Source organism: Janthinobacterium sp. SUN176, assembly GCF_030587335.1.
GTDB lineage: Bacteria > Pseudomonadota > Gammaproteobacteria > Burkholderiales > Burkholderiaceae_D > Janthinobacterium > Janthinobacterium kumbetense.
On record NZ_JAPWIA010000004.1, the window covers coordinates 113,051 to 293,797 of the forward strand.

The 180,747-nt window shown below is 63.8% G+C and carries 163 protein-coding genes and 2 tRNA genes (1 of these 165 running past the window's edge); 97 read left to right on the top strand and 68 right to left on the bottom strand.

All coding sequences use genetic code 11. The features are described from left to right. The 20 genes from O3299_RS23360 to O3299_RS23455 form a co-directional block, all read left to right on the top strand. Positions 1-169 carry the 3' end of an RNA polymerase sigma factor gene (locus O3299_RS23360; RefSeq protein WP_305063305.1) on the top strand. 1,073 nt of this gene lie to the left of the window's left edge, so the window shows 169 of its 1,242 coding nt (coding positions 1,074-1,242); its start codon lies beyond the left edge, outside the window; the stop codon is at positions 167-169. A gap of 29 nt (positions 170-198) precedes the next feature. After that, positions 199-933, top strand: coding sequence for a bifunctional demethylmenaquinone methyltransferase/2-methoxy-6-polyprenyl-1,4-benzoquinol methylase UbiE (ubiE, locus tag O3299_RS23365; RefSeq protein ID WP_034753359.1), 735 nt, complete (start codon positions 199-201; stop codon positions 931-933). 42 nt (positions 934-975) lie between these two features. Further along, complete coding sequence (locus tag O3299_RS23370) at positions 976-1,920, top strand: Tim44 domain-containing protein (RefSeq protein ID WP_251349343.1); 945 nt, start codon at positions 976-978, stop codon at positions 1,918-1,920. A 152-nt stretch (positions 1,921-2,072) separates the two neighbouring features. Further along, positions 2,073-2,711: an SCP2 domain-containing protein gene (locus O3299_RS23375; RefSeq protein WP_257217999.1), complete on the top strand. Its 639-nt coding sequence runs from the start codon at positions 2,073-2,075 to the stop codon at positions 2,709-2,711. Continuing rightward, positions 2,708-4,279, top strand: a complete 1,572-nt coding sequence (gene ubiB, locus O3299_RS23380; RefSeq protein ID WP_289912343.1) for a ubiquinone biosynthesis regulatory protein kinase UbiB — start codon at positions 2,708-2,710, stop codon at positions 4,277-4,279. The genes O3299_RS23375 and ubiB overlap by 4 nt, the downstream gene beginning before the upstream one ends. 19 nt (positions 4,280-4,298) lie before the next feature. Then, positions 4,299-4,901: a methyltransferase gene (locus tag O3299_RS23385; protein WP_305063307.1), complete on the top strand. Its 603-nt coding sequence runs from the start codon at positions 4,299-4,301 to the stop codon at positions 4,899-4,901. A gap of 79 nt (positions 4,902-4,980) precedes the next feature. After that, positions 4,981-5,289, top strand: coding sequence for an FmdB family zinc ribbon protein (locus O3299_RS23390; protein ID WP_077398979.1), 309 nt, complete (start codon positions 4,981-4,983; stop codon positions 5,287-5,289). A 40-nt stretch (positions 5,290-5,329) separates the two neighbouring features. Next, positions 5,330-5,971, top strand: a complete 642-nt coding sequence (locus O3299_RS23395; protein WP_077398981.1) for a DUF502 domain-containing protein — start codon at positions 5,330-5,332, stop codon at positions 5,969-5,971. Positions 5,972-6,034: 63 nt separating this feature from the next. After that, positions 6,035-7,837, top strand: a complete 1,803-nt coding sequence (gene aspS, locus O3299_RS23400) for an aspartate--tRNA ligase (RefSeq protein ID WP_180278639.1) — start codon at positions 6,035-6,037, stop codon at positions 7,835-7,837. A gap of 87 nt (positions 7,838-7,924) precedes the next feature. Further along, positions 7,925-8,389 carry a dihydroneopterin triphosphate diphosphatase gene (gene nudB, locus O3299_RS23405; protein ID WP_305063308.1) on the top strand — a complete coding sequence of 155 codons (465 nt, stop codon included), beginning with the start codon at positions 7,925-7,927 and terminating at the stop codon, positions 8,387-8,389. Between the two features lie 19 nt (positions 8,390-8,408). Further along, the gene (locus O3299_RS23410) at positions 8,409-8,702 is read left to right on the top strand and encodes a hypothetical protein (RefSeq protein WP_077398985.1); all 294 of its coding nucleotides are present in this window, start codon (positions 8,409-8,411) and stop codon (positions 8,700-8,702) included. A 72-nt stretch (positions 8,703-8,774) separates the two neighbouring features. Next, positions 8,775-9,596 (top strand): endonuclease/exonuclease/phosphatase family protein, encoded by an 822-nt coding sequence (locus O3299_RS23415; RefSeq protein WP_251349339.1) that lies wholly within the window; start codon positions 8,775-8,777, stop codon positions 9,594-9,596. 9 nt (positions 9,597-9,605) lie between these two features. Beyond that, complete coding sequence (gene clsB / locus O3299_RS23420; protein WP_099665671.1) at positions 9,606-10,769, top strand: cardiolipin synthase ClsB; 1,164 nt, start codon at positions 9,606-9,608, stop codon at positions 10,767-10,769. Continuing rightward, the gene (locus O3299_RS23425) at positions 10,766-11,155 is read left to right on the top strand and encodes an RNA-binding S4 domain-containing protein (protein ID WP_077398991.1); all 390 of its coding nucleotides are present in this window, start codon (positions 10,766-10,768) and stop codon (positions 11,153-11,155) included. Before clsB ends, O3299_RS23425 begins: the two co-directional genes overlap by 4 nt. 258 nt (positions 11,156-11,413) lie before the next feature. Continuing rightward, on the top strand, positions 11,414-12,016 hold the full coding sequence (locus O3299_RS23430) for a TetR/AcrR family transcriptional regulator (RefSeq protein ID WP_070278980.1): 603 nt from the start codon (positions 11,414-11,416) through the stop codon (positions 12,014-12,016). A gap of 78 nt (positions 12,017-12,094) precedes the next feature. Further along, entirely contained in the window at positions 12,095-13,885 is a 1,791-nt protein-coding gene (locus O3299_RS23435; RefSeq protein ID WP_034753387.1) for an acyl-CoA dehydrogenase C-terminal domain-containing protein, read from the top strand. A gap of 14 nt (positions 13,886-13,899) precedes the next feature. After that, on the top strand, positions 13,900-16,299 hold the full coding sequence (locus O3299_RS23440; protein WP_305063309.1) for a 3-hydroxyacyl-CoA dehydrogenase/enoyl-CoA hydratase family protein: 2,400 nt from the start codon (positions 13,900-13,902) through the stop codon (positions 16,297-16,299). 62 nt (positions 16,300-16,361) lie between these two features. Continuing rightward, the gene (locus O3299_RS23445; RefSeq protein ID WP_099665668.1) at positions 16,362-16,808 is read left to right on the top strand and encodes a PaaI family thioesterase; all 447 of its coding nucleotides are present in this window, start codon (positions 16,362-16,364) and stop codon (positions 16,806-16,808) included. Positions 16,809-16,868: 60 nt separating this feature from the next. After that, positions 16,869-18,065 (top strand): acetyl-CoA C-acyltransferase, encoded by a 1,197-nt coding sequence (locus tag O3299_RS23450; RefSeq protein ID WP_035824191.1) that lies wholly within the window; start codon positions 16,869-16,871, stop codon positions 18,063-18,065. A gap of 73 nt (positions 18,066-18,138) precedes the next feature. Next, positions 18,139-18,918 (top strand): enoyl-CoA hydratase, encoded by a 780-nt coding sequence (locus O3299_RS23455; RefSeq protein WP_289919372.1) that lies wholly within the window; start codon positions 18,139-18,141, stop codon positions 18,916-18,918. On the opposite strand, the gene O3299_RS23460 is transcribed toward O3299_RS23455, so the two are convergent. Continuing rightward, complete coding sequence (locus tag O3299_RS23460; protein ID WP_305053879.1) at positions 18,915-19,514, bottom strand: TetR/AcrR family transcriptional regulator; 600 nt, start codon at positions 19,512-19,514, stop codon at positions 18,915-18,917. The genes O3299_RS23455 and O3299_RS23460 overlap by 4 nt on opposite strands. A gap of 41 nt (positions 19,515-19,555) precedes the next feature. On the opposite strand from O3299_RS23460, the gene O3299_RS23465 reads away from it, so the two are divergent. Next, the gene (locus O3299_RS23465) at positions 19,556-20,083 is read left to right on the top strand and encodes a dihydrofolate reductase family protein (protein WP_305053880.1); all 528 of its coding nucleotides are present in this window, start codon (positions 19,556-19,558) and stop codon (positions 20,081-20,083) included. Here O3299_RS23465 and O3299_RS23470 read toward each other — a convergent pair. After that, positions 20,080-20,937: a metallophosphoesterase family protein gene (locus O3299_RS23470; RefSeq protein WP_305053881.1), complete on the bottom strand. Its 858-nt coding sequence runs from the start codon at positions 20,935-20,937 to the stop codon at positions 20,080-20,082. The genes O3299_RS23465 and O3299_RS23470 overlap by 4 nt on opposite strands. A gap of 86 nt (positions 20,938-21,023) precedes the next feature. Between O3299_RS23470 and bla the strand changes: the two genes are divergently transcribed. Together bla and O3299_RS23480 are read left to right on the top strand one after the other, a co-directional pair. Further along, positions 21,024-21,980 (top strand): subclass B3 metallo-beta-lactamase, encoded by a 957-nt coding sequence (gene bla / locus O3299_RS23475; RefSeq protein ID WP_305053882.1) that lies wholly within the window; start codon positions 21,024-21,026, stop codon positions 21,978-21,980. A 265-nt stretch (positions 21,981-22,245) separates the two neighbouring features. Beyond that, positions 22,246-22,419: a hypothetical protein gene (locus O3299_RS23480; protein ID WP_289912332.1), complete on the top strand. Its 174-nt coding sequence runs from the start codon at positions 22,246-22,248 to the stop codon at positions 22,417-22,419. On the opposite strand, the gene O3299_RS23485 is transcribed toward O3299_RS23480, so the two are convergent. Together O3299_RS23485 and O3299_RS23490 are read right to left on the bottom strand one after the other, a co-directional pair. Further along, positions 22,416-23,219, bottom strand: coding sequence for a metallophosphoesterase family protein (locus tag O3299_RS23485; protein ID WP_305063310.1), 804 nt, complete (start codon positions 23,217-23,219; stop codon positions 22,416-22,418). The genes O3299_RS23480 and O3299_RS23485 overlap by 4 nt on opposite strands. 46 nt (positions 23,220-23,265) lie before the next feature. Continuing rightward, complete coding sequence (locus O3299_RS23490; RefSeq protein ID WP_099665661.1) at positions 23,266-24,171, bottom strand: LysR family transcriptional regulator; 906 nt, start codon at positions 24,169-24,171, stop codon at positions 23,266-23,268. 119 nt (positions 24,172-24,290) lie between these two features. Here O3299_RS23490 and O3299_RS23495 point away from each other — a divergent pair, with 119 nt between their 5' ends. Next, the gene (locus O3299_RS23495; protein WP_305063311.1) at positions 24,291-25,157 is read left to right on the top strand and encodes a pirin family protein; all 867 of its coding nucleotides are present in this window, start codon (positions 24,291-24,293) and stop codon (positions 25,155-25,157) included. A 53-nt stretch (positions 25,158-25,210) separates the two neighbouring features. Beyond that, positions 25,211-25,912 carry an isochorismatase family protein gene (locus O3299_RS23500; protein ID WP_198521362.1) on the top strand — a complete coding sequence of 234 codons (702 nt, stop codon included), beginning with the start codon at positions 25,211-25,213 and terminating at the stop codon, positions 25,910-25,912. A gap of 6 nt (positions 25,913-25,918) precedes the next feature. Here the strand turns inward: O3299_RS23500 and O3299_RS23505 are convergent, their stop codons facing one another. Then, positions 25,919-26,650 carry an ABC transporter substrate-binding protein gene (locus O3299_RS23505; protein ID WP_257218766.1) on the bottom strand — a complete coding sequence of 244 codons (732 nt, stop codon included), beginning with the start codon at positions 26,648-26,650 and terminating at the stop codon, positions 25,919-25,921. Between the two features lie 252 nt (positions 26,651-26,902). Here O3299_RS23505 and pnuC point away from each other — a divergent pair, with 252 nt between their 5' ends. Together pnuC and O3299_RS23515 are read left to right on the top strand one after the other, a co-directional pair. Beyond that, the gene (pnuC, locus tag O3299_RS23510) at positions 26,903-27,493 is read left to right on the top strand and encodes a nicotinamide riboside transporter PnuC (RefSeq protein ID WP_099665658.1); all 591 of its coding nucleotides are present in this window, start codon (positions 26,903-26,905) and stop codon (positions 27,491-27,493) included. Between the two features lie 332 nt (positions 27,494-27,825). Continuing rightward, positions 27,826-30,393: a TonB-dependent receptor gene (locus O3299_RS23515; protein WP_305053887.1), complete on the top strand. Its 2,568-nt coding sequence runs from the start codon at positions 27,826-27,828 to the stop codon at positions 30,391-30,393. On the opposite strand, the gene O3299_RS23520 is transcribed toward O3299_RS23515, so the two are convergent. Next, entirely contained in the window at positions 30,390-31,193 is an 804-nt protein-coding gene (locus tag O3299_RS23520; protein WP_305053888.1) for a response regulator, read from the bottom strand. The two genes, O3299_RS23515 and O3299_RS23520, sit on opposite strands and share 4 nt — an antisense overlap. A gap of 349 nt (positions 31,194-31,542) precedes the next feature. Here O3299_RS23520 and O3299_RS23525 point away from each other — a divergent pair, with 349 nt between their 5' ends. The 4 genes from O3299_RS23525 to O3299_RS23540 are packed head-to-tail and all read left to right on the top strand — an operon-like array spanning position 31,543 to position 36,227. Continuing rightward, positions 31,543-32,073: a spore coat protein U domain-containing protein gene (locus O3299_RS23525; protein WP_099665656.1), complete on the top strand. Its 531-nt coding sequence runs from the start codon at positions 31,543-31,545 to the stop codon at positions 32,071-32,073. A 12-nt stretch (positions 32,074-32,085) separates the two neighbouring features. Next, positions 32,086-32,814 carry a molecular chaperone gene (locus tag O3299_RS23530; RefSeq protein ID WP_305053889.1) on the top strand — a complete coding sequence of 243 codons (729 nt, stop codon included), beginning with the start codon at positions 32,086-32,088 and terminating at the stop codon, positions 32,812-32,814. A 57-nt stretch (positions 32,815-32,871) separates the two neighbouring features. Next, a complete protein-coding gene (locus tag O3299_RS23535) occupies positions 32,872-35,220 on the top strand; it encodes a fimbria/pilus outer membrane usher protein (protein ID WP_305063312.1) in 2,349 nt (782 codons plus the stop codon). Continuing rightward, complete coding sequence (locus O3299_RS23540; protein WP_305060639.1) at positions 35,220-36,227, top strand: spore coat U domain-containing protein; 1,008 nt, start codon at positions 35,220-35,222, stop codon at positions 36,225-36,227. Before O3299_RS23535 ends, O3299_RS23540 begins: the two co-directional genes overlap by 1 nt. Here the strand turns inward: O3299_RS23540 and O3299_RS23545 are convergent. Then, a complete protein-coding gene (locus tag O3299_RS23545) occupies positions 36,224-36,460 on the bottom strand; it encodes a hypothetical protein (protein WP_099665652.1) in 237 nt (78 codons plus the stop codon). The genes O3299_RS23540 and O3299_RS23545 overlap by 4 nt on opposite strands. A gap of 254 nt (positions 36,461-36,714) precedes the next feature. Between O3299_RS23545 and O3299_RS23550 the strand changes: the two genes are divergently transcribed. The 3 genes from O3299_RS23550 to O3299_RS23560 all read left to right on the top strand — a co-directional run bounded on the left by O3299_RS23550 (position 36,715) and on the right by O3299_RS23560 (position 38,924). After that, on the top strand, positions 36,715-37,272 hold the full coding sequence (locus O3299_RS23550) for a helix-turn-helix domain-containing protein (protein ID WP_034753667.1): 558 nt from the start codon (positions 36,715-36,717) through the stop codon (positions 37,270-37,272). A 161-nt stretch (positions 37,273-37,433) separates the two neighbouring features. Next, positions 37,434-37,871 (top strand): CHRD domain-containing protein, encoded by a 438-nt coding sequence (locus O3299_RS23555; RefSeq protein ID WP_305063313.1) that lies wholly within the window; start codon positions 37,434-37,436, stop codon positions 37,869-37,871. 99 nt (positions 37,872-37,970) lie between these two features. Beyond that, entirely contained in the window at positions 37,971-38,924 is a 954-nt protein-coding gene (locus tag O3299_RS23560; RefSeq protein WP_305063314.1) for an AEC family transporter, read from the top strand. Here O3299_RS23560 and O3299_RS23565 read toward each other — a convergent pair. Next, entirely contained in the window at positions 38,908-39,561 is a 654-nt protein-coding gene (locus tag O3299_RS23565) for an FMN-binding negative transcriptional regulator (RefSeq protein ID WP_305053894.1), read from the bottom strand. The two genes, O3299_RS23560 and O3299_RS23565, sit on opposite strands and share 17 nt — an antisense overlap. Continuing rightward, positions 39,562-40,023, bottom strand: coding sequence for an OsmC family protein (locus tag O3299_RS23570; protein ID WP_099665649.1), 462 nt, complete (start codon positions 40,021-40,023; stop codon positions 39,562-39,564). 108 nt (positions 40,024-40,131) lie between these two features. Between O3299_RS23570 and O3299_RS23575 the strand changes: the two genes are divergently transcribed. The 11 genes from O3299_RS23575 to O3299_RS23625 all read left to right on the top strand — a co-directional run bounded on the left by O3299_RS23575 (position 40,132) and on the right by O3299_RS23625 (position 51,498). Next, complete coding sequence (locus O3299_RS23575; RefSeq protein ID WP_305053895.1) at positions 40,132-41,607, top strand: PLP-dependent aminotransferase family protein; 1,476 nt, start codon at positions 40,132-40,134, stop codon at positions 41,605-41,607. Positions 41,608-41,645: 38 nt separating this feature from the next. Further along, positions 41,646-42,209 (top strand): DNA-3-methyladenine glycosylase I, encoded by a 564-nt coding sequence (locus O3299_RS23580; RefSeq protein ID WP_305053896.1) that lies wholly within the window; start codon positions 41,646-41,648, stop codon positions 42,207-42,209. Further along, complete coding sequence (gene mnmC, locus O3299_RS23585) at positions 42,209-43,840, top strand: FAD-dependent 5-carboxymethylaminomethyl-2-thiouridine(34) oxidoreductase MnmC (protein ID WP_305053897.1); 1,632 nt, start codon at positions 42,209-42,211, stop codon at positions 43,838-43,840. The genes O3299_RS23580 and mnmC overlap by 1 nt, the downstream gene beginning before the upstream one ends. A gap of 197 nt (positions 43,841-44,037) precedes the next feature. Next, positions 44,038-44,535: a rhodanese-like domain-containing protein gene (locus O3299_RS23590; protein ID WP_305053898.1), complete on the top strand. Its 498-nt coding sequence runs from the start codon at positions 44,038-44,040 to the stop codon at positions 44,533-44,535. Between the two features lie 19 nt (positions 44,536-44,554). Then, on the top strand, positions 44,555-45,541 hold the full coding sequence (gene epsC, locus O3299_RS23595; RefSeq protein WP_305053899.1) for a serine O-acetyltransferase EpsC: 987 nt from the start codon (positions 44,555-44,557) through the stop codon (positions 45,539-45,541). A gap of 7 nt (positions 45,542-45,548) precedes the next feature. Then, positions 45,549-45,773, top strand: coding sequence for a helix-turn-helix domain-containing protein (locus O3299_RS23600; protein ID WP_034784364.1), 225 nt, complete (start codon positions 45,549-45,551; stop codon positions 45,771-45,773). A 118-nt stretch (positions 45,774-45,891) separates the two neighbouring features. After that, the gene (locus O3299_RS23605; protein ID WP_034784363.1) at positions 45,892-46,821 is read left to right on the top strand and encodes a family 2A encapsulin nanocompartment shell protein; all 930 of its coding nucleotides are present in this window, start codon (positions 45,892-45,894) and stop codon (positions 46,819-46,821) included. Continuing rightward, on the top strand, positions 46,796-48,598 hold the full coding sequence (locus O3299_RS23610) for a family 2A encapsulin nanocompartment cargo protein cysteine desulfurase (RefSeq protein WP_305053900.1): 1,803 nt from the start codon (positions 46,796-46,798) through the stop codon (positions 48,596-48,598). Before O3299_RS23605 ends, O3299_RS23610 begins: the two co-directional genes overlap by 26 nt. Before the next feature lie 158 nt (positions 48,599-48,756). Next, positions 48,757-49,476, top strand: a complete 720-nt coding sequence (locus O3299_RS23615) for a sensor histidine kinase KdpD (RefSeq protein ID WP_305053901.1) — start codon at positions 48,757-48,759, stop codon at positions 49,474-49,476. A gap of 11 nt (positions 49,477-49,487) precedes the next feature. Beyond that, entirely contained in the window at positions 49,488-51,218 is a 1,731-nt protein-coding gene (locus O3299_RS23620) for a tetratricopeptide repeat-containing response regulator (RefSeq protein WP_305053902.1), read from the top strand. Beyond that, positions 51,202-51,498, top strand: a complete 297-nt coding sequence (locus O3299_RS23625; protein ID WP_251349309.1) for a hypothetical protein — start codon at positions 51,202-51,204, stop codon at positions 51,496-51,498. Before O3299_RS23620 ends, O3299_RS23625 begins: the two co-directional genes overlap by 17 nt. 21 nt (positions 51,499-51,519) lie before the next feature. Here O3299_RS23625 and O3299_RS23630 read toward each other — a convergent pair whose 3' ends face one another. Further along, positions 51,520-52,230 carry a PhaM family polyhydroxyalkanoate granule multifunctional regulatory protein gene (locus O3299_RS23630; protein WP_305053903.1) on the bottom strand — a complete coding sequence of 237 codons (711 nt, stop codon included), beginning with the start codon at positions 52,228-52,230 and terminating at the stop codon, positions 51,520-51,522. A gap of 149 nt (positions 52,231-52,379) precedes the next feature. Here O3299_RS23630 and O3299_RS23635 point away from each other — a divergent pair, with 149 nt between their 5' ends. The 8 genes from O3299_RS23635 (at position 52,380) to O3299_RS23670 (ending at position 61,922) form a co-directional block, all read left to right on the top strand. Then, the gene (locus tag O3299_RS23635; protein WP_305053904.1) at positions 52,380-53,498 is read left to right on the top strand and encodes a DUF3108 domain-containing protein; all 1,119 of its coding nucleotides are present in this window, start codon (positions 52,380-52,382) and stop codon (positions 53,496-53,498) included. Beyond that, on the top strand, positions 53,499-54,263 hold the full coding sequence (locus O3299_RS23640) for a DUF3108 domain-containing protein (RefSeq protein ID WP_099665640.1): 765 nt from the start codon (positions 53,499-53,501) through the stop codon (positions 54,261-54,263). A gap of 224 nt (positions 54,264-54,487) precedes the next feature. Continuing rightward, on the top strand, positions 54,488-55,858 hold the full coding sequence (locus O3299_RS23645) for a hypothetical protein (protein WP_092608970.1): 1,371 nt from the start codon (positions 54,488-54,490) through the stop codon (positions 55,856-55,858). After that, positions 55,851-56,597, top strand: coding sequence for a hypothetical protein (locus tag O3299_RS23650; RefSeq protein WP_077399077.1), 747 nt, complete (start codon positions 55,851-55,853; stop codon positions 56,595-56,597). The genes O3299_RS23645 and O3299_RS23650 overlap by 8 nt, the downstream gene beginning before the upstream one ends. A gap of 8 nt (positions 56,598-56,605) precedes the next feature. Next, complete coding sequence (locus O3299_RS23655; protein WP_099665639.1) at positions 56,606-59,437, top strand: ATP-binding protein; 2,832 nt, start codon at positions 56,606-56,608, stop codon at positions 59,435-59,437. After that, entirely contained in the window at positions 59,437-60,441 is a 1,005-nt protein-coding gene (locus tag O3299_RS23660; protein ID WP_305063315.1) for a DUF4424 family protein, read from the top strand. The genes O3299_RS23655 and O3299_RS23660 overlap by 1 nt, the downstream gene beginning before the upstream one ends. A 4-nt stretch (positions 60,442-60,445) precedes the next feature. Then, a complete protein-coding gene (locus tag O3299_RS23665) occupies positions 60,446-61,024 on the top strand; it encodes a nucleotidyltransferase family protein (RefSeq protein WP_305063316.1) in 579 nt (192 codons plus the stop codon). A gap of 88 nt (positions 61,025-61,112) precedes the next feature. Continuing rightward, complete coding sequence (locus O3299_RS23670; protein WP_305063317.1) at positions 61,113-61,922, top strand: hypothetical protein; 810 nt, start codon at positions 61,113-61,115, stop codon at positions 61,920-61,922. Positions 61,923-61,931: 9 nt separating this feature from the next. Here O3299_RS23670 and O3299_RS23675 read toward each other — a convergent pair whose 3' ends face one another. Continuing rightward, positions 61,932-62,450: a hypothetical protein gene (locus O3299_RS23675; protein ID WP_305053908.1), complete on the bottom strand. Its 519-nt coding sequence runs from the start codon at positions 62,448-62,450 to the stop codon at positions 61,932-61,934. A 223-nt stretch (positions 62,451-62,673) separates the two neighbouring features. On the opposite strand from O3299_RS23675, the gene O3299_RS23680 reads away from it, so the two are divergent. Further along, entirely contained in the window at positions 62,674-62,826 is a 153-nt protein-coding gene (locus O3299_RS23680; RefSeq protein ID WP_168208500.1) for a hypothetical protein, read from the top strand. Between the two features lie 24 nt (positions 62,827-62,850). Further along, positions 62,851-63,090: a hypothetical protein gene (locus tag O3299_RS23685; RefSeq protein WP_099378551.1), complete on the top strand. Its 240-nt coding sequence runs from the start codon at positions 62,851-62,853 to the stop codon at positions 63,088-63,090. A 72-nt stretch (positions 63,091-63,162) separates the two neighbouring features. Here O3299_RS23685 and O3299_RS23690 read toward each other — a convergent pair whose 3' ends face one another. Both O3299_RS23690 and O3299_RS23695 read right to left on the bottom strand, forming a co-directional pair. Beyond that, complete coding sequence (locus O3299_RS23690; RefSeq protein ID WP_305063318.1) at positions 63,163-67,590, bottom strand: translocation/assembly module TamB domain-containing protein; 4,428 nt, start codon at positions 67,588-67,590, stop codon at positions 63,163-63,165. Beyond that, a complete protein-coding gene (locus O3299_RS23695; RefSeq protein ID WP_305063319.1) occupies positions 67,590-69,515 on the bottom strand; it encodes an autotransporter assembly complex family protein in 1,926 nt (641 codons plus the stop codon). The genes O3299_RS23690 and O3299_RS23695 overlap by 1 nt, the downstream gene beginning before the upstream one ends. Positions 69,516-69,736: 221 nt before the next feature. On the opposite strand from O3299_RS23695, the gene queC reads away from it, so the two are divergent. Both queC and O3299_RS23705 read left to right on the top strand, forming a co-directional pair. Next, positions 69,737-70,462 (top strand): 7-cyano-7-deazaguanine synthase QueC, encoded by a 726-nt coding sequence (gene queC / locus O3299_RS23700; protein ID WP_289912302.1) that lies wholly within the window; start codon positions 69,737-69,739, stop codon positions 70,460-70,462. 78 nt (positions 70,463-70,540) lie between these two features. Further along, complete coding sequence (locus O3299_RS23705; RefSeq protein WP_305063320.1) at positions 70,541-71,446, top strand: sterol desaturase family protein; 906 nt, start codon at positions 70,541-70,543, stop codon at positions 71,444-71,446. Here the strand turns inward: O3299_RS23705 and O3299_RS23710 are convergent. After that, the gene (locus O3299_RS23710) at positions 71,430-72,149 is read right to left on the bottom strand and encodes an AraC family transcriptional regulator (RefSeq protein ID WP_305053912.1); all 720 of its coding nucleotides are present in this window, start codon (positions 72,147-72,149) and stop codon (positions 71,430-71,432) included. The genes O3299_RS23705 and O3299_RS23710 overlap by 17 nt on opposite strands. 225 nt (positions 72,150-72,374) lie before the next feature. On the opposite strand from O3299_RS23710, the gene O3299_RS23715 reads away from it, so the two are divergent. After that, positions 72,375-75,419 (top strand): CHASE domain-containing protein, encoded by a 3,045-nt coding sequence (locus O3299_RS23715; protein ID WP_305063321.1) that lies wholly within the window; start codon positions 72,375-72,377, stop codon positions 75,417-75,419. On the opposite strand, the gene O3299_RS23720 is transcribed toward O3299_RS23715, so the two are convergent. Further along, positions 75,420-75,800: a hypothetical protein gene (locus O3299_RS23720; protein ID WP_305053914.1), complete on the bottom strand. Its 381-nt coding sequence runs from the start codon at positions 75,798-75,800 to the stop codon at positions 75,420-75,422. It lies immediately after the preceding gene. Between the two features lie 269 nt (positions 75,801-76,069). On the opposite strand from O3299_RS23720, the gene O3299_RS23725 reads away from it, so the two are divergent. Further along, a complete protein-coding gene (locus tag O3299_RS23725) occupies positions 76,070-76,249 on the top strand; it encodes a hypothetical protein (protein ID WP_077399114.1) in 180 nt (59 codons plus the stop codon). Between the two features lie 80 nt (positions 76,250-76,329). Here O3299_RS23725 and O3299_RS23730 read toward each other — a convergent pair whose 3' ends face one another. After that, positions 76,330-76,968 carry a PEP-CTERM sorting domain-containing protein gene (locus O3299_RS23730; RefSeq protein ID WP_305053915.1) on the bottom strand — a complete coding sequence of 213 codons (639 nt, stop codon included), beginning with the start codon at positions 76,966-76,968 and terminating at the stop codon, positions 76,330-76,332. 364 nt (positions 76,969-77,332) lie between these two features. Here O3299_RS23730 and O3299_RS23735 point away from each other — a divergent pair, with 364 nt between their 5' ends. Continuing rightward, positions 77,333-77,845, top strand: a complete 513-nt coding sequence (locus tag O3299_RS23735) for a hypothetical protein (protein WP_152252198.1) — start codon at positions 77,333-77,335, stop codon at positions 77,843-77,845. 133 nt (positions 77,846-77,978) lie between these two features. Here the strand turns inward: O3299_RS23735 and O3299_RS23740 are convergent, their stop codons facing one another. The 5 genes from O3299_RS23740 to O3299_RS23760 all read right to left on the bottom strand — a co-directional run bounded on the left by O3299_RS23740 (position 77,979) and on the right by O3299_RS23760 (position 85,697). Next, complete coding sequence (locus tag O3299_RS23740) at positions 77,979-81,149, bottom strand: efflux RND transporter permease subunit (protein ID WP_305053916.1); 3,171 nt, start codon at positions 81,147-81,149, stop codon at positions 77,979-77,981. A 25-nt stretch (positions 81,150-81,174) separates the two neighbouring features. Continuing rightward, a complete protein-coding gene (locus O3299_RS23745) occupies positions 81,175-82,380 on the bottom strand; it encodes an efflux RND transporter periplasmic adaptor subunit (protein WP_305053917.1) in 1,206 nt (401 codons plus the stop codon). Positions 82,381-82,392: 12 nt separating this feature from the next. Continuing rightward, positions 82,393-83,631 (bottom strand): TolC family protein, encoded by a 1,239-nt coding sequence (locus tag O3299_RS23750; protein ID WP_305063322.1) that lies wholly within the window; start codon positions 83,629-83,631, stop codon positions 82,393-82,395. Between the two features lie 107 nt (positions 83,632-83,738). After that, positions 83,739-84,107: a cation efflux protein, CzcI family gene (gene czcI / locus O3299_RS23755; RefSeq protein ID WP_305063323.1), complete on the bottom strand. Its 369-nt coding sequence runs from the start codon at positions 84,105-84,107 to the stop codon at positions 83,739-83,741. 42 nt (positions 84,108-84,149) lie between these two features. Beyond that, positions 84,150-85,697, bottom strand: coding sequence for a C13 family peptidase (locus O3299_RS23760; protein ID WP_305063324.1), 1,548 nt, complete (start codon positions 85,695-85,697; stop codon positions 84,150-84,152). Positions 85,698-85,882: 185 nt separating this feature from the next. On the opposite strand from O3299_RS23760, the gene O3299_RS23765 reads away from it, so the two are divergent. After that, the gene (locus O3299_RS23765; RefSeq protein ID WP_305063325.1) at positions 85,883-87,826 is read left to right on the top strand and encodes a GAF domain-containing sensor histidine kinase; all 1,944 of its coding nucleotides are present in this window, start codon (positions 85,883-85,885) and stop codon (positions 87,824-87,826) included. A gap of 233 nt (positions 87,827-88,059) precedes the next feature. Here O3299_RS23765 and O3299_RS23770 read toward each other — a convergent pair whose 3' ends face one another. Further along, positions 88,060-89,565, bottom strand: coding sequence for a DUF3369 domain-containing protein (locus tag O3299_RS23770; RefSeq protein WP_305063326.1), 1,506 nt, complete (start codon positions 89,563-89,565; stop codon positions 88,060-88,062). Positions 89,566-90,001: 436 nt separating this feature from the next. Here O3299_RS23770 and O3299_RS23775 point away from each other — a divergent pair, with 436 nt between their 5' ends. Next, positions 90,002-90,505, top strand: a complete 504-nt coding sequence (locus O3299_RS23775) for a DUF3016 domain-containing protein (RefSeq protein ID WP_305053922.1) — start codon at positions 90,002-90,004, stop codon at positions 90,503-90,505. Positions 90,506-90,534: 29 nt separating this feature from the next. Here O3299_RS23775 and O3299_RS23780 read toward each other — a convergent pair whose 3' ends face one another. From O3299_RS23780 to O3299_RS23790, 3 genes are all read right to left on the bottom strand, one after another. Continuing rightward, complete coding sequence (locus tag O3299_RS23780; RefSeq protein WP_305063327.1) at positions 90,535-91,335, bottom strand: ABC transporter substrate-binding protein; 801 nt, start codon at positions 91,333-91,335, stop codon at positions 90,535-90,537. A gap of 41 nt (positions 91,336-91,376) precedes the next feature. Continuing rightward, positions 91,377-91,820 (bottom strand): thioesterase family protein, encoded by a 444-nt coding sequence (locus O3299_RS23785; protein WP_077399141.1) that lies wholly within the window; start codon positions 91,818-91,820, stop codon positions 91,377-91,379. A gap of 117 nt (positions 91,821-91,937) precedes the next feature. Next, positions 91,938-93,386 (bottom strand): PQQ-dependent sugar dehydrogenase, encoded by a 1,449-nt coding sequence (locus O3299_RS23790; RefSeq protein WP_305063328.1) that lies wholly within the window; start codon positions 93,384-93,386, stop codon positions 91,938-91,940. Between the two features lie 216 nt (positions 93,387-93,602). On the opposite strand from O3299_RS23790, the gene O3299_RS23795 reads away from it, so the two are divergent. Further along, positions 93,603-94,709: an S-(hydroxymethyl)glutathione dehydrogenase/class III alcohol dehydrogenase gene (locus O3299_RS23795; protein WP_034753481.1), complete on the top strand. Its 1,107-nt coding sequence runs from the start codon at positions 93,603-93,605 to the stop codon at positions 94,707-94,709. Positions 94,710-94,827: 118 nt separating this feature from the next. Then, positions 94,828-95,061: a hypothetical protein gene (locus O3299_RS23800; RefSeq protein WP_034784311.1), complete on the top strand. Its 234-nt coding sequence runs from the start codon at positions 94,828-94,830 to the stop codon at positions 95,059-95,061. Positions 95,062-95,073: 12 nt separating this feature from the next. On the opposite strand, the gene O3299_RS23805 is transcribed toward O3299_RS23800, so the two are convergent. Further along, positions 95,074-96,078, bottom strand: a complete 1,005-nt coding sequence (locus O3299_RS23805; protein WP_077399151.1) for a GlxA family transcriptional regulator — start codon at positions 96,076-96,078, stop codon at positions 95,074-95,076. Positions 96,079-96,193: 115 nt separating this feature from the next. On the opposite strand from O3299_RS23805, the gene O3299_RS23810 reads away from it, so the two are divergent. The 3 genes from O3299_RS23810 to O3299_RS23820 all read left to right on the top strand — a co-directional run bounded on the left by O3299_RS23810 (position 96,194) and on the right by O3299_RS23820 (position 100,703). Further along, positions 96,194-99,367: a DUF6701 domain-containing protein gene (locus tag O3299_RS23810; RefSeq protein ID WP_305063329.1), complete on the top strand. Its 3,174-nt coding sequence runs from the start codon at positions 96,194-96,196 to the stop codon at positions 99,365-99,367. An 88-nt stretch (positions 99,368-99,455) separates the two neighbouring features. Next, positions 99,456-100,154: a dienelactone hydrolase family protein gene (locus tag O3299_RS23815; protein WP_289899433.1), complete on the top strand. Its 699-nt coding sequence runs from the start codon at positions 99,456-99,458 to the stop codon at positions 100,152-100,154. Positions 100,155-100,286: 132 nt separating this feature from the next. After that, a complete protein-coding gene (locus tag O3299_RS23820) occupies positions 100,287-100,703 on the top strand; it encodes an SRPBCC family protein (protein ID WP_305063330.1) in 417 nt (138 codons plus the stop codon). Positions 100,704-100,843: 140 nt separating this feature from the next. On the opposite strand, the gene O3299_RS23825 is transcribed toward O3299_RS23820, so the two are convergent. Further along, the gene (locus O3299_RS23825; RefSeq protein WP_305063331.1) at positions 100,844-102,460 is read right to left on the bottom strand and encodes a M28 family peptidase; all 1,617 of its coding nucleotides are present in this window, start codon (positions 102,458-102,460) and stop codon (positions 100,844-100,846) included. 135 nt (positions 102,461-102,595) lie between these two features. Here O3299_RS23825 and O3299_RS23830 point away from each other — a divergent pair, with 135 nt between their 5' ends. The 3 genes from O3299_RS23830 to O3299_RS23840 all read left to right on the top strand — a co-directional run bounded on the left by O3299_RS23830 (position 102,596) and on the right by O3299_RS23840 (position 107,982). Next, the gene (locus O3299_RS23830) at positions 102,596-103,441 is read left to right on the top strand and encodes an alpha/beta fold hydrolase (RefSeq protein WP_305063332.1); all 846 of its coding nucleotides are present in this window, start codon (positions 102,596-102,598) and stop codon (positions 103,439-103,441) included. Positions 103,442-103,713: 272 nt separating this feature from the next. Further along, a complete protein-coding gene (locus tag O3299_RS23835) occupies positions 103,714-105,888 on the top strand; it encodes a DEAD/DEAH box helicase (protein ID WP_305063333.1) in 2,175 nt (724 codons plus the stop codon). Between the two features lie 438 nt (positions 105,889-106,326). Next, positions 106,327-107,982, top strand: coding sequence for a PAS domain-containing methyl-accepting chemotaxis protein (locus O3299_RS23840; RefSeq protein ID WP_099665611.1), 1,656 nt, complete (start codon positions 106,327-106,329; stop codon positions 107,980-107,982). A gap of 35 nt (positions 107,983-108,017) precedes the next feature. Here O3299_RS23840 and bamE read toward each other — a convergent pair whose 3' ends face one another. The 5 genes from bamE to O3299_RS23865 form a co-directional block, all read right to left on the bottom strand. Next, positions 108,018-108,326, bottom strand: coding sequence for an outer membrane protein assembly factor BamE (bamE, locus tag O3299_RS23845; protein WP_289899428.1), 309 nt, complete (start codon positions 108,324-108,326; stop codon positions 108,018-108,020). Continuing rightward, a complete protein-coding gene (locus O3299_RS23850) occupies positions 108,323-109,111 on the bottom strand; it encodes a hypothetical protein (RefSeq protein ID WP_305063334.1) in 789 nt (262 codons plus the stop codon). The genes bamE and O3299_RS23850 overlap by 4 nt, the downstream gene beginning before the upstream one ends. Positions 109,112-109,173: 62 nt before the next feature. Next, on the bottom strand, positions 109,174-109,533 hold the full coding sequence (locus O3299_RS23855) for a nucleotide pyrophosphohydrolase (protein WP_099665608.1): 360 nt from the start codon (positions 109,531-109,533) through the stop codon (positions 109,174-109,176). Next, on the bottom strand, positions 109,530-109,991 hold the full coding sequence (locus O3299_RS23860; protein WP_305053928.1) for a GNAT family N-acetyltransferase: 462 nt from the start codon (positions 109,989-109,991) through the stop codon (positions 109,530-109,532). Before O3299_RS23860 ends, O3299_RS23855 begins: the two co-directional genes overlap by 4 nt. Positions 109,992-110,026: 35 nt before the next feature. Then, positions 110,027-111,466 carry a cytochrome P450 gene (locus tag O3299_RS23865; RefSeq protein ID WP_305063335.1) on the bottom strand — a complete coding sequence of 480 codons (1,440 nt, stop codon included), beginning with the start codon at positions 111,464-111,466 and terminating at the stop codon, positions 110,027-110,029. A 113-nt stretch (positions 111,467-111,579) separates the two neighbouring features. On the opposite strand from O3299_RS23865, the gene O3299_RS23870 reads away from it, so the two are divergent. Next, complete coding sequence (locus O3299_RS23870; protein WP_305063336.1) at positions 111,580-112,437, top strand: helix-turn-helix domain-containing protein; 858 nt, start codon at positions 111,580-111,582, stop codon at positions 112,435-112,437. A 10-nt stretch (positions 112,438-112,447) separates the two neighbouring features. Here the strand turns inward: O3299_RS23870 and ilvB are convergent, their stop codons facing one another. Beyond that, positions 112,448-114,202: a biosynthetic-type acetolactate synthase large subunit gene (gene ilvB, locus O3299_RS23875; protein WP_305063337.1), complete on the bottom strand. Its 1,755-nt coding sequence runs from the start codon at positions 114,200-114,202 to the stop codon at positions 112,448-112,450. A 99-nt stretch (positions 114,203-114,301) separates the two neighbouring features. Here ilvB and O3299_RS23880 point away from each other — a divergent pair, with 99 nt between their 5' ends. After that, complete coding sequence (locus O3299_RS23880) at positions 114,302-114,763, top strand: Lrp/AsnC family transcriptional regulator (protein WP_070217690.1); 462 nt, start codon at positions 114,302-114,304, stop codon at positions 114,761-114,763. Between the two features lie 94 nt (positions 114,764-114,857). Then, positions 114,858-117,359: a TonB-dependent receptor gene (locus O3299_RS23885; RefSeq protein WP_305063338.1), complete on the top strand. Its 2,502-nt coding sequence runs from the start codon at positions 114,858-114,860 to the stop codon at positions 117,357-117,359. Here the strand turns inward: O3299_RS23885 and O3299_RS23890 are convergent. Both O3299_RS23890 and O3299_RS23895 read right to left on the bottom strand, forming a co-directional pair. Continuing rightward, positions 117,356-118,033, bottom strand: a complete 678-nt coding sequence (locus tag O3299_RS23890; RefSeq protein WP_251349271.1) for a response regulator transcription factor — start codon at positions 118,031-118,033, stop codon at positions 117,356-117,358. The genes O3299_RS23885 and O3299_RS23890 overlap by 4 nt on opposite strands. Next, positions 118,030-118,938: a histidine kinase gene (locus O3299_RS23895; RefSeq protein ID WP_305063339.1), complete on the bottom strand. Its 909-nt coding sequence runs from the start codon at positions 118,936-118,938 to the stop codon at positions 118,030-118,032. Before O3299_RS23895 ends, O3299_RS23890 begins: the two co-directional genes overlap by 4 nt. Positions 118,939-119,375: 437 nt before the next feature. On the opposite strand from O3299_RS23895, the gene O3299_RS23900 reads away from it, so the two are divergent. The 5 genes from O3299_RS23900 (at position 119,376) to O3299_RS23920 (ending at position 125,532) form a co-directional block, all read left to right on the top strand. Next, positions 119,376-120,191 (top strand): NF038120 family PEP-CTERM protein, encoded by an 816-nt coding sequence (locus tag O3299_RS23900; RefSeq protein WP_305063340.1) that lies wholly within the window; start codon positions 119,376-119,378, stop codon positions 120,189-120,191. A 1-nt stretch (position 120,192) separates the two neighbouring features. Beyond that, positions 120,193-123,357 carry a S8 family serine peptidase gene (locus O3299_RS23905; protein ID WP_305063341.1) on the top strand — a complete coding sequence of 1,055 codons (3,165 nt, stop codon included), beginning with the start codon at positions 120,193-120,195 and terminating at the stop codon, positions 123,355-123,357. 157 nt (positions 123,358-123,514) lie between these two features. After that, positions 123,515-124,132, top strand: a complete 618-nt coding sequence (locus tag O3299_RS23910) for an AIM24 family protein (protein ID WP_216350350.1) — start codon at positions 123,515-123,517, stop codon at positions 124,130-124,132. 17 nt (positions 124,133-124,149) lie between these two features. Beyond that, positions 124,150-124,791: an AIM24 family protein gene (locus O3299_RS23915; RefSeq protein ID WP_034784288.1), complete on the top strand. Its 642-nt coding sequence runs from the start codon at positions 124,150-124,152 to the stop codon at positions 124,789-124,791. Between the two features lie 3 nt (positions 124,792-124,794). Then, positions 124,795-125,532 carry an AIM24 family protein gene (locus O3299_RS23920; protein WP_152252167.1) on the top strand — a complete coding sequence of 246 codons (738 nt, stop codon included), beginning with the start codon at positions 124,795-124,797 and terminating at the stop codon, positions 125,530-125,532. Between the two features lie 6 nt (positions 125,533-125,538). Here the strand turns inward: O3299_RS23920 and O3299_RS23925 are convergent, their stop codons facing one another. After that, on the bottom strand, positions 125,539-126,345 hold the full coding sequence (locus O3299_RS23925) for an enoyl-CoA hydratase (protein WP_305063342.1): 807 nt from the start codon (positions 126,343-126,345) through the stop codon (positions 125,539-125,541). Positions 126,346-126,387: 42 nt separating this feature from the next. After that, positions 126,388-127,017, bottom strand: a complete 630-nt coding sequence (locus O3299_RS23930) for a head GIN domain-containing protein (RefSeq protein WP_305063343.1) — start codon at positions 127,015-127,017, stop codon at positions 126,388-126,390. A gap of 174 nt (positions 127,018-127,191) precedes the next feature. On the opposite strand from O3299_RS23930, the gene O3299_RS23935 reads away from it, so the two are divergent. Continuing rightward, on the top strand, positions 127,192-127,749 hold the full coding sequence (locus tag O3299_RS23935) for a flavin reductase family protein (protein ID WP_077399216.1): 558 nt from the start codon (positions 127,192-127,194) through the stop codon (positions 127,747-127,749). A 157-nt stretch (positions 127,750-127,906) separates the two neighbouring features. Here the strand turns inward: O3299_RS23935 and gdhA are convergent, their stop codons facing one another. The 9 genes from gdhA to O3299_RS23980 form a co-directional block, all read right to left on the bottom strand. Continuing rightward, positions 127,907-129,250 (bottom strand): NADP-specific glutamate dehydrogenase, encoded by a 1,344-nt coding sequence (gene gdhA, locus O3299_RS23940; protein ID WP_305063344.1) that lies wholly within the window; start codon positions 129,248-129,250, stop codon positions 127,907-127,909. Positions 129,251-129,458: 208 nt separating this feature from the next. After that, positions 129,459-130,448, bottom strand: a complete 990-nt coding sequence (locus O3299_RS23945; RefSeq protein WP_305063345.1) for a glycosyltransferase — start codon at positions 130,446-130,448, stop codon at positions 129,459-129,461. Then, complete coding sequence (locus O3299_RS23950) at positions 130,445-131,746, bottom strand: Rieske 2Fe-2S domain-containing protein (RefSeq protein ID WP_305063346.1); 1,302 nt, start codon at positions 131,744-131,746, stop codon at positions 130,445-130,447. The genes O3299_RS23945 and O3299_RS23950 overlap by 4 nt, the downstream gene beginning before the upstream one ends. A gap of 2 nt (positions 131,747-131,748) precedes the next feature. Beyond that, positions 131,749-132,789, bottom strand: coding sequence for a polysaccharide pyruvyl transferase family protein (locus tag O3299_RS23955; RefSeq protein WP_289899411.1), 1,041 nt, complete (start codon positions 132,787-132,789; stop codon positions 131,749-131,751). Positions 132,790-132,845: 56 nt separating this feature from the next. Continuing rightward, a complete protein-coding gene (locus tag O3299_RS23960; protein WP_251349263.1) occupies positions 132,846-133,586 on the bottom strand; it encodes a Stf0 family sulfotransferase in 741 nt (246 codons plus the stop codon). 311 nt (positions 133,587-133,897) lie between these two features. Beyond that, on the bottom strand, positions 133,898-135,145 hold the full coding sequence (locus O3299_RS23965) for a DUF819 domain-containing protein (protein ID WP_305063347.1): 1,248 nt from the start codon (positions 135,143-135,145) through the stop codon (positions 133,898-133,900). A 184-nt stretch (positions 135,146-135,329) separates the two neighbouring features. Further along, positions 135,330-136,691, bottom strand: coding sequence for a tRNA 5-hydroxyuridine modification protein YegQ (gene yegQ / locus O3299_RS23970; protein ID WP_289919269.1), 1,362 nt, complete (start codon positions 136,689-136,691; stop codon positions 135,330-135,332). Between the two features lie 92 nt (positions 136,692-136,783). After that, a complete protein-coding gene (locus O3299_RS23975) occupies positions 136,784-138,172 on the bottom strand; it encodes an FAD-binding oxidoreductase (RefSeq protein ID WP_289899407.1) in 1,389 nt (462 codons plus the stop codon). 221 nt (positions 138,173-138,393) lie between these two features. Then, positions 138,394-139,032: a TetR/AcrR family transcriptional regulator gene (locus O3299_RS23980; protein ID WP_305063348.1), complete on the bottom strand. Its 639-nt coding sequence runs from the start codon at positions 139,030-139,032 to the stop codon at positions 138,394-138,396. A gap of 106 nt (positions 139,033-139,138) precedes the next feature. Here O3299_RS23980 and O3299_RS23985 point away from each other — a divergent pair, with 106 nt between their 5' ends. Continuing rightward, on the top strand, positions 139,139-140,347 hold the full coding sequence (locus O3299_RS23985; protein ID WP_305063349.1) for a TCR/Tet family MFS transporter: 1,209 nt from the start codon (positions 139,139-139,141) through the stop codon (positions 140,345-140,347). Here the strand turns inward: O3299_RS23985 and O3299_RS23990 are convergent. The 6 genes from O3299_RS23990 to O3299_RS24015 form a co-directional block, all read right to left on the bottom strand. Then, positions 140,344-140,589: a DUF1059 domain-containing protein gene (locus tag O3299_RS23990; protein ID WP_099665586.1), complete on the bottom strand. Its 246-nt coding sequence runs from the start codon at positions 140,587-140,589 to the stop codon at positions 140,344-140,346. The two genes, O3299_RS23985 and O3299_RS23990, sit on opposite strands and share 4 nt — an antisense overlap. 66 nt (positions 140,590-140,655) lie before the next feature. Continuing rightward, entirely contained in the window at positions 140,656-143,010 is a 2,355-nt protein-coding gene (locus O3299_RS23995; RefSeq protein WP_305063350.1) for an acyl-CoA dehydrogenase, read from the bottom strand. Between the two features lie 123 nt (positions 143,011-143,133). Continuing rightward, entirely contained in the window at positions 143,134-143,466 is a 333-nt protein-coding gene (locus O3299_RS24000) for a hypothetical protein (RefSeq protein ID WP_077399256.1), read from the bottom strand. Positions 143,467-144,026: 560 nt separating this feature from the next. Next, complete coding sequence (locus O3299_RS24005; protein WP_305063351.1) at positions 144,027-145,376, bottom strand: hypothetical protein; 1,350 nt, start codon at positions 145,374-145,376, stop codon at positions 144,027-144,029. A gap of 186 nt (positions 145,377-145,562) precedes the next feature. Then, positions 145,563-146,672 (bottom strand): serine hydrolase, encoded by a 1,110-nt coding sequence (locus O3299_RS24010; protein ID WP_305063352.1) that lies wholly within the window; start codon positions 146,670-146,672, stop codon positions 145,563-145,565. Positions 146,673-146,848: 176 nt separating this feature from the next. Next, positions 146,849-146,924, bottom strand: a tRNA-Phe gene (locus tag O3299_RS24015). 118 nt (positions 146,925-147,042) lie between these two features. Here O3299_RS24015 and O3299_RS24020 point away from each other — a divergent pair. Next, on the top strand, positions 147,043-147,813 hold the full coding sequence (locus O3299_RS24020) for a hypothetical protein (protein WP_257218757.1): 771 nt from the start codon (positions 147,043-147,045) through the stop codon (positions 147,811-147,813). A gap of 41 nt (positions 147,814-147,854) precedes the next feature. Here the strand turns inward: O3299_RS24020 and O3299_RS24025 are convergent, their stop codons facing one another. Then, the gene (locus tag O3299_RS24025; protein ID WP_099665581.1) at positions 147,855-148,286 is read right to left on the bottom strand and encodes a hypothetical protein; all 432 of its coding nucleotides are present in this window, start codon (positions 148,284-148,286) and stop codon (positions 147,855-147,857) included. 208 nt (positions 148,287-148,494) lie between these two features. Between O3299_RS24025 and O3299_RS24030 the strand changes: the two genes are divergently transcribed. Beyond that, positions 148,495-149,490: a cytochrome-c peroxidase gene (locus tag O3299_RS24030; protein ID WP_099665580.1), complete on the top strand. Its 996-nt coding sequence runs from the start codon at positions 148,495-148,497 to the stop codon at positions 149,488-149,490. 42 nt (positions 149,491-149,532) lie between these two features. Here O3299_RS24030 and O3299_RS24035 read toward each other — a convergent pair whose 3' ends face one another. From O3299_RS24035 to O3299_RS24045, 3 genes are all read right to left on the bottom strand, one after another. After that, positions 149,533-151,917 carry a S9 family peptidase gene (locus O3299_RS24035; protein ID WP_305063353.1) on the bottom strand — a complete coding sequence of 795 codons (2,385 nt, stop codon included), beginning with the start codon at positions 151,915-151,917 and terminating at the stop codon, positions 149,533-149,535. A gap of 92 nt (positions 151,918-152,009) precedes the next feature. Beyond that, positions 152,010-154,268 (bottom strand): bifunctional diguanylate cyclase/phosphodiesterase, encoded by a 2,259-nt coding sequence (locus tag O3299_RS24040; RefSeq protein WP_305063354.1) that lies wholly within the window; start codon positions 154,266-154,268, stop codon positions 152,010-152,012. A 137-nt stretch (positions 154,269-154,405) separates the two neighbouring features. After that, positions 154,406-155,212, bottom strand: a complete 807-nt coding sequence (locus O3299_RS24045; RefSeq protein WP_305063355.1) for a YggS family pyridoxal phosphate-dependent enzyme — start codon at positions 155,210-155,212, stop codon at positions 154,406-154,408. Positions 155,213-155,304: 92 nt separating this feature from the next. On the opposite strand from O3299_RS24045, the gene ptsJ reads away from it, so the two are divergent. Then, positions 155,305-156,606: a transcriptional regulator PtsJ gene (ptsJ, locus tag O3299_RS24050; protein WP_305063364.1), complete on the top strand. Its 1,302-nt coding sequence runs from the start codon at positions 155,305-155,307 to the stop codon at positions 156,604-156,606. Positions 156,607-156,639: 33 nt separating this feature from the next. After that, on the top strand, positions 156,640-157,359 hold the full coding sequence (locus O3299_RS24055; RefSeq protein ID WP_099665576.1) for a GMP synthase: 720 nt from the start codon (positions 156,640-156,642) through the stop codon (positions 157,357-157,359). A 51-nt stretch (positions 157,360-157,410) separates the two neighbouring features. Here the strand turns inward: O3299_RS24055 and O3299_RS24060 are convergent, their stop codons facing one another. Then, a complete protein-coding gene (locus O3299_RS24060) occupies positions 157,411-157,716 on the bottom strand; it encodes a PsiF family protein (protein WP_046682222.1) in 306 nt (101 codons plus the stop codon). A gap of 266 nt (positions 157,717-157,982) precedes the next feature. Here O3299_RS24060 and O3299_RS24065 point away from each other — a divergent pair, with 266 nt between their 5' ends. Then, positions 157,983-158,522: a DUF2058 domain-containing protein gene (locus tag O3299_RS24065; RefSeq protein WP_077399286.1), complete on the top strand. Its 540-nt coding sequence runs from the start codon at positions 157,983-157,985 to the stop codon at positions 158,520-158,522. 132 nt (positions 158,523-158,654) lie between these two features. Here O3299_RS24065 and O3299_RS24070 read toward each other — a convergent pair. Further along, positions 158,655-158,730, bottom strand: a tRNA-Phe gene (locus O3299_RS24070). Positions 158,731-158,916: 186 nt separating this feature from the next. On the opposite strand from O3299_RS24070, the gene dkgB reads away from it, so the two are divergent. From dkgB to O3299_RS24115, 9 genes are all read left to right on the top strand, one after another. Further along, entirely contained in the window at positions 158,917-159,741 is an 825-nt protein-coding gene (dkgB, locus tag O3299_RS24075) for a 2,5-didehydrogluconate reductase DkgB (protein WP_305063356.1), read from the top strand. Positions 159,742-159,751: 10 nt separating this feature from the next. Beyond that, positions 159,752-160,672, top strand: coding sequence for an LLM class oxidoreductase (locus O3299_RS24080; protein ID WP_370385308.1), 921 nt, complete (start codon positions 159,752-159,754; stop codon positions 160,670-160,672). Positions 160,673-160,738: 66 nt separating this feature from the next. Next, complete coding sequence (locus O3299_RS24085) at positions 160,739-161,983, top strand: FAD-dependent monooxygenase (RefSeq protein ID WP_305063358.1); 1,245 nt, start codon at positions 160,739-160,741, stop codon at positions 161,981-161,983. 159 nt (positions 161,984-162,142) lie between these two features. Continuing rightward, positions 162,143-162,859: a DsbC family protein gene (locus O3299_RS24090; protein WP_034785648.1), complete on the top strand. Its 717-nt coding sequence runs from the start codon at positions 162,143-162,145 to the stop codon at positions 162,857-162,859. A gap of 132 nt (positions 162,860-162,991) precedes the next feature. Beyond that, positions 162,992-163,450, top strand: coding sequence for a (2Fe-2S)-binding protein (locus O3299_RS24095; RefSeq protein WP_099665572.1), 459 nt, complete (start codon positions 162,992-162,994; stop codon positions 163,448-163,450). 10 nt (positions 163,451-163,460) lie between these two features. Further along, positions 163,461-165,725, top strand: a complete 2,265-nt coding sequence (locus O3299_RS24100; protein WP_305063359.1) for a xanthine dehydrogenase family protein molybdopterin-binding subunit — start codon at positions 163,461-163,463, stop codon at positions 165,723-165,725. A gap of 13 nt (positions 165,726-165,738) precedes the next feature. After that, positions 165,739-166,347, top strand: coding sequence for a nucleotidyltransferase family protein (locus O3299_RS24105; protein WP_305053956.1), 609 nt, complete (start codon positions 165,739-165,741; stop codon positions 166,345-166,347). A gap of 27 nt (positions 166,348-166,374) precedes the next feature. Further along, positions 166,375-168,285: a M61 family metallopeptidase gene (locus tag O3299_RS24110; RefSeq protein WP_305053957.1), complete on the top strand. Its 1,911-nt coding sequence runs from the start codon at positions 166,375-166,377 to the stop codon at positions 168,283-168,285. 214 nt (positions 168,286-168,499) lie between these two features. Further along, complete coding sequence (locus O3299_RS24115; RefSeq protein WP_305053958.1) at positions 168,500-169,669, top strand: GGDEF domain-containing protein; 1,170 nt, start codon at positions 168,500-168,502, stop codon at positions 169,667-169,669. On the opposite strand, the gene O3299_RS24120 is transcribed toward O3299_RS24115, so the two are convergent. From O3299_RS24120 to rpe, 7 genes are all read right to left on the bottom strand, one after another. Then, positions 169,620-170,084 carry a hypothetical protein gene (locus O3299_RS24120; protein ID WP_305063360.1) on the bottom strand — a complete coding sequence of 155 codons (465 nt, stop codon included), beginning with the start codon at positions 170,082-170,084 and terminating at the stop codon, positions 169,620-169,622. The genes O3299_RS24115 and O3299_RS24120 overlap by 50 nt on opposite strands. A gap of 19 nt (positions 170,085-170,103) precedes the next feature. Beyond that, the gene (trpC, locus tag O3299_RS24125) at positions 170,104-170,904 is read right to left on the bottom strand and encodes an indole-3-glycerol phosphate synthase TrpC (protein WP_099665567.1); all 801 of its coding nucleotides are present in this window, start codon (positions 170,902-170,904) and stop codon (positions 170,104-170,106) included. A 33-nt stretch (positions 170,905-170,937) separates the two neighbouring features. Next, positions 170,938-171,981, bottom strand: coding sequence for an anthranilate phosphoribosyltransferase (trpD, locus tag O3299_RS24130; RefSeq protein ID WP_289899385.1), 1,044 nt, complete (start codon positions 171,979-171,981; stop codon positions 170,938-170,940). 65 nt (positions 171,982-172,046) lie between these two features. Further along, complete coding sequence (locus O3299_RS24135; protein WP_077399324.1) at positions 172,047-172,610, bottom strand: aminodeoxychorismate/anthranilate synthase component II; 564 nt, start codon at positions 172,608-172,610, stop codon at positions 172,047-172,049. 1 nt (position 172,611) lies between these two features. Beyond that, positions 172,612-174,108, bottom strand: a complete 1,497-nt coding sequence (trpE, locus tag O3299_RS24140) for an anthranilate synthase component I (protein WP_099665564.1) — start codon at positions 174,106-174,108, stop codon at positions 172,612-172,614. Between the two features lie 269 nt (positions 174,109-174,377). After that, positions 174,378-175,082, bottom strand: coding sequence for a phosphoglycolate phosphatase (locus O3299_RS24145; protein WP_305063361.1), 705 nt, complete (start codon positions 175,080-175,082; stop codon positions 174,378-174,380). Further along, positions 175,082-175,756, bottom strand: coding sequence for a ribulose-phosphate 3-epimerase (gene rpe / locus O3299_RS24150; protein WP_077399332.1), 675 nt, complete (start codon positions 175,754-175,756; stop codon positions 175,082-175,084). Before rpe ends, O3299_RS24145 begins: the two co-directional genes overlap by 1 nt. Before the next feature lie 164 nt (positions 175,757-175,920). Here rpe and apaG point away from each other — a divergent pair, with 164 nt between their 5' ends. Continuing rightward, on the top strand, positions 175,921-176,295 hold the full coding sequence (gene apaG / locus O3299_RS24155) for a Co2+/Mg2+ efflux protein ApaG (RefSeq protein WP_034785627.1): 375 nt from the start codon (positions 175,921-175,923) through the stop codon (positions 176,293-176,295). Between the two features lie 27 nt (positions 176,296-176,322). On the opposite strand, the gene O3299_RS24160 is transcribed toward apaG, so the two are convergent. After that, complete coding sequence (locus O3299_RS24160) at positions 176,323-176,469, bottom strand: hypothetical protein (RefSeq protein WP_305063362.1); 147 nt, start codon at positions 176,467-176,469, stop codon at positions 176,323-176,325. A gap of 94 nt (positions 176,470-176,563) precedes the next feature. Here O3299_RS24160 and O3299_RS24165 point away from each other — a divergent pair, with 94 nt between their 5' ends. Continuing rightward, positions 176,564-177,748 (top strand): murein transglycosylase A, encoded by a 1,185-nt coding sequence (locus O3299_RS24165; protein WP_370385309.1) that lies wholly within the window; start codon positions 176,564-176,566, stop codon positions 177,746-177,748. A gap of 40 nt (positions 177,749-177,788) precedes the next feature. On the opposite strand, the gene O3299_RS24170 is transcribed toward O3299_RS24165, so the two are convergent. Next, the gene (locus O3299_RS24170; protein ID WP_099665562.1) at positions 177,789-178,226 is read right to left on the bottom strand and encodes a universal stress protein; all 438 of its coding nucleotides are present in this window, start codon (positions 178,224-178,226) and stop codon (positions 177,789-177,791) included. 137 nt (positions 178,227-178,363) lie between these two features. Then, positions 178,364-179,683 (bottom strand): MFS transporter, encoded by a 1,320-nt coding sequence (locus O3299_RS24175; RefSeq protein WP_305053966.1) that lies wholly within the window; start codon positions 179,681-179,683, stop codon positions 178,364-178,366. Positions 179,684-179,746: 63 nt separating this feature from the next. Between O3299_RS24175 and O3299_RS24180 the strand changes: the two genes are divergently transcribed. After that, the gene (locus tag O3299_RS24180) at positions 179,747-180,523 is read left to right on the top strand and encodes an enoyl-CoA hydratase (protein ID WP_305063363.1); all 777 of its coding nucleotides are present in this window, start codon (positions 179,747-179,749) and stop codon (positions 180,521-180,523) included. Positions 180,524-180,747: the final 224 nt, after the last annotated feature.

Here is a 180,747-nt window from a genome sequence, read left to right on the forward strand (position 1 = left end):
TGCCAATTCGCATTATCTGCACGCGGCCCGGGCCGACTTGCTGCGCCGCCAGGGCGACCGACGGGGGGCGCTGGCGGCGTATGCCCGGGCGGCCATGCTGGCTGCGAATGCAGTGGAAAGGCAATACCTTCTCCGGCGTCACGGGGAAATGCGCCTGCCGCTTGTATAATGCTCCCAAGTTCAAACAGACTGCCTACCATGACCAATACGACCCATTTCGGATACAAAACAGTTGCAGAAGACGACAAAGTGCGCGAAGTCGCCAAGGTGTTCCATTCCGTCGCTGCCAAATACGACGTGATGAATGACTTGATGTCGGGCGGGCTGCACCGTCTGTGGAAGACGTTTACCATTGCCAACGCGGGCGTGCGTCCCGGTTTCAAGGTGCTCGACATCGCCGGCGGCACGGGTGACCTGTCGAAGGCGTTCGCCAAGCAGGCGGGCCCTACCGGCGAAGTCTGGTTGACCGATATCAATGAATCGATGTTGCGCGTAGGCCGCGACCGCCTCTTGAATCGCGGCTTGCTCACCCCCACCTTGTTGTGTGACGCGGAAAAACTGCCATTCCCCGATAATTATTTTGACCGTGTCAGCGTGGCCTTTGGCTTGCGCAACATGACGCACAAGGATGTGGCGCTGGCGGAAATGCGCCGCGTGCTGAAACCGGGCGGCAAGCTGCTGGTGCTGGAGTTTTCCAAGGTGGCGGCGCCCCTGCAAAAGCCGTACGACCTGTATTCGTTCTCGGTCTTGCCGTGGTTCGGACAGAAAATCGCCGGCGACGCGGAAAGCTATCGCTACCTGGCAGAATCGATCCGCATGCATCCGGACCAGGAAACGCTGAAGACCATGATGGAAACGGCGGGCCTGGAGCGCGTGCAGTACTACAATTTGACGGCAGGCATTGCCGCTTTGCATACCGGCATCAAGATGTAACTCAAGCTGTAACTCACCAAGCCGGTGATTTTAGGAGATGGAATGAAATTGAAGAAATTTATGGTCGGCATGATGCTGGCCGCGACCACGGTATCCATGCTGGGCGAGGCGCTGGCCCGTCCCATGGGCGGTGGCCGTTCGTTTGGCCGCCAGTCGCAAAACGTGGGCCGCCAGGCGCCTGCTCCGGCACCAACCCCGGCGCCGGCCGCCGCGCCACGCCAGGCGCAACCTGCGCCAGCCCCCGCGCCGGCCCCTGCCGCCAAGGCACCGAGCCGCTGGAAGGGCTTGCTGGGCGGCGCCTTGCTGGGCCTGGGCCTGGGCGCCTTGCTGTCGCACTTTGGCCTGGGCGGCGCCCTGGCCAGCATGATCAGCACCCTGCTGATGGTGGCCTTGCTGGCCGGCGTGGCCTTCTTCATCTACCGCATGGTACGTGGCAAACGCGACAACAATGCCGGCGGCAATGCGCCGTTTGCCGGTTTTGGCGGCAACCAGCCTGCGCCAGCGGGCAACGTGCCTGACATCGGTTCGCGCATCCCGCCGCTGCCGCCGCTGCAACCGGTCTCGTCTGGCGTAGGCCTGGACAAGCCGGCGCCGGCTGCCGCGCCATGGGGCGTACCAAGCGACTTCGACAAGGACGCCTTCCTGCGCCACGCGAAAAGCAATTTCATTCGCCTGCAAGCGGCCTGGGACAAGGCGGACGTCAACGATATCCGCGAATTCACGTCGCCGGAAGTGTATGCGGAACTGCGCATGCAAATCCAGGAACGGGGCGCGCAGCCGGACTTTACGGATGTCGTCACCGTCGATGCCGAACTGCTGGGGATCGAAACGAGCGTCAACGACTACCTGGCCAGCGTGAAGTTTACGGGCCTGATCCGTTCGGCGCCGGGCGCCGCAGCGGAACCGTTCGCGGAAGTGTGGAATATGTCGAAACCCGTCAGCGGCAATAGCGGCTGGGTTCTGGCAGGCATCCAGCAATTGAATTAATTGTAAAAACTTGCTGAATAATGGCTTAAGTCCATGCGGAATGCATGATGCTTGACAGATATTTCCTGCTGAACTGGTAAGATCGAAACCGCCCACCTTGTTTGATGGGCGGTTTTTTCTTTTTGGGGGCGCGCGCGGCGCGCAGTATATAGATGGCACCACTTTCCGATCTCTCCCTGATGACGCCCGTCATCGCGACAATCAACCACTTGCTGGCGCAGGAGCCGTGGGCGCGCCAGCAACTGGCCGTGCACGCCGGCAAGCTGGCCTGCATCGACACGGGCGCCGTAGCCCTGCGCCTGCGCGTCGACAGCGCAGGCATGCTGGAAGCGGCGCCGGCCGACATGCCGGCCAACGTCACCATCCGCGTGAAATTGTCCGATGTGCCGCTGATCCTGCAAAACCGCGAGCGGGCGTTTTCCTACGTCAAGATCGAAGGCGATGCCGAGTTTGCCAATGCGATTTCCCAATTGAGCAAGGGCTTGCGCTGGGAAGCCGAGCACGACCTGGAAAAGGTCGTCGGCCCCATGCTGGCCACGCGCCTCGTTTCCGGCGCGAAGGATGCGGCCGCCTTTGTGCGCACGGGCCAGCAAAAGCTGGCGGAAAACGTGGCCGAATATTTTCTCGACGAACAGCCCATGCTGATCCGTCCTTCTACCCTGCAAGAGTATTCCGCTGGCGTGACGCGCGTGCGCGATGACGTCGAACGCCTGGCCAAGCGCCTTGCCCGGCTGGAAAAGGCGGCCGCCGCCGTCCAGCCGCAGTCCTCCTCACCGGATTTGTCTACATGATATTGAAATTCCTGCGCCTGTTTAAAATCATCCGTGTTTCCATCAAGTACGGCCTGGATGAGATAGCGATTTCTGGTCTGCAAGTTCCCCGCACCGCCAAATTGATCGACACCCTGATTTTCTGGCGCGACCTGTCGTCGCCGCGGGGCTTGCGCCTGCGCCTGGCGCTGGAAGAGCTGGGCCCGATTTTCGTCAAATTCGGCCAGGTGCTGTCGACCCGGCGCGACCTGATGCCGCTCGACATCGCCGAAGAGCTGGCGCGCCTGCAAGACCGGGTGCCGCCGTTCGATTCCGACCTGGCCATCGCACAGATCACCAAGTCCCTGGGCGCGCACCCGGACCAGCTGTTTGCCCGCTTCGAGCGCGAACCGGTGGCGTCCGCCTCGATTGCTCAGGTGCACTTCGCCACCCTGAAAGATGGCCGCGAAGTGGCCGTGAAGGTCTTGCGTCCAGGCATGAAAAAGCTGATCGACGAAGACGTGGCCCTGATGCACATCGCCGCCGACTGGACCAGCCGCCTGTGGGCCGACAGCAAGCGCCTGAAACCGAAAGAGGTGGTGGGCGAGTTCGACAAATACCTGCACGACGAGCTGGACCTGATGCGCGAGGCGGCCAACGCCAGCCAGCTGCGCCGCAACTTCGCCAACTCGGACTTGCTGCTGGTGCCGGAAATGCACTGGGATTACTGTTCCAGCAGCGTCATCGTCATGGAACGCATGTATGGCATTCCCGTGTCGCAGACGGAGCGCCTGGTGGCGGCCGGCGTGGACTTGCGCAAGCTCTCCAGCGATGGCGTGGAGATTTTCTTCACGCAAGTGTTCCGCGATGGCTTTTTCCATGCGGACATGCATCCGGGCAATATTCTCGTATCGATCGCGCCCGAATCGTTCGGCCGCTACATCGCGCTGGACTTCGGCATCGTCGGCACCCTGAACGACTACGACAAGGATTATCTGTCGCAAAACTTCCTCGCCTTCTTCCGCCGCGACTACAAGCGCGTGGCCGAGGCGCACATCGAATCGGGCTGGGCGCCGAAGGATACGCGCGTCGATGAGCTGGAAGCGGCCGTGCGCGCCTGCTGCGAGCCCATCTTCGACCGTCCGCTGAAAGATATTTCTTTTGGACAAGTTTTACTGCGCCTGTTCCAGACCTCGCGCCGCTTCAACGTGGAAGTGCAGCCGCAACTGGTGCTGTTGCAAAAGACTCTGCTTAATATCGAGGGCCTGGGCCGCCAGCTGGACCCGGAACTGGATCTGTGGCAAACGGCCAAGCCCTACCTGGAAAAATGGATGAGCAACCAGGTGGGGCCGCAAGGCTTCATGGAGCGCCTGCGCGCCGAGGCACCCCGTTATGCGCACATCTTCCCGCAACTGCCGCGCTTGCTGCACCAGGCCTTGACGGTGCATGGCGAACCGCGCGAAAACGAGGTGGAATTGATGAAAACCTTGCTGGCGGAGCAACGCCAGACGAACCGCCTGCTGAGCTTTATCGTCTACTTCGTGGGCGCTTTCGCGCTCGGCGCGCTGGGCTTGCAAGTGTTCATGCGCTGGCATCAACTGCCGTTTTAACTGGCTGAGGACGTAAGTGATGGCTGACTTCCACACCCGCGACCCGCTCTCGCCCGCCTTCTGGGACGAGCGTTTCGAGAAGCAATTCACGCCTTGGGACCACGGCGGCGTGCCCGCGCGCCTGCGACGCTTCGTTGCCGGCAGCCCGGCGCCGCTGCGCTGCCTGATTCCCGGCTGCGGCTCGGCGTATGAGCTGGTCTTCATGCTGGAACACGGCTGGGATGCCACAGCCATCGATTTTTCGCCCGGTGCCGTGGCGGCCGCGCGCATCCAGCTGGGTGAGCGGGCAGGGCGGGTGGTGGAAGCGGATTTCTTTGCCTGGGAACCCGATGCGCCGCTGGACCTGATCTATGAACGGGCATTCCTGTGCGCCATGCCGCGCGCCATGTGGCCGCAAGTGGCGGCCCGCTGGGCGCAGTTGCTGGCGCCCGGTGCCATGCTGGCCGGCTACTTTTTCTTTGACAACAATGCCAAGGGGCCGCCGTTCGGCATATCGCGTGAGACACTGCAGGAATTGCTGGCGCCGCATTTCGATTGCCTGGCCGACGACGCCGTCGACGATTCCATCGCCGTCTTCGCCGGCAAGGAGCGCTGGATGAGCTGGCGCCGCCGGGCGGACTGAGGCGGGCGGGGCAATTTCCGCTGGCGACAAAGGAAAAGCTTTATAATTCAGGGTTTTTGATGATTTTCTCGGAGTAGAGATGCCGATTTACGCTTACCGTTGTGACGAGTGTGGTTTTGCCAAGGACGTCTTGCAAAAGATCTCCGATCCAGTACTGACGGTGTGCCTGTCGTGCGGCAAGCCCAGTTTCAAGAAACAATTGACGGCCGCCGGTTTCCAATTGAAGGGCACCGGCTGGTACGCGACCGATTTCCGCGGCGGCACGGCGCCCACCACGGCCATTCCGACGGGCCCGGCCGATAACGCCAAACCCGCCCCGGCCGCCGAGAGCGCGCCTGCCGCGGCCCCTGCGCCCGCCCCGGCTGCCGCTGCGCCGAAAGCGGACTGAAAAGCGCGCCGCGCCGATACGATCCCTTACCGAGAAACCGATGCGTAAATACTTTATTACCGGATTACTGATTTTGGTGCCCCTGGCCATTACGGCCTGGGTCCTGAATCTGGTCATCAGCACGATGGACCAGTCGCTGTTGCTGGTGCCCGGCAGTACGCAGCCCAGCGTCTGGTTCGGCCGCCAGATTCCCGCGCTGAGCACCATTCCCGGCCTGGGCACGGTATTGACGGTACTGATCGTGTTCTTCACGGGCTTGCTGACGAATAACCTGGTCGGCAATTACGTGGTGAAACTGTGGGAAAAATTGCTGCAACGCATACCCATCGTCAATTCCCTGTATTCGAGCGTCAAGCAAGTGTCGGATACCCTGTTTTCCCCGTCGGGCAATGCCTTCCGCAAGGCCGTGCTGGTGCCGTATCCGCACCAGAACTCCTGGACCATCGCTTTCCTGACCGGCGTGCCGGGCGGCGATGCGGCAAACCACCTGGTGGGCGACTATGTCAGCGTGTACGTGCCGACGACGCCGAATCCGACATCGGGCTTTTTCCTGATGATGAAGCGCAGCGATGTCGTCGAACTCGACATGAGCGTCGATGCGGCGCTCAAATATATCGTCTCGATGGGCGTGGTGGCGCCTGCGGAAGTTGTTGCTGTACCGGCCCCGGCAGCCAAAGAATAAAGGCAGGCGTCCCATGCGGGACGTGGCCGGATTGAACACTCACTAACCTGAACTGAGAATTTTATGTCTATGCGTACTGAATACTGCGGCCTCGTTACCGAAGCCATGCTGGGACAAACCGTCAGCCTGTGCGGCTGGGTACATCGCCGCCGCGACCACGGCAGCCTGATTTTCATCGACTTGCGCGACCGTGAAGGCCTGGTGCAAATCGTCTGCAACCCGGAACAAGCGGAGATGTTCAAGGTCGCCGAAGCCGTGCGCAACGAATTCTGCCTGCGCGTGACGGGCGTCGTGACCAACCGTATCGAAGGCACGATCAACAACAACTTGAAATCGGGCAAGATCGAAGTGGTCTGCTCGGAGCTGGAAGTGCTGAACCCTTCCGTGCCCGTGCCGTTCCAGCTGGACGACGACAACCTGTCGGAAACGACGCGTCTGACGCACCGCGTGCTGGACCTGCGCCGCCCGCAAATGCAAAACAACCTGCGCCTGCGCTACAAGGTGACGATGGAAGTGCGCAAGTACCTCGACGCGCTGGGCTTCATCGACATCGAAACGCCGATGCTGACCAAGTCGACGCCAGAAGGCGCGCGCGATTACCTGGTGCCGTCGCGCGTGAACGCGGGCAGCTTCTTTGCCTTGCCGCAATCGCCACAGTTGTTCAAGCAACTGTTGATGGTCGCCAACTTCGACCGTTACTACCAGATCACCAAGTGCTTCCGCGACGAAGACTTGCGCGCTGACCGCCAGCCTGAATTCACGCAGATCGATTGCGAAACCTCGTTCCTGACGGAACAGGAAATCCGCGACCTGTTCGAAGACATGATCCGCGTCGTCTTCAAGAACACGCTGAACATCGACTTGCCGAACCCGTTCCCGGTGATGGATTTCGCCGAAGCGATGGGCCTGTACGGCTCCGACAAGCCGGACATGCGCGTCAAGCTGGCCTTCACGGACTTGACCGAAGTCATGAAGTCGGTCGAATTCAAGGTCTTCAACGGCGCCGCCAACATGAAGGGCGGCCGCGTGGTGGCCCTGCGCGTACCGCAAGGCGGCAGCATGCCCCGTTCGGAAATCGACGCCTACACCCAGTTCGTCGCCATCTACGGCGCCAAGGGCTTGGCTTACATCAAGGTCAACGAGAAAGCCAAGGGTCCTGAAGGCTTGCAGTCGCCGATCGTCAAGTTCCTGCCTGCCGACGTGCTGGCCACGATCCTGGAGCAGACCGGTGCGCAAGACGGCGACCTGATCTTCTTCGGCGCGGACAAGGCCAAGGTCGTCAACGACGCCATCGGCGCGCTGCGCGTGAAAATCGGTCACAGCGAGTTCGGCAAGAAAGCCGGCCTGTTCGAAGACGTGTGGAAGCCATTGTGGGTGGTCGACTTCCCGATGTTCGAGCACGACGAAGAAGCGGACCGCTGGACGGCGACCCACCATCCATTCACGGCGCCAAAAGACGGCCATGAAGACATGCTGGAAAGCGATCCGGGCGCCTGCATCGCCAAGGCCTACGACATGGTCTTGAACGGCTGGGAACTGGGTGGCGGTTCGATCCGTATCCACCGCGAAGAAGTGCAAAGCAAGGTCTTCCGCGCGTTGAAGATCGACGCCGAAGAAGCGCAGCTGAAATTCGGCTTCCTGCTCGACGCCCTGCAATACGGCGCGCCACCGCATGGCGGCCTGGCATTCGGCCTGGACCGTATCGTGACCATGATGACGGGTTCCGAATCGATCCGCGACGTGATCGCCTTCCCGAAAACCCAGCGCGCGCAAGATTTGCTGACCCATGCGCCGTCGGAAGTTGATGAGAAGCAACTGCGTGAACTGCACATCCGTTTGCGCAGCACCGAGCCAAAAGTAGTGTAATGAAGCATGCGGCTGCCCAGGCAGCCGCTACCGTTTTACTTGCTGAGGCAAAAAAAGGCGCTGCGAGGCGCCTTTTTCATTCTTGATATGAGCCATAAAATTCCCGTTTCCGTGCTGGTCGTCATCCATACGGCGGACCTTGACGTCTTGCTGATCGAGCGCGCGGGCCAACCCGGTTTCTGGCAATCCGTGACGGGTTCCGTCGACGCCGTCGACGAACCGCTGCTGCAGACGGCCGCGCGCGAACTGGCGGAAGAAACCGGCATCGTTGCCGATGGGCACGATATCGTGCTGCGCGACTGGAACTTGTCGAATGTGTACGAGATCTATCCGATCTGGCGCCACCGCTATGCGCCGGGCGTGACGCGCAACACGGAGCACGTGTTCAGCGTGCAAGTGCCGCGCGACATCGCCATCACCCTGAGTCCGCGCGAGCATTTGCAGTACGCGTGGCTGCCGTATCTGGCGGCGGCCGACCGCTGTTTCTCGTCGTCCAATGCGGAAGCGATCTTGCAATTGCCGGCCATGACGGGCCTGGCGCGTCCCACCTGATTTTCCTAGAAAGCATTCCATGTTGAACTGGTTACATTTGACTACGCAGCAAAAACTGCTGGGTACCCTGGGCATCGTTTTTTGCCTGTGCTTTATCTTCCTGCTGTTCAGCTCCACCGTGCCCGGCCGCACGCCGCCGATCGGCATGCCGCTGATGGCCATCGGCTGGCTGCTGCACCCGGGTGCGTTTGCCAAGGGCAAGCGCACCGTGGCCTGGCGCGGCGCGCCCTTGCTGGTGAAAATCGTCTGGGCGGCGGGCATCACGGCGCTGATCGTTAGCGTGACGGCGGGCGTGGGACGCATGCTGGCCTGATTGTGGGTTTTAGGTGCGCACGCGCACCTACGCCGGCGCCGCGCGGGGCCTGTCTGGGAGTAGAATCAATGCATGAAAATCCGCGTAGCAACTTATAATATACACAAGGGTGTCTCCTCCGTGCGGGGCTTGCCCCGCGTGCATGCTTTAAAGCAGGCGATTGCCCTGTTCCATGCCGATGTTGTCTTTTTGCAAGAGGTGCAAGGCAAGCACGACCGTAATGCGGCCCGCTATGGCGCCGAGAAGAACGGCCACAAGCATTGGCCGGAAGCGTCGCAGCACGAGTTCTTTGCCGGCCCCGAGCACCATTCCGCCTACGGCATGAATGCCGTGTATGACCATGGCCACCATGGCAACGCCTTGCTGAGCAAGTTTCCCATCGCTTCGCAAACCAACCACGACGTGTCCGACCATGCCTACGAGCAACGCGGCATCCTGCATTGCGTGCTCAAGACGCCGCAGGCCGACGTGCATTGCTACGTCGTCCACTTGGGCCTGTTCGAGTCGGGGCGGGGCCGCCAGACGCAGGCGCTGATCGACGCCGTCATGGAATCGGCGCCGAATGGCGAGCCCGTCATCATTGCGGGCGACTTCAACGATTGGCGCAACACGCTCAGCGACAAGCTGCGCAACGCGCTCGGTGTGGTCGAGGTATTCGACCAGCGGGCTTCGAACTCGGCCCTGGGCGACCTGGTGCGCACCCTGGCGCGGCGCCAGACGAAAACGCCGATTCCCGTGCCGGCGCGTACCTTTCCCGCCGCCTTGCCGTGGTTCCGCCTGGACCGCATCTATGTGCGCGGTTTCCACGTGGAAGGCGCGCAAGTGATGCACGGCACCCTGTGGGCCAAATTGTCGGACCACGCGCCGATAGTTGCCGCTTTGAAACTCGCGTAGACTGCCGGCATGCGCACAGTCAATTTCATCGCCCACAACGACATCCAGCTGCTGTATTGCGGCACCGATTACTTTCCTGCCTTGATCGCCGCCATCGACGGCGCGCGCTCGGAAGTGTATTTCGAAACGTATATCTTTGCCGACGACGCCACGGGCGCCCTGGTGCTCGATGCGCTCAAGCGTGCCGCCGCGCGCGGCGTGCTGGTGTGCATGATCACGGACTGGTTCGGCACGGGCAACCGCCGGGTCAACGCCATGCATGCAGAGCTGGAAGCGGCGGGTGTGCACCACCGCATCTTCAATCCGTGGTTCCGGCGCGGCATCACGCGCACGCACCGCAAGATCTGTGTGGCCGATGGTGAAATCGCCCTGGTGGGCGGCATCAATATCAACGACGACATGTTTTGCGACTACGACCACAACATCAGCCTGGAAGCGCCGCGCTGGGATTTTGCCGTGCAGGTGAAGGGCCCGCTGGTGGACGCCATCCACGAGGAAGTGCAGGCGCAGTGGGCAAGATTGGGCAAGATGAACCTGGTGCGGCGTATCAAGCTGTACCGCAAGATGCGCGTCGTCAGCAAGGAGCTGGCGAAGAACCCCGTGGTGGCCGGCTTTGTCGTGCGCGACAACCTGCGCAACCGCCGCACCATCCAGCGCGCCTACCTGCAGGCGCTGGGCCAGGCGAGGAAAAGCGTGATGCTGGCCAACCCGTATTTCGCGCCCGGCCACAAGCTGCGCCGCGCGCTGGCCCAGGCGGCCCAGCGGGGCGTGGACGTGGTGCTGTTGATCGGCGTGGGCGAGTTCCGCATGCAGGACGCGGTGGCGCATTCGTTTTATCCGAAACTGCTGGCCGCCGGCGTGAAAATCGTCGAATACCGCAAGACGCAGCTGCACGCCAAGGTGGCCGTCGTCGACGATGACTGGGCGACGGTGGGTTCCAGCAATATCGATGCGCTGAGCCTGTTCCTGAACCAGGAAGCGAACGTGGTCATCAAGGATGTGGCGTTCGCGCAAAGCTTGCGCCAGCACATTGAGCAGGGCGTCGCCGACGGCATCGTGATTCACCAGGATGATTTCAAGCACATCGGCCGTTTCCGGCGCATCGGCTACGAAGCCGCGTTCCTCGTGTACCGGCTGGTGATGCGCATTTTTTCAGTAGGCAAGTACGCATGAACGAGATGACAACGGTAAGGCTGGACAAATGGCTGTGGGCGGCGCGTTTCTTCAAGACGCGCTCGCTGGCCAGCGAGGCCGTCGACACGGGGAAAGTCAAAGTGGGGGGCGAGCGCGTGAAACCGGCGCGCAGCCTGCGCGTGGGCGACGAGCTGGCCATCGATAATGGCGCGGAGACGTGGGAAGTGGCCGTGCTGGGCCTGTCCGACAAGCGCGGCGCGGCGCCCGTGGCGCGCCTGCTGTATGGCGAAACGCCGGCCAGCATCGCCCGCCGCGAGCAGCTGGCCGAGGAGCGCAAGCTGTTCCGCGAGCCGGGTACCACCATCAAGGGGCGGCCGACCAAGCGCGACCGCCGTCAATTGAGCAAGGCAGGCGACCTTTCCTGAGGCTCGCCTGATGCGGGAGGGCAAGGGCGAGCGACGCTTTTGCCCTCCTGAAATCGCTGTAAACACGCAGCCTGAAAATGCTGCGCTGCACCAATAGAACGCCGGCTCTAAAGTTCCCGTTTGACTTTTACGTGGTAGTGGATAATAGTACGAGCGTTCGGATTTTTTCGAGGCGTGCTTTTTTTTACCCTCGCTTCAGTCCGCCAAATCGGCAACATCACTTTTAGAACGGACCTCTTGAATACTTCAGTCAAATTCATGCGCAAGGGCGAACTGACCCGTGCAGCCATCCTCGACGTGGCGCTGGACCTGTCCAGCCGCGACGGCCTGGAAGGCCTAACCATTGGGTTGCTTGCGGACAAAATGAACATGAGCAAGTCGGGCGTGTTTGCCCACTTTGGCTCGCGCGAAGACTTGCAGATGGAAGTGCTGAAGCTTTACCACTATCGTTTCGAGCAAGAAGTCTTTTTTCCCAGCATGAAAGAACCACGCGGCATCCAGCGCCTGCAATCGATGTTTGCGCGCTGGGTCAAGCGGGTCAGCGTGGAAATCGCTTCGGGCTGCATCTATATCAGCGGCGCCGTCGAGTATGACGACCGTCCCGGTCCCATCCGTGAAGCCCTGGTGGCCATGGTGCGGGCCTGGCAGGGCGCGCTGCTGCGCTGTGTCGAGCAATCGATCGCCACGGGCGACCTGAAAGCGGACACGGATGCCCAGCAGCTGGTGTACGAGATGTATGGCCTGATCCTGGCCCTGCATCACGATGCGCGCTTCCTGCGCGTGCCGGGCAGCATCGAACGGGCGCAAGCGGGCTTTGTCCGCCTGCTGGCGTCGTACCAGAATTCCGTCACAAGCAAATAAGCCGTCAGGCAGTATCCGCAACAACGCACACGCACTTACAAGTACAACACTTTAGCTAATCGCCTTCAGGAGAAAATTATGGGTCAATACGTCGCGCCAATCCGGGATATGCAATTCGTCCTGCATGAGTTCCTGCAAGTGGAAGAAGAACTGAAGCAAATGCCGTCGTACGCCGACGTCGACGCCGACATCATCAACCAGGTACTGGAAGAGGGTGGCAAATTCACCTCCGAAGTATTGTTCCCGCTGAACCACTCCGGCGACCGCGAAGGCTGCCACCACGACCCCGTCACGAAAAGCGTGACCACGCCGAAAGGTTTCAAGGAAGCCTACAAGCAGTACGTCGAAGGCGGCTGGGCGGCCCTGGCGTGCGATCCGGAATACGGCGGCCAGGGCTTGCCTGTCGTGCTGAACAATTCGTTCTATGAAATGCTGAACTCGTCGAACCAGGCCTGGTCCATGTACCCAGGCCTGTCGCACGGCGCCTACGAGTGCCTGAAGGAACACGGCACCGACCACCAGAAGGAAGTGTATCTGCCGAAGCTGGTGTCGGGCGAATGGACGGGCACCATGTGCCTGACCGAACCGCACTGCGGCACCGACCTGGGCCTGCTGCGCTCGAAAGCGCTGCCTGAGGCGGACGGTTCCTGGACCATCACCGGCAACAAGATCTTCATCTCGGCCGGCGAGCACGACATGGCGGAAAACATCCTGCACCTGGTGCTGGCCCGCGTGCCGGACGCGCCGGAAGGCTCGAAAGGCATTTCGCTGTTCCTGGTGCCGAAATTCCTGCCAAACGCGGATGGCACTGTCGGTGAGCGCAATCCGATCACCTGCGGCGCCATCGAAGAAAAAATGGGCATCCACGGCAATTCGACCTGCCAGATGAACCTGGACGGCGCGAAAGGCTGGATCATCGGCCAGCCGAACAAGGGCCTCAACGCCATGTTCGTCTTCATGAACGCGGCCCGCCTGGGCGTGGGCATGCAGTCGCTGGGCCTGACGGAAATCGCTTACCAGAACGCGCTGATCTACGCCAAGGACCGCACGCAAATGCGTTCGCTGTCCGGCATCAAGAACCCGGAACTGCCGGCCGACCGCATCATCGTGCACCCTGACGTGCGCCGCATGCTGTTGACCGGTAAAGCCTACGCCGAAGGCGCGCGTGCTTTCACCTCCTACGTGGCGCTGCAGATCGACCGCGAACTGCACCACCCGGACGCCGACGTGCGCAAGGAAGCGGCCGACGAAGTGGCGCTGCTGACGCCTGTCATCAAGGCCTTCATCACCGACAACGCCTGGATCGCCACCTCGGACGCGATGCAAGTATTCGGCGGCCACGGCTACATCTCGGAATGGGGCATGGAGCAGTATGTGCGCGACGCGCGCATCAACATGATCTACGAAGGCACGAACACGATCCAGTCGCTGGACCTGTTGGGTCGCAAGATCCTGGGCGACAACGGCGCCAAGCTGCGCAAGTTCGGCGAAAAGATCAAGGCTTTCGTCGAAGACAACGGTACCGATGAAGCGATGAGCGAATTCGTTACGCCACTGGGCGACCTGGGCGACAAAGTCACCAAGCTGACCATGGAAATCGGCATGAAGGCATTCCAGAATCCGGACGAAGTGGGCGCGGCATGCGTGCCTTACCTGCGCGTCGTCGGCCACATGATCTACAGCTACCTGTTCGCGCAGATGGCCAAGATCGCCCTCGAAAAAGAATCCAGCGGCGACAAGTTCTACACCGCCAAACTGGCTACCGCACGTTTCTACTTCGCCCGCTTGCAGCCTGAAACGGCAACCCTGATCCGTCAGGCGCGTTCCGGTTCGGCCAACCTGATGGCACTCGACGCAGACCTGTTCTAAGACTTGAGGAAAATATGACCAATTTCATCGTTAAAAAAGTAGCCGTCCTCGGCGCCGGCGTGATGGGCGCGCAAATCGCCGCCCATTGCATCAACGCGAAAGTGCCGGTCGTGCTGTTCGACCTGCCGGCCAAGGAAGGCCCGAAGAATGGCATCGTGCTGCGCGCCATCGAGAACCTGAAAAAGCTGTCGCCTGCGCCGCTGGGCAACAAGGATGACGCCGCGCTGATCCAGGTGGCCAACTACGAAGACAACCTGGACCTGCTGGCCGGTTGCGACCTGATCATCGAAGCCATCGCCGAGCGCATGGACTGGAAACATGACCTGTACCAGAAGGTGGCCCCGCACATCGGACCGAACGCGATCTTCGCCTCGAACACCTCGGGCCTGTCGATCACCAAGCTGGCCGAAGGCTTCGACGCCGACCTGAAATCGCGCTACTGCGGCGTGCACTTCTTCAACCCGCCGCGCTATATGCACCTGGTCGAGATCATCCCGACCGCGTTCACCAAGCCTGAGATTTCCGACCAGCTGGAAGGCTTCCTGACCACCACCCTGGGCAAGGGCGTGGTCCGCGCCAAGGATACGCCGAACTTCATCGCCAACCGCGTTGGCGTGTTCGGCATCCTGGCCATCGTGCACGAAGCCGAAAAATTCGGCCTGTCCGTCGACGTCGTCGATGATCTGACCGGCGCCAAGCTGGGCCGCGCCAAGTCGGGCACCTTCCGCACGGCGGACGTGGTCGGCCTGGACACCATGGGCCATGTGATCAAGACCATGCAGGACTACCTGCCGAACGATCCGTTCGCTGCCGTCTACAAGACGCCGGCCGTCCTGGCATCGCTGGTGGAAAAAGGCGCGCTGGGCCAGAAGAGCGGCGCAGGTTTCTACAAGAAGGTCGGCAAGGAAATCCAACGCCTGGACTTCGCCACCGGTGAATACGTGGCCGGCGGCGCCAAGGCTGCCGACATCATCGCCCGCATCCTGAAGGAAAAGGATCCGGTCAAGAAGATGAAGGCGCTGCGTGAATCGACGAACCCGCAAGGCCAGTTCCTGTGGGCGATCTTCCGCGACGCTTTCCACTACATCGCCATCCATCTGGACACCGTGGCCGACAATGCGCGCGACATCGACTTCGCCATGCGCTGGGGCTTCGGCTGGAACGTGGGCCCGTTTGAAACGTGGCAGGCATCGAACTGGCTGCAAGTGGCCAACTGGGTCAAGGAAGACATCGACGCCGGCCACGCGCTGTGCAATGCACCGCTGCCAGCCTGGGTCTTCGAAGGCCCGGTCGCTGAACAAGGCGGCGTGCACACGCCGGAAGGTTCGTATTCGGCCGTGTCGAACAGCTTCGTGCCCCGTTCGACCCTGGCCGTGTATGACCGCCAGCCATTCCGCGCGCCAGTCCTGGGCAGCGGCGCCATCGACGGCAAGACCGCCGGCACCACCGTCTTCGAAGACGAATCCGTGCGCGTCTGGCATACGGGTGACGATGTATTGATCATCTCGTTCAAGACCAAGATGCACGTGATCGGCGAAGGCGTGATCAATGGCCTGAAATTGGCGCTGGCCGAAGCGGAAAAGAACTTCAAGGGTCTGGTGATCTGGCACGCCGACGCAGCCGAAGGCGGTGCCTTCTCGGCCGGCGCCGACCTGCAATCGGCCCTGCCGGCGTTCATGCAAGGCGGCGTGAAAGCCGTCGATCCGATCATCGCCGAACTGCAGAACACCTTCATGTCGCTGAAATACGCGAACGTACCGGTGATCGCCGCGGTCGCCGGCCTGGCATTGGGCGGCGGTTGCGAGCTGGCGCTGCATGCGTCGAAGCGCGTGGCCTCGATCGAGTCGTATATCGGCCTGGTGGAAGTGGGCGTGGGCCTGATTCCTGCCGGCGGCGGCCTGAAGGAAGCGGCGCAGCGCGCCTACAAGGAAGCCAAGGGTAACGACATCCTGCAATTCCTGAAAACGGGTTTCACCAATGCGGCTACCGCCAACGTGTCGAAATCGGCGCTGGAAGCGAAGAAAATGGGCTACCTGAAGGAAGACGACGTGATCGTGTTCAACGCCTACGAGCTGCTGCACGTGGCCAAGGTCGAAGCGCGCGCCATGTTCGACGCGGGCTTCCGTCCGCAACTGCCGTCGCTGATCCAGGTGACGGGCCGTTACGGCTGGGGCACCATCAAGGCGCAGCTGGTCAACATGCGCGACGGCGGCTTCATTTCGGCGCACGATTTCAAGCTGGGCGAGATGATCGCCGAGATCGTATCGGGCGGCGACGTGGACCAGGGCAGCTTCGTCAGCGAACAGTGGCTGCTGGATATGGAACGCAAGGCATTCCTGGAGCTGTTGAACCATCCGAAAACCCAGGAACGGATCATGGGCATGATGCAAACCGGTAAACCGGTACGCAACTAAGCACAACGTCGATGACGATCCTGTCCCTGGTTTTTAGAGTATTACTGCGCGTGAGGCCAAGCATGGTGTATGACCGTATCAAACAACAGATGATGGACACCTTGCCCTTCGTGCGGCTGCTGGGGATCAGCATCGACGACATCGGCGCCGGCACCTCGAAGGTGTCGCTGCCGGAAGATCCAAAACTGAATAATCACCTGGGCACGCAGCATGCGGGCGCCTTGTTTACCCTGGCCGAAACGGCTTCCGGCGCTGCCATGGCTGGCGGCTTCGCCGAGCTGATACTGGGCTTGCGCCCAGTGGCCAAGGAGTCGCGCATCCAGTACCAGAAGGTGGCCCGGGGCGCGACGCGCGCCGAAGGCCGGGTACCGGGCGACCTGGCTGCACTGAAGGCGCAGCTGGCGCAGGACGGCAAGGTGGCGTTTCCCGTGGAAGTCGATATCTTCGACTCCGAAGGCACGCTGGCGGCACAGGTGACGGTGGACTGGTATTTGTCGCAGAAGCGATAAGCCTCTACCCCGGACATTCGACAGAACACGAACCTCGTTCAACATCTTTGAAAGCATAAAATGAGCAAACAACTTCAAGACGCGTACATCGTCTCTGCAACCCGCACCCCGATCGGCAAGGCGCCGCGCGGCATGTTCAGAAACACCCGCCCGGACGACCTGCTGGTGCGCGTGCTGCAATCGGCCCTGGCGCAAGCGCCTGGCCTGGACCCGGCGCTGATCACCGACGCCATCATCGGCTGCTCGTTCCCGGAAGCGGAGCAGGGCTTCAATATCGCGCGTAACTCGGTACTGCTGGCCGGCTTGCCGAAAACCGTGGGCGGCGTCACCGTCAACCGCTACTGCGCTTCGGGCATCACGGCCATCGCCATGGCGGCCGACCGCATCCGCGTGGGCGAAGCCGACGTGATGATCGCCGGCGGTATCGAATCGATGTCGATGGTGCCGATGATGGGCCACCACCCGTCGATGAACCTCGACATGTTCAGCGACGAGAACATCGGCATGGCTTACGGCATGGGCCTGACGGCAGAAAAAGTGGCGCAGCAATGGAAAGTGTCGCGCGAACAGCAGGATGCGTTCTCCGTCGAATCGCACCGTCGCGCCATCGCCGCGCAGCAAGCCGGTTTCTTCAAGGCGGAAACGACGCCCGTGGAAATCATCACGCGCACGCCGAACCTGGCTACCGGCCAGGTTGATGTGACGCGCCGCACCGTCGACACGGACGAAGGCGCGCGCGCCGATTCGTCGATGGAGTCACTGGCAAAACTGAAACCAGTGTTTGCCGCCAAGGGTTCCGTCACGGCCGCCAACAGCTCGCAGATGTCCGACGGCGCCGGCGCGCTGCTGATCGTCAGCGAAAAAATCCTGCGCGAGCACAACCTGACCCCGCTGGCGAAATTCTCCTCGTTCGCCGTGCGCGGCGTGCCGCCGGAAATCATGGGTATCGGTCCGAAATTCGCCATTCCTGCAGCATGCGCCGCCGCCGGCATCACGCAAGACCAGCTGGACTGGATCGAGCTGAACGAAGCGTTTGCCGCACAGGCGCTGGCCGTCATCGGCGACCTGGGTCTGGATCCATCGAAGGTCAACCCGATGGGCGGCGCGATCGCCCTGGGCCACCCGCTGGGCGCCACCGGCGCCATCCGCGCAGCCACCGTGATCCACGCGCTGCAGCGTACCAAGCAGAAGTACGGCATGGTCACGATGTGCGTGGGCGCCGGCATGGGCGCAGCAGGTATCTTCGAGCGCGTCTAAGTTCGACGGGCTAAAGCAATAAAACAGGGCGCTGCGGGATTACCCCGGCGCCCTTTATCTTTTTGGAGACGACATGGATATTTTGTGCAGCAAGAGCGAGGGCATTCTGACCCTGGAATTCAACCGCCTGGAACGCAAGAATGCGATCACGGGCGCCATGTACCAGACCCTGGCCGATGCGCTGGTGGCGGCGGAGACGGACGACGACGTGCGCGCCATCCTGATCTGCGGCAAGCGCGAGATTTTCACGGCCGGTAACGACCTCGATGACTTCATGAAGACAGCGCGCCCGAAGGATGGCTCGCTCGACCACGACCGGCCCGTGTTCCAGTTCATGCGCGCCCTGTACGGCAGCAGCAAGCCCGTGGTGGCCGCCGTTTCCGGCCCGGCCATCGGCATCGGCACGACCTTGCTGATGCATTGCGACCTGGTCTACGCGGCCGACAATGCGAGCTTCTCGATGCCGTTCACGCAGCTGGGCCTGTGCCCGGAATTCGGTTCCAGCCTGCTGCTCACGCAACTGGCCGGCTACCCGCGCGCGGCGGAAAAGCTGATGCTGGGCGAGTCCTTCCCGGCAAGCGAGGCGCTGGAAATGGGCCTCGTGTCGAAGGTCGTGCCCTTGTACGAGCTGATGACCTTCGCGCAAGGCCAGGCTGCCAAGCTGGTGGCCCTGCCGGCCGCCTCGATCCGCGCCACCAAGCGCCTGATGAAGCAAAGCCGCATGGAGCCGATGAAGGCGGCCATCGCCGACGAAAACAAACTGTTCAGCGCTATGCTGGGCGGCGCCGAGGCGAAGGAAGCGTTTACGGCCTTCTTCCAGAAGCGCAAGCCGGATTTCAAGCAGTTCAATTAAGCGCTTGTTTCAACACTGGCCTGCATGCCGGCCAGGATCAGGGAAACCGAGGCGTGCCAGTGCGTCTCGTCCACCGGCCTGCCCGCCAGCGCATAGCCGTGCAGGAAATCGACGAGCGCATCGCGCCCGCGCAAGCGGGTTTTCTTGTCCAGCGCGAGACCGTCGACGGCCAGCTCGAACAGTGCCATAAACCGCTCGGCCACGTCGGCTTGCTCCACCAGTCCGCGCGCCATCAGGCGCACGAAATACGGCGTGGCGCTGACCAGTTCCAGGTACAGCGCGCACAGCGCCCGCACCCGCCGTGGCGCTGCCTGGCGCCGCGTAAACGGCGGCTGCCGCGGATCGAGCGCGGCAAAACGCTGCACCATCAAGGCCTGCAACAATTCCTCTTTTCCCGCGTAGTAGTGATACAGGGCCATGGCGTCGACGCCCAGGCTTTGTGCCAGCGCGCGCATGGAAAACGCCTCGCCTTTTTCTTCCAGCATGGCCAGGGCCGCATGCAGGATGCTGGCGTTGTCCAGCGCGGGCAGGGCACTGCGCGGACGACCCGCTCGGCGCACGGGAGATTCCATGGCTTGAAGTTTTGGGATTTTCATGGGCATAATTCTACACTGTAGAATTAAATCAAGGAGCACTCATGCAAAAACCTTTCGTCAGCGTCTTTCTCGGCATCAGCCTCGATGGCTGCATCGCCGGGGAAAACGGCGACCTGTCCTGGCTGGCCGAGTTGGCCCCCGACTCGCCCGAGGCCACCGGCTATACGCAATTGATGGAACAGGTCGATACCTTGCTGATCGGCCGCACCACGTACGACGCCGTGATGGGCTTCGAGCCGTGGCCGTATGCGGGCAAGCGCGTGGTGGTCTTGAGCCACCGCGACTTCGCGCCGCGCCATGGCGAGCAGCGCCGCGAAGGCAGCGTGCGGGAAGTGCTGCAGGGACTGGCAGCGGAAGGCTGCCGCCACGTGTACCTCGATGGCGGCGCCGTCATCCGCGCCGGCTTGCGCGACGGGGTCGTCGACAGCGTCACCTTGTCCGTGCTGCCCGTGGTGCTGGGCCGGGGCGTGCGCCTGTTCGAGGATGGCTTGCCGCGCAGCGACTGGCGCCTGGACGGCACGCGCCAGCTGCCCAGCGGCGTGGTGCAGCTGCGCTATGGAAAACGTTAAGCCGCGCTGGCCAGGTCGACGATGAAGCCTGTGTCAAAATGTTCGTTCTCGGGCGTGCCATCCGGCCGCTTGTAGCCGCAGGGGTTGCAGACCACGCGGCAGTCCTGGATGCGGTAGTCGAGCGAGGCATGCATGTGGCCATGCACCCACAGGTCCGCTTGCGCCACCAGCGCGTCCAGCTGCGAGGCGAAGGCGGGCGAACCGAGGTTGTCTGCATACTGCGCTTCCACCGACAGCATCGATGGCGCCATGTGCGTGATGACGACCGTCTTGCCATCGAACGGTTGCGCCAGTTGCCGCTCCAGCCAGGCGCGGTGCTGCGCGTGCAGCTGCGCCGTGTCGCTGGCGCACAGCAGGCGGGGCGTGTCGCCGCCAGTGCTGATGCGCTTGTAATCGGGCATGTAGGCTTGCGCCGCGTTTAGCGCTTCTTCCCGGCGCTCCGCGCCGAACAGCAGGAAATCCGTCCATAGCGTGACGCCGAGGAAGCGCACGCCGTTCAGTACCATGGCGTCGCCGTCGAGCAGACGGATGTTGGCGCCGTGCGCATTCGCGCTGGCGCAGGCGTCGCGCACGGCGTCCTGCATGCGTTCGAGCTGGTGGCCGTAGCCTTCGTGGTTGCCGTGCACGTACAGCACGGGCAGGGCGCCGAAGGTGCGCGCGGCCCAGGCGACGGCATTGCTGCCCGTGTCGATGTCGCCGGCCAGGATCACCACGTCGGGGCGGCAGGCGGCAAGGTCGATGGCGGGCGTGTCTTCGCCCCAGACTTCCAGGTGCAGGTCGGACAGGATCAGCAAACGCATGGCAGTGGGCGCGGCAAGGCGCACGGCAGTCGATGGGCCTCTATCGTAGCGCAAGTCGCCACGCCCGTCTGCTTGACCGCGCGAGGGTAGCGACGTTACCCTGTGGCATTGATTCATACTGCCTATCTTCCTGGAGCCGCATGCCGCCTTTCTTCCTTCCCAAGACCTTGCTCAGTATCGCGCTGGCCGCCATGGCGCTGCCGTTGACGGCGCATGCCGCCACGCCCGCCGTCGATCCCCTGACGCAGCCGATCGCCTCGCCGTATGCGGCGCAGTGGAACCGCCCGCAGCAACCGGCGCGCATCCACGGCGACACGTATTACGTGGGCGTGGGCGGCTTGAGCGTGGTGCTGATCGACACGCGCGAAGGCTTGATCCTCATCGATGGCGCATTGCCGCAATCGGTGGCCGCCATCAAGGAACATATCCTCGAGCTGGGCTTTCGCCTGCAAGACATCAAGTTCATCCTGAGTACGGAAGCGCATTTCGATCATTCGGGCGGCATCGCCGCCTTGGCCCGCGACAGCGGCGCGCAAGTGATCGCCAGCCCGCTGGGAGCGGAGGCGCTACGCGCGGGAGCGGTGCTCGCCGCAGATCCGCAAGCGGGCGAAATCGATCCCATGCCGGCCGTGGACAACGTGCGCGAGATCGCCGATGGCGAAGCCCTGCAACTGGGCGACGTGACCATCACGGCGCGCCATACGCCCGGGCATACGCCGGGCAGCACCAGCTGGACCTGGGTGTCGTGCGAGGATGCGGAGCGTCAGGAATGCCTGAACGTGGTGTTTGGCGCCAGCCTCACGCCGGTGGCTGCCGACGACTTTCACTACCTGGCCGATGAACGCCATGCGGACCTGACGCCGGCCTTCCGCCGCGTCATGCAGGACTTCGCCAGGCTGCCGTGCGACATCCTGATCTCGGCCCACCCCGACCACTCGGACGGCGACCGCAAGCTCACGCAACTGCTGGAAGGCGTCACGCCGAATCCTTTCATCGATGTGCAGGCGTGCAGCAACTACGCTGCCAAAAATGAAGCGAAGCTCGACGCCCGCATCGCCAAGGAACAAGCCATGACTGGCGAGGCTGCGACAAAATAACAACGTTGGCGCATGCGCCATGAAAAGCGGTTGACGCACTGCAGCATACGGCGCAGAATCAGCGTCCGCAGTGCAGATTAACCAGATAAAGGAAAGGAAACCCATGTTCGAGCAGGCTGGCAGCAAATTGTACGACCACTAGCCCCGCGCATGACGCTCGGGGCCATCGGCAGCATTGCCGATCCCGAGCCGGTGTCCTTCAAACCCCGGTGAGGAAACTCGCCGGGGTTTTTTGTTTTGGACGACCGGATTGAAAGGAAATACCATGAAAATCAAAGTGAAAGCCACGCCCAAGCCGCGCAATCCGCTGGTGGCCGCCGCCAGGCTGCGCGGCGGCGCCGGCGCGCACCAGTCGGTAGCGTCGCCGCGCGCGGCGCGCCGGGCCGGCAAGCACCGCCTGCAGCAATGGCTGGCGGGCCGTCTCAAGCCTGACGATTAGCGGGCCGGCAGCTCGACGATGTAGTTCGGATCAAAAGCGGGATTTTGCGGCGTGCCGCTGCGCGTCTTGTAGCCGCAGGGGTTCGAGACGACGCGGCACGAGCCGATGCGGTAATCGCGCGAAGCGTGGATGTGGCCATGCACCCACAGGTCCGCCTGCGCGGCCAGTTCGTCCAGGCGCGAGGCATAGGCGGGCGAACAGCCTTCGCTGCCGTAGGCATCGTCGACCGAGAGCAGCGACGGCGCCATGTGGCTGATGACGACGGTGCTGCCGTCGAAAGGCTGCGTCAGTTCGCGCGTCAGCCACGCTTTTTGCTGCGCGTGGAACATGGCCGTGTCGGCCGCGCGCAGCTTGCGAAAGCCCATGTTGGCCAGGCGGATGCGCTTGTAGTCGTTCATGACGGCTTCCGCGTCGCGCATGGCCGCCTGGCGCGTGTCGTTGCCCAGCAGGCGGAAATCCGTCCACAGGGTGGCGCCCAGGAAGCGCACGGCGTTGCCTGCCGGGTCGGTGATGACGTGCGTGCCGCAGTCGAGGAAGTGCACGTTGTCCGTGGCGGCGCAGGCGCTGCGCAGCTCCTGGCGCACCTTGTCGAGGTGGTGGCCATAGCCTTCATGGTTGCCATGCACGTACAGCACCGGCAGCCCCGCAAACGCGGTGGCGGCCCAGGCGACGGCGCGGGCGCCCGTGTCGATGTCGCCAGCCAGGATGACGGCATCGGGGCAGCTGAGCGCAAGGTCGCCTTGCGGCGCTTCGTCGCGCCACAGCTCATGGTGCAGGTCCGACAGGATCAATAAACGCATGCGGCATCCAGGCGATGGGAGGGTATGCCATCGTACCTGAAAACCCTCACTCTTCCTCCAGCGCGGCGAAGCCGTGCGCCAGGTAGTCGAGCAGCGCACGCACGGCCGGCAGCAGGCCGCGCCGCGACGGGAACACGGCGTGGATGATTTCGCGCTGCGGCCGCCACTGCTCCATCAGCGGCAGCAGGCTGCCATCGGCCACCTGCTCGGTGATCATCATGGTCGGCAGCTGTACCACGCCGACGCCGGCCACGGCCGCGTCGCGCAAGGTCAGCATGTCGCCCGTGACGAAGCGCGGCACGTGGCGCAGCTGGGCGCGTGCGCCGTCCGGGCCATGCAAATCCCACTGGTAGTGCTGTTGCGGCGTGCCCAGGGCCAGGCTGGGCCAGTCGGCCAGGTCGGCTGGTGCCTGCGGCGCGGGGGCGCCGGCGAACAGCAGCGGGCTGCCCACCATGCACTGGCTGCGTTCGGCCAGCACGCGCAGCACCAGGTCGCTGTCGGGCAGCGGCGGCGGGCGCACGCGGATGGCCACGTCGATGCTTTCGGCCACCAGGTCGACGCGGCGGTTGCTCGCTTCCAGCAGCAGGGTCACCTGCGGATGCGCGCGCATGAAACCGGCCAGCATGGGACCCACCAATGTATGCAGCAGGGCGATGGGGCAGGACAGGCGCACCGTGCCGCGCGGCGCGGCCCGCGTCAGCTCGATGGCTTCCTGTGCCGCCTCCGCTTCCACCAGCATGGCCTTGCAATGTTCATAAAACGTCTGGCCCACGTCGGTGACGGAAAAATGCCGCGTCGTGCGCTGCAGCAGGCGCGCGCCGAGGCGCTCTTCCAGCAGGGCGATGCGCCGGCTCAGCTTGGATTTCGGCATGCCCAGCGCGCGCCCGGCCGGCGCGAAACCGCCATGGTCGACCACCTGCACAAAGTAATACAAGTCATTCAGATCCTGCATGCTGTCTCCTTGATCGTTCTATTTTTGGAACGCTGATGGCATATTTTACCGTCTACCGCCTTCATCGTTGCAAGCGTATTCTGTCTTCATCGTAATGCAAACCCCAACAGGAGATCGAGATGAACACAGTCACAGGTATCTACAGCGCACCCCGCCAGCACTGGGTCGGCGACGGTTTCCCCGTGCGCTCGATGTTTTCGTATAACGGCCATGGCAAGCAGCTGAGCCCCTTCCTGCTGCTCGACTATGCCGGCCCTGCCGAATTTGCGCCCGGCACCCGTCCGCCCGGCGTCGGCTCGCACCCGCACCGCGGCTTTGAAACGGTGACCATCGTCTACAAGGGCGAAGTGGCGCACCGCGATTCGACGGGCCAGGGCGGCGTGATCGGCCCCGGCGACGTGCAATGGATGACGGCCGGCGCCGGCATCCTGCATGAAGAGTTTCACTCGCCTGCCTTCACGCAGTCGGGCGGCACCCTGGAAATGGTGCAGCTGTGGGTGAACCTGCCGGCCCAAAACAAGATGACGGCGCCCGGCTACCAGGCCATCACCAGCGACACGATTCCCACCGTGGCGCTGCCGGACGATGCCGGTTCCGTGCGCGTGATCGCCGGCGACTTCGACGGCCAGCATGGCCCGGCCCGCACGTTCTCGCCGATGCAGGTGTGGGACCTGCGCCTGGCCCAGGGCAAGCTGACGGAGCTGCCCGTGACCCGAGGCTGGAGCACGGCGCTGATCGTCCTGCATGGCACGGTGCTGGTCAACGGCGAGAGCGTGGTGCGCGAAGCGCAGATGGCGCTGTTCGAGCGCGATGGCGACAGCATCACCATCGAGGCGAACAACGACGCCGTGGTTCTGCTGCTGAGCGGCGAGCCGATTGAAGAGCCCATCGTCGGCCACGGTCCGTTCGTCATGAACAGCGAAGCGGAAATCGTGCAGGCGTTCGAGGATTTCAACAGCGGTCGCTTCGCCCGCATCGAGAAGTAGTGTGTGCAGTACCCATGCCGCATCCCGCGGCATGGTTTTTTGAGGAGACTACCATGAGCACCCCCGCCAACTTCCAAGGTTTGCCACCGATGATCGATCCCGACGACGCCGTCATGCTGCTGATCGACCACCAGAGCGGCTTGTTCCAGCTGGTGCGCGATATCGAGCAGCACGTGCTGCGCGGCCACGTCACGGCGCTGGCCAAGCTGTCGCGTCTGGCCAACATGCCGACCTTTACCACCGCTTCCGTGCCCGACGGCCCGAACGGCCCCCTGATCCCGGAAATCCACCATTTCAACCCGGAAGCCGTCTATATCCCGCGCACGGGCCAGATCAATGCCTGGGACAATCCGGCCTGGGTCGAAGCCATCGAAAAGACGGGCCGCAAGACCCTGCTGATCGCCGGCACGCTCACCAGCGTGTGCATGGCCTTCCCCACCATCAGCGCGCTGGCGGCCGGCTACAAGGTGTTTGCCATCATCGACGCCTCGGGCAACTGGTCGAAGATGGCCACCGACATCACCATGGCGCGCGTGACGCAGGCAGGCGCCGTGCCGATCGACACGTATGCCGTGCTGGCTGAAGTGATGAGCACCTGGAACCGCGCCGATGCGATGGAGTTTGCCGCCATCATGACGGACCACATCGTGCCGCCGTACCGCGCCCTGATCGAAAGCTACGACAAGGCGCAGGGCGTGCAAAAGAATGGCCGTGAAACGAAGCTGGAAATCCTCGAAGCGGCCAGCAAGGGCTGACCGCGGCTACGGCGCTTCGTAGCTGCTGCGTATCGCCGCCAGCACGCCGCGCTGTTCCAGGCGCGTGATGGCGGCGTTCAGGCGCGCCAGGTCGTCGGCGCTGGTCGTGCGCGCATTGAGCATCAGGTGCACGGGGGCGCGCAGGATGAGGAAGGGCAGGGTGTGCAAGGCAACGCCCTGCAGGCGCGCTTCGTGGCGCACGGCCAGCACGTCGCCCAGCAGCAGGTCGGCGCGGCCCGCATCGAGCATGCGCACGCCTTGCTGGAAGCTGCCGAACGCATTCAGGCGGCCGGCCTTTTCCAGCGCCGGCCGGGCCGCCGCGTACTGCGCGCCATACCAGCCCACCTTGGGCGCCAGCAAGGTCGAGTTGCCGCGCATGAGCTGCGCGAAGCTGGCGATCTGGCGGTGGCCGGCGGGCGCACCGGATTTGCTGAAGAGGCCCACGGCTTCGTCGCGATACGAGAGGGAAAAGCGGGCATAGGACTGGCGCTCCGGCGTCTCGGACGCGGCCAGCATCAGGTCCAGCCCCCCTTTCTGGAACAGCAACTGGCGCCGCGCGGTGGGCAATTCCGGCAAGGTGACCAGGGTGCACCGGGCTTCCTTGAAAATGGCTTGCAGCAACTCCAGGTCCAGGCCTGTAAAGCGGCCCCGGGCATCGCGGTAGATATATGGCGGCCACTGTTCCAGCGCCATCGTCATGCGGCAAGCCACGGCGGGCAGGGCAGTTATGCCGAGCATTGCCGCAAACAGGAGATGGCGCATGCGCATGTGGAGGTTTCCAGGAGTTTCAACTTGATATTCAATTTGCCAGAATGGCCGCGGAAGTCAAGGGCTGAGGCTGCGGAAGGCGGGCCTGGTTCGCATTTCCTCGATGTTTGCGCGTTTTTTGCCGCTTTCCCCCATGGAAATCGCCTCCGGCCCGGCGAACACCGTACAGTGTAATCGGCTATAGTGGCGCGGTGCCACCACTGCCCCGCAAAGGAAGACCGCTTGACTGCCCCGCTCGAGATCGCCGCCAATGTACTGATGACTGCCTCCATCATCCTGGCCGGACGCAACAATATTCATTCCTGGTGGATCGGCATGGTCGGCTGCGTGCTGTTTGCCGTGCTGTTTTTCCAGGTCAACCTGTACGCCGACGTGATGCTGCAACTGTTTTTCATCGTCACCTGCGTCATCGGCTGGCTGCAATGGCGGCGTGGCGCCGGCGGCAAGCCGTTGCCGATCACGCGCACGGGCTGGCGCAGCCTGGCGTGGGTGGTGCCGGCCGGCATCGCCTCCGTGGTGATCTACGGCATGCTGCTGCACCGCTTTACGAATGCCTACGCGCCGTTCATCGATTCGGCAGTGTTGGTATTTAGCATCATCGCGCAATTCCTGCTGATGAGCCGGCGCATTGAAACCTGGGCTTTCTGGCTGCTGGTCAACACCGTGGCCGTGCCGCTGTACTACAGCCGCGGCCTGCACCTGACGGCTGTGCTGTATGCGGCTTACTGGGTCAATGCCGTGGTTTCCTGGTACTGGTGGAGCGTGCAGGCGCGCCGGGCGGCGCTGGCGCCAGTGGCGCATGCCGATGCTTGAATGTTGTCAAACGACAAGTCCTTAGATTCAAATCGTATATACAATCAATTTTTAATTCGTTCACGCGATAAAGACACCGGGATATAGTGGCCTTTCCCCGCTTACCGGTGTCTTTTATGTTGCGTTCTACCCCTTCTGCCAGTTTTTACGCTACTTGTCATCAACTGACCATGCAATGCATGGCGCAGTGGATGCCGATGCGTGCCCGTCCACGCATCCCCTAAGTCACTCCATCCATTTCGTTGTCGTTTGCCCGCTGGCCCACCCGGTCCGCGTGCCCCTGCTCGGCCTTTTTTATCGGAAAAAGGCTGCAATCCCAATAAGAGGAAACCATGTTCAAACCACTCGCCATCAGTCTTGCCATCGCCGCCGCCTTTCCCGCTGTCACCACTCTTGCCCATGCCGAGGACGACATGCTGCGTGTTAACGTCACCGGATCGAATATCCGCGTCAGCGAAAAGGAGGGCGCCAGCGCCGTGCAGGTCATCACGGCCAAGGAATTGAAAGCCGGCGGCAAGACCAGCGTGTCGGACGTGCTGCGCGCCATCTCCGCCAACAGCGGCAACAGCTACAACGAACAATATACGGGCAGTTTCTCGGCCGGCACCTCGGGTCTGTCGCTGCGCGGCATCGGCCAGCAAAACACCCTGATCCTCGTGAATGGCCGCCGCGTGGCCAGCTATGCCACGGCGCAGGATTTGCAGCAGACCTTCGTCGACCTGAACAGCCTGCCGATGGCGGCCGTGCAGCGCATCGAGGTGCTCAAGGATGGCGCCTCGTCCGTGTACGGCTCCGACGCCGTGGCCGGCGTGGTCAACATCATCCTGTACAAGGAATTCACGGGCACGGACATCACGGCGCAATGGGGCGGCTCGACGCAAGGCACGGGCCAGCATGAAAAGAGCGCGGCGCTGCAAACGGGTTTCGGCAAGCTCGAGGAAGATGGCTACAGCGTGGTCTTCTCGGTCGACGCGCAGCAGCGCGACAAGCTGCAGCAAAGCGACGTGGCATGGCTGCGCGATGCCGATTACCGCCAGCAGCAGCGCGGCAGCCTGGGCTGGGCTGTCACGAATTACGCGGGCAACGATCCCACGCAGACCCTGGGCGGCGTGCGCGGCCCGCTGCAACTGGTGCCGTACAACGATATCAATCCTGATCGCAGCGGCCAGGTGCTGGCCTACAATCCGGCGCCGTATAAAACGCTGATTCCGGGCATCCAGCGCATCCACTCGTCGCTGCGCGGCACCCTCAAGCTGAACGCGGACACGGAAGCCTATGTCGACCTGCTGCACAGTTATTCGCGCGCCGACCAGACCTTCAGCGCGCCGTTGAGCGTGAATAACGCCACGCGCGTGTGGAACAACAGCACCAAGCTGCTCGACACCATCCCCGTGGTGCTGCCCGTGGGCCATCCGAACAATCCGGGCACGACGCCCTTGCCCTTCACGGCCACCCTGTTCGACCTGGGGCCGCGCCTGAAGCAGGACCGCGTCACCTTCTACCGCGCGCTGGCCGGCGCCAAGGGCACCTGGGCGGGCTGGGACTGGGATACGGCCGTGGCCCATTCCAGCAGCAAGCTGGAGGAAACGGTGCAGAACTTCGTCAACCGCTACGAATTCCAGAAAGTGCTGGCCGAAGGCAGCTACAATTTCTTTGATCAATCGCAAAACAGCGAAGCGGTGCGCAACCGCCTGCGCCTGTCGACCCTGCGCCCGGCCGAATCGACGCTCGACACGCTCGACTTCTCGGCGGCCAAGGATATCTGGGCCTTGCCCGCGGGCCCGCTGGGCTTTGCCGCCGGCGCTCAATGGCGCCGCGAAAAGATGGATTCGCAAACTTCGACGGCCGTGCTGTCGGGCACGGAACTGCGCCCCGCGCTCAATATCATCAACGGATCGCGCAATGTGTCGGCCCTGTTCGCCGAATTCAACGTGCCCGTCGTGAAGGATCTGTCCGTCAACGTGGCCGGCCGCGCCGACCATTACAGCGACTTCGGCAATGCATTTTCGCCGAAAGCCAGCGCGCGCTACCAGGCGGCACCATGGTTGTTGCTGCGCGGCACTGTTTCACGCGCCTTCCGCGCGCCGTCGCTGCCGGAAATCACCGACAGCACGGCCGTCAGCTATACCAGCGTGATCGATGCCCGCGATCCGCTGACGCCGACGCAGGCGCGCGGCGTGACGGTGATGACGATCGCCAATCCGAACCTGCGCCCCGAGCGCTCGAAAAACCTGAACCTGGGCGTGGTGGTGTCGCCTACCAGCAGCTCGAGCATCGGCCTCGATTACTACCGCATCAAGCAGGATGGCGTGATCGGCACGGCCAGCGCCACCACCATCCTCGAGAATGAAAATACTGCGCCGCAACAGATCACGCGCGGTGCCGATGGACGCATCACGACCCTGTACCGCCAGTTCCGCAACCAGGGCCAGCGCGAAGTGTCGGGCATCGATATCGACCTGCGCCAGCGCTTTGTCGACAAGGACTGGGGCAAGCTGACCCTGGCAGGTCAGCTGAGCCGCGTGCTGCGCTTTGCCGAGCCGCTGTCCGATGGCGCGCCGCTCACCAATGGCGCCGGCACCAATCACTTCGGTTCCATTCCGAAATGGCGCGGCGTCAGCTCGGCCACCTGGGAACAGGGCAAATGGTCGTCGACCCTGACCTGGAACTATGTGGGCAGCTATGCGCAGGAGACGCACCTCGATGAATCGGTGGCCGGCTTCAGCACCTTTGACGCGACCAGCAGCTGGCAAGTGACGCCACAGGCGAACGTCACCTTCATCGTGCAAAACCTGGCCAACAAGCGCGCGCCCTGGGACTATGCCTCCACCGGCTTTGACTTTACCCAGGCCGACCCGCGCGGACGCGTTGCAGCGCTCAAGCTGAACTACAAGTTCTAGCCGCCCGCCGCCTGCCGCTGGCCCGTCTGCTCCTGCAGGCGCTGGCGGTAGGCGCTGGGGGGCACGCCCATGCGTTCGCGAAAGGCTGTGGCGAAGTTGCCCGCGTTGTGAAAGCCGATCAGCAGGGCGATATCCTGCACGTCGATGTCCGTCTGCTGCAGCAATTCCACGCCGCGGGCAATGCGCGCTTCGCGGATGAAGGCGAAGACCGTCATGCCCGTCTGCTCGCGGAACATCAGGGTCAGCTTTTCGCGGTAAGTGCCGACGCTGCGGGCGATTTCGGACAGGTTCGGCAGGCTGCCCAGATTGTCGAGAATAAGTTGCTTAACGGCATTAACGAAGACCAGGTCGGGATGCTGCAGCTTGTCGCTGATCGGCGTCGTCGCCGGCAGGGTACTGTTGCTTTTACGCATCAATCCCAGGTGGATATGGATGCGCGCGGCCAGTTCTTCCGGCGTAAATGGCTTCGAAATGTAGTCGACGCCCCCCACCTGCAAGCCCATGATGCGTTCCTTGGCGGCATCGGCGCCGCTGAGGAAGATCACGGGTATCTGTTCCGTTTCGGGATTGGCCTTGAGCAAACGGCACGCCGTGTAGCCATCCATCTCGGGCATGCGCACATCGAGCAGGATCAGGTCGGGGTGCGTGGCCAGTGCCAGCTGGTAGCCCTGGTAGCCGTTGAACGCGATGCTAAAACGATAGGGCTGCTCGCTGAGCAGCTCCATCAGCATGCGCTGCTCGAACGCGGAATCGTCCACGAGCAAGATGTTCTTTTTGATGGTTTCGCTGGTCAATGGCATGGCATGGATGACTTAACCAAATAGCAAGTTGTGGCTTATTATGCCTCGCTTTTTCTTTTTTTTCTGCTTTTCTCGTGTTTCAAAAGATGTTTCTCCGCCAGAAGAAGCGCGGATTTCCCAGATCGCCAATAATTCATTCGTGCATTGATTTTAAGCAATGTCGATTGCTAAAAAATCTGTTTTGCCAATGCTGCAAAAAGTGCCGGAGTCCCCGGGTTCCTGACTCCCGGCACCTGTATTTTGTCGTCCTGGTTTGCGTGCCCAAGAAAACGCCGGCAATACCGTGACTATCCTCGACGCCCCTCAAATTGGCGGGCTCATTAATGATGTTCCATCATCAGGAGGTATCATGTTGCGAGTTATTTTCCCCCGTCTTATCGTTGCCGCCAGCGTGGCTATTGCCGCCACGGCGCTCCTGCCACGTGGCGCCGACGCAGCGGTGTATCTGAATGGCAGCGCCAGCACCACCTTCGACGTCACCCTGAAGATCATCGCCAATTGCACCATCGCGGCGGCCAATCTCGACTTTGGCCAAAGTCAGGGTGTACTGGCTACTGCCGTGAACGTCAATACGACCGTGAATGTCACCTGCACCAATACCACGCTGTATAACGTGGGCTTGACGGCGGGAACGGGCACCGGCTCGACCGGCACGACGCGCTACCTGAGCGGTACCGGCGGCAACCTGGGGACGGTGCAATTCAATCTGTACCAGACGGCCGGCAGCACCTTGTGGGGCGATACCCAGGGCACGAATACCGTCGGTGGCACCGGCAACGGCTCCTCGCAGCCGATCACGGTGTACGGCAATATTCCGCCGCAGGCGACACCGGCGCCCGACACCTACAAGTCGACCATCACGGCCACCGTTTACTTTTAAGCCAGGCGCTGCGTGAAGGCCGGTGTTGTTTCCCTGATGAAAGGCGTGCTGGCGCTGCTGGCCTGCTGCGCCGTGGGCGCGCACGGTGCCAGCCTGCAGATTTCGCCGGTGACGCTCAATTTGCGCGCGGCGCAGAATGCGGCCGGTCTCACCCTGCAAAACCTCGGTGACCAGCCCATCTACGGGCAAGTGCGGGTATTCGTCTGGGATCAGCGCGATGGCGAGGAAACGCTGGCGCCGACGCAGGAACTGGTGGCCAGTCCGCCGATCGTCGAAATCGCCGCCAACAGCCGGCAGACCATCCGCCTCGTGCGTGCCCAGGCTGGCCCTGTCGCGCAGGAAAAGACGTATCGCGTGCTCATCGATGAAGTCAGCCGCGAGGATGAGGCGGGCCGCAGCGGCGTCGATATCCGCCTGCGCTATTCGGTGCCCGTGTTCGTGCTGCCGGCCGGGGCGCCGGGCAAGGAAGTGCTTGACTGGCAAGTTTTCCGCGAACAGGGCGAGTGGATGTTGCGCATCAAGAACAGCGGCAATTTCCATGCGCAGATCGGTGCGATGACGTTGACGAACCCGGCGGGCAAGGAGTTTGTCATCAGCAAGGGGCTGTTTGGTTATGTCCTGGCGGCACGCATGCGCGTCTGGCGCCTGCCCGTTGCCAGGGAGGCCGAGCTGGATGGGCCGTTGAGTATTGCGGTAAATGTGAATGCCAAGGCACTCATTGCCAAGACTTCGACACCTTGAACATGGCTGCCATGACGGGGCGGCCTGCTGCGCGCCCCGGGCGCAAGCGGCTACACCATGAAACGCGCACTGGCAGCGTGGCTGTTGCTGGTCATGGCGCCGCTGGCCAGGGCCGATGGTGCGGCGGGCCTGACGGGCGCCGATCCGGGTCCTGCCAGCTTGCCCAGCGATCCGGCGGCGCCGAATGAACTGTATCTGGAGGTCACTGTGAATGCTGAATCAACCGGGCTGATCTTGCGCTTTACCCAAGTGGGCAAAGGCTTGCGCAGCAGTGTGGCGAACTTGCAGCAGCTGGGGCTGGACCCCGCGCGCCTGGTCGCACCCGGTCAGACCGAGGTGGCGCTGGACGCGGTTCCCGGACTCAGCTATGAATATGATGCGGCGCGCCAGAGCGTGTCGCTGCGGGTGGCGGACGACTTGCGCTCGCCTTACCGCATCAGCGCGCGCACGGCGGCGCAGACGCCGCCGTCGACGGTCACGCCCGGTGCCGTCCTCAATTACGAAGCCTATGCGGAACTGGGTCGGACGCGCCGCGCCGCCATCTTCAACGACTTGCGCTACTTCAATGACAGCGGCGTCTTCAGCAATACCGGCACCGTGAACCTGGGGGCGGACCAGCGCAAGTACATGCGCTTTGACACCTTCTGGAGCCACGCCGACCCCGACACTTTGCAAACGTGGCAAGTGGGCGACCTGATTTCTTCGTCGCTGAGCTGGAGCCGCGCCGTGCGCGTCGGCGGCGTGCAGTGGCGCAAGAATTTCCAGCTGCGCCCCGACTTGCTGACCTTTCCCGTCGCTTCCGTCGATGGCACGGCGCTCGTGCCTTCGTCGCTGAGCCTGTATGTCAATGGCGTGCAGCAATATGCTGCCAGCGTGCCCAGCGGTCCATTTGTGCTGAACCAGGTGGCCGGCATCAATGGCGCAGGGCAAGCCACCATTATCACGCGTGATGCGCTGGGGCGCAGCGTGACGACCGTGCTGCCCCTGTATGTCGATACGCGCATGCTGGCCAGCGGCTTGAGCGATTACTCGGTCGAGGCGGGCGCCGTGCGGCGCGACTATGGCCGCCGCCTGTTCGGCTATGAACGGCAACTGGTTGCCAGCGCTTCCGGCCGCCACGGCGTCAGCGACAACTTCACCCTCGAAGGCCATGCGGAACTGGCCGCCGGCCTGTATCAGGCGGGGGCGGGCGCGCTGGTGCGGCTGGGCCAGGCGGGCGTGCTGAGCGGCTCGCTGTCGGCCAGCGCCGGCCGCAGCCGTGGTGCGCAGCTGGGTGCCGGCTATCAATACATGGGGCCGCGCTTCAGCGTCGATGTGCAAAGCGTGCGCGCCAGCGCCGGCTTTGGCGACCTGGCCTCGCGCGATGGCAGCGCCGTGGTGCGCGCGGCCGATCGCCTCACCGTCAGTTTGCCATTGCCTGCAGGAAGCAGTATCAGCAGCAGCTATATCAGCTACCGCACGCCTGGCGCGCCGCCATCGAAACTGGCTACTGTGGGCTATTCGGCCACCCTATTTCATGGCCTGTTCTTCAACGCCAGCCTGTTCCAGGACTTGCGGCAACGCGAGAAGCGGGGCTTTTACTTTGGCTTGAGCATGGCCTTCGACAACAATCTGGCCCTCAGCGTGAACAGCAGCCGGCAAAACGGCGAGAGCGGCCGCAGCGTCAGCGCGCAGCGCGCGGCGGACTTTGGCGGCGGCTTCGGCTGGAGCGTGCAGGCTGGCACGGCGGGCAGCAATGCCTACCGGCAGGCGCAAGTGGAATACCTGGGCAACGACGGCCGCGTGAGCGCGCGCACGCAAAGCAGCAGCATGGGCAGTGCCTCTTCGCTGGGCGCGGCCGGCGCGCTGGTGCTGATGGATGGCCATGTCGAGGCGGCGCGCCAGGTGGGCAACGGTTTTGCGCTGGTCTCCACGGGCGGCGTGGGTAATATTCCTGTGCTGCATGAAAACCGCCAGATCGGCGTGACGGGCAGGGGCGGTTATCTGCTGGTGCCGAATTTGAATCCCTATGGCAATAACCAGATCAGCATCGCCACGGATGAGCTTGATGTTGATGCGCGGGTGCCCGTGAGCAATATCAATGTCGTGCCGCAATACCTGGCGGGCGTGCTGGCGGCCTTTCCCATCGAGCGTTACAGCGCGGCCACCGTCATCGTCCAGGATGCGCAGGGCAAGGCGCTGGCCACGGGCTTGCCCGTGTTGCACGTGCAAAGCGGCAAGCAGACGGTGGTGGGATTCGACGGCATCGTTTTCGTCGACGACCTGCTCGAACAAAACGAGTTGCAAGTCGGCGAGGGCGACAGCGCATGCACGCTGCGTTTTGCCTATGTGCGTCCGGCCGCGGGCGGCTTGCCCGTGATCGGGCCGTTGCGCTGCGCCGCTGCCAGCGCCGGGGCAGGCCGCTGATGCGCCGCCTGCTGCTATGGCTGACCCTGCTGCTGGGCTGCGCCTGGGGCGGCGTGGCGCAGGCGGCCGATACCTGCACGGTCAGCGTGACGAATATCGATTTCGGCACCGTCAGCCCGATTTCCGGCACCGATCACGTGGCGCAGGCCACGGGGACCTTCAGCTGCCTGTTTTCGTCGCTGAACCTGGGGCAATTGCTCACGCCCAATGCGCAAGTGTGCATCTCGCTGGGGCTGGGCACGAATTCCACGTCGGCCCTGCCGCGCAAGCTGGGCAATGGCAGCAACCGCATGGAGTACAACGTGTACGTGGACAATTCGTATGCGACGGCGAAGATCTGGGGCGGCGCCGGCGTGGCGGGCGCGCCGTCGACCTTCGGCATGATCCTGTCGGCCGGCTTGCTGGCCCCGCCCGGCACGTATTCCACCACCTTTACCGTGTACGCGAAGATTCCTGCCGGCACCGCCCTGGCCGCCGTGCCCACGGTCGCCAACGCCAATACCGTCTATACGTCGAGCTTTGCCGGCGTCGGCACCTACACCTACACCACGTATGGCCTCGTCAACTTGCAGGGTTGCACTGCCACCAGCGGCAGCTTCGGTTTCACGGTGAATGCCACGGCTGTCAACGATTGCACCATCACCGCCACGCCGATGGCGTTTGCGAACGCCTCCATCCTGACGGGCAATCTGCGCAGCACCAGCACCTTGTCGGTGCGCTGCGTCAATAACAATGCCTACCAGATTGCCCTGAACGGCGGCAGCGTGGCGGCCAATGTGGCCAACCGGCAAATGAAGAACACGGTGACCACGGACAAGGTCAGCTATTTGCTGTCCGCCACCCTCGATGGTGCGCCATGGGGCGATGGCACGGCAGGCACGAGCATGGTGACGGGGACGGGAACGGGCGCCAGCGTGCCGCTGACGATCTACGGCCGGGTGCCGGCGCAGGTGTCGCCGCGCCCTGGCGATTACAAGGACACGGTGACGGCAACGATTTATTTTTAGAACGTGACGGTGACGAGGTCGGCGCCCGATGACGTTGCCTGCTGGTGCAGAAAATAGGGCGTGTTGTGCTGGCAGCGCACCTGGGCGCTGCCGCGCTGCGAGACGATGGTGCACGCATCGTGGACGACGAAGGTGGCCTGGAACGATGCGGAAGAGACGGTACCGGCGGTGGTGGTCTGGCAAACGGCAAGGGCAAACAGGGCTGGCAGTACGGCAAGCTTCAAAGGAGTCATCTTGGATACATCTGGCGAAAAACGGGCGTGGTCAGCGACGCCGCAGGGCAAGGCTGACACCATTTTTCGTACCGGGTTGAGGGGGACAGAACGAGCCATGATTGTACTGGAACAAGAAAAGTGTGAGTTTGTGCGTATTTTCAGGCCGCCATCATGGGGTGAGCGTAGCTTTCAAGATGATAGTAACTAAGTTTCTGTATTGCAACTGAAATACTTTTTCGATTGTTGTGTTGAATCAACGTGAGGAGATGGTCATGAAACATACCAACTTTAATAATTTGCCTTGCCCGATCGCACGCAGCCTGGGCAAGGTGGGCGAATGGTGGAGCATCCTCATCCTGCGCGAAGCGTTTTACGGCAAGACGCGTTTCGACGAATTTGAAAAAAGCCTCAAGATTGCGCCCACCATCCTGACGCGCCGCCTGGCCGACCTGGTGGAAGGGGGCTTGATGACGCGCCGCCTGTATTGCGCCAAGCCGCCCCGCTACGACTATGTGCTGACCAAGTCCGGGCGCGCCTTCAAGCCCGTCTTGCTGGCGTTTATTGCCTGGGGTAACGAGAACTTCGCCCCCGAAGGCGCCAGCCTCGTCATCGCCAGCCGCGACACGGGCCTGGCCGCCGATCCGGTGCTGGTCGACGCCACGACGGGCTTGCCCATCAACGACGAGTATTACGCGTTCGCGCCAGGGCCTGCCGCCAGCGACAGCATGCGCAGCATCATCCTCGATGCGGAAAAAAGCAGCGGCATCGCGCCCAAGCCGAAGGCGCCGGCCGCCAACCGCGGCTGGGTGGCGGAAGGCCACCTGGCCTGAACGCGGGCTGGCAGGCGAGCAGCAAGTTTGGCGTACAGCAAAGCGGACACGGCGGCATGGCGTTACTGTCGCACTATGCAACTCAAGTGCGGCGTACGCCCGGCTCGGCTGTACGGGCAGGGCGCCATCCGTGATCCGATGTCCGTTGAGGGAGTATTGCGATGAGCACACTGCAACAACACGTACGCCGCGCCGCCAGCGTGCTGGCGCTGGCCGCCCTGCTGGGCGCCTGTTCCCACGGCCCGCATCATCCGGGCGGCCTTGACGTCACCTTGACGGGCGCGCAGGAAGTGCCGGCCAATACCAGCACGGCCAGCGGCAGCAGCAATATCCGCGTCGCCCACGACCGCGGCGTCAGCGGCGGCGTGCGCTACACGGGCATGGTGGCCACCGTCGCGCACATCCATGAAGCGCCCGCCGGCGCCAACGGCCCCGTCATCGTGCCGCTGGTGAAAACCGCCGAAGGCATGTTTGCCGTGCCGGCCGGCACCATGCTCACGCCGCCCCAGTATGCGAGCTACCAGGCCGGCAACCTGTACGTGAACGTGCACAGCGCCGCCTATCCGGCCGGCGAAATCCGCGCCCAGCTCAAGCCCTAGCGGGCCGCCTGCGTTTTTCCGAAAACCTCCTTGGGCCGCGCGAGCGGCCTTTTTTTGCGCCAGGCGGCCGGCCGGTGCAGCGCGCTACAATGGCGCTCCATGCTGACCATCCTCGCCATCACCTTTCCCTTCTTCGCCCTGGTGCTGTGCGGCTACCTGGCCGTGCGGCGCAAGCTGCTGTCGCTGGCCGCCATCGGCGGCTTGAACAGTTTTGTCCTGTACTTCGCGCTGCCCTGCATGCTGTACCGCTTCGGCGCCGCCACGCCCATCGCGCAGCTGCTCGACGCCAGCGTGTTCGGCGTCTACCTGCTGTGCGCCCTGATCATGGTGGGCGTCACCACGGCCATGACCTTGAGCCACCGCATCGACTGGAACAACGCCGCCTTCGGTGCGCTGGTGGCGGCTTTCCCGAATACGGGTTTCATGGGCGTGCCCCTGCTATTGACCTTGCTCGGTCCCCGCTCCTCGGGCCCCGTCATCGTCACCATCGTCGTCGACATGCTCATTACCAGCTCGCTGTGCATCGCCCTGTCGCGCATCGGCAGCGGCGGCGCGCACGGCAGCCGCGCGGCCGTCATGAATGCCTTGAAGGGCATGGTGGGCAATCCGATGCCGTGGGCGATTGTGCTGGGCGCCCTGACGTCGTGGCTGGAACTGGCCTTGCCCAAGCCGTTGACGCAGACGGTGGGCCTGCTGGCCGACGCCGCCTCGCCGGTGGCCCTGTTTACCATCGGCGCCGTGCTGGCCCGTTCGCAAATGAGCACGAGCGACCCGGCGCCACTGGGCGAGTATGTGCCCGTGGCGCTGAAAAAACTGCTGCTGCATCCGCTGCTGGTGTGGGGCATCGGCCACGCGGCCATCGCGCTGGGCGCGCCGCTCGATCCGTTTGCGCTGACCTGCATGGTGTTGGTGGCTTGCCTGCCCAGCGCCAGCAACGTCTCGCTGCTGTCGGAACGTTTTGGGGCAAACACGGCGCGCATCGCCCGCATCATTCTGGTCTCGACGGCACTGTCGTTTTTGACGTTTTCGGCGGCTGTCAGCTGGCTGACTTGACGTTGGCGGCGATCAGCGCGCCCAGGGCCTGCGCCGCGCCGGCTTGCGTGTCCAGCGCCAGGCCATGCGCCATGCTGGCCTGGTCCTGCATGCTGCGGTTCTGCCCCAGCTTCCATTTTCCCGTGATGCGCGTGAGGGGAATCTCGATGCCGACGATGGCTTTCAAGAGTTTCTCGATGTAGCTGGCCGGCGCATCGCCCACTTTCCAAGGCGCGGCTTGATCTGCCTCATGGCGCGCCGTCAGGCGCTCCAGCAATCCCAGCAGCCACGCCGCGTCGTCGATGGCGCGCAGGGGGCCGTGCGCGTGCACGACCGCGTAGTTGAAGGTGGGGACTTCCTTGCCGCTGCGCTGCTTTTCCGCATACCAGGCGGGCGTGATGTAGGCGTGCGGCCCCTGGAAGATCACCATGCAGTCATCGCTCCCGCCGGCCACGCGCCACAGCGGGTTGGCGCGCGCCACGTGGGCGCGCAGGATGCCGAATGGTGCCTCGGGCGTGGGCGCGGCGATCTCGAACGGCAGGTGGTCGGCGCACAGGCCATAGTCGCCATGGCGCACCAGCGCGCCCAGCGGATGCGCCTGGACCAGGCCATGCAGCACCTCGAGGCGCTCTTCGCGGAAGGTGGCGGGCGTGTACATCTAGTGGGCTCCTTCCACGACCACGTCGGCCGTCAGCGAATTGGCGATGTAGCAGCGCTCGTGCGCGTCGTGGTGCAGGGCGGCCAGCGCCTCGGGCGAGGGCGGCGTTCCCGCGAAGACGATGCGCGGACGCAGCACGATGCGCGTCATGGCCTGGCGCCCGGCGGCATTTTTTCCCAGCTCGCCGACGGCGTCGTCGCGGTAGTCGTCGATGACGTAGCCGCGCTGCGCTGCCAGCGACAGGAAGAACAGCATGTGGCAGCTCGACGTGGCGGCCACCAGCGCTTCTTCCGGATCGACGTTGGCCGCCACCGACATGGGCAACGGCACGGACAGGGGCGACGACGAAGCGGGTACCGTCAGGCCGCCGTCGAACTGCCATTCATGGCCGCGGCTGTAGCGCTGGCCGGCGAAATCCTGGCCGTCACGCTGCCAGGCCACGGTGGCGAAAAACTGATGCATGGGTGCTCCGCAAGAGTAGAAGGGGGATGCACCATCTTAGCGCCAGTCTTGGCTATTTAAAACAGCCAATAAGTGCTATCTTGAAGCTACCAATTCAAGAATGCCATCATGCCAGTTTCCCACCTGCACCAGGTTATCGCCGCCTTGCCGCTGCAGCGCGGCGCCAGCGAGCCGCTGTTTCGCCAGCTGTATGCGGCCATCAAGGCCGCCATCCTCGATGGCCGCATGAGTCCCGGCATGCAGCTGCCGCCCACGCGCGACTTTTGCCGCCTGCTGGCCGTGTCGCGCCAGACGGTGCTCAATGCGTATGCGCAGCTGGCGGCCGAAGGCTATCTCGATGGCGCCGTGGGGCGCGGCACCTTTGTCAGCCGCGACGTTCCTCTGCCTGTCCCTGCCGCGGCGCCGGGCTTGCTGCGGCCCCTGTCGGCGCGCGGGCAGGGCGTGGTGGCGGCCATGCGCCAGGTGGCGTTCCACCGGGGGCCGCTGCGCGCCTTTCGCGTCGGCATGCCGCGCATCGACCATTTTCCGTTCGACGTGTGGAACCGCCTGGAAGCGCGGCGCTGGCGCCGTCCCGATCACCATTTCGGCTACAGCGACCCGGCCGGCTACCTGCCGCTGCGCGAACTGCTGTGCGTGTACCTGAAGGCGTCGCGCGGCGTCCAGTGCACGCCGCAGCAGATCGTCATCACCTCAGGTTCGCAGCAGGCGCTGTTCCTGCTGTCGACCATTCTGCTGGCGCCCGGCGACGCGGCCTGGATGGAGTCGCCCGGCTACCGGGGCGCCAGCGGCCCGCTGCGCGCGGCCGGCGCGCGCGTCTTTCCCGTCCCCGTCGATGCGCAGGGGCTCGACGTGGCGTATGGCGTGGCGCATTGCCCGCTGGCGAAGCTGGCCTACGTGACGCCTTCGCACCAGATGCCGCTGGGCGTGAGCATGAGCTTGCCCCGCCGCCTGGCCTTGCTGGCCTGGGCCGCGCAAAATAAAGCCTGGCTGGTGGAAGACGATTACGACAGCGAATACCGCTACACGGGCGCGCCGCTGGCCTCGCTGCAAAGCCTGGACCGGGCCGGTTGCGTGGTGTACGTGGGCACCTTGTCGAAAGTGCTGTTCCCGGGCCTGCGCCTGGGCTACATGGTGGCGCCGCCCGCGCTGGCCGAAGCGCTGGTGCAGGCCAAGGCCGTGATGGACCGCCACACGGCCATCGTGCCGCAGATGGCGCTGGCCGACTTCATCGCCGAGGGCCACTTTGGCCGGCATATCCGCCGCACGCGCGACAGCAATGCCGAGCGGCGCGACCTGCTGGTGCGTGGCCTGGCGCGCGAACTCGACGATCAGCTCGCCTGCGGTCCGGCCGACAGCGGCCTGGAACTGTGCGCGTATTTCCGCGGCAGCCATGACGAGGAAGCGGTGTCGCGCGCGGGCCTGGCGCGGGGCATCGAATTGCGTCCGCTGGGCCACTATGCCGATCCGGCGGCGGGGCCGGAGTGCGCCACGCCGCCCGGGCTGCTGCTGGGCTTTGCGGCGATTCCCCCGGCCGAGATGGCGCACGGCTTGCTGGAACTGGGACGCCTCCTGCGCGGCCGATAAACTATACTGGCACTTGCCTGCACATGAAGAACACGACCATGAATATTACCCGCTGCTCCTGGGCCAATCCGGCCAATCCCCGTTATCTCGATTACCACGATACGGAGTGGGGCGTGCCCTGCCACGACGAGCGCCGGCTGTTCGAGATGCTGAACCTGGAAGGCGCGCAGGCTGGCCTGAGCTGGGAAACCATCCTCAACAAGCGCGACACCTACCGCGCCGCCTTCGATAACTGGGATGCGGAAAAGATCGCCGCGTATGGCCCGGACAAGGTGGCGCAGCTGCTGCTCGACCCGGGCATCGTGCGCAACCGCCTGAAGGTGGCGGCGGCCATCACGAATGCGCAAGCCTATTTGCGCCTGCGCGCGGAAGGGCAGACCCTGGACAGCTTCCTGTGGGCGTATGTCGATGGCCAGCCCATCGTCAACAGCTGGCAGACCGGCGAGCGTCCCGCCAAGACGGCCTTGTCCGACAAACTGTCGAAAGATTTGCTCAAGCGGGGCTTCAAGTTCGTCGGCTCGACCATCATCTACGCCTACATGCAGGGCATCGGCATGGTCGACGACCATGCGCCCGCCTGCTTTTGTCGTGCGGGGCGTTGATGCGCCGCGCGCTGGTCCTGCTCGACACGGATTTTGACGGCGCCCGCTTGCGCGCCGCCTGTGCGGCGCATGGCGGCCGCCGCCTCCATTACATCGCGCTGGCGCCGCGTCCCGTCGATGCGCGCCACTTGCCCGAGCAGTGGCGCGCGCAGTGGCCGCCCTGCGTGCCGGGCCTGCACCGCATGGTGTCGCACGATGGCCTTGTCACGCTCGATGTGCTGATCGGCGAGCCCGATGCCTGCCTGGCGCAATTGTCGGCGCGTGTCGACGAAGTGCATCTGGCCTGGGTGCCGGCAGCCACGCCCGTGCTGGCGCGCCTGATGGTCGATGGCGCCCGCCTGCAGGCCGTGCACCTGGACGAGGCGCAGCGCATGGCGCTGCAAAAGAACGGTTTTGTCTTCGACGAGAGCCGTTTGCGCGCCATGTTTTATGCGCGGCGCGCAGAGCACGTGGCTGCCGTGGCGCCCGAGCGGCGCGCCATCGTCATCGGCGCGGGCGTGGCCGGTGCGGCCGCCTGCGAACGCCTGGCCGCGCGCGGCTGGAAGGTGACCTTGATCGAACGCCATGCACAGCCGGCCAGCGAGGCGTCGGGCAACCTGGCCGGCATCTTCATGCCGCAGCTGTCGAAGGACGACAATATCGCCACGCGCCTGGTACGCGCCGCCTACCTGTACTCGCTGCGCTACTGGCAGGACCTGGGCGGTATCGGCAGCGCCTTTGATGGCGCGCAATGCGGCGTGCTGCAGCTGGCGCGCGATGACGCGCATGCGCAGGTGCAGCGGCAGATCGCCGCCAGCGGCCTGTATCCGCGCGAATTCGCCCGCTGGCTGGAAGCGCCCGAGGCGGGGGCCATGCTGGGCGCGCCGGCGCCCGATGGCGCCTGGTGGTTCGAACAGGGCGGCTGGGCGCGCCCGTCCTCCGTCTGCGCGGCCATGCTCGACGCCTGCGGCGCCTTGCTCACGCGGCGCTTTTCCAGCAGCGCCCTGCGCCTGGAACGCGGCGATCAGGAATGGCTGGTGCGCGATGCGCAAGGTACCCTGATCGCGGCCGCGCCCACCGTCATCCTGGCGGCGGGCACGGGGGCCGTGGATGTCGAGCAGGCGGCCGGCCTGCCGCTGGACGCCGTGCGCGGGCAGGTCACGCACCTGGCCGAAGGCCGCTTGCCTTCGTTGCCGTTCGTCGTCTGCCGCGAAGCCTACATGACGCCGGCACACCAGGGTGTCGTGTGCGTGGGCGCCAGCTACGATGCGGACGCGGACACCACGTTGCGCCCATCGAGCCAGGAAGAAAATATCGCGAAGATCGCCGACATCCTTGGCGTAGCCCCGTTCGAGGCGCCGCTGGCCGGGCGCACGGGCTTTCGCTGCGTGGCGCCGGACCGTTTGCCGCTGGCGGGCGCCTTGCCCGACCCCGGCGTGCCAGGCCGCTGCGAGCGCCTGCGCGACGTGCCCCGCTGGCCCGGCCTGTTCGGCTTGCTCGGCTATGCCTCGCGCGGCCTGATCTGGGCGCCGCTGGCGGCCGAGCTGCTGGCTTGCCAGCTGGAGGGCGAGCCGCTGCCGCTGGAGAGTCAATTGGCCGCCGCTTTGGACCCTGCGCGCTTTTTATTACGAGAGCGCCGTAGAGCATATTGATTCTGGTCTTTTTCTAATTTACCCCCCAAACAAGTTCTGGGGTCAGACCCGGCGGGTCTGACCCCGGCTTTACGCTGCAATATCTCCATATACGTTTTTCAGCTTTCCAAACTCTTTTTAATTTGTTTTCCGAACAACATAAGTTCGCTACAGTGGACTCGTGCTGGTTTTTGACGACGGAATAAAGAGGTGGAAAGATGGCTGCTGCAGAACTGATTTTCGATCCCCGCGCCGCGCACGGCGAGGCGGCGTTTGACGAAGTGCTCAATCTCGCGCGTACCCAGGCGCAGGCGCAGGGCTTGCCGTATGCGGGCATCGTCAGTGCGCAGGATGCATGGCAGCTGGTGCAGGCCGGCAAAGCCGTGCTGGTCGACGTGCGCACGAATGAAGAACGCACCTTCGTCGGCTACGTGCCCGCCTCGCTGCACGTGGCGTGGGCGACCGGCACGTCCATGAACCGCAATCCCCGCTTCACGCGCGAACTGGAAGCGAAAGTGGGTGGCAAGGACGCCGTCGTGGTGTTGCTGTGCCGCAGCGGCAAGCGCTCGGCCGCAGCTGCCGAAGCGGCGGCCAAGGCCGGTTTCACGCACATCTTCAATATCGCGCAAGGCTTCGAGGGCGACCTCGACGAGCAGCAGCAGCGTGGCCACAGCGGTGGCTGGCGCTGGCATGCGCTGCCCTGGCTGCAAGATTAAATCTCCCTTCAGGATCACCATGAACCAGCGAGCCATCCCCCCCGCCTCCCTTGCCGCGCAGCCGCAATGGGAATTGCGCCAGATCGTCGATGAATTGCGCGCCGTGCGCGAGCAGTGGCGCGAAGGACTGGCCAGCAACCAGGAGTGCGGCGCGCGCGAATTCCCGTCGCGCCAGCACTTGCACGACATCATCAAAGCCCTGTGCGCGGCCCTGTTCCCCATGCGCCTGGGTCCCCTCGACCTGCAGCAGGAGAGCGAGGATTTCTTTGTCGGCCACACGCTCGACACGACCCTCACGGGCTTGCACGAACAGGTGCGGCGCGAACTCAGCTACCACGCGCGCCAGCACGGCTTGCAGCAGACGGTGTCCATCGAACAGCAGGCGCTGGCCATCGTGCAGCGCTTCGCCCGCACGCTGCCGCGCATCCGTGCCCAGCTCGACACGGACGTGGCGGCCGCCTTCCATGGCGACCCGGCCGCGCACAGCGTCGACGAAGTGCTGCTGTGCTATCCGGGCATCCTGGCCATCATCCATTACCGCCTGGCGCACACCTTGTATGCACTGGGCGCGCCGCTGGTGGCGCGCATCATCGCCGAAGTGGCCCATTCGCAGACGGGCATCGACATCCACCCGGGCGCCATCATCGGCAGCAGCTTTTTCATCGACCATGGTACGGGCGTGGTGATCGGCGAGACGGCCATCATCGGCGAACGGGTACGTATCTACCAGGCCGTCACCCTGGGCGCCAAGCGCTTTCCCGCCGGCGCCGACGGCGTGCTGAAAAAGGGACTGGCGCGCCACCCCATCGTGCAGGACGACGTGGTCATCTACGCGGGCGCGACGATCCTGGGACGGGTGACCATCGGCCAGGGCTCCGTCATCGGCGGCAATGTCTGGCTGACCCGCAGCGTGGCGCCTGGTAGCCATGTCACGCAAGCGCATAACCAGCAGGAGGCGCCGGAGTTGCCGGCGCCATCCCACCCCGCTTTTGCCCACCACCCATGAGGACAGCATGTTGATCAAACAGTTTGGACTGGCCGTGCGCCAGTTGCGCGAAGGGCATGGCTGGTCGCAGGAGCGCCTGGCCGAAGCGGCCGACTTGAACCGCTCCTTCATCGGCGAAATCGAACGGGGCGCCGCCACGCCGTCGCTGCTGACGGTGGAAAAGCTGGCCGGCGCGCTGGGCATCGGCCTGGCGGGACTGATGGCGCGCTGCGAGCCGGAATTGGTGGATTAAAGCGGGTGGATTAAAACGTCGCGTTGATGGCGATAGCATGTTGAGAGATCAGGGGAGACGCTTGATACTTTATTTGTTTTTCAGATAAGCATATTCACTTTTCTCATCAGGAGTAGTCATGGCAGAAGCAACAGAGAACCAGTTCGCGCTGGGCGACAACGCCGCGCGCCAGCTGGCCAATGCAAGCAAGAGCGTCCCCCAGCTGTCCACGATCACGCCGCGCTGGCTCGTGCATCTGCTGCAATGGCTGCCCGTGGAAGCGGGTATCTACCGCCTGAACCGCGTGAAAAATCCGAAGGACGTGCGCGTGGCCTGCTCGCAGCGCGACGAGTCGGAACTGCCGCAAACCTTCGTCGACTACGACGACCAGCCGCGCGAATACTTCCTCAATGCCGTCAGCACGGTGCTCGACGTGCACACGCGCGTGTCGGACCTGTACAGCAGTCCGCACGACCAGATCAAGGAGCAGCTGCGCCTGACCATCGAAACGATCAAGGAGCGCCAGGAAAGCGAATTGATCAACAATCCCGACTACGGCCTGCTGGCCAGCGTGCACGACGACCAGCGCATCTTTACCCTGACGGGCGCGCCCACGCCGGACGACCTCGACGAACTGCTGACGAAAGTGTGGAAGGAGCCGGGCTTTTTCCTCGCGCATCCGCTGGCCATTGCCGCCTTCGGCCGCGAATGCACGCGCCGCGGCGTGCCGCCGCCGACCGTCAGCCTGTTCGGTTCCCAGTTCCTCACGTGGCGCGGCGTGCCGCTGGTGCCGTCCGACAAGCTGCCCATCGAAGACGGCAAGACGAAGATCATCCTGCTGCGCGCGGGCGAACAGCGCCAGGGCGTGATCGGCCTGTTCCAGCCTGGCCTGGCGGGCGAGCAAAGCCCGGGCCTGTCCGTGCGCTTCATGGGCATCAACCGCCACGCGATTTCGTCCTACCTGATTTCGCTGTATTGCTCGCTGGCCGTGCTGACCGACGATGCGCTGGCCGTACTGGAAGACGTGGAGATCGGTAAATACCATGACTACCCAGACACCTACAAGTGATGGCGCGGCGGGCTTGCCTGCCGTCCCGTTTTTACCCGACGAAGCGACCTTGAACCGCCTGGCGGGCGAGTTTTTCGCGCGCCTGCCGGGCTTGGACAAGTCTCCCAGCCTCGGTGGTTCCGGCAGCGTGCTCGATGCGGCGCCCCGCTATGCGAACCGTCCGCCGCCGCAGCCCGGTCCTGCGTTCGCCGCCATTGCTCCCGGCGTGGCGACGGCGCAGGTGCCGCCCGTGACGGCGCCCCTGGAAGCGCCCATTGCGCCGGCCCCCGCGTCCGTACCGACGCCGCGCTTGTCGGCGATCAATGCGCCGGCTGCACCGTCGCCGTATTATTTTATCGGTGGCGCGCATGGTTATCCCGCGTCGGGCAATGGCCTCGATGGCCTGGCGCGGCAGGGGCAAGGGCAGGCGGCGCCCGACGATGTGCGGGGCCTGTTTGCCACGCCGCAGCAGGCGCCCGCGCGCCAGCTGCCCGTCTCGCCAGCCGGTGGCCAGCCCGCGTTCTATTTCCAGACCGAGCTGCCCTCGGCGGCGACGCCTGGCCAGCACCAGACGCCGGCGCCGTTCGATGTGCACGCCGTGCGGCGCGATTTCCCCGTGCTGGCCGAGCGGGTCAACGGCAAGCCGCTGGCCTGGTTCGACAATGCGGCCACCACGCACAAGCCGCAGTCGGTGATCGACCGCGTGTCGTATTTCTATGCGCACGAAAATTCGAACATCCATCGCGCGGCCCACGCGCTGGCGGCGCGCGCCAGCGATGCGTATGAAGCGGCACGCGCCAAGGTGGCGAATTTTCTGGGCGCCGCCTCGGCCAATGAAATCATTTTCGTGCGTGGCGCAACGGAAGGCATCAACCTGGTCGCCAATACCTTTGGCCGCAAGTACATCGGCAGCGGCGACGAGATCATCGTCTCGCAGCTCGAACACCACGCCAACATCGTGCCGTGGCAGCAGCTGGCGGCGGAAAAGGGCGCGACATTGCGCGTGATTCCCGTCGACGACAGCGGACAGATCATCCTCGATGAATTCCGCAAGCTGCTCAACGGGCGCACCAAGCTGGTGTCCGTGACGCAGGTGTCGAATGCGCTGGGGACGGTGACGCCCGTGGCGCAGATCATCGCGCTCGCGCATGCGGCCGGCGTGCGTGTGCTGGTCGACGGCGCGCAGGCCGTGTCGCACCTGCGGGTGGACGTGCAGGCGCTGGGCGCCGATTTCTATGTGTTTTCGGGGCATAAAGTGTTCGGTCCGACGGGCATCGGCGCCGTGTATGGCAAGGCGGATTTGCTGGAGCAATTGCCGCCGTGGCAGGGCGGCGGCAACATGATTGCCGACGTCACGTTCGAGCGCACCGTCTACCAGGGCGTGCCGAACCGTTTCGAGGCGGGCACGGGCAATATCGCCGATGCCGTGGGCCTGGGCGCGGCCATCGACTACGTGCAGCGCATCGGCCTGGAAAACATCGCCGCCTACGAGCACGCGCTGCTGGAATACGCGACGCACCACTTGCAAGCGATTCCCGGCGTGCGTCTGATCGGCACGGCGCTGGACAAGGCCAGCGTGGCCTCGTTCGTGCTGGCCGGTTACGAGCCGGCGGAAGTGGGGCGCGCCCTCAATGACGAGGGTATCGCCGTGCGCTCGGGCCACCACTGCGCCCAGCCGATTCTGCGCCGCTTCGGCGTGGAAGCGACCGTGCGCCCTTCGTTCGCCTTCTACAACACGTATGAGGAAATCGACCGCATGATCGTCGTGGTCAGACGCCTGGCGGGCGCGCGCCGCTGATCTTGCCGCCTTGTCAAGCCGATGCCGCCCCTGCGCCTGCGGGGGCGGCATTGTTGCGTCATGTCACGGACTTTGCGCCTGGCTGGCAGGCGCCCGCAGGCTGGCGGTATAATTTATCCTTGGCAATATTCAAGCCGCGGCCCCCAAGGAGATATCCGGTGGAAGATCAACACAGCTCGCCCGAGCTTTTCCTGTTCCTGGCGTCGACCGTGCACGACATGAAAAACTCGATCAGCGTTGTCAGCGGCACCTTGGAGTCGCTGCTGGCGGCCGAGCAGGCCAAGCCCGCGCCCCAGGCCGACCCCGCCTACCTGCAGATGGCGCAGATGCTGTACCAGACCAAGCGCCTCAACGATAACCTGATCCAGCTGCTGGCCCTGTACAAGGAAGTGGGCAAGCCCGGCTACCCCTTCGACGTGCAGCCGCAACTGGTGAGCCAGGTCATCGACCAGGTGGTGGACCAGGAAAAGATCCTGCTGGCCTCGAAAGGCATCCTGCTGGAGACGGCCTGTCCGCCGGAGCTGATCTGGACCCTCGATGAAGACCTGGTCATCGGCGTGCTCGCGCATGCCATCAACAACGCCATCCGCTACACGAAAGACACGATCCGCCTGTCAGTGCGGGAGCACGACGACATGCTGGAGCTGCGCGTGGAAGACAATGGCGACGGCTATACCCAGGCCTTGCTGGACGCGGGCAGCGCGGCCATGGATGGCATGGCGGCCGGCGTGAATTTTTCCACCAACAGCACGGGACTGGGCCTGTATTTTTCCAGCGAAGTGGCAAAGATGCACAAGCACCGGGGCAGCAGCGGCAGCATCGCCCTGGAAAATGGCGGCGCGCTGGGCGGCGGCTGTTTCATCCTGCGCCTGCCCTGAACGAGGAATCCATGACGACAGACAGCCACGCCACCGCCGCCGAAGCGGGCAGCACCGACTGGGCCGACAAACATTATCTGCTGGTCGACGATTTCATCGGCATCCGCATCCTGCTGCGCGAATCGCTGCGCAACCTGGGCGCGCGGCATATCGACCAGGCGGCCAGCGGCGGCGAAGCCATGAAGCTGCTGGCCAAGACGCGCTACGACGTGGTGCTGTGCGATTACAACCTGGGCGAAGGCAAGAATGGCCAGCAAGTGCTGGAAGAGACGCGCGTGCGCAACCTGACGGCGCCGTCGAGCGTGTGGCTGATGGTGTCGGCCGAGAAAAGCGTGGAATCCGTGATGGGCGCGGCCGAGCACCAGCCCGACGCCTACCTGATCAAGCCGATCACGGAAGGCGTGCTGCTGACCCGGCTGAACCGCGTGTGGCACAAGAAGCAGGTGTTCCGCGAAATCGACCAGGCTTGCATGGAAAAGGATTATTTGCGCGCCGCCAAGCTGTGCGACGCGCAGATCGAGGTCAACAAGCTGCACGAGCTGGAATTGCTGCGCATGAAGGCCAGTTTGCTGCTGAAAAGCGGCGAGCCGGAAAAGGCCCGCGCCGTGTACGAAAAAGTGCTGGCCGAGCGCGATTACAGCTGGGCCAAGGCGGGCCTGGGCAAGATCCGCATGAATAACGGCGAACACGAGGCGGCGCGGCAGATCTTCCAGGGCGTGATCGTCGAAAACAAGTACTACATCGACGCCTACGACCAGATGGCCGTCGCCTACCAGCTGATGGGCCAGCACGAGGAAGCGTGCGGCGTGCTGGAAAAGGCGGCGCGCCTGTCGCCCAATTCCGTGCCGCGCCAGCGCAACCTGGGACTGGCGGCCCTGAAAGTGGGCAATGTCAGCATGGCGGAAAAGGCTTTCCGCAAGTGTATTTCCATCGGCGAGTTTTCCGTCATGAAGACGCCGGACGCCTACCTGGGACTGGCGCGCGTGTGCGGCCTGAAGAAGGATGCGAAAGAGGCGCTGCAGTGGCTGCTGCTGGCGCAGCGCGAATTCTCGCCCGAACAGATCGGCCTGCGCGCGAAGATCACGGAAGGCATGGTGCACCACGAAACGGGCGATTACCGGCGCGCGCGCAAGTGCGGCGACGAGCTTGAAGCCATGCTGCTGGAAGACCCGGCGCGGCCCGAGAAGGCCATCTGCATGGAGCTGGCGACCCTGCTGTTCGCCGTCGGCGTCAAGGATGCGCCGGCCGGCCTGCTGTGCTACGTGGTGAAGAACAACCACGACAACCAGGTGGTGCAGGATGAAGTGCAAAAGATATTCGACAAGGCGAAGATGGGCGACGAAGGCACGAGCCTGATCATCGCCTCGCGCAAGGAAGCGTCGGACTTGATGAACAAGGGCGTGCTGCTGTGGAAGACGGACAAGCTCAACGAAGCGGTCGCCTGGATGCGCGCGGCGCGCGAAAAACTGCCGAACAACTTGCGCATCCTGTTCAATTCCGCGCAAATCATCGTTTCCTTCCTGCAGCAGCGCGGGTTTCAGGCCGATTTGGCGGCCGAAGCCATGGAAGTGTTGTTGTATGTAGACAAAATTGCACCAGGGCAGCAGCGCTTCGCGCAATTGATGGAGCAACTGGTGCAGTTGACGCCGCCGCCCGGGCCGGAAGACGCCGTCGCGGCGCCGGAAAATGCGCCGCCGGTAGCGGAAAAAGGGGGAAAAGCCGTGCGTGAGCGTGCCGGATGATAAACTAGGGGCCAGCGTGGGTTCGCCCGTGCTTGAGTTGCTTTACAACAATAAGGAAGAAACTATGCGTGATGTGGTCAATGAAGTATACAAAAAAATGAAGGTCGGCGCCGTTGCCTGGGTACGCCCGGTCGCCGCCAAGGGAGACACGCTGGAAACATTCCAGTCTTCGTACGAGCACGCCAAGGCGCTGGCCGACGAAGGCCTGATCACGATCGGTGACGTAAAACGCCAGGCCGACAACATGATCGAGGCGATCCGCATTCATCGTATCGCCTGATCATATTGCTGGCTTGAAACATCAGGCCTTGCCTGGTGCTTTGGCCTTGGGCGCTGCGCGTTTCGCGGGCGCCTTGCGCAGCGGGGCCTTGGCCTTGGCTGCCGTGCCTGCTTCGGCAGGTTTGGCCGGCTTGCTGGCCGCTGGCTTGGCTTTGCTCACGCCGCCAAAGCTGGCCGCTGCCGCGCTGGCGGCGTCGGGCGACATCGCTGTCGAGACGGCCTGCGTGAACTGATCTTGTAACAAATTCCACCAGGCACTTGGATTGGCCAGCTGGGCTCCGGCCTGGTTGCCGGCATCGCCGGGCGCCGCCGCAGCGGGTTGCGGTGCGGGTGCCGGCGCCGGTTTCGGTTCAGGCGCCGCGGGTGTGGCTTGCTGGAAAAACGCGGACGCGTAGGGTACCGATTCAAACACGGATTTTTCGCTGGCGCCGGGCTGGGTGATGGCTGCCGCCAGGGACGCGCCCATCGATTTCAAGGTGGCGATGGTGCCGCGCTGCACTTCCAGCGCCTGGATACTGCCGCGCAGCATGCTGGTGTTGAGGTTCAGCCATGCTTCGACGGCCTTCAAGTCATTGATTTTCTTGTCCAGCTCTTCCACCGACATGGTGGGCGCCGTGATGCCAGGCATGCCCATGCCGGGCACGCTCATGCTGCCCCACAGGTTTTTGACGAAGTCGAGCGTATCGGTCACAACTGCTGCGCCCGGCATTTGGGGCATTTGCGGGTTTGCCATGCGAAATCTCCTGGTAGGTGGATAGCCTTAGCGTAGCAGATATCGGCTTGCAACTGACGCAATGCCGCCAACATTTTCTTACATAAAACATTAAGAGTTGAGCACGGGCAAGAAGCGGGAAGCGGGGCGGAAGCGTTACACTACGGCCTATGATGCCTGACTCCTTCTTTTCGCCACCGCGCCGCCGTACCGTCATCTTTGTTGCGGTCATCGGCGTACTGCATTACGTGGCGTTGGAATGGCTCACCTCGCGCGCCAGCATGGTGCCGCTGGGACAGAATCATGCGCAGGTGGTCAGCATGGCCTTGATCGCCGAGCCGCCCAAGCCCCTGCCGGTGGTGCCGCTGCCGCCGCCCGAACTGCGGCCCGTGCCCAAGCCCAGGCCGCCGCCGCCCCCGCCGCCGACGGAGCTGGCGTCGAGCGAAACGCCGCAGTTGACGGCGCCCGTCAGCGACGTGCCGGAAGGCCCGGCCACGAGCGAGCCGGCCGCCGTGGCGGCTCCGGCCATCACGGCGCCGGCGCCCGCCGTGGCCGCCGCGCCCGCGCCGGCCAGCGAACCGCCGCCACCGGCCGTCGAACAGGCACGGCGCTACAAGACGAATGCGCCCGCGTCGGCCCAGTTCGACCTGCACGTGGACAGGCGCGATGCGGACGGCACCAAGTGGCAGGGCGTGGCCGCGATGGCGTGGGACAACCGGGGCGACACCTACCAGCTGAAACTGGAAGTGGGCTTGAGCATGCTGATCACGCGCATCAACCTGCTGGTGCTGACGAGCGAGGGCCAGATCGATGGCAGCGGCATCGTGCCCGTCACGGCCACGGAGAAACGCAAGGGCCGCGCGCAAACGGCCACGCATTTCAACCGCGACGCCAAGGCCATCACGTTTTCGGCCACGACGGCCACGGCGCCATGGCAGGAAGGGGCGCAGGACAAGGCCACCGTGCCGTTCCAGCTGGCCGCCATCGGCCGTGCCGACGTCAACCAGCTGGTGGGCAATATCGACATTCTCGTCGGCGAGGAAAAGGAAGCGACCGTGTTCCGCTTCCACCTGGTGGGCGAGGAAGAACTGGACACGAAAATGGGCCGCCTGGTGACGTGGCACCTGCGCCGGCCGCCGAAGCCCGGCACGTATTCGTCGCAGCTCGATGTCTGGCTGGCGCCGTCCATGCAATGGTATCCGGTACAAATACGCAATACCGAAGCGAACGGGGCGCTGACCACGCAAACCGTGACCAAGATATCCGTAAATGAATCAACAGGAAAATAAATGACTACTTTGACTACCTTGAAACGCGTCCTGGCTGCCAGCCTGCTGGCGGCCACCCTGACGCCCGCCATGGCGGCGGACGAGCCCGTGGACCATCCCGTCATCAAGCGCCCGTACAAGCTGGCGCCGTCGGCCGACCTCGTCTATTCGATCAAGGCGAAGCAGCGCGGCATTGCGCTGTCCGGCGAATCGGTCAGCAACTGGCGCGCCGGCGACGGCAAGTACTCGCTGCTGGCCGAAACCAAGGCTGCCCTGTTCGGCAAGATCCTGGAGCAGCGCAGCGAAGGCACGGTCGACGATTACGGCCTGGCGCCGGCGCAGTTCGTGGAAAAACGTTTCCGCAAGGAAGCGGCCACGACCACCTTCAAGCGCGACAGCAAGAGCATCGTCTTCAGCGAGGGCGATGAAACGTATCCGCTGAAAGGTGGCGAGCAGGACCGCAACAGCACCGTCTGGCAACTGGTCAGCGTGGCGCGCGCCACCCCGGAAAAATTCACGCCCGGCTCGGAATGGAGCTTCTTCGTTGCCGGCCGCCATGATGCCGAACCGTGGACCTTCAAGGTCGTCAAGCAGGAGACGGTCGCCACCGGCCAGGGTTTGGTGGAAGCCGTGCACCTGGTCAAGGCGCCGCCGCCGGACAAGAAGGGCCAGCAAGTGGACCTGTGGCTGGCGCCGTCGCTGGAATGGTATCCCGTGAAGGTGACGTTCGCCGATGAAGACGGCGATTACGTCGAGCAAACCTTGCAAAAGATCGTCAGGAAGTAAGTGTTCACTAATGGCTTGGGGCCAGGCATACCGTGTTTGGCCCTCCATTTCACCCTCCTGGCCCGGCATGGCGCACCGGCCGTGTTGCGCCATGTCTGCACCGCCCCCTCCCATGCGCTAAATTGCATGTCAGAACTGATATACTGACGCCCCCGCCCCGCAGCGCCGCGTTAGCCCGCAGCGCCGCCCGCTGAACACTCATCCGGAAAAGAATGATTGATATAATGGCAAGTGCAGCCGTGGCTACGGATGCAAATCAGACAGAGCAAGAGCATCACGATTCCTTGCAGGCGCATTTCCAGCCCAATATTTCGGCCGATGAAATTGAGCAAGTTTTTCACTTGAAGCGGGCGCAGCCCCTGCTGCAAGTGTTTACGGCCCTGTTCCACGGCGGTTTCGATGGCGTGCTGGTGCGTCTGCTGGTGTTGCGCGAGCTCGCGTCCGATGCGGCCACGTCCGCCTATACGCGTGCCGATATCAATACGAAACTTGCGTATCTGTTGCCGGAAAGTCTGGAAACGGTCTTGCTGCGCCTGCGCTCGAACCAGTTGCTGGCCTGGGATGCGCAGCAGGGCGTGTACCGCGTGACCCCGATGGCGCGCAATGTGCTGTCCGCCATCGACAGCTTGCTGGGCCTGGGGCAGACGGAAGATGAAGCAGAAATGGGTTTCCTGCTGTCGCAGGTGGCGGGCGCGCAAGCCGTCGGTGGCGTGTCGGTCGAGCAACTGCAGCATTTGCTGGGCCGCCTGGTGGACTTGACGGAAGAATTTTCCGACGCGATTGCCTCCGGTTCCGAATTCCGCCTGCGCACGGCGCAAGCGAAGTGGAACATGGCGTGCGACTGGGTCGAGAAGGGTTCCGAGATCCTCGTGGCGATCACGTCCGATGAAAACGCGGACAGCGCCACGCACAAGGCGGCGCAGGCGATCGGCCGTGCGCAAAGTAAATTGTTGAACATGCAAGGCATGTTTTCGCGCGCCCTGAACCAGATCGAGCGCCAGCGCGTCCACCTGGGCCAGTCGGGCTTGTCGACCACGGACATCAAGCGCTGGCTCTTGCTGCATGACGACCTGGCCAGCCTGGCCGAGGGCGCCATCGACCAGCCCGTCGTGCCCCTGTTCTCCACGCCGGCCGAAATGATCGACGTGGCCGAAACGGAACTGCTGTCCGAACGGGCGGCTGGTGTCATCAACACGGGCCTGCCCAGCGGAGAGGACGCGCCCACCACCATCAGCGACGGTCCCGCCATGCAACTCGAACTCGATGACTTGCTCGAACGCCTGTCGAACTTCGCCAGCCTGGGCAATTTCCCCAGCATCGGCGAAGAAGGGCCGAAATCGGTGCCCGTGCAGGATTCCCTGCTGCCGGCCAGCTTTGCCGTGGCCTCGTACCGCGCCTCCATGCTGCCGCTGCTGGGCGACGTCTCCGAAGCGAGCTTGCAGGGATCCACGGCCGAACTGGCCCGTTTGCCGATTACCTTTACACCGACCGACGAGATGGTCCAACTGACCGACCCCCACGTGGCGGCCATGTCGATCGCCTCGCTTTCACTGAATGTTTCACTTGATTTAGATAGCGGCACTGCCGATGAATGACGATTCCCAAATCCTGATTGCGCGCCTGCTCACGCATCAAACCCTGCGCCGCGACGACAAGCTCGTCAAGCGCGTGCTGTCCGACGAGCTGTTCCGCGCCGAGATCGATGCGCGCCTGCTGGCCTGCGGCTTGAAACTGCTCGACAACGTGTACGCCGACCATGTCACCCTGGCACTGACGCGCACCATCGAACCGAAGATTTTCGGCGCGCGCGACGTGTGGCAAAACAACAACTTTGGCCTGGCGCGCGATGGCGTGGCCTTGCTGGTGGTGCTGTGGGCGCAGATCATCCTGCCCAAGCGTGAACGCCAGGAAACGCACCAGCACGCGGACGACGACCAGAACGACATGTTTGGCACGGAAAAGCCGCTGCCGCGCGCGGAAGACGCGTCGATCGGTATTTCCTACAAGGCGCTGCTGTCGGACTTCGGCGACAAGCTGGGCAAGAAGACGCGCATGGACATGAACCTGGGCACCCTGGCCAAGCTGGGCTTCATCGAGCGGCGCGGCGATTTCATCCTGGAAGGTCCGCTGCTGGACCTGATGATGGACACGGACGTCTTGAAAGAGCGCATCATCAACGGCGCCCTGGCCGACGTGTTCAAGCGGGCGCCGGCGCGCCTGGTGGCCGTCAGCGGCGATACGTTGCCCGACGCCGACCTGGCGGACGACTTGTCCGCCGACATCGGCGACCTGCCCGACGACGGCGATGAGCCCGCGTCCGACCTCCCTCACTGAAAGCGCCCATGTTTCATATCAAATCACTTGAACTGGTGCACTGGGATTACTGGCAGCGCATCAAGAATATTCCGCTCGACGCGAAGATCATCACCATCGCGGGGCAGAACGGCTCGGGCAAGACCACCTTGCTCGACGCCTTGCGCACCCTGTTCGGCCTCGATTGCTCGATGGGCCGCACGTATAAACACTATGCGCGCCACTCGGGCCAGCAGACGGCTTGGCTGCGCGCCGTGGTGGACAACAAGAACGTGGGCAAGCAGCTGTCGAACCGCCCGTTCCGCAGTTCCGGCTTCTTCAGCGACGATGAAGTGACCCTGTTTTGCCAGATCCAGAAGAACGGCGGCGACTGGAAGCGCCAGTATCTGATGCGTCCGGGCAATGTGCAGATCGAGGACATCACGGACGCCAACGACTGGCTCGGTGTGGAAAACTACCGCAAGCGCCTGGCCAATGCGGGCCTGTCGCCCGCCATGTCGAAAGTGCTGGCGCTGGAGCAGGGCGAGACGGACAAATTGTGCGAATATGCGCCGCGCCAGCTGCTCGACCTGGTGTTCCAGGTGTTCGGCGACAAGGAGGTGCTGGACGCCTACGATGAAGCCAAGCGCCACCAGCGCGACACGGAAGTGGAACTGAAGCGTTTCGAGACGGAACTGGAAGCGTCGAAGACCAACCTGGAAGGCTTGCGCCTGCGCGTTGCCAATTACCACCAGTGGGAAGGGCTGCATAAGGAGCGCCGCAACCTGCTGGAAGAAGTGCTGCCCAGCCTGCAGTACCACGAGGCGCGCGAAAAAGCGGCCACGGCCAGCCGGCAATTGCGCGATGCGCGCAAACCGATGGCGCAGGCGGACCAGCAGCTGACCGATAAACGCAATGCGCTGGCATCGCAGGCGAAGGCCCTGTCCGACGCGCAAATGAACGAAACCTTGCTGGAACAGGAATCGATCGGCTTGCAGAGCCGTTTGTCCTTGATCAATAGCAAGCTCAAACCGTTGGACAGCTTGCTCGAGCAGAAAGACCGTTTGCACAAGCTGGCGGCGGACTCGGGCAGCGACATCGCCGAAGTGGCGGCCCAGCTGGAACAGAAGGAAGCGCAATTGCTGCAGCAGCGCCAGCAGCGCGACGCCTTGTCCGCGCGCATCGCGGGCGAACAGGCAACTATTGCCGCGCTGCAAGGCAAGACGGCCATGCCGGAGCCGGACAATGTGCGCGGCATGCGCCGCGCGCTGCGCGACGCGGGGATCAGTCACGCGATGCTGTCGGACATCGTCGAAGTGACGGACAGCCGCTGGCAGGGCGCCGTCGAAGGCGTGCTGGGCGGTTACGCTTCGGTGGTGTTGCTGGACAAGGCCAAGGATGCGGCGGCCGCCTATCGTCTGGCCGAGAAGGAGCGCTATCGCCACTTCATCGTGCCCGACCTGGTCACGGCGCCTGTCGCGAAAGACGAGAGCCTGCTGGCCGTGGTGAAATTTTCCGCGCCCGTGCCCAGCTGGCTGATCGAGCAACTGTCGCGCATTGCGCGCGTCGATTCCGTCGAAGCAGGCTTTAAACTGGGCAACCACGAAGAGTGGATCACGCCCGAGGCGTACCACCGCGAACGCCGGGGTGGGCGCTCGCTGTTCGTGGAAGCGTCGCGCTACCGCTTCGGCCAGGCTGGCCGCAGCGGCCGCCTGGAAGCGCTGCTGCGCTCCCTGCCGGGCCTGGAAGGACAGGAAGACACCCTGACCCTGGCAATTTCGAAATTGGCGGCCGAAGTGGGCGCCTTGAAAGCGCGCATCGCCGGCGTCGACGCGGCCAAGGAACTCAGTGCGCGCCAGGAAGAGTTCGCCGAAGCGTTGCGCAATTCGAAGCCGCTCAAGGAAGAGCGCCTGGAAGTGGGCGGCCGCCTGGGCGAGCTGCAAAACCTGACGAAGAACGCCACCGTGGCGCGCACGCGTGCTGATACCGTGTGGCAAAACGCGCGCCTGGCCCTGTCCGAGGCGGAAGCGGGCTCGCGCCTCGGCTACAAGAAGCAGATCGAACAGCGCGCCGAGCATGCGCGCGCTTTGCTGGCCCTGCGCCATGCGTGGCGCCACTTGCCGAAGAGCTGGCGCCGTCCCGCACGCCGCGCGGCCCTCGTGGCCGAGCACCAGAATGCGCACCAGGTCGACTTGCGCGTGGCCAGCCTGCAAAACAGCCTGGCGCGCGACGACTGGGAACTCGACGCCACCGTCATCGACCAGCACCACCGCCTGTCGGACCAGTTGCATGGCCGCCAGTCGGAAACGGACGAGCGCCGCTACCAGAACAACCGCGCCATCGAAGCGACGGGCAATGCGCGTGGCGCCTACATGGAGCGCTTGCGCTACACCATCAAGACCTACAGCAAGAATATCAAGGAGCTGGGCGAGCTGGCCGGCATCGAAGTGCATGCCGACCCCGTGCGCCTGGAAAACGACGATGTGCAGCTGTCGCAGGCGGGCTTGCACGTGCGTTTCAAGTTCGACGGCAAGGGCGTGATCGGCATGAACGATGGCGAAGCGTCGGGCGGCCAGCAAGTGATGAAATCGCTGGTGCTGTTGATCGGCTTGCTGAAATCGGAAGACGGTTCCGGCGGCTTCGTCTTCATCGACGAACCGTTTGCCCACCTCGATATCCGCAACATTCAATTGGTGGGCGAGTTCCTGAAGAACACGGAAGCGCAATACCTGATGACGACGCCGTTGACGCACAACACGGATGTCTACGATCCATCGGAACTGACTTTGATCACGAGCAAGAAGAAAAAGGATACCCAATGGGCGCAACCGATTTTCGTGCTGCAGCGCCGGGTCGATCCCGTCTCGGGCAAGGTGGCGTGATGCTGGTGCGCACCTTGCTGGCATCCGCCGCGCTGGCGCTGGCGTGTTCGGCGCCGGCCATGGCCAACGACGGCATCGGCTCCGTGAGCGCTGGGGGCATCCTGTTCGGCAAGACGGATGCCGTGGCCATGAAAAAGGAAGTGCTCAGCGTGAGCGCGGAATTGATCAAGGTCGAGTACGAGTTCCTCAATGAGTCGAAAACGGATGTGGAAGAGACGATCTTCTTCCCGCTGCCCGAATACGCTTCCGGCTACCACGGCTCGCCCACGTATTATGGCCAGCCGCAGCAGTTTACCGTCGACGTGGATGGCAAGCGCAAGGAGTATAAAACCACCTTCGTCGCCAAGCTCGACGCCGAGGATGTGACGGCCCGCTTGCGCCAGCTGGGCTTATCCGATGCGCAAATTGCGTATTTCCCCTCGCACACGCCGTTCGACAAGAAAGTGGCGCCGCTGACGGCCGCGCAGAGCAAGATCATGATCCGCGAAGGCTTGCTGGCCCAGCTGTACGACGAGGAATGGGTGCCGGCCTGGACTGTGAAAGTCATCTACCTGTGGCAGCAGAAATTCCCTGCCGGCAAAGTCGTGCGCGTGCGGCATCAATATGCGCCGTTCGTCGCGGCCGGTCCCGGTGCGTCCTACCTGGGTGACGGCAATACATTTGAAAAGAAATACTGCGGCGACAAGGCCTTCTACAAGACGTGGAACCGCCTGGCGGCCCAGCAGGGCGAAAGCGGCTTCGTCAATGCCGTGTGGGTGTCGTACATTTTGACGACCGGCAATACCTGGAAGAATGGCATCGAAGACTTTACCTTGAACTTGATCAAGGGCAAGTCGGACGAGCTGGTCAGCCTGTGTTTCCCCGGCACGTTTACCAAAATCAACCCCACCACCTTGCAAGTCAAGCTGCGCAACTTCCATCCGAAGCAAGACCTGGACGTGTACTTCGGCAATGTCGAAGGCACGGTTAGCCACGACGGCGTGGCGCCGCAGATCCGGCCCTAGCTGCATGCGTACGCAGGAAGCACTGGCGGCGCGCCTGCGCGCCATCGCCAGCGCCACGCCGTGGTGCATGCAAGCCCTGCACGCCGTGGCGCAGCTGGGCTTGCCCCATTGCTGCATCGGCGCCGGCGCCGTGCGCAACCTCGTGTGGGATGCCTTGCATGGCCACGCGCAAGCGTCGGCCTTGAGCGACGTCGACGTGGCGTATTTCGATGCGCGCGATGTGCATCCGGAAAGCGAAATGCAGTTGCGCCAGCGCCTGGAAACCGTGCTGCCCGGCGTGCCGTGGGAGGTTTGCAACCAGGCGCGGGTGCACCTGTGGTTCGAAGACGCGTTCGGCTACGCCGTGCCGCCCCTGCTGTCGCTCGACGACGCCATCGCCACCTGGCCCGAGTTTGCCACCTCGGTCGGCATCTCGCTGCAGCCTGACGGCGGGATCGGCATCATCGCGCCGCATGGCCTCGACGACCTGTTCGATATGGTGGTGCGGCGCAACCCGGCGCGCATCAGCCTGGACGGCTATGCGCAGCGCCTGGCCAGCAAGGATTATGCGGCGCGCTGGCCGCGCGTCACCATCATCGCCTAGGTAAATCGTGATGTAAAACACAATTAAATGCACTGTGGATACAGATTACCTATAATTGCCAATTTTCCAATAGTGTTTTCCTGATCCCATGTCCCTGTCGATTTCCATGCCGTTGCGCCGCCTCGGCCGCCTGTTCTGCCTTTCCTCCGTCCTCATGGCACCCGCCGCCTGGGCCGACAGCTATACCGATTTCCAGCAAGCCAGCGCGCGCCTGGAAGCGCTGATGGCCAAGGCTACGCTGCAAAGCGGCTTGCCGCGCCTGGGCGACCCTGAAGTGGCAGCGCTGATTGCCCGGATTACCGATGCGCCGGGCCTGTTCCGGGCGCCCGTCGCGGCGTTGCAGGACATCAACCCGAGCGTGGCCCTGTGCGAACGGGCAACCAACATCGGCAAGGCGTATTACACGTTTGGCAGCGAGCGGCCGCTGCCGCTGTCCGGCGCCGAATTGCAGCAGGCGCGCAATGACCAGGTAACGGAGAACCTGGCCAATTATGGCGATGAAATGAGCACTTTTTTTGCCTTTGGCATGCATTGCCATGCGCACTTGATTGGCTTGATGGAGCAGGAATTCAGTAGCCAGCCGCTGCAGGTAGTGAGCGGTACGGAGCGCATGCGCGCGCGCGCCTTCAGCAAGGGCTCGACCACCCTGTATGTCGGCGTGGTGCAGTTCGTGCAAGTGCCGTTCTGGAACGTGGCGCAAAAGAAGCGCATGCTGGAAGCGGCCGCGCAGTACGCAGCGCCGAACGTCGCGCTGATGGCGCCGCCGTTGCGCGAGCGTTTGCTGGGCAGCCTGGCTGATGCGGACAAGGACCTCGATCCCGCCCTGGCGCCGGCGCTGGCGACGATACGCCAGGCGCTGTCGGTGACGACTTGCGAAGGCCTGTGCCAGTACTACTGACGGGATGACTTATTCGGGCGCCTGCAGCGGTTGGTTGCGCTGGCGCCAGCGCACCAGGCCCCACGCATACACGGCGTAGTAGCCGATGACGAGGCCGTAGGCGGCCATCGTCAGCGCGCTCTGGCCGAACGGTGGCGGCGGCACGGGCACGTCGGCGCGTGAATTCATGTAGATTTCCATGCCACGGTACAGCAGGCGGGCGATGAACAGCATGGTGATGGCCAGGCCCAGGTAGCGGTGCTGGGTAAAGAAAAAGTCCTTGCCGACCTGTTCGAAGCGCGTCAGCTTCAAGCCCAGCACGCCCAGCCAGCCGCCGGCCAGCGCGGCCGCGCCCAGGCTGGACAGGGGCAGGACGTCGAACTTCGTCGTCGTCGCCAGGAACAGCAGCAGCGCGGGGAAGGCGATCGCCACCGTCCAGTGCCGCCACAGCTGCGACTTCTGGCGCGCCACCAGTTTCTTCAGGCGCGAGTAGATGCGCCAGACCAGCAGCGGGACCAGTAACAGCAGGGCGAGGGTGGTGGTTTCCATGTATGCAATCGGGTACGGGTAAAACAGCGATTGTAAGCCAGATGGGGACGGGCGGCGATGCTTGTCAAACGGTAAAAGTTGCATGTTGACATTTACATGGCATGCAAGCACTATGCCTTGTCACGCCGTGCCGCCGGCCGCGGACGTCAGGCCGGCAGGCAAACATGGACAGGCGGCGGGCATCTCGTGGTATGGTCTTCTTTTGTCCACCGGGAGGCCAGCCATGTCCGTCATCCATGCCCACCGCGCGCCCGACCCGGCGCCCGTCGATGAACCCATGCCGGCGCCGGAGCCGCAAGAAGCGCCCGGGCACCATCCGGGGCCCGTGCACCCGGTGCCGCAGGACGATCCCGTGCCGCACCCGCATCCCAGTTAATCTCGTCAAGAAAGGCTGTTTTAGATGGCAATTGTCAAGGAAGTCTACACACGCAAAGTCAGCGGAGAATCGTTCGACTATGAACTCGATTACACCCAGGGCACGGACGTGGCCTGGATTGCGCGCGTGTACCACGACGGCGTGCTGAAGGGCTCGCCCCATGGCGCGCTGACGGCCAATGTGCTGTCCGGCCCTGCGCTGGAACAATATTTGCGCGCGTACGTCGAAGGCATGATCGAGCGGGGCCTCGACGTGGCCGAGTAAGTTTGCCTTTGCGGCAGATCAAAGAAAAGGGCGCCGAGGCGCCCTTTGTTGTTTCTGCATTTCAACGTCTGATTAGTCGAACGCCCACGTGTACAACACGTCCAGGGCATTGTTCGTGCCCGTCTGGAATTGCAGGGTGATGCGGCGGTTCAGCTTGTAACGCAGCTTGACCAGGCTCGTCGCCGTGCTCGTGCCTTGCTCGAACGTCAGGTAGGCGCGCGAGGACAGGCGCTTGCCGACGGTGACGACCGTGCTTTCCAGCCCTTGCGCCTGCGACAGGCCCACTTCGTCGAGTCCCAGCGAATTGGCCAGCTTGCCCTGCAAGCCGCCGCCGGAGCCGCCGAAGAGGGCGCCTGCCGCCGTCGTCAAGAGGGCCATTTCATCGCCGGCCGCCGTTTCCGCGCCGTGTCCCAGGATCAGCCAGGCCAGCTTGTCGCTGTCCGACACGCTCGGGGTGGACACCAGCTTGGCCGTCGGCGCCTGCGCCGTGCCGCGCACTTCCACGCCCGCTTCCACATTCGTTTCCGACAAGGCTTCGCCTTCGGGACGCTTGCGCACGGCCAGGATGTTCAGCGACGGGTTGTCGTAGGCGCCCGTGAAGGCGATCAAGCCCCGTTCGATCGACAGCTTTTGTCCGTAGGCGGCGTATTGACCTGTGACAACCTTGATGCTGCCCGTCACGCGCGGCGCAGCGCGGTTGATGACCCTGGCGCGCACATTGCCCGCCAGGTCCGCATCGATGCCCATGCCGCGCAGGTGGAAGGCATTGCCCAGGTCAAATTCCAGGTCGATATTCAGGGGCAGCGACGGCGCTTCCTTGCTGCCCTTGACTTCCTTGCCCAGTACCACCACGTCGCTGCTTTGCGTGGGCGTGTCTTGCGGCGCCAGCTCGATCAGCGCGCGGTTGGCCTTGAACTTGCCCTCGAAGCTGAAGCGCTTGTCGTTGCGCACCAGGGTGCTGTTGCCCGACAGAATCAAGGTGCGGTCGGGGCGCGACAGCGCCTGCAGCCGGTCGGCCATCAATTTCAGTTCCAGGCTCGCTTCGCCATTCGCAAAGCGTACCCAGCCGTCTGCCTGCACCTTGCCATCGCCGCCGTCAAAGCTCAGGCGCTGCAATTGCAATTGATCGCCGGCCAGCTTGGCTTGCAGCACACCATTGCGCAATTTCAAGCCCTGGTCGGCCCAGTTCACCAGCAGCTTGCTGCCGTTGATGTCGCCATTCAATTGCGGCGCGCCGATGGTGCCGCTGCCGGACAGCGCCACTTTCAAGGCGCCGCCCAGTTCCAGGCCCGGCTGGCCCGTCAGCGGCGCCAGCCAGGCCAGTGTATCGATGCTGGTCGTGCCCGTCAGGGAGAGGGCGCTGTCGTTGCTGATGCGTCCGCCCAGCATTTGCACGGTGGCATTGATATCGCTCTGCCCCGCGCGTGCGCCGTCGAGTTTCACGGCCAGGCGCAGCTGCTGGTTGGCAACATCCACGCGGGCGTCGAGGGTGCGCAAACCCAGCGCCAGCGGCTGCTCCACGCCCACCGTTACGTCGCCTTTTTCGCGGTAGAGGTGCAGCATGCCCGCCAGGGAGGGATCTTTCTGCTGCGCCGTCGGCACCTGCATGTCGAGCGACCATTGCGCGCCCAAGGTCAGGTCGCTGCGCGCATTGGCTTGCAGCGAGGGAATCACTTGCGCCAGATACGTCAGCGCCACGCCGGCCGCCTGGCCGGAACTGGTCCAGCGGGGGCCGTTCTTGACCAGGCTTTGCATGGTGATGCTGCCTGCTGGCAATTTGATGGCGGTGTTGCCCACGCTGATCTGCTCCGGCTGGCCCAGGCCTGCCACGCCGCTGCCGGCAGGGCCCGCCACTTTCACGGGCACGGGCGCTTGCAGCACGAGCGCATAGCGGCCCTTGTTTTGCAGGCTGTCGATCGTGCCCGTCCAGCTGGCGCCGCTCTGGCTGCCGCGGATTTGCACGGTGGCATCGAAATCGTCGTTGCGCGCCGCCAGGCTCACGGTATGGCTGCCGCGCGTGCCCGTCGTGGCCAGGCGGGCGCTGCCCAGCTTGAAGGTGGGCGTGCTGTAGCCTGTAATGTCGAGGCTGCTGGCCATGGGGTCGAGCGCGCCTTGGCCGGCGCCCACGCTGGCGCTGCCCTTGATGGATTTCAATTGCTGGTCGCCAAAGAAGGTCAGATCGCGGCCATCGAGCGTCAGCTGCGCGGCCGGCGCGTCCATCTTGCCGCTGACGGAACCGGACGCTTGCAGCACGCCGGCAAAGCGGGGGCCCAGGGTCGACAGTTGCGGCGCATCAAGTTTCCACGTCAGCTTGTCCGTGGCGCCGCCCAGCGCGCCCTTGGCCAGCAGACTGTTCGGCCCCAGGCGCAGTTCCGTATCCACGCTATCGACCCTTTTCGCATTGGCCGACAGCTTGGCGTAGCCGGCCAGCGGGGCATTTTGCAAGGTCGATTCGCGCAGGGCCAGGTTGAGGGCCACTTGCCAGTCGCCGCTCAGGCGGCCGCTGCCGTTGAAATCCGCGTTGACGTTGCCGTTGGGCAGTGCAGCACCAAATGCGGCCGGGTTGATCTTTTGCAAGGAACCCGTCACTTTCAGTTCCGCTGCCTGCTTCGGCCCCGTCAAGCCCACGTCGCCGCTGGCATGGATGGCGCTGTCCGGCGCGGGACGCTTGCCGCTGGTCAAGCCAAGCCCTTTCGCATCGGCAACAAACGTCGTGCGCGGCTGCTGCATGGTGCCTTGCACCACGCCGCTGGCCAGCACGCTGCCCAGCAAGTCGGACTGCAGGGCGGACAGTTGCCGCGCATCGACGTTCCAGTTGAGTTTTTCGCCGGCGCCGCCGAAGTTGCCCTTGGCCGTCACGTTGTTCTTGCCCAGCGCCAATTGCACGTCGATGCCGCTGAAATGGGCCGCATCGGCCGTCAGCTTGCCCTTGCCGGACAGGGGCTGGTCGAGCAGCTTGCTGGGGCGCACGGTGAAATCCGCATTCGCCAGCCATTGCGGCGCCACGTGGCCGTTGGCGCGCACGTCGAGGTTCAGGTCGGCCACGGGGAAGGCGCCGAAGTCGGCGGGGTTCAGGCGGCTGGTGCTGGCCACTGCCTTGAACGGTTGTTCATCCTTCAGGCTGATCTGGCCCGTCGCGTTGACGCTGCTTTTGCCCGCTTGCAAGGTCGCCTTGCGCAATTGCACGAGAGAATCGGCGAGGGTGGCTTCCACGTCCAGGCGCAGCTTGGCTTCGCCCAGCTTGGCGCGCAGGGTTTGCGTCTTGCCGTCGCTGTCGAGCACGATATCGCCGACGATCTTCGTGCTGTTGATGCTGCTGTAAATGTGCTGCAAGTCGATCTTGTCTGTGTGCAAGGTCAGCTGCGCATTGCCGATGGGGGCATCGGCCGCGTCGCGGTTCAGCTTGCCGCTGCCCGTGAATTTGCCTGCGGTGCCGAAATCGATGAGGGCCGACTCCAGGGTGGTGGCCGTCAGGGTGCCGCCTAATCTCGCCTCGAACTGGCGCAGCGGCAGCTTTTGCTGGTCGATGGGGCCCGGTGTCGCGTGGTTGAGGATGGCCAGCTTGCCCGACACGCTTTGCGCGCTTGGGCGCGTATCGATGGCGGCGTCGAGTTCCAGGCTCAGGTCCGCCTGCGGCAAGGTCGCGTCGAACTTGCCCGGATTGATGTTGCGGCCACGGATGCTGGCCGAGCGCAGGATGATGACGGGGTCGAACGGCGCCAGCGCCAGCTGGGCATCGGCCGTGGCCGCGCCCGCGCTGCCCTTGGCCGTGACGTTCAGCACATTCAGGTCGCCGCCCAGTTGCAGGGCCAGGGCGGCCGGTTTTTCGCCGGCGGCGGGGTTGATCTGCGTCAAGCCGGCTTTGCCTGACAGCTTGAACGGTTGCGTGGCGGCAATCGTCGCGCTGGCCGTGGCCTGGCCGAAGGGCGTGAGGGCCGAGGCGTCTTCCAGCTGCCATTGCGTCTTGTCGCCCGACAAGGTGAAATGGATCTTTTCAAACACCGTGTTGCCGCCCGGACTCACCAGGGTCACCTTGTCCAGGCGCGCGTCGGCAATGCCGATCTTGAACGGCGAAGCCAGGCTGGCAGGCATCGTCGATGGTTCCTCGGAGGGCGCCGTGCTTTCCACGGACAGGCTGGCCACGTGCAGTTCGCTGATCGCGATGCCTTCCGAGAAGAACTGGAACGGCGACCAGTTGATGTCGATATTCTCGGCCGTGATGTGCTGCGTCTTGCTGCGGTAGCTGACGTGGCCCAGGTGCATGCGGTTGTACAGCGAGCCGGACACGCCCGACACGGCGATCTCGCCGCCGCTGGCGCTGGCCACTTTTTGCACCAGCATCTGCAGGGTCGATTCGCGGCCCAGGAACCAGAAGGCGGCGCCCAGCAGCACGGCCAGGCTGGCGACGGCGATCGCCACATAGCGGGGCCAGCGGCGGGCCTTTTTCGCCGGCGGTGGCGGCGCGGCGCCGTTGGGGGACTCGGTAGTAATATCGGACATCAGAAAGTGAATCCCAGAGAGAAGTGCAAACGGTAAGCGTGGACGGCGTGGCCATACGCCACGTCGACATTGATGGGGCCGACGGGGCTCTTGTAGCGCCCGCCCAGGCCGTAGCCCGATTTCGGCGTCATGGCCGCCTTCACGGTATCGGCCGCGTTGCCGGCGTCATAGAAGGCGGCAACGGCCCACTTCGGCTTGAACCAGTACTGGTATTCGGCGCTGCCGGTGAGCATGTAGCGCCCGCCGATGGTGGCGTCGCCTTCCTTCACGCCCAGTTCCTGGTAGCCATAGCCGCGCACCGACTGGTCGCCGCCCGCGCGGAACAGGTAGACGGCCGGCACGCCGCGTTTTTCCTTCGAACCCAGCGCGCCCATTTCGCCGCGCACGATCAGCTCGCCTTTTTCACCGAGCGGACGGTAATACACGGCCTTGCCGGCCACGCGCACGAAGCGCTCGTCCGTCAGCACGGGCAGCAGGGCGCCGCCCACCTGGGCGTTGATGACGTAGCCCCTGGTGGGGAACAGCAGGCTGTCGAGGCTGCGCTTGGTGATGGCATAGGTCAACGGCAAGCTCTTGCTGCGCGTCTGTTCCAGGCCGACCACCGTCTTGTCTTCGCTGAGGAACTCGAACGTCAGGCTGCGCTCGAGGTTGGTGCCGCCCCAGTTGCGCTTGGCCGAGATGGTCGTGACGGCCGTGATTTCGTTGGAAATGTCGCTGCGCTCGAACGAGGCGCCCGCGCTGTCGTTGTAGCCGCGCTCGGTCGTCGGAAAGTAAAAATTGGCGTGCGCCGCCTGTTTCTTCGTTTCCATGGTGATCGCGCTCTTGAAGCGCGTGCCCCACACGTTCAGGTTGTCATAGTTGAGCTGGGCGCGATTCCCCGTGTTCGTACTGAAACCGAGACCGGCGCTGACGTTCTGCTGCTTGTTTTCCGTCACGCGCACCACCAGCGGCAGCAGCGGTGCGGGGCCGCGGTTGACGGGCTTGGCTTCGGCGGCGGCCCCGGTCCCGGCGCTGGCACCTTCGGCCTCGGCTTGCTGGCTTTCCTGGCCGGCCTCGATCTGCTCGCTGAGGATGCTGCTCATGTCGGCGCTCACTTCCACGCTGGCAAAGTAGCCCGTGTCCTGCAGGCGCGCCTGCAACGATTGCAGCGCCGATTCGCTGTAGTACTCGCCCGGACGTATCTTGTCGAGGTTGCGGATGATGCTGGGATCGTAGCGTTTCAAGCCTTCGATGCGCAGCTCGCCGAAGCGCAGCTCGGGGCCGCTGTCGAGCACCACCAGCAGCGAGACTTTATGCGTTTCCGGGTCGACCACGGCTTGCGTGTCGACCAGCTGGGCGCGCGGGTAGCGCGTCTGCACCACTTCACGCAGCAGGGCGCGCTTGGCCGATTCCCAGTCGGCTTGGCGAAACACGCTGCCCGTCTTCAGCGACCAGCTGCGCTTCAGGGCTTCCGTATCGTAGGGCTCGCTGGCAGCCAGCGGCGGCGTGGGGTCGAAGCCGCGCAATTCCAGCTCGACCTTGTCGATGGTGACCGCCTCGCCCGGATCGACGTCGACGATGACGACAGGCTTGGCGCCCGACGTATCGACGCGCACCGTGACGACGGGCGTATAGTAGCCGGCCGTGGCGATGAGGTTCCTGGCTTGCTCGGGCGTATCACGGACGAGGCGCTGCAATTGCTCGCGGTCCATGCGCGGGTTGCCGCGGAAGCGTTCCAGGTCCAGGTTTTTTTCGAGCAACTCATCGAGATCACCCGGTGCATTGACCTTGACCTCGTACTGCAGCGGGGCGGGCGCCGCTTCCGTGGCGGCGCTGTCGGCGGGCGCGTCTTGCGTGCTCTGTTGCGCACCCTCCTGCGCGGCGGCCTGGGCGATGGGGAACAGCAAGATGACACTGCCGGCGGCCGCCAGTGTCAGTTGACCCATTGCTTTTGTCACTACTTGTGCCAAAATTCGTGGTCGTATCGCCTTGCCGGCAACCGTATGCCGTATGGGTCGTGCAGAAAACATGGTGCTCCAGATGAGTAAATGCTGACTGCATGTTACCGGAATAGGTAAACTGATGGCGGACGAATAAGTATTTTTTGCATGGGGAATCTCGTTTCCCCGCGCACTATTGGACAGAACAAAACTCAAAGAAAGAAATTATGCTAGCAACGGACTCCGCACTGGTGCTCTTTAGCGGTGGACAAGATTCCACCACCTGCCTGGCCTGGGCCTTGAAACACTATAGCCGCGTGGAAACTATCGGCTTTGACTATGGACAGCGCCATGCGATCGAACTGACCGTGCGTCCCGGCGTGCTGGAACAGATGCGCCGGCAGTCGCCCGAGTGGGATAGCCGCCTGGGCCAGGATCACATGATCGACCTGTCCCTGATTTCCGCCATTTCCGATACGGCCATGACGCAGAACGTCGAGATCGTCATGCAGGAAAACGGCTTGCCGAACACTTTTGTTCCTGGACGCAACTTGCTGTTCATGACGGTGGCCGCCACCGTGGCCTACCGCCGCGGCTTGACGGTGCTGGTCGGCGGCATGTGCGAGACGGATTTTTCCGGCTATCCGGATTGCCGCGACGACACCATGAAGGCCCTGCAAGTGGCCCTGAACCTGGGCATGGATACGCGCCTGAAGCTGGAAACGCCGCTGATGTGGCTGGACAAGGCGCAAAGCTGGGATCTGGCGGAAGACCTGGGCGGCCAGCCGCTGGTCGACCTGATCCGCAGCGGCACGCATACGTGCTACCTGGGCGAGCGGGGAGAATTGCACGACTGGGGCTATGGCTGCGGCACCTGCCCCGCCTGCGCCCTGCGCGCGAATGGTTACCAGCAATACGCGGCGCGCAAGGCTGCGAAACTGGCCGCCAAATAAGCAGTTTGCGCCGTTTCTTCAAGCGGCGGGGCGGGGGACAAGGCCATGCTGTGGTTTTTGCCACAGGAGCGTCTTGCCATGAAATCCCTCTTTGCCGCGCTGTACGGCCCCGTGTTCTGGGCCGGCTTCATCGGCGCCGCCACCGTGCTGGTGGCGCTGTGCCAACTCCCCCTCCGGGTCTTGCCGCCGCTGTTGCTGCTGGCCCTGCTCACATCCTTCCTGGCCGAGCGTTACCTGCCGTATGACGGCGCGTGGAACCACGAGCATGGCGACGGCTGGCGCGACATTGCGCACGCGTTCGTCAATGAAGCGCTGTACCTGCTGGGCCTGGCCATCTTCCCCTTGCTGGCCGGGCACCTGGCGCTGGGGCCGTTCTGGCCCGGCCAGTTGCCGTTCTGGGCGCAGCTGCTGCTGGCCATCCTCATCGCGGACTGCGGCATCACGCTCGTGCATTACCTGAGCCACCGCTACTATTTTCTGTGGAAACTGCATGCCGTGCACCACAGCGTGACGCGCCTGTACGGTTTTAACGGCTGGATGAAACACCCGCTGCACCTGCTGCTGGAAGCGGCGGGCGGCATGCTGCCTTTGTTGCTGCTGGGCATACCGGAGCGTGTCATGGGCGTGCTGGCGTTTGCCGTGGCGATCCAGCTGCTGCTGCAGCACGCGAATGTCGACATGCGCATGGGGCCATTGCGTCACGTGTTTGCCTGGGCGCCATTGCACCGTTTTCACCACATGAAATACGGTACGGCCGGCGACGTGAATTTCGGCCTGTTCTTTACCTGCTGGGACCGCTTGCTGGGCACGCGTTTCGACGCGCCCGGCTACCGCATGCGGGGCGAGGACCTGGGCATCGGCAGCCGTCCCGATTACCCGGCCGCGTACGGGGCGCAGCTGCTGGAACCGTTTCGCGCGGAAGAGGGCGTGCGCGCGCCCGCATTGCCGGCGGACTTGCGTAAAGCCATCAATCGAGCAGCTTGACGTTGAGCTGGCGCAAGCTGCGGTCGGCGCGCACGCCGAACAGGCTGCGCATGGTGCGCGAAAAATGCGCGGCATCGGCAAAACCGGCGCCGTGGGCCGCTTCCGTCAGGGTGCTGCCGAGCACAATGAAACGGATGGCCAGGCGCAGGCGGCGCCACAGCACCAGCCGCCGCACGGGCAAGCCCAGCTGGGCGCTGAACAGGCGTTCCAGCTGGCTCAGAGACAAATGCGCCGCCTCGGCCACGGCGGCCGCGCTGACCTTGCCTGACAACAACGTGTCGACCTTGTCCAGCGCGCGCCGCAAGCGGGGATCGGGCAAGTGTTCGCGCGGCTGCGCCTGCAGCGCGGCGGCCAGACTGTCCAGGCTGGGCATGCCTGCGCTGCTGGCCGCTGCCAGCAGGGCCGGGCCGCCCAGGCGCTGCGGCTCCGCATAGATGGTCAGCATGGGCGCCGGGGCGGCCAGGATGGCGTGCGGACGCAGGCTATCGACCAGCAAGTGCCGCGCCGTGTGGACGATGCCGTCGAGCTCGGCCGTGAAAGGCGCCCCGGTGCTCAGCATCAACTGGTGCGCATAATGGGCGTGGCTGGCCGTGGCGCCCGCCGCGCCATGCAAGATGGCGAAGTCCGGCGCCAGCCAGAGTGTTCCCTGCCAGCTATCCTGTTGCAAACGCGACTCCCAGGTGATGGATTGCGGGGCGATCATATCAGCGAGTGGTGGATTGTTTTCACGGCATCGAATTTTCCTGGAGTACACATCATTGCATTGGCGAAATATGTGATTTTTTTAATACAATGTTCAGCATTGCAAGGCCGCCCGCTGTAACGTACTATCATTCTCATCGACTACCGATGGTAGTCCTGCAGCCCGCCGCCAGCCACGTCGCTGGCCGTGAAGCGGTTTGATATCCGTTCTGCTTGTCATCCTGTCATGCCTACACGCGCGTCTACGTCGTGGTTTGCTGGGCCAGTGTCGCACTGGGTGGGACCGCGCGTGCTGGCCGCCCTGGTGCTGGCGCTGTGCCTGGGATTGACGTATGGCGCCTGGCGCAATGCCCACGATGCCAGCGAACAGCAGGTGCGGGCCGATTTCGATTTCCGCGTGCACGAACTGGTCAACAACATCGCCGGCCGCATGCAGACCTATATCCAGGTGCTGCACGGGGTGCAGGGACTGTATGCCAGTTCGCAGGAAGTCACGCGCCGCGAGTTCCACGCCTACCTGGCGGTGCAGCAGGTGGACCGCCACTTTCCCGGCATCCATGGCATCGGTTACCTGCCGCTGTTGTCCGGCGGCGCCCTGGCGCGGCACGAGGCCGGCGTGCGCGCGGAAGGCTATCCCGGCTATGCCGTGCGTCCGCACGGCCAGCGCGCCTGGCATGCGCCGATCACCTATCTGGAACCCTTGAGCGAGAGCAACCTGCTGGCCTTCGGCTACGACATCGGCTCCGAACCCGTGCGCCGCGCCGCGCTCGAACAGGCGCGCGACACGGGGCAAGCCGCCATGACGGGCAAGATCCACCTGGTACAGGATGGCGGCAGCGCCCAGTCGCATGGTTTTCTCATCGTGCTGCCCGTGTATGAGAATAGCTTGCTGCATGGCAGCGTGGAGCAGCGGCGCGCCGCCTTGCGCGCCTGGGTATTTGCGCCATTTCGCATGGGCGACCTGATGGCCGGCGTGGGCGGCGAGAGCGCGCGCCAGCTGGACCTGGAAATCTATGATGGCGCGCAACTGGCCGAGGCGGCCCTGATGTATGACAGCTTGCCGGGCGCCTTGTCGTCTGCCGCGTCGGACAGCCTGGTGGCGCAGGAAGCGATCACCATCGCCGGCCATGCCTGGACCTTGCGCGTGCGCGCCATGCCCGGTTTCGATGGCGAACTGCTGGCGCGGCCCCGGCTGGTGGCCTTGACCGGCTTGCTGGCCAGCATCGTGCTGGCGCTGACCGCCTGGCTGCTGGCGGTGGGCCGCGCCCGCGCTCAGGCGGCGCTGGCGCGTTCGAGCGAACTGACGGGCCAGCTGGAGCAGGGGCAGGCGAGCGTGCTGGCGATGGCCGAGGCGGCGCAGCGCAGCCAGGCCATGCTGCGCAGCATCCTCGATTCGACCATCGACGGTATTCTGGTCGACAACATCGATGGCCGCATCTTCACGTCGAACCGGCGCTTCCGCGACCTGTGGCAAGTGCCCGATGCGCTCGACTGGCAAGCCGACGGCGCGGCGCTGGTGCGCCACGTGGAAAGCCAGCTGGAGCAGGCGGCGCCTTTCCTCGGAGCACGCGTTCACGCGCCGCACGGCCACCGCGAGCGGCGCGACGTGCTGCACCTGCGCGATGGGCGGGTGGTCGAGCAATATGTGCGCAGCATGCAACTGGGCAATGAACAGGCGCGCTTGTGGACGTTTCGCGATATCAGCGAGCGCAGCCAGATGGAACGGCGCGAGCATACGCGGCGGCAAGTGCTGGAAATGCTGGCCACGGGCGCGCCGCTGGAACGGGTGCTGGAAAGCGTGGTGCTGAGCGTGCAAGCGGACCATCCTGCCATGCTGTGCAGCATCTTACTGCTTGATGAAAGCCGCCACCGCCTGGTGCTGGGCGCGGCGCCGGGCTTGCCCGCGTTCTTCAACCTGGCCAGCCATGGCCATGACCTCGACACCCTGCAGGGCGTGCATGGCATCGCCGCGCAAGCCTTGCGCGATGACCTGCGCGTGATCGTGGGCGACTTGCACGCCGTTGCCGATGCGCAAGAGACGATGGAACTGGCGTGGCGGGCCCAGCTGCAATCGTGCTGGGCCGAACCCGTGCGTGGCGGCTCGGGCAAGCTGCTCGGTGTGCTGATGGCGTATCACCGCCAGCCCACCTTGCCGGGCGCGGCGCACCTGGCGCGGCTGAGCGAGGCGGCGCACCTGGCCGGCATGGCCATTGAGCAGGCGCAAGTGGCGCTGGCCCTGCGCGCCGGCGAAGCGCGTTTCCGCAGCCTGTACGACCATGCGCCCGTGGCCCTGTGGGAACAGGACTGGTCGGCCGTGCGCGCCGCGCTCGATGTTCTCGAGGAAGCGGGCGTGCGCGACCTGGGCGCCCATTTCCAGGCCCATCCGGACGCGCTGCAGCGGCTGGCGGGGCTGGTGCGCATCATCGATGCGAACGGCGCCGCGCTGGCGCAGGTGCGCGCCAACGAGGACGACCAGCGCCGCGGCGCGCTGGGCCTGGCGCAGAATTTCGACGACAGCGCCTTGCCGCGCTTTGGCGATGCGCTGCTGGCGCTGGCTGGCGGCGCCCACCTGTACGAGTGCGAGAGCAGCTTCGTGCGTCTCGATGGTGCGGCGCGGCAAAATGAATTGAGCTTGCTGGTGATGCCGGGCCATGCGGACAGCCTCGATTTCGTCATGGTGTCTTCGCTCGATATCACCGAGCGCAAGCGCATGAACGCGGAACTGCTGCAACTGGCCACCACGGATTTTTTGACCGGCTTGCCGAACCGGCGCCACTTCATGGCGGCGCTGGAAAACGAGCATGCGCGGCTGCAGCGCGAGCTAGCCAGCTGCGCCAGCGTGCTGATGCTCGACATCGATCACTTCAAGCGCGTCAACGACGAGTATGGCCACGCGGTGGGCGATGCCGTGCTGCGCCACTTGGGCGCGCTGATGTGCCAGGCGCTGCGCAAGGTCGACGTGCCGGGCCGCGTGGGCGGCGAAGAATTCGCCATCTTGCTGCCTGGCACGGATCTGAGCGCCGCCGCCGTGTTCGCCGAACGGTTGCGCCGGCGCGTGGCGGAAAGTTCGCTGACCATCGATGGCGGCATTGTGATCACCATCACGGTGAGCATCGGCATGGCCGCCATGGCCGGTACCGATGCCGATTGCGACGCCGTGCTGGCGCGCGCAGACGAGGCGCTGTACCGGGCCAAGCGGGGCGGGCGCAACCGCATCGAACAGAACGACGGTGGCGGCGACGGCGTGCTCAGCAAGTTCATGGCGCAGTGATTACAGGCTGTGCTGACGCGCTTGCGCCTGCTTGCGGTTGCGGCTGACGATCAGCCAGACGATGGCGACGGGAATCAGCAGCGGCAGCAGCACGGGCGTGCTCAAGGCCAGCGCCAGCACCACGCAGAGCGCCACCACCGCGATCAGCACCACGCCCACGCCGGCCAGGACCACTCCCGTGATGACGGCGGCGCACACCACCGCGGTGGCGGCGATCAGCAAGCCGCCGCCGGCAAACACCAGGCCGAACAGCCACTCCAGGGGACCGTCGACATCGTCGCCGTTGAACTGCATGTGCATGTCGCTGCCACTGCCGCTGATCTTGTCGAGGAACAGGCAGGCGAGCATGACGATGAGGACGAAGGTGAGCAATTTTTTCATGATAAGTCTCGGTGTGTGGGTGATGGGGTGTTGCATGCTCACACTGTAGGGATGCGCCCGGCTTGCCGCCAGCGGCGTGCGACAGGCTGTCATTTTCACGGTATGGAAGGCGCTGGGGGGCAGAAAAACACTGATCTGGAACAAGATTTCTTTTCTTGTAATGCGCGCAAGCCGTCCTATACTGAATACCTCAGTCTCGCAAGGAGGGCAACATGCTTTTGTTTGCAGATACCGGGGATCAATCGCTATCCCCCCCTGATCATCGCACCATGCGCCAGCGTAGCGCCACGCAGTCCTGCGCCGAGCCCGTCGGCGCGCCATCGGCGATACCGCCGATCATCATCAATCCCTTCAATTACCATGCGCCGCTGCCGGCCATCGACCCGCGCTGGGTACCGCCCGGTCCGCCGCTGACCTGGCCCAACCGGCCTGCCATGTCCATGTGCTGATGCCTGGTCGTCGAAAGAAACGAGCAGCCTGGTAATGACAAAAGCCCGCAGCGCGGGCTTTTGCTGGTGCATGCCTGGAATCAGGATTGTTTGCGGCGCAGCATGAAGCCCAGCAAGCCCAGGCCGGCCAGCAGCATGGCATAGGTTTCCGGTTCGGGGACGGCGCAGATGAAGGCGTGGTTGTCGCTTTCAAAGGCATCCTGGCCTGTCGAGTGGAAGGCGACCGAGGTAAATTTTGCCCCTTCGCCCGCCCACGCGTTCACATACAGGCCGACCGATTGATCGCCATTGGAGCTGACACTGCCCAAGGTGGCGATTTGCGATCCCGTCAAGGTGACCGTGCTTTGATCACCCATGGTGAAGACGACGCTGTTATACGCATCTGGCGAGCCCATGTAGAAACCAAAATAGCTCAGCCCGCCACCGAAGGTAGCGACGCCAGGGGTGATCTGGCCATTCGTCACGCCGACGGAATAGAAGGCCGTCAGATCGTTCGGTGGCTGCGCGGCGTAGCTCGGGTGATCGCTGGTAAAGACGTTACCCGTGTAATTGCCGGGTAGCAGGCCATCATTGAAATCGATGGTGGTGGCGCCCGCGACCGACGTGACCAGCCCCTCGCCTGCCAGTACCGTACCGCCGGTAGTGAAGGTGGGAATTGCGCTGGCACTGCCTGCGGCGACGGCGAGCGTGGCGCAGGCCAGAGTAGACAAGATTTTCATGTTGAATCCCTCGAATGTATAGGTGTGCACAACTATTTTTATCAGGAACGACGAAAGTGCCTGGCGTGGCGAGGCAGTGCGGCGTGCGAGGACGAGGGACGTCGCATGAGACAGGAGTTTCTTAAGGCCAAGCATTACTACATGCAACATTTAAATATAAAAAACACAATTCAGATTGCAAAATAATAATAGGTTTACTTGAGAAATATCAAAGCGTGATTGCTAGAGTAAATCCACTACATTGATAACTTGTCTTCTTGCCGGAATCGACTATGGCGGGCCGCGCCTTACCTTGCGGCAAGGCGGCACGGGTGGGCGTTTTCGACTATCATGCTAGCCCCGACCTTCCATCACGAGCACCGCCATGAGTACCGATTTCCCTGATTTTTCCGACGAAGCAGCCGAGCAGGACAATGACGCCCCGATCCAGGAGCCGCGCCTGTGGGTAGGCAATGGCTGGACGGCGCGCGTGATCAAGAACGAGGAAGATGAAGGCTGGGCCGTGGCCATGATCAAGGATGGCGAACCGGAGCCAGCGCTGGTGGGCCCATGGACCATGGGCCGCGACAAGAAAAACCCGAAGCCGCTCGACGTCAACGCGTTCAACACGCTGGTCAAGACGGCCTCGGAAGTGCTGCGCCGCCACGAGCAGCAGCTGCATGCGCAATTGCACAAGAACCTGTTCGTCGCCACCGACGAGGGGCAGATCAAGGTGATGTTCGACATCGTGCCCGACGAAGACCACCCGTATGCGGAACTGAGCGCCTACGACGCCGACGGCGAGCAGATCGCCAAGGTGCGCACCTCGGCCGCCTTCAAGTTCAACGCCACGTCGGCGGCGAACTGGATCGAAGGCGGCTACCGCCGCCCAGGCTAGCAAAATCTACTGCGCGGCACGCTTTGCGGCCTCCGATGCTCGCTGTACTTAAGTACAGCTGCGCTTCTCAGCCACAAGGGGGCGCCGAGCCTCGAAGCCGCTCGCTACGATTTTGCTACGCCTGGTTCCAGGACTACACCGCCGCGCCTTCGGGCGCGGTGTGCATTTCCACCTCGTCTTCCTTGCGGTACGCCAGCCGGTACAGTAGCGGCAGCACCAGCAGGGTCAAGGCCGTCGACGACAGGATGCCGCCGATCACCACGGTGGCCAGCGGACGCTGCACTTCAGCGCCCGTGCCCGTGGCGATGGCCATCGGCACGAAGCCCAGCGAGGCCACCAGCGCCGTCATCAAGACGGGCCGCAGGCGCGTGATGGCCCCTACGCGTATCGCCTCCTGCAAGGGCATGCCCTGTTCGCGCAGCTGGCGGATGTAGGCGATCATCACCAGGCCGTTCAGCACGGCCACGCCGGACAGGGCGATGAAACCCACGGCCGCCGAGATCGACATGGGAATGTCGCGCAGCCACAGGGCGACGATGCCGCCCGTCAAGGCGAACGGGATGCCGCTGAACACGAGCAAGCCATCCTTCACGTTGCCGAACATGGCGAACAGCAAGACGAAGACGAGGGCCAACGCCACCGGCACCACCAGCTCCAGGCGCTTCGTGGCCGACTGCAATTGCTCGAACTGGCCGCCCCAGCTGGTCCAGTAGCCGGCGGGAATGGCCACCTGCGCTTGCAGCTGCTGCGTGGCGTCGGCCACGAACGAACCGATGTCGCGGCCGCGCACGTTGGCGCTGATGACGATGCGGCGCTTGCCGTCTTCGCGGCTGATCTGGTTCGGCCCAGGCGCCACTTGCAGGCTGGCCACTTCACCGAGCGGGATGAAGCGCGCGCGGCCTTCCGCCGCCGCGCCCAGGGGCAGGGCGATGGGCAAGCGTTTCAGTTGCTCCAGGTCGCTGCGCAGGCTGTCGGGCAGGCGTACGACGATGTCGAAGCGGCGGTCGCCCTGGAACAACGTGCCCGCTTCCTGCCCGCCGATGGCCGTGGCAATCGCCGACTGCACGTCGGCAATGTTGAGGCCGTAGCGGGCCGTCTGCTCGCGGTCGATCTGCACCGTCAGCATGGGCAGCCCCGTCGTCTGCTCGACCTTCACTTCCGTGGCGCCCGCAATCTTGCCCAGTACGCCAGCGATCTTCGCCGCCGTGCCGTCGAGGACAAGCATGTCGTCGCCGAACAGTTTCACGGCCACGTCGCTGCGCACGCCGGAAATCAGTTCATTGAAGCGCAGCTGGATCGGTTGCGAAAACTCGTAGTTATTGCCGGGCAAGCTGCTGGCCGTCGCTTCGATTTCCGCCAGCAATTGCTCGCGCGATTTCTTCGGCTCCGGCCATTCCTTGCGGGGCTTGAGCATGATGTAGCCGTCGGAAATATTCGGCGGCATGGGGTCGGACGCGATCTCGGCCGTTCCCGTGCGGGCGAACACGCGCGCGATTTCCTTGTGGTTACTCATCAGCTTTTTTTCCAGCTGTTGCTGCATGGCCAGCGATTGCGTCAGGCTGGTGCCGGGGATGCGCAAGGCCTGGATGGCGATGTCGCCCTCGTTCAGGCTGGGCACGAATTCGCTGCCCATGCGCGTGGCCAGCAGGCCCGACAGCACCACGGCCACCGCCGCGCCCGTCAGCACGACGGGCGTGTTGCGCATCACCTTGTCCAGCAGCGGCGCATACCAGCGCTTGGCGGCGCGCATGATGGCGTTTTCCTTCTCCGCCACCTTGTCGCCGATAAACAGCGCCACGGCGGCCGGGATGAAGGTGATCGACAGCAGCATGGCGCCCAGCAGGGCGATGACGACCGTCAGGGCCATCGGCGTAAACATGCGGCCTTCCACGCCCGTCAGCGCGAAGATGGGCAGGTACACGACCATGATGATCAGCTGACCATACAGCAAGGGCCGGCGCGCCTCTTGCGATGCCGCAAACACTTCGTGAAAACGTTCTTGCAAGGTCAACGGTCGTCCCAGTTTTTGCTGCGCATGGGCCAGGCGGCGCACGCAGTTTTCCACGATCACCACGGCGCCATCGATGATGATGCCGAAGTCCAGCGCCCCCAGGCTCATCAGGTTGGCGCTCACGTGGTATTGCACCATGCCCGTAAACGTGAACAGCATGGCCAGCGGAATCACCATGGCTGTGATGACGGCCGCGCGGATATTGCCGAGGAACAGGAACAAAATCGCGATCACCAGCACGGCGCCTTCCAGCAGGTTTTTCTTCACCGTATTGATGGCCTTGTCGACGAGCACCGTGCGGTCATACACGGTGACGGCGTGCACGCCTTTCGGCAGGCTGCGGTTGATCTCCACCATCTTCTTGTCGACGGCTTGCGAGACGGCGCGGCTGTTCTGGCCGATCAGCATGAACACCGTGCCCAGCACCACTTCACGGCCGTTTTCCGTGGCCGCGCCCGTGCGCAGCTCGCGCCCCAGCACCACGTCGGCCACGTCGCGGATGCGGATGGCCACGCCCTGCACATTGGCGACGACGATGTTGCCGAGGTCGTCCTTGGACGCCACCTGGCCCGGCGCGCGTATCAGCAGTTGCTCGCCCTGCCGTTCGATGTAGCCGGCGCCCACGTTGCTGTTGTTGCGCTCGAGCGCCGTCACCACGTCTTGCAGGCTGATGCCGTAGGCGGCCAGTTTTTCCGGGTAGGGCGCCACCTGGTATTGCTTGGCGTAGCCGCCGATGGCATTGATTTCCGTGACACCCGTGACATTGCGCAACTGCGGCTTGATGATCCAGTCCTGGATTTCGCGCAAGTCCGTCGGCGTGTACGGCGTGCCGTCGGGCTTTTTCGCGCCGTCCTGCGTTTCCACCGTCCACAGGTAGATTTCGCCGAGGCCCGTGGAAACGGGGCCCATCTTCGGTGTGATGCCTGCTGGCAAGCTTTCCTTGGCTTCCTGCAAGCGCTCGTTGATCATCTGGCGCGCAAAATAGATGTCCGTGCCATCCTTGAAGATCACGGTCACTTGCGACAGGCCGTAGCGCGACAGCGAGCGCGTCTGCTCCAGGTTGGGCAAGCCGGCCATGGCCGTCTCGATGGGGAAGGTGACGCGCTGCTCGGTTTCCAGCGGCGAATAGCCGGCGGACTGGGTATTGATTTGCACCTGGACATTGGTGATGTCGGGCACGGCGTCGATGGGCAGCTTTTGATAGCTGTAGATGCCCAGGCCAGCCATGGCGGCCACGGCCAGCATCACCAGCCAGCGCTGGTCGATGGCAAAGCGGATCAAGCGTTCAAACATGATGGTTTCCTTAGCCTTGACGTGATCAGTGTTCGTGACCGGCGGAGTCCTTGCCCAGCTCGGACTTCAGGACAAAACTGCCTTGCGCCGCGTACGGCGTGCCGGCGGCCAGGCCCTGCTTGATGTGCGTCAAGCTGCCATCGCTGCGGCCCAGCACCACGGGCGTGGCCTGGTAGCCATCTTTCACCTGCACGAAGACGACGGGCTTGTCTTCCACCGTCTGGATGGCCGTGCTCTGCACGGTGACGGGCGCGTCCGCTTCGCCGGACACGACTTCCACCGTGACGAACAGGCCCGGGCGCCACGCCATGTCCGGGTTCAGCAAGCTGAAGCGTGCCTTGGCCGTGCGCGTCTGTTCGCCCAGCAAGGCGCCCACGTAGGTGATCGTGCCTTGCGCGCTGGCATCAAACGCGGACGCTTTCACCTCTGCCTTGCCTCCCATGCGCACGGTGGCCAGGTCTTTCGCGGGCACGGCGATTTCCGCCCACACGGTCGACAGGTCGGAAATGACGAAGATGTTCGCGTCTTCCTTGACGGCTTCGCCCAGGGTGATGTGTTTTTCCAGCACCATGCCGTCGAACGGCGCGCGGATGTCGTAGCGGTTCAGCGGGCCCTTGCCGGTGGAGTTGGCACCCAGCGCGCTGAGCTTTTGCTGGGCGTTCTGCACGGCGATTTCCGCTTCGCGCCACGCTTGCTGCGCCTGCAGATAATCCTGTTCGGCCGAAATCTTCTCGCGCCACAGTTTTTCTTCGCGCTCATACGTGGAGCGGGCCAGCGACAGCCGCCGCTGCGCCGACAGCAGTGCGCTGCGCTGTTCCGACAGTTCCGTGCTGGCGATGACGGCCAGCACTTGCCCCTTCTTGACCAGCTGGCCCAGGTCGGCGTGCACGGCTTCCACCACGCCAGCCAGGCGCGGCACGACGTGGGCCGTGCGGTCTTCATTGAAGCGGATTTCACCGGGCAGGGCCACCGTCGTCTTGATGCGGCCGGGCGCGGCCGTGGCGATGACGACGCCGGCTGCCTTGCTTTGCGCAGCCGTCAATTCCAGCTTGCCTTCCACTTCTTCGTGGCCGTGTTCGTCTTTCTTTTCCACATGCGCCTCCGCCTTGGCGGCGGCGGGCGGCGGGGTCTTGGAATTGCCCGTGCCAAGGATGAGAACGGCCAGCACGATGCCGGCGGCGGCGATGGAAGCGATGGCGATCGCCTGCTTTTTGTTGCGTGTGATGTTCATGGAGGGTGTTCCTTACAGAGGAGCTGGTGTGCCCAGCAGGCGCTCGATGTCGGCGGCGGCGTGCTGCGCTTCCGTCAGCGCGCGCAGATATTGGTTTTTGGCTTGCAGCAAGGTGCGTTGGGCGTCGAGCACGTCGAGGAAGGCGAACTTGCCGAACTCGAATCCCTTGCTGGCCGCGTCGTAGGCGCTTTGCGCGCCAGGCAAGATGTCCTGGCGCAAGCTTTCCACGTCGAGCCGGGCCGTGGCCAGGCGTTCGCTGGCGGCGGCCACGGCCGTTTGCACGGCGATGCGGGCGGCAGCCAGCTCGTCGCTGGCCTTGTCGCTGCGGCGCAAGGCGTCGAGCTTGTTGCCCGCATTGCGGTCGAACAGAGGCAGCGGCAGGGCCAGGCCGATGATGGCCTGGTTGCGGCCCAGCTCTTCCGAGCGCTTCATGCCGATGCTGAGCGTGACGTCGGGCGTGGAACGCCGCTGTTCCACGTCCAGCATGGCTTGCCGCTGGGCCAGTGCGCTTTGCGCCTGGCGCACGGCAGGGGCCTGGGCCAGGCGCGCCGCCAGTTCGCTGGCCGGGGGCAGCTCCGGCAAGGTTTCCAGGCGTCCCTCTGCCAGCGTGAAGCGGGGCGTGGCATTGCCCCACAGGGCGGCCAGGCGCTGGCGGGCGCTGGCCAGGGTGCTGCGCGCCAGGTTCAGTTCCAGCCGCACGCTCGCTTCGGCCACCCTGGCGCGGGTTTCCTCGACAGGAGACGCCTTGCCGGCCGTCACCCTGCGCGCCGTGATGTCGCTGGCGCGCGCGGCCAGCGCCTGCGCGCTGTCGGCCAGGCGCAAGCCTTCCTGCGCGGCCAGCACGTCGACAAAGGCGGACGTGACGGCGGCGCGCGTGTCCGCCTGTTGCAGGGACAGGCCCGCCTGCGCCAGGTCTGCGCCGCGCCGGGCGACGGCGGCGCGCGCACCGCGCTTGCCGCCCAGCTCAATGAGCTGGTTGAGCTGCACGGTGGTGCTGCGCGTGGCGCGCCGCGTGTCTTCCAGCACGGTTTGCAATTCCGGGTTGGGCAAGGCGCGTGCCTGCTGCAGGGCGCCGCCCTGGGCCGCCAGTTCATGGCGGGCGGCCGACAGGGTGGCGTTGCCGCCCTCCGCCAGGGCCAGCGCGGCAGGCAGGGTCAGGGGCGCGGCGGGTTCCACGCCAGATTGCGCATGGGCAAAGTTGCCGGCCAGCAGGCCAGCAGAGAGTAGCAATAGATACATGGATCGGTGCATCGAATTCTCCAAGGTATGGAAAAAGAATTCGACGGGACGCGCAGGCCTGCGCCCGGATTATTTCAGGGCGCGCATTGCGTTATGACAAAAGGGGACGTCCCGTCGGCCTAGGTGGCCGACGACCAGTCGGGGCGCTTGGGAGCGTCCGGGATGTGGGAAGCGTAAAAGAAGGGGGAAGTGTCCGCGTTCACGGAAGCCATGTCGCCGATGGGCAGGCTGGAGCCGGCCGGCAGCCATGCGTGGCCGATGCCGTGGCAGACGTTGCAGTCGCTGTGCGGCTGGCTTTTTTTCTGCTGGTCCGCCACTTTTTTATCGCCCGCGGGCTGCTTGTCCGCATCCGCCTTGTGCTGGTGGCTGTGGTGGCCCAGGTGCTGCGCCGCCTTGCCTTCCTCGTGCAGGCAATACGCGCTCGCCGCAGCCCAGGACATCTGGAGCGGAAGCACGAACAGCAGCAAAATGAGGAAGAATTTACGCATGGTGACGGCTATTGTACAGAAAGGCGGGCGGGCGTGCCCATGTCAGCGCGGCTGGGCGCGCCACGCCTTCAATTGCGCGGCGATGGCCTTGCCCTGGAACAGTTGCGGCTCGGAATGCTCTTCCGCTTCCATGCCGCCTTCGCGGAAATCGGCCGCCTCGCGCGCCTGCACCAGCACTTTGGCCTTGTCGAACGCTTCCGTGAAGCTGCTGCTTTTCGGCAAGGCTTCCTTGAAATACGCTTCGCTGAAATACGTAAAATCGTTCTGGTCGTCGCAGCCGAACGAAGTGCGGTCGCTGCGCGCGGCCGTGATGATGAGGGTGTTGTCATCTTTCAAGGGGGCAATGAAGCCGCCCGCATAGCAGGCCGAGATCACGATGACTTTCCAGCGGATGCCGCTGTGCCTGAGCATGGACGCCAGTTCCTGCGCGGGCAGGCTGTGCAGGTCCATGCCGTTTTGCGCCAGCGCCAGTTCGTGCTCGGGCGAGCCATGGCTGGTGAGGAACAGGAACAGGATGTCGTTGGCCTTGTCCATCTTCGCGCCCAGCGCGTCGAGGCTGGCGGCGATGCTGGTGCGCGTGGCCATCGGCTGCTGCGCCACCGTGTTGCGGCTGTTGACGAGCATCAAGGAGCGGCCCACGGTGCCGTAATCGCGGTCGAACTGGCGCTGCACGAAGGCCGTTTCGCGGTGAAACACTTCCTGTGCGCCATCGCCGGCCACGCCCAACAAATACAGATTGATCTTTTTCGCCGCATCGCGCGGCGCGATGCGCGCCAGGGCGCCGTCGAGCAAGGTGCGCTGGTTGTACAGGGCCAGCTCGATATTGTCGCGCGTGAGCTTGTCCAGGGCCGGGTCGTCCAGCTGGCCTTCCGTCCAGTTGCCGCTGTCTTCGCGCCGGCCGTCCGCCTGCGCCACGGCGTAGCGCAGCACGCCCTTGCCGTCGAACTGGCCATTCTTGAAGCCGCCCCGGTATTCGTCGCCGTCGGCCGTGCGCAGCACGCCCTGGCCTTCGAATTTCCAGTCCTTCAGCTCGCCTTCGTAATGGATGCCGTCGCTGGTGGTGACGGTGGCCTTGCCCTGCACCTGGCCCTGGACGAATTCGCCTTCGAAGACGGTGCCGTCCGTGTCGGTCAGCTTGCCGGCGCCGTGCGGGCGCCAGTGCTTGAAATGGCCTTCGAAGGTGGCGCCGTCGGCGCCCTGGAAGCGGCCCACGCCCTCGAAGCTGCCCTTGACGAAGTTGCCCGTGTAAATTTCGCCCTTGGGCGAGGTGTAGCGGCCGAGGCCATCGAAGGCGCCCTGACTGAACGCGCCCGTGTATTCGACGCCGGACGCCTGGCGCAGCTTGCCCTGGCCGGAAAACACGCCGCGCGCGAAGCCCCCTTCGTAAAACGCACCGCTCGCATATTCGAGCCGGCCCTGGCCATGCATCTTGCCGGCGACGAGGGGGCCGAAATAGCGTCCGCCATCGGCCGTTTCCGCCGCCGGCGCCTTGGCTGGCGCGGCGCACAGGGGCGGCATGCCCAGCGCGGCAAAGGCCAGCAGGCCGGCGAGGGTGTAGGGGCGAAGCGAGGCGCGTAGCGTGGCAGTCATGAGGACGGTCTGGTCTGTAGGAAGGGGCCTAGTCTGCCACTGTATTGCCAGCGTGGCAAATGCGCGCGTGGCGTGTGTTGCTCTGCCTCAAGGCAAGATTCTCCGTTTTATGCCGTGCCAAGGCTGGGCTGAACTGATAATATTGATTTTCAGAACATATACTTGCACAAGGTACATAGTCACCCATGGAAAGCCGCCTCAGCCGCCTGGAAGCCGTTCAAACCGTGTTGCTGGAAATCGGGCAGCGCTCGAGCACCTGCAGCGATATCAGTGAATTCCTGCAGGCGGTGCATGCGGCGCTGGGACGCATCATGTATGCGGCGAACTTCTATGTCGCGCTCAGCGACCGCGACGACGGCCTCGTGCGCTTTCCGTATTTTGTCGACGAATTCGACGCCGCGCCCGACCCGGACGAGGGCGTGCGCCTGGCCAGCGCCGCGCAGTCGCCCACGGCTTGGGTCATCGTCAACCGCAAGCAGCTGGTGATGACGGCCGACGACGACGCCATGCGCGCCATCGGCGGCGGCGCCTGGGGCGGGGGCACGGCGGCCGAGCACTGGATCGGCTGTCCGCTGCTGGACCAGCAGCACCAGGTGCTGGGCGCCATCGTCATCCAGAGCTACGACGCCCAGCACCGCTTCAGCCTGGAAGACCAGGCCCTGTTCGCGCTGATCGCCACGCACGTGTCGAGCGCGCTGCAAGGCATGCAAAGCATGGACCGGCTGGAAAAGGCGGTGCAGGAGCGCACGGCCCTGCTGGCGCACGAGGTGGCCGAGCGGCGCCGCGCGGAAAACCTGCAGCATGCGCTGTATGAAATTGCCAACCTGTCGGCGCAGGCATCCGATGCGACGACCTTGTATACGCGCCTGCACGCCATCATCAGCGAGCTGGTGACGGCGAAGAATTTCCTCATCGCCCTGTACCACCCGGACAACAAGGACATCACGATCCCGTATTTCGTCGACGAGAAGGATGCGCAGGCGCCCGTGAAACGCTTTCATTACGGCATCGGCATGAGTTCCTATGTGCTGGCGCGGCGCCAGGCTTGCCTGCTCGATGCCGGCAGCTATGCGGCGCTGGTGGCCAGCGGCGAAATGGAAGAGCCGCTGGGCAATACCAGCATCGCCAGCTGGATGGGCGCCCCCATGCTGCTGGGCGACCGGAAATATGGCGTGATCATCGTGCAAAGCTATGACACGTCCGTCGTGTATGGCCAGGCGGAACTGGACGTGCTGGCCTTCATGGCCAGCCACGTGGCCGTGGCGATGGCCCGCATCCAGGCCGACAGCGCCATGCGCCGCGCCAAGGAAGCGCTGGAAGAGCAGAACGCGGCCCTGAACAGCGCCCTGAGCGCCTTGCAGGAAGCGCAGTCGGAACTGGTGCGCCAGGAAAAACTGGCTTCGCTGGGACGCCTGGTGGCGGGCGTGGCGCATGAAATCAATACGCCGCTGGGCATTTGCGTGACGGCCACCAGCCATTTGGTGCAGGAATTGAAGCTCACGCGCGAAGACCTGGAAGGCGGCCAGCTCGATGAAGATGGCTTGCGGCAATTCTTCGACATCATCGACCAGACCCTGCGCATCATGACGACGAACACGCAGCGCGCCGCGGCGCTGGTGCGCAGCTTCAAGCAGGTGGCCGTGGACCAGTCGTCGGACGAATTGCGCAGCTTCAACTTGCGCAAATACCTCGATGAAATCCTGCTGTCCTTGCAGCCCAAGCTGAAGGGCAAGCCCGTCAAGGTGGAGATCGATTGCGCGCCCGAGGTGCAGCTGCGCAGCTATCCGGGCGCCGTCTCGCAGATCGTCACGAACATGGTAGTCAATTCACTCGTGCATGGCTTTGTCGAAGGCGAGCCGGGCAAGATCAGGATCAGCGTGCGCACGGCCGGCGAGATGCTGGAACTCGACTACAGCGACGACGGCATGGGCATGGACAGCGCCACCCTGGGCCAGTTGTTCGACCCTTTCTTCACGACCAAGCGCGGTTCCGGCGGCAGCGGCCTGGGTGCGCATATTCTCTACAACCTGGTGACGGGGCCGCTGGGCGGCACGGTGAAGGTGGTCAGTGCGCCGGGGATGGGATTGCATTACAAGATACGCTTCCCATTGGAGCCGAAGAGCGCTTGAGAACCTGAAAACGGCGGGCCGGAGACGCGGGCCTGAGAAAATGCCGACGGCGGCGTTGCAGCTCCTTGCCGTACATGCGTACTGTCTGCGTCGCTGCGCCTTGCCCTCGACATTTTTCAGGTCCGCTTGGCCCGGAATGCCAGTCTTGGAGACCTGGGCTGAAGCGTGTTTTGCTGGCGTGCGTATTGCTCAGGGGGCACTTGGCTCTTGGACGAACTGCGTAATCCGGTCTGCTAGTCTGGAAAACGTTGATTCAGCGCAAGCGCCTCATCCAGATTTGCAATCAGCAATTCCACATACTGCGGATCGAGGTGGCTGCCGCTTACTTCGCGCAGGTAGCTGACCACGCGCTCCAGTGGCCAGGCGTCCTTGTAGCAGCGCTTGTGCATGAGGGCGTCGAAGACGTCGGCGACGGCGGCGATGCGCGCGTATTTGTGGATGTGCTCGCCGACCAGGCCCTGCGGGTAGCCGCTGCCGTCGTATTTTTCATGGTGCTGGTGGGCAATCACGGCGGCCGCCTTCAGCAGCGGGCGCTGCGAGCCGTCGAGGATGGACATGCCCACCGTCGGATGCTGCTTCATGATTTCCCATTCGGCCGCATCGAGCTTGCCCGGTTTGAGCAGCACGGCGTCGGGCGTGGAAATCTTGCCGATGTCATGCATGGGCGCCGCGTGGCGCAGCACCATGGTTTCCTCGTCCGACATGCCGGACGCCTGCGCCAGCAGCTGGCACACTTCGGCCATGCGGCGCACGTGGTTGCCCCCTTCGTGCGAGCGCGATTCGACCACGTCGCCCAGGCGCAGGATCAGCTCGGCCTGGGTATCGGTGATTTCCTGCGTCAGCAGGATGTTGTCGAAGGCGATCGCCACGCCGGAACAGAAGACTTCCAGCAATTGCGCATCGAGGTCGGAAATCTCTTCCACGCCTTTGAGTACCAGCAAGGACGCCTTGCCGCTGCTGTTCGGGAAATAGCCGACATAGGTGTCGCCATGCAGGCGCGAAATCTTGTTGCTCTTGGCGTCGTCCAGCTGCGACAGCAGGGAAGGGCTGAGGATGCCGTCATCCGTGTCGCCGATCTGCGCGAGGATTTCATAATCCTGTTCGCCCGAAATGGCGCTGGCGCCGCGCAGGCGCAGCAGCATGCTCGTTTCCAGGCGCAGCAGGGCGACGACTTGCTGCAGCAGGCCGCTGGCGAAGTCGCGCAGGTTGCGCTGCTTGAAGATGTGGGCCGAGGCGGCGATGACGCGCTCGAGTCCCTCGCGGTAATGGAGTTGGGCCTGGCGCGCCTCTTCCACCTTCATGATGTCGCGGTAGGCGCGCAGGGCGGCAAAGGTGGTGGTGAACAGCTTGGTGCGGTCCAGTTCCGTCTTTTCCTTGTAGTCGTTGATGTCGTAGTTGACGATCACCCGTTCTTCCGGCGCCTGTCCCGGCTGTCCCGTGCGCAGCACGATGCGCGTAAACTGGTTGCCCAGGTCTTCGCGCATCCAGCGCGCCACTTCCAGGCCGCTGTCTTCGCGCTCCATCACCACGTCGAGAAACACCAGCGCGATGCCTGCTTCGCGCGCCAGCACCTGCTTGGCTTCGGCGCCGCTGTAGGCATGCACGAAACTCAGGGCGCGGCCCTCGAGGCGAAAACGGCTCAGTGTCAGTTCGGTGATGTCATGGATGTCGGGTTCATCGTCGACGAGCAGGACTTTCCAGGGAGGTAACTTGGGCGATGCTGAAGACAAAAATGACATAAGGGCGAGTTCCGCTAAAAGGCATAACTGACGCAATACTGAGACGCCCGCGCCAGGCTTGCCTGTGCGCCACTACTGGCGTTGCGCGTTTTTCGGGCGCATTTTATCGATTGTAGACTGACAGCCAAGTATTAACAACAAGCAAGAATAATTGACTAAACTCATGCAACATGCATATCAAAAAAGCACTTTAAATCCACGCTGCCGGCACTATGTATACTTTATCGCTTAGGCAACTATATTTTCAAGACAATACTTTGTTTTAATTAATATTGCCAATGAATCTGTAAAAAAAATCGGTGGGACGAAGCCTCGTTCGTTACGCGGTGCAAGAAAAGTAACAATGTATTAGTTTCCCTTTAGAATGAAACGCATCGCGCTATATTGAGAAGTAAAAAATGGCCGCAGGCCATCCACATTCTTGAAAGGACTCATCATGAAAACGAAAACGACGCGTACCTTCATTGCTGGTCTTGCCTTGCTGGCGAGCACTGCCGCCTGGGCGGGCACGGAAGTGCATTTCACCAAGCCGGAACAATTCTCGGATGTGTCTTTCGATCGGACGGAGCGTGAGAATGTCCTCAAGGACTTGGCGGCGCACTTCGCAAAACGGGGAGAGGCGCTCAAGCCCGGGCTAACCCTGAAGATCGATGTGACGGATCTGGACATGGCTGGCCGTGAAAATCCCGCCATGCGCTCTGCGCAGGATTTCCGCGTGATGACCGGCCAGGCCGACTGGCCGCGCATACGCTTGCACTATGTGCTGGAGCAAGATGGCAAGGTCATCGGCAGCGCCGATGCGGCCCTGTCCGATATGTCCTATCTGACGCGCATCAATCGTTATTCCAGCGGCGACAAGCTGCGCTATGAGAAGCAGATGATCGATGACTGGTTTGCGAGCACGTTCGGCGCGCAAGTGAAGAGTCCGGCACGCAAATGATCTTGCCGCGGCGCGAAGTGCCGGGCTGATCAACGCAAATAAGCGTGTTCGATGCGCGCCAGCTGGCCGCTATGCCGCAGGGCCAGCAGGGCGGCATTCATCTGCGCGACGAAATCGGACTTGTAGGCCGGCGTGTTGCGCGCGCTGTAGGCGATATACGTGGCTTCGGACGACAATTCCAGCACTTCGTGCAAGGCAAAGCCGTAACGGGCCAGTTCGCCGCCCAGCCGGCGCGCCGTGTGGCGTGCCGCGCCGCGGTCGCTGGCGTAGCAATCGATGCGCCGCAAGGCCAGTTTTTTCAGATTGGCTTCATTGCCCTTGGCCGCTTCCAGGCGCAGCAGTCCCTCGCGGGCCGGCGCCATCAGTTTTTCCGAGAGTAAAAAACCCGTATTGACGCCGATGGTCAGGCCGGCAAAGTCGGCGGGAAACCGCGTGCGCGGCGTGCGCATGACGGCGTCATGGCAAAACAGCACCACCGATTCGCGGTACAGCATGGCTGAATACGGCTGCACGTAGGGCCGTTCCGTCTTGCGTCCGGGCGGAAACAGGCCGAAAACCTGGCCCTTTTCCAGCGCGTCGAGGCCCCGCTTCCAGGGACGCGGCTGCAGTTCCAGCCGGTAGCCGGGCATCGCGCTGGCCGCCTGGCGCAGGATATCGACATACATGCCTTTGAAGACGCCGTTTTCCACATAGCTGTACGGCGCATAGTCGTCGTCGCCGTACAGGATGACGGTTTGCGGCGCGGCATGTCCGATGCCGGGTGCGGCCATCGCGCAGACGGCGGCCAGCAGGCAGGCGCCGGCGCGGCGCAGGTCAATTTTACATATCATCCTGACAAGCATACAGGATGATGGCCGGAATGTACCGCGCCTCAATCGATCCAGTTCACCTGCGGGAACTTGCTGCCGAAATCTTCCGGCATGGGTACGACCTGGCTGAGCTTATAGTTGAAAAACACAAAGCCGGACTTGGCCATCGCGATCAGGGTGCTGTCGCGCGGACGCGTGATGCGGAAGGTGATGTCGCCGCCATACTTGTTGAAATCCATGACGCCCACTTCGAACAGCAACTGGTCGCGTGCATGGGCTTCGGCGCGGTAGGTGGTGGCCAGGTCGGTGACGATGATGCCGGTACCGTCCGCTTCGATGTCGCGCACGCCATATTCGAACAGGAAGCGGGCGCGGGCCTCGGAAATCATGGAAATCATGGAATCGTTGCCGAGATGGTTGCCGGCGTTGATGTCCGTCGTGCGTACCGTCAGTTGCGAGGAATAGCAGTACTGGTCTTCGGGGAATTCAAGTTTCAAACGGGCCATGGTGTTCTCTTGAGCTGGGGCGCAGGGCGCGGCGGAAAAAACCAATTCTAGCCGGTTCCCCGCGTCCCGTCGAAAAACGTCCCATCGTCCGTGTGCTGCAGGCATCGCGCAGGGGCGCTATTTGCGTACGATTCGGTAGACTTTCCCTGTGCCGCTCAGCATGTACAGCTCGTTTTGAGCATCCTGGCCGAACGACACGATGTTGCCCACGTTCGCGATGCCCCAGTCAGTCACGGCAGAGGCCGTGCCATTGCCGTAGCTGAAACTCTTCAGCCAGCCGCTGCAGTAGTCGGAATACAGGTATTGCCCCGCCAGTTCCGGCAGGGCCGCGCCCCGGTACACATAGCCGCCCGTGATCGAGCAGCCGCCGGCTGCATCGTGGCCGTAGGTGATGACGGGCAAGACCAGCCCCGCCTGGTTGCAGCTGACGCTGTTGTAGCAGTGCGCGCCTTCCATGATGTTCCAGCCATAGTTGTTGCCCGCCTGACCCACGGGCCGCACGTCGACCTCTTCCCAGTTGGCCTGGCCCACGTCGGCGATATACAGCAGTTGGGCCGGCACGTCGAAGGCGTAGCGCCACGGATTGCGCAAGCCGTAGGCCCAGATTTCAGGGCGTCCGCCTGCCGAGGCAAAGGGATTGCCGGGTGGAATGGCGTACGGCTGGGCGACGCTGCTGGCGTTGACGTCCAGGCGCAGCAGCTTGCCGAGCAGTACATTCGTGTTTTGCGCATTGCCGGGCGGGTCGCCCCCGCTGCCGCCGTCGCCCGTGCCCGCATACAGATAGCCGTCCGGGCCAAAGCTGAGCAAGCCGCCATTGTGGTTGCTGAAGGTGGGGTGGGGAATCGTGAGGATGCCCAGCGCCGACAGGGGATCGGCCACGTTGGCGTTGCCTGCCGACACTTGCCGCCGCTCGATGACGATGTCGCCGGCCAGGTTGGTGTAATAGATGAAGAAATAGCCATTGCTGGCGTACTGCGGATGGAAGGCCAGCGACAGCAAGCCCCGTTCGCCGCTGGTGGTGGTGAGCGTACCGATGTCGAGGAAGGGCGTGGCCAGCAGGCTGCCGTTCTGCACCACGCGGATGCGGCCGGCCCGTTCGACAATGAACAAACGGCTGTCGCCGGGCGGCGCCGTGAGGAAGAGGGGAGCATCCAGTCCGCTGGCCACCTCTTGCAGGCGCAGGGCCAGCGGCGTGGCTGCCGCATACGTGACGCTGGCGCTGGCCATCGCCCCCGCAGTGACTTGCACCTGCTGCGTGACGGGCGTGGGCGCCAGCGTCCCCGTGCCTTGCGTCACGCTGGCGGCGCTCACCGCGTAGGCGCCGGGCGCGAGGCCGGTGAGCGTGGTGCTGGCCGTCAGCGTCTTGCTGTACGACGCAGGCCCCGTGACCGTGACGGCGCCCGCCACGCCGGCCGGCAAGCCGCCGAGGGTGACCGTCAGGTTCCCCGTGGTGGCGCCCGGCGCAGGGTGGTGATGGCCGCCGCCACAGGCGGCCAGCAGCGCCAGGCAGCATGCCAGCAGCGGGGCCAGCCAGGGCAGCGGCAAGCGGGAAAGGAAGTGGCGCATGTCAGTCTCCTGCGGGAACGACGCAATGGCTGCTCAAGAGGGGATGGGCTTGTGCCAAGAATGCGCGTCTTGGCGGCGGGAAGTTTGAGCTGGCGCAAACGTACGGTGGCATCGGACAAATGCGCCGCGTTTTCAGACAAGCGCGCCGGCACTTGCGCCGCCGCGCCCGCCGGCGCCTGATAATGGCGCATCTGAAACCGAGCAGGAATGACATACATGAAAACCAAAGCCGCGATTGCCTGGAAAGCGGGCGCCCCGCTGACCATCGAAGAAGTCGACCTGGCCGGCCCGCGCGCCGGCGAAGTGCTGGTCGAGCTGAAAGCCACGGGCATCTGCCATACCGATTACTACACCCTGTCCGGCGCCGACCCGGAAGGCATCTTTCCCGCCATTCTCGGCCATGAAGGGGCCGGCGTCGTCGTCGACGTGGGTCCGGGCGTGACGACCCTGAAAAAGGATGACCACGTCATTCCCCTGTACACGCCGGAATGCCGCCAGTGCAAATTCTGCCTGTCGCAAAAGACCAATCTGTGCCAGGCCATCCGCTCCACGCAGGGCCGCGGCCTGATGCCGGACGCCACCAGCCGCTTTTCGCTGAATGGCCAGCCGCTGTTCCACTACATGGGCACGTCCACCTTTTCCAACTACATCGTCGTGCCGGAAATCGCGCTGGCGAAAATCCGCTCCGACGCGCCGTTCGACAAGGTCTGCTACATCGGCTGCGGCGTCACCACGGGCGTGGGCGCCGTGCTGTTCTCGGCCAAGGTCGAGGCGGGCGCCAATGTGGCCGTGTTCGGCCTGGGCGGCATCGGCCTGAACGTGATCCAGGCGGCGAAGATGGTGGGTGCCGACAAAATCATCGGCATCGACATCAATCCGGCGCGCCAGGCCATCGCGCGCAAGTTCGGCATGACGCACTTTATCAACCCGAATGAAGTGGAAAACGTCGTCGACGCCATCGTGCAACTGACGGATGGCGGCGCCGATTATTCGTTTGAGTGCGTCGGCAACACGACCCTGATGCGCCAGGCGCTCGAGTGCACGCACAAGGGCTGGGGCAAGTCCTTCATCATCGGCGTGGCGGCGGCGGGCCAGGAAATTTCCACCCGTCCGTTCCAGCTGGTGACGGGACGCGAATGGCGCGGTTCGGCCTTCGGCGGCGCGCGCGGACGCACGGACGTGCCGAAGATCGTCGACTGGTATATGGAAGGCAAGCTCAACATTGACGACCTGATCACGCACCGCTTGCCGCTCGAACGCATCAACGAAGGTTTCGACCTGATGAAGAGCGGCGAATCGATCCGTTCCGTCGTGTTGTATTAATTTTATCTGACTGTACTCATTGCGCAACACTTGACGGACGGGGCAGGGCGGCGCGCTGTACTTCGCTGCCTGCCCCTGCTAGTGTGAAGGCATCACCGCCTTGCTTCGGGAGCCGTCCATGTTTGCCACTGCCTACCTCGCGACCTTGCGCCGCATGCTGCCCGTCTTCCTCGGCGCGGCCCTGTCTTCCCTGCTGGCCTTGTGGTGGAGCAATGCCGCCAGCCTCGCCACGCCCGCCATCTGGCTGGCGCTGCTGGCCACGTATCTGCTGTGCGCACTCCTGTTTACGCCGCTGGCGCGGCAGAGCCGCCAACTGGCGACGCGCCACGTGCGTCACGGCAAGCCGCGCTGATACCCGCTGCGCCTAGCGCGCCGTGCTGGAAAAGCGCTCGCGGTAATCGCGCGGCGTGATGGCGAGTTTCTTTTGAAACAGGCGGCGCAGCCTGTCCTCGCTGTGCAAGCCCGCCTGTACGGCCACCTGTTTTAAGGAAGACACATTGTCTTCCAGCAAGCGACGCGCCACTTCAAAGCGGGCCGTGTCGATGAATTCCGTGGGACTGGTGCCTGTTTCGCGCTGGAACACGCGCGTGAAATTGCGCTCGCTCATGGCCAGCCTGGCCGCCAGCAGCGGCACGGTAAGCTCTTCGGCAAGATGCTCCATGATCCAGCCCTGCAACTGGCGGATGGTCGGGTGCGTCGTCATCTGGCTCGACAGGTGCACGGAAAACTGCGACTGGCCGCCGGGCCGCTTCAGATACACGACCAGGTCGCGCGCCACTTCCAGCGCGATATCGCGGCTGAAATCGTCTTCCACCAGGGCCAGCGCCAGGTCGATGCCGGCCGTCACGCCGGCCGACGTCCAGAATTTCCCTTCCCGCACGAAAATCGCATCGGCATTGACCTGTATCAATGGATAGCGCTGGCGCAGGCTATCCACGGCGCTCCAGTGCGTGGCGGCGCTCTTGCCGTCGAGCACGCCGGCCTCGGCCAGGAAGAAGCAGCCCGTGCACAGGGCCGCGAGGGTATCGATGCGCGGTGCCGCCTCGGCCACCCAGGCGGCGAGGGCGGGAATGTCCTGCAAGACTTGCTCGACGTGGTGGCAGCCGACGATGACGGCCAGGTCGGGCAGGCGGTTCACATCGAGCGCCTTGCTGGCGTGCAGCGACATCAGCGTGTCCGACTCGACCGGGCCGATGGCTGTCGAGGCGATGCGCACGTCGTAGCCGCCGGGCAGATTGCGCAGGCGCAAATGGGTGTTGGCGTAGTCAAACACTTTCATGGCGCCGATGGCTTCGAGCGCCTTGAAGCCGGGATAGACGATGATGTCGACGGTGCGCAGGGGAAATTCTTTGGGGCTTTGCTTGATCATGCGATATGCGCGAGGGGGATAAATACTGCCATAATGCAACAACAGCGATGGCGTAGGTTAGCATGAAATAATCCGCGCGCCCGCTGGCTCCCCACCCACCGGATTCCTCGATATCGTGCGCTTACTCCACATTTTTGCCGCCCTGACATTGCTGCTGGGCTCAACCCTTGCCCACGCGGCCACGCTCAATTTCAATGGCGGCGCCGTCAGCGGCTGCACCCTGCCGGCGTCCAGCACCCAATACACGTGCGCCAGCCTGATCATGGGCAGCACCGACAACGTCGTCATCGCCAGCGGCTATGGCGTGACAGTCAACAGCGATGTGAGCATCGACTACAACCAGGGCCTGAGCATGAGCGGCACGGCGGCCCTGACGGCCAACAAGAATATCGACATCAGCAATGTCAATCCGCCCAACCTGAAGATCACGGGCGGCAGCCTGACGGCCAAGGGCGGCAATTTCAAGGTGGGGTCGCAGGGCGGCACCGTGCTCGTGGCCGATATCTCGGCGGCGTCCGTTTCCCTGGGCGGCACGCCCGTGAAGGTGACGGGCAATATCACGGCCACGGGCAATATCGACATTTCCTCCGGCTCGACGCTGAATGGCGCCATCAGCGGCGGCTCGATCAGCGGCAATTCCAAGGTCACGATCACGGGCAGCGTGAAGGCCAGCGGCAACGTCAGCATCGGCTCCAGCTCGACTATAACGGGACCCGTCAACGGCAGCAGCATCACCACCAGTTCCAGCGTGTCGATTACCGGCGACGTGACGGCGGTCAATTCCTTCAGCCTTGGTTCGGGCAGCAACCTGAATGGCACCACCAAGGCGCCCGTCGTCAGCATCGAAGCAGCGAACAGCCAGGTGCAGGGCGATATCACGGCCAGCACCTCGCTGACAGTCGGTTCGGGCAGCCAGGTGAAGGGCAACCTGACGTCGCCGACCATCGACTTGAAGGCCTCGGGCCTGCTGGTCACGGGCGACGTGAAAGCGTCCAGCTCCCTGAGCATCGCCTCCGGCAATGGCGTGAAGGGTAATGTCGAGGGCGGCAACGTCACGCTGGACTCGTCCAACGCGTATATCACGGGCAATGCGCTGGTCGACCACATCACCCTGGGCTGGCAGGGCCGGGTGCAGCAAACCATCACTTGCAAGGCGTATACACCGTCGAACCCGTGCAGTTGCGTGACGAACAACAGCGGCTGGGCCTTCAATGAACCGATGGGGCCGAAGTGCGGGCCCGGCACGCCGAGCGGACTGCACCATTTCCAGATCGAGCACCCGCTGACGGCGCTCACTTGCCAGGTACCCACGGTGACGGTGACTGCCTGTGCCGACGCCAGCTGCAGCGCGGTGTACAAGGGTAGCCCCAGCGTCACCGTCAGCCCGGGCGGCGTGCCGACGCAGATCGATGCCAGCGGCGTCAACGCCAATGTCACGGTGCGCCAGACCACGGTGGGCATCGCCACCCTGAGCCTGGTCAGCACGCCCGCCACGACGGGGGCGCTGGTGTGCAAGAGCGGCGGCAATACGAGCAATTGCCAGATCAGCTTTCTCTCCAGCGGCTTCCAGGTAAGCGGCGTTCCGCGCTACGCGGAGGACGTGGCCGTACTGGAAATCAGCGCCTTGCAGACCTCGTCCGGCAACAGAGACGTGTGCGTGCCCATGTTCGCCAGCCAGACCAAGCAATTGAACCTGACTTGCGGGTACAGCAATCCGGACAAGGGAACATTGCCTGCGCGCATCTTTGACAGCGTCCAAAATAGCTATGTCGCCCTGGCTGGCAGCGACCAGAGCAGCTGCGCCGTGGCGAGCACCAAGGTGAATGTGACGTTCGGCGCCGATGGCGTGGCCAGGCCGAACATGCTGTATGCCGACGCGGGAGCGCTGATCCTGACGGCTGCCTACAATCCGAAAAGCGGCAGCGATAACGGCCTGGACATGAGCGGCAGCGGCACGGTCATCGTGGCGCCAGCGAAATTTCTGTTCACGAAGCTGGCGCCGATTCAGCGCGCGGGCCTGGCGGCGGTGCCCTTGACGTCCGGTACGACCATCATGCTGTCGGCCGTCAACGCGGCCGGTGCCGTGACGAAGAATTTCGGCAACGAAAGTGGTGTCGCCGTGCAAAAAGTCGTGCTTGGCAATATCTTGCTGGCGCCGGTCTACGAAAACCCGGACGTTAACACGCCTGCCAATCCGACGGTCGGCGGCGATCTCGATTTCGTGAAAAAAGGGGGCGTCATCGCGGCGCCGCCGCTGATCTGGCCCGAAGTGGGCCAGATCAATTTCACGGCCGCGCTGCAAAACGGTTATCTGGGCAGTACTTTGAAGTCGTCGGGACCGAGCGACCCCGTGCTCTTTTATCCGCACCACTTTGTGACGGAACTGGTTGTCAAGCAAGTGGACCTCCCGGGGGGGACGAAGACGGAGTTTCCTTTCCCGTGCAGCACGCCGCTCGTGTGCGCCGGCAACCGCGCCGTGTATTCGCGCCAGCCCTTTGACCTGACCATCCGCGCCCAGACGGCCGCCGGCAACGAGACGAAGAACTTCGACGCCAGGAATGCCGACATCAACAAAACGCAGGTGCCGCTGGTCCCGTATGACGCGGCCACGGGGAACAACAGCTATCCGCCCACGGCGCCATCGGGCAGCACGCTGACGGATGGGGCAACAGTACCTGCGGCCGTGACGGGCGTACCCGTCACCAGTTTTACCAATGGCGTTGCCACGCGCGCCATCGCCTACAGCTTCCCCGCCGCCTATGCCGTGCCCAAGCAGCCGACAGCGCTGGCATCGCCGACGGGGCTGCTGCTGCGCGCGACGTATGCCTATCCGGCAGCTGGCAATGTGAGCTCGGCGCCGGCCGATGGCAAGGAAGCGCAGCTGACCGTGCTCACGGGCCGCCTGATGGTGCCGCATGACTACGGTTCCGAGCGCTATCCCGTGCGCCTGGCCGTGCAGGCGCAGTACTGGGACGGCAAGACCTGGGTCACCAGTCTGCTGGACAGCATCAGCGCCTTCGGCAGCGCGCAGGTGGTGTTTGCCAATTGCAAGAAAACACTGGTGTGCAAGGACTTTGCATTCCCCGCTGGCACGGTTATTACTTATACGTTCGACAAGGGCATCTTGCCGCCGAATAGACGCTTGATTGTGGCGGCGCCCGGCGCCGGCAAGACCGGCAGCGTCGATGTGTCCGTGCCCGGCATCGCGTACTTGCCCAGCACCGTGGGCACCGTCGTCTTTGGCGTCTTCAAGTCGGGCCCGGTGATTTACCTGCGCGAGATGTATTGAGCCAGGACAAAGGGTGGGCGCAGAAAGAGGGAAAAACCAGTAACATGCCTGGCTGTGGCATTCCCCCCAACCTCAGACTGGAGTTTCTATGAGCACAACATCGCAGTGGATCGATATCGCCGGCCCGGACGGCAGCTTCCAGGCTTACCTGGCCGTGCCGCACGTGGGCAAGGGCCCCGCCATCATCCTGTTGCAGGAAATTTTCGGCGTCAACGAGCACATCCGCGCCGTGGCCGACCAGTACGCGGCCGATGGCTACGTGGTGCTGGTGCCCGACCTGTTCTGGCGCGCCGGTGCGCACATCGAACTGGGCTATGACGCGGACGGCTGGAAGCGCGCCGTCGAACTGATGCAGGCTACCGATAACGAACATGCCTTGAGCGATATCAAGGCCACCATCGCCGTCCTGCGCGCGCGTCCGGAAGTGACGGGCAAGCTGGCTTCGGTCGGCTACTGCTTCGGCGGCCGTTTATCGTTCCAGACGGCCGCGGCTGGCCTGGTCGACGCGGCCATCGCCTATTACGGCGGCGGCATCCAGAACAAGCTGGACCTGGCCGACCGCATCCAGGTGCCGCTGCTCATGCATTTCGGCGGCCAGGACAGCCACATTCCGCCGGAAGCCGTGCAAAAGATCGCCGAACGCTTCGAAGACCGGCAAGACGTGGAAATCCATATCTACCCGGGCGCCGAGCACGGTTTCAACTGCACCCACCGCGACAGCTACCAGCAGCGCGCCGCCGCCCACGCGCACGGCAATTCCTTGATTTTCCTGGCGGAAAACCTGTAAGGCTGCCTCGCCAGGCCGGCCAGTTGTTATTCTCGAGCCCAATACGCGTCCAGCAGCAAAGCCGCATGGGCGCTAAAATAGCGGCTGTGCCGGGCAACGCCCGGCAAACCTGGATGAGGAACCGAATTAAAGATGGCCCAAGTAATTGTTTCTGTAACATTGGCGGCAAGCGCCGAACGCGTGTGGGATTTTATCGGCGGCTTCCAGTCGCTGGCTGAATGGTCGAGCTCGATCAAGACCAGCCTGTCCGAACACGGCGGCCGCGTGCGCCGCTTGAAAACCACGGACGGCGCCATCATCGCCGAACGCCTGCAAAGCTACAGCGAGGCGGACAAGAGCTACAGCTACACTATCGTATCGGGGCCGATCCCCGTCAAGAACTACCGCTCCACCCTGCGCGTCACGGGCGAACCGGGCGCGAATGAGTGCGTGGCGGAATGGGCCAGCGAGTTCGATGCGGCCGAAGGCGTGGAAGAAGTCATGGTGGGCGCGTTTCAACACCTGTATGAAACGGCATTCATCGACCTGAAACGCATCATGGCAATTTAGAGCGCCTGACAAAAAGTCCATGGCGTTGTTGCGTTGCCTCGCCGTACATTCGTACTGTCTTCGGCAACACGCCTAGCCCTGAACATTTTGTCCTGCACTCTTAAAAAAACACCGGCACATGCCGGTGTTTTGCATGGCGCCTAGCGTTTCACCTTGCCAAACGCTTCGCCCTTGTTCCATGCAGGCAAATTCTTGTCGTTCGCCACTTCATAGCCGAGGTTCAGGGTGAACTGCGCCTGCTGCACCATGCCCGACAGGTCCCACGACGGGTGGTATTCATCCGTTACCTGGTGGTAATCCTTCTTGAACGCCACCAGGCGTTCGCTGGACGCTTTCGGCTCCTTGACGAAGTCGAACGAGCCGTCGCCGGAAAACACGGCCGAGCCCACGTTGAAGGCGGGTACGCCGGCCTTGGCAAACGCAAAATGGTCGGCCCGGTAAAACGCGCCGGACAGGTCGGGAATGGTGGGCGCCAGGCGCAGGCCCATGCGCTTGGCCACCTTGGCGGCGCTCGCGTACAGGCTGCTGCGCTCGGCGCCGGCCACGCCGATGTCGTGCGTCTTGCCGACGAAATTCATGCTGTCGAGGTTCAGGTCGGCGGCCGTTTTCGCCAGCGGCCACAGGGGCTCGCGCGTGTAGGCCGTGCTGCCCAGCATGCCCGTTTCCTCGCCGGCCGGCCACAGGAAGATCTGCGTGCGCCGTGCAGGTTGTTTTACCGCAACTTGCGCCATGGCCAGCAGGGCCGCCGCGCCCGAGGCGTTGTCGATGGCGCCGTTGTAGATGTGGTCGCTCTGGCCGCTGCGGCTGTTGCCTTCGTCATCCTTGCCCAGGTGGTCCCAGTGGGCCGAGTAAATCACGGCTTCGTCCTTGAGTTTCGGATCCGTGCCCGGCACGATGCCGGCCACGTTGAATTGCTCGATGCTGCGGATCTGGCTGTTCAAGACCACCTTGACCGTGGCGTTCAAGGCCACGGGGCGGAACTCGCGTGTTTCCGCCTGCGCGCGCAAGGCATCGAGGTCTTGCCCGCCCGCCTGGAACAGGGCGCGCGCCATGTCTTCCTGCAGCCAGCCTTCCATCGCATTGCCCGCGCCGGCCAGGTTGAAGCGTTCATGGCCGAAACCGTTGGCCGGCACCGACCACGGATACGACGCGGACGCCGTCGTGTGGATCAGCAGCACGCCGGCGGCGCCCTGGCGCAGCGCTTCCTCGTACTTGTAGACCCAGCGGCCGTACCAGGTCAGCGACTTGCCGGCAAAGCGGTTCGGTTCGGCAACGGTCGGCTGCGGGTCGTTGACCATCAGGATGACCATTTTTCCTTTTAAATCAGCACCCTTGAAGTCGTCCCACTGCTCTTCGGGGGCGCGGATGCCGTAGCCGGCGAATACGACGGGCGCGTCGAACGCCACTTTCTGCTGGCCATTCGCCGCGCCAAAGACGATGTCCTGGCCGAAGGCGGGGGACAAGGTCTTGCCGCCCGCGCTGAAGGTCACTGTGCTCGATGGCAATGCCTTGCTGCCGACGATGGTCAGCGCCTGGCGATACGTGCCGTCCGGCAACGGCTGCAAGCCGGCCACGGCCGCCTGCGTTTCCAGGTAGCGCACGGCCAGGTCGCCGCCGCGCTGGCCCGTGCCGCGTCCTTCCAGCAAGTCGTCGGCCAGGAAGGACAGGTGGGCGCGCAGGGGCGCCTCGGCAACGAGCGGTTGGGCGAGGGTAGCCGTGCTGAACAGGCTGGCGGCGAGGACGAAGGGAAAACGCATGACAACTCCAAAAGTGAATACGGGAAAGCAAAGCAGCGGTAATCTTACTCTACCGCAATGCTCTGGCGTAGCGCGCGGCGCGCGCCAGCCGATTGGGGCCACAATGGCTGCTGGTCCACCGACAAGGAGCGTTCCATGACTCGCCCTGACTTGCAATCGAGCAATACCCTGCGTACCGCCGACGGTACCTTGATCTACTACAAGGACTGGGGCAGCGGCCCGCCCGTCGTCTTCAGCCACGGCTGGCCATTGTCGTCCGACGCCTGGGAAGACCAGATGTTCTATCTGGCCTCGCGCGGCTACCGCGTCATCGCGCACGACCGGCGCGGCCATGGCCGTTCCAGCCAGCCGTTCGGCGGCAACGACATGGATACCTATGCCGACGACCTGGCCGCCCTGATCGCCGCGCTGGACTTGACGGGCGCCACCCTCGTCGGCCATTCGACGGGCGGCGGCGAAGTGGCGCGCTACATCGGCCGCCACGGCACGCAGCGCCTGGCCGGCGCCGTGCTGGTGGGCGCCGTGCCGCCGCTGATGCTGCAGACGGCCGATAATCCGCTGGGCTTGCCGCTGTCCGCGTTCGACGCCATCCGCGCAGGCGTGCAGGCCGACCGCAGCCAGTTTTTCCGCGACTTGAGCGAGCCCTTCTATGGCTACAACCGGCCCGGCGCGAAGCCGTCGCAGGGCGTGCGCGACGGTTTCTGGCGGCAAGGCATGCAGTCGGGCATGCCGGCCGCCTACCTGTGCATCAAGCAGTTTTCGGAAACGGATTTCACGGGCGACCTGGCCAGATTCGACGTGCCGACCCTGGTGATCCATGGCGACGATGACCAGATCGTGCCGATCGCCGCCTCGGCGCGCCGCACTGCCGAACTCATCATCGGTAGCAAATTGCTCGTGTATGCGGGCGCGCCGCATGGCCTGGCAACGACGCACAAGGATAGGCTGAACGAGGACTTGCTGGAGTTCTTGCGCACCTGAAGCGAGGGCGGGGGCCGTGACGGCGCGGCGCCCGCCGTAGCTGTTGCCACGCAGAACAGGCGCAGCCGGCATATTGTTGTGTATCGTTTAATGTTGGCAAAATCACGCGCCAAATGCGTGCGGATCGCCGATTTTTCTGGCTTTTTTACGTAGATATGGCGCAAAAAACGGCGTTCTGCGGCATGCAGCCACCCGGTAAGGTCCAGTAAAGAGTAAACTAGCAGATACACTCTTTCGCATTGGGCGATTCGAGCGAACTTGTGAGTGATTTCATGTCTGATACACCAATTTCCTTATTTTCCGACCTTAACCTGAGCGAGCCGCTGATTCGCGCGCTCAAGGATGTCGGTTACGAAACACCGTCGCCTATCCAGGCGGCGACGATTCCATTATTGCTCGCGAACCGCGACGTGCTGGGCCAGGCGCAAACAGGCACGGGTAAGACCGCCGCCTTCGCCTTGCCTATCCTGTCGCGCATCGATCTGAAACAAAGCTCACCCCAAGCCCTGGTCCTGGCACCGACGCGCGAACTGGCCATCCAGGTCGCCGAAGCGTTCCAGGTGTACGCCGCCCACATCCCCGGCTTCCACGTGCTGCCGATCTACGGCGGCCAAAGCTACGGCCCGCAACTGTCGGCCTTGCGCCGCGGCGTGCACGTCGTCGTCGGTACCCCTGGCCGCGTCATCGATCACCTGGACAAGGGTTCGCTCGACCTGTCCAAGCTGAAGACTCTGGTACTCGACGAAGCCGATGAAATGCTGCGCATGGGCTTTATCGACGACGTCGAACGCATCTTGCAAGAAACGCCGGAAGGCCATCAAACGGCCCTGTTCTCGGCCACCATGCCTTCCGTCATCAAGCGCATCGCCACCACCTACCTGGTGAACCCGGCCGAAGTGACGGTGGCCGCCAAGACGGGCACGGCCGACAACATCCGCCAGCGTTACTGGCTGGTGTCGGGCATGCACAAGCTCGACGCGCTGACCCGCATCCTGGAAGCGGAAGCGTTCGACGGCATGATCATCTTCGCCCGCACCAAGCTGGGTACGGAAGAGCTGGCCGGCAAGCTGCAAGCCCGCGGCTTCTCGGCTGCCGCCATCAATGGCGACATCCAGCAAGCCCAGCGCGAGCGCACGATCCAGCAGTTGAAAGACGGCAAGATCGACATTTTGGTCGCAACCGACGTGGCCGCCCGCGGCCTGGACGTCGAGCGCATCAGCCACGTCGTCAACTACGACGTGCCGCACGATCCGGAAAGCTACACCCACCGCATCGGCCGCACGGGCCGCGCCGGCCGCAGCGGCGAAGCGATTTTGTTCATCACCCCGCGTGAAAAGAACTTGCTCAAAGCCATCGAACGCTCGACCCGCCAGCCGATCGGCATGCTGGAACTGCCGACCATCCAGGCCGTCAACGACGTGCGTATCGCCAAGTTCAAGGAACAGATCAGCGAAACCCTGGCCTTGGGCGAATTGGAGCAGTTCCAGTCGCTGATCGAGGATTTCGAACGCGAGCAAAACATTCCCGCCATCGAAATCGCCGCCGCCCTGGCGAAGATGGCGCGTGGCAATGTGCCTTTGTTGCTGGACAAGAACAAGGCGCGCGAGCAAGCCACGTGGCAAGACGACCGTCCTGCGCGCCAAGACCGCTTTGACCGCCCTGAACGCAATGACCGTTTCGAACGCAATGACCGTTTCGAACGCAATGACCGCTTCGACCGCAACGAGCGCAGCGAGCGCCCGGCCTTCCCGAAAAAGGAACGCATCCAGCGTCCGGCCGACGCCGGCATGCAAACCTTCCGCATTGAGGTAGGTCATCAGCATGGCGTGAAGCCGGGCAATATCGTGGGCGCCATCGCCAACGAAGCGGGCATCGATTCGAAAAACATCGGCCGCATCGAGATCTATGACGACTACAGCGTCCTGGACTTGCCAGACAGCATGCCGAAAGAATTGCTGGATCAGCTGAAAACCGTGTGGGTGGCGGGCCAGCAGCTGCGCATCAGCCGCGACGGCGACGCGCCGGACCTGGCGCCGCCAGCCGCACCGCGCAAGCCGTTCGCCGCCAAGTCCGCGCCAGCGTTCAAGGATGCGCCGGCGGACGCGGGCGAAGTTGCCCCGCGCGCGCCGAAGAAGGAACGTCCACGCCCGGGCGTGACGGCGTACCGCATCGAAGTGGGCCGTGAGCACGCCGTTACGCCAAGCAACATCGTCGGCGCCATCGCCAACGAAGCGAACCTGGAAGCCAAGCATATCGGCCGCATCGATATCTTTGACAACTACAGCGTGCTGGACTTGCCGGAAGGCATGCCGCCGGAAATCCTCGACCACCTGAAATCGGTTGTCGTTTCTGGTCAGAAACTGCGCATCAGCCTGGACGATGGCACGACGGAGCGCAAGCCTGCGCCGCCGCGTCCGAAGTCGCCGCCACGTAAAACGTACAAGTAAGCCATTCCCACGGGCGCTCCGGCGCCTGTGTCGCGGATTGGAGACACATCCCCCACTGGCGCATTCGCGCCAGTTTTTATTTTCCCTCAAGAAATAAACATGGTTGCCGCGTTATGGTTGGCGGCAGGTATTGCCATCTGCCGGCAATGGCCACCGCTCCTTTGCATATTTTTATCGGTGCAAACGCCATATTTATTACCTGCTGCATCGATACATAATTTTTTATTAATTATTGTATATGCACGCAATTTAAATTTTGCATTTCAATAAAATCAATTGAGTTGAATCAAAGTAAATCCTAAAATATAAATAAATTGACTTTTATTAAATTGTTTGACTGGCGTCACTGTCGCCGAGGCGATATATCATGGGTGCTTGATGTGGTATATTGTTTTTATGTTTTTGTTATGCTAGTTGAAAAAAAATAGAGGAGCGACGATGCGGGTCAATACGCCTATCACGCAAAATGAATACGTATTAAATGAAGGCATGACGATTGTTTCCACCACGGATTTACAGGGAAACATCAATTACGCCAATCAGTATTTCATTGAAGTCAGCGGTTTTTCAGAAATGGAACTGCTGGGTGCGCCACAGAATATCCTGCGCCATCCCGATATGCCGGCCGAAGCGTTTGCCGACCTGTGGGACACCATCAAGACGGGCATGCCCTGGACCGGCATGGTCAAGAACCGCTGCAAGAATGGCGATTTCTATTGGGTCTTCGCCAACATCACGCCCGTCATCGAAAGCGGCCGCCCGATCGGCTATATGTCCGTGCGCACCAAGCCCACGCGCGAGCAGATCAACGAAGCGGCAGCCCTGTATAAAAGTTTTAAAGACGGCAATAGCGCCAACCTGGCGATCCGCAATGGCCGCGTCGTGCGCCAGGGCTGGGCCGCCAAGCTGGCCGAATGGCGCAAGTTGAGCCTGTCGCAAGACCTGGCCCTGCATTGCATCGTCTTCGGCGTGGTGCTGGCCATCCTCGGCTGCGCCGTGTGGAATATCGACGGTGACACGAGCACGGCCACGCGCAGCTGGCTCAGCGGTGCCGCCGCCGCCGCCGTGGCGCTGATGCTGTATTTCTGGGCCCATCTGCACAATTCCCTCGTCGCCCCGCTGGGCGACGCCATCACGGTAGCGCGCAAGATGGCCGGCGGCGACTTGACGGGCGTCATCGACAAGGTGCGCGACGATGACATGGGTCAATTGATGGCGGCCTTGCGCCAGACCAACATCAACTTGCACAGCATCATCGGCGACGTGCGCGCCAACTTCGAGGATATCCGCATCACCACGGCAGAAATTGCCACGGGCAATATGGACTTGTCCAGCCGCACGGAATCGCAGGCGTCCAGCCTCGAGCAGACGGCGGCCAGCATGGAAGAACTGACGTCGACCGTGCAAAACAGCGCCGACCATGTGGCCACGGCCAACGACCTGGCGGCGCAAGCGTCCACCGTGGCGGCCAAGGGCGGCACCATCGTCAGCGAAGTGGTCACCACGATGGATGAGATCAGCTCGTCGTCGCGCAAGATTCTCGACATTATCGGCTTGATCGACGGCATCGCCTTCCAGACGAATATCCTCGCCTTGAACGCGGCCGTGGAAGCGGCTCGCGCGGGCGAGCACGGCCGCGGCTTCGCCGTCGTGGCCGGCGAAGTGCGCAGCCTGGCGCAGCGTTCGGCAACGGCCGCGAAAGAAGTGAAAAACCTGATCGACCATTCGATTGCCACCGTGAACGCGGGCAGCGTGCTGACCAGCAATGCGGGCGCCACCATGGCGGAAGTGATCGCCTCGGTAGCCCGCGTGACGGAAGTGATGGACGAGATTTCCTCGACCACGCGCGAGCAGAACCAGGGCATCGGGCAAGTCAACCAGGCCGTCATCCACATGGATGGCATCACGCAGCAGAATGCGGCGCTGGTGGAGCAGGCGGCTGCGGCCGCGACTAACCTGGCGCAGCGCACCGACAGCGTGGCCCAGTCGATCGGCATTTTCAAGCTGAAGGCGTCGCCCAAGCGCAAGGTTGCCGGCGTGGGCCGCAGCGTGGGCGCGGGCGTCGCGTCGCGGGCCTTGCTGAAGGCACGATAAGCATGTCAGTCCCGCCAGCGCCATGCTGGCGGGAATCACTTCCGTACCTGATACACCTCGCCGCCGCGCACCTGCTTCACCACCCCATCCCCGCCAAACAGAATCACATATTCCCCCTGCGCGCCCGAGGCCGCCGGATAGGTGTACATCCACACTTCCTTGCCGCTGTCGAAACGGATGGACGTGCTGTCGCCCAGTGCGGCGCGCACCTGTTCGCGCGTGCTGTTGCCCACTTGCACCGTCTGTTCCAGGGTGGCGTAGGGCACATTTTTGCTTGCTTGCAAGGCGCGCGTGCCGGAGCAGGCGGCCAGCAGCGTCAACAAGATCAGCGAAAGCCACTTCATGGCGCCACCTCGTCCATGTAAGTAAATTCCAGCAGGGTGTCGTCCGGCCAGTTGCTATCCCACAAGGGCGCGTAATACGTGCGGTCAAGCAAGACCTGGCAATCGCAATAGGGCAGCGAGGCGGGCGTTTGCTCGCCGCCCGCGTACAGCATGGTGAACGGCAGCGCCAGGCGGCGCTCGCCGTGCACGAGGGTCACGCCGAACAGGGGACGGTCCGTGAAGAACAGATAATTGCCATCCGGCTCGGAACACACTTTATCTGTGCTGTAGAGCATGCTGGATAGCCAGGCGATGATTTGCGGGTCGTTCGAGATCAGGCCGGAATCCATGCCGGCGCGGCATTCCAGGCGCAAGTCGCCCAGGCGCCGCATGCCGGGCGGCAAGCCGGGCGTGATGACTTGCGCGCGCCAGCTCATGGTGGTGGCCTTGCGGTTGGCCAGCAGCACGGCGTCTTCGCGCGCCGCTTGCGCATTGCGCACGGGGGCAAAGCTGTTGTCCTCGGCCAAGGGCAAGGGGATGCTGACCGTGTCGCCGGCGATGCGCAACTGCACGCCCTGCATGTCCACGCCGGGCTGGCGCGGCAGCAAGCGGAAGCGCAGCACGGCCTGCGGCGCCAGCGCATGGTCGCGCTCGAAGCGGTCCACGCCCTGCAGCATCTTGCGGTAGGACTTGTCGACGGGGTCGCGCGTGGCGTCCACCTTCACCTGCGGCACGGGCGCGGTTTGCGCCAGCGCAATAGGTCCATGGAGCAAGCCTATGATCAGCAGTAATCGATAAATACGCATGCCTGAATGCTACGCCTTTTTGCGCATCCGCCACGCACGGGTGTGCGTGTCTGTACTCGCTATCAGTATTCGCTGTATTTGCGCGCGTCGCCGCGCACCTGCTGCGCCGGGTATTTCTGTGCGTTCAGTTGCATCTTTTCCAGCACGGCCGCGTGCAGGTCAACGCCGCTCTTGTCGGCCAGGCGCACCAGGTACATCAGCACGTCGGCCAGTTCGTGGCGGATGCCCGTGCGCTTCGCCTCGTCCAGTTCGCTATCCGCGCCCGTGGCCAGCCACTGGTAGTGTTCCGCCAGTTCCGCCACTTCCACGGACAGGGCCATGGCCAGGTTTTTCGGCGTGTGGAACTGATCCCAGTCGCGTTCGTCGGCAAAGGCGCGCAGGCGCGCGCGGATGTCGAGCAGGCTGTCGCTGGGCGCGCTCATGCGGCCGCCTGCAACGGTTTTTCCATGAAGACACTGAATGGGTCGTCGGGATAGTCGCCGTACGGTCCGCGCCGCTGGTAGCCGTGGCGTGCGTACAGGGCGATCGCTGCCGGCTGGTGGATGCCCGTTTCCAGGGTCAGCAAGCGGCAGCCGCGCGCCAGCGCCTGCTCTTCCAGCAAGGCCAGCAAGCGTTTCGCCAGGCCCAGTCCCCGGCTGTCCGGGTGCACGTACATGCGCTTGAGCTCGCCGAAAGCGGGCGTGACGACGATGGCGCCGCAGGCCCGTGCCGTGCCCGCCGCATCGCGGGCGACGGCGAACAGCAGGGTATCGGAGGGCACGGACGCCAGGTCCAGCGAGTAGACGCACTCGGCCGGATACAGGGTCTGTTGATATGCATCAAGCTCGGCGATCAGGGTTTGCACGTCGGCTTGCTGCGGCGATTCCAGGCGGATGGTCATGGGGAGGTCGTATGAATGGTACTTCCCCCATGGTATCACTGCGGCCGCGCCAGGCGCAGCGTCAAGCCGATGGGCGACATCACAAAACCCATCAGTTCCTGCGCCTCGCCGCCATCGGGCGTGTCGACGCCGGCGATGTCGAAGCTGCCCAGCAGCATGGCCATGGCGATCTTGATTTCCAACAAGGCCAGGTAGCGGCCCGGACACGTGCGCAAGCCGGCGCCGAAGGGCATGGCGGCGCGCTTGTTGTTCGCCTCGCCCCCTTCGGCCAGCCAGCGTTCGGGCTGGAAGGCTTGCGCGTCGGGAAAGTGCGCATCGGATACCGTATCGTGGCGCATCACGCACCACACGAGGGTGCCGGCCGGCACGGCGATATCGGCGATGACCGTGTCGCGCAGCGCCTCGACGGGCAGGAAGGGCGCCACCGGCTTCAGGCGCATGGCTTCGCTGGCGCAGGCGCCCAGGTAGTCGAGGCTATCCATCTGCTCGATCGTGAAGCGGGCCGCGTCGGGCGCCAGGCGCCGTACTTCCTCGCGCGCCCGCGCCAGGGTGTGCGGATGGCGTTGCAACAGGTAAATCATCCAGGACAGCGTATTGGCCGTCGTATCCTCGCCCGCCAGCAGCATGGTCAGCACATTGCCGGCCACGGCGCGGTCGTTCACGCCGCTGTCCTTTTCGTCGGCGGCGGCGATCATCGCTTCGAGCAGGTTGGGCGGATGCTCGCGGCGTGCCGGGTCGCGTGCCATGCGCGTGCGCGCCTGCTGCACCAGGTCGGCCACGGCGGCGGACAGGGCCGCCACGTCGCGGTCCAGCCGGCGGTCGACGGGCAGCTTGACGTAGCGCCAATACGGGAACATCGACAGGCTGCGCCGCGCCACGGCGGGCAGGATGGCGTCCATGTGGCGCTGGATCACGTCCTCGCCCGCTTCCAGCGTATTGACCTCGGTGCCGAAGGCGAGGCCGGCGATGATGTCGACCGTGTAGCGTTTCAGGTCGCCATCGAGGTTGATCGCTTGGCCTTGCGTGGCGGCAAGATGCCAGCGCCGCTGCAGACGCTGCGCCACCGTCGCCAGCGCCGGGAAGTAGGCCTTGACGGCGCCGGGCGCCATGCCGGCCATGACCATGCGGCGCTGGTTGCGCCATTCCGTGCCCTCGGCCAGGAACAGGCCGGGGATGCCGCCCATTTCCTCGGAAACGATGGAGCTGCTCAGGGGGCGGCGAAAGCCGTCGGGCCGGTCGCGCAGCACCGCGCCGACGGCCTCGCTGTCGGCCACCACCAGCACCAAGGTGCGGCCGAACCAGGCGCGCAGGTAGGGGCCGTAGCGCCGTACCCACTCTTCCACGTCGCGGTGGATGCGCGTGAGCTTGATCTGCAGGCTGTTGCCGACGATGGGCAGGGCGAATGGCCCCGGCAGGCGGCGAATCTGGCGCAGGGCCGTGGTGGCGGGCGCGGCGGCGTGATCGAGCGGGGGCATGGCGTACTCCTGGTGGATGGCGACAATGACTTCACTGTAGCGCGCTTGCGCGTCCACGTCTTGAACGAATACGACATCGGGCGCGGCCGGAAATTGCCGGTACAATCGTCGCCATGCCTGCCGCCCCTACGCCCCTGACCCGCCTGATCGCGCCGCGCACGGCGCTCGCTTCCTGCGTGCGCGCCTTCCTCGTGCGCGACACCACGGGCTGCGCGCCGCTGCCGCCGGCGCAGCGCCTGAACCGCTTTCCCGCCGCGCCCATGTGCAGCATCGTCTGGACCGTCGCGGGCGACGTGGAAGCGGCAGCGCCGGGCCTGTCGCTGCGGGACGTGCGCATGCCGCCCGCGCTGTTCGGCGGCCCCCGCTCGTATCCGCTGGTCAGCTACAACCCCGGCCCCGTGCATACGTTTGTCGTGATGTTTTACCCGGCCGCCCTGCATGCGTTGTCGGGCGTCTCGATGGATGGCTTGCTGGACCAGTTCCGCCCCCTCGACGCGCTGTTCGATGGGGAATGGCTGGCCCTGTCGGACGCCGTGCTAGCGGCGCCCGACGACGCGGTTCGCGTCAGGCTGGTGGAGGATTTTCTCGCGCCGCGCTGGGCGCTGGCGCGCAAGAGCGGCGACCATCCGGCCGGCGCCGTGCAGGACTGGGTGCGCCGCCTGGCCGTGCAGGCGGCATCGACGGGCCTGGCCAGCAGCGCGCGCAATATCGAGCGCCGCATCAAGGCCTGGGCCGGCCAGCCCATGCGCACCTTGCGCCGCATGCGCCGCGCGGAACAGCTGTTTCTCGACGAGCGCGGCGCCATCTTGCAGGGCACGGCGTCCTGGTCCGACGTCGCCGCCAACGGCGGTTACGCCGACCAGGCCCATTTTTGCCGCGAGACGCGCGAAATCACGGGCTTGAGCCCCACCGAGCTGGCGCGCGCCATGCGCGACGATGAAAGCTACTGGATATACAGGGTGTGGAGTTGAGCAGGATTTTTTACCCGGTGTAGACGACGCCTTTGCGCAAGGTCACTTCATGGTGCCCCGCGCCGGGCGCCATCATGGGGAAGCAGTTTTCCGCGCCATGCACGCGCACGTCGAGGAAGTACGGGCCCTCAGATGCGAGGCAGGCCGCCAGTGCCGCGTCGAGTTCCTCGCGCCGGCTCACCGTGTGCGCCTGCCAGCCGAACGCGCGCGCCAGGGCGACGAAATCGGGCAGCGCTTCCGTGTAGCTGTGGCTGTAGCGCCCGCCATGGATGAGTTCCTGCCACTGGCGCACCATGCCCATGTAGCCATTGTTCGACAGCACCACTTTCACGGGCAGGCGGTGCTGCACGGCGGTGGCCAGTTCCTGGATATTCATCAAGATCGACGCATCGCCGCTGATGCACACGACGCGCTTGCCCGGATGGGCAATCTGCGCGCCGATGGCGGCCGGCAAGCCATAGCCCATGGTGCCGGCGCCGCCTGACGTCAGCCAGCGGCGCGGCTGCTCGAAGCGCAAGTGCTGCGCCGCCCACATCTGGTGCTGGCCCACGTCGGTGGAGACGATGGCGTCGCCGCCATCGATGCTGTCCAGCGCCGCCTGCAGGCGCCGCATCAGCGCCTGCGGCGCGATCACCTCCGGCGTATCGTCGAACGCCAGGCTGTCCTGGGCGCGCCAGGCGTCGATGCGCTGCCACCACGGCTGACGGTCCGCCAGCAGGCGTCCGCGCAGCTGCGCCAGCAAGGCGGCCAATACGGGGGCGCAATCGCCGCGCAGGGCCACGTCGGCGCGCACCACCTTGTGTATGGAGGCCGGGTCGATGTCGATGTGGATGACCTTTGCGCCAGGACAAAACGCATCCAGGCGGCCCGTGACCCGGTCGTCGAAGCGGGCGCCGACGCAGACGATCAGATCCGCATGGTGCATGGCCAGGTTCGCTTCCAGCGTGCCGTGCATGCCCAGCATGCCGAGGAAGGCCGGGTGCGAGGCGGGAAAGGCGCCCAGGCCCAATAAGGTCAGGGTGCACGGCGCGGCGGCCAGTTTCACCAGTTGCTGGAAGGCGGCGCAGGCATCCAGGCCGGAATTGACGAGGCCGCCACCGCCATAGAACACGGGCTGGCGCGCGCCGGCGATCAGGCTGGCGGCCCGTTCCAGGTCGGCGGGCTGCGGCAGGGCAGCGGCAGATGCGGCGGGCGGCAGCGGCGCGTGCTGCGTGACGGGCGCCAGCTGCAGATCCTTGGGAAAATCGACCAGCACGGGGCCGGGCCGCCCTTGCGTGGCTTGAACAAATGCTTCGTGCACGACGGCGGCCGTTTCCTCGGCCGCGCGGATTTGCCGGTTCCACTTGGTGACGGGGCGCGAAATGCCCAGCGCGTCGCATTCCTGGAAGGCGTTGGTGCCGATGCTGGTGCTGGCCACCTGGCCGCTGATGCAGATGACGGGCACCGAATCGCACAGGGCGTCGAGCAAGCCCGTGGTGGTATTGCTCATGCCGGGGCCGGACGTGACGAAGACGACGCCGGGCCGGCCCGTGCTGCGCGCATAACCTTCGGCCGCGTGCACGGCCGCCTGTTCATGGCGCACCAGCACGTGGCGCAGGCGGGGCTGCGCGTGCAGCGCGTCGTACAGGGGCAGCACGGCGCCGCCCGGGTAGCCGAAGACGGTGTCGACGCCCAGGGCCAGCAGGGTGTCGATCAGGGTGCTGGCGCCGTTGCGCGGCGCAAGATCGGCGGCGGGAGCGAGGAGGGGAGCGGGATCGGGTTTCATGGCCTTATTTTCTGCCTGATGCGGCAGAAAAGGCTGCTGGTTTTCTCGTATAGAATGCGATATTCAGTAAAATTTGCTGTGAAATAAGGATATGACAGAATGAAACTGGATAAATTCGACCTCGCCATCCTGACGGCCCTGCAGCAGGATGCCCGCATCAGCCTGCACGACCTGAGCGCCAAGGTGGGCCTGACCTCGTCGCCATGCTGGGCGCGCATCAAGCGCATGGAAGACGATGGCGTCATCGAAGGCTACACGGTGAACGTCAACGCGGCCAAGGTGGGGCTGGCCGACACCGTCATCGTGCAAGTGACCCTGGACGACCATTCCGACCAGGCCCTGTTCGAATTCGGCCACGCGCTGGCCATGATCCCGGAAGTGCTGGAAGCGTTTCTCGTCTCGGGCGACTACGATTACTATCTGCGCATCGCCGTCAGCGACACGCGCGACTACGAACGCCTGCTGCGCGAGCGCCTGTATAAAATTCCCGGCATCCGCCACAGCAAATCGAGTTTCGTGCTGCGCCAGCTCAAACAGAGTTACCTGCCCTTGCAACGCTAGTTCCCCCGCACGGCGGGAGTTTTTCCCTGGTTCCCCGATGGTGGCTGTCCGATACTGGACATTAATAAAAACCACGATAAAACTGGGGATACGCATGAAACTGACTTTATTGGCCGCCGCCGCCATGGCGCTGTGCCAGGCGCAGGCCGCCGACCTTGCCGCTGACGCTAGCCTGGCCGCGAGCCTGGCCACTTCGGGTGACTTGCCCACCGTCATCATCACGGGCAGCATGCCGCTGCCCACCGTGGACCAGCCGCGCGATACCCTGGCCGCGCCCGTGCAGACGGCCAGCGCGCAGCAGATCGCCCGCAGCGGCGCGCTCGACATCTCCGCCTTCCTGCGCCGCAACCTGGGCAGCGTGGTTGTCAACGAGGTGCAGAACAACCCGTTCCAGCCCGACATCAGCTACCGCGGCTACACGGCTTCGCCCCTGCTGGGCACGCCGCAGGGGCTCTCCGTGTATCTGGACGGCATGCGGCTGAATCAGCCGTTTGGCGACGTCGTCAGCTGGGACTTGATCCCGCGCATGGCGATCGCTTCGCTGACCCTGATGCCCGGCTCGAATCCCCTGTTCGGCTTGAATACCCTGGGCGGTGCGCTGGCGCTGCAAACCAAGGATGGCCGCAGCAGCCCCGGCACCGCCATCGAAGCGCGCCTGGGTTCCGACAAACGGCGCGCCGTCGAGGTCGAGCATGGCGGCAGCAATGCGCAGGGCTGGCACTGGTATGTGACGGGCAACCGCTTCAAGGAAGACGGCTGGCGCGACGATTCGCCGTCCGACGTGCGCCAGGTGTTTGGCAAGCTGGGCTGGAGCGATGCGCGCACGGACATCGCCGTTACCGTGGCCCATGCGGACAATGCGCTGACGGGCAATGGCTTGCAGGAACAGCGTATGCTGGCGCGCGATTACCGCAGCGTGTATACCAAGCCGGATTTGACGCAGAACAAATCGACCCTGCTGAATCTGACGGGCAAGCACCAGGCCGGCGCGGCCTTGCTGTTGTCCGGCAATGTGTACTACCGCAAGATCGACACGCACACGTTCAATGGCGACTTGAACGACGAGTCGCTTGACCAGTCCGTCTACCAGCCCGGCGCGGCCGAGCGGGCGGCCCTGGCGGCGGCCGGCTACACGGGCTTTCCCGCCAGCGGCGCGAACGCGGCCAATACGCCATTTCCGAAGTGGCGCTGCATCGCCAACGTGCTGCTGAACGACGAGCCGGCCGAAAAATGCAATGGCATGCTCAACCGCAGCCATACGCGGCAGGAAAACTATGGGTTTTCGGGCCAGTTTACCGCGCTGGCCGACGTGGCGGGAGCGCGCCATGCCGTCACGGCCGGCGCCGCCTTCGACGCCAGCCACGCCACTTTCCGCCAGACGAGCCAGTTCGGCTATCTGAATCCGGACCGCAGCATCACGCCCGTGAACTTCTTTGCCGACGGCACGGAAATCGATGACGACGGCACGCCCGTGGACAACCGGGTCGACTTGAGCGGGCGCATGCGCACGTGGAGCGTGTATGCGAGCGACAGCATTGCGTTCAATCAAGATATGACCTTGACCGTCTCCGGCCGCTACAACCGCAGCACGGTGCGCAACCGCGACGCCATCACGCCCGGCGGCGGCAGCGGTTCGCTCGATGGCGACCACCGTTTCAGCCGCTTCAATCCCGCCATCGGCCTGGCATATGCGCCGGCCGCAGGCGTGAGCGCCTACCTCGGCTACAACGAGGGCAGCCGCACGCCGACGGCCATCGAACTCGGTTGCGCCGACCCGGAAAACCCGTGCCGTTTGCCCAACGCCATGGCCGGCGACCCGCCATTAAAGCAGGTCATCACGAAGACGTGGGAAGCGGGCGTGCGCGGCCAGTGGGGCGAGGTGGCCCGCTGGAGTGCCGGCGTGTTCCGCGCGGAAAATCACGACGACATCCTGTTCGTGGCCGACAACCAGGCGGGGTTTGGCTATTTCAAGAATTTCGGCAAGACGCGCCACCAGGGCGTGGAGCTGGCGCTGGATGGCAAGGCGGGCATGCTGGACTTCGGCGTCAACTACACGTGGCTGCAGGCGACGTATCAAAGCCGGGAGCTCGTCAACGGCAGCGCCAACAGCAGCAGCGATGCGGACGTGCCCGGCCTGGAAGGCAATATCGTCATCACGCCCGGCAAGCGCATTCCCTTGACGCCGAGCCATATCCTGAAGGCGCACGTGGATATTCAGGGCGGACGCGACTGGACGGTGGGCCTGGCCATGACGGCCGTCTCCAGCGCCTATGCGCGCGGCAATGAAAACAATGCGCACCAGCCGGGAGGAACGTCGTACCTGGGCGCGGGCGAGAGCGTCGGCTATGCCGTGGTCGAGCTGAACGGCAAGTACCAGCTGACGCCCCGCCTCAGCGTGTTTGCCCAGGTGAATAACCTGTTCGACCGGAAATATGCGACGGCGGCCCAGCTGGGCGCGACGGGTTTCGATGCCAACGGCAATTTCGCCGCCCGCCCGCTGCCCGCCGTGAACGGCGAGTATCCGATGGTCAATGCGACGTTTTATGCGGCCGGCGCACCGCGCAGCGTGAACGTGGGCGTGCGCTACGCGTTTTAAGGATGGACCTGCTCGATGATGCCATTGCGCAGCGCCAGGTGCACCAACGCGGCGGGGCCGGGCACGTCGAGCTTTTCCTTGATGCAAGTCTGGTGGTTGGCCACCGTCTTGCTGCTCACGTGCAGCAGGCGGGCGCAGTCGGCAGCGCTGCGGCCTTCGGCCAGCAGGCGGAAGATTTCGAATTCGCGCTGGCTCAGGCTGCTCAAGCGGTCCGCTTCCATGTTGGCCGTGCCTTGCAGCACGCCGGGCGCGCTGTGCGGGTCCAGGTAGCGCCGGCCCGCGTGGGCGGCGCGCACGGCGTCGACCAGGTGTTCCGGGTCGGCCTGTTTGCTGACGAAGCCGCAGGCGCCGCCGTCAAACGCGCGCGCGATCAGCTGGGGCGTGTCGTGCATGGTAAACACCAGCACGCGGGCGCCCGCGTCGCGCGCGAGCAACTTGCGCAGCAATTCCAGGCCGCCGATGCCGGGCATGGATAAATCCGTCACGCAGACGTCGGGCGCGTGCTCCTGGTACAAGCCATACGCCGTTTCGCCATTGCCCGCCTCGGCCACGACGGCGATGTCGCCGCCCTGTTCCAGCAAGCGCCGGTAGCCCGTGCGCACCACGGGATGGTCGTCCACCAGCATCACGCGGATCGGCCGCATGCCGCTGTGCATGGCGTTCATGGCGCTCATGCCGCGCACCGTGCCGCCAGGGCCACTTCGATGCGCAAGCCGTTGCCCAGCGCATTGATCCAGCGGATGTGGCCGCGCAAGCCCGCCACGCGCTCGCGCATGCCCAGCATGCCGAAACCGTCTGCTGGCGTCTTGTCCTGGCGCAAACCCCGGCCATTGTCTTCGATGGCCAGGTGCAGCAAGCCGTGCGCATCGGCGCGCAATTCCACCGTGGCCCGGTCGGCGCCCGCGTGGCGCGCCACGTTCGTCAAGCCTTCCTGCACCAGGCGGTAGATGGCGGTGGCGGTGCTGTCGTCGAGGCCGGCGGGGATGGCGTGCGGCGCGAAATGGCAGGCGATGCCGTGCTGCTGGGTCCAGCTGTCGCACAGCGCCTGCAGCGCCGGCGCCAATCCCAGGCTGTCGAGCACGGGCGGGCGCAGCCGGCGCAGCATCGTGCGCACCATCGCGTGCAGCGCTTCCGACGAGCGGGCGATGCTGGCGGCGCACGCCTGCACGTTTGCCTGGTCGCCCTCGCGCGCGCGCAGGATGTAGCTGGCGGCGGCGCGGATGGCCGTGCAGTCCTGTCCCACTTCATCGTGCAGCTCGCGCGCCAGCGCGCAGCGCTCCTCTTCCTGCGCGCGCAGCAGGCGCTGCGTGAGGGCGCGGTTTTGCGCCAGCAGCAGCGCCACCTGGCGGCCGCGCCGCAGGGCAAAGCCGGCCAGCGCCAGCACCAGCACCAGCAGGCTCAGGGCCAGTTCATCGAGCTGCCAATGTTCCTGGCGCCAGAGCGACTGCGTCAGCCGTTCGGCCAGGTCCAGCCTGGCGGCCAGCAGGAAAAAAGCCAGCGCCAGTGCGCAGCACAGCAGGACGGTCCGGCGCGGCCGGGCGTGCGCGCTTGCCTGGGCGCCAAATTGATGGTGTTCCATGATGCTGCTCCCTGAGCACGGTCGATCTTCTTGTTGTGCAAGCTTCATGCCATCGGTGCAAGGGCGCGAGGGGCCGCTCATGCGGGGCGGAGGGAACAGGCAAGTGTTCCAGGATGGGACAGGTGTACCGCGATGTGACGGGGGAGGACGACGCGGCAGGCGCGGTTTTCGAGCTTATCCGAAGTCAGGCCGGCCCGCTGGCGTACGCGTCTGCAGTGCGCGCTCTTGTTGTTCAAATGTAACGTTGAGATTCCTCAAACTTTCATAGATAAAACAAAACAAAGTTTCGCGGAGTTAGATAAAAAATAAATAAATGATATTAAAAATATGATATTTGTTTTATGCGATTTGCTATATTTGTTGACACTTTTGTGAAAAAGCTGAAAGCGGGCGCCAGACCTGCCGACCTATCTATCCACAACAATCAAGGGAATAGAATGAATCGTTTATCACATGCGCGGGTATCGCCCGCCACCGCCAATCCGCCCGCTACCCGCGGTCGCGTCGCCGTCCTTGCCGCGCTGGCCACCTTGTCCGTGCTGGGCTCGGCGCCGGCCCTGGCCGGTATCCTGACTTTCGACAACTTGCGTCCCGACGTGTATGAAAGCGGCCAGACGCTCAATACGTCGAGCTACAACCTGCTGTTCCTGGCCGACCCGACGACGGCGGCCGGCGGCGGCGTCAGCGGCGTGGGCGCCATCCTCGATGGCCGCGTGGGTTCGTCGTGCGATATCGCCGCCTGCCCGCAGGGCGCCACCGGCAATTACCTGGCTATCCTTAACGATGGCGGCGTGAATTTCACGCGCGCCGACCACCAGGCATTCACCCTGGCCGGTTTCGATTATTCCTTTATCGCCCCCGTGTCCGGCTTGCCGAACCAGAATTGGGGCCAGCTGCAACTGAGCGGCACCCTCAGCGACGGCCAGGTGATCAGCACCTCGCTGGCGTTTCCCGGCCAGGGCAGCGATGGCAATTACCATTTCCAGAGCGCTTCCCTGCTGGGCGGTTTCAGCAACTATGCGTTTACGGGCCTGAGCTTCAACGCGTGCATCTTCAACGACACGGGCGCGTGCAGCAATTCCCTCGATTTCCCCGCCTTCAACCAGGGCCAGTTCGCGCTCGACAATATCAATATCAGCGCCGTGCCGGAACCGTCGACCTACATGCTGATGCTGGCCGGACTGGGCGCCATCGGCATGCTGTCGCGCCGCCGCAGCGGCAAGTTCGCCGCCTCCACCGTGCAAGGAGCATGAGATGAAATTACGTCCCGTTTCACTCGGCATCCTCTTGCTGGCCGCCAGCCTGGCGCAAGCGGCGCAGGCGCAGGAACGCCGCTCCTACATCGTGCAACTGGTCGACAAGCCGGCCGCCACCTACACGGGCCAGGTTGACGGCCTGGCCGCCACCAAGCCGGCTCCGGGCGCGCGCATCAACGTGGGCGCCGCCGACGTGCAGGCCTATTTGAGCTACCTCGACACCAAACAGGCCGCCGTGGCCGGCACCGTCAGCGCGGCGGAAATCACGCACCAGTACAGCGTCGTCTTCAACGGCTTTTCCGCCTTGCTGACGGACGATGAAGTGCGCGCCCTGAAGAAAAACAGCGGCGTGGCCAGCATCAGCGCCGATTCCATCCTGCAGCTCGACACCAGCTACACGCCCAGCTTCCTGGGCCTGGACAAGCCGGGCGGCATCTGGGAGCAGCTGGGCGGCAAGGCGCACGCGGGCGAAGACATCATCATCGGCATCGTCGACAGCGGCATCTGGCCCGAGAACACGGCCTTTGCCGACCGCCTCGACGAGAATGGCGTGCCCAGCCACAGCGGCAACAATGTCGTGTACGGCGCGCCGCCGGCCAGCTGGCAGGGCACTTGCCAGACGGGCGAAGGCTTTAGCGCCGAGAATTGCAACAATAAGCTGATCGGCGCGCGCTACTACCGCGCCGCCACGTCGGCGCTGCACTGGACGGAATTCATGTCGCCGCGCGATTCCGTCGCCGGCCTGACGGGGCACGGCGGCCATGGCACGCATACGGCGTCCACGGCGGGCGGCAACAATGGCGCCCTGGCCACTTCGAACGGCGTGTCGCTGGGCAAGGCGTCCGGCATGGCGCCGCGCGCCCGCATCGCCGCCTATAAAGTGTGCTGGACGGCCGCCTCGACGGGCCGCAACGGTTGCGCCACGGCCGACAGCGTGGCCGCCATCGACCAGGCGGTCAAGGATGGCGTCAACGTCATCAACTTCTCCATCGGCCCGAACGCGGGCGGCGGCGCCTTCGACGAGCCGACGGAAGTGGCCTTCCTCGGCGCGGCGGCAGCGGGCGTGTTTGTCGCTACATCGGGCGGCAATTCCGGCCCGGCCACGCCCGCACCCGACGTGCCGGCGCCCGTGTCGCACATCAGCCCGTGGCTGGCGACGGTGGCCAATTCCACCCACAACCGCCTGTACGCGGCCAACGTCACTCTCAGCAGCGGCACGAAACTGGAAGGCGCATCGAGCAATGCGAATACCCCGGCGCTGCCGCTGATCCAGTCGCGCGACGCGGGCCTGGCCGGCGTGCTGCCGACGGATGTCAACTTGCTGCGCTGCTTCGGCGTGGCCGATGCCACGTCGGCGTATCTGGACCCGGCGAAAGTGGCGGGCAAGATACTCGTGTGCGACCGTGGCGGCAACGTGCTGGTCAACAAGAGCGCGAACGCCAAAACGGCCGGTGCGGCGGGCGTGATCATCGCCAACGTGGCCGGCGGCGCCAACACCGTCATCAACCAGGCGCACGCGCTGTCGACCGTGCACCTGGCGCAGGCGCAGGGCGACGCGCTGAAGGCCTTCATGGCGGCGACGCCCGACGGCACGGCGGCATTGGGCGAAATCCACACCACCGCCGACACGACGGTGCTGGCGCCGATCGTCAGCGACCGTTCCTCGCGCGGACCGAACGTGGCCAACGCGAACATCCTGAAACCGGATCTCTCGGCGCCCGGCACCAACGTGCTGGCCGGCGTGACGGCCGACCTGACGCAGGCGCAGCGCGATGCCGTGGCCGCGGGCGGCGTGGCGCCGGCGGCCGAGTGGGATTTCTATTCCGGCACCTCGATGGCCAGCCCGCACGTGGCCGGCGTGGCGGCATTGCTCAAGCAGCAGCATCCTGACTGGTCGCCCGCGGCCATCAAGTCGGCGCTGATGACGACGGCCTTCAGCACGTACTCGGACGGCTTGAACGGTTCCGTGTCGTGGGATGCCACGGCGAAGAACTCGGGCCAGCTGCCATGGGGCCAGGGCGCCGGCCACATCGCGCCGAACAGCGCGGCCGATCCTGGCCTCGTGTACGACATGTCGGAAATCGACTATGCGCGCTTCCTGTGCGGCCTGAACCTGAAGGTCTACAGCGCCGCCACGTGCCAGGCCATCGGTACCATCGCGGCCTATAACCTGAACCTGGCGTCGCTGACGGCGGCCAACGTGCTGGGCACGCAAACCCTGACGCGCACGGTGACCAACGTGGGCGCCAGCAGCGCCGTCTACAACGTCTCGGCCAACTTGCCCGGCTACACGGTGGCGGTGACGCCAACGAGCCTGAGCCTGGCGCCGGGCGCCAAGGGCCAGTACCAGGTCAAGCTGACGCGCACCACGGCGCCGGCCAATACCTGGACCTACGGCGCCCTGAGCTGGACGGATGGCACGCACACGGTGCGCAGCCCCCTGACGGCGCGCGGCACGGCGCTGGTGGCCATTCCGCTGGTCAGCAGCGAAGCGGCCACGGGCAGCAAGGTGCTGACCCTGGGCACGGGCTTCTCGGGCGCGCTGGTGGGCGTCAAGTCGGGTCTCGTCGAAGCCGTGCGCCAGGCGCGCACGATCGGCCAGGCGACGACGGGCGCCGCCGCATCGGCTGCCTGCAAGGCGGGCGGCGCCACGGGCGTGAACGTGCACAATGTGGTGATCCCGGCCGGCACCCTGGCGGCGCGCTTTGCCACCTACGATGCCGAAACGACGGGCGGCGCGAATACCGACATGGACATGGAGGTCTACAACGCCGCCAATGTGCTGGTCGGCAGCAGCGGCAATGAAAGTTCCAATGAGCAAGTGGAACTGCGCCTGCCCGCCGCCGGCACCTACAAGGTGTGCGTGATCGGTTTTGCGCCGCAAAACGGCCAGGCCGACTACACCTTGTCGTCGTGGGTGCTGGCGCCGGGCTTGTCGAATGGCGGCTTCAAGGCGCTGATGCCGGGCACGGCCTACACGGGCGGCACGGCGACTGTCTCGCTGAGCTGGTCCAACCTGGCCGAAGGCAAGCGTCACCTGGGCGCCGTCGGCTACCAGGTGGCTGGCGTGGTGCAGGGTGTGACGGTGGTCGAGGTCAATACCAACGATCCCGTGCCGCTGTTCCAGAACGCGCGCGGCGCCAAGCCGGTGCTGGCTGAGTAAACCGTTCTTTGCTTGAACGCAAGGCGTGCCTTCGGGCACGCTTTTTTTTATTCACCCACCCCCGTTCGGGAGGAATAGCACTTGCATGGTGGTAACGCCAACGGTATCTTGTCGGATAGCCATGGCTTTTTGCCCTGGCATTCTTGGGGAGTCGCGCGTGACCAGTTTCCGCACCAATACCGACCGCCTGCTGGAAGTGCGCCTGCAGGATGAAAAAGTGCTGGCGATTGCCGGCGCCATGGTCGCCTATACGGGCAGCATCAAATTTGAAAAATCCCTGCTCGGCGGCGAGGGCCTGTTCGGCGCGCTCAAGCGCAAGGTGACGAACGAAGGCATGCAGGTGATGCAGGCAGCCGGCACGGGCACCGTGTTTTTCGCGCAGAATGCGGCCGAGATCACCGTCATTCCGTTGACGGGTGAAAAGCTGACCATCGAAAGCAGCAGCTTGCTGGCCTACGACACGAGCCTGAAGACGGGCACCAGCTTTGCGGGTCTGCGCGGCGCCAGTTCGGGCCAGGGCCTGTTTTCCACCACCGTCGAAGGGCACGGCAACCTGGCCGTCATTTCGCGCGGCAACCTGATCATGCTGGAAGTGACGCCCGCGCACCCGCTGCGCGTGGACCCGGACGCCTTCGTCGGCTTCAAGGGCGATATCCGCCAGGAATTCGTTTTCGACGTCAACTGGCGCACGATGATCGGCCAGAGCTCGGGCGAATCGTACCAGCACAAATTCACAGGCCAGGGCGTGGTGTTCATCCAGCCCGCCGAACGTTAAGTCAGCGAGGACCCGCGATGCCTGTCTATCAGCAAATCAATGAAAAGATGCTTGAGGTCAAACTCGGCAATGAAGAAGTGTTCGCGCGCAAGGGCGCCATGGTGTCCTACCAGGGCGACGTGGCGTTCAGCCGTTCCTTCCTGGCCGGCCAGGGCGTGCAAAGCCTGGCCATGCGCGCCGTCACGAACGAGGGCTATGCCCTGATGTCGGCGCGCGGCACGGGCAGCGTGTTTTACGCGCAGGGCGGCCTGTTCGTCACCATCGTCCCCGTGCGCGGCGAAACGTTTTATGTGGAAAGCGATTCCCTGCTGGCCTTCGATGCGCGCCTGACGGCCGGCACCATGTTCCTCGGCAACCAGGGCGGCGTGCAGGGCGTGGTGCGCGGCATGGCCTCGGGCCAGGGCTTGTTTACCACCACCCTGCAAGGCACGGGCGAAGTGGCAATTTTGTCGGACGGCAATGCCATCGGCTTGCCCGTCACGCCGGACGTGCCCGTGTTTGTCGACCCGCAAGCGTATATCGGCCACACGGGGCAGCTGAGCTCGACCATCGTCACGGACTTGAACTGGAAAACCTTCGTCGGCCAGGCGTCCGGCGAATCGTACCAGGTGAAGTTCACGGGCCAGGGCACGGTCTACATCCAAGCGAGCGAAAGGTAAGCCATGACGATTTACAATCCCGATACCTTGCCGAAGAACGATAACCTGAACCGTTTTTCGTATGTCATCGACGTCAAGGAACAGATATTCATTCGCAAGGGCAAGATGATCGCCTTCTATGGCGAACTGCGCTTCGAAGCCATGGGCAGCAGCGTGCTCGACTTGATCGTGCGCAATGCCTTCAATGCACCGAAATACGTGCACCACTTTGTCGTGGCGCAAGGGCAAGGCCAGTTGATCCTGGGCGACAACGGCAACGACCTGGCGTGCTACGACCTGGACAACGCCAACATGACCATCCGCGCGAAAAACCTGCTGGGTTTTACGAAGGATGTGATTTGCCAGGAATCGACCTTGCCCGGTTATCTGACCATGATCGGCACAGGGAAAGTCATCGCCTCGTCGAACGGCCCCGTGCATTTCCTGGAACTGCCGTGCCGCGTGGATGAGCAGGCCGTGCTGGGTTGGGCCGATTGCCCCAGCCCGTCGTACCACTACGATTACGCCCACGTGCAGGGCTGGGCCTCGGCCGCCGGCGCGCTCACCGGTTTCAGTTTGTCGGGCGAGGAAAAGCAGATCGACTTCACGGGCGCCGGCACGGTGCTGGTGCAGTCGTCCGAACTGGACGTGACGGGCAGTTCCGCCCTGATGCAGCTGCTGGCGCAACTGCCGCTGCTGGGCAAGGAAGACCTCGGCACCTTGAGTCTTTCTGTCCAGCAGCAGATGAAGGAACAGCGTTAAGCTGCTTTACGGCCGCGCCCAGCCGGGCGGCCGCTTTTCTAAAAAGGCAGTGACGCCTTCCTGCGCATCCTCTTCCATCATGTTGCGCGCCATCACGTCGCCCGCATACGCATACGCGTCGTCCAGCGGCAGCTGGCGCTGTTGGTAAAACATTTGCTTGCCGTAGCGGATGGCCGTCGGGCTTTTCGCCATGATTTGCTGCGCCAGGCGCGCCACGGCGTCGTCGAGCGCCGCGTCGGCCACCGTTTCGTTGATCAAGCCCCAGTCGGCGGCCGTGTCGGCGTCGATGAAGCGGCCCGTCACCAGCATGTCGAAGGCCCGCTTGGGCGACACGTTGCGCGACAGGGCGACGGAGGGCGTGGCGCAGAACAGGCCCACGTTGATGCCGGAGACGGCAAAGCGGGCGGACGCGCCCGCCACGGCCAGGTCGCAGCTGGCGACCAGCTGGCAGCCGGCCGCCGTGGCGATGCCGTGCACGCGGGCAATCACGGGCACGGGCAAGGCCTGGATGGCTTGCATCACGCGCGAGCATTGCGCGAACAGGGTTTGATAATACGCAAGCTGGCGCGTGGCTTGCATCTGGCGCAAGTCGTGGCCCGCGCAAAAAGCCTTGCCTTCGGCGGCCAGCACCACGCAGCGCACGTGCGGCTGCTGCGCGACGGCATCGAGCGCCTCTTGGAGCGCAGCCAGCATGGCTTCCGACAGGGCATTGAATTGCAGGGGACGGTTCAGGCGCAGGGTGACCAGGCCACCCTCGTCTTCGCGCAGCACCAGCGGCGCATCGTTATCCTGGGTTTCGGGTATTGCGGTCATGCGGTCTCCCCTGGCCTGATGGCCTTGTTGTTTTAGGAAATCTTACTTGGCGGCATTGACGCTGCCGATGCCGGCGATCGACTTGTGCACGATCTTCGGCTTGCCGTAATACGTCAGTTCGCCCATGCCGCGCACCACGGCGTTCAGTTCGCCCGAGGAATACACCTTGACGGAGCCGATGCCTTCGAAATTGACGTCGACGTTTTTTGCCAGCAAGGCTTTCGTATCGACTTCGCCCACGCCTTGCGCCTTCAGGCGCAGCCAGTCGACCTGGCCATCGGCGGCCAGGCGGCCCGCGCCCTTGTAGCTGATGTCGACTCTTGGACCATTGAGCTTGGTCAATATCTTTTCGCCCGCGCCTTCCGCGATCAGCTTGCGCAAGGTCGGCATGGTGATGATGATGCGCGGGTCGCCCTCGGTCTTCTTGATGTCTTTGTCCTTCATGGAAATTTTCAGTTCGCCATCGACCACTTCCGTGATCACGCCGCTGAGGAATTTCTGGTCGCCGCGCAGCAGCAGGCTTTGCTCCTTGCCCGATTCGACTTCGATGCTGATGGGGCCGCGGATATCGATGGCGTTGAAGGCGCCGACCGTGCGGGTTTGCTCGTCGGCATGCGCGAGGGTGGCGAGGCAGGCAAGGGACAGGACGGACAACAGGAACAGAGGGCGCATGGCGGTTTCCTTGAGTAGTTGATCAGTGTATTCTATTGTGCAACATCTCCATTGGGGAGAAATTTGCGACGAACGGCACAAATCGCGGCGCGGATGACCGCCGCCAGCGGCCAGCCGCGCGCCCGGCAAGGCGCCGTTAGGCTATGCTGAGGGGCAGCGCGTCCTGGAGAGCAGATGAAAAATTACCACAAAGAAGACTATCCCGTCGCCGACATCCGGCGCTTCCTCGAACCGGGGCCGGTGGTGCTGGTCAGTTCAACGTGGCAGGGCGAAAGCGACGTCATGACGATGGCCTGGCACATGCTGATGGAATTCACGCCATCCTTGCTGGGCTGCTTCATTTCCGATGCGAACCACAGCTATGAAATGATCAAGCGCAGCATGGAATGCGTGATCAACCTGCCCACGGCCGACATGGTCGACCAGGTGGTCGCCATCGGCAATTGCAGCGGCGCAGACACGGACAAGTTCACGGCCTTCGGCCTGACGCCGCAGCCGGCCGAGCAGGTGGGCGCGCCCCTGATCGCCGAGTGCTACGCCAACTTCGAATGCAAGCTGGCCCAGGTGGCGGGCAATCCCAAGGGCGGCTTCTTCATTTTCGAGTGCGTGAAAGCCCACGTGGCCACCTCGCCCAAGCTGCCTGAAACCCTGCACTACCGTGGCAACGGCGAGTTCATGGTATCGGGCCGCACCATCAGCCGCAAGAGTCTGATGAAGCCTGAAATGTCGTAGGACACCTGACCAAACCTACTGCGCGTCGATATAGGCGGCCTGCGATGCTCACCGTACCCGAGTACGGTTGCGCTTCTCGGCCACCTCTCTCTTCCGCTCGCTACGGTTTTGTCAGGTGTCGTTAATTCTCAAGATGCTCCCCGTATCTGTCCTGGGGTTAAATGACACCCTGCGCCAGCATGGCATCGGCCACTTTCACGAAGCCGGCGATATTGGCGCCATCCACATAGCTGACGGAACCGTCCGCGCGCGTGCCGTATTGCTTGCACGCGGCGTGGATGCCTTGCATGATCTGCAGCAAACGTGCATCGACTTCTTCGCGCGGCCACGATATGCGGGCCGCGTTCTGGCTCATTTCCAGACCGGAAGTCGCCACGCCGCCCGCATTGCTGGCCTTGCCCGGCGCGTACAGCACGCCGGCCGCTTCGAAGGCCTTGGCTGCCTCGATGGTGGTGGGCATGTTGGCGCCTTCGGCCACGCACTGCACGCCATTGGCGATCAGGGTGCGCGCAGCGTCGATGTCCAGTTCGTTTTGCGTGGCGCAGGGCAGGGCGATATCGACCGGCACATGCCATGGCGACACGCCCGCCTCGAAGCGCACGCCGGTGCGCGCGGCGTAATCGCTGACCCTGCCATACAGATGGTTCTTGATCTCCATCAGGATGGCCAGCTTTTCCGGCGTAAAGCCGTCTTCGTCGATGACGGTGCCGCTCGAATCAGAGACGGTGATGACTTTCGCGCCCATGGCCATGGCTTTTTCCACCGCGTATTGCGCCACGTTGCCCGAGCCGGACACGGACACGCGCATGCCTTCGAACGAGCGGCCCCGCGTTTTCAGCATTTCTTCGGCGAAATACACGGTGCCGTAGCCCGTCGCTTCCGGACGCATCAGCGAGCCGCCGAAGCTGGCGCCCTTGCCCGTGAATACGCAGTCGGCGCGGTTGCTGAGTTTTTTCATCATGCCGGCCATATAGCCCACTTCACGTCCACCCACGCCGATGTCGCCGGCCGGCACGTCCGTGTCCGAACCCACATGACGGAACAGTTCGCTCACGAAGGCTTGGCAGAAACGCATCACTTCGCCCGGGCTCTTGCCCTTCGGATCGAAATCGGCGCCGCCCTTGCCGCCGCCCATCGGTAACGTGGTCAGCGCATTCTTGAACGTTTGCTCGAAGGCGAGGAATTTCAGCACGGACAGGGTCACGGACGGGTGGAAACGGATGCCGCCCTTGTACGGCCCGATGGCCATGCTGTGCTGGATGCGGTAGCCGCGATTGACTTGTACTTGCCCATGGTCATCGACCCACGACACGCGGAACATCACTACGCGTTCCGGCTCGATCAAGCGTTCCAGCAAGCCTTGTTCCGCGTATTTCGGGTGCTGTTCCAGGAATGGCCACAAGCTCTCCATGACTTCGGTGACGGCTTGCAGAAACTCGGGTTGACCTGGATTGCGTGCGGCGACATGCTGGACATACTCGTGAGCAGATGCGTATTTCATCAGAATTCCATGGAGGTAATCGGTTATTTGGGCAACTATCATCGCAGATTTTGCACGAAAATGGTGCGGAAATTTGGTTTTGAGGGGTTTCTGCTACATTGTGGGGCGCGCTTTCCCATCAAGCGGCGAGGCCAAACAGAGAGTGGTCTGGTGGAAAAAGTGACCGAAAAACAAAAAACGCCAGCGTGAGTGCTGGCGTTGCGGACCTTTACGTCAGGTGTCCGGATCGTTTCGGGCGCAGCCCGGGCAAGGGCGTTTCCTTGCCGATGAGCAGCTGCATGGCGCGCTGCCGCAGCGTGTGGCGAATCCGGTGCGGAGCCCGGCATGCAACAGTATCTAGCAAGAAATAGGAAAGAGTGCGCAGGCCGGGCACCGGGCAAGGGGCGCTGGCGCGCCAGTAACGTGTTGCTGCCGGTATACCGGTATGGTTCAGCAGGGAACGCAGATTGTTCAGCTTGCGCGCTGAGCGGATCCTGTTGGCCAGTGCTGGCGCCAGTCGCGCAAGGTGCGGCGTGAGCATGGCGTCGATATGCAGGAAATGCTCGAGCTTGCGCGACATTGCGGTCATTTGCGGATGATGTTGCCGATAGTGCAGCAGGACGTTGCTACTGTAGTGGATGGACATGCCAGCACTCAGGCAGCGTATCCAGTAATCGTAAGCGGCGCCTTCCTTCAACTGTTCGCTGAATGGCCCGATACGGGAGAGCAGCCGTTTGCTGAGCAGCACGCCGGATGGCTGGATGGGAGAGCCCAGCAGGCAGGCGGGCCAGGCGGCAAATTGCCGTGGCGTTGCCCAGGCCACGGGATTGCCGCCATGGCTGTTAAGCGTGGCAACTTGCGATGCATACACAATCGCATCTGGCGTGTCGGATGCTTCTGCCTGTGCCAGTTGTTCGGCCAGTTTTTCAGGCAGCCAGATGTCATCGTCGTCGATGAAGGCCACCCATGGACAACGGGCGGCGGCCACTCCCGTATTCCTGGCGGCCGCCAGGCCGGTGCCCGCATTGTGTACGATGGTCACGTGCGGGTAGGCAGCGTGGACGTAAGCGGCAGTGCCGTCGCTGCTGGCATCGTCGATCAGCAAGATTTCCTGCGCGGGCCGGGACTGGGCCAGCAGCGATTGCAAGGTGTCGTCGAGAAACCCCCTGGACCAGCCGTTCCTGGTGCAAATGATGACGCTGACGGGGGCGACGCTCATGGCGCCACGGCTTCTGGCGGCGCAACACGGATGCGGATGGCTGCGCCGTCTTGCCGGATGTCATACGGTTGCAGTGTCAATGACGGGCAGGACGATTTTCCTGTTTGCAAGTCGAACGAGATGGCACAGGCCGGGCAATACACTTTGTCGCTGTCGCAGCCGCCATCGGCCAGGTCCACGCCGTAATGCGGGCAGGCCGCATCGTAGGCGCGGGTGCCGTCGCTGGTGCGCACCAGCATGATGCGATACGGCGCGGCATCGACGATGATGCGCTGCGTGTCGGGCCCGTCAGCAGGAAGCTGGCCGTGTATGACGCCGTTCGCCTGGTCGAGCTGGCCGGCAACGACGGGAACGGCTGCCGGCGTCTGCACGGGAGCGGCGGCGACAGGCGCGCCGAAATTGTCTTCGCGTCGCAGGTGCAGCACTTCATCGTGGCCCTGCTCGATATCGGCGGCCCGGCGCCAGAATTCGCGCGAGTAAAAACAGGCGGGATCGAAGGTCGGGCGGGAAGCATTCAGGCGCATGGAGATGGCCACGCGCGTCGCGTCCGTCGTATTGAGGTGCGTGCCGTGCAGCACTTCTGGATCGAAGACCAGCATCTCGCCTGCCGCCAGCGGCAGATAAGTCGGCACCGGCAGGCGGTAGCCCGCTTGCAGGTACAGCGTGCGGCGCTCGCAGGGCAGCGAGGCGTTGGCCAGTTCCGGATACAGCACCATGCCCGCTTCCGCCGGCACCTCGCCAATGGCCCACCAGATATTGCGTCCGTCCCGCGAATGGCCGGCCCAGCTATCGATGTGCGGACCATGTGCCCAGGCGGCGGGCGGGTGGCCCCGGTGATAGTCTTTCGGCGCGTACACGGGGTCAATGACCTTACGGGCCTGAAACTGCTCGCGCACGGTCGCGCTGAGGCGGCCAATACCGGGATTTTCGCTCGCCGGATTGGTCTTGCGCGCTACTTCGTAGGGGAAGTTGATGCGCAGGATCAAATAGTCATCCACATAGAAATCGCCATCCCAGCCCAGGACCTGGCGGCCGACGGCCGTCGCCATGGCCAGCAAGGGCTGGCGCAAGCGTTCCAGCACCTGGTTGCGCAAGGACGTCACATCGTCGGTGTCGATCACTTCGTGCAGCCGCTCGATGCCATGCTGGCGCAGCACCTGGGCTGCCGCGGCGCCCTTCATTTGTTCGACCGTGGAAATAATTTCGCTGAGCACGCGCTCGGTCATCGTTGCCCACGGGGCGAGTTCACGGACGTGGCACTTGAGCCACACGCCCTGTGTCGAGGATGGAGCGCTCATCTTCATTGCTCCGATGCCAGGGTGCGCAAGGTTTGCAAGCCGCGCACCGTGATCTGGCGCAACTCCTGTATCAGCGGCAGGGCGTCCTGGCGCGCGCGGCGATACTGCGCGACCGAGCGCGCGCGGTCCATGATGGCGCTCACGCAGTCGCCACTTTGCATCAGATCAACATCCCACGACGCCATGCCGATGGTCGACAGCATCGAGCGGCCCCGTTCGTCATACGACAGGTTGATGCTGTGCGAACCCATGGCCAGGCAGGGCAGGAAACCATGCAGGCGGTAGCTGACGTGCAGCTTGCAGGTGCGCAGCGCTTCGATGTAGCGGCTGACTTCGTCAAAGTACAGGGGGGCCGCTTCCGGGAAGCCGGCGGCAAATTCGAGATCGATGTAGTCGTGGCAAGCCAGGTAGACGGGTTGCGCATATTCGGCACGCAGGGCGGCAATCAGGCGGCGCAAGTCTTCGGCGATGCGCCACTGCAAGGTGGCCGGAACGCTCATGCGCATGGGGTGACGGATGGAAATGATCACGCCGCCCTTGGCGGCATCGCCCTCGGCATTCGGCGGCAGGTACAGCGTGGGGCAGCCACCGACCGTCACCTTGGCGCCAAGGTCGGCGAGGATTTCCTGCGAACCCGTGTCGCGCACCATGGCCACCTTGGCATGCTCGACCAGGTGCCGTATCGCAGTCGGGCTGAGCGCATCGGTGCGGTCTTCCATTTGTCCGTCGCGGCCCGTGATGCGGCCGTGGGATAGCCCCATCAGCATCATCGGCCGGCGCAAGGCATTGACGGCCTGGGCATCATAGGACAGCTGGCCGTTTTCGAACAGATTCCCGCCGCCCACGATGACGGCGTCGGCGAGGCGGTTCATGTCGTAAATCTGGCGTGGCACCAGGCCGCCAAATTGCGGTCCTTTCAAGGCAGGAATGCTGACGACATTGGTGGCCGCTCCGAACACCTCATAGAGGAGCTCTGCCGTAGCGTAGCCGATGAGATCGTTGCCGATATTGCGAGTGGTGGGGCGCACCATAAAGATATTCAATGTTCGTCCTGTCTTGTTGTGTGTGTTCAATGAAAACGGGGAAGCCCGGGCGTTGACTAGCCGCGTGCCGCAAGTTCTTCGACGAGCGTGCGCATGCGCGATTTCAGTTCCTGGTCCCCTGGGTAGGCGCCCTGGTCCACGTCCAGCATGCGTTGGGCGCTTGCCGCATCGGCATTGACGCCGAGCAAGGCGGCGATGTCATCGATCAGCGTCAGATCGTGCCGGTTGACACGTTCGGTACTGATGACGAGCGGTTCGATACCCCGTTGCTTGAACCAGTCCTGCCAGAGTTGCTCATCCACGGCAATCAGCTGCATGGCCTTGCGCGCCGCCAGTTTGAGGCGCCAGGTCGAGTAATTTTTTGTTACCGGGGCGACTTCGAAACCCCAGCGCCCCGTGATCATGCAGGTCGCCAGGGATGCCGCCTGGGCGAGCTTGTTGTCGCGGATCAAATGAATGACCGTCGCTCCTTCGAACAAGGCGGTAAAGTCGTGTGGATACGGCCACTTTTGTATCTGGGGAAACTGGATATTCGATGCGAACAGGCCATTCGCAGAACGCCTGGCAAAAATATGCGCGAGGTAATCCTGTTTCTTGATTTGCCAGCGCTCCGTCAGCGCCTGCACGCTATTGTCGTTGAAATACTCCAGCGGCACGCCGATCCCTGCGCCGAGTAACAGGCGGGCCAGGCGTTTGCTCGATGCACGTGGCGCTGCGCATACCAATAGCTTTTTATGGGGGAGTGGCGACGACGTATCGTAAGGAAACTCACGCATTTCTGCGGGCGTTGGACGCATGCTGCCGGTCCATACTGACTTGATATTAGTCAACGGAGTGGGGAAACGTTCATTCATGAGTGGGGGGGAGGCTGGCTATGCCCTGTTGCGTGCGATGATGCTTTTAAAGCAATTAAAGAATTTACTTTCTTGAAAATATGTTGCTTTAAAATATTATCTCAATTCATGCCATATATAGCACAAAGTTATTATTTATTTATGTTTTATGTCTCTCCCTAGCAACTATTGATGGCCGGTAGCAAGCTGATTCGAGAACCAACGACAACGCCAGCCCGAAGGCTGGCGTTGTCGTTACCGCGCTGCCAGGAGCGTCACCCCGCCATGCTGCGCAAGATCAAGCCCGTGATGTAGGCGCCGTAGGTGCCCAGCGCGTAGCCGAGCACGGCCAGCAGCACGCCGACGGGCGCCAGGGCCGGGTGGAAGGCGCTGGCGATGACGGGGGCCGACGCGGCGCCGCCGATGTTCGCCTGCGATCCCACGGCCATGAAGAACAGGGGCGCGCGGATCAGCTTGGCGACGAGCAGCATCAAGCCGCCATGCACGGCGATCCAGATCAGGCCCAGCAGGAACAAGAACGGCTTGTCGAGCAGGGCGCCGAGGTCCATGTGCATGCCGATGGTGGCCACCAGCACGTACAGCATGGCCGAGCCGATGGTCGATGCCCCTGCGCCTTCCAGGCTGCGTGCCCGGGTAAAGCTGAGCAGCAAGCCGAAGGTGGTGGCGAGCACGACGATCCAGAAGAAGTTCGACGTCAGGCTGTAATCCTGCAGGCGCCATGCGGCGGGCAAGGTATTGATCCAGCTGATGATGGGGCCGGCCAGGAAGTGCGACAGTCCCGTCACGCCCAGGCCCACGCCGAGGATGATCATGATGTCCGTCAGGGTGGCGACGCGCGCGTGCTGGGCGCGGTAGCTTTCGATGCTGTCCTTGAGCGCATTGATGGCCGTCAAATCGGCACCCGTCCAGCGGTCGAAGGCGCCCGCGCGGCCCGCCAGGAACAGCAGCACGGCCGTCCAGACGTTGGCCACCAGCACGTCGACGGCGACGAACTGGCCGAACAGGGTGGCGTCCACTTCGAACACTTCCTTCATGGCCGCCTGGTTGGCGCCGCCGCCTATCCACGAGCCGGCGACGGTCGTCATGCCGCGCCAGGTGTCGCCCGCCACCGTTTCCGGGTGGATCAGGCGCAAGGCTTCGAACGAGACGAGGGCGCCCAGCATCACGCCGAGTGTGCCGGTGAGAAACATGATGATGGCCTTGGGGCCGAGGCGGATGATGCCGCCGAAATCGATGGCCACGCACAGCAGCACGAGCGCGCTGGGCAGCAGGTAGTCGCGCGCCACGGCGTACAGGCCGGAAGCGTTGCCGTCGATGATGCCGAAGGTGTTGAGCAACGCCGGGATCAGGTAGCACATCAGCAGGGACGGGATATACGTGTAAAACTTTTTCCAGAAGCCATTTTGGCGGGAGGCGGTCCAGAAGACGGCCCCCAGGGTCATGGCGAGCAGGCCGAGGACGACGGCGTCATTGGTGATCAGGGCAGAGGTGGCAGGTGGCATCGGGGATTCCGGTGAACGTGTCAGGGACGCGCGGGATGCCGATCAGGCCCCCGGGCGCAGGGTGGCCGTATCGTATAGCAATGTTGAAGCCTAAACAAATTATTTAGGCCGTGTTAGCGGGAATTTTTCTTGTCAAATCAAACACTTACATACTGGTTCGCCACCCCGCGCTCCAGACTGGCGGTTACAAATAGCGCGCCAGCAAGGCCTTGTCGAGGGACCCGTCGAGTTCGATGCGCACGAAGTGGCCGCTGCCCGGCGCCACCTGGATCTCGCTGCCATCGTCGGCCAGCATGCGGGTAATGGTGAAGTCGCGGTTGCCGCCCGGATGCACGGCTTCGATGCGGTCGCCCACGGCGAAGCGGTTTTTCACGTCCACCCTGGCCCAGCCGTCCGTCACGCCCAGCACGTCGCCCACGTACTGGCTGCGGTCCGCCTCGGATGCGCCGCGCATGTAGTTCTGGTGCGCCTGCGTGTGGTGGCGCTGGTAGAAACCGTCTGTATAGCCGCGGTTGGCCAAGCCTTGCAGCTGGCCCAGCAGGCCGATGTCGAAAGGCCGGCCCGCGACGGCGTCATCGATGGCCTGGCGGTAGACCTGCGCCGTGCGCGCCGCGTAGTACAGCGACTTGGTGCGGCCCTCGACCTTCAGCGAATCGACGCCGATTTTCACCAGGCGCTCGATGTGTTCCACGGCGCGCAAGTCCTTCGAGTTCATGATGTAGGTGCCGTGCTCGTCTTCGAGGATCGGCATCAGCTGGCCCGGGCGCTGGGCTTCTTCAATCAGATAGGGCTGGTCGGCCAGCGGGTGGCGCGGCTGCTGGTGCAGGGCGGAAAACGCGTTGTTGTCGGCCTCGGCCAGCGCCTGGTGGAATTCCAGCGGCACCACTTGCATGCCGCCCAGGTCGCCGCTGGCGTCTTCGGTGGCATTTTTCACCTTGTAATCCCAGCGGCAGGAATTCGTGCACGTGCCCTGGTTCGGGTCGCGGTGATTGAAGTAGCCGGACAGCAGGCAGCGGCCCGAATAGGCGATGCACAGGGCGCCGTGGACGAACACTTCCAGTTCCATCTCCGGGCAGCGCTGGCGGATTTCCTCGATCTCGTCGAGCGACAGTTCGCGCGACAGGATCACGCGCGTCAAGCCCATGCGGTGCCAGAATTTCACGTCGGCCCAGTTGACGGCGTTCGCCTGCACGGACAGGTGCACGGGAATCTCCGGCCACTTGTCGCGCACCATCATGATCAGGCCCGGATCGGCCATGATCAGGGCGTCCGGGCGCATGGCGATCACCGGCTCCATGTCGCGCAAATACGTTTTCAGCTTGGCGTTGTGGGCGAAGATATTGCTGGCGACAAAGAATTGCTTGCCGCGCGCATGCGCGCCGTCAATTCCCTCCTGCAAGGCTTGCAAGGTCGAAAAATCGTTATTGCGCACGCGCAAACTGTAGCGGGGCTGGCCCGCGTAGACGGCGTCGGCGCCATAGTCGAAGGCGGCATGCATCTTGGCCAGGGAACCGGCGGGCAGGAGAAGTTCGGGAGCGTGGCGCATGGAGGAGGGGCAAAGCCAGCGATTGTAAGCGGGCGGCGAGCGCATTGCATTGCCCTGGATCAAGGGATTGCAAGGCGCTGCGCCGTGGCAGCCTAGGCGGCCGGACAGATGTTCTGGTTGGCGCGGAACAGGTTGGCGGGATCGTATTGCTTCTTGATGCGCGCCAGGCGCGGATAGTTCACGCCATACGCGTCGGCCGTGCGCCCGCTTTCATCCTCGGTCAGGAAATTGACGTACACGCTGCCCGTCGCATACGGCGCCGCGTCGTTGAAAAACTCGCGTGCCCAGGCGATGCAGCGCGCGTCATCGGCCGGCTCGTCCCAGCGCGTGTGCACGTTCATCACGTACAGGGCGTCGCGGTGCGGATAGGCCGTATCCTGCGGCGCCGGCCGGCTCGCCTGGGCGCCCAGCAGGCCGAGGAAGATTTCGCATTGCGGCGTCGGCAGCTTGCCGGCATGGCGGATGACGGTATCGATGGCCGCGTCGCTGAGCTGCGTGAAGTTGTGCGATTTCCAGTAATTGCGCGCGCCCGGCGTGAGCAGCGCATCGAACGCCTGTTGCCAGGCCGTGTACGGCATGCTGCCCAGGTGCATGCCCAGCGGCTGGCCGAAGCTGCCGATGCGCTCGATCGCTTCCTGCATGGCGGAAGATTGCACGGGCGAAAAGACGGGCAGAACCAGCACGTCCTGGCCGTGCACTTCCGGCGGCAGGAAGGGCAGCGGCGGCGCCTTGCGCAAGACGGCCCAGACGGTCAATGCATCGGGCATGCCGTCGACGAAATCGCGGTATTTCGTCAGCACCGCCTTGGCTTGCGCGTAGGGAAACACGATGAGGCCGGCCGTCACTTGCGGCCCCACCGGATGCAGCTGGAATTCGAAGCGCGTGACCACGCCGAAGTTGCCGCCGCCGCCGCGCAAGGCCCAGAACAGGTCCGGATGCTCCGTCGCGCTCGCATGCAGGAACTGGCCGTCGGCCGTGACGACATCGGCCGCCAGCAAGTTGTCGGCCGCCAGGCCCAGCGTGCGGCTGAGCCAGCCAAAGCCGCCGCCCAGGGCAAGTCCTGCCACGCCCGTGGTGGAATTGATGCCCAGCGGCGTGGCCAGGCCGAACGCTTGCGCCTCGTGGTCGAAGTCGTGCAAGGTGGCCCCGCCTTCGACGTGGGCGCGGCGCTGTTGCGGATCGATATGCACCGAGCGCATGCCGGACAGGTCGATCACCAGGCCATCGTTGCACAGGGCGCTGCCGGCGATATTGTGGCCGCCGCCCCGCACGGCCAGGGGCAGGCCGTGGTCGCGTGCATACGCCAGCGCCGTGCGCACGTCGGCCGTGCCCGCGCAGCGCGCGATGAGGGCCGGATGCCGGTCGATCATCGCATTCCAGACGGCGCGCGCGCTGTCGTAGCCGGCGTCGTTCGTTTGTAACAGTTGCCCTCTCAATGAGGCTTGCAACTCATTGAGCTGGCCGTTCGTCAAGGTATTCATCGTGTACCTCCCAGCGGCTGCATGCGGTTATGGGTATGGTGACGGGAAGCAGGAGGACTGTCCCCGCGTGCCGGCCTGCATGCATCGTTTGCCAGCGCGTGGTTTCATGATAGGAAGGCGCCAGACGGTACGCAAGCCCAGGTGCTGGCAAATGAAACAAGGAAGTGCGAGGGCTTGCGCTGCGACAGACGCTGGGCTGCCTGAACGACGGGGCTGCCGCTTCAGGCGTAGGGCGTGCCCGCCATGGCGGCGTTCAAGCCCGTGTGCCCGCGGTCTACCAGGGACAAGAAGCCGGCCTTGGCCAGTTGCGCGTCGCCATGTTGCGCGAAGGCACGATGCGCTTCGATGAGGGCGGTGCTCCAGGTGGCCAGCAGCAGGCTGGCCGCCAGGCGGGCGAGGGGATCGCTTGCATCGCGCCCCGTGGCGTCGGCCAGCGCCAGCGCCACCACGTGCGCCAGCTCGTCGCGGATCGCCCGCGCCCGCGCCTTCAAGGTAGCGCTGGCCTCGACGGTGGCAATGAAGCCCTGGCCGGCGGCAGAAAACGTGAGATAGGGACTGTCATCGGCCGCCAGGCGGTGCGCCAGCAGGCGCAGGGTTTCGACGGGAGCGATGGCGGGATCGCGCTGGCGCAGGGCGTCGCGCAGCAGTTCGCGTCCCTCTTCCTCGCGGTCGAAGAACATGTCTTCCTTGCGGGGAAAATGGTTGAACACCGTCATGCGTCCCACGCTGGCCGCGGCCGCGATTTCGTCCACCGTCACTTGCTCGAAGCCGTGCACGAAGAACAATCGCGTGGCGGCATTCGAGATGGCTTGCCGGGTGGCAAGGCGCTTGCGGGAGCGGAGGTCGGCAGGAATCGTCATGTTGCCCCGATCATACACGAAGTGTACTGAGTACAGATAACGCTTGATGGTGCGGCAAGATGGGGAATACTATTTTATGTACTGAGTACATATTTAGATTGAGTATATGAAGAAATCCCTTCCCGTGGCGGCGCTGCCCGTCATTTTCGCCACTGTCGTGCTCGACGCCATCGGCATCGGCCTGGTCTTTCCCATCTTGCCGGCGCTGCTGCGGGACGTCACGCATGCCGATAACGTGGCGCCGTATATCGGCATCATGACGGCCCTGTACGCGCTGATGCAGTTCATCTTTGCACCGGTATTGGGCGCATTGAGCGACCGCCTGGGCCGGCGTCCCGTGCTGCTGCTGTCGTTGGCGGGCGCGGCCGTCAATTACCTGTTCCTCGCCTTCGCCCCCAGCCTGTGGATGCTGTTGCTGGGGCGCGCCATCGCGGGGTTGACCAGCGCCAACGTTTCCGTGGCCACTGCCTACATCACCGATATTTCGGCCGAGAACCAGCGGGCGCGCCGCTTCGGCTTGCTCAACGCGATGTTCGGCGCAGGCTTCATCATCGGTCCCGTGCTGGGCGGCGCGCTGGGCGATTACGGGCTGCGCCTGCCGTTCATGGCGGCAGCCGTCTTGAATGCGGGCAATCTGTTGCTGGCGTGGTTGAGCTTGCCCGAATCACGAACGCCGACACGCGGAAAAATCGACCTGGCGGCATTGCATCCCTTGCGCCCCTTGCGCTGGGTTTTCTCGGAGAAAAGCTTGCTGCCGATCACCGTCATCTTCTTTACCTTCAGCGCGGCCGGCGAAGTGTATGGCGTGTGCTGGGCCTTGTGGGGACACGATGCGTTCGCGTGGAACGGGCTGTGGATCGGCCTGTCGCTGGGCGCCTTTGGCGTGTGCCAGGCGCTGGCCCAGGCCTTCTTGCCCGGTCCGGCCGTGAAACTGCTGGGCGAACGCGCCACCATCCTGACGGGCGTGGCCTGCGCCTGCGTCGCGCTGCTCGTCATGGCGTTTGCCACGCGCAGCTGGATGATCTTCGCCATCATGCCCGTGTTCGCCCTGGGCGGCATCGGCGCGCCGGCCTTGCAGTCGCTGGCGACGCGGCAAGTTGCCGAGGACCGGCAAGGCCAGTTCCAGGGCGTGCTGGCCTCGGCCGTGAGCCTGGCGTCCGTGCTGTGTCCGCTGGTGTTTTCCAGTATCTATTTTGGCGTCCGGGCGCACTGGCCCGGCGCCGTCTGGCTATCCGTGATCGTCGTGTACGCGGCGCTGGTGCCGCTCGTGCTGGGCTTGCGCTTGCAGAAACCGGCGCAAGCCCTGGCAGGCTAGTGCGCGTGCGAGGCCCCGCTGCTGCCGGCCTGTCCCGTCATGGGCAGGTGTTCGGGCGGCATGCCGTCCTTGAACAGTTGACGCAGCTGCTGGCGCAGCTCCGGCGTGTCGTGGTGATGGTGTACCGAGACCGCGTGTTCCACGGCAATACCCAATAGCTCTTCCTCGCTGTCGGCCGAGATGGCCACCGAGCAATGTGTGTCGCTTGGAAATTCCCGGCAATCGATGAATTTGCGCGTCATGATCGACTCCTTTCTGCAAAGAGCGGGCACCGCGCCCGCTTCATTCAGTATAGGTCGCAAATTTGCCTAGGCGGCGCGGCTGCCGGTATCGGCCTCGTGCACGGGCAAGTGTGCTGGCTGCGCCGCTTCGGCCGGAAAATCGTCGACCTGGATCAAACCATCGGCCAGGCGCGCATATTCCAGCAGGGTATTGTGCTCCTGGCAGCTGACCAAGCTTGCTGCCTTGGCTGCGGCCAGCCACTGTTGCATGGCGGACAGGCTTTGCGGCAAGTGCCGCAGGGCCGCGCCTGCGGGCGTGTCTTTCAGGCGTTTTTCGATGTGCAGCACGTCGGGCAGCAAGGCCAGCGCCCGCTCGGCGCAGGCGACGGGATCTGCGGCGTCGCTGGCGACATGACCGTCGGCCAGCAGCCGTTCGCGGTCGGCACCCGGCGTTTGCAGGGCCAGCGCCACCTCGCTGCCCAGTTCGTCGGATGGCGGACGGTGTGGCAGGCCAAACGGGAACAGCAGGGTGCGCAGCAGCACGGCCAGCCCGCGCGTGGGGAAATTGTCGAGCACGCCCGTCAAGCCTTGCTGTGCCTTGACCAGTGCATCTTGCAGCGACCAGTGCACATAGGGCAGGTCGGCGGCGAAACGGCCATCGTCCTCGTAGCGCTTCAGCACGGACGACGCCAGGTACAGCTGCGCCAGCACGTCGCCGAGGCGGGCGGACAGCCGTTCCCGGCGCTTGAGTTCGCCACCGAGCACGAACATCGACATATCCGTCATGACGGCGAACGCTGTCGACAGCCGCGTCAGGGCGCGGTAATAGGGCGCCAGTTCCGCGGCGCCGGCGTCGGGCACGGCTGCCAGGCGCGCGCCGCCCAGGCCGTACCACAGTCCCCGTGCCAGGTTGCCCAGGACAAAGCCCACGTGGCCAAAGAAGGCTGCATCGAAATCGCGCACGGCTTTGCGGCCGTCGCTTTCGCTGACGGCGGCCATTTCCCTGAGCACATATGGATGCGCGCGGATGGCGCCCTGGCCGAAGATGATCAGGCTGCGCGTGAGGATGTTGGCGCCTTCGACGGTGATGGCGATGGGGATTTGCTGGTAGGCGCTGGCGAGGAAATTGTTCGGTCCCACGCAGATGCCCTTGCCGCCGAGAATGTCCATGCCATCGTTGACGAGCGCGCGGCCCCGCTCCGTGACGTGGTATTTGACGATGGCGGAAATGACGGCCGGCTTTTCGCCCAGGTCGACGGCGTGCGCGGCCAGGGTGCGGGCCGCGTCCATCAAGTACAGGTTGGCGCCCATGCGGGCCAGCGCTTCCTGCACCCCTTCGAACTTGCCGATTGGCATGTTGAACTGGCGCCGCACGGCCGCATACGCACCGGTGCCGCGCACGGCCATCTTGCCCATGCCGACGCTGGACGAGGGCAGCGAAATGGCGCGCCCGGCCGCCAGGCATTCCATCAGCATGCGCCACCCTTTCCCCACTTGCGCCTGGCCGCCGATGACCCAGTCGATGGGGATGAAGACGTCGTGGCCCGAGGTGGGGCCGTTCTGGAACGCGGCATTCAAGGGATGGTGGCGGCGGCGGATCACCACGCCGTCGTGGCTGGCGGGGATCAGGGCGCAAGTGATGCCGGGCACATCGTTGTCGGAGAGTAAATGGTCGGGATCGCTGGTCTGGAATGCCAGGCCCAGCAAGGTTGCCACGGGCGCCAGGGTGATGTAGCGCTTGTTCCACGTAAGACGGAAACCGACAGTGGCGCGCCCTTCATGCATGCCCATGCATACGACGCCCAGGTCGGGGATGGCGGCCGCGTCGGAACCCGCATACGGGCTGGTCAGGGCAAAGCAGGGAATTTCCGTGCCGGCAGCCAGGCGCGGCAGATAATGGTTTTTCTGTTCTTCGGTGCCGTAGTGCAACAGCAGTTCGGCCGGTCCCAGTGAATTGGGCACCATTACGGTCACGGCCAGCGCCGAGCAGCGGCTCGACAGCTTCATCACCACTTGCGAATGCATGTAGGCGGAGAATTGCTTGCCGCCGTATTGTTTCGGGATGATCATGCCGAGGAAACCCTGGCTTTTCATGTAGTCCCAGGCTTGCGGTGGCAAGTCGAGTTGCTGCTGCGTTTCCCAGTCGTTGACCAGTTCGCACAGCCGTTCGACGTCGTGCTCAAGAAAGTGGCGCTCCTCGGCAGTGAGCATGGCGCGGCCATACGCCAGCAATTTTGGCCAGTCGGGCCGGCCGGAAAACAGGTCCGCATCCCACCAGGTAGTGCCCGCCTCGAGCGCGTCGCGTTCCGTCTCGGACATGGTCGGCAAGATGCGCTTGAACAGCGCGAGCAGGTGCGGCGCAAGCAAGGCGCGGCGCACGGGGCCGGGCGCAAACAGTAAAACCAGGCCCAGCAGGGCCAGCAGCAGTATGATCGTCAGCATGCGATATCTCCCTGTGTCATGACAACAGAGTAGGCCGATGCGGCCGATGTTACTGTGCGGTACTGCGCATACGCACAACGCCAACCGCAGGGATTGGCGTTGTGGTGTCTGGCGTGAGGCGTATCAGCGTTGCGGAACGACAATCACCGTGTCGCCCGTCTTGCCCTTGGCGCCCGTGTCGCCTTTGGCGCCTTCATCGCCAGCAACACCAGCGTCGCCCTTGGCGCCATCGTTGCCTTGCATGCCACTGTCGCCGGTCTGGCCCGTGGCGCCGGTGGCACCCGTCGCGCCGGCAGGGGCTTCGGCGCCCTTGGCACCGGTAGCGCCGGCAGGACCAGGCGCGCCGGCTGGGCCGGGAACGACTTGTACGACGGTAGGCGCGGGTGGCGCTTCGCGCTGGCAAGCGGTCAGGGCGAGGGTAGAGGCGAGCGCGAGCAATATCAGGGTAGTTTTCATGATGCATCCTTTGGCAGTGTGCCGTGATGTACGGAACGGCTCGACGGCGTCGGGCGCGAGTTTCGCATGGCGGTATGACGGAGAGAATCGGATCAGGTAGCCGTTGCGCCGTGTCGCGCAGGGCGCTGGCGGCGGGAAGGGATGTGGTCTGCCTGCAGCATGTGCTCTTGGACAGCCGCAGTCCGTACGTTTGCGTACATAGCGGCGGGTGGGGTGGAGGTTTGTGCAAGGACAAACAGCCAACCCGAAGGTTGCTGTGGCTGTTCAAATTGGAGTGGCAGCACCGCGACTGAGGGCCTGGTGCTGCCTGGCACGCTTATTTGACGGTCAAATCTGCCTGGGCGGCAGGGGCCGGCGGGGAGTCGCCACCACCGCCTCCGCCACCGCATGCAACGAGCACACACGCGCTAAATACAAGTGCCAGAGGCCTCATCGAACTTGTCCATTCTCAATAGTTACGCCTGTGCTGGCGCCGCCTTGAAACGGCCATGGCTGTGCCAGAGCCAGGCCTTTGATGTCACGTAAATCCAGGACGGTGACCGGATGGGCAGTTGGGAAAATTACAGCGTGACGGGTTCCGGCGTGAGAATGTAGCGCGTATATTTGCCATCCCCCAGGTCGCAGAAGCCTGCCGCCCACAAGCTGCCATCGGTCTTCTGGATGAAGGAGCATGCGCTGCCAGCCCATGCGGCGGCAATCCCGGTACCGACTTGCCGGAAGGCACCGCGATTGAATTGGCCATCGCCGAACTGGCCGTTGTTGCCATCGCCGCCCGCCCACAAGGTGCCGTCGGACTTGACGGCAAGCGCATAATAAGTGCCTGCCGAGATGCTGACGAAGCCATCTCCCACCTTGACCGGCGTGGCGGCAGTGGGCGTGGCGGCGGGCGCCTGGTTGGGCGCGTTGCCGCCCCAGTTCCACAGCGAATTGTCCGCCTTCAAGCCATAGACCGCATCGTAGCTGGTGGCAATCGCAACATAGCCATCCGCGATCTTGACCGGTGTAAATGGCTGGTTGGCCAGATTCTGGGTCCATGTCCACACCGAGCCGTCGCGCTTGAGGCCCAGCGACGCCCCGCCACTGCCACGGGCGATATCCACGTAGCCCGTGTCTATCATGCGCGGCGTCAGCTCCGGTTCGATGGCGTTGGGTTGCTGCAGGCTACGCGCGCCCCAGACCCACAGGCTGCCGTCTTTTTTCAGGGCTTCGGCGTTTTCGCCGGCGACGCTTCTCTCGCCTTTGACGACGACCTTGACGAAATCGCTGCCGATCTGCACAGGAGTGGCGTTTGAGCCGCTCGTGCCATTGCCCTGGATACCTGCGTCATTGCTGTTGCCCCAGCTCCAAAGCGAGCCGTCTTTCTTGATGGCCAGGGTGGCCGCGATGCTGACTGCAACATCGGCGTAGCCGTCGCCGATCTTGACCGGCACGGGCTGGAGAGGGTTCCAGCCCCAGAGTGTGCCATCAGATTTGAGGGCGGCGTAGCGCCAATTCAGGCTGGTGACGAATGCGGCAATGGCCTGATAGTCGACGGAGAGCTTGTGCAATGGCGATGCGGCGCCGGCGCTCGCGGACACGGCGCCCTGGCGCGCTCCCGATTGCCCGGTCGGCGTGCAGCTGAATTGACGCTGCGTGCTGCTACCCCCGCTGAGCTCGGCGATACCTGCGCAGTCCGTCAACGCAAACTGCATGTTATCCGGCAGATTGCTGCCAGTCACAGTAAAGGTGGTGACCATGCCGATGTTGGCCTTGGCGGGCGAAACGGCGCTGACCTCGGGCGGCAGGGGCGTTGGCAGTGTGGGCGGTGTCGGGGGAGGAGCGGGAGGCGATGTCGGTGAAGTACTGCCGCCGCCGCAGGCGCTCAAGGCGAGCATTAAGCTGGTCGCTGAAATAATACGCAAATGAGTCATGGGAATGCAATTTATAAAATTGCATGATTGTAACTTAAGTCATATTGTCATACGGCATTATTGTTTTCGGCGCCAGCAGACAAAGACGCCACCCGAAGGTGGCGTCTTGATCAGTACTGCTGCATTCTTGCTGGCCCGGGGCGGAATCGAAGCAGCGGTACGAAGATGTGCCAAACCAGGCCCGGCCTACTGCGCGCTTTCCATGGATGCCACAGTGTCGAAGATATGCGCCAGCGCGCTTTCCATGGCGCCGGCGGTGGCGTCGCCGCTCTGGTTGGTGATGATGTAGACCCCGAGCTGATATTGGGGAACGATGTAGGCGTAGCCTTGCGCACGCGGCACGCCGCCATGGTGGACGTAATGCGTGCCCAGCTGGCGATTCGTGCCGATGTTCCAGAAATAGGCAATGCTGAAATCATCCTGAAAGCGTAGCAGCGGCTTGTGCGATTCGACGACGGCGGGATGGGCGCTCAATTGCAGGCGCAGGTACTTCGCCATGTCCGGCATGGTCGACTTCAGGTTGCCGGCGGCCCCCCAGGGCAGTTGCGGCATCGGTGTCGTGATGACGGGATTGTCGCTGTGGTAGCCGGGCGCCAGCCGGCCGGCATCCTGGGCTGCGATTTTCAGCCTGGTATCGTGCATGCCGGCTTCGCGCGCGAGAAATTGCGTGAGCAGCACTTCATAGGGCATGCCGTAGATGGTTTCGAGCGCGTGCGCAACGAGTTCGGTGCCGGCGCTGGAATAGGCGTAGTCCTTGCCCAGCGGACCGTTGATGTTGACTGTATGCAAGTCCTGCCAGAATTGGGGTTGTCCGTAGTTGGCATAGGCTGCGTTGAGCTTTGCCGGCGTGGCGTGCGCCGTGAAGTCCTGCAATACGGTGTTCACCTGCAATGGCAGCATGCCCGGCATATTGCTGGTGTGCGTGATCAAATGGCGCAAGCGCACGGGCTGCCCCTGCGACTGCAGGTTCGGGTAGGCGGCCGGCAGGTATTTTTGTATGGGATCGTCGAGCGCCGCCTTCCCATCGAGCACCGCGTTCGCCAGCAGCAGGCCGGCAAAGGTTTTGCTGACTGAGCCGATTTCATACAGCGTTGTATCGTTGGGCGGATTGGCCTTGCCGGTCTCCAGCTCGCCTTGATGCAGGATGAACTCCTGGCCGCGATAAACGACGGCTATCGAGGTCGCGTGCAGCAGTTTCGACTGCAGCAGGGTGGTCGCGGTCTGGCGCATTGCCGCAGGAATGTCATGCGCGGGCGCCGTGGCCGCGGGCTTGCAAGCTGCCAGCAGCAGTGTCATTCCGGTTGTGATTGCGGCGAGTCTGATCATCATGCGCACCATCCAGTGGGGAGGGGCATTCTCGCACAATGGGTTCGGCGGCGACAGAAAAAAGTCACGCGTACGGTTTTGCCTGAGAGCGAAAGGCGGTGGCGGACAAAAGAAAACGCCACCCGAAGGTGGCGTTTTTTTATTCTTGGTGGCCCGGGGCGGAATCGAACCACCGACACAAGGATTTTCAATCCTCTGCTCTACCGACTGAGCTACCAGGCCAAGGCGGCGAATTATAGCAGAAAGACTTTCCACCTGACCAGAGCTGGCTGTGTTCAAATGCAACAGATGGCCAAAACATGGTGTTTTGGCATCCTTGTATGACCGAAAGGATGTGGCGATGCAGCGACGTATTGGAGTGCAAGGCCTGGCGGTGGCGGGCTTGTTCGGCTTGTTGTGCGGCGCGGCGCGGGCCGACGGGTTGGCCGAGTTGAACGCGGCGCTGGCGCGCTTGCAGGGGCAGATGCCGATCAAGGCGCAGGTCGAATCGAAAACCTGGCGCCGCGAAGGCGAGGGCAAGGCGGCGGAAGAGGATAGCGGCCAGGCCACGGTAGCGGTCGAGGGTGGGCCGGCGGGCTTGCAAGTGCTCTACAGTAAGGAGCTGCTGGCGAAAGTGGAGGCCGAGCAGCGCGCCAAGGTGAAGGATCCGAAGGCCAAGGCGCCGATCGGCTTTGCGCTGGGGGAAATGAAGGCGACGGAGCTGCGCTCCATGGTGTCGGCGGCGGACACCCTGTCGCGCGAAATCGAGGAAGCCGTGTTCAGCGGCGAAAAAATGGATAGCTACAAGGGCAAGCCGGCGCGCCTACTCAGCTTTACCTTGTCGCTCGACAAGGTGCCTGAGAAAGACCGCAAGTATGTGAAGAAGTTCGAAGGCGGCCTCGATGTGTGGATCGCGGCGGACGGCACGCCGCTGGCCAGCCATTTCCACGTGGATGTGAGCGGGCGCGCCTTTGTCGTCATCAGCTTTACGCAAAAGACGGACGAGACGCGCCAGTATGGCGTCAGCGGCGACCATTTATTGCTCCTGCGCAAGGAAAGCAAGAATGCCATGTCGGGCGCGGGCGAGAAGGTGGAAAGCAAGATCGTCAAGACCTTGCAATTGCAGTCCTGACGCGTTGCAGAACCTCATAAGCCGCTGAATCAGCGGCTTTTTTACATGGCCGAGCTGCCGCCCAGGCCGCTCTTTTGCAGCACGCAGCGCCCTGCCTGGCAAGTGGCGCCCGGGTCCGTGATGATGGAGCAGGTCGACATCATGCCGTCCGCCTGCTGCTGCTTGCGGCTTGCCTCGGCTTGCGCCTGGGCCAGTGCCTTGAGTTTCTTGCCGTCATTGCTTTTGCTGGACCACGCCAGATAACGCTCGGGGCCGCCGCAAGCCTTGGCGCCGATGGCGATGGTCTGGCATTGCTGGGTGGAATCGCACGCGGCGGCGCCCACTTCCGCCTGGATCTGCGCCAGCAAGCCGGCATTGCCGGGAGCGGGCGGCGCATCATCTTGCGTGGGGGCGCTGCCGCAGGCGCTGGCGGCCAGCAGCAGGAAGCTGGCGCACGCGGCGCGCAGCAGGGCGGAGTAGGTTGGCGTTTGCATGCGCTCATCATGTGCCACGCTTGCGTAAATGGCAAGTGCGATTCGCACTTGGCCAGAACCTTGATCCCGGTCATTTTCCTTATTAACTAGTCAAAGTTAATATAAATCAACATCCAACCAGCGATGTACGGGTGGCAACCGGGCCGGTGCGCTGCATTCCCGCGCCGGCGCGCGCCGCCGATTCGGGAATGTTTCCAGGAGTTAGACTATGCGCCGCACCTTATCCCCCTTCCTCTTCATCGCCAGCCTGACTTTCGGCAACGTGCTGCACGCCGCCGACAAGGAACCGATCCAGCCGATCACCGCCGCCAAGGTGGCCAATCCGGCCATGGTTGAGCTGGGAAAGAAACTGTTTTTCGATCCACGCCTGTCGCGTTCGGGCTTTATTTCCTGCAATAGCTGCCATAACCTGAGCATGGGCGGCACGGACAACATCAAGACGTCGATCGGCCATAACTGGCAGCGCGGACCCATCAATTCGCCTACCGTGCTCAATTCCAGCATGAACGTGGCGCAATTCTGGGATGGCCGCGCCAAGGATTTGCAGGAGCAGGCTGGCGGCCCCATCGCCAATCCCGGCGAGATGGCTTTTACGCACGAGCTTGCCATCGACGTGCTGGCCTCGATTCCCGCTTACCGCGCGGAGTTCAGGCAAGTGTTTGGCCAGGATAAGCTGACCATCGAGCAAGTCACGCGCGCCATCGCCGCCTTTGAAGAAGTGCTGGTGACGCCCGGTTCCCGCTTCGACCAATGGCTGTCGGGCAAGAAGAGCGCGTTGACGAAAGACGAGCTGGCCGGCTACCAGCTGTTCAAATCGAGCGGCTGTATCGCCTGTCATAACGGCCCCGCCGTGGGCGGCAACACCTTCCAGAAGATGGGCGTCGTCGAGCCGTACAAGACGGCGATGACGGCGGAGGGACGCTCGGCCGTGACGGGCAAGGATGCGGACCGCTTCAATTTCAAGGTGCCGACCCTGCGCAACGTGGAGCTGACGTATCCCTACTTCCACGATGGCGAGGCGGCAACCCTGACGCAAGCCGTCGACGTGATGGGCCGCTTGCAGCTGGGCCGCACCTTCACGCCCGATGAAAATGGCAAGCTGGTGGCCTTCCTGAAAACCCTGACGGGCAAGCAGCCGCATATCGTGCTGCCGATCCTGCCGCCATCGTCGGACACGACGCCGCGGCCCGTGCCGTTTGACTGAATGAGTTCATGAAAAATGCCCGCTTCAAGCGGGCATCGGGGTTTATTTCAATGTTCTCTGGAACAACTGATAAATCCGGCGGTACTCGTCATACCACGCTTCCGGCTGCACGAAGCCGTGGCGCTCCATCGGGTAGCTGGCCATTTCCCAGTTATCCTTTTTGAGCTCGATCAAGCGCTGCGACAGGCGTACGGAATCCTGATAAAACACGTTGTCGTCGATCATGCCGTGGGCGATCAAGAGATTGCCCGTCAGTTTGTCGGCGTATTCGATCGGCGACGAGATTTTATACGCTTGCGGATCGACGTCCGGCGTGTTCAGGATATTCGCCGTGTACTCGTGGTTGTAGGTGGTCCAGTCCGTCACGGGACGCAGCGCGGCGCCGGACTTGAAGATTTCCGGTGCGCGCATCAGGGCCATCAGGCTCATGAAGCCGCCATAGCTGCCGCCATAGATGCCCACGTTCTTGATGTCGCCCTGGTGCTGGGCTGCCAGCCAGTTGGCGCCGTCGATGAAATCTTCCAGTTCCGGGTGGCCCATCTGGCGGTAGATGGCCGTGCGCCAGGCGCTGCCGTAGCCGAGCGAGGCGCGGTAATCGACGTCGAGCACGATGTAGCCCTGCTCCACCAGCAGGTTGTGGAACATCTGTTCGCGGAAGTAGACGGGATAGCGCTCGGTCACGTTCTGCAGGTAGCCGGCGCCGTGCGCGAACATGACGATGGGATATTTCTTGCCCGCTTCCAGCTGGGCCGGGCGGTACAGCTTGGCCCAGATCGGCGCCGCGCCATGCGTGGACGGCACTTGCACCAGTTCCGGCATGACCCAGCTGCGCGCCTTGAAGGCGTCGCTGCGCGTATCCGTCAGGATATTCGCCTTGCCGCCGGCAACGGAAATCGTCGCTAGCTGGGCTGGCATATAGCTGGTGGAATAGCGCAGCAGCAGCTTGCCGTTATCGGGCGACAAGCCGAAGTTTTCCACGCCTTTCAAATTCGTCACTTCGCGCGCGCCGCCCTCCTTGGCCGTGCTGGCGCACACTTCATACGTGCCTGGCGCCTGCCGGTTGCACATGAAATACGCGGTTTTGCCGTCGCGGCTCCATTCGACGGCGCTCACTTCCCACTGGCCGCTGGTCAGGGCGCGCGCCGGGGCCGCGCCCGTTTTCGTGTACAGGTGGGCGTAGCCGCTTTCCTCGGACAGATACCACAGGGTGGCGTTGTCGGGCAGCCAGCCGAATTCGTCGGCGCGGCGGTTGACCCAGGCCGTGTCGCTGATGCGGTGCACGGGCACGAGGGCGGCGTTGGCCAGGTCGACGTTGGCGAGCCAGCCATCCTTGTTGTCGATGGCGCGGATGCGCACGGCTGCCTTGCCGCCGTCGTCGGTCCAGGCGATGCCGTCGCGCTGGGCGTCGATGCGCACGGCACGGTTGCCTTTCAGGGCCGGCAGCTTCTGTTCGGCGCGCATGGCGGCCAGCGGATCGGCGGCGATGCCGGGCAGGTTATCGAAGGCGATGTCGCGCACCTGGCCCGTGCGCAGGTCGGCCAGTTTCAGGCTTTGCGCGATCGGCATGTTGCGGCCCACGCGCGTGCGCTCGTCGTCCGCTTCCGGATAGCCCGTTTCCGTGACGTAGCGGGCCAGTTTGCCCAGCTTGCCCTTTTCGGCGGCCTTGTCCTGCGTGACGAACAGCAGCCAGCGGCCATCCGGCGACAGGGCGCTGCCGGAAATGGTGACTTTGTCGCCCAGGTAGATCGGTTCCGGCGCGCGCGTGGCGTCCAGGCGGCGCTCTTCATGGCGGCGTTCGCGGCTGGCGTCGCGGTCTTCCTTCTGGCGCGCCAGGTTGACGATCAGGCGCAGCTGCAGTTCGCGCAGGGCATCCGCTTCCGGCTTGGCGTCCGGGTCCTTGACGGCGCGCAACAGGGCCACGGGGGCGCTCAGGCGGTCATGCCGGTTCCAGCTGAACCAGTCTGTGCCGCTGCGGTATTGCACGGCGCCGCCGTCGGCGGAGTATTGCGGGTCGCTGATGGCGGACACGCCGCGCGTGATCTGGATCAAGGCGCCGCTTTTCAGGTCGCGCTCGAACAAGTCGCCGTTGCGCAGCAGGATGGCGCGCGTGCCGGCCCGGTTGACCACCATGTGCTGGCCGTCGAGATTGGCCAGCTGCGCATCGTCGACCTTCTTGCCGCTATTGAATTTGGCGTTCGCGCCCGGCAATTGATAGGTGTCGCGCAGGGGCGAGCCGAGGCGTTTCTGCTTGTAGTAGAGCTGGCCATTCCAGCCCCACCATGCCGCTTCGACGGGCGTGCCGATCCAGTCGGGATCGGCCATGGCCTGGTCCAGGGTGATGGGCGTGGGCGCGGTGGATGGGGCCGCATGGGCGGCGGGGAGCAGAGAGAGCAGCAGGAGCGGCAGCAGGGGAAGAACCAGACGCATCGGGGATCACTTTAATCAAAGGGGATGGTGAAGGTACAGGCTATGAGGCCGGTATTCTAGCGGAGGAGTTTCGTACAGGAAATGTCGGAAAGCTAAGCCTGATACCGGGCCAGCCAGGCCAGAAAGTCGTCCAGAGGCATGGGCCGCGCATACAGATAGCCTTGCAAGCCGTCGCAATCGTGGGCGAGCAGGAAGTCGGCCTGCTCCTGCGTTTCCACGCCTTCGGCCACCACGCGCAAGCCCAGGTGGCGCGCCATGGCCAGTATCGCTTGCACGATGGCCGTGTCGCGCGCATCGTGCGGCGTGTCGTCGATGAAGCGCTTGTCGATTTTGAGTTCGTACAGCGGCATCGAGGTCAGGTAGGCGAGGCTGGAATAGCCGGTGCCGAAATCGTCGATGGAAAAGCGGATGCCGAGGGCCGCCAGTTCGCGCATGCGCGCCAGCGAGGCGTCGCGCTGGTCGATCAGCAGGCCTTCCGTCAGTTCCAGGATCAGGGCGCCGGCCGGCGTGCCGTGTTCGGCCAGCGCCGCCTGCACGCGGGCGGCGAAATCGGGCTGGCGAAACTGGGCCGGACTGACATTTACAGACAGGGCGACGGGCTGCCCCGCCCGCGCCAGCATGGCGGCGGCGCGGCACGCCTCGCGCAGTGCCCAGTGCCCGAGCCTGACGATCAGCCCCGATTCCTCGGCGATGGGAATGAAGATGCCGGGCGCGATATGGCTGCCGTCCGCCTGCGGCCAGCGCATCAGCAATTCGGCGCCCGTCACCCGGCCATGGCGGTCGACCTGCGGCTGCACGTGCATGCACAGTGCATGGGCATCGAGGGCGCGCGCCAGCGCCCGTTCCAGGGTCAGGCGGCGTTCCACGCCCGCCTGCATGGCCGCTTCAAAGAAGGCGATGCCGTTGCGTCCTTCCGCCTTGGCGCGGTACATGGCGATGTCCGCTTCGCGCAGCAGGTCGTGCGCCTGCTGGCCCGCTTTCGGCAGCAGGGTCACGCCGATGCTGGCGCTGCAATGATAGGACTGCCCGTCGATATCGAAGTCGCGCGCGATGGCGGCGCGGATTTTCTCGGCCACCTGGGCCGCCGCGCGGGCGGCGCTGTCGAGGTCTTCGGCCAGGTGCGCCAGCAGCACGACGAATTCGTCGCCGCCGATGCGCGCCACCGTGTCGGCCTTGCGCATCAGCTGCGCCAGCCGTTCGCCGGCCAGGCGCAGCAGCGCGTCGCCGGTGGCGTGGCCGCGCGCGTCGTTGATGTGCTTGAAGTGGTCGAGGTCGATGAACATCAGCGCGCTGATGGTATTCCCTCGCGGCGCGGCGGCCAGCAGGTGGCCGATGCGGTCCATCAGCAGGCGCCGGTTGGGCAGGCCCGTCAGCACGTCGTAGAAGGCCAGGCGGTGGATGTCCGCTTCCGATTTCTTGCGCTCGTCGATTTCGCGCTCGACGGCCACCCAGTGCGTCTGCTTGCCGTCCGCATCCGTGAACGGCGCCAGTTCCGCTTCGACCCAGTACGCCTTGCCGGCCTTGTTGTAATTGAGCAATTCCGCCCTGGCCGGCTGGGCATTGGCCATGGCGGCGGCGACGCGCGCCAGTTCGCCCGCATCGGTGGCGGGGCCCTGCTGGAACAGCAGGCTGCGGCCCAGCACTTCGGCGCGCGCATAGCCGCTGCTGCGCTCGAAGGCGTCGTTGACGAAGATGATGCGCGTGGCTGGCGCCGCGCCGCCGGGGGCATCGGTCACTTCGGCGAGCATCACCATGTCGTTCAGGCGGGCCAGCGCCGTGGCCGTCAAACGCAGATCGGCGTTCAGCTGCGACAGGGCCTGGCTGCTGCGTTCCAGGTGGCGCAGCAGGAAGGCGCAGGACAGGGTCAGCACGGCGGCGATGAACAGGAAGTTCAGGGCCACGATCAGCGCGCGCAGCACGGGGGAGTCGGGCACGCCCTGCACGTGCAGGGCGACGTCGGGATGCAAGCCGAGGAAAAAGATGGTCAGCGAAGTCAGGGCTAGGGTCGACAAGGCTGGCCGCATCCCCAGCAGCAGGGCCGCCAGCACGGGCATGAGCATCATGTAGATCTGGCTGACGGGGCCGATTTTCAACAGCAGGCCCACGCCCACCAGGTAGGCGACGATGAGGAATTGCCACACGCGCCAGCGGTAGGGCATGGCGCGCAGATGCCAGATGAGACCGACCCAGCCGATGGCCAGCACGTCGAGGGCGACTATGGACCAGATAGCTTCGCGCGCCGCCAGCAAGGCGCTGGGAATGGCGGTGATGATGCCAAGCAGCAACACCACCTGCAGCAGGCGCGAAAAAATCTGTCCGCGCCAGTGCGCGAGATCGTTTGACGCGGCCACGCTGCCGTCCTTTCCCCAGGAGCTGTGCTGCCGAGCTGAGCAGTATGGTAAAAATATTACGCGCTATCTTTATGCATGTCATCTTGATCATTCGGCATGGTTGACTGCGCGGCTACCTGCGGGGCGCGTCGGGCCGCCTACTCCGTCTGCGCCGTGGGCCAGTAGTGGCTGTCCGGCGTGTCCCGCGCGCCGAAGATGGCCTGGCCGACCCGCACGACGGTGGCGCCTTCTTCGATGGCGATTTCATAATCGCCGGACATGCCCATCGACAGCTCGTCGAGGCTGACGCCAGGCGGGGCGTCCTGGCGCAGCCGGTCGCGCAGTTCGCGCAGCAGCACGAAGCAGCGGCGCACACGCACCGCTTCCGCCGACAACAGGGCCAATGTCATGAATCCGCGCACCCGCAGCGCCGGGAAGGCGGACAGCTGGCGCAGGAAAGCAGCCACCTCGTCCGGCGGCAAGCCGTACTTGCTGGCTTCGCCCGACGTGTTCACTTGCACGAATACGTCGAGCCCGCGCCCTTCCGCTTGCAGGCGCCGTTCCAGCGCCTCGGCCACGCGCAGGCTGTCGAGCGCCTGGAACTCGCTGGCAAAGCGCGCCACCAGCTTGGCCTTGTTGGTCTGTAAATGGCCGATCACCGACCATTGCAGGTCGGCCAGGTCCGCCATCGCTTCCCACTTGCGGCCCGCTTCCTGCGGCTTGTTTTCCCCCAGCAGGCGGCAACCCGCGGCATAGGCCAGGCGCAGGCTCGCCTCGGGCTTGGTCTTGCTGACGGGCAGCAGGCGCACGCCGGCCGGATCGCGCCCGACCCGCTGGCATGCGGCCGCCATGCGCACATGCACCGCCGCCAGATTGCGGCGGAAGTCGTCCACGGAAACGGCCTGCGGCCAGCGCCCATGCTGCGCGTGCATGGTGGGAGTGGGCAGGGGAGTGTCATTGTTCATGTGTCAGCCTTGTGTCAGCCTTATGAGCGGCAGGAGTCGCCGCAGTGATGTATGATTGTCCTATGCCAAAATATATCATGTCTGAGACCATCATGAAGATGACAGGGAAAACCGCGGCGCAGCTGTTCGACAGCATCCGCGCGCTGACGCAGGCGGGCGAACTGCCGCCGGGCCAGGCGCTGCCGACCGTGCGCGAGCTGGCGGCGACCTTGGGCGTCAACCGCAATACCGTGTCGCTGGCGTACAAGCGCCTGGTGACGGCCGGGATCGCGGTCACGCAAGGGCGCCTGGGCACGGCCATCCGCGCCCAGCGCGATCCTGGCGAGCAGGAAGGCCTGCTGCCCGGCTCGCCGCTGGCCGACCTGGGCGGCGGCAATCCGAACCTGGCCTGGCTGCCCGATATCGGCGCGGCCCTGGCGCGCAAGCCCTACCGCCCGCGCCTGTATGGCGAGGCCACGCTGGACCCGGCGCTGGAAGCCCTGGCGCGGCGCTGGCTGGCCGGCGATTGCCCGGAAGGGCACGACATTACCCTGACGAATGGGGCGGTCGATGCGGTGGAGCGCCTGCTGGGCGCGTACCTGGTCGCTGGCGACAAGGTGGCCGTGGAAGACCCCTGCTTCGTCAGCAGCATCAACACCTTGCGCATCGCGGGGCTGCACGCCGTTGGCGTGGCGGTCGATGCCGAGGGGATGCAGGCCGGAGCGCTGGAACGGGCGCTGGCGCAAGGCGCGCAAGCCGTCATCGTGACGCCGCGCGCGCACAACCCGACCGGCTGCAGCCTGAGCGCGGCGCGCGTGGCTCAGTTGCGCGCGGTGCTGGCCGCTTATCCGAACGTGCTGGTCATCGTTGACGACCATTTTTCGCTGCTGTCCGTCGCCGGCTACCGGGACGTGATTCCCCCTGCCGCCCGGCGCTGGGCGCTGGTCCGTTCGGTATCCAAGATCTTCGGCCCCGACCTGCGCCTGGCCGTCGTCGCCAGCGACGGGCAGACCGCCCGCCGCCTGCGCCTGCGCCTGGCTCCCGGCACGAACTGGGTCAGCCATCTCTTGCAGGATGCCGTGAGCGCCTGCCTGTCGTCGCCGGACGTGCTGGCGCAGGTGGCCCTGGCCCGCGCAGACTATGCGCGCCGCCGCGGCATCCTGGCCGATGCGCTGGCGGCGCAAGGCCTGGTCTGCGCCAGTCCTGCCGATGGCTTGAACCTGTGGCTGCCGCTGCCGGGCAGCAGCCAGGCGGCCGTGCTGGCGCTGGCCAGGCATGGCTGGCTGGTGCGCGGTGGTGAAGCGTTCGGCGTGCAGGCGCCGGCGCAGGGATTGCGGATCACCGTGTCGAGCATGGATGAAGCGGGCGCGCAGGCGTTCGCCGGCGTGCTGGCCCAGGTGCTGGGAAGGCCATAGTTTTTTAATTCCTCGCCACAGAAAGGGAACATCATGAAAGTCCATTTCATCGTGCATGAAGCGTTCGAGGCGCCGGGCGCCTACGAGACATGGGTGCGCGAGCGCGGCTACGCGGCCACGTATTCCCGCGTCCATGCCCATGAGCCGCTGCCCCCGTCCATCGCGGACATCGACCTGCTGGTCGTCATGGGCGGGCCGCAATCGCCGTCGACGACGCGCGAGGAATGCCCGCATTTCGACGCCGCGGCCGAACAGGCCCTGATTGCCGCATGTGCGGCGGCGGGCAAGGCGGTCGTCGGCGTCTGCCTGGGGGCGCAACTGATAGGCGCAGCCCTGGGAGCACGCCAGGCGCACAGCCCTGAAAAGGAGATCGGCAAGTTCCCCGTCATGCTGACGGCGGAAGGACGGGCAAACGATAAATTCGCCCATTTCGGCGACGTGCTGGAAACCGGACATTGGCATAGCGACATGCCTGGCCTGACTGACAGCGCGAAGGTCATCGCCTGTAGCGAAGGCTGCCCCCGCCAGATCATCGAATACGGCAGGCTGGTGTACGGCTTCCAGTGCCATATGGAGTTCACGCCGGAGGTGGTCGAATTGCTGATCGCCGCGTCGGAAGCCGAACTGGCCATGCTGGAGCCGCACCGCTTCGTGCAGCCGCCAGCGGTCTTGCGCAGCCACGACTGGCACGCCATGAACGGCCAGCTGTTCGGTTTCCTTGACCGCCTCATGCAGGCGTACGCCTCGCCGTGAAAAAAAACGCCAGCATCGACGCTGGCGTTGTGGGGCAAACAGGCGAGGCGCTTATTTCTTCGGCGCGCTCAGGCATTCTTTCATGAAGGCTTTGCGGGCATCGCCCTTCATGTCCTTGGCGTCGACATTGCACGCTTTCATCTTGTTTTGCTGCGTCATGGCCGGCGCGGGCTTGGCGCTCAGGCATTCCTTCATGAAGGTCTTGCGTTCATCGCCTTTCTTGCCGGCGGCGTCCGCATTGCAGGTCGTCATCTTCGATTGTTGGGCCGTCTTGGCGACAGGCGCCGCTTCCGGTGCGGCGGCAAAGGCGGTGCTGGCAAACGCGGCGGCGATGCAGAGGGCGATTAATTGTTTCATGGCAAATCCTTGTAGACGCAGTCGGTGGAAGGGGGCGATGCAATCGGCAGAGAATGCCGATATGCAAAACGTAACTAACTATATGACATTTATCAACAAAATTTCCACTCGAGTGTGTCTTTTTGTTACTGGCAGGTAGAACGCGCCCGCCGGCTGGCCCGGGCAGCCATCTTGCGGCGGCAGCGCCCCTGTTTTTTGCTATGCTAGCGTCTTTCCACCGGCCGATGCCGCTGCCTTGGCCGGCGCACCCTCAATACGGAGTAGTTATGGTCTCGTTGCAAGAGCAGTTTTTAAAGGCCGGCCTGGTCGACAAGAAGAAGGTCAAGCTGGCCAACCAGGACAAGAGCAAGCAGAAAAAGGACGAGCGCAAGAGCGGCACGCAAAGCGTCGACGAAGTGCGCCTGGCCGCGCTCGAGACCCAGCGCAAGAATGCCGAGCGGGCGCGCGAACTGAACGCCCAGCGCGACGCGGCCGCCAACCAGAAGGCCATCGTGGCGCAGATCGCGCAAATGGTGCAAAAGAACCGCCAGAGCAAGGGCAACAACGGCGACGTGCCGTACAACTTTACATTTAATAACAAGATCGAGCGCATCTACGTGACGGCCGCCGTGCAAGCACACCTGGTGGCGGGTCGCCTGGTCATCATCTGCCTGAACGGCGCCGTGGAACTGGTGCCGCGCATCATCGCCGACAAGATCGCCGAACGCGACCCCGCCATCGTCGTGCGCGTGAAACAGGCCAGCACGGAAGTGGACGAGGACGATCCGTATGCGGCGTTCCAGATTCCTGATGATTTGATGTGGTAAGAGGGATGTTTGCCCGGCGCTGACGGCGCCGGGGGAGTGGTTGCGGGCCGGAAACGGCCTGCGTGTTGTCTAGACAGTCCACAAACAAAAACGCCACCCGAAGGTGGCGTTTTTGAACGTGAAACGTATTCTTGGTGGCCCGGGGCGGAATCGAACCACCGACACAAGGATTTTCAATCCTCTGCTCTACCGACTGAGCTACCAGGCCAAGGTGGCGAATTATAGCAGACCAAAACGGGAATGCAAGAGCCGGCTGCGACTTTTCCCCGATTTCCTGCATGGGCATGGTTTTACTTGCTTGTGGGTCAAATATGATTTGATATCAGCGGTATTTTTCTCAACAAAGGATGGGCGCATAGTGTGGCCATCGACATTGACTTGAGAGGATTACCGCATGAACGCCGCCACAAATCGCACCGCCATCCCTGAAATCGGCCTGGGAACCTTCCGCCTGCAGGGCCAGGTCGTCATCGATTCCGTCACCACGGGCCTCGACGTCGGCTACCGCCATATCGACACGGCGCAAATCTACGGCAATGAAGCCGAAGTGGGCCAGGCGATCGCCGCCAGCCCCGTCCCGCGCGACGAGCTGTTCGTCACCACCAAGATATGGATCGAGAACCTGCAGCGCGACAAACTCATTCCCAGTCTGAAGGACAGCCTGCACAAGCTGCAGCTGGAGCAACTGGACCTGACCCTGATCCACTGGCCGTCGCCGCAGGACGCCATTCCCGTCGCCGAGTACATGGCGGCGCTGGCGGACGCCAAGGCGCAGGGGCTGACGAAAGCCATCGGCGTATCGAATTTCACGAATGCGCAGCTGCAGCAAGCCATCGCTGCGGTGGGCGCGTCTGAAATCGCCACGCAGCAGGTCGAAATCCACCCCTTCCTGCAAAACCGCACCGTCATCGACTTTGCGCGTAGCCAGGGCATCCACATCACGGCCTATATGCCGCTCGCGTACGGCAAGGTGGTCGTCGATCCCGTCATCATGGCCATCGCGGTAAAACATGGCGTGACGCCGGCGCAAGTGGCCCTGAGCTGGTCGCTGCAGCAGGGCTTTTCCGTGATCCCGTCGTCCACCAAACGGGCCAACCTGGAAGCGAACCTGCATTTCCAGCGCATCACCCTGTCGCCGGACGAGATGGCGCAGATGGCGACCTTGGAGCGTGGCGAACGCCTAGCCAACCCGGACGGCTTGGCGCCGCAGTGGGATTGATATGGGCGCCATGACGAAGCTCGGGCAGGGCGGTTTCAGCATCGGGCTGGAACTGCCGCTCGATAATGACTGGTCGTCCACGGGGCGCCAGGCGAATGCGGCGTCCGGCCGCGTGCCGGGCGAACCGGACCTGCAACAGCATGCGGCGCTGGCCAAGCTGGCCGACCGCCTCGGTTTCAGGGCCCTGTGGCTGCGCGACGTGCCTTTGTATGACCCGTCGTTCGGCGACGCGGCCCAGGTCTTCGAGGTGTTTACCTATCTTGGCTACCTGGCCGGCATCACGGAGAACATCTTGCTGGGCACGGCCGCCGTGGTGCTGCCCCTGCGCGAGCCCGTCTTGACCCTGAAGGCGGCGGCCAGCGTCGACCAGTTGAGCGGCGGACGTTTGCTGCTGGGCGTAGCCAGCGGCGACCGTCCTGTCGAATATCCCGTCTTCGGCCGCGACTTCGAGCAGCGCGGCGCGGCGTTCCGCGAACAGGTGGCCATGCTGCGCGACTGGGGCGAGAGGCGCCTGCCGCCCGGCATCCGTTTGCTGCCCAAGCCGTCCGCGCCCTTGCCGCTGCTGGTGGCGGGGCTGGCGCAGCAGTCGCCCGCCTGGATAGGCGAGCAAATGGATGGCTGGCTCGCCTATCCGGGTACGCCGGACGACCATGCGCGGCGCTCGGCGCAATGGCGCGCCGTCGCCGGGGAAGATAAACCCTACGTCAGCTTCATCCACCTGGACCTGGACGAAGCCCCGAATTTGCCGCTGCAGCGCTTCCGTTTTGGTGCCCGCACGGGGCGCGATGGCCTGATCGCCGAGTTGACGGCCATGCGCGACGCCGGCGTGCGGCACATCGGCTTGCAGCTGCGGCAGAACCGCCGCCCGCTGGCCGAGACGATGCAGGAGATCGCGGACCACGTGCTGCCCGTCTTTCATGGCATCGCTTGATCTGGGACACGCGTCCTGTACTTCCGGACTATCTGAAAAGGGTGGGGCAAACGCTATAATGGCCGCATGAACAGTCCCACTCCCCCTACCATGCGGCGCTTCATGCATAGCCACAGCGACGTTTGCATCGTCGGCAATGGCGCCATCGCGAAAACCACGGCGCTGGCGTTTGCCCAGGCAGGACAAAGCGTCACCCTGTTATCCCCGGTGAGTCCGCCCGCGCCCACATCCCTTTCGGCCGCCAAGCCGGTCGAAGCCAGCTGGGATGTGCGCGTGTATGCGCTCAATCACACGGCGCACCAGTTGCTGTCGTCGCTGAAGGTATGGGGCGCCCTGGAGGCTGACAGGGTGGCGCCCGTCGACGCCATGCTGGTCAATGGCGACGGCGCGCAGGCGGGCGGGCTTGGTTTTGACGCCTATGGCGCCCATGTGGGCACCCTGGCGTGGATCGTCGAAGACCGCAACCTGGGCCAGGCGCTGGACGCCGCCCTGAAATTCGCGCCGAACGTCAACGTGGTGCAGGGCCGCGCCAGCCGCCTGGAATGGACGAACGACTCGGCCATCGTGCATCTCGATGGCGGCGACACCATCACTTGCGCATTGGTAGTGGGCGCGGATGGCGCCCAGTCGTGGGTGCGGGGCCAGTGCGACATCGGCCTCGATTACCGCTCCTATGGCCAGCGCGGCGTGGTCAGCAACTTCGCCTGCGAAAAGCCGCACCATGGCGCGGCCCACCAGTGGTTCACGGGCAGCGAAGGCATCGTCGCGCTGCTGCCGCTGCCGGGCGACCGCGTCTCGCTGGTCTGGTCGGCGCCCGATGCGCTGGCCGACACCTTGATGGCCGAATCGGCCGATGCCCTGGCGGCGCGCCTGGCCGCCTACTGTCATGACAAACTGGGCAAGCTGACGCCGCTGCAGCCGGAACTGGTGCGCGCGTTTCCCCTGACCCTGATGCGCCCGCACGCCATGGTGGCGCCGCGCGTGGCCCTGGTGGGCGACGCCGCCCACGTGGTGCACCCGATGGCCGGCCACGGCATGAACCTGGGTTTTGCCGACGTGGCGCAGCTGGTCAAGACGATCGCTGAACGCGAAGCGCACCGCGGCATCGGCGACGAGCGCGTGCTGGCCCGCTATGCGCGCGCGCGCAAGGAAGACGTGTTGTTGATGCAGCTGGCCACCGATGGCCTGGCGCGATTATTTGGCGCCGACCTGGAGCCGTTGCGCGTGGTTCGCAATTTGGGATTAAACTTGCTGGATAAATTACCGGCCCTGAAGCGGAAAATGATCGCGCACGCATTGGGACATCAGTAAATATCAGCGAATCTTAAGATATCGCCGGATAATGGCAGGTGTGAAAATTCAAGGTCGCCGCAGCTGGTCTGCGGCGATCGTTTTGTCAAAGAGATAACGATGCCGGGCCAGAGGCGAGTCCCGCCAGGCGTTTCAAGTGGAGAAGTGATAGTGATAAAAATGAGCAGAATCGCATTGGTACTGGCCTCGGGCCTGATGATGTCGTGCGCCGGCGCGGAAACGCCAACGGAAGCGAACATCAAAAAGCTGATCGAGCCGCGCCTGGGCGAAGGCGCCAAGGTCGATTCGGTCAAGGAAACGCCGTACGGCGGCCTGTACGAAGTGCGCACGGGCGGCGACATCCTGTACACGGACAAGGCCGCGCAATACCTGTTCGTCGGCCACGTCTTCGACGCCAAGACGTCGCAAGACCTGACCAAGGTGCGCCTGGACGAAGTCAACCGCATCAAATTCTCCGACTTGCCGCTCGATTCCGCCATGAAGACCGTCAAGGGCAATGGCAAGCGCGTGATCGCCGTGTTCGAAGATCCGAACTGCGGCTATTGCAAGCGCTTCCGCCAGAACGCGCTGAAGGAAATCGACAACGTCACCGTCTACACCTTCATGTACAACATCCTGTCGCCGGACTCCATCGTCAAGTCGCGCAATGTCTGGTGCGCGCCGGACCGCAACAAGGCATGGGATGACTGGATGTTGAACGGCAAGGCGCCAGCCACGGTGGCCGCCACCTGCGCCAATCCGCATGAAAAAATCCTGGCCCTGGGCCAGCAATTGCGCGTGTCGGGCACGCCTGCCATCTTCTTTGCCGACGGCAGCCGCATTCCGGGCGCAGTCGATGCGAAAACGCTGGAACAGAAATTCTCGACCATTAAGTAATCCGGGCTGTCGCCAGGAAGGCTGGACGGCGCGCCCTCGCAAGGCGCGCTTTTTTTTGCACTTTTTTCCGCTGTCGTATCATCAAGTGTTGTTTGTAGACGCCATAACAATTCCAAAAAGGAGAAGCAGCAGATGATTACCCTGAATATCAACGGACGCGACACGCAGGTCGATGCCGATCCTTCCACGCCCATCCTGTGGGCGCTGCGCGATAACCTGAACATGACGGGCACCAAGTTCGGCTGCGGCATGGCGCTGTGCGGCGCCTGCACGGTGCACCTCGACGGCCAGGCCATCCGCTCGTGCATCACGCCGATTTCCTCCGTCGGCGCGCAAAAGATCACCACCATCGAAGCGATGGAGAACGACCAGGTGGGCAAGGCCGTGCAGGCGGCGTGGGTGCGGCACGACGTGCCGCAATGCGGCTACTGTCAAAGCGGCCAGGTGATGAGCGCGACGGCGCTGCTGCGCACCAACAAGGCGCCCAGCGATGCCGACATCGATGGCGCCATGAGCGGCAATATCTGCCGCTGCGGCACCTATCAACGGATCCGCGCTGCCATCAAGGACGCGGCCAAGACTCTGGCCTGAGGAGAGCGACATGCGTATCGAATGGTTGAATCAGGAAGCATTGCAGCATGGCGGGGTGACCCTGGGCGCGGCGCTGGCATCGGCGCCTGTTACCGTGGCGGATGGCGTGTCGCGGCGCGGTTTCATGAAGGCGGGCGCAGTGGCCGGCGGCGGCTTGATGCTGGGCTTTTTCCTGCCGGGCGCAGGCAAGCTGGCGCAGGCGGCCGATGCCGCACCCGCCAAGCCCGTGTACGCGCCAAACGCTTTCCTGCACATCGCCCCCGATAACACGGTGACGGTGCAGGTGAACCGGCTGGAATTTGGCCAGGGCGTGCAAACGAGCTTGCCCATGCTGATCGCCGAGGAACTCGACGCCGACTGGAGCCTGGTGCACGGCGCGCTGGCGCCTGCCGGCGAGCAGTACAAGGATGCCGCCTACGGCATGCAGATGACGGGCGGTTCGGGCAGCATCGCCCATTCGTTTACGCAGTACCGCGAAATCGGCGCCAAGGCGCGCGCCATGCTGGTGGGCGCCGCCGCCGCACAATGGAAAGTCAGCCCTGACCAGGTGCGCGCCGCCAAGGGCGTGCTGTATGGCCCCGGCGGACAAAAGGCCACGTATGGCGAATTTGCCGACGCTGCCATGCGCCAGCCAGTCCCCGTCACTGTCAAGCTGAAGGACCCGCGCGACTTTGCCATCATCGGCAAGCCAGTGAAACGCCTGGACGCGGCCGCCAAATCCACGGGCAAGCAGCAGTTCGGCATCGACTTCAAGCCTCCTGGTGCGAAAGTGGCCATGGTGGCGCGCCCGCCCGTGTTTGGCGCGAAAGTGGCGAAATTCGACGCCAGCAAGGCGAAAGCCATCAAGGGCGTGCTGGACGTGCTGGAAGTCAAAACCGACCGTGGCGGCAGCGGCGTGGCCGTCATCGCCGAAGGCTACTGGCCGGCCAAACAGGGGCGCGACGCGCTGGTGATCGAATGGGACACGAGCGCCGTGGAAAAGGTCAGCAGCGACAAGCAGCTGGCCGCCTTCAAGGCGCTGGCGAAAACGCCGGGCACCGTCGCCAGACCTGCCGACATGGCCAAGCTGGCCTCGGCGCCGAAAAAGATCGAAGCCGTGTATGAATTCCCCTACCTGGCGCATGCGCCGATGGAGCCGCTCAATTGCGTCGTTGACCTGCAGGCAGACAAATGCACGATGTGGGTCGGTTCGCAATTCCAGACGGGCGACCAGGCGGCCATCGCGGCGACCTCGGGCCTGAAACCGGAGCAGGTCACCCTGCACACGATGATGGCCGGCGGCGGCTTTGGCCGGCGCGCCGTGCCCTCGTCCGACTACGTGGTCGAAGCCGTCAACGTCGCCAAGGCATACAGGGCGGCGGGCAAGGGCGGCCCGTTAAAGCTGATGTGGAGCCGCGAGGATGACATCAAGGGCGGCTACTACCGGCCGTCGCACGTGCACCGCGCGCAGATCGGCCTCGACGCCAAAGGGAAAATCCTCGCCTGGGACCATACCATCGTGGGCCAGTCCATCATGGCCGGCACGCCGTTCGAAGCCTTCATGGTGAAAAATGGCGTCGACGGCACCATGGTCGAAGGCATGGGCGAGCCGTACACCCTGCCGATGAAACTGTCCGTGCACACGGCCAAGGCGAACGTGCCCGTGCTGTGGTGGCGCTCCGTCGGCTCGACGCACACGGCCTTCGTCATGGAAACCCTGATCGACGAGGCGGCGCACGTGGCGAAGATGGACCCCGTCGCCTACCGCAAGCAGCTGATCGACGCCAAGCATACGCGCCACATCGCCGCCCTGGACCTGGCCGTGGCCAAGTCCGGCTACGGCAAGAAGAAGCTGCCGAAGGGGCAAGCCTGGGGCGTGGCCATGCATGAATCGTTCAATTCCGTGGTTGCCTACGTGGTGACGGCGTCGGTGGTGCAAGGCGCGCCCAAGCTGCACCAGGTGTGGGCGGGCGTGCATTGCAACCTGGCCGTCAATCCGCTGACGATCGAGGCGCAAGTGCAGGGCGCCGCGCTGATGGCGCTGGGCATGACGATTCCCGGCGCGGCCATCACGCTCAAGGATGGCGTGGTGGAGCAGCAGAACTTCGGCGACTACCCCGTGCCGCGCATGCCCGACATGCCGGTGATCGAGGTGCACCTGGTGCCGTCGGGCGATGCGCCGACGGGCATGGGCGAGCCGGGCGTGCCGCCGCTGGCGCCCGCCTTCGCCAACGCGCTGTTCGCCCTGACGGGCAAGCGCCTGCGCAAGCTGCCATTCGATTTGGCGGCCGCATGACGGTAGCGGATTTTTGAGCACGGTCGGCATCTTGCTGGCAGCCGGAAGGGGACGCAGGTTTGACCCTTCCGGCGTGCAGAACAAATTATTGCAGCCATTGGCGGAAGGACCGCACGCGGGTCTGCCGGTGGTGGTGGCGGCAGCGAGGAATATGCTGGCTGCCTTGCCGCGCGTGCTGGCCGTGGTGCGCCCCGACGATGCCGAGGTCGCGCGCCAGCTCGGTGCGCTGGGCTGCGAGGTGCGCGTCTGCCATGATGCCGACACGGGCATGGCCGCCTCGCTCACCTGCGCCATCGGTCACGTGCGCGGCGCGCCGGGCTGGCTGATCGCGCTGGGCGACATGCCGAGTGTGGAAGCGGCTACAATCGCCGCCTTGTCGCACGCCATCGGCGATGGCGCGCGCATCGCCGTGCCCGTGTTCCGGGGACGGCGCGGCAATCCTGTCGCGTTCAGCGCCTTTCACTTGCCGCTGCTGCTGGCACTCGATGGCGACCAGGGCGCGCGCAGCATCGTCAACAGCCATGCCGTGTGCGAAGTAGCAGTGGACGACAGCGGCATCTTGCGCGATATTGATACACCTGACGATTTGTCGCCGGCGCCTGGCGCGCCCGGGCGATTGTAGAACATCCATGCCAGACACGAGGAAAACATGAAGAAAGCACCGATTCAAAAAATCACCGCCAAGGCGGGAGCCAAGGCAAGCGGCAAAGCCACAAGCAAAGCCGCGGCAAAAACCGCAGTGAAAGCCACACCGGCCGCCGGCATCATCTACAGCATTGCCGCCGCTGACCTGGCCGGTCACATGTTCAAGGTGACGTTGACCGTCAAGTCGCCGGCCGCCATCGGTCAGGTATTTGCCTTGCCGGCCTGGATTCCGGGCAGCTACATGATCCGCGAATTTTCGCGCAATATCGTCAGCATCCGCGCCGAGTCCGATGGCAAGGCCGTGGCGCTGACCAAGCTGGACAAGCATTCGTGGCAAGCCGCCCCGTGCAAGGGCCCGTTGACCGTCGAATATGACGTGTATGCCTGGGATTTGTCCGTGCGCGCCGCCCACCTGGACCAGAATCACGGCTTCTTCAACGGCACCAGCGTGTTCCTGCGCGTGCTGGGCCAGGAGGCCGAGCCGCATGAAGTGCATATCGTGCAGCCGAAGGATGCGGCCTGCAAGACGTGGAAAGTGGCCACCACCCTGCCGGAACTGAAAGCGAAACGCTATGGATTCGGCAGCTACCAGGCGGCCAACTACGACGAGCTGATCGACCACCCGGTGGAGATGGGCGACTTCGCGCTGGCCACCTTCACCGCGCATGGCGTGCCGCACGATATCGTCGTCACGGGCAAGGTGCCGAACCTGGACCTGGACCGCCTGTGCCGCGACCTGAAAGCCATCTGCGAAACGCAGATCGCCTTCTTCGAGCCAAAGACAAAGAAAGCGCCGATGGACCGCTATGTGTTCATGACCATGGCCGTCGGCGACGGATACGGCGGCCTGGAACACCGCGCCTCGACGGCGCTGATCTGCGCGCGCGCCGACCTGCCGACGACGGCTTCAAACAGCACGGAAATCGGCGATGGCTACCTGAAATTCCTGGGCTTGTGCAGCCACGAGTACTTCCACACCTGGAACGTCAAGCGCATCAAGCCGGCCGCCTTCGCGCCGTACAACCTGCAGGCGGAAAGCTATTCGCCGCTGCTGTGGCTATTCGAGGGCTTCACCAGCTATTACGACGACCTGATGCTGGTGCGCGCTGGCCTGATCGATGAAGCGACCTATTTCAAATTGCTGGGGAAAACCGTCAACAGCGTGCTGCGCGGCAGCGGCCGCACGAAGCAAAGCGTGGCCGATTCCAGCTTCGACGCCTGGGGCAAGTACTACCGCCAGGATGAAAACGCGCCGAACGCCATCGTCAGCTACTACACCAAGGGTTCGCTGATCGCGCTGGCCTTCGATCTGACACTGCGCACGAAGACGAATGGTGAAAAGTCGCTGGACGACGTGATGCAGGCCTTGTGGCAGCGTTATGGCCGCGATTTCTACAAGGGCAAGGGAGAAGGCAAAGGCCGCGGCGTGACGCCGGCCGAAGTCGAAGCCCTGTTCGATGAAATTGCGGGCACGCGGATGAAGCCCTTCTTCGAGCGCTACATCCGCGGCACGGACGACGTGCCGCTGGCGCGCCTGCTGGCGCCGTTCGGCGTGAAATACAGCGACGCGCGCAAGGCGGAAAAGGCCAGCCTGGACGTCAACCTGGGCCGCGACGGCAACGATGCCAAGCTGGCGCAGGTGCACCAGGGCGGCGCGGCGCACGTGGCCGGTTTGTCGGCGGGCGACGTACTGGTGGCCATCGATGGCTTGCGCGTGACGGGTAACCCTGCCAACCTGGACACCTTGCTGGGCCGCTACGCCGTCGGCGCCAAGGTGGCCATCCACGCCTTCCGCCGCGACGAGCTGATGACGTTTGCAGCCGTCTTGCAAGGCGACCGCGTGCCCGGCGTCAGCCTGGCGCTGCTGCCGGCGCCGAAGAAAGCCACGGGGCCGAAGCGTCCTAGCGCGGCATGATGCTCATGCAGTAAGACAGAAAACCGGCCGTCACTGGCCGGTTTTTATTTCAAGCAGCAATTTCCCAAATGCAACTTATCCGGTGAAACTGGCGGCTTGCCATCATATTTACTGCAAATGAACTAATTTTTCTTTAACTAAACTAAAATTGCCGAACCGCTTCTTTTAGATCGCGCCCAACGTGCAAACCCTCGATCCTCGAACGATTATGCTGATGACCACGCTGATGTGCGGGGCGATGAGCATCGTCATGTTCTCGGTGTATCGCAGTTTCCGGCGCGAGGTGCATGGCCTGGGGCATTGGGCGGCCGGCTTGCTGTTGCTGGTGTGCGCGTCCCTGCTGTTCGGCACCCGCGAAGTGCTGCCGCCGGCATTGTCCATGATCGCGGCCAATGCGGCGCTGGTGGCCGGCATCGGCCTGTCGATGCTGGGCACGGAAAAATTCTTTGGCCTGGCGCCCAGCCGCCGCGCCTATCTGCTGATACTTGCCCTGGCCATCGCCGGCAATAGCTGGTGGTTGCTGGCGCACCCCGATTTCTCGGCGCGCGTGGCGGTCTTTTCCCTGCTGGTCTTCCTGTTTTATGCGCGCCAGGTGCAACTGGTGTGGCGCCACGGCGAGCGCCATTTCTCGAGTTTTTTCTTTGCCGCGCTGATGCTGATGCAAGCCGTCGTGGTGCTGGCGCGCGGCGTGTCTGCCTTGCTGCATGGCGGCGCCAGCGTGAACCTGACGGTGGCCGGCACGCCGGCCGGCATCTATCTGGCGGTCGCCAATTTCATGGCGCTGCTGCTGACGGTGGGCTTCATGACGATGGCGACGCGCCGCCTGCAGCAGATACTGGAGCGCCGCTCGACCCATGATCCGCTGACCCAGGTGCTGAACCGGCGCGGCTTTGGCGACGCCTATGCGCGCGAGATAGACAATCTGCGCCGCCGCCGCTTGCCGTTGACATTGCTCAGCATCGACCTCGATTACTTCAAATTGATCAATGACCGCCACGGTCACGCGGTGGGTGACCGGGTGCTGGCGCATGTGGCCACCGTTATCAAGGGCGCCTTGCGCGAATCGGATTGCGTGGCGCGTTTCGGCGGCGAGGAGTTCGTCGTGCTGATGCCGGACATGCCGGCGCATAATGCGTTGGGCGTGGCCGAACGCATCCGTGCCTTGCTGCGCGAGCCCAGTCATACAGGGCTGCCGCCGTGTACGGTCAGCATCGGCGTCGCTTGCCAGGCGTCGGTGGTGGAAGGGCTGGAACAGCTGTTGTCGCGCGCTGATGCGGCCCTGTACCTGGCCAAGGAACGGGGACGCGACCGTATCGAACTCGATACCGCCGCGTTTACTGTGGACCGGACAAGGTCCGCAGCTGGAATTGGTACTGGTCGTTGAACAGGAAGGTTTCGGAGAAATCGAAGGTCCGGGCGTGGCGGTGCATCAGGTGTGCCGCTGGCGGAAAGAGGGTGGGCACGCGCCGCACGGCGGCCAGCGCCGCGGCCGATGCTTCGCTGTCGCGCGAACGGTGCACGTGCACGCTTTTCAGTTCGCCGTCCGGGCCCACGCTCAGGTCGAGCACGACGATGGCAGGGAGCATGGGCGGCAGGCGCCCGCTGAACGTGTAGGCACTGTTGGCGGCCATGATCTGCTGCGCCACCAGCGATTTGTAGGCGTCGGTGCTGTCCGCGAGCTGTATCGCGGCCGGCGTGCGAGGGGACGTGGGCGTGGACGTGCTCACCGCCGGCGGGGCCGCGGTCTGGCAGGCCGACAGCAGGCTGGCGGCGGCAAGGACGATAATTCCGTGTCTCATGCTACCAGCCTACCATGGTTTAGCTGAACAGGCGTTCCAGCTCCACGCCGGGGTCGGGCGCGCGCATGAACGCTTCGCCCACGAGGAAGCTGTGGATGTGCGCATCGCGCATGCGTTGCACGTCGGCCGTGCCGTGGATGCCCGATTCCGTGATGATCAATTTGTCTTGCGGGATGCGCGGTAACAGCTTGATGGTCGTGTCGAGCGACGTTTCGAAGGTGCGCAGGTTGCGGTTGTTGATGCCGATCAATGCGCTCTTGAGTTTCAGGGCCGCCGTCAGTTCGTCGCCATCGTGGCTTTCGATCAGCACGCCCATGCCCAGTTCGTGGGCGCACGCTTCCATTTCGGCCATCAGGCCATGGTCGAGCGCCGCGACGATCAGGAGGATGCAGTCGGCGCCCATGGCGCGCGCTTCATAGATCTGGTACATGTCGACCATGAAATCCTTGCGCAGCACGGGGATGGCGCAGGCGGCGCGCGCCTGCTGCAGGTACTCCACGGATCCCTGGAAGAACTGCTCGTCCGTCAGCACGGACAGGCAGGCTGCGCCATGCGCGGCATAGCTGGCGGCGATATCAGACGGGTGGAAGTCGGCGCGAATGACCCCTTTCGATGGCGACGCCTTTTTCACTTCGGCGATGATGCCGGGCTTGCCGGCGGCGATGTGTTGGCGCAGGCTCGCTTCGAAGCCGCGCAGGCCGGCGCGCAGGGCGCTGTCGCTTTCCACGTCGCCGCGCAGGCTGGCCAGACTGCGGCGGGCCTTGGCCTTTGCCACTTCATCGGCTTTCACGGCCAGGATTTTATCGAGTATGTCGGACATGATGGTCGCTATTCTATAAAGGAGGGCGGCAGCTTACGCTTGCGCCGGGGTGCCCAGCTGTTGCGTGACCTGCACGAATTGAGCGAGTTTCGCCAGGGCCGCGCCCGAACTGACAGCGGTGCGCGCGCGCGCCAGGCCGTCTTCGATCGAACTGGCCACGCCGGCCGCGTACAGCGCCGTGCCCGCGTTCAGGGCCACGATGTCGGCGGCGGCACCGGGCTCGCCGCGCAGCGCTTCCATCATCTTGGCTTTCGATTCCACGGAATCGGCCACCTTCAGGTTGCGGCTGGCGATCATCGACATGCCGAAGTCTTCGGGATGGATTTCATATTCACGGATTTCGCCGTTGACCAGTTCACCGACCATGGTGGCCGCGCCCAGCGACACTTCATCCATGTTGTCGCGGCCATACACGACGATGGCGTGCTGCGCGCCCAGGCGCTGCAGCACGCGCACCTGGATGCCGACCAGGTCGGCGTGGAACACGCCCATCAAAATGTTCGGCGCGCCGGCGGGATTGGTCAAGGGGCCCAGGATATTGAAAATGGTGCGCACGCCCAGTTCCTTGCGCACGGGCGCCGCATGTTTCATGGCCGCGTGGTGGTTGGGCGCATACATGAAGCCGATGCCCGTTTGCGCGATCGACTGGGCGATCTGCTCGGGCTGCAGGTTGATGTTGACGCCCAGCGAGTCCAGCACGTCGGCGCTGCCGGACGAGGAAGAGACGCTGCGCCCGCCATGCTTGGCCACGCGCGCGCCGGCTGCCGCCGCCACGAACATCGAGGCGGTGGAAATATTGAACGTGTGCGCGCCGTCACCGCCCGTGCCGACGATGTCGAGCAGGTTGGTGGTGTCGGCCATGGGCACCTTGGTGGAAAATTCGCGCATCACTTGCGCGGCCGCGGCGATTTCGCCGATGGTTTCCTTTTTCACGCGCAAGCCCATGGTGAGGGCGGCGATCATGGTGGGCGACATTTCGCCGGACATGATCTGGCGGAACAGGTACAGCATTTCGTCGTGAAAGATTTCGCGGTGTTCGATGCAGCGCAGCAGGGCTTCTTGTGGTGTGATCGGCATGATGCTTCCTTCTTCAATGATGGCGCAGGAGGACACTGATGGCACGCCGTGGCGTGCGCGGAAAATCAGCGCTCGAGAAAGTTCTTCAGCAGGGCGTGGCCGTGCTCCGAGAGGATCGATTCGGGGTGGAACTGCACGCCCTCGATATCGTATTCCCGGTGGCGCACGCCCATGATTTCGCCGTCGTCCGTCCACGCCGTCACTTCCAGGCAGGAAGGCAGCGAGGCGCGTTCGATCGCCAAAGAGTGGTAGCGGATCACTGTGAAGGGGCTGGGCAAGTCTTTGAAAACGCCCACGCCCGTATGCGCGATAAAGGAAGTCTTGCCATGCATGACTTGCTTGGCGCGGATGACGTTGCCGCCAAACGCTTCGCCGATGGCCTGGTGGCCCAGGCACACGCCCAGTATCGGTTTCTTGCCGGCGAAGTGCTTGAGCACTTCCACGGAAATGCCCGCCTGTGCCGGCGCTTTCGGACCGGGCGAGATGCAGATGCGGTCCGGGTTCAGCGCCTCGATCTGTGCGATCGTGATTTCATCGTTGCGGTAGACCCGCACGTCTTCGCCCAACTCGCCGAAATACTGCACGATGTTGTAGGTGAAGGAGTCGTAGTTGTCGATCATCAGCAGCATCTTAAAACCCTCCATCCAGGCCATCTTGCACTTGTTCGGCGGCGCGCAGTACGGCGCGCGCCTTGTTTTCCGTTTCCTGCCATTCCATTTCGGGGATGGAGTCGGCCACGATGCCGGCCGCGGCCTGCACGTACAGCATGCCGTCCTTGACCACGCCCGTGCGGATGGCGATCGCCACATCCATTTCGCCGCCAAACGACAGGTAGCCGCAGGCGCCGCCGTAGATGCCGCGCTTGGTGATTTCCAGTTCGTCGATCACTTCCATGGCGCGCACTTTCGGCGCGCCCGTCAGGGTGCCGGCGGGGAAGGTCGCGCGCAGCACGTCCAGGTTCGACAGGCCATCCTTCAGCTTGCCTTCCACGTTCGAGACGATGTGCTGCACGTGCGAGTATTTTTCGATGACCATGCGGTCGGTGACTTGCACGCTGCCCGTCTCGGCGATGCGGCCGATGTCGTTGCGCGCCAGGTCGATCAGCATCACGTGCTCGGCGATCTCTTTCGGGTCGGCCAGCAGTTCGGCCGACAATTCGGCGTCGCGCTCTGGCGTGGCGCCGCGCGGACGGGTGCCGGCGATCGGGCGCAAGGTGACTTTCTTGCCGCCGTCCGCCGTCTTTTCGTTGCGCACCAGAATTTCCGGCGAGGCGCCGATGATCTGCATGTCACCGAAATTATAGAAGTACATATACGGCGACGGGTTGAGCGAACGCAAGGCGCGGTACAGTGTCAGCGGCGAATCGACGTAAGGTTTGCGGATGCGCTGGCCGATCTGCACCTGCATCAGGTCACCCGCCATCACGTATTCATGTGCCTTGGCGACGGCCTTCAGGTAATCTTCCTTGGAAAAGTCGCGGATGGTTTCCGTGCGCACGGAAGCGCTGGTGACGGGCGCATCGACACCGCGGCGCAGCATCATGCGCAAGTCCTTCAGGCGCTGCTGTGCTTTCGAAAACGATTCGGGCTGCGTCGTGTCGGCGTAGACGATCAGGTAGAGCTTGCCGGACAGGTTGTCGATGACGGCCAGTTCTTCCGTCACCATCAGCTGGATGTCGGGCAGCTTCAAGTCATCTTTCGGCGCGCCGCCGGCGAGTTTTTTCTCGATGTGGCGCACGGTGTCGTAGCCGAAGTAGCCGGCCAGGCCGCCGCAGAAGCGCGGCATGCCGGGGCGCAGGGCCACCTTGAAGCGCGATTGGAATTGTTCGATGAAGTCGAGCGGATTGCCTTCGTGTTCTTCGATCACGCTGCCGTTCTTGACGATTTCGGTGCGTTTGCCATAGCTGCGCAACACGCTCGTGGCGGGCAAGCCGATGAAGGAATAGCGGCCGAAGCGTTCGCCGCCGACGACGGATTCGAGCAGGAAGGTGTTCTTGCCGCCTTGTTGGGACTGTGCCAGTTTCAGGTACAGGGTGAGCGGGGTTTCCAGGTCGGCGAACGCTTCCGCGATCAGGGGGATGCGGTTGTAGCCTTGCTGGGCCAGCGATTTGAATTCGAGTTCGGTCATGTTTCTCTCCATGCCGTCAGGGTATGAGTGTGCATAGTGCACAAACCCTGCGGTGGGTTATCAAAAAACTTGCCGGGACACGCAACGTGCGCAACATGCGCAAACGACGTGTGTACAACCGGCAGCAATCGTAACGGCTCGGCCCTTAAGCCTGCCAGGATTGCCAGCGTCGCCAAAGCCAGGCCTCAATCGAGCCGGTTTGGGTGACATTGTGTTTTTTGATGAGAAACGTGTTCACGATATGGTGTTGGGTTTGGTCAGTATGCCGGTTAGTTTTGCATGCCAATAAAACGGGCTGCTTCGAGCAGTGTCTTTACTATACCATCGGAATCGGTATCGTGTATAGAGTGTCCGTGATTGTAGCCATACGGTACCGTCAGTACGGGGCAAGCCGCAGCCCTGGCCGCTTGCGCGTCATTCGAGGAGTCGCCGATGGCCACCACTTTGGATGGCGGCAGGTCGAAGTCCGCGCACACTTGCAGCAGCGGCATGGGGTGCGGTTTTTTCTGCGGCAGCGAATCGCCGCCATAGACGATCTCGAAATACTGGTCCAGGTTTTTCAGTTTCAGCAGGGGCAGGGCGAAGGCGATCGGCTTGTTGGTGACGCAGGCCAGGCGCAGGCCCGCCGCCTTCATCGCCGACAATCCCGCTTCGACCTCCGGATACAGGGTGCTGAACTGGCCGTTGATGGCCAGGTAGTGACGCTGGTAGCCCTCCATCGCCTGCTCGAAACGCTGTTCCACGCCGGCGTCATCGAAGTCGAGCGCCAGCACGGTGCGGATCAAGTTTTCCGAACCCTTGCCCACCATCAACTTGATGGCGTCGGCGCTGATGGGTGCCAGGTCCAGTTCGGCGCGCATGCCATTGATGGCGACATGAAAATCGGGCACGGTGTCGAGCATCGTGCCATCGAGGTCGATAATGGCGGCGCGCACGCCAGCCAGTACGTGGTCTTTCACCCTGCCCGCTTGCATCAGTTGCCCACCGTTTTGGCCAGCTCGGCGCGCATGGCGTCGATGACTGCCTTGTAGTCCGGCTTGCCGAAGATGGCCGAGCCGGCGACAAAGGTGTCGGCGCCGGCGGCGGCAGCGGCGGCGATGTTGTCGATCTTGATGCCGCCATCGACTTCCAGCATGATGTCACGGCCCGATTCGTCGATCATGCGGCGCGCTTCGGCGATTTTCTTCAGCGCTTGCGGAATGAAGGACTGGCCGCCGAAGCCCGGGTTGACGGACATGATCAGGATGATGTCGATCTTGTCCATCACGTGTTCCAGGTAGTGCAGCGGCGTGCCCGGGTTGAAAACCAGGCCCGATTTGCAGCCATTGTCGCGGATCAACTGCAAGGAACGGTCGACGTGATCCGACGCTTCCGGGTGAAAGGTGATGATGTTCGCGCCAGCCTTGGCGAAATCCGGGATAATGCGATCGACAGGCTTGACCATCAGATGCACATCGATGGGTACTTGCACGTGCGGGCGAATCGCTTCGCACACCAGCGGGCCGATGGTCAGGTTCGGCACGTAATGGTTATCCATCACGTCGAAGTGGATGATGTCGGCGCCGGCGGTAACGACGTTGCGCACTTCCTCGCCCAGGCGGGCAAAGTCGGCGGACAGGATGCTGGGAGCGATACGGAATGTTGTCATGGTGAAGTAGCCAAAGGATAGAAAATGCGATTTGCGCTATTTTACGCCTGACGCCGTTACCATGCCTCATGAAGTACGGTGAAACACAGAATACGCATCGCGCGATGGCCAATGCGTCGCGCGCGACACACAATATGACTGGCAATGTCTGAAGAGGAATGACGATGGCGACTTATGAATTTACGGTAACGGTCAAAACGCAATATCTGCCCGATCAATCGGCACCGGACCAGGGGCGGCACGTGTTCAGCTACACGATCCGCGTCGTCAACACGGGCACGGCTGGCGCGCAACTGATTTCGCGCCACTGGGTCATCACGGATGCTAACAACAAGGTGGAAGAGGTGCGCGGCCTGGGCGCCGTCGGCCACCAGCCTCTGTTGCAGCCGGGCGAGCAGTTCGAATACACGAGCGGCACCATGCTGGGCACGCCGCAGGGCTCGATGCACGGCGAATACTTCTGCGTGGCCGAAGACGGCCATCAGTTCGAAGCGCCGATTCCCGAGTTCGTGCTGTCGGTGCCGCGTACCCTGCATTAAGGAAACGCCGGGGGGGGGGCTTGCCCCTTATTTCAGTTTTTCGGTGGCGTTCTGTTCTTCACTGAGCTGCTTGCGTGCCGGCGGTGCGGGCTTTTTGCCCGAATACATGGTCCACCAGACTATAAATGCCAGCAAGAAGAACGCCACCAGCGCCTCTATCATCAAGATCCACATACGCATCCCTATGTTATTTACCCGCAGCCCATTTACCAGCCGTCTGTTTACACGCGGTAGTCTACCCGTTTCAATCGGCGCCGTCGCGCTTGTCTTGTCCGCCTGCACCACGCCGCCCGTCGCGCCGCCCGCTGCTTCCAGCGGCAAGGCGCCCGCCATTGCGCCGACCGTCGTCAAGCCTGTGCCTGCCAAGCCGGCCGATGCCAAGGATGCCACGGACGTGGCGGCGCCCACGTTCGTGCCCGCCAAGTTTGCTGCCTTGCCAGGCTGGGCCCGTGACGACATGCGTGCCGCCTGGCCCGCCTTCATGGCATCGTGCGGCGTGCTGGTGAAACGGCCGGACTGGAAGGAATCGTGCACGATTGCGCGCCAGGTCAATGCCGACAGCGACAAGGCCATCCGCCTGTTTTTCGAGACCTTCTTTGTGCCAAATCAAGTCGTCACCGCCGATGGCGCCAATACTGGACTGGTGACCGGTTATTACGAGCCATTGCTGCACGGCGCGCGCAAGCGTGGCGGCCCATACCAGACACCGCTGTACAAGGTGCCTGACGATCTGGTCTCGGTGGACTTGTCCGGCGTGTATCCGGAACTGAAAAACATGCGCTTGCGGGGCAAGCTGGTCGGCAAGAAGGTGATACCGTACGCAACCCGCGCCGACATCGAGCGCGCCACGTCCGTCACGGGCAAGGAATTGCTGTGGGTGGATGACGAAGTCGAGGCGTTCTTCCTGCAAGTGCAGGGTTCCGGGCGCGTGCAGCTGACCGATACGCAGGAAACCGTGCGCGTGGCGTATGCGGATCAAAACGGCCATCCGTACAAATCGATCGGCCGCTACCTGGTCGACAAGGGCGAGCTGACCATGAGCCAGGCGTCCGCGCAAGGCATCAAGGCGTGGATCGCCGGCCATCCCACGCGCAAGGATGAATTGTTCAACGCCAACCCGAGCTATGTCTTCTTCAAGGAAGAGCGCTTGCCCGATCCGAAAGTGGGGCCGAAGGGCGCGCTGGGCGTGCCGCTGACGCCGCAGCGCTCGGTGGCCATCGATTCGCGCTTCCTGCCGCTGGGCGCGCCCGTATTCTTGTCCACCACGCAAGCCAATAGCGAGATCCCCATGCAGCGCCTGGTGATGGCGCAGGATACGGGCGGCGCCATTCGCGGGCCGATCCGTGTCGATTATTTCTTTGGCTTTGGCGCGGAAGCGGCCGAGAATGCGGGCCGCATGAAACAGAGCGGCGCCGTGTGGGTGTTGTTGCCGAAGCAGGCGCCGGCGCGCTGAGTTTCTCGCGGCGCCGGGCGGGGATTGCGCTAGCGCAAGGTTAGCGCAGGACCATGACGGGTAAATGGGTGTGGGCCAGCACTTTTTGCGTTTCGCTGCCCACGAACAACTTGTTCAAGCCCTTGCGGCCATGCGAGGCCATCAGGATGATGTCGCAATGGTAGGTTTGCGCCGCATTGACGATTTCATCGTGCGGGCTCGGCGACACGGCCACCACGCCTTCGAAAGACACGCCGGCAGCGCTTGCCGCTGCGCCGATCTTGTCGATGGCGCGTTGCGACGCTTCCTGCATCTGCTGTTCATACAGGCTGGCGTCGAGCACGATGCCGCCGTCGGCCATCGGCGAGAACGGGAAGGGCTGCACCACGCTGATGGCGACCAGCTTGGCTTTGTTCAGTTGGGCGAAGGCGAGGGCGGTCTCGGCGGCTTTGTCGGACAACGGCGAGCCGTCGGTGGGAAATAAGATGGTGTTAAACATAGCGTGCTCCTCAAGTGATGTAAGACAGCTTATGGATTTACATCAATTAAAACCTTGATATAAATCAAACCTCACAGGCTTTGGCGTGAATAGTGTCGCCAAGGCAATCTTTTAGCAGTGTATGCCCGTTCATCGCTTCAGGTGCGCACGCTACGCAGCGGCGTGCCCCACACCATGGCCACCGTCAACAGGATGCTGCCGGCCGCGATGCAAGCGAGACCATTGCGCACGCCAAAGTGTTCCGCGATCCAGCCGGCGGCCAGCGCGCCCAGCGGCGCCGTCGCCACCGTCAGGAAGCGCATGGTCGACGTCATGCGGCCCAGCATGGGATCGGGCGTCACCTTCTGGCGCAGGCCCAGGTAGGGAATAAAGAACAGCATCACGCCGCAATCGAAAAAGAACATCAATATGGCATACGCCACGGCGCTGGCGGCCGCGCTGCCGAACAGTGCTGCCGGAATCGTTGGCGTCAGGGCAAAGCACACGGAGGTGGATGCCAGGCCGATCAGGATGGTGCGGCCGGCGCCGTAGCGCTTCGTCAATGGCTTGACGATGAAGGCGCTGAGCAAGACGCCGGCGCCGCCCAGCATCTGCGTCATGCCCAGCACGCCAGGGTTCATGCCCAGGTCGCGCGTGGCGAACAGCACCGTCAAGGCCATGCTGGCGTAAAACAGGAAGTGCCAGATGCCGGCGCCCCAGGCCAGCGCGCGCAGCAGCGGTTCGCGCCACACGAACAGCAAGCCGTCGGCGATGTCGCGCAAGGCGTGCTTGTCGGATGGCGCCGGCCGTGGATCGCGCACGCTCATGGCGCGCAAATTGAAGACGGAAATCAGATAACCGCACGCCGTGCACAGGATGGCGACGGGCGCGGACAAGACCTGCACCAGCACGCCGGCCAGGCCGGGACCGATCAGGCGCGACGCCGATTCGGTGGCGGCAAATTTCGACTGCGCATCGATCAAGCCATCGCGGCCCACGAGGAAAGTCAGAAACACCTGCTCGGCACCGCCGCCCACGACGAAGCCCGTGCCGATGATGAACCCTACTATATATAACCACGGCATCGACAGCACGCCGCACCAGTAAGCCACTGCCACGCTGGCCAGGGCCAGGCCGGACATGCTTTCGCTGAACAGCATGATCGGGTGCTTGCTGCGCCGGTCCAGCAGCACGCCGACGGGCAAGCCGAACAGGGCGAACGGCAGCGCCTGCAAGGCAACCAGCACGCCCATCTGTTCCGGCGTCGCATGCAATAACAGTACCGCACACAGGGGCAGGGCCAGCGAGGTGATCTGGGCGCCGAAGCAATTGAGGCCGTTGCTGAACCACAGGCGGCGGAAATTGACGCTGGCGGCGCTGCCGTCGCCGCGCAGGTAATGGGTGCAGTACTGGAAGAGGGAGGAGAAAATATCTTGCTCGATATGAAAATGATCAGGCTCACAATAATAGCAGCGCACCTGCCGCGCCGCTGCCGTTAGCCGCTACAATCGTTGTCACCGTGTTCATCCAGAGGAGACTATATGCAATACGAAGACTTGATCATCGATATCCAGGACAAAGTGGCGGTCATCCGCCTGAATCGCCCGAAGGCCTTGAATGCCTTGAACGACAACATGATGAATGAGCTGGGCGACGCCTTGCTGAAGTTCGACGCGGATGACAATATCGGCTGCATCGTGCTCACTGGCAACGAAAAAGCGTTTGCCGCCGGCGCCGATATCGCCGCCATGGCCGATTACACCTACCCGGACACCTTTACCCAGGGCTACATCAGCCGCAACTGGGAACATATCTTGCGCGTGCGCAAACCTGTGGTGGGTGCGGTGGCCGGCTATGCGCTCGGTGGCGGTTGCGAACTGGCCATGATGTGCGATTTCCTGATCGCCGCCGACAGCGCCAAATTTGGCCAGCCGGAAATCAAGGTCGGCGTCACGCCGGGCGCGGGCGGCACGCAGCGTTTGCCGCGCGCCATCGGCAAGGCCAAGGCCATGGATCTGCTGTTGACGGCGCGCACCATCGATGCCGCCGAGGCGGAACGCATCGGCCTGGTATCGCGCGTCGTGCCGGCCGATAAATTGCTGGAAGAAACGCTGGCCGCCGCAAAGACCATTGCCGCCATGCCGACCTCGGTTGCCATGATGATCAAGGATTGCGTCAACCGGGCGTTTGAAACGACGTTGACCGATGGTATCGCCTACGAGCGCCGCTTGTTCCAGGCCGCCTTCGGTACGCCTGCACAAAAAGAAGGCATGCACGCTTTCTTGGAAAAGCGCTTGCCAAACTTCGACGGTCTTTGATATGATTCGCCTCCCCGATAAGACGCACTGGTTTGCGGCACAAAAGGGACAGCCTTCCGAGGCTGGGTAGTAAAAAAGAAGGTTGACGAAATGGCCGAAACGCTTCATACTCTTCCTTCTTCGCAGCTGACAAACACAACGCTTTGTCGATAGCGCGAAAGCAGTAACCGAATACAGTTCTTTAACAATTAACAGTCGATAAGTGTGGGCATTTGATGTAAGTG

Excerpts from the sequence above, each read along its gene's own strand:
- O3299_RS23590 (WP_305053898.1), top strand. The coding sequence starts at position 44,038 with ATGGCTGCTGCAGAACTGATTTTCGATCCCCGCGCCGCGCACGGCGAG.
- O3299_RS23820 (WP_305063330.1), top strand. The coding sequence starts at position 100,287 with ATGGCCCAAGTAATTGTTTCTGTAACATTGGCGGCAAGCGCCGAACGC.
- O3299_RS23385 (WP_305063307.1), top strand. The coding sequence starts at position 4,299 with ATGGCTGACTTCCACACCCGCGACCCGCTCTCGCCCGCCTTCTGGGAC.
- O3299_RS24120 (WP_305063360.1), bottom strand. The coding sequence starts at position 170,084 with ATGAGACACGGAATTATCGTCCTTGCCGCCGCCAGCCTGCTGTCGGCC.
- O3299_RS23805 (WP_077399151.1), bottom strand. The coding sequence starts at position 96,078 with ATGATCAAGCAAAGCCCCAAAGAATTTCCCCTGCGCACCGTCGACATC.
- O3299_RS23860 (WP_305053928.1), bottom strand. The coding sequence starts at position 109,991 with ATGACCATCCGCCTGGAATCGCCGCAGCAAGCCGACGTGCAAACCCTG.
- O3299_RS23945 (WP_305063345.1), bottom strand. The coding sequence starts at position 130,448 with ATGAGCGTCGCCCCCGTCAGCGTCATCATTTGCACCAGGAACGGCTGG.
- nudB (WP_305063308.1), top strand. The coding sequence starts at position 7,925 with ATGAGCCATAAAATTCCCGTTTCCGTGCTGGTCGTCATCCATACGGCG.
- O3299_RS23430 (WP_070278980.1), top strand. The coding sequence starts at position 11,414 with ATGCGCAAGGGCGAACTGACCCGTGCAGCCATCCTCGACGTGGCGCTG.
- O3299_RS23580 (WP_305053896.1), top strand. The coding sequence starts at position 41,646 with ATGAATATTACCCGCTGCTCCTGGGCCAATCCGGCCAATCCCCGTTAT.
- O3299_RS23425 (WP_077398991.1), top strand. The coding sequence starts at position 10,766 with ATGAACGAGATGACAACGGTAAGGCTGGACAAATGGCTGTGGGCGGCG.
- O3299_RS24000 (WP_077399256.1), bottom strand. The coding sequence starts at position 143,466 with ATGAAAACTACCCTGATATTGCTCGCGCTCGCCTCTACCCTCGCCCTG.
- epsC (WP_305053899.1), top strand. The coding sequence starts at position 44,555 with ATGAACCAGCGAGCCATCCCCCCCGCCTCCCTTGCCGCGCAGCCGCAA.
- O3299_RS23850 (WP_305063334.1), bottom strand. The coding sequence starts at position 109,111 with ATGCGTATTTATCGATTACTGCTGATCATAGGCTTGCTCCATGGACCT.
- O3299_RS23900 (WP_305063340.1), top strand. The coding sequence starts at position 119,376 with ATGAATCGTTTATCACATGCGCGGGTATCGCCCGCCACCGCCAATCCG.
- O3299_RS23730 (WP_305053915.1), bottom strand. The coding sequence starts at position 76,968 with ATGAAAATCTTGTCTACTCTGGCCTGCGCCACGCTCGCCGTCGCCGCA.
- apaG (WP_034785627.1), top strand. The coding sequence starts at position 175,921 with ATGGCGACTTATGAATTTACGGTAACGGTCAAAACGCAATATCTGCCC.
- O3299_RS24170 (WP_099665562.1), bottom strand. The coding sequence starts at position 178,226 with ATGTTTAACACCATCTTATTTCCCACCGACGGCTCGCCGTTGTCCGAC.
- O3299_RS23635 (WP_305053904.1), top strand. The coding sequence starts at position 52,380 with ATGATGCCTGACTCCTTCTTTTCGCCACCGCGCCGCCGTACCGTCATC.
- mnmC (WP_305053897.1), top strand. The coding sequence starts at position 42,209 with ATGCGCCGCGCGCTGGTCCTGCTCGACACGGATTTTGACGGCGCCCGC.
- O3299_RS24135 (WP_077399324.1), bottom strand. The coding sequence starts at position 172,610 with ATGCTGCTGATGATCGACAACTACGACTCCTTCACCTACAACATCGTG.
- O3299_RS23610 (WP_305053900.1), top strand. The coding sequence starts at position 46,796 with ATGACTACCCAGACACCTACAAGTGATGGCGCGGCGGGCTTGCCTGCC.
- O3299_RS23660 (WP_305063315.1), top strand. The coding sequence starts at position 59,437 with ATGCTGGTGCGCACCTTGCTGGCATCCGCCGCGCTGGCGCTGGCGTGT.
- O3299_RS23870 (WP_305063336.1), top strand. The coding sequence starts at position 111,580 with ATGCCTGCCGCCCCTACGCCCCTGACCCGCCTGATCGCGCCGCGCACG.
- czcI (WP_305063323.1), bottom strand. The coding sequence starts at position 84,107 with ATGCGTAAATTCTTCCTCATTTTGCTGCTGTTCGTGCTTCCGCTCCAG.
- O3299_RS23990 (WP_099665586.1), bottom strand. The coding sequence starts at position 140,589 with ATGACGCGCAAATTCATCGATTGCCGGGAATTTCCAAGCGACACACAT.
- O3299_RS23465 (WP_305053880.1), top strand. The coding sequence starts at position 19,556 with ATGCAAAAACCTTTCGTCAGCGTCTTTCTCGGCATCAGCCTCGATGGC.
- O3299_RS23905 (WP_305063341.1), top strand. The coding sequence starts at position 120,193 with ATGAAATTACGTCCCGTTTCACTCGGCATCCTCTTGCTGGCCGCCAGC.
- O3299_RS23665 (WP_305063316.1), top strand. The coding sequence starts at position 60,446 with ATGCGTACGCAGGAAGCACTGGCGGCGCGCCTGCGCGCCATCGCCAGC.
- O3299_RS23775 (WP_305053922.1), top strand. The coding sequence starts at position 90,002 with ATGAAAACGAAAACGACGCGTACCTTCATTGCTGGTCTTGCCTTGCTG.
- O3299_RS23505 (WP_257218766.1), bottom strand. The coding sequence starts at position 26,650 with ATGCTCGGCATAACTGCCCTGCCCGCCGTGGCTTGCCGCATGACGATG.
- O3299_RS23655 (WP_099665639.1), top strand. The coding sequence starts at position 56,606 with ATGTTTCATATCAAATCACTTGAACTGGTGCACTGGGATTACTGGCAG.
- O3299_RS23650 (WP_077399077.1), top strand. The coding sequence starts at position 55,851 with ATGAATGACGATTCCCAAATCCTGATTGCGCGCCTGCTCACGCATCAA.
- O3299_RS23410 (WP_077398985.1), top strand. The coding sequence starts at position 8,409 with ATGTTGAACTGGTTACATTTGACTACGCAGCAAAAACTGCTGGGTACC.
- O3299_RS23840 (WP_099665611.1), top strand. The coding sequence starts at position 106,327 with ATGCGGGTCAATACGCCTATCACGCAAAATGAATACGTATTAAATGAA.
- O3299_RS23375 (WP_257217999.1), top strand. The coding sequence starts at position 2,073 with ATGGCACCACTTTCCGATCTCTCCCTGATGACGCCCGTCATCGCGACA.
- O3299_RS24065 (WP_077399286.1), top strand. The coding sequence starts at position 157,983 with ATGGTCTCGTTGCAAGAGCAGTTTTTAAAGGCCGGCCTGGTCGACAAG.
- O3299_RS23800 (WP_034784311.1), top strand. The coding sequence starts at position 94,828 with ATGTTTGCCACTGCCTACCTCGCGACCTTGCGCCGCATGCTGCCCGTC.
- O3299_RS23995 (WP_305063350.1), bottom strand. The coding sequence starts at position 143,010 with ATGCTGACGATCATACTGCTGCTGGCCCTGCTGGGCCTGGTTTTACTG.
- O3299_RS23370 (WP_251349343.1), top strand. The coding sequence starts at position 976 with ATGAAATTGAAGAAATTTATGGTCGGCATGATGCTGGCCGCGACCACG.
- O3299_RS24080 (WP_370385308.1), top strand. The coding sequence starts at position 159,752 with ATGACGAAGCTCGGGCAGGGCGGTTTCAGCATCGGGCTGGAACTGCCG.
- O3299_RS23565 (WP_305053894.1), bottom strand. The coding sequence starts at position 39,561 with ATGTACACGCCCGCCACCTTCCGCGAAGAGCGCCTCGAGGTGCTGCAT.
- O3299_RS23975 (WP_289899407.1), bottom strand. The coding sequence starts at position 138,172 with ATGAATACCTTGACGAACGGCCAGCTCAATGAGTTGCAAGCCTCATTG.
- dkgB (WP_305063356.1), top strand. The coding sequence starts at position 158,917 with ATGAACGCCGCCACAAATCGCACCGCCATCCCTGAAATCGGCCTGGGA.
- O3299_RS23950 (WP_305063346.1), bottom strand. The coding sequence starts at position 131,746 with ATGAGCGCTCCATCCTCGACACAGGGCGTGTGGCTCAAGTGCCACGTC.
- O3299_RS24090 (WP_034785648.1), top strand. The coding sequence starts at position 162,143 with ATGAGCAGAATCGCATTGGTACTGGCCTCGGGCCTGATGATGTCGTGC.
- O3299_RS23890 (WP_251349271.1), bottom strand. The coding sequence starts at position 118,033 with ATGAGCGCCATGAACGCCATGCACAGCGGCATGCGGCCGATCCGCGTG.
- O3299_RS23605 (WP_034784363.1), top strand. The coding sequence starts at position 45,892 with ATGGCAGAAGCAACAGAGAACCAGTTCGCGCTGGGCGACAACGCCGCG.
- O3299_RS23550 (WP_034753667.1), top strand. The coding sequence starts at position 36,715 with ATGAAACATACCAACTTTAATAATTTGCCTTGCCCGATCGCACGCAGC.
- O3299_RS23685 (WP_099378551.1), top strand. The coding sequence starts at position 62,851 with ATGGCAATTGTCAAGGAAGTCTACACACGCAAAGTCAGCGGAGAATCG.
- O3299_RS23490 (WP_099665661.1), bottom strand. The coding sequence starts at position 24,171 with ATGCAGGATCTGAATGACTTGTATTACTTTGTGCAGGTGGTCGACCAT.
- O3299_RS23790 (WP_305063328.1), bottom strand. The coding sequence starts at position 93,386 with ATGCGCCACTTCCTTTCCCGCTTGCCGCTGCCCTGGCTGGCCCCGCTG.
- O3299_RS24145 (WP_305063361.1), bottom strand. The coding sequence starts at position 175,082 with ATGCAAGCGGGCAGGGTGAAAGACCACGTACTGGCTGGCGTGCGCGCC.
- O3299_RS23570 (WP_099665649.1), bottom strand. The coding sequence starts at position 40,023 with ATGCATCAGTTTTTCGCCACCGTGGCCTGGCAGCGTGACGGCCAGGAT.
- ptsJ (WP_305063364.1), top strand. The coding sequence starts at position 155,305 with ATGAAGATGACAGGGAAAACCGCGGCGCAGCTGTTCGACAGCATCCGC.
- O3299_RS23765 (WP_305063325.1), top strand. The coding sequence starts at position 85,883 with ATGGAAAGCCGCCTCAGCCGCCTGGAAGCCGTTCAAACCGTGTTGCTG.
- O3299_RS23670 (WP_305063317.1), top strand. The coding sequence starts at position 61,113 with ATGTCCCTGTCGATTTCCATGCCGTTGCGCCGCCTCGGCCGCCTGTTC.
- O3299_RS23645 (WP_092608970.1), top strand. The coding sequence starts at position 54,488 with ATGGCAAGTGCAGCCGTGGCTACGGATGCAAATCAGACAGAGCAAGAG.
- trpE (WP_099665564.1), bottom strand. The coding sequence starts at position 174,108 with ATGACCGAACTCGAATTCAAATCGCTGGCCCAGCAAGGCTACAACCGC.
- O3299_RS23415 (WP_251349339.1), top strand. The coding sequence starts at position 8,775 with ATGAAAATCCGCGTAGCAACTTATAATATACACAAGGGTGTCTCCTCC.
- O3299_RS23985 (WP_305063349.1), top strand. The coding sequence starts at position 139,139 with ATGAAGAAATCCCTTCCCGTGGCGGCGCTGCCCGTCATTTTCGCCACT.
- O3299_RS23545 (WP_099665652.1), bottom strand. The coding sequence starts at position 36,460 with ATGACTCCTTTGAAGCTTGCCGTACTGCCAGCCCTGTTTGCCCTTGCC.
- O3299_RS23935 (WP_077399216.1), top strand. The coding sequence starts at position 127,192 with ATGAAAAATTACCACAAAGAAGACTATCCCGTCGCCGACATCCGGCGC.
- O3299_RS24160 (WP_305063362.1), bottom strand. The coding sequence starts at position 176,469 with ATGTGGATCTTGATGATAGAGGCGCTGGTGGCGTTCTTCTTGCTGGCA.
- O3299_RS24035 (WP_305063353.1), bottom strand. The coding sequence starts at position 151,917 with ATGCGTCTGGTTCTTCCCCTGCTGCCGCTCCTGCTGCTCTCTCTGCTC.
- O3299_RS23690 (WP_305063318.1), bottom strand. The coding sequence starts at position 67,590 with ATGTCCGATATTACTACCGAGTCCCCCAACGGCGCCGCGCCGCCACCG.
- clsB (WP_099665671.1), top strand. The coding sequence starts at position 9,606 with ATGCGCACAGTCAATTTCATCGCCCACAACGACATCCAGCTGCTGTAT.
- ilvB (WP_305063337.1), bottom strand. The coding sequence starts at position 114,202 with ATGAAACCCGATCCCGCTCCCCTCCTCGCTCCCGCCGCCGATCTTGCG.
- O3299_RS23450 (WP_035824191.1), top strand. The coding sequence starts at position 16,869 with ATGAGCAAACAACTTCAAGACGCGTACATCGTCTCTGCAACCCGCACC.
- ubiB (WP_289912343.1), top strand. The coding sequence starts at position 2,708 with ATGATATTGAAATTCCTGCGCCTGTTTAAAATCATCCGTGTTTCCATC.
- O3299_RS23760 (WP_305063324.1), bottom strand. The coding sequence starts at position 85,697 with ATGACTGCCACGCTACGCGCCTCGCTTCGCCCCTACACCCTCGCCGGC.
- aspS (WP_180278639.1), top strand. The coding sequence starts at position 6,035 with ATGTCTATGCGTACTGAATACTGCGGCCTCGTTACCGAAGCCATGCTG.
- O3299_RS24060 (WP_046682222.1), bottom strand. The coding sequence starts at position 157,716 with ATGAAACAATTAATCGCCCTCTGCATCGCCGCCGCGTTTGCCAGCACC.
- O3299_RS23445 (WP_099665668.1), top strand. The coding sequence starts at position 16,362 with ATGGTGTATGACCGTATCAAACAACAGATGATGGACACCTTGCCCTTC.
- O3299_RS24005 (WP_305063351.1), bottom strand. The coding sequence starts at position 145,376 with ATGACTCATTTGCGTATTATTTCAGCGACCAGCTTAATGCTCGCCTTG.
- O3299_RS23495 (WP_305063311.1), top strand. The coding sequence starts at position 24,291 with ATGAACACAGTCACAGGTATCTACAGCGCACCCCGCCAGCACTGGGTC.
- O3299_RS24095 (WP_099665572.1), top strand. The coding sequence starts at position 162,992 with ATGATTACCCTGAATATCAACGGACGCGACACGCAGGTCGATGCCGAT.
- O3299_RS23535 (WP_305063312.1), top strand. The coding sequence starts at position 32,872 with ATGAAACGCGCACTGGCAGCGTGGCTGTTGCTGGTCATGGCGCCGCTG.
- O3299_RS23460 (WP_305053879.1), bottom strand. The coding sequence starts at position 19,514 with ATGAAAATCCCAAAACTTCAAGCCATGGAATCTCCCGTGCGCCGAGCG.
- O3299_RS24030 (WP_099665580.1), top strand. The coding sequence starts at position 148,495 with ATGCGCCGCACCTTATCCCCCTTCCTCTTCATCGCCAGCCTGACTTTC.
- queC (WP_289912302.1), top strand. The coding sequence starts at position 69,737 with ATGCTAGCAACGGACTCCGCACTGGTGCTCTTTAGCGGTGGACAAGAT.
- O3299_RS23735 (WP_152252198.1), top strand. The coding sequence starts at position 77,333 with ATGAGTACCGATTTCCCTGATTTTTCCGACGAAGCAGCCGAGCAGGAC.
- O3299_RS23485 (WP_305063310.1), bottom strand. The coding sequence starts at position 23,219 with ATGCGTTTATTGATCCTGTCGGACCTGCACCATGAGCTGTGGCGCGAC.
- O3299_RS23815 (WP_289899433.1), top strand. The coding sequence starts at position 99,456 with ATGAGCACAACATCGCAGTGGATCGATATCGCCGGCCCGGACGGCAGC.
- trpC (WP_099665567.1), bottom strand. The coding sequence starts at position 170,904 with ATGTCCGACATACTCGATAAAATCCTGGCCGTGAAAGCCGATGAAGTG.
- O3299_RS23965 (WP_305063347.1), bottom strand. The coding sequence starts at position 135,145 with ATGCCACCTGCCACCTCTGCCCTGATCACCAATGACGCCGTCGTCCTC.
- O3299_RS23710 (WP_305053912.1), bottom strand. The coding sequence starts at position 72,149 with ATGATCGCCCCGCAATCCATCACCTGGGAGTCGCGTTTGCAACAGGAT.
- O3299_RS24115 (WP_305053958.1), top strand. The coding sequence starts at position 168,500 with ATGACCACGCTGATGTGCGGGGCGATGAGCATCGTCATGTTCTCGGTG.
- O3299_RS23720 (WP_305053914.1), bottom strand. The coding sequence starts at position 75,800 with ATGAAAAAATTGCTCACCTTCGTCCTCATCGTCATGCTCGCCTGCCTG.
- O3299_RS23925 (WP_305063342.1), bottom strand. The coding sequence starts at position 126,345 with ATGACCGCAATACCCGAAACCCAGGATAACGATGCGCCGCTGGTGCTG.
- trpD (WP_289899385.1), bottom strand. The coding sequence starts at position 171,981 with ATGCCGATCACACCACAAGAAGCCCTGCTGCGCTGCATCGAACACCGC.
- O3299_RS23555 (WP_305063313.1), top strand. The coding sequence starts at position 37,434 with ATGAGCACACTGCAACAACACGTACGCCGCGCCGCCAGCGTGCTGGCG.
- O3299_RS23915 (WP_034784288.1), top strand. The coding sequence starts at position 124,150 with ATGCCTGTCTATCAGCAAATCAATGAAAAGATGCTTGAGGTCAAACTC.
- O3299_RS23395 (WP_077398981.1), top strand. The coding sequence starts at position 5,330 with ATGCGTAAATACTTTATTACCGGATTACTGATTTTGGTGCCCCTGGCC.
- O3299_RS23835 (WP_305063333.1), top strand. The coding sequence starts at position 103,714 with ATGTCTGATACACCAATTTCCTTATTTTCCGACCTTAACCTGAGCGAG.
- yegQ (WP_289919269.1), bottom strand. The coding sequence starts at position 136,691 with ATGCGCCACGCTCCCGAACTTCTCCTGCCCGCCGGTTCCCTGGCCAAG.
- O3299_RS23780 (WP_305063327.1), bottom strand. The coding sequence starts at position 91,335 with ATGATATGTAAAATTGACCTGCGCCGCGCCGGCGCCTGCCTGCTGGCC.
- O3299_RS23480 (WP_289912332.1), top strand. The coding sequence starts at position 22,246 with ATGAAAATCAAAGTGAAAGCCACGCCCAAGCCGCGCAATCCGCTGGTG.
- O3299_RS23880 (WP_070217690.1), top strand. The coding sequence starts at position 114,302 with ATGAAACTGGATAAATTCGACCTCGCCATCCTGACGGCCCTGCAGCAG.
- O3299_RS23575 (WP_305053895.1), top strand. The coding sequence starts at position 40,132 with ATGCCAGTTTCCCACCTGCACCAGGTTATCGCCGCCTTGCCGCTGCAG.
- O3299_RS23770 (WP_305063326.1), bottom strand. The coding sequence starts at position 89,565 with ATGTCATTTTTGTCTTCAGCATCGCCCAAGTTACCTCCCTGGAAAGTC.
- O3299_RS23705 (WP_305063320.1), top strand. The coding sequence starts at position 70,541 with ATGAAATCCCTCTTTGCCGCGCTGTACGGCCCCGTGTTCTGGGCCGGC.
- O3299_RS23640 (WP_099665640.1), top strand. The coding sequence starts at position 53,499 with ATGACTACTTTGACTACCTTGAAACGCGTCCTGGCTGCCAGCCTGCTG.
- O3299_RS23855 (WP_099665608.1), bottom strand. The coding sequence starts at position 109,533 with ATGAGCGCGCCCAGCGACAGCCTGCTCGACATCCGCGCGCGCCTGCGC.
- O3299_RS23830 (WP_305063332.1), top strand. The coding sequence starts at position 102,596 with ATGACTCGCCCTGACTTGCAATCGAGCAATACCCTGCGTACCGCCGAC.
- O3299_RS23500 (WP_198521362.1), top strand. The coding sequence starts at position 25,211 with ATGAGCACCCCCGCCAACTTCCAAGGTTTGCCACCGATGATCGATCCC.
- O3299_RS23515 (WP_305053887.1), top strand. The coding sequence starts at position 27,826 with ATGTTCAAACCACTCGCCATCAGTCTTGCCATCGCCGCCGCCTTTCCC.
- O3299_RS23455 (WP_289919372.1), top strand. The coding sequence starts at position 18,139 with ATGGATATTTTGTGCAGCAAGAGCGAGGGCATTCTGACCCTGGAATTC.
- O3299_RS23785 (WP_077399141.1), bottom strand. The coding sequence starts at position 91,820 with ATGGCCCGTTTGAAACTTGAATTCCCCGAAGACCAGTACTGCTATTCC.
- O3299_RS23715 (WP_305063321.1), top strand. The coding sequence starts at position 72,375 with ATGCCTACACGCGCGTCTACGTCGTGGTTTGCTGGGCCAGTGTCGCAC.
- O3299_RS23930 (WP_305063343.1), bottom strand. The coding sequence starts at position 127,017 with ATGCGCCCTCTGTTCCTGTTGTCCGTCCTGTCCCTTGCCTGCCTCGCC.
- O3299_RS23435 (WP_034753387.1), top strand. The coding sequence starts at position 12,095 with ATGGGTCAATACGTCGCGCCAATCCGGGATATGCAATTCGTCCTGCAT.
- O3299_RS23390 (WP_077398979.1), top strand. The coding sequence starts at position 4,981 with ATGCCGATTTACGCTTACCGTTGTGACGAGTGTGGTTTTGCCAAGGAC.
- O3299_RS23740 (WP_305053916.1), bottom strand. The coding sequence starts at position 81,149 with ATGTTTGAACGCTTGATCCGCTTTGCCATCGACCAGCGCTGGCTGGTG.
- O3299_RS24025 (WP_099665581.1), bottom strand. The coding sequence starts at position 148,286 with ATGCAAACGCCAACCTACTCCGCCCTGCTGCGCGCCGCGTGCGCCAGC.
- O3299_RS23520 (WP_305053888.1), bottom strand. The coding sequence starts at position 31,193 with ATGCCATTGACCAGCGAAACCATCAAAAAGAACATCTTGCTCGTGGAC.
- O3299_RS23440 (WP_305063309.1), top strand. The coding sequence starts at position 13,900 with ATGACCAATTTCATCGTTAAAAAAGTAGCCGTCCTCGGCGCCGGCGTG.
- O3299_RS23745 (WP_305053917.1), bottom strand. The coding sequence starts at position 82,380 with ATGAACATCACACGCAACAAAAAGCAGGCGATCGCCATCGCTTCCATC.
- O3299_RS24180 (WP_305063363.1), top strand. The coding sequence starts at position 179,747 with ATGCAATACGAAGACTTGATCATCGATATCCAGGACAAAGTGGCGGTC.
- O3299_RS23960 (WP_251349263.1), bottom strand. The coding sequence starts at position 133,586 with ATGCGTCCAACGCCCGCAGAAATGCGTGAGTTTCCTTACGATACGTCG.
- O3299_RS23695 (WP_305063319.1), bottom strand. The coding sequence starts at position 69,515 with ATGGGTCAACTGACACTGGCGGCCGCCGGCAGTGTCATCTTGCTGTTC.
- O3299_RS24010 (WP_305063352.1), bottom strand. The coding sequence starts at position 146,672 with ATGACACTGCTGCTGGCAGCTTGCAAGCCCGCGGCCACGGCGCCCGCG.
- O3299_RS23600 (WP_034784364.1), top strand. The coding sequence starts at position 45,549 with ATGTTGATCAAACAGTTTGGACTGGCCGTGCGCCAGTTGCGCGAAGGG.
- O3299_RS23525 (WP_099665656.1), top strand. The coding sequence starts at position 31,543 with ATGTTGCGAGTTATTTTCCCCCGTCTTATCGTTGCCGCCAGCGTGGCT.
- O3299_RS23725 (WP_077399114.1), top strand. The coding sequence starts at position 76,070 with ATGCGCCAGCGTAGCGCCACGCAGTCCTGCGCCGAGCCCGTCGGCGCG.
- O3299_RS23540 (WP_305060639.1), top strand. The coding sequence starts at position 35,220 with ATGCGCCGCCTGCTGCTATGGCTGACCCTGCTGCTGGGCTGCGCCTGG.
- O3299_RS23675 (WP_305053908.1), bottom strand. The coding sequence starts at position 62,450 with ATGGAAACCACCACCCTCGCCCTGCTGTTACTGGTCCCGCTGCTGGTC.
- O3299_RS23865 (WP_305063335.1), bottom strand. The coding sequence starts at position 111,466 with ATGCCCCCGCTCGATCACGCCGCCGCGCCCGCCACCACGGCCCTGCGC.
- O3299_RS23825 (WP_305063331.1), bottom strand. The coding sequence starts at position 102,460 with ATGCGTTTTCCCTTCGTCCTCGCCGCCAGCCTGTTCAGCACGGCTACC.
- O3299_RS24055 (WP_099665576.1), top strand. The coding sequence starts at position 156,640 with ATGAAAGTCCATTTCATCGTGCATGAAGCGTTCGAGGCGCCGGGCGCC.
- O3299_RS23680 (WP_168208500.1), top strand. The coding sequence starts at position 62,674 with ATGTCCGTCATCCATGCCCACCGCGCGCCCGACCCGGCGCCCGTCGAT.
- rpe (WP_077399332.1), bottom strand. The coding sequence starts at position 175,756 with ATGACAACATTCCGTATCGCTCCCAGCATCCTGTCCGCCGACTTTGCC.
- O3299_RS23795 (WP_034753481.1), top strand. The coding sequence starts at position 93,603 with ATGAAAACCAAAGCCGCGATTGCCTGGAAAGCGGGCGCCCCGCTGACC.
- O3299_RS24045 (WP_305063355.1), bottom strand. The coding sequence starts at position 155,212 with ATGAACAATGACACTCCCCTGCCCACTCCCACCATGCACGCGCAGCAT.
- O3299_RS23630 (WP_305053903.1), bottom strand. The coding sequence starts at position 52,230 with ATGGCAAACCCGCAAATGCCCCAAATGCCGGGCGCAGCAGTTGTGACC.
- O3299_RS24020 (WP_257218757.1), top strand. The coding sequence starts at position 147,043 with ATGCAGCGACGTATTGGAGTGCAAGGCCTGGCGGTGGCGGGCTTGTTC.
- O3299_RS23620 (WP_305053902.1), top strand. The coding sequence starts at position 49,488 with ATGACGACAGACAGCCACGCCACCGCCGCCGAAGCGGGCAGCACCGAC.
- bamE (WP_289899428.1), bottom strand. The coding sequence starts at position 108,326 with ATGAAGTGGCTTTCGCTGATCTTGTTGACGCTGCTGGCCGCCTGCTCC.
- O3299_RS23920 (WP_152252167.1), top strand. The coding sequence starts at position 124,795 with ATGACGATTTACAATCCCGATACCTTGCCGAAGAACGATAACCTGAAC.
- gdhA (WP_305063344.1), bottom strand. The coding sequence starts at position 129,250 with ATGAAATACGCATCTGCTCACGAGTATGTCCAGCATGTCGCCGCACGC.
- bla (WP_305053882.1), top strand. The coding sequence starts at position 21,024 with ATGCCGCCTTTCTTCCTTCCCAAGACCTTGCTCAGTATCGCGCTGGCC.
- O3299_RS23885 (WP_305063338.1), top strand. The coding sequence starts at position 114,858 with ATGAAACTGACTTTATTGGCCGCCGCCGCCATGGCGCTGTGCCAGGCG.
- O3299_RS23980 (WP_305063348.1), bottom strand. The coding sequence starts at position 139,032 with ATGACGATTCCTGCCGACCTCCGCTCCCGCAAGCGCCTTGCCACCCGG.
- ubiE (WP_034753359.1), top strand. The coding sequence starts at position 199 with ATGACCAATACGACCCATTTCGGATACAAAACAGTTGCAGAAGACGAC.
- O3299_RS23895 (WP_305063339.1), bottom strand. The coding sequence starts at position 118,938 with ATGGAACACCATCAATTTGGCGCCCAGGCAAGCGCGCACGCCCGGCCG.
- O3299_RS24085 (WP_305063358.1), top strand. The coding sequence starts at position 160,739 with ATGAACAGTCCCACTCCCCCTACCATGCGGCGCTTCATGCATAGCCAC.
- O3299_RS24110 (WP_305053957.1), top strand. The coding sequence starts at position 166,375 with ATGAAGAAAGCACCGATTCAAAAAATCACCGCCAAGGCGGGAGCCAAG.
- O3299_RS24100 (WP_305063359.1), top strand. The coding sequence starts at position 163,461 with ATGCGTATCGAATGGTTGAATCAGGAAGCATTGCAGCATGGCGGGGTG.
- O3299_RS23750 (WP_305063322.1), bottom strand. The coding sequence starts at position 83,631 with ATGCACCGATCCATGTATCTATTGCTACTCTCTGCTGGCCTGCTGGCC.
- O3299_RS23560 (WP_305063314.1), top strand. The coding sequence starts at position 37,971 with ATGCTGACCATCCTCGCCATCACCTTTCCCTTCTTCGCCCTGGTGCTG.